The sequence below is a fragment of the Pedobacter sp. 22163 genome, from assembly GCF_052045595.1.
Classification (GTDB): domain Bacteria; phylum Bacteroidota; class Bacteroidia; order Sphingobacteriales; family Sphingobacteriaceae; genus Pedobacter.
Genome location: NZ_JBQEPM010000002.1, coordinates 403,699 through 634,384, shown reverse-complemented (window position 1 = coordinate 634,384; position 230,686 = coordinate 403,699). Strand labels below are relative to the sequence as shown.

Below are 230,686 nucleotides of genomic sequence, written 5' to 3'. Positions count from 1 at the left end.
AGCGGGAAGCATCAATGCAGACTTCTTAAGGTCATCAGTCATCTGCCCATAAATCTGGGACAGCGTCCCTCTTCCAGGGCGGAGATTAACGTCCGAGCTAAGGTTAACAGGCAGGCCTAAATCAGTAGACGCACTTCCACTATAACCCTTGGCAAACTTCTGGCTCAGATAGAAGTAGCCCAGAGCCCTGAAAAACAGCGCCTGGCCTTCTACATCTTTAGCTCCGGTTTCAGCAGCGGCGGAGCTGTTCTCATTCAAGCCGTCCAGAACGACGTTGGCAACCAGAATGATCTGGTAAGGATAAGTCCAGTCAGAGGAGGCCTTCCCCTCAAATATATCCTTTGCCCATATATACGAGTTCTTTTCTTCAGGCTTGTAAGCAGCGTAACCATTATCTGCAGGGCTTAGTTCATCCCCTGCCAGAAGCTGAAGGCCCGGGCTTTTGTTCATCAGTGATGTATTGTCCAGAAGCGACTGGAACTCGGAAAGTTTCGTTGGCACCAGAAGAGATGCAGACTGTTTTTTGTCCAAAAAATCTTTATCGCATGCGCAAAAAAACAATGGTATTATTGTCACCGCAAATAAAGACAGATAAGTTCTTTTCATATTGTTCATATTTAAAATCCAAGATTGAGACCAAAGGCAAACTGTTTTGGTGGTTTTATTCCCGATGGATAGTCTGGGTCTATCCCCTTATCATTAGCAGCCCAGATGATCCCAAGGTTTGAAGAATAGACATAAGCCATCAAACTTTTAAAACCCAGCTTCCTGCACCAAACTGAGGGAAGCTGATAAGAGAGCCTGATATCCTGAAGCCTGATATGATCCCCTTTCTCCACCATAGCCCTTGATCCCCCATAAAAACTGTCACGGGAGAGATTGTTCACGAGTGGCATCGAGGGAACATCGGTAAAGCTTTCATCGCCCGGTTTCTGCCACCTAAAGGCATAATCACCTGTACTCGCCCTGCCTTCAAATAGCTGGTTATACACCAGCGCATTGCGCCGGAAATAATATCCCAGGCGGTAAGATATGTTGAAAGACAGGCCCAGCCCCTTGTAGCTGAGGTCATTTCTGAACGAACCGAAAACAGTAGGCCTCATGGTGCCCACATAAGAAATATCAGACCTGCCCGGGTTGTTCACCATCTTCACATAATCCTTGCTGACCTCTCCGTTCAGGTAGCCTAAAGGATCTCCGGTCTTTGGGTCAAGGCCCGCATAGTTATAGGCAAAAACCGAATACTGTGGATACCCCTCTGCGGGCACAACATTGGAAATCAGCTGATAGGCCAAAGCCTGCTTGAGCAGGTAGGTTGAAACAATATCGCGGCTATAGCTAAACAACAGGTTTGCCGTCCATTTCAGATCATCCTTTCTTAATATCGGCACAACGAAATTTGCATCTATCCCCTTGCCTTTTGTGGCAGCAGTATTGCCCGTAAACGAACTTATCCCGGAAGACGGTGGAAAAGGCGCTGCCCCGATCAGGTCCGTTCCGTTTTTTAAGTAGGCATCAATGGATCCCGAAAGCCTTCCTTCAAACAGGCAGAAATCAACACCCGCATTCAGTATCTGTACACGTTCCCATCTAAGCTGCGGGTTCGGAGGGTTAAGGATAACGGCATATGGCAATCCGTAAGAAAAGTTATTTGAATTGCCTGTCCCCTGATTGTAAACCGCGGTGGTAAAAGCAGAGAGGCTGTTGTTTACATTTCCGTTGTAACCATAACTCGACCGGAGGCGCAGCTCATCAACTACTTCCGAAGAGAAAAAAGGTTCTTTGGCGATATTCCAGTTCAGGCCTACCGACCATAAGGGTACCCCTTTCTGGTTTGTCTTAACCCCGAAAATATTACTTTTGTCCATCCGGGCGCTGGCCGAAAAGGTGTACCTGTCTTTAAAAGTATATCCAAGGTTTGAATAGTAGCTGATGAACCTGTCGCTGAGCGAATTCCTTTCATTGTTCTGGGAAACCTGGTTAAATGTACTGTTTGGATTATAAAGAAGGGTATAATAGGCCAGGTAATCTACATAACCGGAAGATTCGTGTTCACTGTCATACCCGTAAAGCCTGGCATTACGGATCGTGGTCTTTCCATCTTTTATCTCTACACCCGCTATGGCCGAAACATCATGGTTTCCAACAACCTTGTTATAGTTCAGTTGGCTACGAAAAGCATGGTTTGCAAGGGAGCGCATCTGCTCATCCCGTACTGACCCAACTGGGACATTCCGTCCGAGGCTACCATCAGCACGGACGAAAGAAAACCGGTTGATCAGGTCCCTGGTAGAAAAACGGTCCAGCCCTGCATCAGAAATGTTCTCTGAAGAGCTTGATGTATAAATATAATTCGCGAAAAGCTTCAGTCCCCACCCGATACGGTAATCGAGCTGTGTGCCCATACGGTAATCACGGAGAGATACAGTTGAGCCTGGACTTTTGACTTCCTGCAAAGGATAGAAATTCCAGTCAAGCACCCCGGGATACTTCTGCGTCATTTCTGATGCAAACCCGGCACGGTATACAGAAGCAAAAGGGACCGGGTTACCGTTGTCATCGGTAAGCCTGGCATAAGGATAAAGCCCGTAGTAGTTTGTAGTTACAGCATCAATAGTCCTGTTGGCATCAGTAACACTTTGGGTAAACCGGAACTCCGGGCTGATCTCAAGCCTTCCGGAAAACAAACGGTAGCGGTTACTGGCCGTTATCGTATAGCGTCTGTATCCATTGCCTTTTAGGTTCGCACGGTTGATATCAACGCCCCCCGAAAGAAAATAATACGAATCCTCATCCCCTCCCTGTACATTGAGTGCATACTGCTGCTGAACAGCAGGCTGATAAAAATAACGTTCAAGATCATGCCGCACATCAACGCCCCGCAGCCTATCGATCCCCCCTTGCGCTTCAGCCGGAGAAATCTTCCCGTTTTTCGCGGCATATAGGTATTCAACAACAGGTGTCAGGGCGACCCGGTTGTCCGACTGTTGGTTGGCATCATAAAAGCCTGTAGAAAATAACCTGATCTCATTATCAATATAATCAGAACTGCTCATCCTGGACTCTCCGAAAAGATCCGGTCTGCCAGCGATATTCAGTGTACTGGAAAAACTGAAAGCAGCAGGTTTGTTAAATGTCCCCCTTTTACTGGTAATGACAATTACCCCATTGCCCGATCTGGCACCCCATATCGATGCCGCAGCCGCATCTTTTAACACCGTTATACTCTCGATATCGTTGGGATTGATATTTTCCACCCTTCCTTCATAAGGCATGTTATCAAGTACGATCAAAGGATCTGCCCTGGTAAAAAGTGTACTTCTACCCCTGATACTGATATCGCTTTCATTGAGCTGCACGCCAACGCCTTTGTTAAAGGTCAGACCGGGAACCATATCCGCCAAACGCTCCAGTATCCCCGGACCGACACTTCTGTTGATTACTTCTGTTGAAACCCTTACGGCACTACCCGTCAGCCTTTCCTTTGAAATCTGCTGATAGCCTGTACTGATGGTAACCTCCCCCAGATCTTCCGCTCCACGTTCAAGGTAAACTGGAATATCTTTTTCCAATGGAAACTTTAAACTCATCGACCTGGTACGGTAACCTACATAAACAATATCAACGGTATAGGTGCCGGGAGCCACTTTTAAGGTTACCTTTCCTCCGGCATAACTTGAGCCTATTGATTTACCATTAAGCCTGATGTTTGCTCCACTTAATGGGATACTGTCATTAGCTGAATACAGATATAAGTTAAAAGCTTTTTGGGCAACGCCCTGCATCATACAAAGGATAAATCCAAAACTAAAAGCTAAAATGCAGGCACATAAAAATCTGGTTCTTTTCATCATCACCTGGTTTTAGTATCGTGGATGGTAAACACCTCAACATTCCGCTTGGCCGCAGCAAGCTCAAGGCCATAGGCTGAAAGCGAACGGTTTATTGAGGGAACATCTACCATGTTTCCGTCAATCTTTATATCCACCCGGCCTTTATACTCCGTTTCATCCACAACAGGCGTTTTAAGGTTCTGCAGCCAGAATTTATCCAGGTTATTTACAAGCACTTCGAAACTGCCCCCTTTCATTTCAATACCCACTGCAGATCCTTTCATCGAATAGTTTTTAGACTCCGAGGCGAAACTTTTACCGTTTCCTTTGCGGCGCAAGACCAGTACATCGCGCAGTTCTTTTCCCTTTTGCAGGCTATACTGCGGAAACATCCGCACCAGGTCCCCCTGGATCAGCTTCCAGTATTCCCCCATTCTCGCCTTGGGAACAATCAGTTCGTAGGTCAGCCCATGTTTCCTGACCCAGTCCCTGGTAGCCTGTCCGCGGGATTTAGTGGTAAAAACCGAAGTATCCGCGATTTCATATTTCATATACTTTTTCGCCTCAAAAACCGGGGTACTATAGGCATACCAAAAGAGGTTCAAGGGCGAGAGGTTTACAATCCGCAGCCTAAAAGCAGTAGAATCATTTATCCATTCTGTCTTGTATTCCGAAGCGGCGCCTGCCTGATATCCCCGGAGAGAGGAGAGAAAGCGGACATCATCAGCAATCTTCTCAGAAACGACAGCCTGACCTCCAGATTCCAGAAGTTCATCTTTCAAAGGAAGTCCAGAACCAGGTTTTTCCAGCATCTTCCGGATAGATGCATCAGTAACAGCATTATAATCAGTAATGGCAACAACTTTTCCAGCACCATCAATCCAGACATAATGTGGCAGCGCCTTATGGGGAAACAGCTGCCCCAAAAATTTATCACCAAGAACTCCAGGAATATCAAAGCCTCTACCCCGTTGCTGCCCAAGCTTTGAGAGAAAAGGTACAATTGTTTTCTTATCCTGATAAGCCACAGAGACAAACTGTACCTGCTTATCAAAGGCCTTCTGCAATGAATCCATCTTTGGGATCATGGCAATACAAGGTCCGCACCAGGTGGCCCAGAAATCAAGGATAATAAGCTTGCCCTTATAGCTGGACATTAGAATCTGTTCATCCCCTTCTCCTTGAAAGGGATGTGTCCAGAAAACATCAGGAACCATACCGCCAATGGCAATACCATTGGCAGGTACTGGAACCTGTGCTGTAGCCCCATTTGCGGATAGGGCAAAAACCAGCAAAAAAAAAGTAAATATCTTAAGTAAGCTATCATAAAATCCGGGGCATACAAATCCCCTTACGATAGAAATCATTATTTTTTTCATAAAATGTTCGGTTAAGTTGATTAGGGAATTGAGATCTTTCGATCACACGCAAATAACAATGTGGGGAACCTAAAGTATTATCATCATTAAAGAACCTATTGAAAAGTCCCCCACATTGCTATTTCCTATACAGGATTCTTTGGCTTCAAAGCATAAAGCCTGTCGAAACAATAACATTTACTTAGTCCCATATCCAGTCAGGCGATTATCCGTTAAACAAAAAATAACACCATAATCATTCCCACCATCTCAAACACCAAGAACAGGGCCATAAGCAGAAAAGAAACAACCAAAACCACTTACTCCCATCTTCTCCTGACCTAACCTTCCCAGCACCTGCCTGGAACAAGGCTTCTCCCCGACAACCAAGTCATGCTCCCCAGCCTCCGAAGGAAACCCACCCAGTAAAGCCAAGGGAGTGTATAGAAAAGCCCAACAAAGAAAAAAAAGTGGCAAATAACTACTATTGGCTTTCATATTGCAGGATTAAAAATGCTAAACTAAAATTGATCGATGGCAAAACGAGCAGAAAGAACTCACCCAGATGCTCCGGATTACTTGAGTAAAAAAGGCGCAAAAACCAGCCCCTTCCACATAAAATATGCGGATACGGCAAACCGTATTGCTTATTAAAAAAAAGATACCTACCTTGGGAATGCGAATAACCATAGTACTGCACAATTGCCTAACAAGCAATAAAGGGCTGGTACCAAGCTAAATTAACCCACGGGAATCAGTGCGCTCTCTCACACCAACCCCTGCTTTTTCATTGGGCTATTTTATACCTGGAATTCCGGCACGCGCATTACGATGGAGAACAGATAACGTTCTTTAACAAGAGTTTAAGGGAATACTTGAGTATCACTTCCTGGAAGTAATACGATTTGATGGCGCTTAATTTTTTCATCTGTACATAATTTGTTTACAGTTGTGATGAAGCTACCTGATTTTACTCATCCCACTGCGTGGTTTGAAAAATCATGGTGGTTTCGCTTTCATAAACGGTTAGTTTTTATGTAAAACGATGTAACTCAATAAAAGCAAAAGGAAACCAGATTGGAAAAACCAATAGGGCGAACTCCAATGCTTTTGAACGTGGTACCGTCAAGAACCGCTTAAACCTAGGCTTAAGTTTCCCAAAAGACTGACATGAAGCCCGCCCTATTGAATATAAGATATCACGAAGATAGCAAATTCAATAGATACGGCGAACTCATGGTCGGCTCATGGGAAAGTTTGACGGTTTTCGTTCATGAGAGACATCGTTAAAGCCAGGTTGTCCCAACTCTATTTGTCGCTATAAATAACTGATAAACAAATATAATAAAATATTTACTAGTACCAAGTACTAAATTAACTTTTTTTTATGCCGAGGAGGAAAAACTCTGTTGGAATCCAGAAAAACAAAATTAAAGAGGTAACTAAAGTTGCCGGAGCATCTCAGAGATTAGTTGCTTTAATGCTTGACGTGAATTATACCACAGTTAGTTCTTGGAATTCCAATACTACGCAACCAAGCGAAGAAAATTTAGATCAGATTGGTGAATTGCTACAGAGAGATAACCGTGATCTACTTGAACCACAGGGACGAGTTGATACAGGGTTGGCCAAGGCTTTAGAACAAGAGTTGAGGAGATTGCACAAAGAAGAAGGCATACCCTATGAGGTTGAAAAATTTGATAAGAAAAAGGGTGTGAAGGTGAAGGTAAATAATCCGGAGCTGATGAAAAGGTTGAGGGAATTTGCGGAGGGGTATAAAAAATTAAAAGCTTAAATCCCTTTAATTATGAAGAGAGTATTAACCATCATCGAGGGGCATGCATCTTCCTCCAACAAGTAGAGTTGTTGCTCAAGTTATTATTTTTATTCATGATCGGATAAAGGCTCATCCATGATTATAATAAAATTAAAATAAATTTTAGTACGACAAAATATTTTGAAATGATGTATTATCATACGTCAATATATTTCTTAGATCACACCATCTTTCCCACTAATGAATAGATGGAAAAGAAAGATCAAATAAAACAGGCATTCGGTAGCCACCTGCAAAAGCTCAGATTGACAAGATCACTAAGCATTCGAAAACTCGCAGGCAACTCAGGACTAGAATACAGTCAGGTGCAACGCATAGAGCAAGGAAAAGTTAATATTTCATTAACTACAATTTTCGCCCTTGCCGAGGGCCTGGATCTTGATCCTAAGGATTTATTGGATTTGCCGAAAAAATAATTCGCCAATTTATTTCCGCTTTGAAACTTTTCATCCCATAGATAATGAAAGCAGGTCAGTTTGAATGGTTCTTACTGGCTGATGGTTTCATGGACATTAAACACATGGTGGTGTTGGCATTGCGCTCACATCGCTGAAACAGTTTTATGAAAAGTATTATTACAAGGGAGAGCTCTATCCCGACCGCAATTGAGCAAATTGACTGGATAGCCTTTGAGCATATTCAAAATAAGCGTAAACGTACTAAATCGAACTTCAGTCTGGAAGCACTCGAATTTGCTCAAGATAAAGTCCTGGGTAGTATCAAGCGCCAAGCTTACGGACAGAAACTGGCTGAGGATTTGTTTAGGGATGGGAAGAAAAAGGCTGCGCAGCAGTATAATCCACGGAGCCGTGTTTGCCAGGGAACCAGTGAATATCTCAGGAGCCAACATCAATATACTGAAATATCGCCAACATTGGAAGATAATTTCAAAATTGCAATTTCAATTGTGAAAGATTCTTTTTCACAATTATCATCCAGGCAGGCTATCGCATTATATATAAAATTTTCAGGGCATGACTGTGAAGAAAGGATTAAGTACTATTTGAACGTTGGCATTAGACAGTATCGCAACATTCTATTAGGTGCAAGAGAAAAGCTCAGGAATGTCAACGGTTTTGAGAAAGCCTTTTTTCTCATAATGCTTCACTGCCCTGAAGAAGACCTAACCTCCTTTTTGAAAGGAATTGTGAAATCCAAATTATTACAAAGTAAGACTGCATAATACAAAAATGATGGAAACTCAACATACAACATCACCTATCATAACGGCTGAGCTAGTTCGAGCTGACACCGCTCTTCAAAGCTTTAGGGATGGTGGATATAATTTTACCGATGCAATTGGTGAGATTGTGGATAATGCAATCCAGGCGGGAGCAAGAAAAATAAAGTTTGACTGGGAATTCAGGTCTGTGAAGCGTGGCAAATCGCCAAAGCCCAAACGGGAAATTGTTTCTTTGGGCATTGCTGATGACGGCCAAGGCATTGCTGCGGGTATTTTGGCCAATGTGCTTACAATAGGTTTTAGCACCCGCTACAACAGTAGAGAAGGAATCGGACGATTTGGCGTGGGCTTCAAGCTAGCTTCCATTAGCCAAGCTAAGCGCCTGGAAATCTATACTCAGCCTGCTTTTTTAGATGTACAGACGGATTCTTTCGGTAATTATACACCATTGACTAGTTCGAAAAATACCGGTAGAAAGATTTTTATGACTTACCTTGATCTTGATGATATCAGGGAAGGAAAACAGGTGAATTATAGTTACCGAGAAGTAGACAGTTTTCCAGATGATTATGCCAAGCTCATGGATGGGTTTAACAGCGGCACACTAGTTATATGGCGTAATATTGACCGGATGAACGAGGATAAGGCTTATACTGAATCAGCTGATGAGAAAATTGCCAGCTTGAATTATTTTCTTTCAAGGACTTATAGAATCTATATTGATAAGGGTCTTAAGATCTTCATTCCCAATAAAGAAAATCGACTTTTTGAAGAAAAAGAAATCAATCCCTATGATCCTACCTTTCAAATCGACAACCTTGATGCCAATGCTTTGGCGCAGGGGGAAAGTATGCAGGGTGAATTCGTTGAAGATGGAGAGCTGAAAATTGAGGATGAAATCGTTAAATGGAGAGTATATCTCACTCCTGAGGTAACCCGATTGGTTGAAGGTGGTGGTGGTATCAAGGGCCCACTCGGTGAACAGCAGTTTAAACGGCTCCATATTCCAGACAATCAAGGAAAAATTAGTTTCTTAAGACATGATCGTGAAATCAGTTATACCAAGGTTCCTCATCTAATACAGTCGGATAATCTGGATCGCAATGGTCATCTTGATAGGCATATTGGTATTGAAGTATCTTTTTCACCTGCGCTAGATGAATATTTCCAGGTCCGACATATTAAACGCGGAGTCGAACCCGTGGAAAAACTCAAAAAAGAGCTCAAGTTGATCCTGAACAAGCCTGTAAAAGCAGCCAGAAAGCGCATAAGACAAGTCTGGGCAGAATCCAAATTACCCCAACCCGCTAGCGCGCTCAATGATTTTAGCGGTGGAAGGTCTGTGAGTGAGGATACTGTTCAATCCAGTAATCCAAGTATGCCTCAAGGGCGTTCTGGCGAATCAATGGCTCCTGATGCAGAGTTCGAACGTTTGGTTGAGGTGGCCGACAGTCTGGGTATTGTAGGCACCGAACAGCAAATAGATTTTGCAACGCAGGTGCAACAAAAACCCATGGTAGCTTTGGAGATGGAGTGGCCAGGCAAAGGGTTATTGGATATAGAGCACCTTAATAAGACGGTCTTGGTGAAGATTAATAAAAAGCATCCTTTTATAAAAGAAATTTATAACTCAATTAAAGAGGCTGCGAAAAAGGACCCGAGTGATATGGAACCGGATTATATCAACCACCTCTTCCAAAGGGCACTAGATGGGATTGATTTGCTCTTCTTTGCCTATGCTAAAGCTGAAAGCATGTCCAGTGATCCTGAAGAAGATTACATGGAACTTCGTGAAGACTGGGGTAAGTTTACCGCAGCCTATTTAAAGAAGCGTGATGAAATGAATATAGCCTAAGAATTAGATCAGGGCTAAGGAATATACTTAGCCCTTTTATAAAATCTTTTTGGGAAGAATTGCTTTTTCATCTTTTGTTATTCCTTTATATTTCTGAATGAGCCCCTTAAGATCGCCGTCAGGATATTCACCCAAGAGATAAAGGGACAGATTGTAAGCAATTGTTTGACTACTTAGCTTTGCCTCCATTTTTCCATTGTCCCACAATACTTTATTATAAGGACTATTCGGGAATACAAAACCTATTTTGTTAATGTACTTCTTTAAAACTTCTAGTCTTTTCTTCTTTGCAAAAAATACATACAATTTTGCCAAAAGAATCAATCCTACAGGCCTAAAAAGTAAATACTTATTATCAGTTCTGGCCAGTTTCAAGGTAAGCTTCCCAGAGAAATACAACTTATATTCGATCACATTTTCAAAAATAAAATCATAGAAACCAAATGCAACCGCCTGCAGATTCTTTACGTTGACCTCGTCCCAGGTTTCGGTTCCTGATGATTTTTTGATAAGAGCTGATAATTTCTTATGTACATTGTTTAAGGAGAGAAGATTTGTGAAAAATTTATCGTCATTTGTATCCAATTTCGCGGTTTCGGTTAGTGAGATAAGTGTACCACGTTTAAATTGTGGATATTCTGCATAGACCCTACGTGTAACAATTGAACTTAGGTCTCGTTCGTCAATTTTTATTTTATCACCTTCCGACACGGGTTTTGCATTTTTGTTGATATCAGAAAATAGCCTTCGGGTCCTCTTTCTCCCTTCGATATCATCAAGATGGGCGATAAAAATCACAGAAAACTGATCGTCTTTAAGCTTCTGTTCGTCTTCAGGCCTACTTTCATCTTGTTGCGCCGCAATAGTAATCCCTGCGACGCGATGTTGCCCATCAATTGCAAACATTTTCTCTTTTCCGCTAAAGACCAAAAAGCCGATCGACTCTTTTATTGGAGCAAGCTGCTCATCAGAGAGCCGAAAATGTTCGTTCGATTGTATATTAAATTCAAACCAGTCTGGAACGTCATCAAAAACTCCGATAATAATAGAATTAAAGAAACGATCCTCTCTTTTGAGTAGATAGTTAGCAATCTCCTTTTTTCTTTCTTTTAGATCTCTTTGAAGAAATTCATCTAACGTTTTTGATTCGCGAATATCCTTTGCAGCCTTTACACGCTCATTAATATCTCTGGCACTCATTAAAGATGAATAATAAACCCAATCTCCCAATACTCCACGAAGTGATGGTAAAACTAATTTTTCCATAATCATTGTTTGTTGAAGGCCTTTTTTGCCTGTGAGATTTCAACTGGGAAATCATCTTTATTAGCTATCGGAAAATAAAAACCATTGAGACTCTTCTCCAACTTCAGTATTTCTGTAGAGCTAGCTTTTAAAGTGGAACACGCTATGTAAGTTTGTGGATAGTATTTAACTAGTAAACGCATTAGTGAGCTTCTTTTCTTCAGCTTACTCAGACTATAATAATCTGCCAAGCGATCTCTTAATGCTCGCCCAGTTCCATTAGCATTTGAAATCCCAATATATAAGACAAATTTGGGCATGTCCAAGATTGTAGTGGCTGGTTGAATATAAAATATATACACTCCAGGATCGGTGCTAGGAATGATGTGCTCTAAAGTTGGTCTAGAATCAAATTTGAATTTTACCCATTTGTATGTAAAGCTCGATATAACAGGATAATGGTTTTCCCAATTTCTAGGATCAATAATTAACTCTTCCCTTGAGGATGCAAAACGTGGGTTGGGAGGCAAATCAATATAATCGGACTTTTGGTCCTGATAAAAATGGGCATCCAGTAAATCAAATGTTTTTAGCTTCACCATTCTGTTATTGACTTAGGCCCTTATCAATCATTGATGAAATAAACTCAAAACCAGTAGTATTGAGGTTTGTTTGAAATTCAACATTTAACAATTCCAACCCATCATCAACATGCATCTTTACGTAGCGGCCGATATCCTTATCATGAGCATAAATATCATATTGTAATGCAATTATGGCAATGTAATAATCGGTATACTCACCAAATAAAACCTTGGCGTTATATTCCTTCCCTTTGGAATCCTTAATTTTTGTTAGTTCAAGCTTTTTATCTTTCGAAACGGAGTAGGCAAATGCAATCCTTGAAATAATATTTTCTGTACCTAAATTAAGTTTATTGGTGAGGTTAGTAATTATCTCTTTATTGGCTAGAGAAGTTCTGATGTTGCTAAACATAAGCTTTCTGTGTTTGTTGATACCAGGTAAACAATAACTTTGGTTCGGTTTGCTCAAAGCCCGAGCTATATTTATCGTTCTGCTTAATTAAATAGGCTTTCCCTACACGATCAACCATCCAACTGTATTCTTCTTCATTAAGTTCTTTTTGCAATAAAGGAAATAATACTACCTGTGCTGAAAGGTTTGGGTAAAACTCTTTTATAATGTTATGAGAATGATTTTTATCGAACTTTTGTAAAGGACTGTCGATAAATACAGGGAAACGTACATTCGATTCATCCACCAGAGCTTTTAACAAAGCAGTGGCATAAAGTTGCTGCTCGCCTTTCGAAAGCAATTCCTTATCGATGAATCTGTTTTGGTTATCATACAATTCAATATCTATTAAATCGCCTTCAATAAGCACATGGACACGGCTCACAAAGTCACTTTTGTGCATAAGCCTGTTTAATTCATATTGAATGTTTTTTTCTAATGACCCTTTCTTTTTATTCTTTAATTTCTGAATAAAAAGATCGAGTTTCTTTATTAAGCGCTCCGCCGTTTCATCTTTCTCTTTGTCTACATCCTCCAGAATTACTTTTTTACTCAATTCAGAAGTTTGACGGGCTAGCGAATTGGCCTCGTTTTCCAATTGGTGTACTTCGGCTTTTAAAGTTTCCTGTTCATTCAATAATTGTTTAATTTCCTCATCAAGCTTTTCTTTCGTTTTACGTATAGAAGCAATCACAGGATCTTTCCCTTTAGCTTCCCCATCCTGGAGCTTTCTGTTTACATTATTAAAAACACTTTGCAAACGTTTTTGATCGTTAATAAGGGCTTTAAATGCTTTACCGAAAGTTGTGGTAACATTTTCGTAAGCCACATAGAATTTTTGCTGCTGGTCTGGCGTAAAACTTAGTAATGCCTTAACCTGAACCGCATCCTTGGGCATTAACTCTGCTTCGATTAAAGCTAACAAAGTATTTTTCTGCTCATTGCCCAAAGTCAGTTGGCTTTCTGTTACTAACTTAGAAATGGCCGTGAACTTAGATTTTAACAATGCCGTTGCAGCAGCACTATTGCTACTCTCCAATTCCAACTGCTTTTTAACCAAAGCCATTTTATTAACAAGCATAGCAAAAGGTGCAAGCTCGAGCATATCGTTAAAACGGCTCTTCATTTTACTAAGGTCATCGGCAAGGATATGTTTTTGCTCCCTTAATCTTTTAATTTCTTCAATGGTGATTGAACTTCCCTCTCTGATAAGCTGCTCTTGATGAACATCTGATGTAGTGCGTTTAATCTGAATACTTTCAACAATACCCTCTAACTGATTTCGCTTATGCTCAATCATTTTCTTAGTTTGTTCCAACTGCTTATTTAAGCGATCTAATGCGCTGCGATCGCTCTTACTTGCGGACTTCTCTCTAATGCGATAACGCATCTGAGCGAGGCTTGCTTTCAGATCTGTATATTTTTTAATACCCAATACTTCAGCATAAGCCTGACTTAAGTATTTTTTCTCTTCAACGGTATTTACATCTGCAAGGGAAACAATTTTCTCTGCATCGAAAAAGAAGAATTTTGCAATTTCCTTTGGTAAGATAAAATCATTTATGAAGATTTCTGGCCCAACATTTTTAGTCAGTTCATTTTCCCGTCCATCGATAAGGATCGTTAATTTTTCTTTGTGTGTAGTGGCATTATAGCTTCTTGTAATTTCTAATTGCTTGCAAGGCACAGAAGGAATCATGATGTTCGAAAACTTAAGTGTAACGCTAAAGCTTGATAGGTTATCTATCTGGGCATCAATAAACTGTTTTTCAGTTAGTGTTTTTTTATCGCGGGTTGCTTTTAGCTCTTCAATTGCTGGCATTGCCTCACTTTGTGCAAGCCGGTTCATCAATTTCTCGCAGTAACGGGTATATCCTCCTGCTTCACTAATGTCCTGTTTATAACGTTCGTCTACATCGTTCATTAATTTACCATATAACCCCCATACTAATGAAGTTAAAAAAGATGTTTTACCAAAACCATTATTTCCTGCTATAACAGTAATGTTTTGATCGGCATCCGTGGCAAAACTTAATGTATTTTTACCTTGGTAAACCCGAAAGTTATTTATAATGATTTGTTCAATGAACATATTATTTTGTTCTAACGTAATGTTCCAAATGATTTTCAAGATCGTGCTGTAAACCGTAATTGTTTACCATGATGTATCTTGATTGCTGAACCTCTAAAAGCTCATTGATTAGGTTATAATCGGTTTCATCAACAAATACCTCTTTTAACGTATCCTTCTCAAAAACATCTTTTACATCAAAATCGTGTGCCTGAAGATTTGTGCCATAAACTTCGTTATAGATATCTGCAACACTGAATCTAAATAGTGAATCACGGTGCCAGGTTACCTGAATACCCACCAACTCCTGTGAATTTATTAATACTAATTCCGGTTCCGTTTTTTGAACTTCTTTTTGGGCTTCCAGTAATACCTTAAGCATATAAGCGCGTTTTTCTTCAAGATAAGGCCCCCATCCATCTGGATTTTCGATATAGCTTCCTCTTCTTTTAGTATCTCTCCACTCTCTATTATTACGGTTTTCCTGCAGCATATCTCTAAAGTCGGCCAAAGGTTCCATCCATTCTTCGCCATTATCGATTAAGGCAGCCATAGATTTATCCTTTTTTACTACGGTACAAACCCAGCAGCCAAAACGACTATTTCCACAGGATGGAGTTGTATCATCTATTACTAAAGGACAATCGCCACCAGTTGCATTGTTGTACAGGGTAACCAGTGCCCTATTCGAACCTCCCCAGCCCGGGTTGTTCTGAAGTAAGTATTCCCAAACTTCTTTGGTTTCTACATCTTTAATCAGGGCAAAAACATAAGCGTTTGGTAAAACATGTTTCCTTAAACGCTCCCCTTTAACTTCATGTTTCTTTATACTTTTAGCTCGGTTTACGCTCTCAGCACTACGAGTGCCAAGAAGTATTATAACCTCGCCGATTTCACTGATTTTACTTTTAATGAATTCAGTTGTAGGATTAATTTTTAATCTTTCAGTACACCATCTAAAAGTATTATTTGGAGTCGGATAACCTTTACCGATTAAGTTTACCCAAAAGCTTTCTTCAAGTTTTGGAGTAGTCTCATGAACCGTTAACGGAATGGACTGCTTTACAGCTTCGTCCTGAATATTTTTTAAGGTAATTCTAATAAACTGGGCTATTTTAGGATTTTCAACTAAGGTGTCGTTGCAAACCACATAAATAGGTCTAGTCCTGAGTATAGGTTCAATTTTTGCAATAGTAGCCCATACTAACTGTAAAAGCATAGTTGAATCTTTCCCTCCACTGAAACCAATAATCCATGGGCGATTATCATCATCTGCCATGTATTGATCCAGAACCTCTTGTTGTAAAAACTTGATATCTAAAGCCATATTTTTAGAAACTATAAAAGCCTTAAGATTTTGCTGATTTAAATCTTAAAGCCTTTCAATTTGACTTACTACTTCCTAATAAATTTATAGGATAGGATAAAGATATAGCAAAAAAAAATAGGATGATCTTAGAGTTATCAACAAACTAACAGTTATTAAGATGTATGTTTTTGAAATATAAGGAATTATAAGGTTTAAATATTTTTAAATTTACATTACTATGAAGTGTTAACATATTGTTACAAATTTATGAATGCTTAATTAGCCTTTTAATACCTCACTGCATATTAGTGGCTGACGATTTTACTTCAATCTGGTATACTCACACATCATCATTTTAGTAAGGGCTCTCAAAGGGTTTTCAGTTACTGTCTGCGCCGACCATATCTACAGCTATTTCCAGTTTCACAAAATTTGAGATTCGTGAATGAACAGGCTATTCCATTATGGCAACTTTTTCCTTTTTTTTAGGTAGGTGTTTTTTAAGATATCGAATTATGGGTCCTTGTTCTTTTATTGGCTTACCAGAATAAGCTACCTACTGATAAACTTCCCAAGAATTATTCTAACCTGCTATTCTTTTAGACATTTAAAATTCTGAAGTCCTTAGAGGCTACATATACAAAAGTATTTGGACAATTTTGATTCACCTACTCGATCTTTCCCGCTCTAACAAAATCGACGTTCTCAGCAGCTTTTACTTCCTAAATCTATTTTCAGATTTACTGATATTTTAATTAGCGCAAAATTGATGCGACAAGTCCACCTAACTCAGCTAAAGTAATCATTTAGTGACATTTAAGTATTCCAAAAAAGAATAAAAGACCTTAAATTAGCGTCACCAACCTATTTTTTATGAAAACTACCATCAATTGCGTCATTATTGACGACGATCGGTCGGCTATTCGCTTACTGACCGACCACATCGAGGAATTCCCAAACCTTAAAATTGCCAAAACTTTTACAAAGCCGATTGAGGCCTTAACTGAACTGAGCCAGGACAAGAATGTCGACCTTATCTTCCTCGATATTGATATGCCCGGCCTCTCCGGGATAAAACTGGCGGAGAATCTGCAGGACAGGGCACCGAACATTATCTTCACAACAGCACATGACCGGTACGCACTGCAGGCATTTGATGTCAGGGCAAAGGACTTTTTGCTCAAACCCATAGAACTTGAAACTTTCGCCAAAGTTGTCAACAGGGTATTAAAAGAATGTTTTGTAAAGAAAATCAAAGATTTCACTTATGATGACCTTGCATTTTTCAGGCCCGGGCAGCGCGGGATCATCAACCGGATCGACACCACATCCATTACCTATATCAAGGGAGCGGGCAACTATGTAGATATTTTTACTGCAGAGGAACACTTCACGATATACATGACGATAAATGAATTATCTGCCATGCTGACTCCGAACAACCAGTTTTTCAGGGTACATAAATCCTATCTGATAAACGGTTCCTACGTAACGCGTATAGTAGGTAACGTCGTTTATCTGGGGAAGCACCCGGTACCGATGAGCAGCCCATATAAAACTAAGTTCTGCGAGTTCATCGCGGAGAACATCTGGGTATCAAAAAGGGTCTGACCCTTTTCCCAATGTGGGTGAAGCACTTTGTATGATTCCTGTCCCGACTGTAATGATGGTCATACTTGTCTCTGTCGGGTCAGTGCTGGAACCCGTTTTTTCTTTTGCAGAGCGGAAAACAAATACTGTTCTCTTACTCAATTTAATGTGGCTTTTTTGTTTCATAAAAGAAACTTAGCCCGAACAAAAACCTTAATAGAACTTATTACGCAATCGCTATGTTGACTTACGCAAGACCAATATTTAACTTAAAAAACAAATGGGGAAATCCGCTCTGGCATGTAGCGGGATGGTTTCTTTTTATCGCTTATGAATCCTTTGCGATTGCAATGGCAACAGGCTCTGCCGGAAAGATTTTGTTCTATGTGCTGCATTACGGGGTCAACATTTTACTGTTCTATTTTCATGCCCGGGTCCTCCTTCCGGTGGCGAACTCCAACAGGAAACAGCTTATCTGGAAGCTGCCCATTTTAACGGCGATCGAACTCTGTCTTTTCCTTGCTGTGAAATTTGGCACCGATCATCTGATCGCATACTGTTTCCCCGGAATGAGTGATAGCAAAATAACCTTCGATGAAAAGTTTATTTATGGAGGCATCTGGCGCAGCGTTTACTTTATTTTGCTCTCATCAGGTTATTACTACCTGATCTACTATATACAAGAGCGGGATAATAGGGAGCTTTTAGAGAAAAGAGCCTATGGAGAAGAACTTAAGGCCAAAGAAAACCTGATTGAACTTAACAGCGCCAGGAATGCATTCCTCCGGGCGCAGATCAATCCACATTTCCTTTTTAACACGTTGAGCTTTATATACAGCAAGATACATAAGACGGATCCCAAAGCTGGAAAAACCCTTTCTTTACTCTCGAAAATTATGCGTTACGCGCTGGAGAGCGGCAATGGGCCGGGGCTTGTTAGACTGGAGGAAGAACTGGAGCAGGCCCAGCTGCTATTAGAACTATGGAGAATCAGGCAGGAAGAGGAAAAGACAGAATTTATCGTCAAGATCGATAATGATGCAGGGAATGTCAAATTTATTCCCCTTGTCATTCTAACCCTCCTTGAAAATATGTTCAAGCACGGGAATCTCAGTATGCGAGAGCATCCCGGAATGTTAAAGATCGATCTAACAGAGGGGTACATTGAGGTTAAAACAAGCAACCTCATCAATACCGGACTCAACGACTCCGGACATCATACGGGATTAAAGAACATCCGGCAGAGGCTTTTTCTTACTTATGAGAAGGATGCATCAATGGAATGCCAGAGAGAAGGGGAATATTTTAACGTAACAATTAAGGCACCCGCGGAATAAAGTATCAGATCCTGAATGCCGCCTGTTCATCCTGTGGAAAAAGTGGGGATAGAACCCAGGGGATTTAGACTTGTTTACTCAAGCGCTCGAGGGCTTAAAAGCAATTGGTCAATGGTTCTAATTTTGTATCACCATTGCAAAAAAGATGAGCGTTGGTGCAAGATAAACGGCATACACATATTAAAGTGTTGACCATTTTTCCTTTAATCAGAATTTGCAGACAATCAATCACAAACCCGCGGCAGAAAACTATTTTGCAGGTTTTCGCGTTTATCGCTAATATGAGCACTTACACGATTCAGGAACAATTCAATCAATACCTAGATCTTTTAAATAAAATCCACAATATCGGCCACGATATTGATGCGTCGATCAATGAGGTGGAAATAAAAGACCTAGAGGCAAAAAGAACCACCTTAAAACATAGGTTGCAGATGGTTACCAAAACCCTTGTCGCATCGCTGACAAAAATGGAAAGCAGATATCCCATTCATAACTATCTCGGCAACGGGACAACGTACCTATACGCTGAAAACAACAAGCTGATGTTCGAATACCATTGAAAATTTACCCTTTAAGATAGCTTTCGACCGGAGTTTATTATCTATTTATTTTATAAAAGGGAAACCTATACCCGGCGCGCTGGAAAAACGGATAAAAGCAACCACTCAAGAAAAACAATCTAAGGATAAAGCTTATTCCATATCTTCGTTGGCCAGCCCCTCAAGGAACCATTTTGAACGGTAGGTAAATTTCACCTCCTGCTCCCCAGATTCATCAGTAACTTTACTTGTAAAATCATGGGCAATCTGCCGGTCATGCTCAAGGGACAGCTTCGCCAGGCGGGCATATTCCGATAGGTCCAGACCAGACTTTATGATAAAATAGGGTATTCCATTATCTGTCCAAAAGGTTTCAAGTACCCCGTCATCAAATTTTTTCTTTTCCACCTCACGGAACTGAGGCTCATTTGTATCAATGCCCATAGTTTATAATATTTATCAAGGTAACTTCACTGAACTATCAGTCAGAGATTCTGGGATGTAATGCGGATGCCTCAGTTCTATGGCCTCGCAAAGCAGATCAAGAACATCTCCGCTGATGCTGCCCGGATTTTTGCAAATGTACAACAAGCCCTGACTGTCCGGAGACAGGGAGGCTACAGGTTTTCCGTCCTGGAAAACGCCATATCGGCAACTGGACTGCTGGTGGTGCGGATATATTTCGACCTCAAAAGAGTGTACCATCCCATCTCCAAGGGCTATTCTGTAAGTTTCCATCCTATCTGTTATTGATTGCCGTGTTCTTGCTGGATGTGGTGCCTGTCCACAAATCCCCCCAGTTCCTGCAGGATTTCCGGGTCGGTATCGGCTCCCGAAAGCTGTACCCATTTTCCATCCTGTTTTTTTGCCCTGCGGACTGTTCCCCCGTTGGGCATAAAGTCAAAGACATCTTCGGAGGCATACTCCACAATAGTATAGGTGAATTCTGCTCCTTTTTTATCTTTGAAGGTATAAGCTAGTTCTTCCATTCCTATCCAACAATCATGGATTTAATTGGTTTTGATTTATCTTGTTCCTTAAAAATGCAGACTGCATTTATATCACAAATCCTAATTCACCCCAACAAGCACGAAATAGGCATCGTCAGCTTTTTTTACCACCAGGTCCAGATGCTCTTCGAAATCCACCAGGTTCTGTACTTCGTCTTTTAGGAAAGTAGAAAATACTTCTAAGTCAGCCTCCGGGGAGACAACGATCTCAAGCGTTTCTGTGCCTTTCCATTCAGTCGAATGGATTTCCGGATAGGCACCTTTTAACAGCGAAGGAAAGCCCTTGCGCGAAAAAGCTTCCGACAATTGACTTGCAATATCCCAAAGATGAGGTGTTAGACTTTCGTCCGAAGTGTTCCATTGCATACCGCGTTCTTCATCCCGCCACATGCTACCCAGGTACCTGCCATCAAGGGTTACTAAGTAACAGTCGCCCCCACTTTCCACAATAGCCTGTTTATCCCCATCATTGGTGAAGATGTCAAAAACATATCTTTCCATATCCAAACCTATTTTTTCCGGTCTTACAGGGACTGCCCTTTTCTTTTTTAAGTAAAACAGATATGCCATCGTTAACGAGAAACCGAGTATTCCCCCGACCAATAATCCTTTATAGTGTTTAATTGTCCATTTCTCAAGTTTTGAAATGTAATGTCTGATTTCAGTAGTTTCCATAGTGAGGAAACATCTTACCGACCATTTAAGTTTTTAAATGATGGCGGCAAGCAGAAAAGCGCAGGATTATGGTTGACAGCTATCGGCATAAATCTAGGAAAGTTAGCCAAAAGTTTCCCTCGCTTTGGCAATTGCAGCAGCCATATCGATACCCTCACCTAAAACACCTGTAAACAGATCGCCGGTCTCCTTTAACCTATCCGGTGCGTTGTGGATTGAAAAATCGCGCATGGTCAAACCAGGCTTTACTTCATCCCAGTTAAGCGGCATGGAAACCGTAGCGCCTGGTTTTGGCCTAAGTGAATATACACCAGCTATAGTGGCACCTGGCCTGTTCTGTAAAAAATCAAGGTACATTTTTCCCTTTCTGTTGGAGATCATCCGCTCCAAGGTGGTATAGGATGGCAGTTCGCGGTGAACGAGTTTGACCACAACCTGGGCAAATAATTGCGATTGGTCATAGCTGTATTTAGCACCCAGGGGGATATAGATATGCATTCCGGTTGATCCCGAAGTTTTTGCAAACGAAGGTACGCCCATTGCATCCAGCACCGAATGGGTTACCACTGCAGTTTCAATCACCTGTTCAAAAGTATTTTTATCTGGATCGAGATCGATTACGCAGTAATCGGGATTATCGGGTGATACGATGCGACTAAACCAGGGGTTCATTTCAATACAGCCTAAAGTGGCCATCCATAATAGCGTTGCGCGGTCATAGCCCAGCAAGTATTCTTTTTCCTCCCCTTTTTCGTTGGTATGCGGCATAGTGTGCGCCCATTCCGGAGCAGTTTCTGCCACGTTTTTCTGGTAGAAACTCTGGCCGTGGATGCCGCCCGGAAACCTGTTCAACGACATTGGCCTGTCTAACAGATAAGGAACCATATAGGGAGCTATTTTATCATAATAATTGAACATGTCCCTTTTGCTGATCCCATCCTCCGGCCAGTAAAGTTTGTTCAAGTGGGTAAACTTGATCAGTTGACCGTCGATTTTTTTCTCTACCGTTTCGGCTTTGCCTTCGAGTAGTGGTTTTTCTGGCATTTTGCGTTTAAGGCCTCTTTGTTTTACTGTTTTTTTAGGGTTGTTTTTTGGCGAATTATTTTCTGTTTCCATTTCTTCAGTTTGATGATCGGCCTCTTCTATTATTTCGTTGGTGCCTGTAGCGATTTCCAGTACAACATCTTGGGGATCTTTATCCTCGCGCAATCCTTTGAAGGACGCCTGGCGCAGCTTTCCATCGCGGCTGATTTCGGCAAACTCTACCTCGCATACCAGCTCAGGAAGCAGCCATGTAGGTTTTGCACCGAGCCTGCGTGGGCGGAACCTGGAGGGTTCGTCCACATCCGGCTCGATATCGAAAGGGCACGTTTTTGTTTCCAGGGGAGCAAAACGTTTCATTAGCGCTTTTTGCAACACATCATTAAAGCCTGTTCCAACTTTGCCGATATAACGCAAAACCCCAGAAGAATCATGTACGCCCAACGCCAAAGCGCTGAAATATCTACCAGAATCTTCGTTTCGGGTGTAACCAGCAATAACGACTTCCTGGCGGAGCTTGGCCTTAACTTTTAGCCAGTCGCGAGAGCGGATATCGCCCGTATAGATGCTATCGGCTTTTTTAGCAATAATACCTTCAAGTCCCATCCGTTTGGCTGTATCATAAAAAGCTTCACCATCTACATCGAAAAATTGGCTGAGCCTTACTATACCATCCTCCCTGGGCAATACCGCTTCCAGAATTGCCCTTCTCTTTTTCAAAGTATATCCGGTCAACAGTTTTTTATTATACCAGACGATATCAAACACATAAAATACCAGGTTTAGTTTTTCTTCATCCCTCCAGTTCTGAAGCGCACCGAAAACAGGCATACCGATCTCGTCCAGCACCACAATTTCGCCATCCAGCACAATATCCATATCCCAGCCTTCAAGTATTTTGTTGATAGGAGAAAAATGGTCGTAAACCAGGTTGTTTCTCGATACCAGTTCTACCCTGCCTTTTTCTATAAACGCCAACGCCCGGTAGCCGTCCCACTTGATTTCGTACAACCATTCAGGATCATTAAAAGGCATATCTACCTGGGTTGCTTTCATTGCTTTCATTTCCCTGGGCATTTTTGCATTAGGCGCGTTATCCAGTAGCTCTTGAATATCATTACTTATTGCTAAGGGTGTTTTGTTTTTGCCTTTGCTTTTAGTGCCGGTATTTTTAGTGCTTTTTTTCTCTTTAAGCTTGTTTTCAGCTGTTTTACCTGCCTCGCTTTTATCTGCAGTCGCACTGGCAGTTTCTCCGAGCCCGATCCAAACGGGCGCATGATCACTGGCTTTCTCCCAACCACGGACTTCTTTGTCGACACCACCTTTTCGTAGCCGCCCGGCAAGAAGTGGGTTTAGCAGAAAGTGATCTAAACGCAGGCCAGCATCCCTGCCGTAGGCATTGCGCAGGTAATCCCAAAAGGTGTAAATGCGCTCATCCGGGTATAGGGTTCTGATTGCATCTGTCCAGCCCTGGTTTACGAGCGCAGCATAGGCTTCTCTGCTTTCTGTTCTGAACAGGGCATTGTCTTTATACTTTTCAGGCTTATAAGTATCCAGTTCAGTCGGCATCACGTTATAATCCCCTACCAGCATAACCGGAAGGCCGGTATTTAACAAGGTTTTAGCGTGCTGGGCGAGACGCGAGAACCAGCGGAGTTTATAATCGAATTTTGGCCCGGGATAAGGATTTCCGTTTGGAAGATACAGACAGCCGATCACCATATCAAAGGTAAAGCCTTCAATGTAGCGGCTATGGGTAGAGGTTTCATCTTCGCCGGGAAGATCATCGCGGAGTTTCTTAATAGGCTGTTTAGAAAGTATAGCTACACCGTTCCAGCTTTTTTCCCCGCGCCATATGGAATGGTAACCTGCATCTTGGATCGCTTTTTCGGGAAAATGGCGGCTTTCACATTTGAGTTCCTGAAGGCATACCACATCTGGCGCTGACTGTTTAAGCCAGCGCAGCAGTATAGCCAGCCTGCCGTTTATACCATTGATGTTGTAGGTAGCAACCTTCATTTCAGATCCTTAAAAGCTTAAAAGCCCCTTTCGGGGCTTTTCTATTTAACTTTCTTTTCGATATCCTTCCGCTGGTTGGACCCGCTTTTTTTAGCTTCCTTAATTGCAGATGGTTTTACATCGAGTTTATCTGCTTCGTATCTGATCTCATGATCCTGGTTGGAAACAGAATTCCTTTCCACTTTTGTTCCTCTTGGCATAATTAAAAAATTTAGGTGAATGTTCTATATAACAGCTTTAAGCGGCTATAGTTTTATTTGATTATAAACTAAACCGGCCGTAAACAAAAACTAAATGGGCATTGGCGATGTTAAAAAACTAAAAAGACGATTATGGGATTTATTAAAAATGCACTTATCGGCATCGCAATTTTTGAAGGGATTAAATACCTGACCAAAAAAGATGCACTGGGTTATTCCAAACTGGACGAGCTAAAGGAAAAAGCACCGGGCTGGATAGAGAAAGCGAAAACAGCCACCAATGATATAAAGGCCGGACAGCTGCCCCAGCTTTAATAGAACGGCCGCTGCACGCGGCCTTCTTTTTTAAACCAAAACATTAACATGAGCATACAGAATATCCATTATCTAAATTCACTTTTAAGCATAGAGCAGATTACAGCACTGGAGAAGGCAGCCGAACGTCACTCACAGCAGTTTAATATGGATTTTAAGATCCTTTCGGTTGATGGCAATGTGATACAGGTGGAAACTGGACAGGGCGAAACGGCGTCGGGAAAATATGCCACCCGGCAAATGCTTGTCAAACGGACCGAAGAGCTGTTTGAGAAACGGCTTCCGGCTTTTGAAATACAGGTCAGCGCAAATGCTGCGCTACCCGCTCCGACCGATGTGGTAAACGTTTCCTGGATCGACAAAAAAATGCAGCAAAAGGGATTGCGGATCAAGCAGATTGCCTTTGAAACCGGAATTGACCGGGAAAGTATATCCGACTGGGTAACCGGTAAAAAGGCGATGGGCAAAACCGTTAAGGCGATGTTCTATTTTTATCTATCAAAATAACTGTTACCGTTTGAAGCCATGGCAGCACGCAAAAACCATCACCTGGAAACTGGGAGCATGCCGGAACATGTCGATCCGATGCTCTGTACCCTGGTAAAAGCGCCCATTGAAAACGGGGAATATTTGTATGAGCTGAAATGGGACGGCTACCGCATCATCTCCCGGGTAGAAAATAACCAGGTGAGGATGGCTTCCCGAAGTGGTCTGGATTATACAGCAAAGTATCCATTAATTGCCGAGGCTTTGCGCTCATTGGGCCACGATCTGATGATCGATGGTGAGGTTGTGGTGCTGAACGGGGAAGGCAAACCCGATTTTGATACGCTACAGCTTTATAACGGCAAAAGAACACCCATCCGTTACTGCGTATTTGACCTGTTGTACCTTGACGGGAACAGCCTGATGGAGCTTCCCCTTTACCAGCGCAAGGGACTTCTGCAAACCCTTGTCAAAAAAAACGACATTTTCCTGTTCAGTGAAAGTTTCGAAGATGGGAAAACGCTCTATGAAAAAGTATTGGAAGATAACCTCGAAGGGATTGTTGCCAAGAAAAAAGACAGCAGCTATATCCCCGGATCAAGGGGATATGAATGGTTAAAGGTTCCTACCCGTAAGCGCCAGGAATTCGTGATCGGCGGATGGGCAGAATCCGATAAGTCGAGGTCTTTCAAATCCCTGCTGTTTGGCGCTTATGAAAACGGAAAGCTGCAATGGATCGGGCGTTCCGGCGGAGGCTACAAACAGTCGGAAATGCCGGCTATATTAAAACAGTTACAGGAGATTGAAATCGGAAAATCGCCATTCGCAAACAAAATTCTGGACACTAAAGGCGCTAAAATCCATTACGTTAAACCACAGCTTGTTGCCAATTTTGAATTTGCCACTTGGACCAGATCCAAAAGAATACGCAAACCTGCTACCTTTCTTGGTTTCCGTAAAGATAAAGATCCAAAAGATGTGGTACTAGAAGTGCCAAAAGAAATTGAGCCCGTAGCGGAGCTGATAGCAGAGGAGAAAGGGTTGGCAAATGAGGATGAAATGCCAGCAGCCCCGGTTAGGTCAAAGGGACGCGCAAAAAAAGCTGACCTTGAAAAGTACCATGAAAAACGAAGCTTCGATATTACTCCGGAACCCGAGGGCGGTTTACCTGATAATGACAAATTGATCTTTGTCGTTCAGAAACACAATGCCTCCCACCTGCATTATGATTTCAGGCTGGAGATCAGGGGCATACTGAAATCATGGGCGGTACCCAAAGGGCCATCCATGGATCCTGCAGACCACCGCCTGGCCATGGAAGTGGAAGACCACCCTTATGATTATAAAGATTTTGAGGGGATCATTCCCGAGGGACAGTATGGCGGGGGTACGGTTATGGTATGGGATAACGGCACATACGAACCCGGAGAAAAAATACCCGGCAAAAAAGAGCAGGAACACTGGCTGCTTTCCTCCTATTATAAAAATAAACTCCCTATTGTACTGAAGGGAAAAAAACTCAAGGGCAGGTTTAACCTGGTGAAAACCTACGGTAAGGCGGAAAATGCCTGGCTGCTCACAAAGGTTAAAGACGGCGAAGAACTTGATACTGATATCACCAAAAAAGACCAGTCTGTTATTTCGGGGCTTACGATACTTGAAATTGCAATGAACAGCCATTCGAAGGTTTGGCAGAGCAACCGCAGCAGTGCCGGCGCGGTTGAATCAAAGACCAATGAGGAAGAAGCGGAACTGGAAGCTGAGCTGACAGGCCCGGAAATTCTGGATGAACCGAACGATGAAGAGCAAGTAAGGCCTGTTACACATGCCACCGTGGGCGCTTTGTTCCCTAAATCAAAGAACAAACGCTCTACCCGCAGTAAGCAGTCAACGGAAAGCAACTGGAACAAGATTTTTGAAGAGAAGATTAAATCTGAAGGCACGATAGTGATTGAAAACGAAACCCTGCAGCTTACCAATATCGAAAAGAAGCTTTGGAAAAGGCTCAATAAAGCCGGGTTAATTGCCTATTATAATAGCATTGCTGAATATCTGTTACCACATCTCAAAAACCGCCCATTGTCCCTGCATATCAAAAATATCAGTGCCGGAGCACCAGGATTTTATATCAAAGACATGGAAGGCTTTGAGCCCGATTTTATGGATATTCATTCTACAGTGAGAAAACATCAAGTAAAGGGCAAAGCAGCCATCATCGATTATGCGGTCTGCAATAACCTGCCTTCCCTGTTATGGCTGATCAATCTGGGCTGCATCGATATCAACCCATGGAATTCGGTTACTTCAAACCCTGAGCAACCTGATTATATCGCCATAGACCTTGATCCATCTGATGAAGACTTTAAAAAAGTAATTAAAACCGCACAGGCCGCAAGGGAATACCTGGAGGAGCAAAAGCTGACCGCCTTCATTAAAACATCGGGCAAAACAGGCATGCACATATTCATCCCCTGCAAAGGTTTCACCTATACGCAGGCGAGGCAGCTGGCAGAACATACCTGTGCTGAAATCCATAAGAAAGTACCACTGTTCACCACGCTTGAAGTTTCTGTTGACCAAAGGGGAAAAAAGCTGTTTGTAGATTTCTCCCAGAACGATCAGGCCGATACCCTTGCAGCGGTTTACTCGGTAAGGCCCGCCAAACAGCCCAGTGTTTCTGCGCCGTTGGAATGGGATGAACTTGACCACAACATCAAACCATCAGACTTTACAGTAGAAAATATGCTGGCAAGGCTACAGCAAAAAGGCGATCTCTGGAAAGACCTTCATCATCCAAAGATCAAATCCAAAAATACAAAAATCCTTAACCAGCTCTTTCAATAGCTTTTTCGCTAATTATCCGTAAACTTTTGTAAGTGCAATCATCGACATCTATGGCCGTAAACCACCCGAGTCAGGTACTTGTTGGAACCGGCTCACCCCCTGCCTCCTGGAACGTAGAACCAGCGTAATCAATATACCCGTCATCAGACTTACATCACCAGGCCCGGCACTCCGCCCTAAAACTTCTGTAACTGAGCTAGCTGCTTTTGCGCCCTTGGCTGCCAAAGGTCTTGTCTTTTCAATTGTCCGGTTCCAAATGTTATGGGTCAATTTTTACTTAATAAAAGTTCTGCTAAAACAGCGCCCATTGCACCCAAACCAAAAACTCAATGTTTTCGTTTTTTCCCTCGCTTTCACATCATTTAAAAATCATCTTACTGGTTCTGCCCACTTCATACAGAAACAGCGGTACAGACCACCCCATCCAGAAAAGAGAAGGAGATATGTCTTCAAAGCTTCCCAAACTTTGTACATAAGGTGTTTTTAGTACCAAGCCGGAAATTACAAATGCCAGGGTTACCAGGTAACTGCGTATCATCCACTCTTTATGAAGGCTAAATCTTTTTTTAAGAGCAGCATAATAGGCAAGAAACGTAGCGCTAATCCAAACACTTGCCCATACCTGAAGAGAAAATGCATAGGGTAAATTAACCTTATAAGCACTTGTAAAGGCTAAAGCAACGGCACTAAAACTACTTACCAAGACTGCAAGAAGGTAAAGAAAACCGATAATCCGGTGCAGTTTCCAACTGTAGCCCCTCAGCCGTTTATTAAACTGAAGAAAGCCAAAAATAATAGATCCACCGCCTGTTGTGATGTGTGCGATCAAAAAACATTTTACAGTATAATATTTGCCTAAAGCTTCCGGAGTAAGTTCAAGATAGTGGTCTGCTGCGTGCATAAACGTCCACGTAATAAAAATTACAATTGCCCAAATTAGAATTGCAAGGCCATCGGTTAGGTTGAACTTAAATTTCGGTTTAGTTGAGGTAGTGCTTTCCATTTATTATCCTTTCTTGATTATGGACAGCAAATTTCACATGTTAAAGAACATCCCACAATACCCGAAAAAAGATTCGGTAGGCGATGATTGGCTATTCCAGAATCAATCCAGTAAATTTGTCAAAAGCTATTTATGTATACCAAAAAAATTAAGGAGAATTTAGACTGTGGAATTCTTGTAGCCGCCAAAGCTTTTGGAGGGAAGTGGAAATTATGCATTTTAGATGCTATCAAAAGAGGCATGGTACGTCCGGCTGATATTTGCAGATACATTTCTGATGCTTCCCCGCGTGTCATAGAAATGCAGTTGGCAGAATTGTTATTTTTTGGTGTTATTGAGAAATGCGCTGAAGATATATATCCAAAAAAAACAGAATATAAATTAACCTTACTTGGCGAAAGCATATTGCCAATTATGACGCAAATGGATAATTGGGGAACCGCGCATTCCGAATTTATAAAAGAGCGTCATAAAGAGTTAGAAGAAAGTGAATCAACCTAGTCTTAAACTGGCAAACTACAGGCCGTTCGCATGTCTGCTAATTGGGAAGTGATTCACTTAAGAGGACAATGTAAAGGTTGGCTACGACAATAATATAAAATTAACCAGACCATTCGACAGCAAGCCCTGATTTCTCTCATTCTTTTGGTAACAGATCAGCAATAATCAGATTGATGAACAGTTGCGTCTGTCAAGTCTATTTGAAATTCCTTCCCCTATGGAATGCATCTTTCGATACGTCTTCCCTTACCTGTGACCGTTTATCCTGTGCAGGATAAGGCGCGGTTTTCTCATCGCCCCTGGCCAAAGTCAACACGGGCAGCTCATCGGTTTCCCGCTGTACCAGCTTGCTCAGCATCTTGGTGAAATCAAAACACTTGCTCACAATCACATGCACCACCTGTCCTTCGCGCTGTAACCTGCCTTCAACCATCAGCAGTCTGGAATGCAGTATTTCCTTTCTAAAGGTTTCAAACAACTTTTCAAACACCACCAAATTGGAATAGCCCGTTTCATCTTCAATGGTGATAAAACATACCCCTCCAGCAGTTCCGGGTCTTTGTCTTACCAACACCAGCCCCGCAACTTTGACCAGCTGCCCGTCGATGGAATCATTATTGATCGTATGACAGGACCGGATATTCAGCATATCCAATTGCGTGCGCACAAAACTCACCGGGTGTGCTTTCAGTGAGAGACCTACAGCTGCATAGTCCTGCACGACATGCTCTCCCTTACCCATCAAGGGCAGCTCCACCTGCGTTTCCAATACGCTTTCAGAAGGCTGGCCCTTAAACATCTCCACCGGCATATCCTGCAAAGCGGAAACTTCCCACAAGGCTTTCCTCCGGTCAAGGCCCATTGAACGGAACGCATCTGCATCAGCCAGTTTTTCCAGTGAAGCAAGCGATACACCCACATCGCGCAAAGCAGTAACACTTCTATATCCTGCTCCCCGGGCCGAAACCAGCAGATCCATATCCTCTTCCCGCAATCCCTTGATCTGTCTGAATCCCAGACGGACCGCAAAATATTTCACAGTCTTTTCTTCCAGTAAATTATCCCATCGCGAGCAGTTCACATCCACCTCCTTTACTTCAACGCCATGTTTCTGTGCATCGATCACAATCTGCGCAGGCTGATAAAACCCCATAGGCATACTGTTCAGCAAAGCTGCTGCAAATGCATCAGGATAATAATGCTTCAGCCAGCAGGATACATAGACCAGCAAGGCAAAACTGGCCGCATGGCTTTCAGGGAAACCATAACTTCCAAATCCCTCCAGTTGCTTAAATATCCTGCGGGCAAACTCCTCGGTATATCCTTTCCCCATCATGCCCTCAATCAGCTTCTGCTCATACTGGTTCACCATCCCTTTAAACTTGAAGGTGGCCATACTCCTGCGCAGGCCGTCCGCCTCCGCGGGCGTAAACCCGGCGGCAACAATCGCAATCTTCATCGCCTGTTCCTGGAAAAGCGGCACGCCGAGCGTACGCCCCAAAATCTCCTCCAACTCTTTGGAAGGATACACCACGGGTTCTTCTTTATTTCTCCGCCTTAGATAAGGGTGCACCATGTCCCCCTGGATCGGCCCCGGACGGACGATCGCGACTTCGATCACCAGATCATAAAATTCCCTGGGCTTTAACCTGGGCAGCATCGACATCTGCGCCCGGCTTTCGATCTGGAATACGCCCAGGGTATCCGCCAGACAGATCATGTCATACACATCCGGATCATCCTGGGGAATATTGGCCAGTGTATATTGCCTGCCATAATGATCGCGGCACAGATCAAAAGTCTTGCGGATACAGGTCAGCATCCCCAGTGCCAGTACATCCACCTTTAAAAAGCCCAGTGCATCAATATCATCCTTGTTCCATTCGATATTCGTTCGATTTTCCATCCGTGCATTCAGGATCGGGCACAGATCCGTGAGCTTCCCCTGCGTCACCACGAAACCACCGGTATGCTGTCCCAGTTGTCTTGGAAAGCCCATCATCTGCCCGGTCAGTTCCAACGTCTTTTTCAAATGCGGGTCATCCGGATCCAGACCTGATTCCGTAACCCGTTTTCCTTCAAACCACTCGTCCGTATATTCCCAGAGCGAACCGGAAAGCCGGTTTATCGTATCAACCGATAAACCCATTGCCTTGCCCACATCCCGGATCGCCCCTTTCTGGTGCTGTTGAGTAACCGTGGCCACAATAGCGGCCCTGTCGCGGCCATACTTGTTATAAATGTACTGGATGATCTCTTCCCGCCTTTCATGCTCAAAATCTACATCAATGTCCGGAGGTTCGTTCCGCTCAGAAGAAATGAACCGCTCAAAGAGCAGGTCGAACTTCATCGGGTTGACAGAAGTAATGCCCAGGCAAAAGCAGATCGCTGAGTTTGCGGCAGATCCCCTGCCCTGGCAAAGAATTCCCCGGCTCCTTGCCTCCCGCACGATATCCTCCACAAAAAGAAAGTAATTCGCGTAATCCATCTGCCGGACAAAAGCCATTTCATGATTCACCATATTGACAACCTTTTCCGGGATCACCTCACCATAAAAATCATGCGCACCCTTCCAGGTCAGGTATTCCAGTTCTTCCAGCGGAGCGCGCCCGCTCCGGTTGATCTCCTCAGGGTACACATACTTCAGCTCGTCCAGTGAAAAGTTACAGGTCCCAGCAATCACCATCGTATTTTCAATGGCCGAAGGATACTTCCTGAACAAACGCTCCATCTCCGCCACTTCTTTCATATAGCGCTCCGCGTTCTGGTGCAAACGGAAACCCGCCTCCTGAACCGTACATTTCTCCCGCACGCAGGTCAGCACATCCTGCAATTCCCGGCGCGATGGATCATGGTAATGCACATCATTGGTCGCCACCACCGGGATTCCGTAAAAATCAGACAGTTGGGCGGTACGGAAGATCAGTTTATCGTCATTCCCCTGGTAGGTCCTTGTTGCTGCAAGATAAAGCTGGCCACCCAATGCCTCCCGGTACTGCGCCAATGCCAAAACAAAATCCGGATCATACTCAAACCTGCGGTTCAATACCCCAGGCATCACCAGGGTAAAGATCATGCCCTTACTATGCGCATACACGTCAGCCCGGGAAAGGTGACAGGAACCTTTTTCTGCCCGCAGGTTTCCCAGTGTCAATAATGCCGACAACCTGCTGTAAGCTTCTTTGTCTGTCGGATAAGCCAATAAACTTGGTCCATCCAGTAAATCCAGCCGACAGGCCGGGATCAGCTTCACGTTCTTCCCCTGGCAAGCGGCATGCGCCCGGACAATCCCTGCTAAAGTATTCCGGTCAGTGACCGCAATCTTATGATAACCGTAAGCCTCCGCCTGATCGACCAGCTCACTGGCATGTGAAGCGCCCCGCAAAAAACTAAAGTTTGAAGTCACCTGCAATTCACTATATCCCATCACTCCCCCTTTCTAAGCAAAAAATCCATGTATAAACCATTTGTACTTTTGATCCCCGTTATAGTGGCCTGAACGGAACAGCCAGTACCTGCGGCCCTGATCATCCTCCACCTGATAATAATCCCGGTGCTCGCCGCTATCCAGCCACCATTCCCGCTCTATGCGTTCCGGCCCATCCGCCTTCACCACCTGATGCCGCACGCCCCTGTAAATAAAAAAAGCGGGCGGATGATCAGGGATCAGCGCCATCACTTCAACTGGGTCAGGCCGTTTCAAAAGTTCGGTCGGCCGTGGTTTCTCCACCCGCCACCCGCTTGCGGGCTTTTCGGTAACAGACCTGGCCTGCAACACCGCCCGCTCCGGCCAGTAGCAGGTTGCCGGTAAATACCGGTGGATCACCTGCGGCCCGATCTTTCCCGCCACCCTGTCGAGTAGCCTGATCACACTCTGATCATCCATTCCGGGCCGGGAAGTCCACATCTCCTCCTGCGGAACTTCGACCGCCTCCACTTTAGGTGCATCAAGTACGAACAGCTCAATTCCCAGTCCCGGCCGGATCTGGTCTATCTTTAGCTGGAAAAGCTTAAACAAATGAGAAACACTATGGGTAGCCCCGCTGGTACCGATAGCGATCTGCACAACTTTGCCATCAATCCGGTGACTTGTCAACACCCCCGTCCGCAAGCCTTTGCCCTCCGTCTGCATCCGCCTGCATAAATTTTCCAGCATATTGGTAATGGCAATCTCAATTCCGGTACGCGTCCTGATCGGTTCCATACAAGGCAGCCTTTCGCTAAAAGGCACCGGTACCTGCAAAGGAACCAACGCCTCGGCTTCGCTGCCCAAAGCCTGTCCCAGCCGCAACAGAAAATCCCCGCCAAACCGCCTGCGCAGCACCGACCTGGGCATAGAAACAAAACTTTTGATCTGGTAAAAACCCAGTTTGCGCAGCCTGGCCAGTACCGGCTGCTCCAAACGCAAAGCCTCCGGCACCAGTCCAAGCAAAGCCTCAGGATGACCACCGACGGGAACCAGCGGCGTTACTTTACCATAATGGGAAACTGCCCAGGCGGCACCGGGCGTATCCGCTATCGCCACCCGCACCGTATAGCCCTTATGCTTTAACCTTGAAACGATCTCTTTTAAATATTCACGCTCCCCGCCCCAAAGATGTGTACAACCGGATACATCCAGTAGCAGCCCATCCATACCAAACTCATCAATGGCAACGATGGGCGAATACCTCACGCACCATTCTCCCAGCCTGCGCAGCAGATTCCACGGACGTCCGGGTTTATCGTCCAGCACCTTGAGTCCCGGGCAGATCGCCTTGGCATCCGCCGCCCGCATCCCGGCTTCCGCCCCAAAACCAAAGGCCAAGGGGCTTACCGCGGTGATCATCATCCGCCCATGATCTGGCGCTGTAAAGACAAAAGGTACCTCAGCGAGTTCCGGCCTACGGATCAGCTGCCAGTCAGCCAGGAGCTGACGAAACCATATGGAGACAAAACGCCTTTGCATCACCTACTATCCAATCTGCCTGCCCTCGCGTCCGGTCCATACCACCTCATTAGCCAGTTTCTTCACGGCAGCATGATCGCTAACCTCCTGGAAACCTTCACCCGCCCATTCCAGCACAAAGCAGCCCGGTTTGCCGTTACGCACCTTCAACAGCTCCACCTGCCAGCGCGGAAAGCCCAGGCCAGGCATCCCATCTGCTGTACCGGTGGGCAAAGGACTGATCTTCCATCTGGCGGTAGCCACTGTGCTTGCCGCTTTACCGGCATCCTTGCGCAGGATAAAACCCGTAACCCCGCTTTCCTCCACCGCCAGTTGCAACCTGCGTGATTCTATGAAACTCACATTATTCAGTTCGGAAACGACCGCCGCAAGTCCCTGACACTTCAGGGCCTCCTCGGTCACCCAAAGCACCTCTTTCTCTGTCTGCACATCCATAAAAATGATCCGCTCGGGTTCCACGTTAAAAGCGCTTAACGAAGCAGGAAACAACCTCCGGGAGGTACCCACCCACACGCAAGCCGCACCGTCCTGCATCAGTACAGCAAGCAGCCCTGCAATAAAGCCATCACTGGCTGCTGAATCTTCCGGTAAAACGGTAATAAATTCATGGATGGCCCTTTTGGGAAAGACTCCGCCGGGGAAGACCTGCTCGATCTCACCAAGCCCGATACGCTCCGCCCTGGTCCCGACCTGCGGCTTAAAGCCCTGCCACAGCAGGATGTCCTGCTGGAGTCTGATTAATATTTCCTTTTTAGCATCCATGATTCGTCCCCCTATCAGCAGGAAAGCCTTTGCCCCACTAATTACACAGCAAACATAATACTAAAAATATTAGTAAATATTGAAATGTGGATAAATTGGAAAATTTGTTAACAAAACCCTGTAAAACAAAACAAACAGGAATAATATATACTAATATTTTTAGTTAACAAACAAAATATTTAAATTTACTGCATGAACCTTTTTTCAGAAACAGCACTATTCGACGGGGGAGTTAAGAGGTACCAGGACTTTGAATTATCGGACACCGAACTGCGGCTATGGCAACATTTTTTTGACAAAACAACCTCGGACCATTATTATAAAACACTGCTTAAAGACTCACCCTGGCAGCAGCGCATGCGCAAGATGTATGATAAGATGATCGCCGATCCGCGCCTGATCGCTTACTATGGCGGGGAGCAGGGATACGCCTGGACACCGATGCTGCTTGAAATTAAAGCAGCCGTTGAGCAAATTACCGAAATCACATTCGATCGCGTGCTTTTAAACCTCTACCGGGATGGAAAAGATTCTGTGGCCTGGCACAGCGACAACCTGCCGGCAGACGGGAAACACCACCACATTGCCTCGATAACCTTTGGCGACACCAGGATTTTCAAAGTGCGTCACAAAACAAGAAAAGACATCCAGCGGATAGATATACCGCTCACCCATGGAAGCCTATTACTTATGGGCGAAACCATGCAGGAACATTACGAACACCATGTTCCCAAAACAACCAGAACCGTTGGCCCAAGGATCAACCTTACTTTCCGGATTTCAGAATCCTCCAAACCCGTTTACCTGGTCAAGCCCGGCGAGCAACACCAACAGCAAGCTTAAAGCAAAGGCTGCAATACCGGCCAGACGCGGCGGGCAATGATCTGGTAACCTTCCGCCAGCGGATGCACCCCGTCATGCATGTTCAGGTGTTTGATCCCCGCAACCCCGTCCAGCAAAAACGGAAGTAAAGGCATCTCATTTTCAGCCGCCAGGTCCCGGTACAGCTGCCTGAACTCTGCCGCCCGCTGCCCCGGCACCCATAAAGGCAACTGCATGCCCAGCAGCAAAAACTTTACCAAAGGAAACCTGGCCTTCACCTGGTCAATGATCGCCTGCAGATTCCGCTGCGTTCCCGAGGGCGCTAAGCCCCGGATCAGGTCATTGGCGCCCAGCGCCAGCACAAAAACATCCACCGGCCCGCTCAGCCAGTAAGACAACCTTGACAGGCCCGAAGCAGAAGTATCACCGCTTACCCCCGCATTGACCGCCCGGTAATCCAGACCCGCAGCATCCAGTTCCCGCTGTATCAAAGCAGGAAAAGACTGCTCCTCCGGCTTATGCAAGCCATAACCCGCTGTCAGGCTGTCCCCAAAAAATACAATTCGCTTCATGTCATAAAAACCGCATTAAGTAAAATTTGTTTAGCAGCATCTAAAAGCCACTTATTAATGGATCTTCATTCTCAAAATGAGGAATTCAACTGAAATGTAACACGCCTTTTATATTTATTTTTTTTATTTTTTTCCCGTTTGTACCTAATTTTATATCAAAATAATAAACTAGAAATTATGAAAACTACATTTTTAGCCGTTATTTTCAGCCTTGGCATCATATTCGGCCGTAACAATCGAGCACCATATATTGGAAAATGGCATAACATATCAAATACTTCTTCGATTAAAGAAGTTGTATTTTTTCCAGATAAAAACGTCAAATTTTCCAGTCGCACATCTTCGATGCTCCAGAGATACTCACTATTATCACCTGAAGAAAACAAGAGAAAGTTTACCGGTTTTTTTGAAATTATCAATGCTGGAAAAATAGCAAAGAAAAGTCCAGTGAAATTGATGTTTTTAGAAAATGATATCATCGAGCTTCAAATAGACGGCAAAAAGCTACTCCTTAAAAAACAGTAGTCTCAAATAAAATTGACGTGGAAAGATCGCATGATCTTTCCACGTTTCTTTTGCTTTTTGCTACTGCCTATTCCTATAAATTAGATGTAATCGATGAACTGAATGTGTTTGAAGTTTCATCTGCGGAGTGACTAACTATTTAACCGGGATATCTATTTTCCTGGTGAACCAATTGCCATTTTTTGATCGTTTGTAAATCCTCCAGTTTTTAGGTAAAAACCTGAAAGGCAGATTTTGCTGAACATCTGTTAAGTATCTCAAATTGACTGTGTTCAATTCTTCAAATGGAAAAGCGAACCAAACAGATATTGTTTTCACTGTGCTGGATAACCGAAGGTACATCCCTGATTGCAGTCGTCTTTCATCTATTACCGGAATATGTTGCTGATTAGGCAGCACATTTCCGGTTACTGGATCAATGAAATTAAAGTTCCATGTAATCCCGATCACCATATGCTCTTCCTCCGTTATATCTGCCATTCTTTCCCTGAGATTTTCTGACGATATATTCCAATGCACCAGGTCTTTTTTAACGGCCCAGTAATTCCACCAATTGAAGCTTGGTATACCGAAGCGTAAGGAGTATTTAAATAATGAACGCCATTTGAATTCTCTCATGCCTACCTCTACGAGAACGGCGATTTTACAGTCCGTATATCGTGTTGCAAAATGATCTATCGAATTATATACTTCTTCGATATTTTTCCGGCTAAGTTTATGGGCTCCGCCAGCCTTAACAGGCAGTCCATCATATAATATAAAAGCGCTCAATTCGTTCATAGCGGAAATGAATAAGTCCTTAATAACGATCAATCATTTCTGGATTTTCCATAAGCACGACAAACATTATCATGCATTGAAACGATTTTAGCCGCAAGGTCCTCTTGATGTTCATCCGATAAACTGTTCAACGTAGCGGCGATTGTACCTGCCCCGCCACGGCCTCCACACTTGGACAAACGATAGAAATTCTTTAAAATCCCCAACTATTTCTTTGGGCAGGTCTTCCTCCTCTGGTTTCAAATGGTAAAGGCTATAAGCAATTGCATAATTAAGCCGTTCCTTAAGTGATCGGCCTGCGACCAGCGAAATGATTGCTCTGCGAAATTTCTGCCATCCATAACTTAGTCCCACAACGCCCTATTTATTTGTATCATAAATCTTTATGGCTAAGGTGTTGTTTTCTGCTGAGCAGAAAAACCTCTCTCATCCTTGGCGGCAATTCGTCAATCTCCCGGTCGATGATTTCCCTGAGCATCCTTTCGCGGACTAAATGATCCGTTTGTACTGTTCCACTTGCAGTAAACTCAGCAATAGAAGATATATACCTGTCCTTTACTTTTTTATGGACAACCATGTTGAGAAACTGATTGTGCACGCAGCTGTAAAGATAACCTGAAAGATTTCTGTTTACCGGCAGGTGCTCTCTCTTATCCCAAAGCATCGAAAACACCTCATGGATAAGATCCTGGGCCTCCTCTTTATTTCGAAGTTTGTTCCATGCATGGTTATGGAGAATAAATTTGTAGCGGTTATAAATCTCTGCAAATGCATTCCTATCCCCTGTTCTTAGTAGTTCAGTCAGGTCAACATCTGTGTAGCCGCTATAATCATTCATAAATACTTACTTCCAAAGATTAAGAGTACAATAATAATAAATTATAGGCACACAAAGACCAAACTTAGTTTAGCGGTTTCTAGTTGTGGCTTCTCGATCAATACGCTTTTGATATTCTCCCATTTCATTATCAATAAAACAATATACTTATCTTTTATCTGGTTTGGAGATGGTTGCATATTTCACTAATAGTGACTGACTCGTCCTGATAAAATCTCCCATTTCAAAAGAAAAATCATAGCAGTCGACCTGAGTGGCGCGCAATAGACAGAGGGATCACTTTCGCCGAAATACACAATTGCTCACCAAAATTCAAATATGAAAACATTCAGGTCGATATCGTCCCAGACTGGTGAATGGATCATTTTAGGAAAAGAAAGGTATCAAATATTTCTCTGCCTGGCAACGCATAAACAAGCTAAGGATTCATCGGATCAGGTTATCCTTGATAGGTTAGCTCCTTGCTTATTGGAATTTCCCGAGATTGCTCCTTCATCATTATAAAATTATTGAGTAAAACCCCGGGGAATTTTCAATGTTAGACATCCAGAGCGTTAATAAGTGGGGTCAAACATAAGTTTGCCCGATTTTTATTTTACGCCCATTTTAGGTTAAGTAATCCCCTACAAATAAAACCATTCATTACCGTTAATCGATTAAATACGCACTAAAATCGACATAAACACACAAGCTATATACAACACATTGTAAATCACGCACATAAAGTATTTTTAACCAAATTTTTTGTTAAATTTGTTTTGCTTAATCTAAATCAACTCTCATGTTTAGTATTTCAAAACACCTCACACTCTATTTTTATTTCTTACTCTTTATAATTATTCTTTCATCATTAGGTATTTCTGCCCAGTCAAAAATTTCTGATTTAAAACGATGTGAATTTAAGGCTTTAAAAAAGAGCAAAAGTTTTGAATCAGTAAACTTACGACAAGCTGATGATGGAAGAACTTTAGTTGTAAAAGTAATCTTCCACGTCATATACGGTAATCAATCCGAAAATATTACTAAAGCTGCCATTGAAAGGGAAATCAGTGATCTGAACAGAGATTTTCAACTTATGAACGTAGATACTTTTGATGTGTACGGAGCCCACAAATCCAGTATTGGTAATCCAAAAATCAGCTTTGTTTTAGCAGATACCTTATTTGAAGGTTCTAACGAAAGAGGCATAAGGCGCGTAGCAAGAACTGCAGGTAACAAGTTATATAAATCCGACCCAGTTATATCACCAGACCGTTATTTGAACATTTACTCCGGAAGGATTGGTAGTGGCGGTTATACACTGACCGAACCATGGAACAATCCTTCAACTGATGCAATCTACCTCTACTATCAATGGGTAGGTGGTGCATATAGACTACTAAGTCATGAAGCCGGTCACTGGCTTGGCCTTTACCATACATTTGAAGGTGGATGTTCCTTAGAAAATGATGGTATTTCCGATACACCTCCACAAAAAGATGAAACTGGGTTGGATAAAGGGTGCGATCCAAAAATCACAAAGAAAAATCAATGCCCTGGATCTTTGTACCCAATGTATAACAACTATATGGATTATTCAGACTGTCGGTCAATGTTTACCAAGGAACAAGCAGAAAAAATGCGCCAGAATCTCTTTGAATTTAGGCCAAAAGTTTTCAGGTATAAATAGTTTTTGCTCTGATCAGAACAATATTTAACCGACTGTTAATCCTAAAATTTTACAACTATGAGGGATATTATAGAAAAAAATGAAGGCAAACTCACAACCTTACGTTTTATAGGATTTTGCCTTATGGCTATCGGGGTGCTTTCACTAATGATCTGCTCCTTTGAGACAGAACCACCTGTAGCTAACGTGATCGCTGTTTCATTCTTTATCACAATGCTTGGTTTTTCATTGGCATTCCCATCTCTACTAGAAGGCAGTGAAGGTTTAAGTACCATGCGTATTGTGGTCTTTATGATGACTAATGTGATATGTATGCTTATGCTTAAAATCGGTTGGGCCAGCGGGATAAAATCCTTGGAAAATATTGGCATCGATCAATATTGGGTTGGCATTATTGCCTTCACCTTCGGGGCCAAAGCCACGCAAAGCTTTTTTGAAAGCAGGATTGCTGTACCGAAACATGATGCGAAATCAGCTGCCCCATCTCTGGAGTTAACTAATGCTGAGCTCGTAAAGCTTGCCATCGCTCAAAACGGACAGTTTCTAAAGGTCAAATTCCCAAATATACTGACCCTTAGTGATGCTGTACAGGATTCCGGCTTGGTCGAAAGCCATGTGGTGGCAATATATATCAGGGATGACAATGATGGTGGTATCCCACCAGCTTTAAAGATCAAAATGCCCGACGGTTCCGATAGAACAATACAGACTGAAATTATAAAAGGTACGGGCAAAGCTAGAATCCAGTACTCGCAGTTAGAGACAGACGTAAGTGCAGAGGCCCATCCCACTTATTTTGGTTCTGTTTGCTGCATGGTTCGCTCAAAAACGGATCATACTTTTAAAGGTATTGTCACTTCTGGCCACATATATTCCTATGGTAGATATGATGATTTTCATAATGGCATTTTACATCCGTCACTACAGACACGAGTTATTTTAGACGGCGATATCGCTGCCAGCTGGAGCCACAAGATGCTTAATGAACAACAGGATCTGGCCATAGCCAAAATTGATGATGGACTTGTTGAGGATCCTACCTATCAAAAATTTAATAATGCTTTTTATACTGTTGGAGATAAAGATGTAAAAACCGCCTTTGCAAATATTACGATGTTATCACGGGAAGGAAAAACGACCCAAGCGTACATTATTGATTATAATGTCGGATTGGATGTGAGTTATAAACAGGTCGACAGTTTCAAGTCAAATGTAATATTGGTAGGCTCCACCAATGACCGCCAGACAGCTCGTCCTATCTCTGTTGGCGGCGATTCAGGCAGTTGCATTTATCATACCGAAACCAGGCAGCTCATAGGCATCTTACTGGGAAGAGCTAATAACTTCTCGCTTGTGCTGCCTATTGAAGAAACCCTTAAAAATTTTAACCTTGAAACCATATAAATATGAAAAAATTATACCACCTGCTACTTATGTTGCTTTTGGGCAATGTTGTAGTCGCCCAAAATATCTACAATATCAATGAAGATGGGTCCTTGTCTCCTGGAATACAATCCGCACAGACCTCTAAAATAACCTTTCATATTAATAGCGGAATCAGCGAGAAAACCTTCTATATCGTAACCAATGGCGTACGCCAGAATCCTAACAAGAATATTCTTGGCCGGGATTTCCCAAAGAATACCACGGGGAATTACACTATAACCATATTGGAAAATCACAAAATAAAAGAATGCAGTTCCTGTCTTACTCCGATAGCAGACACCTTCAAAATCGAAATTATGGGCAAGGTGCTGGGCCCCTTCAATCTTAAGCCTTTAGCTACCGGACAGGATTTGGCAAATGAAACTCAGGCAGAAAATTCTTCTTCCGGATCTACGACGCAGCAGCCATCAGGCAGGGACATTAATCAGGATAATTCAATAATCAATGACGCAATTACAATCAGTAAGCTCGCAAAAGAGACCGGTCACGATGCAGAAATAAAAGTTATCCTAAGTGAGAAATATGGCATTAATACCAGAGACCAAAATTATTTTTTAAAGAACGCCCTTCCCGGACTCTGGAGCGACAATACAGTGCAGGGTACCGATAACGGTACCATAAACCCAATTGTAAATTCCCTGAGCGGTATCAGTACGACCGTTCTGGATGGGATTGTCAAGTTTCTGATCAAGCGCTCAAAGGAAGAGCTTACCATTTTTTTCTTTAAGAAATTCAAGGAGGATATTGCAAATTACCCTGACCTGAAATCGGTTTTCCCAAACACTTCGATACTTTTAAATGCGATTGATGAGCAAATCTACAATTACAGCAACTACCTGAACAACCTGCGTGAAGCCTTTTTGCAGGATATCGTTGTTCTGGATGAAAACCTACCCAGTATTATTGGCAATCACCCGGTTTTCTTCAAAAAGGACAACAACCAGAAACTCGCTTTTGCGCTGCGCTCTGCTTGTTATATAACTGGTGCAATCAAGGACAAAACACATCCCGGTGATATTCTTGGTAGCTTCCCTACAAATTACCTGGACAGTATTAACGGCAGCGATCACAATAAATTCAGGGTTTTGAAAGGGGCGGTCCAATCCCTTCAGCTTTTCAGTGAATCACTAAAGGAAAGTGACACTACAAAACACAACTATTGGGTGGATATCTCTACCATTCGAAAGATGGTCAACGATAAAAAATCATTGCAGATTTATTTAGGGCTACTTCTTGAAAGTTCCAGGATTAACTATGATAAAATCCAGTTTACTTCAGATAACAGACAAAGTTTTTACATGACGGTAAACACAGAGGCCACTGCCAACGCATTTGATAAGCAGTATCAAAATTACAAGACCTATGTTCTTACACTTGCAAACAAGTTTCAGGAACTGAACCTGATGATCAAAGAATATGATACGCAGGCCACCGATTCTCTAAAAACGGAACGCTTCTCCGCTTACATAAAAAACTCAGCCCAACTCTTACAGTTTGCCATAAGGGTTAAAGATCTAAGTGTCCTATCAAATATTCCGGGGATCGCAAACCTTGAAACAAATTCCCAAGTATACTTTCAGGTCATCACTAATGTTTCCGACCTGATGGCTGCGATCAACCGCAAGCGATATGCCCAGGCTATCAACCATCTGATTGCTACATATGACGCGATCTATGATGCCCCGGTCAAAAACATAGAAGTATCTGCAAATAAGAGGCTATCCAGGAAAGAAGAACGTGAACTTGCCAAATCCCTGATTAAGCAAAGCTCTCAAAACCCTAACATGTTGCTTTCAGATGCCATTACGGTAGGAAGTGGTGACAGTAATCAAGCGAAGGATTCAATTGGAGGTAAATCTACATCGGCATTGCGTAAACTTATCAGGTATGGGGCATTTATGGCAAATATGATTGATGCTAAAAAAAGTGATGAGGTTGCCGGCGCCATAGAATCGGTAGCATTGCATGCCGGTAGTTCAAGCATAAAAAGAGAAACACCGTTCAATGTTTCCTTAAATGCTTATCTGGGGTTATTTACGGGTAGTGAGGTGATTAAGGGAGTGGATCAGAACAATCCCTTTAAATTCAATAGTTTTGGCGTTACTGCTCCCATAGGTATTTCAATTAGCAGGGGCAGCAGCATACTCGGTTTTATCTCCACCGGCAAAACGACCTTTTCCTCCTCACTATTCATTTCCCTGATAGATTTGGGAGCAATCGCGGCCTATCGTTTTCAGGACAGTACAACTGAACAGGTTCCAACCGTCAAAATTGGAGATGTATTTTCACCAGGCCTCTTTTATTCCCTTGGTATCCCTAAAACACCGATTTCGGTCAATCTTGGTGCCCAAACAGGCCCAAATCTTCGCAAGGTAAACAGCTCGGAAAATGATTATTCCAAGAGCACCTACATCAGATACAGTATATCGGTCTGTGTGGATATCCCTTTACTCAACCTCTATTCAAAGTCGAAAAATTAAAAAGAAGATCACAATAATAAGTCAATGATATGAGTAATTTTTATATCCAGCGAAACATTCCCAACAGCGGGAAAAAGACCTACGTGAATTGGGCACTTGAACCTATTCATAAGGCTGTGGTTTTTATCCACGGATTTAATGGATCAAGCCTGGAAACGTTCGGTTCTTTCAACGATGAATTTCGCACTAGGGAAGAATATAAAGGCAGGGATGTGTACTTTTTTGGTTACGACAGCCTCTTTGACCAGATTTCGAACAGTGCCCTGAACTTTTTGAAATTCCTTCGTAGGATCCATGACGACCTTCCTGAGGTGGTAAAGGAATCGGGCCTCGGCGTAAAACGTGAAGAACCCTACTCTGAGATTGTTATTGTTTGCCACTCCCTTGGTGCAGTGGTAACAAGGGTAGCCCTAAACGAAGGTTCACGTTCCAATGCTGTTTTTTTAGATAAATGCAGACTGGTACTGTTTGCCCCTGCACATCAGGGCGCGATGAAAGTCCTCGGCAATTTTGGATTCCCGGGTAGTTTTGCCGTACTTGGTCCTGCCCTCAGATATTTTGTCGTGACTTTCGATCAGCTAATAGACCGTAACATTATCATTACGGATATGGAAAGTAAATGTCGTGATCTGATCAACAACGGAAGAACGACATTTACAATTGCAGAAAAAGTGATCTGGGCTTCACCTGATCGTGTCGTGGTCAACAAGACTTTTCTTGATGATCCCGAACCGGTGGTTTTTCCTGGAAATGTCGGCCATGTAAAAGTATGCAAGCCAACGCAAAAATTTCCTGATCCGTTGAACGAACTCCAAAAAGTATTGGTATGAGCTACTCTAAATTAAGTGATCTCCGTAATGTTTTCCTTGAAGGGAACCAGCAAGCCCTACGCGGCAAAAGACACATTGACAAACTAAATGGCAAACAGCATAAATTAGCGCAACTCCTCAGAAGCCACGACGATGAGCCGATTTATGAGGACGAAACATATCTGCGTGATGATATCGATTATTTCCTGGAATATTTCTCCATACTTTCACTAGGGCATATTACAGGCTATCTAAGCCTCAAGGTTTTGGAGGAAGACAGGGCTGAGATATTGTATTACCTTGGACTAGAGCCGCTGAAAGCATATTACTATGAGCACTATCCCTTGGAGTTGCCACAGATACTATTTGAGGTGCTGTCAGAGGGCAGGCCCTTCAAAAAGGGCAGGCATACCGCAAATAGCGACAACCTGTTTTTTCAGTTCAATGCCCTGAACCAGACTATTGACAATGATGAAGTGAACCAATTTCTGTGGTTTTTGGATAACGGTTATACGGATAATTATAATGTACGGGACCTGAAGAACCTTCTTAGCGATACGAAAAAATGCTTTAAGAAGCGTACGGAAAATTCTGTCTTGGGACAGGCGATCAGTGGCTTTTTTATGTACCTGGATTTTCTGGAATTGCTTAATCAATTTCTTAAAAAGCCGGGAAACAATTCTTACAGGGCCACCTACTGGACCTATCATGCCTATTGGCTATCGAGGATAGATAAACAGTTGCGCGCTTCTTTAAACCGCTTTTTCAATGGCATGGAAGCCTTTCTTTCTGGAAAAGAGCATGTCAGTAGGCAACAGGCAGAATCAAGTATCAGAATATCCAGAAAAAAATATGACGCTATTCTTGATAGACTGATCTATGATCACAACTATCAAGACCAGTTTCAGGCGTCCCTTGACAAATGGCGCACCAAAAAGGTCATGTAAAAGGCACAAACATCAACTTTCAGGTTCGCATTCATTGCTAATATTTCAAAGAAGGAGGTTCTTAATCCTCCTTCTTTTTGTTACCATAGGCTTCCGACAGCTTGGTAAACTAAAAAGTTGAAATGACGGGTTAATAAATAAACTGTTATTTCTACGATAAAATCGTAAATGATCAAGACTCACCCAACATTTTTATGTGAATGACCATTTTTTTATGCGAACGACCTGTACCGCTATGCGAAAGACTTCCAAAACAGCTAGGCATTGCTAATTAAAAATACAATTATTATTTTAGCGATATACTTTGCCCATGGTCATTTCGAATATATTTTCTGTTAGGCATTATTATCGATTAAATAGGTATCGGGGATATCTTTAATGATATCCTCACCATATGCTGAGCCAGGTGATTGATAGCCCACTTTAAAGTCGCCATTTAAGATGCGATGTGCAACTGCTACTACCGAAAGCGGTGTAAGGTCATAGCCGGAAGGAGCATCTACATAAGCTTTTACTACTCTTCCGTCTTTACCGGTAAGCTCAGCAGAAATCCCATTACGCCCCGCTGCCCTTTCTTCCTTGGTAGGGCCATCCGGCAGATTCTCGGCAGTGAGATCAGGCAGTTTTATTGCCGGCAGGTTTAGGGAAAAATATTCTTCGATATTTGGAATACCCGTGGATTTATAGCTCAGGATAATTCCCCCTAGAGGCGTAGGCATGCATTCAACTTCCTCTTTACCAAATGAAAATATTTTCGACTTTGGATCAGGGTTATTAATAATGTCACCATTTTTACGGATTAATATGCCTAAATCAGCGATGTTCTTGCTGCTCAATACAGACCCCTTAGAGAAGCCCCCATAATGACGGAAACCTACTTTCAGATATTTAGGTTCTGACACCAATTTTGAAAGATGTACCACCAATGCGTCATAGCTTACAAAAAGCCCCGCACCTGATATCAACTGGATTCCAGCTTCCCAAGCTACACTGTCCAAAGATTGCGCCAATCGATAGGTCTCTAGTTCCGCACTTATATCCAGATAGTGTACGCCAGCTTTCAGGCAGGCTTTCATCGCTTGCTCGGCAGTGAATTGAAACGGTCCCGCCGCGTTAATCAAAACCGTTTTATCCCGTAATGCTTTTTCCCAAGCGTACTCTGTATCAACATCGAAAATGTGATAGCCAACCGCTAATTCTTCTGCCAATTTCTGGGTTTTATAGGCTTCCCGTCCTGCAATCTCAAATTCAATATTTAACTTCTTTACCCTTGCTGCAATGATTTTTCCGGTATATCCTGTTGCCCCATAAATCAGGAGCTTATTTTTCTCGTTATTCATATTCTTATATTATCTATGTTTAAGCACTACAAGGTGGATTTGGAGATCAACAACAACAAATTCTTTAACAACCTTCTTTTCATAGAAAACAGCAGTTTCAGGACTTTCCTCACTGAGAATAGACACATAGTTTGCTTCACCTATTTCCACTTCCCCGGGCTTTTCATTTGCCGTTTACGCCTCGGTTAGATCCTTCATTGTAGTGGCATTATAACTTTCCCCAAAAAGCCATCCATTGCTTGGGAAACTGCTAACTGTTCGTTATAGTCCGAAAATGCCGCCCGAAACAGCTATTTTTTCACCAGTAATCCAACCCGAATCTTCAGAGGCCAAAAATACGGCTACCTTCGCAATATCTTCTGGCTGTCCTGTACGACCAAGAGGAGTATTCGCAACGATCTTCGCTTCAAATTCACTTCCGATAAAGCCGTTACTGTGTGTGCCTTCTGTTTCGATAGCCCCCGGCAAAAGAGAGTTGATGCGGATGTTTCTGCCCGAAAATTCTTTGGACAAGGATACCGTTATTGCATCTAAAGCTGCCTTGGTCGCAGAATATACAGATCCAGTAGGTACCGGCGTTCTGCTTGCTCCGGAACTGATATTGATGATATTTCCTCCTTTGCCGCTAAACAATTTCAGAGATTCCTGAATAGCAAGCAGGGAACCTAAAACATTGACATTGAATTGCCGATGAAAAGATTCAACTGTGGCATCTTCAATAGGTGCATAGTCGAAAACGCCAGCATTGTTTACTAAAATATCTAAAGTGCCATAAGCACTTTTGGTCTCTTCAAACAATCTACGTACGTCAGCCTCCACGGACACGTCGCCCTGCACTGCAATGGCTATGCCGCCTGCATCAGTTATAATCTTTACAACATGTTCGGCCCTTTCTTTGCTCGATGCATAATTAACCACAACTTTTGCGCCCTCGGCCGCAAAATGGGTGGCAATGGCAGCACCAATGCCTTTAGATGCTCCAGTTACTATCGCAACCTTATTCTTTAACTTATTCATGATATTTTCTTTAAATTTCAGTACTATAATTTATTTCTTCAGTAAATCTTCGGTTTTGGTCAAAAAATCGTTTAGGGCGGTATTGATATCGACGCCCATACGGTCGGCCAAGATGATCACCCACCAGATCGTCTCGCCCAGTTTATGGTGTAGTTCCGGTAAAGTATTTTCTTTCGGCCAACGTCCCTGCAGGGACATGGTTAGTCGTCCTACCAGCGCGGCGTCGGTCAGAAATGCCAAAGCGTCCTCTTCGATGGTCCATTCACTCCCATGATGTTCTACTTCCAGTTGATGATACAGCTCCCTGATTTTTTGAGACCTAGCAATTAGTTCGGAGATATTCAATTGTTTACCCATAATGATTTGAAATGTTTTTAATTTTCTTGAATGTGTCCTTTACAGTTACCATGGCAGTATCCCTTCTGGCCCAAAAAAGCCACCGTTAGAAACTTCCAGGTTCATCGTTGCATAACGCAGTGGTACAGCTGCACCCTCTTCGGCAGTCAAGCTTCCTGTATTGTCGTTGAGATCGGTCCGTATATGACCCGGTTCAACAGCATAGACTTTGATGCCCGATGGCCCAAGTTCTTTGGCAAAAGCTGCGGTGATCATATTCAGCGCGGCTTTTGAACTGGAATAGCCCATGAAATTGACCTGTCCGTAAATAACATCCGGGTCCGAACTCAGGCCGATAGAGCCAACGATACTGCTTAACATGATTATCCGCGCCTTACTGGCAGCCCTCAGTAAAGGAAGCAAAGCCTGCGTTACACGGATCGGCCCAAAAGTGTTTGTCTCAAATGTTTCGCGGATCATGTCCATTTGCTCATCGCTGGGCAGGCTTTTCAGGTTCAACGCTACACCAGCGTTATTGATCAGGATATCCAGATATGCAGTTTGTGCATTCAAAACACGTGCAGCCTCTTTTACACTGTTGTCATTGGCAACGTCGATCAGAAGCAGGTGTACATCCAGACCTTTCGAACGAAGTTTTTCCACGGCCGCCTGACCGCGGGATTGATTCCTCGATCCAAGCCATACTTTATAACCCTCTCTGGCAAGCCCTTCGACAGTGGCCAATCCTATGCCTTTGTTCGCACCGGTTACCAGGGCAGTTCTTAAATTATCCATTGTTCTTCAATATTTTGGCAGAGGGACCATTTGGGTTTGCGTGGTGTGACAGGTCTCCCGCAAAGCCCATCGAAAGACTTCTTTCCTTGAATTGCCATTTGCCGTCAATGCGTACAAAAATGTCATCATAGGTTCCGGTCATGATCACCTGTAATGGAAATGACCGCTCGCTATCCTGCTGGTAAATAACGAGGTATGATTTCGCGGTCGCTGAGGACTCTTCATCATTAATATGGATAGTTGTGTTCGTAGTCACGTGCGCGGTTTGCGGCGTGCCATTGGAATAAATCTGAAGATTAGATCTGAGCATGGACTCGATGTCCGCTCCATCTGTATAGGCGCCTAGGGAACCGATTCTGCCATGTGCGAACAAGGCACCAACTTCCGCAAGGTCTCCCTTGTCCAAAAGGTGAGTGTAACGCGCGATTAAATTTTCGATCTCTCTTTCACTGCTGATTTTATAAGCTGACTGATTCATTTTTTTAATGTTTAGAAAAATTTATATGAATTGATTTTAAATTAAATGGTAGGAATTGTTCCACCGTCTATTACATAGTTTGCGCCGCTCAGGTATGATGCGCTTGGAGATACCAGGTAGCCGACAAGCTCAGCAACATCTTTGGGATCTGCCATCCTGCCCATGGGGATGCCGCCCAGGCTGGTCATTAAATTTTGGGTGATCTCGTCGATGGTTGTACCTGCAGATTCCGCAAGCGTGCCCAGGAAAGTGTCCATAGTTTCGGTTTTAACCATGCCCGGTGATACGGTAAGCACCCGCACGCCTTTAGGTGTAACCTCTTTTGACAGGCTTTTGCTATAATTGATCAGTGCTGCCTTAGCTACTGCGTAAGCGCCAAGTGATTCATAGAGAGGTGATATGCCGCTGATCGAGGAGATATGGATGATCACGCCGCTCTTGTTTTCGAGCATGCCTGGCAATAAGGCCCTGTCAATACGGACAGGGGCGAGCAGGTTCAGTTGTAACTCATCTTCCCAGTGCTTGTCGGTAAGCACACCAAAGCCGCCCGAAGGACTGTTGGATCCGCCCATGTTGTTGATCAGTATATCAACTTTACCGAATTTTTCGAGAATACTGCTGATGACCGGCATAGCTTCCGATGAATTTGCAAGGTCTCCTTTGATAAAATGGTGACCGTATTTGTTGTCGGGCGGAGCATTCCTTGCAGTGATGACCACGGTAGCACCCGCCTTGGCCAGCCTGTCAGCGATCGCCTTACCGATCCCTTTGGTTCCACCTGTCACCAAAGCGATCTTGCCGGTCAGTTCTTTATTTTCCATATTGATTTTATTTTAATGTTATATATTGTTTATACTATCCTTGGTTTTTTTAATTTTAGAACAGTCACTCTAAAATTAGAGCCGGTTTAGGACGTCGATTTTTAACGGGGAGCTTTTGTTTTAGAGCAAACGCTCTAAAATTATATCACTTCTTTAATAATATATTTCAATGTTCGTTGTAATGAGTTAATCCTTTAGCGGGAGATCTGTGCGATCAGGTATTTGGCCATCCGCATGATCTTGATCGGGTCCTTATGCAGAATATAGGATTCGTGCCAGCCTGTAAACGTATTGATAATAAAATCCGTCACCGTGTCGGCATCTGTACCTGCAGCAAGTTCCTTAAGTTCGATTGCTTTATGGATCAGGTCCGATATAAATTTATGCGTGAATTCATTGTCTTTCCGAAGCACGTCTTGGACATCTGGGTCAGAAGTCGCCACCTCGAAAGTTGTCTTGATGGCCAGGCAGCTGTTGTCGCTGTAGACAATGGTGTTTGCGGAAGCATTTATAAAACTGATGATCGCCTCAAGCGGTGATTTGATCTTAGCGGCATGCTTGAGCGCATCCTCCATGCGGTTCTGTGTGTAATTACGGATGCACTTTACAAACAACTGATGTTTGTCCCCCATGGTATTGTAAATACTGCTGACATGCACATTCATGGCATCAGACAGGTCACGGATAGACGTGCCACTGTAGCCCTTTTTCCAAAATACCTCCATCGCTTTTTTGGTTGCCTCTTCTTCGTTAAATTCCAGGTTCCTTGCCATAATTCTTTGCAAACATAAAGTTATTTTAAAACACTTGTTCTAAAATAATGTCATTTTAATTTGACGTGAAATTAAGGATGTCTATTTTGTAACAAACGTTCTATAATATACATTTGCACGCTGAGATTAGACATGAAATTTAACAAACGAACCTTCCTCCATCGGAACAGTGTATACTGCGATATACTCAAGGCCGCGCTCAAGATCGGTAAAAGATCGGGCTGGAGCTCGGTAAGCATGCGCAAAATAGCAGAAGCAATAGGCTATACGCCGCCGGTTATCTATGAATATTTCGTGAACAAGGCGGCGTTATTACTGGGATTGGCTCAATATGGAATTGTGATCTTATCCGGCGAATTAATGCGGGCCAGATCAGCCAGTGCCGTACCCCGGCAACAACTCCTGCTCATGTGCAGGGCCTATTGGGATTTTGCTTCAGCTGAACCGGAGCTTTACCGGCTCATGTTTGGTATAGGAACAACCTGTTCTGACCCAAATGTATTAGAAAAAGCATCCACTAAGATCGATTCGTTATTCAGCGAGGTTATTGGCTGCCTCCCGCTGGGACCTTATTATAAGTGTTGGTCGGTTTTACACGGATTGATCGCTATTAAACTCATCGGCAAGAGTTTGCCGCAGAAGATCAGTGAACAGATATTTGCAGAGGCCATATCCGACTTTACCAATGTACTGGTCAAAAATTAGTATTTTGGATGTTGCCTAAAATCCCGGTCAATCATAGTTAAAGACATTGTACCGGATTAACCGTTAATCCAAATAGGCTTCTATATGTTTGATCAATCCAGTTTCATTAAAATGAATAGCAAGGCCTCCGGTCTCGTGACCGAAATCACCTGTGAAGTCCACTTTAGCCAGGATCTTATCTGAACCGGTTTCCTCGACCGACAGCAATTGGGTTGAGGTATGATAACCGATAAAGAAGGTCACGAAGTATTTTCTGATACCTTCTTCCTGCTGAAATTTTTCTCCTACTGAAACGTCTTCGATTACGCCATCCGGTGTAAAGAGGTCCAGCACTGTTTGCGTATCAAAATTATTGGCCGCGGCAATAAACGAACGGACGATCTGTTCAAATCCTGTATTTTTCATTTTCAATAATACTTAATGATATGTTTTAGTTGAGTGATCTTTTGAAGTCAAGTGGTGACAGCTCTGTTTTCTTTTTGAAAAGCCGGTTAAAGGATTGTGGATGCTCAAATCCGAGTTGATATGCTATCTCAGCAACAGAAAGTTCTCCAACAGTTAGTAGTTCCTTTGCCTTTTCAATCAGTTTAACATGAACATGCTGCTGTGTATTCTGGCCGGTGAGCGACCGGAGCATATCGCTCAGGTAATGGGCGGAGACGTTCAGTTCGCCGGCTATCTGTTCGACAGCTGGCAAACCATTGATCAGCGGCTTGCCTGTCTCAAAATAATTGGATAGCAACTGTTCAAAACGCACGAGCAGTTCATTACTGGCGTCTTTACGTGTGATGAACTGCCGGTTGTAGTAGCGCTTGCTGTAATTGAGTAACAGTTCAACCTGTGAAACCAATACATCCTGGCTTGCCTGGTCAATAGCCGAGTCCAGTTCCTGCTCAATATTTTTGAATAGGCCTGCGATCACCAGTCTTTCTCTTTCGGACAGATATAATGCCTCATTAGCGCTGTAAGAGAAAAATCCATAGTTTTTGATATTGCGGCCCAAAGGGTAGCTCCGGATGAAATCCGGGTGGACAAGCAAAGTATAACCGCCATAGCCGGCTTCACCTTCCAGAGCTGTGATCAGCTGTCCCGGTGAAACAAAAGATAGACCGCCCTCATCAAAATCATAATGGCTTTGGCCGTATTTTATCTTGCCGCTAAAGTCTTTCTTATAAGATATCTTATAAAAATTAAACAGCATTCCTTTTTCCAGTTCGGTGGTTTCTACGGTAATTGTGCCGTAATCCACCAGGCTAACGAGCGGATGGAGCGGCTTGGGCAGGCCCAAGGCACGATGCAGCTCCGATATGGAATTAAAGATAACTGGTGATTTAGTGTTTTTCATACGGACTGTGCAAGTTAAGATATTTTGTTAAATTGATGCGATAAGCTTCAGGGCCCTCGGCCAGTCGTTTGGCATAGAGCCGCACTGCATCGTTACCCGCGGGATAGGTTAATTGGTCCTTTTGGTCTGTAGCTGCTGTAAAGACCACTTCAGCTATCAACCCAGCTTCGGTAAATTCCATCAGGGTACCGTCGCTAAAACCTTCATTCATTTTGGCCAACGTTGCTTCATAAGCTGTATCCTGTGTAACCTGCATCGCTTTCATGAAATCGCTTTTGATCCCGCCGGGAGCGATGTTCTTTATGCCGATGTTGAATTGTGCAAGGTCATAGGACATGCTTTCGGCCAGTCCCTGCAAAGCCCATTTGGAGGCGTTGTAAACTGCGGATTGCGGATTGGACACCAGGCCGCAGAGTGAGGTGGTATTAATGAACAAGCCTCGTTGCTGCTGGCGGAAGTAGGGAATAAAGGCACGGATCACCGCGAGCGTACCGAAGAAATTAGTGTCAAATTGCGCACGGATCTGTTCTTCGGTATTCGCTTCCACAGGCCCGATAAGGCCATAACCTGCATTGTTGAATACCACATCAATGTCTCCCAAAGCCAGGGCGGCATTGACGGTTTGCTGCACCTGAAAGCTATCGGTGATATCCAATGGCAGCAGTGTAATGTTATTTAACTTGTTCAGTTCTGTTTCTTTTTCAGGTGTCCGCATGGTGGCAATAACCCGCCATCCCTTAGCCTGAAATAATTTTGCGGTCGCCTTTCCCAGTCCGGTAGATGCGCCAGTGATAAAAATATTTTTCATGTTGTTTCCTTTTATGATACAAAGGTGCTGCACGTGGAAACGGCTTGTGTAACTAAAACGGACGATATTGTAACCAAAACGGAGCAGAAGACTTATAAGATCTTGCAATACATGTATTGATTACAAGAACAGCATGTGTAACTAAACCGATTAACGTTACCTAAGAAATCTTATCCATCTCGGCATACCTTAAATCTGCTATACTGAAAGCGCTGGCTGTACTGCTATGGACCGGGCAATGGCGACAATGGGTTTCGCATCAATTTCGGCACCGATCTGTCCCCAGAATATAACACTTGAGCGGGGATCCTGACTTGTGTCAGAGTTATCAACCTGAAAAGCAATTAACTTACTGCTTTTCGATGAATTGCAGAGCGAGCTATTAAAAATTTAACGGATCTTGATTTATTTTATGAAAATTCCAGTGTTGAAGGTAAAAGATACCTAGTTAGCTGCCTTTTTCCTGAAAAAATGGAATAGGATGAAGACCGATATCGAACACTTTTAGTCAACGAAATCGCCGAGCATATCTATCTGAAAAACAAAGAATTAGGGGCAAAAAAAAAGGGACAAAACCATTCGAAAATGTCTTTGTCCCATAAGGGGTGGCTGATGGGGCTCGAACCCACGACCCTCGGCACCACAAACCAATACTCTAACCAACTGAGCTACAGCCACCGTATTTTTTAGTGTCACAAAAGTACGACTTTTAATATTTCCTGCAAATATTTTTTTCAAAGTTTTTGCAACTAATTTTTAATTCCTTAACATTCAATTATTTGAAATTGAAAAAAAATTTCAGCAGCAGATAAAACAAGCTATTTTGAACCTAAAAACATAACTTTACGGCGTTTATGATCGAAATTTATACAGACGGAGCAGCTAGCGGAAACCCAGGACCAGGTGGTTGGGGTACAATTTTAAGGGCAGGACAGCACTATAAAGAACTAAGTGGCGGTTTTAGAATGACCACCAATAACCGCATGGAACTATTGGCTGTAATAAAAGGATTAGAAGCATTAAAAAGCCTAAATCAACAGGTAACTGTTTATTCCGATTCGAAATATGTTGTAGATGCTGTAGAGAAGAAATGGGTTTTCGGCTGGGTAACCAAAAATTTTAAGGATAAAAAGAATAAAGACCTGTGGTTGAGATTCCTGGAACTATATAAACTTCATAAAGTGAAATTCATCTGGATTAAAGGTCACAACGATCACCCGGAGAATGAGCGTTGCGACCGTTTAGCTGTTTTTGCTTCACAAGACAAACAAAACCTGGCTATAGATACTTTTTTTGAAGCAGAGAGAAGTAAAATTTAGCCAATCTTAATCAATTCCGCCAACTACATTTAAATTCTCTAGTTTCGTCTCTACACTGGCATCAATCGAGATTGATTTTGCTGTATACAACAACATCATTTCTTCAGCCTTTTCTACCATATGTTTCGACCCGATAAAAATCGGAACTCTTTGATGCAATTCTGTAGGTTCAATTTCGAGTATACGATCAAAACCTGTGCTGGCTTTGCCCCCAGCCTGCTCAATAATAAAAGACATCGGGTTACATTCATACAACAACCTCAATTTCCCATTAGGTGAGCGCGAAGTGGTTGGGTAAATATAAATCCCACCTTTAATTAAATTCCGGTGGATGTCGCCAACCATAGAACCAATATAACGTGATGTATAAGGGCGTTTAGTGGCCTCATCCTCTACCTGACAATATTTGATGTACTTTTTAACGCCATCAGGAAAATGAACATAATTACCTTCATTTACCGAATACATATAACCTGTTTCAGGTATTCTCATCTGTGGGTGAGAAAGACAAAATTCACCAATTGACGGGTCTAATGTAAAACCATTAACGCCCTTCCCTGTGGTATAAACCAACATGGTAGATGAACCATAAATAATGTAACCGGCAGCTACCTGTTCCGTACCTTTTTGCAACACATCCGTGATACTGGCTCTGCCATCAACCGATTTTCTGCGATAAATAGAAAAAATTGTCCCTACAGCAACATTTACATCCGTATTGGATGAACCATCTAAAGGATCGATACAGACGATATACTTGGCATTTTGAGAAACCGGCGATTCGATATGGATAATTTCATCTTCTTCCTCGGTAGCAACAATACAGCATTCGCCACCACTTGTTAACGCAGCAATAAACTGTTCATCAGCATAAACATCTAGCTTTTTTTGTTCCTCACCCTGAATATTGGTGGTCCCCATATCGCCTAATATATCAACCAAACCCGCTTTATTAATTTCGCGGTTTACAATTTTCGCAGCTATACCGATATCCCGCAATAACCTCGAAAGTTCGCCTTTAGCATATGGAAAATCTGCTTGTTTTTCTATAATAAATTGCCCTAGTGTTTTAACGCCACAAACCATACTTAGTGTAAATTTTACATTATCTACCCGATAACTCTATAACCTCTAAGGTATGAATATTTTCATCAGTTATGCAAAAACGAACGAGTGTTCTCACTTTATGCCAACCGTGTTTTCCCGCTGCACCAGGGTTTATATGCAGACATTTTATTTTTTCATCTAACATTACTTTTAAAATATGTGAGTGTCCTGTGATGAATAATTTAGGAGGGTTAGTGTATATTTCAGGCTTAACATAAGACGAGTATCTTCCTGGATATCCACCTATATGCGTCATCCAAACATCAACCCTTTCGCAGCTAAATCGATTTTGCTCTGGAAACTCCGCTCTAATTACACTATCATCTATATTTCCGAACACGCCCCGCAAAGGTTTAAACGCTGCCAAAGGCTCTGCTACGTCAGGTCCAAAATCGCCTGCATGCCAAATTTCATCTACACCATCGAAATGTTTAAAAACCGCATCATCTAAAAAACCATGGGTATCAGAAATTAATCCTATTTTTTTCATTATGTAAACTTAATTGTGCTCCGTAATTTACAAGATAAGCAAAATCTTTCGGGCACTGTTCGTTAAAACAAATCCTCCAACTACTGACAAATCTTTTAAAAATGGTGGTTAAATATTATAAAAAAACACCACAGCGATTATACAATATTACCATTGTTCCCTACCTTTTAGAAGGCCAGAAAAAATTCCTTCAGCAATTCTTTATAAGCTGCTGTATGCTCTTTTAAAGATTCATAAATATAAAAATCATTTTCCTTCAAAACCGTTTCACCCTTTTTCAAGCAGATTATCTGCCTAAAGGTTGGTTTGTTTTGATCAGAATGAATATGGGTCCGCTCTGCAAGCGATAAATTATAATGTGCAGCAATACCAATAACCTCATCGGCTTGTTTTACCGGAAGGATTAACCAAATCATACCTTCATCTGCCAATAACCCACTCGATTTTTTAATGAGCATGCTAAAAAAGCCTTCATCTGCATGCCGGGCTATTCCTTTTCTAAATTCTTCGCTTTTTAAATCATTTACAAAAAAAGGTGGATTAGAAACAATCAGATCGAATTGCTGAGCATAACTATATTGTTCAATTGATGTATGCTTAATGGTTAACCGCTCACTGAAAACTGAAAATTGAAAATTTTTTTCAGCAGTTTCTGCAGCTTGCTGGTCGATTTCTACAGCATGTATGTTTGCTTCAGGAAATCGCTGAGCCAACATCAAGGCAATTACACCAGTTCCCGTTCCGATATCTAATATCAACCTGGGTGAAGGGTGCCTAACTGTTGCGCCAAGCAAGACGCCATCGGTGTTAATCCTCATGGCGCAGCCTGTTTGGTCGACTTCGAACTGTTTGAACTTGAAAATACTCATATTAAGGTTAAAATCTCGTGCTTATCCTAACGGGAAGAAAAATGGATTGGTGGACAAACCTAAAGCCAGCCTTATACTGAAGGCTTAGTTTTTTCCCTACTTTATGCTCAATACCCCCACTAATATCAACAAACGTTTCAGTAGAACCATTTATGTATTGATTGTTAATATGACTTCTCCCTATCTTCAGATTAAATAATGGAGAAATTTTAGCTTTTGTTGCGGCATACTCCAAATCACCAAAAACAGCATAACCATTAATCCGCTCATAATTTAGGTAAGACACACCTAAACCTAACCGAAGGTTATGCTTAAAGCTTATGCCGTTAATTAAACTTAAATCTACCCCATTAGGTTTTCCTCCAAGCTGATAACCTAACCAACCTTCACCAACATCATACTTTATTGGTCTGGAAAGGAAAAACTGATATCCGGCTTCAACTTTAGCTGTATATTTAATTTGAGATTGTGCATAAGCATTGATTGAAGCATAAACCAATACACAACATAAAAGTATTTTTTTCATTTAAGCGTTTAGATTTTATTGTCAAAAATTTATTTTTCGTACAACTCTAAAGGCAAACCATCAGGGTCAGCAAAAAAAGTAAACTGCTTATCAGTAAACTCATCAATCCGGATGGGCTCAGTAATAATGCCTTGGTCATTTAAACGCGCAATCTCCTTTTCAATGTCATCAACTTCAAAAGCCAGATGGCGCAAACCCAGCGCTTCTGGCCGTGATGGCCTTGCAGGAGGGTTTTCAAAAGAAAACAACTCGATCTGATATACACCATTAACGGCAAGATCTAATTTATACGACTTTCTTTCAGCCCGGTAAACCTCTGCCAAAACGGTAAAACCTAATTTATTCACATAAAAATCTTTCGATTTTTCATAATCTGAACAGATAATGGCAATGTGGTGGATGCGAAGCATAAATAATGATTGAATTTTGAATGAGTAAATGAGTGAGTTAGCGTTCAACAAAAATGCGCATTCTCTAATTGAATTAACCAATAATTATTTCAACATTCTCTCATTCAAAATTCAATCATTCTCTCATCAGCCATTCTCTCATTTAATAATTCTCTCATTCGATCATTATATTTTGACATTCAATCATTCAAATTCTATCATTCAATCCTGTAATCACACCAGTTTTTTCATATAAAAAAGCTATTTTTGCAACTTCAAAAAAAAAGCATGATTCATTTCTTCCTTAGTCAATCGCAGGCGATTTTTGTTTTACAAACAGACAAAGCGCTTTCTACCACTGATATTACTAAACTTGAATGGTTATTTGGCGGTGCCAAAATCTCGCAAGAAAAAGCGCTAACGGGCTTTTTCGTCGGACCAAGAGCAGCAATGATTACTCCATGGAGTACCAATGCAGTAGAGATTACCCAAAACATGGACATGCAGGGAATCATCAGGATTGAAGAATTTAAGCAGGTTGACGAAAGTTTTGCTGATTACGACCCGATGCTTTCTCAAAAATACGATAAACTCGATCAGGAGGTATATACCATCAACATTAAACCTGAACCGATTTTAGAAATCACCGATATTGCAGCATATAATAAACAAGAAGGACTTTCTTTAAGTGATGAAGAAGTTGAGTATTTAAATACTTTAGCCCAAAAATTGGAAAGACCATTAACCGACTCTGAAGTTTTTGGTTTCTCTCAGGTGAATTCGGAACACTGCCGCCATAAAATTTTCAATGGCAAATTTGTAATCGATGGTGTAGAACAACCTACTTCTTTGTTTAAACTGATCCGCAAAACGTCAGAAGAAAACCCTAACGATATTGTTTCGGCTTATAAGGATAACGTAGCTTTTATCAAAGGCCCGAAAGTGCAGCAATTTGCACCTAAACGTGCCGATGAGCCTGATTATTATACTACAAGCGATTTCGAATCTGTAATCTCGTTAAAAGCAGAAACCCATAATTTCCCTACCACTGTTGAGCCTTTTAATGGCGCAGCAACAGGCTCGGGTGGCGAAATCAGGGACCGTTTAGCAGGTGGACAAGGTTCGTTGCCTTTAGCAGGAACTGCCGTTTACATGACTGCCCTTTCGCGTTTGGAAGATAACCGCCCATGGGAAAAAGGTGTTGAAGAAAGAGCATGGTTATACCAAACCCCGATGGATATCCTGATCAAAGCATCAAACGGTGCTACAGATTTTGGAAATAAATTCGGTCAACCGCTTATTACAGGTTCGGTTTTAACTTTCGAACACGAAGAAGATTCCAGAAAACTGGGTTTCGATAAAGTAATTATGCTTGCAGGCGGTATCGGTTACGGTAAAGCCAGCCAGGCGCAAAAACTTAAACCCCAAGAAGGCGATAACATCGTTATTCTAGGTGGAGAAAATTATAGAATCGGGATGGGCGGAGCAGCCGTTTCATCTGCAGATACTGGTCAGCACGGAAGTGGAATTGAATTAAACGCCATTCAGCGGTCAAATCCTGAAATGCAAAAACGTGCTGCAAATGCGGTGCGTGGCATGGTAGAAAGCGATCACAATTCGATTATTTCTATCCACGATCACGGCGCAGGTGGTCACTTAAACTGTTTGTCAGAGCTGGTTGAAGAAACAGGTGGTTTAATAGACCTTGATAAATTGCCAGTGGGCGACCCTACCCTTTCGGCCAAAGAAATTATCGGAAACGAATCGCAGGAAAGAATGGGTTTGGTAATCGGCAACGAACATATCGAAACCTTACAAAAAATTGCCGACCGCGAACGCTCGCCTATGTATACCGTAGGTAAAGTAACCAGCGATCACCGCTTCACTTTTAAATCTGCAACAACAGGTTTAAAACCTATGGATTTTGAACTGGCCGCCATGTTTGGCAGTTCACCAAAAATCGTAATGGACGATCAAACCATCGATCGTAAGTACGAAGCTGTAACATACAACAACAATGAATTAAACACCTATTTAGAGCAAGTACTTCAATTAGAAGCAGTTGCAGCAAAAGATTGGTTAACCAATAAAGTAGACCGTTGCGTGGGTGGCCGTGTGGCCAAACAACAATGTGCAGGTCCGTTACAATTACCATTGAATAACTGTGGTGTAATGGCTTTAGATTTTCAGGGTAAAGAAGGTATAGCCACTTCAGTTGGCCATGCACCACTTTCGGCCTTGATCGATCCTGCAGCAGGGAGCCGCAATGCGATTGCAGAATCGCTTTCGAATATCGTTTGGGCACCGCTAAAAGATGGCTTAAAAAGTGTTTCACTTTCTGCCAACTGGATGTGGGCCTGTAAAAATGAAGGCGAAGATGCCCGTTTATATGCAGCGGTAAAAGCTTGTTCTGATTTTGCCATCGATTTAGGAATCAATATCCCAACCGGAAAAGATTCGTTATCGATGAAACAGAAATACAAAGATGGCGATGTAATTGCACCGGGCACTGTAATTATTTCTGCCGGAGCAAATTGCGACGACATTACTAAAGTGGTTGAACCGGTACTTCAAAAAAACGGTGGATCAATTTATTACATCAACCTTTCTAACGATACCTATAAATTAGGTGGTTCGTCTTTTGCACAGATTTTAAACAAAATCGGCACAGAAACACCTGATGTTAAAGGTGCTGATCAATTTAAAACGGCTTTTAATACCCTTCAGCAATTAATCAAAGCTGACAAAATCCAGGCAGGTCACGATATTGGCAGCGGTGGTTTAATCACAACACTATTGGAAATGTGTTTTGCCGACCGCGATTTAGGCGCTTCGATCGATCTGTCTTCACTAGCAGAAGCAGATAGCATTAAAGTATTATTTGCAGAGAACATTGGCATAGTATTCCAGGCTGATGCTTCGGTTGAAGAAACCTTTGCACAGGCTGGCGTTGCTTTCCACAAAATTGGTGAAGTTAGTCAATCTGCTAAACTGGAAGTTAAAAATGCTGCTGATCACTTCAGCTTTGATATCGACCATTTACGCGATGTTTGGTTTAAAACTTCATACCTGTTAGATAGCAAACAAACCGGTAATGGATTGGCAAAAGAACGTTACGACAATTATAAAAACCATGTATTAAATTACACTTTCCCATTACAATTTGATGGAAAGAAACCCGTAATCGATCCGACTAAACCACGACCAAAAGCGGCCATAATCCGTGAAAAAGGAAGTAACTCTGAACGCGAATTGGCCAATGCTATGTATTTGGCAGGTTTTGATGTGAAAGATGTACACATGACCGATTTAATTACCGGAAGAGAAACTTTAGAAGATATTCAGTTTATCGGTGCAGTTGGTGGTTTCTCTAATTCTGATGTTTTAGGATCGGCTAAAGGTTGGGCAGGTGCATTTTTATACAACGAAAAAGCAAGGGTGGCTTTAGAGAAATTCTTTGCCCGTCCTGATACTTTATCGGTTGGGGTTTGTAATGGCTGCCAGTTATTTGTAGAACTGGGCTTAATTAATAAAGACCACGAAGAAAAACCCAAAATGTTGCACAACAAAAGTGGCAAACACGAAAGTATTTTCACATCGTTAACCTTACAGGAAAATAATTCAGTAATGTTATCTACCCTGGCCGGAAGCACTTTAGGTGTTTGGGTATCGCATGGCGAAGGAAGATTCTCATTGCCATACGCAGAAGATAAATATAAAATCGTAGCCAAATATGCTTACGAAACCTATCCGGCCAATCCGAATGGATCAGACTACAACACCGCAATGTTATGTGATGAAACTGGCCGCCACCTGGTCATGATGCCACACATTGAGCGTTCATTGTTCCAATGGCACTGGGCAAATTACCCACAAGGCCGTAAAGACGAAGTTTCACCATGGATGGAAGCTTTCGTAAATGCACGCAAGTGGATTGAAAACAAAGGATAAGAAACTGATAAAGGTGTAAAAAGGATGATGGAATTAAAAACCATCATCCTTTTTTTTGTTAATCATCATTCTATAGTTGGATCGTCATTTCGACCACAGTGGAGAACCCGAAGGCTCTGCGAAGCAAAATCTTTTAACATAGTCTAAAGATCTCTCCATGTCGCTACCGATGAAACCTGTGAAACAAGCAAGTATACCATAAGTAAATAAAAACAAATGCTTAAATCGGAAGCTTCAGTCGAGATGACGTTAGCCTTTAATTAACCAGCGTAATAAATAAAAAAACGGCCTAGGCACCGCCCAAACCGTTTCAATTTACCCAACCTCACATTTTTCTATAAGAGCATTAATAGAAAATTCATTTAGGCATTTTCACCAAGGTATCATCCTGTCCAACGGACTCCTATGGAGAGCGTAGTCGAAGGATCTTTTTGCTTGTCGAACCATACAGGTCTTCGACTACGCTCAGACTGACTGTGCGTGTACTTAACCAATATTCCCCAACTCACATTCCTCATCTCACCTTAAATCCCCTGAATATCTTTCCTAACCTCTTTACGCCAATACTTTCCATATTTACGATCCATAAAGGAAGCTACTACTCTATTATAATGTTTAATCGAAATATCCGAAGGCAATACGCATCCAAATTCGTAATAGGAGATATTATATTTCTTTTCAAATATTTCCTGCCCCTTGTAATATACCGGCGCAAAACCACCCTGTATCAAGAATTTAACTCTCCCTTTTTTTAAGTCGGCATTAGCCAGCTTAATGCTGTACACTTTCGCACTATCCACTACTATTTTAGCCTTAGCATTTAATTGTACAGCTGCAAAACAGAGAAAGATAAATATTGGAACGAGCTTTTTCATCTTAACTATTAATTTAATTAGAAATGGTAAAATTAATCGCCATATTATACCTTACACGCACCGGAACTCCTTTGTTTTTCCCTGGTTTCCATAGCGGCGATTTTTTAATTACTTTAACGGCTTCTTCATCACATCCAAACCCAATCCCTTTAACTACGGATACATCGGTAATCGAACCATCTTTCTCTACCACAAAACTCACATATACCTTACCTGCAGCACCCTCTTCCTGTGCCCTTGATGGATACCTTAAGTTTCGTTCCATATATTTAGACCAGGCTTTGGCACCACCGGTAAATTCAGGAAACTCATCAGCGCCTAAATAAATCTCTTTATCTTCAGGCGTTCCTGTACCTTCTTTAGCAGTTCCTGAGCCATCACCATTACCTTTACTTTTATTGTCGGTTATTACTGCTGCAGGAGCCACAACACCATCCTGTGTCTTGGTGCTGATCACTGCCAATTTTATATCATCAACTGTTGGAGGAGGAGGAAGCTCTGTTTTATTAACCACCACAACTTGTGATGGAATCGCTATTGTTTTAACCTTTACCGGATTAGCTTTTGCAGGCTCAACCTTTTTCTCTGGTTCAAGAGTCTTTGGTTTCATCTGGTGGATAAGATTGTCCAGTTTAACTTCCGTTGGTGGTGTTTCCACAACAATTTCTTTCGGGAAGAGCTTTGAATAAATTAAAGGAGAAAAACACAACAGGATAAATAAGCTTCCGGATACGAAAAGTGCTCTTGTCATAATCGATGAAGATTTAGACCTTAATTCATAAGCACCATAGTTTTTGTTGCGGTCTGCAAATACAAGATCGAGCCACTCGGTTTTGTATACGTTAATTAAAGAGTTGAACATAGCTTTTATTTTTATAGCATGATGCAGCAAAATCTTCAATTCCATAAAACATTCGAAAAATCTCTTTTCTTTACAAAAAATGAAATTTTTCATCTGAAAAACATTTTTTTATTTCATTTTCAATAAAATTCATATAAATAATACGATTCTTTTACGAAAATTAATAAAATATACTATTTTTGACAAAAAACATAACAAATTAATGAAAAGCTTAAGAACCATCGCATTAAAAGAGGCTCAAAACAGAATTTCTCCAGAAGTTAAATCTCCTTCGGCGAAAATTTCTGATTTTTACGGCTCGAATGTATTTGATAAGAAAAAAATGAGAGATTTCTTATCTAAGGACGTGTATGAAAAATTAATTTCATCGATCAACCAAGGTGAATTAATCAATTCTGACGATGCCAACCAAATTGCTACAGCTATGAAAGCTTGGGCAATGAGCGCTGGCGCAACGCACTACACGCACTGGTTCCAGCCATTAACTGGCACAACTGCCGAAAAACATGATTCATTTTTTGAGCCAAGTGGCGATGGAGCGATCGAGAAATTTGCAGGTAGCGCTTTAGTTCAACAAGAGCCAGATGCTTCTAGTTTCCCTAACGGTGGTATCCGTAATACTTTCGAAGCTCGTGGTTATACTGCTTGGGATCCTTCTTCTCCTGCTTTCATCATGGAAAGTAAAGCAGGTAAAACACTATGTATCCCTACAGTATTCGTATCATATACCGGTGAAGCCTTGGATTATAAAGCACCTTTATTAAAAGCATTAGCTGCGCTTGATAAAGCTGCTGTTGATGTTTGCCAATATTTCGATAAAAGCATTACTAAAGTAAATGCATCTTTAGGTATCGAACAAGAATATTTCCTGGTTGACGAGTCATTGTTCAATGCTCGTCCCGATTTATTATTAACAGGCCGTGCTTTATTCGGGCACATGTCTGCTAAAGGCCAACAATTAGAAGATCATTATTTCGGTTCTATCCCTGAGCGCGTATTCAGCTACATGGTAGATTTCGAAAACGAAGCTTTAAAATTAGGCATTCCTTTAAAAACCCGTCACAATGAGGTTGCACCATCTCAGTTTGAGTGTGCACCGATTTATGAAGAAATCAACCTGGCTATCGATCACAATCAATTATTGATGGATTTGATGGAAAAAGTTGCCCGTCGTCACCATTTCCGTGTATTGTTACACGAAAAACCATACGCAGGTATCAACGGATCAGGTAAACACAACAACTGGTCGTTAATTACCGATACCGGTAAAAACTTATTGGCACCAGGTAAAACACCTAAAAACAACTTAATGTTCCTTGCTTTCTTTGTAAACACAATTAAAGCCGTTAGCGAGCATGCCGATTTATTACGTGCAAGTATTGCATCAGTAAGCAACGATCACCGTTTAGGTGCCAACGAAGCGCCACCTGCAATTATCTCTATCTTCTTAGGTTCTCAATTGAACGATGTATTAGATGAGATTGAGCACTCACGTATCAGCAAAAAAATCAAAGAAGATAACGCACTTTGGTTAGGTATCCCTAAAATCCCTCAGATTTTATTAGATAATACCGACCGTAACCGTACTTCTCCTTTCGCATTTACAGGTAACAAATTTGAGCTTAGAGCGGTTGGATCTTCAGCAAACTCTTCTGCACCAATGACGATCTTAAATGCAATTATGGCTGAGCAATTGGTTAAATTTAAAGTTGAAGTTGATAAATTGATCAAAAAAGGTGATAAAAAAGACATCGCTTTATTAACCGTGATCAAAAAATACATCAAAGAATCTAAAAACATCCGTTTCGAAGGCAATGGTTACAGCCAGGAGTGGGAAGATGAAGCTGCAGCACGCGGTTTATCAAACATCAAAACTACACCAAAAGCTTTAGATGCTTATTTAACTGAAAAATCTGCTGAGTTATTTGCAACAACTGGTATTTATAGCACACGTGAGATTCATGCCCGTCATGAAATCATGTTAGAAAACTTCTATAAAAAACTGCAGATCGAAGCACGTGTAATGGGCGAAGTGGCTAACACGGCCATTATCCCAGCTGCAATTGCTTACCAAAACGCTTTAATCGAAAACGTACAGGGATTAAAAGCAATTGGTGTAGATAGCAAAGTTTCTATCGATATCGTTAAAAAATTATCAGAGCATTTAGAAATTGTTAAAACCAATATCGATGCAATGTTAGAAGAACGTAAATTAACCAACAAAATCGAAGATACCCGCGAGAAAGCGATTGCTTACGATGAGAAAGTTAAATCTTACTTCGATATCATCCGTTACCATGCCGATAAATTAGAACAGATTGTTGACGATAGCGTTTGGCCTTTACCAAAATTCAGAGAATTATTATTCATGAAATAAGAATGGCGTAAGCTAAAAGGTTTAAGGCGTAGGGTTTACTCTACGCCTTTTTTTGTTGGTTCGTTGGTCATTGGTTCGTTGGTTTCCTTTGCAAGTAAACTGTAAACTGGTTAATCGATTAATTATTAAAATTGGTTAAGTTATCCCCCACCACAACGTCCTCCTGAACTTGGTTCAGGATCTATCGAAAAGTGATTTACCGTGTCAAAGACTTTTTTTGAAAAGCAGTACCAATGCTCATCGGTTATCCAGTCCTGCTTTCCTTCCTGCTGTAAAGTTTTCTTCAACTTTTAATTCCCTCGTTTACAGCATCCATGCAATCAGGTTTATTTCAGATAGGCCAGTACACGATGTCATTAAGTTAAGGGATAAATTTCAAAAAGATGTCAGCCTGAGTGTAGTCGAAGGGCATTTTATCTCCAATTTATCAATCTCAAGATTCTTCGACTACGCTCTCCACAGGAATCCTGGACAGACTGACAACCGCTGCGCCTAACTTATTGATATTGGGCCTGCACACGGAAAAACCCGCCACAAAGAACCTACCCTTTGTACCTAAGCCCGATTGTACGGATGCCGTTTTATAAGTTATTTTTCCCTGTTCCAAAGCTTTAAAACGGCAGGAGGAAAAGCGGGGCTGCAAGCCGCCATGAAAAACCAACGCTCACTTCCAAAACCGCTTTAAATGATATTATTAAGATATGCCTGTTCAGACAAAACCTAGGCCCCAAACCAATATTCAATCTGTCAATTCCGGACTCCCGACTCCCGACTTCTGACTCCCGACTTCTGACTTTCTATCTCCTACTCTTTTACCTTCCACCTTAAAAAACTATCTTTGCGCCAACATGAGTGATAACAGGTACAATCAACGTGGCGTTTCTGCCTCAAAAGAAGATGTGCACAATGCCATCAAAAACATCGATAAAGGAATTTTCCCTAAAGCATTCTGCAAAATCATCCCCGATATTTTAGGTGGTGATGAGGAATATTGCAATATCATGCATGCAGACGGTGCAGGTACCAAATCTTCTTTAGCTTACGTATACTGGAAAGAAACCGGAGATATTTCGGTTTGGAAAGGGATTGCACAAGATGCCATTATCATGAATATCGATGATTTAATCTGTGTTGGTGCAACCGACAACATTTTATTATCTTCAACCATTGGAAGGAATAAAAACCTGATTCCGGGCGAAGTGATTGCTGCAGTAATTAACGGTACAGAAGAAATTTTAGCCGATCTGCGCGAACAAGGCATCTCGATTTATTCTACCGGCGGCGAAACTGCCGATGTTGGCGATTTAGTGAGAACCATTATCGTCGACTCTACGGTAACCTGTAGGTTAAAGCGCGAAGATATCATCAGTAACGATAACATTCAACCTGGCGACGTAATTGTGGCACTGGCGTCATCCGGACAAGCCAGTTACGAAACCGAATACAATGGTGGGATGGGGTCGAATGGATTAACCTCTGCCCGTCATGACGTTTTCGATAAAAAAGTAGCCCATAATTACCCTGAAAGTTTCGATCCGGCTGTTCCATTCGATCTGGTTTTCTCCGGAAAGAAACAATTAACAGAAGAAATAGATATTGAAGGATTTGGCAAAACTACGGTAGGTAAATTGGTATTATCCCCTACGCGTACTTATGCACCAGTAATCAAAAAGATTTTAGAAAGCCATCGCAGTCAGATTAATGGTATTGTACACTGTAGTGGTGGTGCACAAACCAAGGTATTACATTTCATCAATGATGACATTCATGTCATTAAGAATAACTTATTTCCTATCCCTACCCTATTTAAATTGATTCAGGAACAATCGGGTACCGATTGGAAAGAAATGTATAAGGTATTTAACATGGGGCACCGTATGGAATTATATGTTCCTCAGGAGATTGCCGAAAGCATTATCGAAATATCAAAAAGTTTTAATATTGATGCGCAGATTATCGGTCGCGTAGAAAAAGGCGATCAGAAACAGGTGACTATCGAAAGCGAAAAAGGAACTTTTGTTTATAATTAAACATTAAGATACAATTTAAAAAGGCTGCTGAAAATTTAATTTCAGCAGCCTTTTATTGATTACTCACGTTCTATAAATTTATGGAAGGTACTCTCCTCTCCATCTGCTTTTTTATCCTGATACAAAAAATCGAGTTTATTGTCATCAAAGGTTTTAAAAAAGGTATCCCAATCCGTTTCCTTTAAATCTGAGGAGCTGTCGCTATGTTTTGGGAAATGAATTCTTAAAATACCACCACCTTTGGTTTTTGCTGTATCGGCAACTATTGCCGGTACACCGCCATGTTCTTCTGCCCATGCTTTTATAGTAGCATGGTTATGGGTCTGTTTTGAAGTGCTCATTGTTTTTATAAATTAGTTTTCAATAAATAGACTAATATTAAAATCATTTTTTGGCAGAAATGGTTTTAGTTAATAATAAAAAACATGGTTAAGACTATAATTTAATCTAGTATCACAGTTAGCTACCATTATATCTTTAACAATACATGATTAAGTATATCGGTATATCATTTAATTTTGCTGAGATAAATGTATATTGGATTTAAATAAATTACTCCAAATAGGAATAACGTTATGATCAATGTATATCTTCTTGGTGCAGGCAAGCATGCTCTGGAGCTTAGCGAATATTTAAACGGCAATAACGAATATCAGTTGGCAGGATATGTAATAAACCTGGATAATGCCGTTAATCATCCAAATATAGCCAAGCCAGTTATTTCTTTGCCATCTTTTTTAGAAAAGCATCCTGCAGATTTAAATATTGCAGTAATTGGTGCAATAGGCACTTATGAAAGAAAACCGATCATTGAGGTATTAGAAAACAAAGGCTACCAATTCATCAATATCATCCATCAACACAACTACATCAGCTCTTCTATTAAAATTGGTTATGGCAACTGTATTGCCCCTGGTTGTGTAATCAATGCAAATGTGCACATCGGTAATCACTGTATTGTTAATTCAAACTGCAATATCAGTCACGATTGTATACTGGAAAACTACGTAACCATTTCCCCCGGCGTAACCATTGCCGGAAACGTAAACATTAACGAAGGCGTTTTTATCGGATCTGGCGCAACGGTTATTCCAGGCATAACCATTGGAAAGGGAGCCTATGTAGCCGCCGGAGCTTGTGTTACAAAGGATGTTCCACCGCATGTAATGGTAGCGGGTGTGCCTGCAAGGGTTAAAAAAACAATAGATTAAGCAATCTGATTAATACTTCAGAAGTCGGTATAAATAAAAAAATCCCCGATCGAATGATCGGGGATTTTTTGTTAAATTGTATATTTAGTTAAACAGGTATCTTACACCCAGTTGTCCTTGCCATCTTGAAGAAAAAGACTCAGAAAGTGGTGTTGTTGGTGTCGAAGGTGAAAACGTATATCCTCCACCATTCGAACTGCTATAGCTTATTAGCTGATATGCACTATTGCTAACAAAGTATTGACGTCCCCAATTTTTATTTAACAAATTACCAACGTTAATGATATCAAATGATAATTGTAATCTGTTTTTAGTAGATCCTATCATTGTACCAATATCTTGCATTATTCTAAAGTCGAATTGATGTTGCCATGGTAACCTTGCTCCATTACGCTCAGTATATTGGCCTCTTTTTTTACTTAAATAAGAATCATTATTAATGTAGGCATCTAAAGCGGCCCACTGTTGGGCAGGAGTAAATGTTTGACCTCCTGTAGTTAAATTAACTAATTTAATATCACTTATAGTCCTTGGTACAAACAATAAATCGTTAGAAAATGCTCCATCTCCATTTAAATCACCATTATATAAATAGGTAAAAGGCGAACCAGAATTACCAACATAGAATAATGAAACCGTTGTACCGCTAGATTTATTTTTACCATAATTAATAGTATAACCCAATGTACCAATAATTCTGTGGCGTATATCAAAATTTGAATATACTAAATCGGGATTATTAGGATCATTAACTATTTGAACAAATTCCCAATTAGACTGGGCAACACTACTAGCACCAGAGTTTATATCTTTAGATTTACCATAAGTATATGCAGTAGATGCAAATAATCCGCCAGAGAAGGATTTACTTAATTGAGCAGTTAAACTATAAGAGTCTCCTTTTCTTGTATTATCTAACAAATATGCTCCGGGAGCATATGTAGTATTAACCTTAGAACCGTAAAAAGGACGAGTATCTGCTCCACCAGTAAGTGATGGATTGATTTTAGCAACTGATGGTTTAATATTTAAGTCTTTATAAAGAATATTGTTTACTGTTTTACTATAAATACCCTCTAAAGTTCCAACAATTCCAGCAGGTAATTTCATATCCAAAGCAAGGTTGGTACGAAACACCTGAGGTATTTTAAAATCGGGACTCATTAAATTTATTGGGTATGTCGAGCCTGCTGTTCCAACAGTTGATTGCTTAGTTACATCTGGTTGAAAGCCTGCATTATTAGCTGCTGTTCCAGATAAAACTATACTTTTATAATCAAGTCCTGTATTTCCGTATTGATTTGAGAACCATACAAAGGGAGCACGGCCTGTAAATAATCCAGCACCTCCACGTAATTGCAGAGAACGAGTTCCAGTTAAATCCCAGTTAAAGCCTACACGAGGCGAAACTAAAATCTGACCACTAGGAATATTACTTGTTCCATATCCTGGGAATGATGCCGCAACTGCAGGATTATTTGCAGGCTTATCATTAAATATTGGCACATCAACGCGTAAACCGGCTGTTAATCTAAAACTTTGATCTACTTGAATTTCATCTTGGAAATAAAAACCTAATTGAGCAGCTTTAAATCTAGCAGATGGAAGTTCACCAGAAGCAATTGGATAAGTAATATCAATATTATTTGGTTTATTATCGTAAAAGTTCTGAAGTGAACTAAAGCGATAACGTCCATTATAATTGCTTACAAAAAGATTTCTGAATTTAAAAAACTCATTGTGAGTTCCTAATGTGAAAGTATGATTTCCAACCAATAGTTTCAAATTGTCTGTAAACTCAACGATGTCTTGATCTAATTGATTTTGAGTTGAACTTCTTTCTGACCCGAACTGTACCGTTTTCCCAGAAACACCACCCCAATTTTGTATTTCTACCTGAGGAAATAGAGAACCGGAAGTTTCACGCGAGTCACGAATTCTTGAATAACCTACAATTAAGTTATTAGACAAGTTTGAGTTGAATTGAGATCTTAACTCTAAAACGCTTACATTTTGATTGTTATTAAATTTATAAGCATTATTACCTAGACGAAATGAAGTATTAGTTCGGCTAATGTTATCATCAAAAGCTTTTATATAGTTATGACGCAATGTTAATTGGTGTTTACTACTAATATTCCAATCCAAGCGTGCAAAAATTTTATCACTTTGAGTTTTTGCACCAATTTCTCCAGCAGCACCAATATCGTAACCATATTTAGTATTAACATAACTTGCTAGAGTTTGGGCCTCAGCAGAAGTCATGATTGCTCCTGCATCACCTGCATTCAATAATGTAGGAGTTTTAATTCTTGTTTGCTCGCCAGTTACAAATAAGAATAATTTATCCTTAATAATTGGTGCACCTAAACGAAGACCATAATTAGTATTGTAGAAACTTGTCGCTTTTTCACCAAGGAAATTTTTACCAACAAGTTTTTCATTTCTACCATAGAACCACGCAGATCCTTCGACAGTATTTGATCCAGATCTAGTTACGGCATTAATACCTCCACCAGTAAAGTTACCATAAGACACGTCATATGGGGCCAAAACAACCTGAATCTCCTGAATCGCATCCAAAGAAATCGGCTGTGCATTCGCTTGGCCACCTGGTAAACCAGAACTTGTTAATCCAAACACATCATTATTCACAGCACCATCAATAGTCAAACTGTTATATTTACTGTTTGATCCAGCAAAAGAATTGCCATTTGCTTGGGGTGTTAATCTGGTGAAATCATTGATGCTCCTACTCAAAGTTGGTAGAGTTTGAAGTTGTTCCTTAGTTACAGTTGTAGCTGCACCTGTTCTTTTACTATTTAATAATGGATCTTTAGTACCAGAGATTACAACTTCATTAAGTTGACTACTGTTATCTGTAAGAATTAAATTTAGAGCAAATGGTTCCCCTAATTTTAAAAAAATGTCAGTAATCTTCTCAGGTTTATAACCAATAAAACTAATCTCAACCACGTAAGGTCCTCCAACGCGCATATTAGCCATACTAAAACGGCCATCATTATTTGTTGACACAGAATATACTGTACCAGTTGGCGTATGTGTTGCTTTAACACTCGCTCCAGGTAAGGCGCCTTTGGCATCCTTAATTGTTCCTGTCATTGATGATGAGGTTACCTGTGCATTAGCACCAATGGTAAAACCTACAAATGCAACAATAACCAGTACTAATCTTAAAAGTAAAGATTTCTTCATACTTTGTTTTTTAAATGTTTTTTGTTGTTGAATAATAAATCTAATAGGGATATTAATGCCGCAAATGTACCCAATAAAATTTAACACATTTTAACATCCAATGTTAAATAATTATTAAGTCAGGGAAAACTTTTCAACATTTAACACATATTGAAGCAATTATAACTTTCAGTTTATCAATACATTGTTTATATAACTAAATTTTTAATAACAAAATCAACAGATGATTATAATTTAAGCAGAAAACCTAAGTTAACATTGGTATTTTTCAAATAATACATGTTAACAACATTTTTCAAACCCAAAACATCGCAGTTATTTAACTTTTCACCAGCTTATCCATATATTATTCTGTAATTCCGCCTGATTGTATTTATCATTTTTTAACAGAACGCTTAAAACAATATTCAATCATTGTAATTTTTAACTGTTATCTCAACATTGGGCTAAGCAATTGACATTTTTTTTTTAGTTTTGAACGATTGTTGCAGGATGAAGATCTTTTAAATTTTGTAATCAGGATGTAGGCAGCCCGTATTAAGGGATAAAACCAAACGATTATAGATATACAAAACAATTAAAAACAAATCTCTTTAAAATAGATTAAAAAACAGATGAATTACGACGTTATTGTTTTAGGCAGCGGCCCAGGTGGTTACGTAGCTGCAATCAGAGCTTCTCAATTGGGACTAAAAGTTGCAATTGTTGAGCGTGAATCATTAGGTGGTATTTGTTTAAACTGGGGCTGTATCCCTACTAAAGCACTTTTAAAAAGTGCTCAGGTTTTCGAATATATTAATCATGCTGCTGATTACGGAATTACTACTGCCGGTGCAACCGCAGATTTTGCTGCTGTGGTAAAACGCAGCCGTGGCGTTGCCGATGGCATGAGTAAAGGCGTTCAATTTTTAATGAAAAAAAATAAAATTGACGTAATTATGGGAACTGGTAAAGTAAAACCAGGAAACAAATTAGAAGTTAAAGGTGCAGATGGTTCTCAACAAGAACTAAGTGCTAAAAATATCATCATTGCTACAGGTGCCCGTTCAAGAGAACTGCCTAACCTGAAACAAGATGGCAAAAAAATTATTGGCTACCGCCAGGCAATGGTACTTCCTGAATTACCAAAAAGCATGGTAGTAGTAGGTTCTGGCGCTATCGGTGTAGAATTTGCTTACTTCTATGCTACTATGGGCACAAAAGTAACCATCGTAGAATTTATGGATAACGTTGTTCCGGTTGAAGACGAAGACGTTTCTAAACAATTGTTGCGCAGCCTCAAAAAAGTAGGTATCGATGTCATGACATCCGCAAGCGTAGAATCTGTTGATACCAGCGGTGCAGGCTGTAAAGTTTCTGTTAAAACAGCTTCGGGTATGCAGACTATCGAGGCCGACATCGTGCTTTCAGCAGCAGGTATTGTAGCCAACATCGAAAACATCGGTTTAGAAGAAACCGGCATCAAAACAGAGAAAGGTAAAATCGTTACCGACGAATTCTACAATACTTCAGTTAAAGGTTATTATGCAATTGGTGATGTAGTAGGCGGTCAGGCACTTGCCCACGTGGCTTCTGCAGAGGGAATTATCTGTGTAGAAAAAATTGCTGGTCAGCATGCCGAGCCATTAGATTATAACAACATCCCGGGATGTACCTATTGCACTCCAGAAATTGCTTCAGTAGGTTATACCGAAAAAGCAGCAAAAGCAGCTGGTTACGAATTAAAAATTGGTAAATTCCCATTCTCTGCATCAGGTAAAGCAAGTGCTGCCGGTGCTAAAGATGGTTTTGTAAAACTAATTTTCGATGCTAAATACGGAGAATTATTAGGCGCACACATGATCGGTGCCAACGTTACCGAAATGATCGCCGAAATCGTAGTTGCCCGTAAATTAGAAACTACTGGTCACGAAATGATTAAATCTGTCCACCCTCACCCTACTATGAGCGAAGCCATTATGGAAGCTGCAGCGGATGCATACGGAGAAGTGATACATTTATAAGGTAGAAGGTTAAAGGTGGAAGGCATAAGGTACTACATCGATAAGTAAAACCAATTATTACAAAAACCCTTTAGCTAATCCTAAAGGGTTTTCTTATTTTTATAGGCCATTTTTTTAAAAACCCTAAACCCTAAACCCTAAACCCTAAACCCTAAACCCTAAACCCTAAACCCTAAACCCTAAATGAAACTCCACACCATAAACACAGGCTTATTTAAATTAGATGGCGGCGCAATGTTCGGCGTTGTACCCAAGGCCATCTGGCAAAAAACAAACCCTGCTGATGCGAATAACCTTTGCACCTGGGCCATGCGCTGCCTTTTAATTGAAGAGGGTAATCAATTAATTTTAGTGGATACCGGAATTGGGAACAAACAGGACGAAAAGTTTTTCAGTCATTATTATCTGCATGGGGATGATTCGATGGAAAAATCGCTGGCACAATTGGGTTTCAGTACGGCCGATATTACTGATGTTTTCCTCACACACCTTCATTTTGATCATGTTGGCGGGGCAATAGTAAGAGAAAACGAGAAATTGACACCAGCCTTTAAAAATGCACATTATTGGAGTAATGAAAAACATTGGCAATGGGCAGTAGCGCCAAATGCAAGGGAAAAAGCTTCTTTCTTAAAAGAAAACATTCTTCCGATCCAGGAAAGCGGACAGCTCAAATTTATAGCCGAAAAAGAAAATATCGAATGGCAAAAAAATATCAACATCAGTTTCGCCTATGGCCACACCGATGCCATGATGTTGCCCAAAATCAGTTACAAAGGCAGAACTATTGTGTATATGGCCGATCTTTTACCATCGGTTGGTCACCTTCCCCTGCCCTATGTAATGGCTTATGATATGTTTCCGTTAAAAACATTGACTGAGAAACAAGCCTTTTTAGAAGAAGCCGTTAACAACAACTACATCTTATATCTGGAGCACGATCCAGTTAACGAATGCTGCACTTTACAAAGAACAGAAAAAGGAATCCGCGTGGCAGAAACTTTTAACCTGAGCGATATTTAAATGATCAGACCAGCCAGGCCCGCAGATGCAGAAGAAGTTGTACCACTGGTTATTCAAGCGATGGGTAAGCTGGCGAAGAAATTAACCAATGTAGAAGATGATGAAATCATTAATCGGATCTTTAAACGTTTCTTCCAACTAGAGAACAATCAATACAGTTACGAAAACACCTTGGTTTTTGAAGAGGAGGGCAAAATTCTAGGGTCTTTAAATGCCTATGATGGCGGAAAACTCCTAAAGCTTCGACAGCCATTTTTAGCATACCTGGCTAAGCATTACCAGGCAAATCACACCGATCAAGGCACCGAGACCCAAAGCGGCGAATTTTACCTCGATACCATTAGTGTCAATCCAAATGCTCAGGGAAAGGGAATAGGAAAACAGCTCATTAAAGCAGGAATGGATTGGGCTGAACAACTTGGCCACCACAACATCGGCTTATTGGTAGAACAAAACAATGACCGGGCATTAAAACTTTACCAGAATATGGGCTTTGCTATTCAAAATGAAAAACAATTTATAGGCGGACTATATCATCATATGATTTTTAAGCTCAAATAATACCCTCCCCATATCGCTTTTTCAACGCTAAACGCTCCCCACTCAGCGCTCTTCAAATTTATTTTCGTTTTTATTTGTATTTAATCTAAATAATACCAATTTTTGTAACCGATGGAAAAAGCGTGTATCGATATTAATGAACTGGTTAACGTATTCTCAAATACTCATGGTTCTATTTATCAATCAGATAAATTAAACTGCTTTTATGTAGATTTTGGCGGTAAGTTTGCACGCTTTAATTGCCTTTCGCTTCAAAAATTAAAAAAGGTTGTAGAAGATATTGATATTGAAGCACTCCTTTTAAACACCCACAAAGCCGATTTCGAACTGGTTACCTTTAATGGTTGCGAACACATCTATTTATTAAGTGCTTTAGAAATTATCGCCTTAAAAGATTTGTTGCAAGGTACTTTTACCATGTTCAAGCTAAATCACCTCATCAGCGACTGCCTTTATAGATTGGTTTATTAGTCATTGGTTCATTAGTCATTAGTTTCTTGGTAAGTTCAAATTGATTAATAGGTTAACGGTATAAATTGGTTAACTGCTTATATCAAACTGAAAATTGCCAACTGAAAACTGTTAACTGAAAATTGCCAACTGAAAACCGGCCTTTATCCTTCTGATCCTCAAGCACTATCCGTTTGACGTTATTCCGCCATCCATTCCATCCTCGGCTCTTATTTAAACTGATTACAAATAACTAATTATCAGCAATTTAGACTAATTTCATATAGTAAATAAATCACACAATATGGTTAATTTGATGTTACCTTTGTATCATTAGTTAAGCAAAGAAAATTATGAAAGACTTAATGCGCATCAAATGTTTAATATCACAGGATATCGAAACATTATTAAATCAGCAGATCAAAAAAGAAGCTCACTCTTCATCACTATACTTATCAATGTCATCTTGGTGTGACCAAAATGGATTCGATTTTTCAGCAGATTATTTCTTAAAGCAATCTGAAGAAGAAAGAGTACACCAGCTTAAATTGTTCAAATATGTTTTGGATATGGGTGGAAACGCAATATCTCCAGAAGTTTCAGGTATCAAAACTGAATTTGCCGGATTTAGAGAAGTTTTCGAAGATGCTTTAGAGGCAGAGATTGCCATCACCCAAAGTTTTAAAAACCTGGCTTCTAAATGCCATAAAGAACAAGATTTTGTAACCATGGAATTCTTAAACTGGTTCTTGAAAGAGCAACGCGAAGAAGAATACAAAGCACGCAGGGCATTAGAATTATTCGAAGTGATTGGCGAAGAAGGCACAGGAAGATGGGAAATTGATAAACACGTGAACAAAATCACCTATTCAGAAGAATAACAACAACAAAACATATATTGAAAAGCTATCCCGGTTAAAATCAGGATAGCTTTTTTTTTATGCAAAGTTTTAGCGGCAAATCGTCATTTCGACCGTAGCGGAGAAATCTATTTAGCAAAGCCTCGAGATATCGTCCCCATTTGAAACAGGGATGCACGATAACAGCGACTTTATCGCTAAAAAATTAATTTTCCTACTTAACACCTGCTAAATCAGTGTTTCTTATCTTCTTAAGTACACAGGAAATACAAAAACAATTTATATATCTCGCAGATGCCGCTGAGAGCGCAGATATAGCAGTCCCAAACCAGTGCTTAGCTTACCTCCTAATGCTAACAATAACAAACTATTTTTTTACCGTGTAAGACATTTAAGTACCATATAAGCTCAATGCCTTTATATTTTCTTAAGTTCCTTATATGGTGATAATCTAGGCCTCCACCACACAAACTTAATTTGCGTTTCTTATCTTCTTAATCTGCGGGAAAGTTAAACACAAGTTTATAGCTCTCCATTCCGTTCCGCTTCATCAGCTAGCTATCGGATCGGGATTAACGACCCATAATAAAAAGAAAAGCTCCAGTTTTACTGGAGCTTCTTGGTTTAGGATGTTTGGTTTATGTTGATTATGAATAAGTCTTGATGTTTTCGTAAAAAAAGCGCCGTTACCAGCGCTTTTTTTAAACCAAATATATAATAATAATTAACGAGCATTACAAAAGTACAAACTTTATTCACATTAACAAGTGTTTTTATCAAAAAATTTAAAATATTTTAATAAAAAATACATAAAATACTAAAATATAGACATAAAAAACAAACCAAATAGATATAAATCATATAAAAATTAATTTTTACCACAAAAACATTAGTTTTTTCCTTACAAAATCATAATTTAAGGAAATATTTAAGCAAAATGATAGAAGATTTTAGAAAAAATTACTTAAATCATCCCAAAATTTATGATGAAATGTTCCTAAATGGCGATCATTACCGGGATCATTATGCAAACTTCATCAATAATTTTTCTAAAGAATCGCTCGAGAACCTAAACAAAAAAGAAGAATTGGCTAAAAAGCTGTTCATGAGCCAGGGTATTACCTTTACGGTATATGATAGCGGCGAAGGCATCGAAAAAATCTTTCCTTTTGATATTATCCCGAGAATTATTACTTCAACAGAGTGGAGTTTTATAGAAAAAGGAATAAAACAACGCTTAAAAGCACTGAATCTTTTTTTAAAAGACATTTACAGCAATCAATTTATCTTAAAAGACCAAATTGTACCTATAAATGTAATTTATTCTTGTCCGCATTTTTTAAGAGAGATGCACAATGTAAACGTATTACACGATATCTATATCCATATTGCCGGAATAGACCTGATAAGAGATCACGATGGAACATTTTATGTATTAGAAGACAACCTGCGCACACCTTCGGGGGTGAGCTATATGCTCGAGAACAGAGAAATCACCAAAAGGTTATTTCCCGACCTTATTCCGCAATGCGGCGTAAGAAGTGTAACCGAATACCCTGCCATATTATATAAAAATTTAATGAGCCTCTCTCCCAGGGCAGTTTCCAACCCAACAATTGTATTGTTAAGTCCGGGCATGTATAATTCTGCGTATTATGAGCACACTACCTTAGCTCGTTTAATGGGGGTAGAACTTGTAGAAGGACGTGATCTGGTGGTTAAAAACCAAAAGGTATTTATGAAAACCACCACTGGCCTGCAGCAGGTTGATGTGATTTATCGCCGTGTAGATGACGACTATCTCGATCCACTGGTTTTTAATCCGAACAGCGTACTGGGCGTTGCGGGCCTAATGGGTGCCTATCGCAAAGGTAATGTAGCCATTATTAATGCAATAGGCAATGGCGTAGCCGACGACAAAGCCGTTTATACCTATGTACCCGATATGATCAGGTACTACCTGAACGAAGAACCCATACTCAAGAATGTGCCCACCTACCAGCTTAGCAATAAAGATGAGCTCGATTATGTTTTTGCAAACATCAATACAATGGTAATTAAAAAAACTAATGGAAGTGGTGGATATGGCATGTTAATGGGGCACGCTGCCAGTGAACAGGAAACTGACGAATATAAAATCGAAGTGCTGAAAGATCCGCGCAATTTTATTGCCCAACCCACCATAAGCCTGTCTTCCGCCCCCTGTTTTATCAACGGAAAACTGGCTCCGCGCAGAATCGATCTTCGTCCATTCGCTTTAAACGGACCAGACGGCATTTCGATCGTGCCGGGTGGCTTAACCAGGGTAGCTTTAAAAGAAGGTTCACTGGTCGTAAACAGCTCACAGGGTGGCGGCAGTAAAGATACATGGGTTTTAACTTCTTAGAATACAGAATATGTTAAGTAGAGTTGCATCAAGCTTATATTGGCTAAGCAGATATGTTGAGCGCAGCGATGGTATGTTGCGTATGTTAAAAACAAATTATGCTTCCTCACAAGATACCATACAGGAATTTACCTGGAAGCCCGTAATCAGGATTTTTTCTTCAGATGACGAAAATGAATTATTGAATATCCAGCACGATAGCCGTGCCGTGATAGAATACCTCTTGTTAAACCGCGAGAATCAAAATTCTATTTTAAACATCGTTACCCTGGCCCGGGAAAATGCACGGAGCGTTCAGGAACATATCCCTAAAGATTTATGGCAATGTTTAAACGAATATTACCATGCGGTAAAAGACGAGAAATTATTGTGGTACGTACAAAAGGACGATCCTGTTACAGCCTTCGATGTCTTGATCAAACAGGTAATGTTATACAACGGAACTGCCGACAGTGTGATGGAGCGCGGAGAAAGTAGGAGTTTTATGAATATTGGCAAACACCTGGAGAGAAGCATACAGTCAGTCGATATTCTCGATATTAAATTCAGTTCGATAAGCAGCAATCCAGATCTGCTGACGGATATATCCTACTGGAAACATTTATTGCTCTCATTAGGTGGTTATGAGCTCTATCTAAAAACTTACAGGCAAGGTTTTGATGCAAAAAACATCATCGAATTAGTGATGCTCAACAATGATTTTCCACGGTCGGCACTATACGCCATGAACAATATTGATAGATATTTTAACCGGTTAAAGAGCGAAAGCAACATCGAACATTACAACAACTTATCTTTTAAAATAGGGCGTTTAAAAAGTATGATTACCTATAGCTCGGTAAATACCATGAACGAAGAGCAGTTGCACCATTACCTTACAGAGATCAGGGCTGAACTTTTCGGCATCGGAAACCTGTTAAATGAATATTATTTCGCAAATTCATAAATTTTTAACCACAGATGAGCACAGATCAACACAGACACTATTTCCTTTTTTGATTTTTCATCTGCGGTAACCCATAATAATAAAAATCAATATGCCAATTTTCAAAATCAAACATATCACCAATTATAAATACGAATTGCCTGTTCGGGACAGTGCAAATCAGATTATTTTATTTCCGATCAAGGATGATTTTCAAAAGGTGGTTAAACACGACCTGAATATCTCGGGAAGCCCGGAAATTGAAATCTTTATCGATTATTACGGCAATGAAGTAGGCACATTTACCCAAAATGAGCCGCATACACAGTTGAAAATTTTTTCCAAAGTAAGTGTAGAAACCTTCCCGAAGCCATTGCCGCAAGACGATATGTTTAGCAGCGAGCAGTGGCACAGTTTAAACGCCCTAAAATTTGAAGTGCCCTATATCGATTATTTGCGGCAAGAAAGTTTCGAGGGCATTATTCAACTGAAAGAAACAGCGCTGAAGATTAAAAATACTGAAGATACCCCCTATCAAACCGCTATAAAATACTGTGCCGATGTTTTCAATAACTTCGAATACATTAAGGGTGTAACCGCAGTTGATACCACCATAGATGAAATTTTAAAACTTAGAGCGGGTGTTTGCCAGGATTTTGCACATGTATTAACAGCCATGTTGCGTTTAACCGGGATCCCTGCCAGATATGTGAGCGGTTACATCTGTCCCAATAGAGATGGTATGCGGGGTGAAGGCGCAACGCATGCCTGGGCCGAGGCATATTTACCCGAGTACGGCTGGCTGGGCTTAGACCCCACCAATAACTGCATTGCCAACGAAAACCACGTACGCCTGGCGGTAGGCCGCAATTTTACCGATTGCTCCCCTGTAAAAGGGGTTTACAAAGGTGGTTTCGAACATATTATGGAAGTTAACGTATCAGTTGGTTATAATGACGAAGATTTTAATGATAATGAAACTTATTTTCAGCCAAAAGAAGTGAATTACGCTAAACCATCCGGAACAATAACCACAGCAAGAACACAAAACAGCTATCAACAATACATGGAAGCCATTCAACAACAGCAACAGCAGCAACAGTAGGAAATTTTCAGTTTGCAGTTTCAAATCATAGGAATAAAAGCAGTAGAGATCTATTTCAAATCTCTGCTGTTTAAAATTTCATCGATCTTTTCATTTTCAATAATCCACATCCCTATCCGCTCATCGGTAATCCCATCCATCAGGTTATAAGTAAATGTAGGTTTGTTATCTTTCATTTCGGTAAAGAGATATTTGAACATGATGTTTTTATTTTCTTTCAGCATTTCGGCAACTTCAATAATATGGGTTGAAATCATGAAACAACAATCTTCTATTTTAGAAAATGATTTAATTACAGCTAAAGAGCCGTCAAAAGCGTCTTTTACATTTGTACCCCTAAACAACTCATCAAAAATTACGAAAATATTTTTAGCGGTTTTAATCTTCTCCGCAACATGTTTTACCCTTAAAACCTCATTGTAAAAATGACTATATCCCTGATTTAAATTATCAGGCAAATTTATAGTCGATATTAGCCCTTGCCAAATACCCGTTTCCATGTGTTTGGCAGGAACCGGAAGCCCTAAATGCGCTAAATAAACAGATATACCAACAGATTTTAAAAAAGTAGATTTTCCAGCCATATTACTACCTGTAAGAAAGCAGACATTCTTCTCCGTTTCGAATTCAATGTCATTAGCAACAGGCTTACTTAAAAAAGGATGAAAAACCCTACTGATATGAAAATGACGCGCTTTATGATTAACATTCGGCAAGGTTAAATTAAACTTTCTGGCAGCCAGAGCAATAGAAAAATAAGCATCAACCTGATAGATGATATCTAAAAACTTCTTGATTGTTTTTAGGACAGTTTTCTTAAAAATAAAATCAAGTTCTTCTAATTCGAATAAGCTGATTTTGTTTTCTTTACGTTCAACAATATTTTTAACTAATTCCTGCTCAAATAAGGCAAACACAACTTCATCAAATTCTTTAGCCACTTCAGGTTTGTCCTGATCATTCAACCCGGCAAAAACTTCGCTCAGCTTTTTAAGCAAATAAATTATTTCTTTTATACCTTTCTCTTTTAAATAATAGCCCTGATTGGGAGAAAAGAAATAATGTACAAATTTAGTTAATGCAGATATTCTGGAATAAGACTTGATTTTAGAATTTTGCGTCAGGTAGCTTTCCACAAAATCCATATTGGTACGATCAAAACTTAAATCGCCTGAGTAGTTTGAAAGATATTTTATTACCTTCTGCCGTTCATTGATTATCTTAATATCGGTTGATGGCGTTCTGAAAATTTCGATCAGTTTATCGTTGCCTTTAATTGTTGAAGTCAAGTTAAATAAAGAAAAAACACTTTTATCCAGGCCATAAGCCTCAAATATATTCAAGTCGGTTAAGGTTTGTTTATCGATATCAAATTTATTCATGAGGCCTCTTTAACATTAAAACGAATTCAACAATCAACTAAAAAATAAGTTAATATAGATTGAATATGGTAAAATTAATTTGATATTAAAATCATTTAAGGATAGGAATTTATCTGAAACAACAATAGGTAGTTTTCAGTTGGCAGTTGATTAATGCTAAAAAACTGAAAACTGTATACTGAAAACCGCCAACTGATCAAGTTTTTTTCTAAATTTGCGCCTTTTACAAATAACAATATGATTAAGAGACAGCAAATTAAAGATTTATTAAAGTCGACAGCATTTGACACAGAAGTAACGGTTATGGGATGGGTTAGAACTTTCCGTAATAATCAGTTTATTGCATTAAATGACGGGTCTTGCATGAGCAATATCCAGGTTGTGATCGATTTTAATAATTTACCTGATGAGCTGTTAAAAAGAATCACTACCGGTGCGGCCATTTCTGCAACAGGTAAATTGATCGAATCGCTTGGTAAAGGTCAAACCGTTGAGATTAAAGCAACAACTGTAGAAATTTTGGGTGATAGTGATCCTGAAAAATTTCCATTGCAACCAAAAAAACACAGTTTAGAGTTTTTACGCGAAATTGCGCACCTGCGTTTCCGTACCAATACTTTTAATGCCGTTTTTAAAGTACGTCATGCTTTGGCATTTGCCATTCACCAATTCTATAATGAACGTGGTTTTGTATACATGCACACACCTGTAATTACCGCAAGTGATGCAGAAGGTGCCGGCGAAATGTTTAAGGTAACCACTTTAGATTTCGACAATACACCACGTACAGATGATGGTAAGGTAGATTTCTCACTGGATTTCTTTGCCCGCGCAACCAACTTAACCGTATCGGGTCAATTGGAAGGTGAGTTGGCAGCAATGGCTTTCGGACAGATTTATACTTTCGGCCCAACTTTTAGGGCAGAAAACTCAAATACAACACGTCACCTGGCCGAGTTCTGGATGATTGAACCTGAAGTTGCTTTTGCCGATTTAGAAGATAACATGCAGCTTGCAGAAGATATGATGAAGTATGTAATTAAATATGCTTTAGACAACTGCAAAGATGAATTAGAATTCTTAAACACTCGTTTGGCCGAAGAGGACAAACAAAAACCGCAGAACGAGCGCAGCGAATTTAGCTTGTTGGAAAAACTGGATTTCTGTTTAGCCAACGAGTTTGAGCGTTTAACCTATACTGAGGCGATCAGGATTTTAAAATCTTCTAAACCAAACCAGAAGAAACAATTTAAATACCTGATTGATGAATGGGGTGCCGATTTACAAAGTGAACACGAACGTTACCTGGTAGAAAAACACTTTAAAAAACCGGTAATCTTAACGGATTACCCTGCTGATATTAAATCGTTCTATATGCGCCAGAATGAGCCAGATGCTGAAGGCAGACAAACTGTTGCCGCGATGGATATCTTATTCCCGGGCATTGGCGAAATGATTGGCGGATCGCAGCGTGAGGAACGCTTAGACCGTTTAACCAAACGCATGGAAGATTTAAACATCCCGCAGGAAGAACTTTGGTGGTATCTCGATACCCGCCGCTTTGGATCAGCCCCGCACTCGGGTTTTGGTTTAGGTTTCGAGCGTTTGGTATTGTTCGTAACCGGAATGACTAACATCCGTGATGTAATTGCTTTCCCAAGGTTCCCGAAAAACGCTGAGTTTTAGGAAGGGTTTAGGGTTTAGGGTTTAGGGTTTAGGGAAAACAAATAGCCCGTTATTGAAGGAGTCAAGTTTTTAAAACTTGACTCCTTTTTTTTACCAGAAAAAACTCCAGGAGGCCTCTCCTATCAATGACAGATTCTAAAAATCGGCGTCATCTCGATCGGAGCAACTCGTAGTGTTCCAAAGGAACTCCTTCGGAGGAGAGATCTTTTGACTATGTTTAAAAGATCTCTCCACTCCGCAGTGCTTCGGGAGATGACGATTTATCTCAACCTGCCATCCAACTCTTTTGTTTTTGGCTAAATCCTAACTTAAATTAATGATGTATTTCTATAGAACAATCGTCCCAGTGGGACGTCTCCTGGGTAGCCAATTGGAACAATTGGCGTTTTCGTTCCGTAGGAACGTTTGGTGATTAAACCATTAATACCTCTTCATTTCCGGCCACCTAAACCTGATTGACGCGGAAAGCCCGCATCCCGATTCTTTACCGATGAATCGGCACTAAATTAGCATCGTGAGTGGACTTGTAGTAAAAGCAGGGCTAAACAAGCCCAAGCACCACTGCCCTTGCTTTTCTAAAAATAGCCAATAAAATCCGTCACTGGACTTGCGAAGTCATACCTTACCCATGCCCTTTTAGACTTCGTAAGTCAACCTCGCTGTTATCGCCCATCATCATGCATACTATCTCCATACGGATTGGCATGTGCATAATCTACCGCCGAAACCTTATAATCGGTTGGGGCAAAACTGGCCGAAGTACTCAGCGCCATACCCAATTCGTAACGCGTTGGGTAAGGTGTTTTTAACAAACTGCCTGCTGGAATGTATGGAAAGCTCTCTAAATAACTCTGCATTACACTCGGACTCACCCTTCTGTTGATATACGCCCTGCTTAACTGATGTGTTTCTCTTAAACCCGCAGCACCCAATAATTCTACAGCACTGGCTACGGTTAGGTTATGGAAGTTTTTAACACGAACGGTTTTATCTTCTACCACAAGCCCCTTCATTAAACTCTGATCTTGTGTGGCTACGCCTGTTGGGCAGGTATTGCTGTTACATTCTAAAGCCTGAATACAGCCTAAAGCGAACATCATTCCGCGGGCAGCATTACACATATCGGCACCAAGGGCGATATTTTTAACCAGATCGAAACCTGTTGCCACTTTACCTGAGGCAATAATTTTAATGTGTTTTTTCAGATCAAAACCATTCAAAACATCGTACACAAAAGCCACCCCTTCGCGCAAAGGCATACCTACCGAATTCGAAAATTCCTGTGGAGCAGCACCTGTTCCGCCCTCGCCACCATCAACGGTAATAAAATCAGGGTAAATACCGGTTTCTACCATGGCTTTACAAATGGCATAAAACTCGCTTTTACGACCGATACAAAGTTTAAATCCTACAGGTTTACCATCCGATAAATCGCGGAGTTTCTTCACAAATTCCAATAAACCGATCGGTGTATTAAACGCCGAGTGTGCGGGTGGCGACAATACATCTTTACCTTCGGGCACTAAACGGATTCTGGCAACCTCTGGCGTTACTTTTTTGGCAGGCAGCATACCACCGTGACCAGGTTTAGCACCTTGCGAAAGTTTAATCTCGATCATTTTTACCTGGTCGGTTTTTGCCCTTTCGGCATACGCATCGTAATTAAAGGTACCATCGGCATTACGGCAACCGAAATAACCGGTACCAATCTGCCAGATTAAATCGCCTCCTGGCTGACGGTGATAATCGCTGATGCCACCTTCGCCCGTATTGTGTGCAAAGTTGCCCATTTTAGCGCCACCGTTTAAAGCCAGAATTGCATTCTGACTTAATGAGCCAAAACTCATGGCCGATATATTATAAATACTCGCAGAGTAAGGTTTCTTACAATCAGGGCCGCCAACAGTAACACGTGGATCCAAGTTTAATTCGTGGTGAGAAATGGCCGCAATACTATGGCTTAACCATTCGTAGCCATTATCGTAAACATTTAACTGCGTTCCAAATGGTATGGTATCGTTATCTTTTTTAGCGCGTTGATAAATTAATGAGCGGTTTAACCTGTTATAAGGCGTACCGTTTGTATCGCTCTCTACAAAATACTGGTAAACTTTCGGCCTCAATTCTTCCATAAAATACCTTAAACGGCCAAAAACAGGATAATTTCTAACAATACTATGCTTGGGCTGATATAAATCGTAAATACCAAGAATTACAAAAGGACCAGTGAAGATGAATGTCCACCATAAAAAGGGATGATACAAGCCCAGCATAATGGTTAGGGCAATTAAAAATGCGGCAATTGCGACGAAAGCTTTTCTCATAATAATAGATTAGCGTATGTTTTGTTGGTACAAAGATTAGGATTATTAAACAACTGACACCATTAATTTGTTATTTTTACGCTATGCTTATTAAGATCTATCCAGAAAACCCAAACGAAAGGGCTATTGAACAAGTTGTTGAAGTGTTGAAGAAAGGTGGTTTGATCATCTATCCAACGGATACGATTTATGGTTTGGGCTGCGATATCACCAATCCGAAAGCCATCGAAAAAATATGCAGAATACGTGGTATAAAACCCGAAAAGGCCAATTTCTCCTTTATTTGCCACGATTTAAAACACATTTCGGATTACATTAAACCGATTGACAATACCACCTTCAGGGTATTAAAAAAAGCTTTACCAGGTCCGTTTACCTTTATTTTTAATGCGAATAACAACGTACCCAAGTTATTGAGTTCGAATAAAAAAACAGTAGGTATCCGTGTGCCCGATAACAACATTGCCCGTTGTATTGTAAAAGAATTGGGTAACCCTATCCTATCTACTTCGATTAAGGATGATGATGATGTAATTGAATATTCTACCGACCCTGAATTGATCCACGAAAAATATGAAGACCTGGTTGATCTGGTAATCGATGGTGGCTACGGCGATAATGATGCCTCTACCGTAATCGATTGTACCACGGGTGAGTTCGAAGTGATCCGTGAAGGCAAAGGAAATATAGAAGAGTATTTGTAGCCATCCCGCCTGCGCAGGATCCGATCTATCGGATGACGATCGTACTATAGCGAGCGCCTTAAACCCCTATCCGCCTATCGGCACCTTTCCCCTCAAAGGGAAAGGACTAAAAACAAATTACCGCACCCTGCAATATGCTCCATGCAATCTGCACCATGCTATCGGCCTGGCAGATTTTCTCAGGAAAAAGCACGAAAATCTGTGCACTAACCCTCATTACCCCACAAGCCAAGGCAGGATCAAGCGGGTGCGATGGGATAAGCCAGGGTAAGAGCCTCGATACTGCCGTTATTAAGATTTTCGTAGGTTTTTACAAGAATTGCGCAGCAATCTTTTATACCTATAAAAACAGTATTATCACATAAAAAACGATGCAAGCCTTTCAGTTATGCCTTTGTGTTTGTTGTTTTTAACAGCAGGCATGCTTTCGCTGCGCTCAGGTTTGTTACTTTTGGGGCCAAGCCAACCTGCGAAGCAAGCTTGAAGGCCTATAAAAACATATACACAACTGAAAAAAGTAAGAGCCCCCCTTCGGCGGCGGCGAGCCGAGGCAAGACCGAGCAAGAGGCAAAAAATAGTGACCGCTTTAACATTCCGCCTGCGCGGGATCCGATAGCTATCGGATGACGACCGTATTATAGCGAACACCTCACTAAAATTTATCAACATCCAGCCTAAATACCAAAGAAATATATAAATTTATACTTTAATGCTGTACTCCACAAGCTTTTAACAAAACAAACTACTAAAATTAACCTCATTCTAATACTGAATTAATATTCTACGCTTATTTTCGTAACCTAATCATTCTATATGGCGCTACAATTACTCCAATAAAGCTTTCCAACTAAAAAAATCGTTGTCAGGCAAATGATTTTCGCACAATTGCTATAGGTATTTGCCCTATAGTGATGATGGTTTGCGCTGAATGATCAAAAATCTTCTAATTACAATCCTTATTATTCTGTATGGCAAAACGCTACTGCTAATCATTCAAATCCTCGCGGGACCGTTCCCGAAACATAAAGCAATTACGCTTAATCCACTTCACTAACTTATTCAAAAAGATTAATTCATCATTTCATATCCCTAAAAAACTTATATGAAAAAACTTTTACTATTATGTTCTACAATGCTTTTGGCAACTTCGTTGTTTGCCCAAAGTTTTAACGGAACTTACAATTTCAGTGGTGTTTCTACCACCACTGGAAAAACGGATCCCACCCCGGCTCCAACAGCAACAGGAGTTACTTTTAGTTCTTTTACGGCTAATGGCGCTGTCTCCGGAAACCCTAACGCAGCTGGAAGGTTTTCTTTCACCAGTCAGCCTACAGGCGCAACCAATGCGAGTGATGTTTTTACCGGCACAATAGATTTAACCAAGTATTACGAAGTAACCATTACACCTGTAACGGGCTACACCTTAAACATTAGCGGGATTAAATTCACCCTGCAACGTTCAGGAACAGGGATCAGACAATACAGTGTGCGATCGAGTAAAGACAGTTATGCGGCTAACTTAACAGCTACTATATCACCCGCCAACACAGATCTTCAGGTTGTAACAGGAAATATATTTCAGGTACTGGATGCGGCAACAACTGCTGAGGTTGGCAGTACCATTACCTTAACAGGTTTTACCAGCATTTCTACAGCAACTACCTTCCGCTTTTATGGTTACAATGCCGAAGCTGCCGGAGGTACATTTAGTATAGATGATGTAGTGATTTCTGGATCTGCAGTTTCTGGCACAGACAATACCCCTCCTGTAAATACAGCCTTATACCCAAAAACATCAAATATTACCTCAACCTCTTTTAGCCTTACCCATAACATCGATGAGGCGGGTAAAACTTATTATGTTGTTACCGCATCAGGCAGCCCAGCGCCAACACCTGCACAGGTAAAAGCTGGATTAAACGGAAGTGGTACTGCAGCAATTAAATCTGGCGCTTTGACAAATGCAGCCAATACAGATGTTAGCACATCCATTACCGGATTAACCGCAACTACAAATTATGCGGTTTATGTAGTGGCAGAAGATGCTGCAAGCACGCCTAATTTACAAACTTCAGTTACACTCCTAAATGTAACAACACTGGGTTTGGCAGATGTTACCCCACCGGTAACGGCAGCCACTTACCCCAAAACCACAACAGTTACCACTACCTCGGTAGCTTTTGCAAACAACATTAACGAAGCAGGTACCACTTATTATGTGTTAGCCCTTTCGGGTGGTACTGCCCCAACACCAGCACAGGTTAAAGCTGCACAGGATGGAAGCGGATCTGCCGCTTTAAAATCGGGATCATTTGCCAATACCGCCAATACCGATGCCAGTGCATCCATCACCGGTTTAACAATCGGTACCGGTTATACCTTATATGTAGTGGCACAAGATGCAGCAGGCAATTTACAAACCACAGTCGCCACGGTTGATGCTACCACAGCTAATCCTCCTTTGGTAAGCGCACCGGTAATCATCAGCCAATATTACGAAGGCACCTCTGTAAATAAGTGGATCGAATTAACCAACCTGAGCAATGCTCCGATCAATACCGCATCACCACAGTTAAAATTGGCTTTATACAATATTTCGGGCGACGCGGGTAACATCAACATCACTGGTACACCTTCGCAAACGGTAAACTTGAACTTTACCATTCCGGCCCATGGCTCCGTATTTTTGGGCAATACGGGTAACAGCAATACCGAAGTACCTTACCTAAGTACCGCCAGTGCCGTATTAAACAGCAATACCGTAATCAACTTTAACGGTAACGATGGTGTGGCCCTTTTAGATGCCAATAACAACATTATCGATGCTTTCGGTCAGGGTGTTAACGCCAAAGATGTTTCTTATGTAAGAAGTTTGAATGTAACCGCGCCCAGTCCTGCTTATGTAGACGACGATTGGACCAGAACACTACTGGCTACCGTTCAAAATGCCATTGATGATGACGATGCCAATAGGTTGGGTGTACATTTCCCACCCAACTTACCTGCCTGCGCCGCGCCAAGCAGCCCTGCAACCGCATTAACTTTTAGTGCTGTAACCACAGGCAGCATCACCGCTACTTTCACTAAATCGGCCGATGCCAACGAATACCTCATCATCAGAAGTTTAAATACTACCTTAAGCGCGCTTCCGGTTGATGGTACTGCTTATGCCATTGGTTCTGCCTTTGGTGGGGGTACGGTAATCAATAAAATTGTAAGCAATACCTTTACCGATAACAATTTAAACAGTTCTACAACTTACAACTATTTTATTGTTCCGTTAAACAACCTTTCTTGTACCGGCGGACCGAAATATTTAACCACAAATATTTTAACCGCAGTACAAAGCACTAAAACTTTATTACCTTGTGCCACTCCAACGGCACAGCCTACAGGTTTTACCATTACTTCTGCTAACTATAACTTTATCCAGGCTTCTTTCACCGCCGCCAGCGCAGCTGATGAATACCTGGTGGTGATGAGTACCAGCAATACCTTAACCGCAGCACCGGTAAACCAAACGGTTTATAATGTAGGCGATGCTTTAGGTGGTGGTATCGTGGTGAAAAGAGGAGCGGGTACTTCATTTATCAGAAATGGTTTAACCCAGAACACCAATTATTACTTTTTCACTTATGCGATAAATAGTGCCTGCAGCGGTGGCCCTTTATATTTAACCACACAGCCCCTTTTAGGAAACTTTAAAACAGGGATCCTTGATGTAAACAAACTGAATTTCTATTATGGTAATTTACACAGTCACAGCAGTTATTCTGACGGGAATAAAGACGATTTAACCAAAAAACCCGAAGATGATTATGCTTTTGCCAAAACGGCGATGAACCTCGATTTTCTTGGTATATCAGAGCATAACCATACCCAGGCCGGCATGTCGTTAGCCAACTGGCAACCGGGTATCATTGCGGCTAAAAATGCAACCACTTCTACTTTCGTTGCTTTGCACGGTATGGAATGGGGCGTAATCAGCGGCGGCGGACACGTAATTGTGTACGGCATCGATTCACTGATCGGCTGGGAGCCCGGCGAAAACCAGATTTATGTACCTAAGAGTACTTATACCGGACCAGCGGGTTTATTCAGGATTATTAACCGCCATGGTTTAAATGCCGTAGCTACTCTGGCTCACCCTAATACAACAGATTACAATAACATCTCTGCAACTTACGATTTAAGTGCCGATAGTGCCATTGTAGGCTCAGCCTTAGAAAGTGGTCCTGCATTTTCGACCAATGTTACCTATTCCGATCCCGCCAGCTCAATGAGTTATTTAAGCTATTATAACCGCATGCTGGCTAAGGGTTATCACCTTGGTGCAAGTATTGATCATGATAACCACAATTTAACTTTTGGTAAACACACCCGTGCCAGGTTAGTGGTATTGGCTCCCGCCCTTACCGAAAACGATTTATTGGATGCCATTAAAAAGATGCGATTCTATGCATCACAAGATTCGGCAGCAAAAGTCGTATTCACCATTAACAAACAACCCGTAGGTAGCGTATTCAAAACCGCCGGTGCGCCACAGATCTCGGTGAGTTCGATTACCACAAGTGCGGTAACGAGCATTAAAATTTTATACGGAACACCTGGAAGCGGTATCAATCCGGTAGAATTAACCACCAGTGCAACCGCAAGTTTAACCTATACCGATAATGCCCTGGCCAACCTGGCCACAGGCTATTATTATGCTGATATTGTAGAGGCAGACGGAAGCCGGATCATTACCTCGCCCATCTGGTACACCAGGGATGATGCAACCGTTAAGAAAGACCAGAACATTACCTTTGCCGCCAACAGAACGGCTACTTATGGAGACCCTGATTTAGTTGCAGGAGCTACGAGCGACAATACAGCCATTAACATTGAATATACCAGCAGCGATACCAACATTGCCACCATCAGCAATAACGATATCCACATCGTAAAAGCAGGTACGGTAACCATTACGGCCAATCAACCGGGCGATACTTTCTTTAACCCGGCAGTTGCCAAACAACAGGTATTAACCATTGCCCCTAAAGCCATTGCGGTAACGGCAGATGCCAAAACCAAGGTGGAAGGAACAGCTGATCCCGCATTTACCTATGTTTCCAGCCCTGCATTAATCGGTACCGATGCTTTTACAGGAGCATTAAGCCGTGCGGTGGGCGAAACCGCAGGCGATTACGCCATTCAGCAGGGAACGCTGGCCTTAAGTAGCAATTACACCATCAACTACAATTCTGCCAATCTTCATATTAATGCTAAACCGGTTGCCGCACTAAGTGCCAGTGTTTCTGTTCCACAAAACGCCACTGCTCCGGTAATTACCTTTAGGGCAACTGCAGGTACAGCACCGTTTACATTCACTTATAATATTAATGGTGGTGGCAGCCAAACATTGAAGGCAACAAGCAATACCACAACAGTAACAGCACCAACCAATGTGGTGGGCACATTCGTTTACACCATCACCAACATTGCCGATGCTTTTAGTGCACAGGCACAAAATGTTTCAACCACGGTAACGGTTCGTCCTTTACCAGTAGCTACTATAGCAGGTAATACATCAATATGTAACTTCGGTTCATCACCAAACATTACCTTCACAGGTTCGGTTGGCGCGGCACCTTATACCTTTACCTACAGTATTAACGGAGGCAGTAACCGTACGGTAAGCACAAGCTCAACCACGGCAACGGTTAGCGTACCAACCAGCGCAACAGGTACATTTACCTACAATTTAGTAAGCGTGACCGATGCCTATGCTACCCAAACACAAACCGGAACAGCTACGGTAACGATAAATGCCCTGCCAGTAGTTTCCATCAGCAGCAACAAAGGTTTATCTATTTCTAAAGGAGATGCCCTAACTTTAACGGCTACAGGCGGAACGCAATACAGCTGGACTGGCTCGGATATTGTTAGCGGACAAAACACACCAGCCTTGACCATCCGACCGAAACAGAGCGGTACTTACCGTGTTACCGTAACCAATGCAAGTGGTTGTGTGAGCGACCAAAGCATTGCCATTGCCGTAATAGACGATTATAAACTCGAAGCCAGTACTGTAGTTACGCCGAATGGTGATGGTTACAACGATAAATTTATCGTGAAGAACATCGATTATTACCCAAACAATACCTTAAAAATATTCGATAAGGCCGGGCGGATTTTATATACCAAACATACCTATGCTAACGACTGGGAAGGAACCATAAACGGCAGTCCGCTGAATGAAGGCACCTATTATTACATCATCGATTTAGGTAGCGGTATCGGTACATTCAAAGGTTTTATCAACATCATTAGAGACTAATTACAGACATGAGAGCAATTACAAAAAACATAAAGCAAATGCGTCGCGTAACGTTTCTATTTGCAGCCAGTACATTATTTTTAGGTTCGGTTAAAGCGCAGATCCTTCCACTCAATGCACAATATTTCCAGAATCGTTACCTGGTTAATCCCTCAATGGCCGGTATAAACGAAGGTTTTAACATCAACGGGAGTTTCCGCAAACAGTGGTCTAACATCCCTGGTGCCCCCATTACACAAAGCGTAACCTTAGATCAGCAGGTAAGCAAAGTAGGCTGGGGAGTAAACATCTACAACGAGAAATCGGGCGGTATCCAACGCACCAAAGCCGTGGGAACTTTTGCTTATCACCTGCCGTTAAACAATGATGACCAGAAATTAAACTTCGGGATCTCTTTTGGTGCAAGTCAGGATAAACTGGATTTAAGCAGTGTAAGAAACAGCGACCTTAACGATCCATCCATTGCCCGTTTTAACGACAGGGGTTATTATGTAGATGGCGATTTCGGAATTTCTTATACTTCGAAAGGATTAACCGTTGAAGGTGCTGTGCCGAACATGCGTTCCGTTTTTAGAAAAGATGATTTAAACTTTGCGGATAAACCCACGTTTTATTCGGCGGTGAGTTATAAATTCATGCTGGGATCGGGTATAAATGGAATCAGCTTAGAACCTAAAGGTGTTTTTAGAGGCATTAAAAATTTCGATAACTTATGGGATGCCGGTTTGAATGCAAATTTCGCCAACGATAAATTGTACGTAATGGCCATGTACCACAATACCCAGAACGCTACCATTGGTTTTGGCATGAACTACAAATCGACCTTTTATTTTATGGCTTATTACAACACCGCAACTTCGGCAATCAGTGGTTATACCGATGGCGATTTTGAAGTGAATATCAGGGTTAATATTGGCAAGAAACCTTAATTTTATTTTAAAAGAAGGGTCGTCATCCGATAGCTATCGGATCCCGCGCAGGCGGAAATCTTAATGCAACAAACGAAAAGCCGCAGATTTAAATATCTGTGGCTTTTTTAATTGACCGCGTTCCCACCGATCCGCCTATCGGCACCTTTCCCCTGAAAGGGAAAGGACTAAAAAACAAATTACCGCACCCTGCAATATGCTCCTTACTATCGGCATCATGCTATCCGGCCTAGCAGATTTTCGCAGGAAAAGCACGAAAATCTTTGTACCTCCCCATCATTACCCCACAGCCAAGGCAGGATCAAGCGCGTGCGCTGGGAATAAGCAAGGGTAAGAGCCTATATACTGCCGCGATTAAGATTTCCGTAGGTTTTTACAAGAAAGGATGCAAGCCTTGGGTTTTTGTTTCTTTTGGGCCAAGCTAAAAGAAAGAGCCCTCGGCGGCGCTGAGCCGAGGCAAGACTGCGAGAAGGACAAGAAATAGCGCCTGCTTTAAGATTAGCTTTGATGAGCACTTCGTGGTTCCCGCATGCGCGGGAATGACGACCACATTAAATAACAAATTCCCTCACAAAAACCTCCCCCTTTCCCCTTATTTCACTATTTTTACCCCTATGGCTAAACTCATCAATTTAGAAGTATTTCAGCGTTTCTTTCGCTCCGGAAAAGTAGGTGGTTTTTTATTGCTGATCTGCGTGGCAATCTCCTTAATGATCGCCAATACCGCTTCAAAAGAAAGTTTCGAAGCATTTTTAGCAACCAAATTAGGCTTCGGCGCTATCAACTACAGCATTTTAGCCTGGATAAACGACGCCTTAATGGCTATATTCTTCCTGCTCGTAGGACTCGAAATCAAACGCGAACTCGTAGAAGGCGAGCTCTCCTCCATGAAAAGTGCGGCACTTCCTGTAATTGCAGCCCTAGGCGGCATGCTGGTGCCTGCTTTAATTTATAGCCTGTTTAATAAAGGCGCAGAAACTGCAGGCGGCTGGGGCATCCCCATGGCAACCGACATTGCCTTTGCTCTTGCCATTATCGCCATGCTAGGTAAAAGCGTACCCACCAGTTTAAAAATATTCCTGGCGGCCTTAGCCATTGTCGACGATCTCGGCGCCATTCTGGTCATCGCGATCTTTTATACCCACCAGATTCATTTCGAATACCTGGCCATGGCCGGGGGCGTCCTTGTTCTTTTAAGCCTGATGAATTATTTCGGCGTAAAGAAACTCATATTTTACCTCATCCCAGGCATATTCCTCTGGTATTTCATCCACCACTCGGGCATCCATGCCACCATTGCAGGGGTATTACTGGCTTTCACCATCCCTACTAATGAAACGGATGAAGAATCGCCACTAGAAAAACTCGAGCATTTTTTAACTACACCGGTAAACTACATCATTATGCCCATTTTTGCATTGGCCAATACCAATATCACTTTCCAAAAAGAAATGCTGGCCGGACTGGTTTCTCCTCTCGGGCTGGGCATTATAGTAGGATTATTCGTGGGTAAAACCATTGGTGTAACCTTTTTCAGCTGGTTAGCCGTGAAATTAAAATGGGCCGATTTACCCACCGGAGCAGGCTGGAAACACATCTTAGGTTTGGGCATGCTTGCGGGGATCGGCTTTACCATGTCGATTTTTATTGCCCTGCTCTCTTTTAGCGAGGTGCTTCATGTTTCGGAGGCGAAGTTTGCAATTTTAACCGCTTCGATCCTATCGGGTGTAGTGGGTTTTGTGTTTTTGAAGTCGGTGAAAGCTTAAAGGCGCTAAACTTTTTACCACCGAGTGCACTGAGTTTTACACAGAGGAACATAGAGAGCAGTATAGCCTTTTAGGCACCCAGTTCTGTGTACTTAGTGCCCTTTCTCTGCGAACATTGTGGTAAGAAAGATGTTATTTGTTTTTTTTCTTAACCGCAGAGGTCGCAAAGAACACGATTACAAGCGTTACTTTTTAGCGCCTCAACCCTATCCGCCTATCGGCCCCTTTCCCTGAAAGGGAAAGGACTAAAAGATAAATTACCGCACCCTGCAATACGCCCTATGCGATCTGCATCATTCTATCGGCCTGGCAGATAGCGAACGCTTTAAGGTTCCCGCCTACGCGGGAATGACTACCGTGTTATAGCTAGCGCCTTAAACCCCTATCCGCCTATCGTTTTCAAACCTTCCGCCTTACCTTTCGGGGTATTCTCTTCGAAATAAAAGAGACAAACATTTGCGTTTAAATAAACCAGATCAAAACTTCCCTAACAGACTTTTATGCTTTATGCCCCACCTTTCGAGGGCATTAATGATTGGCCTCAATTCGAGGCCAATTGCGGTTAGTTCGTATTCTACCCGTAGCGGAACTTCGGCGTAGACGGTTCGCTTAACAATTTTATCTGCTTCTAATTTTCGTAGCTGTAAGGTGAGCATTCGCTCGGTAATATTAGGCAAATGTTGTTTTAACGCTCCAAATCTGAGTTTACCGTTCATTAACCACGAACAGATCACTAAAGCCCATTGTCCGCCTATAATGTTGGCCGCATAAACTTCTAAACACTCATCAGCTAAAGCTTGTTTGTTAGCATAGTTGGTTGAGGTTTCCTTGATTTTAGACATACTTACATTTTTTATAGTACCTTACAATGGGTTGCTAATTTACAAAATAAGCGGTTATGCATCTATTTTTGCAATTATAATCATCAAAATTTGTAAAAATGAAAATATTAATCGTTGTAACCCATCCCGATATTAAAAGTTCCCTAATCAACAAACGGTGGATTGAAGAATTAAATAAATACCCTGATAAATATTTAGTCCATCAACTGTATGAGGCATATCCAGATGAAAAGATTGATGTATTGGCAGAACAAAAGCTGGTTGAACGACATGATAAAATTGTATTCCAATTTCCCTATTATTGGTTCAATTGTCCTTCACTTTTAAAAAAATGGATGGATGAAGTACTCACTCATGGATGGGCTTATGGCAGCAAAAGCGGTTTCAAACTGGCTGACAAGAAAATTGCTCTGGCCATTTCATTGGGCGTTGAAGAACACGAACTGCGTCCATCAGAAAAATATAAATATACATTAGCAGAATTAACCCGTCCGTTCGAACTTTCCTTTGAATATGTAAAAGCCGATTACCAAACCCCATTTGCTTATTATGGAATGGAGCATAACACATCTAAAAAATGGGTAGAAGAAAGCGTTCCTTTATATTTAGATTTTTTAGATTCGTTGTAGCGTAAAAGTTCAAGAGCGCCAATTTTTTACCACCGAGAGCACTGAGTTTTACACAGAGGAACACAGAGCAATAGCCTTAGACACCCAGCTTTGTGCACTTCGTGCCCTTTCTTTGTGGTCTTTGTGGTAAAAGATTTAATGGTTTTTACTTAACAGCGAAGAGGACACAGGTAGGTTACAAAGAACGCGATTACAAGCGTTACTTTTTAGCGCCTTAAACCCCTATCCGCCTATCGGCACCTTTCTCCTGAAAGGGAAAGGACTAAAAAAACAAATTACCGCACCCTGCAATATCCCCCATGCTATCCGGCCTGGCAGATGGCTTTGCCATTGAAAAAAAACTTTTACAAGTAGTCTAAAATACCATCATGCAATAATCAAATCAGCCTTATTTTATCATCACCTTTTCACCAGTTTTTGCAGCAGTTTTAGCCGCCTCTAAAATTTTAACCACAATTAAATTGTTCTCTAAAGAAGATAAGTCATTTTCAGGTACGATTTCTTTTCTCAATACCGCAGCCAGGTAGCCCAAACTACTGGCATAAGCCGGTGCAAGCGCTTTTGCTTTATACACTTTATAATCGGCCTTGCCATTCTCTTTTAAACGCAACTGCTGTTCATTAACCGCCTGTATATACCCTGTTTTCCCGAAAACTTCCATATCCTTAATACTGAACGGCCAGTTCCACGAAGCTTCAATTATGCCTGTCGCATCAGGATACTCCAGCAAAATCGTGGCATCATCATCCACTTTCGGGTAAACGTCCGGTTTAATCTGATGTGTAATGGCCGACACCGCTATTGGCGCCCTGCCATTCATCAGCCAGGTCATTAAATTAGCGCCATAACAGCCAAAATCGGTCAGTGCACCTGCCCCATTTTTAGCCGGGTCAGTTAGCCAGCTCAAAAACTCTTTACTCACGCCAATTTCCTTTGGTCCCTGGTGCCCGTCATGTACAATCATTTTCCGCACCTCACCGATTAAATTTTGTTCTTTTATATTCATGTAAGCTTCCTGATTACTCGGATACCAGGTGGTTTCATAATTCGTAAGCAAATGGATGTTATACTTTTTCGCAAGCTGAACCATTTTCTCTGCATCTTTAACCGTTGTTGCCAGGGGCTTTTCAACCATTACCGAAATCCCCAGTGGCGCAGCCGCCTCCACCACCGCCAAATGATCGCTGATGGCATTATAAGCCAGCACGGCATCAGGTTTACGTTTTTGCAATAAAGCAGGCAGGTCATTGTAAAATAAGCTATCTGCCAGTTGATAACGTTTCTTAAAACGCTGTATTAAATCCGGATTACTTTCTGCAATGCCGATGATGTTCACCTCTCCCTTCTGGTAGCTATTCATAATCAGGTAAATGTGATCATGGTTTAGTCCCGCCACGGCAACATTCAATTTTGCCTGCTGCGCCGTGGATTCAAAACAAATTGTAAATGTGGCAAATAGTGCAAATGCAAATTTCAAAATAGGCTTATGGCTCATCATTAAACGTTTTAGAAAGTTCGATTAAGGGACTCCAAGGTAAAAATTAATTTAAAAGAACCTTCAAGCAAATAAAAATATTACAAATTGACCTACACAAATCCGAAGAATCGGGACAAGTCGAAAAGCTATTCTTGCGATACCACCGGCTTCTTGCCTTTCTAGTGTGGCAATTGAAATCGGCGAAGCTCAAGGATTTAACCACAGAGAACACAAAGTAAAAACACAGAGGGCACAGAGCCCCCTCGGTGGCGGTGAGCCGAGGCAATCCTAAACCTGAGGTAAAGAATAGCGACCGCTTTAAGGTTCCCGCCTGCGCGGGAAAGACGACCGTATTAGAAAGTCCAAAGATCTCCGCTACGGTTGAGATGACGACTCAGCGTACCTCTCATAGTTTCAGAGGAATAATTCTACAGATGCCTGTCTATGCTCCCTACAATATGCTTCATGCTATCTGCACCTTGCTACCGGCCTAGGATATGATGAAAGGAGAAAACGTTAAAGCTTTTGCACCTCCTTTCAACCTACTACCGTCCCGAGGCAGCACGCCCTCCCCGATCCTTCATCGGGGGCTTGTGCTGACGACCAATAAGCTTTGACGAATTTATCCGGCATCAGATCCAAGCCTTTCAGTTATGCCTTGGTGTTTGTTGTTTTCAATGGCAGGCATGCTTTCGCTGCGCTCAGGTTTGTTACTACTGGATCAAGCCAACCTGCGAAGCAAGCTTGAAGGCCTATAAAAACATATACACAACTGAAAAAAGTAAGAGCCCTTCGGCGGCAGTGAGCCGAGGCAAGACAGTGTAGAGGGCAACATATAGCGACCGCTTTAAGATTAGCTTCGCTGAGCACTTCGTGGTTCCCGTATGCGCGAGATCCGATAGCTATCGGATGACAACCGTATTAGATAAACCTCATTATAACCACAAAGACACCAAGAACACCAAGCTAATACCTGGCAATCTTAGTGTCTTCGTGACTTAGTGGTTAACTAACCGAGCAGATTACTGCCAGCCGCCACCTAACGAACGGTACAAACCAACAACTGCATTTAACTGCTCTGTTTTAATGGTAGTTAATTCCAGTTCGCTCTGCAATAAATTGCCTTGCGCCGTAATTACCTCTAAATAATTAGCCATACCACTTTTAAACAACAAACTTGCATTTTTCGATGCCTGTTGTAAAGTTTGTGCCCTTTTCTCAGCAATGCTGTACTGTGTTTTTAACTTTTCTACTTTCGTTAACTCATCAGAAACTTCGCCAACAGCATTTAATACCGACTGACGGAATTGGATCACCGATTTCTCACGGTCGATCTTAGCCAGTTCCAAGGAAGTTTTTAACTGACCTCTTTGAAAAATCGGTTGCGTAATCCCCGCCCCAACCAAACCGAATAATGATGCCGGTACATTAAACCAGTTGCTTGCTTTAAAAGAGTTGATACCTCCGCTTGCGGTAATTACCAGCGATGGATATAAACTGGCTTTCGCTACACCAACCTTTGCATTGGCAATGGTAAGCGCCAGTTCAGCACTTTTAATATCAGGCCTGCGGCTTAACATCGATGAAGGAAAACCTGCGTTTAAATCCTGAGGGATATTCATTTTATCCAAACGGCTCTCGCGGTTAATGGTTTTTGGCAAAGTACCGATCAATACACTTAAAGCATTTTCCTGTAAGGTTACATTCTGCTCTAAACGCGGGATCAATTGTGCCGCATTTAACTGTTGCGCCTGCGCCTGCTGTATCGCTAATGAAGTCACCTGACCGGCATCGAACTGTAAGTTGATAATCCTTAATGTACTATCGTTCAGTTTTAAGTTCTTTTTCGCGATTTCCAATTGCGCATCAAGCATTAACAAATTGTAATAACCTTGTGCAACATTGGCCACCAAACGCGTTTGAACCGCTTTACGTGCCTCTTCTGTCTGCAAAAAACTGGCTAAAGCGCCAGCTTTTTGACTACGGATTTTACCCCAGATATCAGCTTCCCAAACCACACCCAGATTCGCATTATAATCTTCAATGTGTGTTGAGCCTGTAAACTGGTTAAGGCTTAAACCATTTAAACTGTTATCAGATGGGCGGCTAGAACTTGCCGCCACCTGCAATTTCAATTCAGGTAAATAACCTAATTTCGATTGTTTAAACAATACTTCTGCTGCATCGATATTTTTCAATGCAATCTGCATATCGTAATTTTTAACCAAAGCTGTATCAATTAAATTCTGAACAGTAAGGTCGTTAATAAAACTCTTCAATGGCATACTGCCTACACTTGAAGAATCTTTTGGCAAGGAATTTCTGAATAAGCCTGGCGCAATATTGGGCAAGGCTGTATCTTTCGAAACCGAACATCCGCTCCAGATTAAAGCAAGGAGCAGGATGGTAATTAGATTAAACCGTTTCATAAACTACATGATTATTATTTACAGGTTCTCCATTGTGGTGAACAACCTCATTTCTTGATTTTTTTGATATTTTTTCCTGTAAAGCCTGGAAGATGACGAAAAGTACCGGAATGATGAACAAACCTAAAACTACGCCCGATACCATACCACCTGCAGCACCGATACTGATGGAGTGGTTACCCTGTGCCGATGGACCAGTTGCAATACTCATCGGGAATAAACCAAACACAAAGGCCAGTGAGGTCATGATAATCGGTCTGATCCTCAATCGCGCTGCTTCTATAGCCGCATCAACCAAACTGAGTCCCGCCTTTCGTCGCTGCACGGCAAACTCCACAATCAAAATGGCGTTTTTAGCCAGCAAACCGATAAGCATAATCAGCGCTACCTGTACATAAATGTTATTTTCGATACCGGTTAAACCCAATACCACAAATACACCGAATACACCAGTAGGGATGGATAAGATTACCGCCAATGGTAAGATGTAACTCTCATACTGGGCTGATAACAAGAAGTAAACAAACACCAAACAAAGCAGGAATATCACTGTCGACTGTCCGCCTGAAGAAATTTCCTCACGTGTTTGTCCGGAGAATTCGTAAGCATAACCCGTAGGCAATTGCTCTCTGGCGGTTTCTTCTATTGCTTTAATCGCATCACCAGAACTAAAGCCTGGTTTAGGGATTGCATTTACCTCGATAGAGTTGAACAGGTTGTAACGCGAAGCCGTTTCAGAACCATACACACGGGTTAATTTAACCAGGGTACTGATCGGCACACTTTCTCCTGCCTTGTTTTTAACAAACACACGATCGATACTTGCAGGATCGGTTCTGTCGGCAACATCAGCCTGAACCACTACACGATAGTATTTACCAAAACGGTTAAAATCTGATGCCTGCGCAGTACCAAAATAAGTCTGCATGGTTTGCAGGATATCTTTTTTGCTTACACCCAATTGATCGGCTTTTTCATCATTAACATCTAATTGCAACTGTGGATAATCTGCTTTATAAGAAGTAAAAGCGTAAGCAATAGCTGGTTTGGTCATTAACTTTCCGATAAAGTTATTCGCTACACCACTAAATTTATCCAGTTTGCCATTTGTTTTATCCTGTAACATTACGTTCATGGCCTCCACATTACTAAAACCCGGAACGGTAGGGAAACTGAATACAAAGAAGGTACCGGCAGATATGGCCGCCATTTTGGCCCTTACGATATTTTGGATCTCATCGATATTTTTTACCGCCCCTCTTTCGTCATTTGGTTTTAACAATAAGAAAATCTGACCAGCTGACGGACTGTTAGATGCGGTTAAAAAGTTATAACCAGCCAACGACATCACAAATCTTGCTGATGGCATCGCCCTTAACTCTTCCTCTGCTTGTTTTAATATTTTATTGGTATTGGCCAATGATGTTCCTGATGGACTGGCAACCGCGATAGCCACAAAACCCTGATCTTCTGTCGGGATAAAGCCTGTTTTTGTTCTGCCTACAAGGAAAATGGTAACCAGAACGATTAAGGCAAGCCCGCCCATGCTGATCCATTTATTGCGGATAAGCACTTTCAAACCGCCAACATATCGGTTGGTCATATAATTGAAACCACCGTTAAAGCCTGCATAAAACTTTTCTACAAAACCTTTTTTAGGCGCATGATGACCACCTTCAGCATGTTTGTTCTTTAAAAATAAGGCCGCAAGAGCAGGACTTAAAGTTAAAGCGTTAACAGCCGATATAATGATGGCGATGGCCATAGTTAAGGCGAACTGTTTGTAGAATATACCTGTTGAGCCGGTCATAAAACCAACCGGTAAAAATACGGCCGCCATTACCAATGTAATCGATATAATGGCTCCGGTAATTTCGTTCATCGCCTCTGTAGTTGCCGCCCTCGGACTAAGCGAAGGGTTTTCTTCCATTTTGGCATGCACCGCCTCTACCACCACAATCGCATCATCTACCACAATACCTATGGCCAGTACCAGTGCAAAAAGGGTTAAAAGGTTAACAGAGAAGCCGAACAACTGCATGAAAAAGAAAGTACCGATAATCGCCACCGGAACTGCTATAGCCGGGATTAAAGTAGACCTGAAATCCTGAAGGAAGATAAATACAACGATAAATACGAGTAAAAAGGCTTCTATCAAAGTGTGCTGTACCTGGTTAATGGACTCATCAAGATCAGTTTTGGTACGGTAAAACTGATTGTATTTAATGCCGGCCGGAAAATCTTTTGATAGTTTGGCCAACAGTTTATCAATGGCAATCTGGATTTCGTTTGCATTAGAGCCTGATAACTGGATTACACCAATGGTAATTCCATCGTGTCCGTTTAAACGGTTTACACTACCATAACTGTAAGCACCCAATTCTACACGGGCCACATCTTTTAAACGTAATATAGAACCATCAGAATTAGAGCGGATCGCTATATTTTGATATTCTTCTGGTTTGGTCAGTTTACCTTTATATTTAACTATATATTCAAACGCCTCACTACTTCTTTCTCCAAATCTACCAGGGGCCGCTTCAAGGTTTTTATCCTGAATGGCAGTGATCACTTCATTTGGTGTAATTTTATAAGTAGCCAATTGACTTGGGTTTAACCAAATACGCATTGAATAATCTTTAATACCACCAAATACACTGGCAGAACCTACCCCCGGGATACGTTTAAGTTCGGGAATGATATTGATCTGTGCATAGTTATTTACAAAAACGGCATCGTATTTTTTAGGATCCTCAGAGTAAACACCGATAGCGCCAATAAAGCTGTTTTGCTGTTTGGTAGTGGTTATACCATATTGTACCACCTCTGCAGGTAACTGGCTTGTGGCCTGCGAAACCCGGTTTTGCACATTAACAGCTGCCTGATCGGGGTTGGTACCCTGTTGAAAGTAAACTGTAATGGCCAAAGTACCGTCGTTACTGGCGCTGGAGGTCATGTATGTCATGTTCTCTACACCATTAATTGCTTCCTCCAATGATGGAGTAACCGAACGTAAAATCGTTTCGGCATTGGCCCCAGGATACACCGCTGTTACCAATACCGACGGAGGTGCGATATTTGGAAAGCGCTCTAAGGGCAACTTTGTTAAGCCTAGTATACCAACTATTACCAATAAGATGGAAATAACAGTCGAAAGTACAGGCCTGTCTATAAATTTCTGAAACATGACTTTTTAGATTTTTTTAGGTCTTATTAATTTTTTGTTTTTGCAACAGCTACTTTATCTGCTGCTTTTTGAGGCTGGATCACCATGCCCTCCTGTAATTTATCAACCCCACTTAACACAATCTGATCGCCAACTTTTACCCCGTCTTTAACCAGGTAATTTTCGCCGGCTTTACCAACAATGGTAATGGATTGTTTTTTCACTTTGCTGCTGTCGCCTACGGTAAATACAAATACTTTATCCTGCATTTCTACCGTTGATGACTGCGGTACCAGAATGGCATTATCGTGCTGTAAACCTAAACGGATCTTACCCGTATTACCCGAGCGAAGAACGCCACTTGCATTAGGGAAACTTGCCCTAAGCGTAATGGCACCAGTGTTTTTATCAAACTGACCATCGATCATATCGATCTTGCCTTTAATCGGGTAAGCAGAATTATCAGCCAATAAAAGTTCTACTGCTGGTAAATGTTTAATCCTGTCGGCAGGGCTTTTACCTGGATAGTTTGCATTAAAATTGTTGAAGTCGTTTTCTGCAAGGGAGAAATAAACATGTACTTCGTGGATATCTGATAACTGTGTTAAAGCAATCTGATCAGTCGGAGAAACTAAACTTCCCTGTTTTTTAGGGATACGCCCGATGTAACCGCTCACCGTAGCCTTAACATTAGTGTAACCTAAGTTAATCTGCGCCGAAGCCACGCTGGCTCTAGCTTGTTCGGCATTTGCCTGGGCAATTTTATAAGCCGTTTTAGCAGTTTTTAACTGAAAATCAGAAACTACTTTGTTTTGCACAAGTGGTGTTAATTTATCAACTTCCAGTTGAGCGTTTAAAATGGCCGCTTCTGCAGCATGTAAACTTGCTTTGGCATTGTTTAAAGCCTCGCGGTAAGGGTTTTCATTAATTTTAAATAAGGTTTGTCCGGCGGTTACATAAGCGCCTTCGTTAACCAAAACGCTCTGTAAGTAACCACTTACCTGTGGACGAACATCGATATCAACCGCACCCTGAATAGAGGCCGGATATTCGATATAGGTGGTTTCTGTACTCGCGTTAATGGCGCTTACAGGCAATGCCGGTGGTGGTGGTGCAGCTACAGCCTGATCAGGCGACGACTTACAACTCACCAGAATTATAGATAGAAGAGAAATTGTTAACAATAACTTAATACTATTAAACTGTTTAACAGTGTTAAGTAAGGGGTACAAGCGGTGTAGAGATTTCATATGATTAAATTTAATTGGAATTAGTGTGTATAATAATTTAACAGTGTTAAATTACTTTGTAAAAAAAATTAACTATTGATAGATAATGTAATGCCCTTGATGGCATCTTTTAAAATTTGTTGGTTTAGCTCGTCGGTTGTTCTTCCGTTGGGACGAACCAGATTAATGGAAATTAAACCATGGATGATAGACCAATAAGTGTAATACTTCATGCAGATATCATCATCAGATACTGGTTTTTTCTCGAATAACGATTCGATCACGTCGCCTAACATACTACCTACGTTTTCGGCTTCGGGCATTGAATTTTTAACGGTACAGCAAACCATATCCACACCGTACATCAATTGATAAAATTCTTTATGGGTAAAGGCGAAGTTCCAGTAGGCAATCCACATGGCTTCCATTTTATCTTCCGGAGATTCGTGTCTATCCCTGGCCTCACGGATATCTTTTGCCAACATTAAATATCCCCTTCTGGTGAGTTCCAGTAAGATGCCATCTTTGTTGGAAAAGTATTCGTAAATAATTGGTGCGGTATATTCAATCTGGTCGGCAATTTTACGCATACTCAATGCCTGCCAGCCCTCTGTTTGAACAATATTCAAGGCAGCATCCAGAATTTTTGTTCTGGTTTCATCTTTTAAACGTAGAATTCTTTCTTTACTTCCCATGACTTGGAATATACAGTGTAAATAATCTAACACCGTTAAGCAAATGTAGAACCAATTCCAGAATTGACAATCATTCATTTGTCATAAACATTTTATTGATTAGTTTTATAGCTGATAATCAACCGTTAAAGCATTTAAAAGGCTTTTTCAAATAAATTAATTTTCTCAAGAACTTATAAAAATGATTTTTCGCGAAGCAAAAACGACTGACATAACCGCAATACAAATTGTCAGGCATACGGTAAAAGAGAACATTTTGTCCGATCCGGCGCTGGTTACTGACAAAGATTGCGAAGAATTTTTAACGCAACATGGCAAAGGATGGGTTTGCAAAGTAGGTGGAGAAGTAGTTGGTTTCTCCATCGTAGATTTAAAGGCGCATAATATCTGGGCCCTATTCCTTCGTCCAGAATTTGAAGGTAAAGGCATCGGCAAAGAACTGCACCGGTTAATGATGGATTGGTATTTCGATCAAACACATGAACCCGTTTGGCTGGGTACATCGCCCAATACCCGTGCAGCAGAATTTTATACCCGGCAAGGCTGGAAAAAAGTGGGCGTGGTAAATAAAGGGGAAGTGAAATTTGAGATGAGTTATGAGGATTGGATGAATAAGTAAATCCATTCGAAATATCGTCATTGCGAGGAGGCTTTTTCAGCCGATAGCCTGTCCCGACCTCGGGAAAGCAATCTTAATGCGATCCTATAACCTTATAGTAAGATTACTAAGAACGGCCGTCTTTCCCGGGCAGGCGGGAAACCACGAAGTGCTCAGCGAAGCTAATCTTAATGAAACCTGCAAACCCCTAACATGGCATTAGGATTCCCAATCAAGTTGGGAATGACGACAAAGCGTAGAAGATACTACCACCAAGTCACAAAGAACACAAAGTTTAGTGCCTTCTGATATAGCGCAAAAAACTGAACCATATAAGGCATATAAGTTACATATAAGCTCAATGCCTTATATGTTCTTACATTTCTTATATGGTGAAAAACTATAATAAATGGAAGACCCTGAAACAAGTTCAGGGTGACGGCCTGAGAGAATGATCGTCGCGAGAAGGCTTTTTCAGCCGACGAAGCGATCCTAATGCGCTCTCTAGGAGCCATAGTTGTAATATTGCTAAGAACGGTCGTCTTTCCCGCGCAGGCGGGAATCTTAATGAAACCTGCAAACCCCTAACATGGCATTAGGATTCCCAATCAAGTTGGGGATGACGACAAAGCGTAGAAGATACTACCACCAAGTCACAAAGAACACAAAGTATCGTGCCTTAGCGATAGTCGCCAAAAGATTGAACCATATAAGGCATATAAGTTACATATAAGCTCAATGCCTTAAATGTTCTTCCATTTCTTATATGGTGAAAAACTATAATAAATGGAAGACCCTGAAACAAGTTCAGGGTGACGGCCTGAGAGAATGATCGTCATTGCGAGAAGGCTTTTTCAGCCGACGAAGCAATCTTAATGCGCTCGCTAGTAGCGATAGTTGTAAGATTGCTTCGTTCCTCGCAATGACTATGCAGCGAGAAAAAATTAACCACCAAGTCACAAAGAACACAAAGCAATTTCTTAGTTCCTTCGTGCCTTAGTGGTAAAACAACCTAACTATTCCAGATAAAAGGTGCCTGTTTTACAAAGGTCTTCTCCCCTAACTGCTCAATTATAAACTGAGCTAAATTAGAAGCATTAATCTCTTCTCCATCACAATTAACCAAACTTGTGCTCACAGGCGTTTGCTCTCTAGTTTGCATAATTAACGGTAAACGGATTAAAGTCCAATCGAGATCACTTTCGGTTAACAGATCATATTCTTTCTGTCTATCGGCTGTAGAAACCGGATAGTTATCGTACATCCATTGGGTTGCAAATTGGTTCTTCGCATCCTTTTTATCAGCAGGCGTATTTACATTGATCCCGGTAATTACAATATACCGCTTCAGGTGAATGGCTTCCATTGCTTTTAAAATATTACCTGTCGATTGCGTAAAGATTGTTTTTTCGCTTGCAGGTTGTCCCATGCCCAATGCACTGACTACGATATCACAGCCCCCAATAAGCGCGTGTACTGTTTCGGCATCTTTTACGTCGCCGATTACGATTTCTAATGAAGCATGATGGACCTGAAGTTTTTCTGGATTCCTGATGAGGACTTTCACGCTGATGTTTTGCGCCAATAGCGCTTTTAAAATATAAGTACCAGCTTTACCTGTAGCACCGATTAAAGCAATTTTTAAATCTTGCATGATGTTCTTTGTAAAATTTTAGAAAATAATAGTTTATCCCCTGTGATCAGAACGATAAGGGAATGTCAGAATTGAATTCTGTTTGAGTGATATTTTATAAAGAGATTTTAATGGCACTAATTTAGGAAAAAAATCATTTCGAACAAAGTGCAACAGAATGCTAGAACGATCTTGCATAAAAGACCCTAAAACAAGTTCAGGGTGACGAACCGAGAGATCCTTCGACTCCGCTCAGGATGACAATTAACAACAAATATCGTCATCTCGACCGGAACGCAGTGGAGTGGAGAGATCTACCTAGAGACAGATTTAGCTTCGCTGAGCCTTCGGGTTATCGACTGCGTTGCACCCGATAGCTTTTGGGTCCGCTCGAAATGACGATAACTCGAGGGCAATTCACCAGCATTAAAAATAAACCATATAAGGCATATAAGTTACATATAAGCTCAATGCCTTAAATGTTCTTACATTTCTTATATGGTGAGACAGGCTAATTAAAATATTAACCACCAAGACACTAAGAACACAAAGCGGATGATCTTAGTGTCTTCGTGCCTTAGTGGTAAATACTAACCTTTAAACTTCATCATAAAATTACTCACGCTTTCCTCCAAATTTCCATCAGCAATGGCTTTAACGAAAGCCGTACCGATAATTGCCCCATTTGCGTAAGAACAGGCCTTATCAAAAGTCTGTTTATCGCTGATCCCGAAACCGATCATGGTTGGGTTCTTCAGATTCAGGTTTTTAATCCTGCTGAAATAGGCTTCGGTAGTATTGCCGACCTCAAGGTTTTTACCCGTTGTGGCCGACGATGATAACAAATAGATAAATCCATTGGTTAAACCGTCAATTTTATAGATACGTTCCTCAGCAGTTTGAGGGGTGATTAAAAACACATTGCTCAGGTCATGTTTTTCAAAACAATCTTTATAAAATTCCTCATATTCTACCATCGGCAGATCGGGAACAATACAGCCATCTACTCCTGCTTCGGCACAGGCTTCGCAGAATTTTTCTACACCAAACTGCAAAACAGGGTTTACATAACCCATTAACAAAACAGGAATGGTAACGGTCTTACGCAAGTCTTTCAACTGTTCGAAAAGCAGCTTAAGTGTCATGCCCTGATCGAGCGATTGTTTGCTGCTCGCCTGAATTACCGGTCCATCGGCAACAGGATCTGAGTAAGGGAATCCGATTTCGAGCATATCAGCACCTGATTTTTCCAGTGCCTCGGCAATTTTAATGGTATCGCCAGTATTTGGATAACCAGCGGTATAGTATATTGATAATATATTTTTCTTCTCCTGGAAGAGTTGTTTAATTCGGTTCATGTTTTTGAGATGTGAGATTGGAGATGTGAGATTTGAGATTGATGACCTGGCAGGGAAGTCTACTGTCTCTTATCTCACGTCTCAAATCTATCTTAAAGATTAAAATATTTAATATAAGTATCCAGATCCTTGTCGCCACGGCCTGAAAGGCAAACCACTACGTTTTCGCCACCTTTAAATTCCATTTTTTCTAAGTAAGCCAAGGCATGTGCACTTTCAATCGCCGGAATAATCCCTTCCAACTGTGTACAAAGCAAACCTGCATCTAAACTTTCTTCATCAGTGATGGAAACATACTGGCCACGACCGGTTTTAAACAAATGTGCATGTTGTGGCCCAATACCTGGATAATCTAATCCGGCAGAAACAGAATGCGGTTCAACAACCTGTCCATCTGGTGTTTGCATTAAAATGCTTCTGCTCCCGTGCAAAACACCTTCTTTACCTAAATAAGTGGTTGCCGCAGAAAACCCGCTCGATACACCTTTTCCTGCCGCTTCAACAGCAATCAGTTTAACATTTTCATCGTCCATAAAGTGGTAGAACATACCCATGGCATTACTTCCACCACCTACACAGGCCAAAACATAATCAGGCTGATCGCTTCCTGTCTGCTCTAATAACTGCTTTTTGGTTTCCTCAGAGATAATCGATTGGAAAATCGCCACCATATCAGGATAAGGGTGTGGCCCAACTACTGAACCAATAATATAATGTGTATCTACCGGATTATTGATCCAGTCGCGCATTGCCTCATTGGTGGCATCTTTTAGGGTTTTGCTTCCAGAACTTGCCGGAACAACCTTTGCGCCCAACATTTTCATGCGGGCCACATTTGGTGCCTGGCGTTCGATATCTACCTCACCCATGTAAATTACACACTCGAGATTACGTAGCGCGCATACCGTTGCAGTAGCTACACCATGCTGACCGGCACCGGTTTCGGCAATGATTCTTTTTTTACCCAGTTTTTCGGCCAATAAAATCTGTCCGATGGTATTGTTGATCTTATGGGCACCGGTATGATTTAAATCTTCTCTTTTTAAGAAAATATTGGCACCATATTTTTCTGAATATCTTTTGGCAAGATATAAAGGCGAAGGGCGGCCCACATAATCTTTTAACAACTGATGAAATTCCTTTTGAAAATCGGCATCATCAATAATCTTTAAATAGTTTTGACGCAATTCTTCTACGTTTGGATAAAGCATTTCGGGGATGTACGCGCCACCAAAATCTCCATAATATCCTTTTTCGTTTACTTTGTATTTCATGGTTTTTCTTTTTTCCCTTGGTTGAAACCAAGGGTTATGAATAACAATCTATTTATTCATTTCTTTAATAAATTCTTTAATCTTCTCTGCATCCTTTAAACCTGGCTCTATTTCAAATCTGCTATTGATATCCAGGGCATATAAACGCTCATCATTTATTTCTTTTATGGCCGGTGCATGTTCTAAATCAATGCCGCCACTTAAAAAGTAGGGTTTGGTGTAAGCATATCGGTCTAAAACAGACCAATCGAATGTTCTTCCCGATCCGCCATGTGTTTTGGTTTTGGTATCGAAAAGGAAATAATCCACCACATTTAAATAAGCTTCGAGACCTGAAAAATCAAAATCTTCATCTATTCCGAAAGCTTTAATCACTTCTAAGGCCGGAAAGCTTGATTTTAATGCTTCGCAGTATTCAGTCGGTTCGCTGCCATGTAACTGAACAGCCTTTAGCTTCAATGTGTTTACTTTATTTTTTACTTTTTCCAGGTCTTCATTTACAAAAACACCTACGGTTTTAATCTCTGAGGGAATGTATTTGATCAATTCAGCAGAAACCTCACTAATTAGTCTGGGCGATTTCTCATAAAAGATAAAACCCAGGTAATCTGGCTGAAGCTCGGCTACCGCAGCAATATTCGCTGCCAAACGCATGCCGCAAACTTTTAACTTTAACATGCCAATAAGTTTTTGAAACTGTTTAATGCTTTTTTGCTGGTTAAAGACTCTTCAGCTTCATAAAAGCAATCGGCAAAAGATTGTTCGGGTTTTATTGTCTTGATGGCCAGCGCCGAGTTGCACAATACCACATTGTTCTGTACATCTGTGGCTTCGCCATTTAATACATCCATAAATATTTTGGCAGATGATTCTACGGTGTCGCCACCTTTAATCGCATTGGTATCAACCTTATCAAAACCCATATCCTGAAGGGTTAAAATCTGTTCGCCTTTATTCGAGAAGGTTTTCACATCGCAGGTTAAAGAAACTTCATCATAACCTTCCAGTGCATGTACAATGGTATATTGCTTATCTGTATCCTGATATAAATAAGCATATAACCGGGCCAGTTCCAAACTAAAAACGCCTACCATTTGGTATTTCGGCTGCCCCGGGTTAACCATTGGGCCCAACATATTGAAAAATGTTTTTACACCCAGTTCTTTACGGATCGGTGCTACTATTTTCATCGCAGGATTAAACAAGGGTGCGTGTAAAAAACAGATCCCCGCGGCTTCTAAATTACGCCTTAAAGTATCCTCATTATTGGTAAAAGTATAACCTAAATATTCCATTACATTAGAAGAACCGCAGCCTGATGAAACGCCGTAGTTACCATGTTTGGCCACATGATGACCAGCACCTGCCACCACAAATGAGGATAAGGTAGAAATATTGAAAGTATCTTTACCATCGCCACCGGTACCACAAAGATCGATCAGTTCGTAACCTGATAAGTTTACTTTAACGCACATATCAAGCATCGCATCGCGAAAACCCTGTAACTCCTGCACGGTAATATTACGCATGGCATAAGCGGTAATAAAAGCGGCAATCTGCGAAGAATTGAATGCGCCTTCCGAAATGGAGATTAAAATGTTCTTTGCCTCTTCCCTGCTAAAACTCTTGTTCTCGAATAAATGGTTTAATATTTTTTTCATGTTTATTGCTCAATCTTATTTAACCACAGATGAACACGGATACACACAGATTTTATCCGTGTTCATCTTTTTTATCTGTGGTTAGTTTCTCATTTATCTAATATTTTACGCCATGGTTTGTGTCTCCAAAAACCATTTAAATATTCCGTTTCGTGGAGACACGAACCGGGGCGTTAGTTTTGTATTTAATCTGCTCGTCATGGTTTGTGTCGCCACAAACCATTTAATTTTTCTAGATCTTATTTTTATCTCCGTGGTCTGTGTCTCCACAGGCCACCTAATGTTTTATAAATTTTATAGATGCTAATCCCGATTAATCGGGACAGCATGACCCGCCACTTTTAAACCACCCCGTCCTTCGGACACTCCTCCACGGGAGGGGAAGGCATAAAAAAAGGATTGCTTTTTGGGCAATCCTCTTCGTTGTGTTTAAAATATTTTAAAATATATAACAATAGAATTTGCCTAACGAATTTCGTTATGCCACCACCAATTGTTATTTAAGTTTTTAATTATCATGTTTGTATAAAGCAAATATTGACATAGTTTTTTAATATTCCAAAATCTTTCTAAAAATATATGGCCTTTTTTAAAAGAAAAGTACAGTTTAATGATGATTTCGGTTTCGGGTCCAACCCCGTAACCAAAAACCAGCGCATGCTCAACCCCGATGGTTCGGCAAATATCGAACGTACAGGCCTACCCTGGTTTAAGTTCGATGATACCTATACCCGCCTGGTTACCATGAGCTGGCCTCGTTTTTTCTTTGTCATCCTCCTTGCGTACCTCGTTGTTAATACCATATTCGCAGTTTTATATAATGTAGTGGGTATCGAAAATTTAAATGGTGCCAAAGGTATAACGCTTCGTGATCAGTTTTTTGATGCATTTTTCTTTTCTGCTCAAACCATTTCTACCGTGGGTTACGGCCACATTTCGCCACAGGGTTTTGTTACCAGTGTGCTTGCTGCTTTCGAGAGTATGTTGGGTCTACTGGCTTTTGCACTGGCAACAGGTTTATTGTATGGCCGTTTTAGCAGGCCCACCTCAAAAGTAAGCTTCAGCAAAAAAATGGTGATTGCCCCTTACGAGAAAGGCCACGGATTGATGTGCCGTTTGGTTAACCTCCGCCGCAACCAGTTGATAGAGGTTGAGGTGCAGATGGTGATGTCGTACAACGAAACCATTGATGGTAAACATGTACGTAGGTTTTATCCTTTGCCATTAGAGCGCAGTAAAATCGGTATCCTATCTTTAAACTGGACTTTGGTACACCCTATTACAGAAGAAAGCCCGTTTTTCGAAAAATCGTTAACCGAACTGCAACATGCCGAAGTAGAGGTTTTTGTGATCTTAAAAGCTTTTGATGATACTTTCTCGCAGACCATCCACACCAGAACCAGCTATCAGGATGAGGAAATTGAAATGGATGCTAAGTTTGATAAAATGTATTACCATAACGACGAAGGCAAAATGGTGATGGATTATAGTAAACTGGATAAGGTTACACCAACGGCATAAGGCTTTTTGTCTAGAAAGTGTTTTTAGCCTTAAGAAAGCTTACTTTTTTTGCAAAGCAATGATAGTGCTAATCGGTTGCGGTAGTCCCGTTATTCGCTTCAATCTTTTTGTGGCGCTGTCATCCTGAGGTACGAAGGATCTGTTCCATAGCTGCAGATAACAAGGTATTTAAGTTTGCTGTAAACAAAAAGGATGTTCGCTACTACCGGGTTTAGGGCAGTCTGGTCTGTGCTAAATATGACCACCCCGCCTTTCAGGCACCCCTCCAGAGGAGGGGAATTACCCCTCATCGTCTCTATGCGATTTGCATTCGCCTCTTTCAGAGGGGGTGTCCGCAGGATGGGCGTTTCAGCGGCCTATTAAATCCACAATATCCTCATATAAATCCCGGTAAACTCAGAATTAAAGGTCTTCGACTCCAGTACCATTGACAGCCCAAATAGAAAGATCGTCATTGCGAGGCACGAAGCAATCTTAAAGCACTCGCTACTAGCGATAGTTGTAAGATTGCTTCGTCGGCTGAAAAAGCCTTCTCGCAATGACGATAATCTGAGGAGATTTAACCACTACCCGCCTATACCCACACGCTAAACCTCAAATCCTAACCGCCACCCGCTATCCTATTTACCTTACGCCTTAAACCCTCAGCCTTCTACCCCTTTATCAAGGGATTCTTTTCTTTCGCAAACAGATCAAAAACCTTTTTATCTACAAAAGCCGGGAAGAGTTTATTCATCCAAACGGCCAATTTCCCTTGTCCGGTCATAATTAAGGTACGTTTACGTTTTTCGATACCATCGGCGATAATGCTGGCTACTTCTTCGGATGTCATCATTTGGCCTTCATCCATACTGGTTTCGCCATGTGCAGCACCATCTTTTGATAAAGCGGTTACCCTGATGTTGGAAGCGGTAAAACCAGGACAAGCCAATAAAACATTTACTCCGGTTTTTAATAATTCGGTGCGTAAAGATTCCATAAAACCGTTCATTGCAAATTTAGAAGCCGAATAACCTGTTCTGCCCGGCAAACCGCGGAAACCAGCAATCGATGAAACGCCAACAATGGTTCCTTTAGTTTTTAAAATCTCTGGCAAAGCATATTTGGTACAATAAACCGTTCCCCAAAAGTTCACATCCATCAGATTTTTAAGCACCGATAAATCCAGATCGTTAAACAGGGCACGCATGGATAATCCGGCATTATTTACCAGAATATCAATCTTTTGAAACGAAACCAAAGCTTGTTTAATAATCAGTTCGCAATCTGCTTCTTTACTTACATCGGCCTGAACCGCTACTGCTCTGATGTTATATTTTTTCTCCAGATCGGCAGTAATTTCGCAAAGGGTTACATATTGACGGGCTGCTAAAACCAAATTGGCTCCACGTTTAGCAAATTCTTCGGCACAAGCTTTCCCGATTCCGCTCGATGCACCAGTGATGATGATTACTTTATTTTTTAGGTTCATTTGTAGTAATAGGTATTGAGTAGCAAGTATCAGGACTGGATACAGCTTTTATTTTTTATATTAATGTAATCCGGCTAAAAATGCTTTACCATTTATTTCATCATTGCAGTTTCGTAAGGCACACGGGTTACAATAGATCTCCCCAATGTAATTTCATCGGTATATTCCAGCTCGCCGCCAAAAGCAATACCCCGCGCAATGGTCGTTACCGGAACATTAAACTCCTTTAATCTTTTGTACAGGTAAAACAATGTGGTATCGCCCTCCATATTCGGACTCAATGCTAAAATTACCTCTTTAATCCCTCCTGCTGCCATTCTGGCTACTAATCCATCAATAAACAGATCAGAAGGGCCAACGCCGTCCATCGGGGAAATTAAGCCTCCCAAAACATGGTAAACCCCAAAATATTGGCCGGTATTTTCGATCGCCATGACGTCGCGGGTATCTTCTACTACACAAATGGTTTCTTTATCGCGTTTTGGCGAAGTACAGATCTCACATACCACATAATCGGAAATGTTATGGCAAGTGCTGCAATGCTTAATATGCTGCTTAAGTTTTATAAAAGTATTGCCAAACTGGTTTACCTCCTCCTGCTCTTTATTTAAAAGATGTAGTACCAAACGTAAAGCTGTTTTTTGCCCTACACCAGGAAGTTTCGAGAATTCGTTTACCGCATCTTCGAGCAGCTTGGATGAAAAATTCATATTGCAAAAATAGGTAAAATGCTTCATTGGTTCAATAGTTCATTAGCCATTCGTTCACTTGTTGATAGTTTAGTGGTTAATAGTTGATGGTTAACAGTCCATAGGCATAGTAACTGCAAATTGCCAATTGAAAACTGAATATGGTTCATTATCATTGGTTCATTGGTAAAGTAAACTTGGATATTGACAGGTCGATTTTTTTTCATCCCCCTGCCCCCTTTAAAAGCGAGACTTGATTTCCCTTCTGACTTCTGACCTCTGACTTCGGACTCCCGACTTCGGACTTCGGACTCAAGAATATTGCTTGATTTGATACTTTTCTTTACATTTATCAGCTTAACACAAAACTATGTCTCCAACCATTCTCTTATGTTTTCTGATCGGTTATTTTTTACTGCTGATTATTATTTCATTCGTAACCTCAAAAAAATCATCTGATAATTCTACTTTCTTTATCGCCAATCGAAATTCTAAATGGTATTTAGTAGCCTTTGGGATGATAGGGACCGCACTTTCGGGCGTTACTTTTATATCGGTACCCGGAGAAGTTGGTGCACCCAGCGGAAACCAGTTTCAATATTTCCAGTTCGTTCTGGGCAATGCCGTTGGTTTTATCATTATCGCCACAGTTCTGCTTCCACTTTATTACCGGATGAATTTAACATCCATTTATAGCTACATCGAAAAGAGGCTGGGGCATTATAGTTACAAAACGGCAGCATCGATATTTTTATTGAGCCGCACGTTGGGATCGGCAACAAGATTATACCTCGTAGTGATTGTTTTACAGCGTTTTATATTCGATAATTATGGCGTTCCGTTCTGGTTAACGGTTTTAATTTCGTTGGCACTGATCTGGTCGTACACCTTTAAAGGCGGCTTAAAAACCATTATCATTACCGATACATTGCAAACTTTTTTCCTGGTACTTTCGGTTTTTCTGACTATTTATTTTATTTGCAACAGTCTCGATTTCAATATTCCACAGGCATTTGAAACCATCAAAACCAGCAGTTACTCGAAAATATTCTTTCTAAACGATTTCCTAACCAATAAATTCTACTTCAGCAAACAGTTTATCGGCGGTATTTTCGTCACCATCGCCATGACGGGTTTAGATCAGGATCTGATGCAGAAAAACCTGAGCATGGGTACCATTAAAGAGGCACAAAAAAACATGTTTACTTTTACAGGGGTATTCGTAATCCTGAATGTTTTCTTTTTGAGCGTGGGCGCCTTGTTATACATTTTCGCCGCAAAAAACGGCATCGATATTCCATTAGATCACATCACCGGAAAACCAAGAACAGATTTATTGTTCCCTGAAATTGCTTTAAACAACCTTGGCGCTGTGCCTGCAATTATATTCATGTTGGGCCTAACGGCAGCAACCTTTGCCACTACCGATTCGGCACTTACAGCTTTAACCACATCCTTTTGTGTCGACTTTTTAGGCATGGCTAAGGCAGAAAACGTAAATGCCAAAGACGCTGTAAAAAAGCGCCATACCGTGCACGTGGCATTTTCTATTCTGATGTTTTTGGTGATCATCGTGATCAATGCACTGAACAGCTCATCGGTAGTCAGTTTAATTTTTACCATTGCCTCTTACACCTACGGACCGCTTTTAGGACTATATAGTTTTGGATTATTTGTAAAAAAACGTGGTCTTCACGATAAATTAGTTCCGATAGTTTGTTTATTATCACCTTTTTTATGTTACTTGCTTTCTACGTATTCTACCACTTTATTGGGCGGTTACGTTTTTAGTGTTGAACTGATTTTGGTTAATGGTTTAATCACATTTATAGGCTTGTTGTTCATCAGTAAAAAGACTGATGCGCAAACCAGATTTTAATATTAGAATAACAGTATATGACGAGTGAAGAAAAAATTAGAAGCGCTTTCGAAAACAAAGACTGGCAAGAAATTAAAGTAACAGACTCTTGGCAAATTTTTAAGATCATGGCCGAATTTGTAGACGGTTTTGAAAAACTGGCTAAAATTGGCCCATGTGTTACCATTTATGGTTCGGCACGTACCGCTCAAACGCATAGATATTACCAATTGGCAGAGCAATGCGGTAAATTATTAACCGATCGTGGTTATGGTGTAATCACTGGCGGTGGACCTGGTATTATGGAGGCCGGTAATAAAGGTGCCCACACCAATGGGGGGAAATCGGTAGGTTTAAACATCGAGTTGCCTTTTGAGCAGTTCCACAATAAATATATCGATCATAATAAATTGCTGGAGTTTGATTATTTCTTTGTGCGCAAAGTAATGTTCATGAAATATAGCCAGGGTTTTGTGGTTTTACCTGGTGGTTTTGGCACCATGGATGAACTTTTTGAAGCGTTAACCTTAATCCAGACCGGAAAAATTGCACGTTTCCCAATCGTATTGGTGGGCGTTGATTATTGGGGTGGATTAATTGATTGGATTAAAGGAACGATGTTGCAGAAGGAACACAATATCCATGAAGAAGATTTAAACCTTTTCAGGTTGGTAGATACCGCTGAAGAAGCTGCAGAGCACATTTTCCGTTTCTACGATAAATATGTGCTTAAACCGAATTTCTAGGTTGGTTAAATGGTTCATTGGTCAGTTGCATATGGTTAACTGATTAAATCGGTTAACTGAAAACTGAAAATTGTAAACTGGTTATTGGTTAACTGCTAACTGAAAACTGCCAACTGAAAAAGTGCTTACAAACAATAAGCACTTTTTTTATGTCTTCATTTATTGTAACAACTGGAGAAAACTGCTATCTAAAATAAAACGTATCTAAAATGTCGAAATTTATCAGCTGGAAAAACAATTGGTTAAGTGGAAACTTTCAACTCTTTGCAGATGGTGTACAGAAAGGAGCAATCACTTTTGGAACATGGAAAAGTAATGCAGAAAGTATGTTTGAAGATAAAAACTATTTCTTCTCGAATGAGGGCTTTTGGCAATCGAGCACCAAGGTAATCGATAGAAAAACAAATGAAGTAGTTGCCATGATTACTTACGATAACTGGAAATCGAAAGCCGTAATCAGCTTAAAATCGGGAGAACAATATGAATGGAAATCGACAAATTTATGGCGTTCGCAATGGACGGTGAGCAATTATAAAGATGAACACATTATGTATAGCGCTAGCAGCAACAGTGGCGCATTATCGTCTGATACCGACAACGGATTATTGATTATAGCAGGCTTATTTATTAAGCAGATCTATAACAAACAGGCAATTGTGCTTATTGCATGCTTCATGCCCATCATCACAATGACTGCACTTCGCCATAATTAGTAAAAAATTAAATCCTTTTGTGAGATGGAACAGGTATTAAATTGGAGAAAAGGTTTATTTGATAGCAATTATCAGGTATTTAACAACGGACTGTTAAAATTTTCGATGAATTTTAGTTCGTGGAAAAATTCGGCAATAGCCACTACACAGGCAGGCATTTACCTGTTAAAAAGTGAAGGATTTTCTAAACCAGAAACTAAATTACTGAACAATCAGAATGAGGTTTTAGCTATAATTACTTACGACTGGCTTCGTTTTAAAGCAAAAATTATATTTGCCTCTGGCGATAGTTTTGACTGGAGCTTTCAAAACAGCTGGTTAAGTAGGTGGTCGTTAAACGACCATTATGCTAAACAGATCTTGTTCAGTGCTTCAAGCGGAAATGGCATGTTACATAGCAATGTAGACGACGATAAACTGATTTTATGCGGACTTTTTATCCGGGAATACTATTCGAGACTTCTTGTTGGTTTTATTATTTTCATGTTCATTCTTTTTAGCTTCAAAAGTATTTTTTAGGCTAATCCCGTCATTTCAAACTTTTCATAGCAAAGTATTTCTTTTGAAGCGCATCTGATCTTAGCGTCTCGCTACGAAACTAGAAAATATTAACTTAAATTACATCACTATTTTATGTTGTAGCGAGACGCTACGACTAGAGCAGATAGATTTAGCTTCGCTGAGCCTTCGGGTTCTCGACTGCGTTGCACCCCGATAGCCATCGGGTCCGCTCGAAATGACGATTGGATTATCCCAAAATCTCTTTTATTTTTTCGGTGGGCCTGGCGATGACTGCTTGATCTCCCGAGATGATAATAGGTCTTTCAATCAAAATTGGATGCGCAACCATTGCATCAATCCATTCTTTATCAGTCAAGGTTTTTCCTTTATAATTTTCAGTAAAAACCTTTTCACCTTTCCGGATCAATTCCAATGGTTTAATACCCAGTTTTTGAACAATTCCTTCTAGTTCACTTTTATTTGGTGGGGTTTCCAAATAATAAACCACCTTGAAAGCCTTTCCGCTTTTTTCAAGTTCAGCTAAAGCACAACGGCTTTTAGTGCAGCGGTTATTATGGTAAATCGTAATCATTTAGAAATGTTTAAAGTCCGCTTACGCCACCGCTAACCACCAGTTTCATGGCATCGGCGGCAGTCATATGCAAATCAGTTACCTTATCTCTTCTTACAATACAAAGCTGACCTGCAAAAGAATAAGAAAGTGGAAAATATACAGCTACTTCTTCGGGCAGGTTGAGTTTATGCAAGTCGTTCTGCGTTAAAAATCCAATCTTTTTTAGGCCACCCTCCACTTCTACCAGCACCGGGTGGTTAAATTTCTTCTCATCACCTACAAAAGCTTCTGTTAAATCTTTTATAGAAGAATAGATAAAATTAAGTAAGGGTAGCCGCTGCATAATCCGCTGAAACCAATTGTACATGGGCTCGGTCACCAAATTGGTTACAAAGATACCAGCCAGTAAAATGAGGGCTAAAACCGTTAACAAACCTAAACCGGGGATGTTCCGGCTTTCGCCAGTACTTGGATTTACGCCTAAAATATTGTTTACATTCAACCAGCTATCTACAGTTGTAACCGCCCAAACCACAATAAAAATACTTACGGCAATGGGCACAACAATTAATAAACCTTTAATTAAATAGTTTAAAATAGCTTTCCCAACTTTATTCATGGTGCAAAAATAGCATTTTTTTTAGTTCATTTGTCCTAAGCGTTCAATAGTTCATTAGCCATTAGTTCATTTGTACCAAGAGCCTACTAAGCAATACGCTATACTAATTACCGATGAACAACTGAACGAATGAACCAATAGGCAATATGCTACACTAATGACTAATGAACAACTGAACCAATGAACCAATAGGCAATATGCTACACTAATGACCAATGAACCACTGAACAAATGAACCAATAGGCAATATGCTATACTAATGACTAATGAACCATTGAACGAATGAACCAATAGGCAATATGCTACACTAATGACTAATGAACAACTGAACCAATGAACTAAAAACTATTCATAAAAATAAACCCTTTTAACCCTTTGGGAGATACTGGTCAGAATTTCATACGGAATAGTGCCGATATCATTAGCCAGCTGCATAATGGTGTGCTCCTTATTAAAAACAATAGCCTCATCGCCTGGCTTAACATCAATACCTGTAATATCCAACATGGTCATATCCATGCAGATTGAACCAATTGTTGGTACCAAGTGGCCATTAATCAGCATTTTACCTACACCATTGCCAAAATACCTGGTATAGCCGTCAGCATAGCCAATTTTTACCGTCGCTATTTTTCCACCATTTGGCATTACTCCTCTCCTGCTATAACCTACAGTTTCGCATGGAGCTAATGTTTTCACTTGCGTAACCGTAGTTTTAAGCACCATTACGGTCTGCAAACCCCGATTATTCGGCAGTGCAGCGTCGAAACCATACAAGCCTATACCTAAACGCACCATATCCATTTGCCCTTCTGGCCAACGCGAAATGCCCGAAGTATTGGATATATGAAGCAATGGCTTGTAGCCTAAAACTTCGACCAGCTGGTTGGCGATAATTTTAAACCTTTCGATCTGCTGTTGCGTAAATCCATCATGCGCTGCTGCATCGCTTGCCACCAAATGAGAAAAAATACTTTGAACCTTTACCCTGGCCGAGTTTTTAAGCAGATTAGACAAAGTATCGATTTCTGACTGATCAAAGCCCAAGCGGTGCATGCCACTATCTATTTTAATGTGGATGGGGTAATCGAAATCATAATCAGACAATGCATTTAAAAAACTATTTAGAATTTCTACACTGTAAATTTCGGGCTCAAGCTTGTGTTTAATGATGGCTTCGAAAGCAGACTCTTCAGGGCTCATCACCATAATCGGTAAAGTGATTCCCGCTTTCCGCAAAGCGATACCTTCATCAGCATAAGCTACCGCCAGATAATCTACCTTATGGAACTGCAATAAATTGGCAATCTCGAAACTTCCGCTTCCGTACGAAAAGGCCTTAACCATGGCCATTATTTTAACACCTGGTTTGATTTTAGAACGGTAAAATTGCAGATTACCAACCATGGCATTCAGGTCGATTTCTAAAACCGTATCGTGTATTTTCTGGGTAAGCAGTTTACTGATCCTGCCAAATTCGAACCGTCTGGCCCCTTTTACCAATATGGTTTCGTGGTTAAACTGTAAACCGGGGAAAGCATCGATAAAGGCATTGGTATCGTCGAAAAACTGTGTTTCAAACTTAAAAAGATCAGCATACCTGGAAATATGAGTCCCAATACCAATCAGGCGGTTTACTTTCTTCTGTAAAAGCAATTCGGCTATCTCCGTATATAAATCCAAATCATCTCTTCCCGTTTCAAATAATTCGGAAAGAATAACAGTTTTCTTTGCGTGCTGATTCTGTTGATTTAAAAAATCCAGGGCAATGGCCAACGAAGAAATATCGGCGCTGTAAGAATCGTCGATAATGGAACATTGGTTAATCCCATTTTTCAGTTCTAAACGCATGCTCACATGGCTCAGTTTTTCCAAACGTAAATCGGCCTGCTCTGGTGTATAACCTAAGGCCAGTAAGGTTGCCCAGCAGATCATTCCATTTTCTATCGAAGCTTTATCTTTAAAAGGCAAAATGCATTCAATTTCTCTATTTTGATAAATGGCCCTCAGGTAACAGTTGCCTTCGATGGGCTCAACCGCAATAACCTGAAGATCTGCCGTTTGTTTGCTGCTCCAGCTAAATTGTTTTTTACCTGGTAACTCCTTTGCACTTATTTCGCTTACATATTCGGGCGAATAGATAAACAGTTCGGATGCTGCAAAGAGTTTCAGTTTCTCTGTTAGTTTTTCCTTTTTAGAGCTGAATCCTTCGGCATGTGCTTCACCGATATTGGTTAAAATTCCAATTTCGGGACGGATAATTTCAGCTAAATGCTGCATCTCGTTAACTGCAGAAATGCCCGCTTCAAAAATACCAAGGGTATGACCGGCCTCAATCTGCCATACGGAAAGCGGCACCCCAATCTGCGAATTATAACTTTTCGGGCTTTTAACAATATTAAAATCAGCTGCCAGGAGCTGGTATAGCCATTCTTTAACAATTGTTTTTCCATTACTCCCTGTAATGCCAATTGTTTTTAAATCAAATTGATTCCGGTGCTCGATAGCAAGCTTTTGAAGCGACGCCAAAGCATCATCCACCAGTAAAAAATTGCAGTCGGGATATTCGTTAATATATTTCGCTTCGGTAATTACAAAATTCCTGATTTCCTTTGCATAAGCATCTCTAATAAATTCATGTCCATCGCGGTGTGAAGACAGGGCAAAAAACACAGAATTTTCTGGCACCAAAACCGAACGGCTATCAACCACCAGATATTGAATAATTACCTGTTCATCAACTAATTTGGTATCGGCATTTAAAATTTCGGCTATTTTGGCAATGGTGTATATTGGATTTTGCATGCTATTATATTCAGAAAAATACGGTAATCGCTATTATTTTTACGAATTTCAGTAAATAATTATGAAAAGCGGTAAACAAGAAGCAGTATTATTAGATAAAAAACAAGCGATGGTAAAAGCCGAGCATTTTTGTGCTTACCAAGAACGTTCGCAAAAGGAAGTACGGTATAAACTGGTAGAATGGGGCATGCGTGGCGATGAACTGGAAGAAATTATAAGCGAACTGATTTTGAATAATTTTTTAAATGAAGAAAGGTTTGCAAAAAGTTATACATCGGGCAAATTCAACATTAAACATTGGGGCCGTGTTAAAATTAAACAGGGTTTGAAATTGAAAGGTGTACCGGATAAAATTCTGCAAAAGGCAATTTATAGCATCGATGATGATGATTACTTACAGACCATCGAAAAATTAGCTTTAAAAAAATCAGAGAGTTTGCACGAAAATGATCCGTTTAAAAGAAAAAACAAGCTAATGAGTTACCTTCAGGCAAAAGGTTTTGAAACTGATTTAATTTTACTTGTGCTGAAAGCCAGCAATTTAAATTAAATATTAAATTTTTAACAAGAAATCTCTTGACAGAAATATAAATCTGCCTATATTTGCATCACCAAAACGAAACAACAACATCAGTTTTGTTCATGCGAAAGTAGCTCAGTTGGTAGAGCACGACCTTGCCAAGGTCGGGGTCGCGAGTTCGAATCTCGTCTTTCGCTCCAAAATGCCTTCCTACCAGAAGGCATTTATTTTAAAGTTAACCTACCGAAGGATTTCGGAACAGGCTAATGCTCGGGTGGTGGAACTGGTAGACACGCAGGACTTAAAATCCTGTGCTTTCAAAGGCGTGCGGGTTCGATTCCCGCCCCGAGTACACACAAAAAATCGAACGAAAACCTTTCAGAAATGAAAGGTTTTTTTGTTTATAGCAGAAAAAATCAATTATTTAAATTTCCAGAATACAGATTAGCGGTTTAATTTATTTTAATCTTCTCCGTTTTGATCATTTAACCAGATATCTATTATTAACGTATCCTTTAATACCTTCAAAAACGACATTACTCCATTCGCCTTCTCTCGAAATTTCGCTAAGATAATCGCCTTTTAAAATAACTTTTTTCTTTCTCGAATTAATAGATGGTCCTGTTCTAAGGTTTAAGGCTGCTTTTGCCCTGTAAAGGTTGGCTACGTTTAGCGCAGCTCTTTTTAAATTGACATAACCATCTTTTTGATCGCCAATATTCCATTTGGCCTGCAATTGTTGCCAGGTATAACCAAAATCGAACTGAAAATGTGGTGGATCTTTAAAACTCTTCCAATCGCCGCCCCACTCCCAGCCATTGGCTTTAAAAATGGCAACTACTTCTATCCAATCGGCAATACCATCTCCATCGAAATCTTTAACCGTATTCCACGAAGTTTCCTGACCATCTATAATCAGGACAAAATCCATGGCTAAACCATAATTATGTATCGATTGACCTGCCTTTGCATTAGTCACAACATTTCCCATCGGCTTACTTTTCGATTTGCCATCAGGGTTAACCACAGTCCGTCCCAATTTATATAAAGCATCTTGCTCCTCAAATGTGCGCAAAGTAGCAGTTATCCTGGCTCGTGCGCTACCCGTTAACTTTAATTCTGCTTTAGAAAAAGTGTCTGTTGCTAAAGCCCTTAAATCAGGGTGTAATAATTGAATTCTGGATTGGCTTAATTTATCCATATGGTGATCAATTAAAGTTTATAAACCTTTTTATTTTGGCAAGCAAGAATTACAAACGCTATCAGAATAAATAATCTATTGTGTAACAAACATAAACTTGAAAAGTTCTACATCCCAGAAGGGCTACATTGAGCACCAAAACAACATAAAACCTTATAAACCTTAATTTCCAGAAATTTATCCCACTGATTTTTAAGCACTAAGGACTTCATTCGAAAAATTTATTTTATTTTTTTGCTTTAAAAACTTTAATTCCTATATTTGCAACCCCAAAGGAATACAACACTATGTATTAATTTGCGAAAGTAGCTCAGTTGGTAGAGCACGACCTTGCCAAGGTCGGGGTCGCGAGTTCGAATCTCGTCTTTCGCTCTAAATGCCTTCTTACCAGAAGGCATTTATTTTAAAGTTAACCTACCGAAGGATTTCGGAACAGGCTAATGCTCGGGTGGTGGAACTGGTAGACACGCAGGACTTAAAATCCTGTGCTTTCAAAGGCGTGCGGGTTCGATTCCCGCCCCGAGTACACACAAAAAATCGAACGAAAACCTTTCAGAAATGAAAGGTTTTTTTTTGTTTAAAAGTTATTTATCTCATCACTCCTGAGGAATCCCGAGCGGGGGGATCAAGAATCTATTTCAATTATTATTGTTGATAATGACAATTGGCAAATATCGCCTTATAATTGTCTTGTTTCGCCCCACCCTGCGCCTAAGCATTAGCGTATATTTGTATGCCAGCTTAGCTGTAAACCCTGCACCCATATAAAATGAACCCGCTAACCGAACTCATAGCACCAAAGAACCGTAAATATTTAGAAAGCCTGTTGCTAAAACTTCAAGCAAACACTTCTGCTGTTTGGGGGAAAATGACCGCGCAACAAATGGTTGAACACTTGATAAGCCAGGTTGAATATACCAATGGCAAAAAGAAACCTTTCTGTGAAGTTTCAGAAGAAGAAGCAAATCGCGCCAGACAAACCAATATCTACACAGCTGTAGAAATACCAAGGAATGTCGTATTCGGAACACCTCAGCAAAAGTTACTGTATCGAGATCTGATTAGTGCCACTAAACAGTTAATGGCAGAACTTCGTGATTTTGACCAGTATTTCGCTGAACCGGGTAAAACCGAAATACATGGCGCATTTGGACCAATGACCTATAAAGAATGGCTGATCTGGCATAGCAAACATTTCTATCACCATTTGCAGCAATTCGGATTAATAACAAGATCTGAAATTTAATGCTTACCCAGGTTCTATTATGCTCAAAGCTAACATACCTTGGCTTAATTTTTTGATCTACATCCTAATATGACCTCTTTTTTCAATATTGCTTATAAATATTCCTGGTGTCCAACAACTTTCTTGCTTGGTGCGAAAGAATTCCTTCGCTAAAATACATACTTAACTGCCGCTCATCAGCAATAATTAGCCTCTAAAGCGATATTTGAGTACCACCATGGTGATATTCAATCCAAGCGCTAAAAAGTTCGTTGAGATAATTGCAATGTCAGACTTATCGAAACCATAATACACCCAAAGCGCATTACCGGTCATCATTACAATAAACATAAATACAGATACCTCCCGCGCCTTTTTCTTTTTAAGTGTTTTTATAATTTGCGGAACGATCGAAGATGAGGTAAAGATACCTGCTACAATACCAATGATATCAATTAGATCCATGTATCATATTAAATTTAAAATCAAAAATGCGCCGATACGCTTAATATAGAAAATCAACAATAATCTGCCATTACGAAGCCTTTCCTTTATGTTCCCAGTGGTCCTTTATCTTTTTACCATCTTCAATTTTTAAACGCCGGGCATACCTTTCTCCTACGATTCTGCCATTTTCCATTTTCCTTCCAATAAATAACAGGATTGGCCTACCTCCATCATCGGTTCTAAAGGCCAGATCATATCGACCAAATCTTACCTCAATCATTGAAGAAGGCTCATACTGCTTCCCGAGGACATTCAATATCGGGTCTTTTAATTTCATAGTTTAATGAAAGAATGCTAATTCTATACGGTACTACTAACACGCTAACGGCAAGAGACGTTTAGATGGCATCGGCCCGCCGTTTACTTTCAGTATTATGGCTGAGGATCCTGCTGATCATGTCCTTGCGTTTTCACTATTTTGTTGTAAATACCCAGTAGCAGGAATGGTGCAGCCCATTGCCCTACAAATAAAGCATTGTGACGATGTCCGAGACATTTCAATGTCAATGATATACCCATGGAGGCAAGTGAGGCCCATAAAAAGGTATCGGATGGTAGTTTTGATGTTTGTTCCTCTATTACGCGGGCTACTTTTCCCTCGTTGTGTGATTCATTTTGCAATTCCATAATTATAAATAAAGTGATTAGAGTTATACTACTTAGATATCTATTTTATCAGATTTCTATTATCACGACAAGCGGATATCCCTAAAAGTTCAATATTTTTTCAAAACAGGTATTTTGCATCACCAACAGGTAATTATCGGCATATGTTAAATGCAGAACATGCAGTATAGTTAATTGCTTGTAAACTAAAATAGTCGTAAACAAAAAAGGCTTTCTTTGCCATAAAGAAAGCCTTTGCCAGAACAATATCCGCTTAACTTAAGATAATCTGGTAATTTACGTTTACTCTTTTCGGATAATTGCTTTCCTCGCTGTTTAAGGAAACAAATGCCGCATTGCCATGAACTTCATTTTTCAACGCATGTTCATAATGCGATTGGATAGTTTCTTGATAATCGTGCTGATGGTTTTTCGTTGTTTCGACTAATAGATTTCTATCATTCAGATTTTCTGGCAATAATGTAATATCGCAGTTTCCGTCGCTGATTTCTTTGACTAAGTATTTCATTTTTGGTTTTAAATCTTCGTTTCCTGTTTTATAAATAAGATTTCGAGAACGGTCAAAAATATGGTAAGTCTTTAGTTTGTATGTAATCTAAAAGTTAATTTTTTACTTAAAATGATGTATTAATTTTAATGCAGACTACGTTACTATCGCTACATCATTTTAATTTAGTTGCGATTGGCATGACTATTAGTCTGCTTATTATTTTTCTCGCTTGGATTACAGCCCCTTCTCAAAACCGGCTGTTGTACACGGCCTGCTGCCTAAACTATATTAAGGTTTTGCGTTAAAATAATTGCTTAAGAAAACACTCTGAAATTTAATCGCATTGGCCCAATAATCCCAGTTGTGTACACCAGGTCTGGTGGTAAAATCGTGAGGAATATTGTTATACGAGAGCTCATCATGCAAACGTACATTCATTTTATAGAAAAAATCTTCAGTACCACATTCAATGGCAATAGCAAGCGATCCAGGTTTAATGCGGTAGATCATATCAATCACACTGTTCTGTTTCCATCGTTCCGGAAATTCATCCTGTGTTCCCAATCTTTTCGAGATATTCCACCCATTTGGAAAAGGTTTAATATCTACCCCACCACTCATACTGCCTACGGCCCCATAAACATCCTGGTGTTTAATGGCCAGGTATAGTGCACCATGCCCGCCCATGCTCAAACCGGTAATGGCCCTACCCTTTTTTGCGGCTATGGTTTTATAATGCTCATCAATATAACTCACCAACTCTTTAGCTACATAGGTTTCATATTTCCATTCGGGATCTACCGGACTATCGAAATACCAACTGGTTACATTACCGTCAGGGCACACAATAATAAACTGGTATTGATCGGCCAGATTTTTAATCCCCGGTACTTTTTTGGCCCATTCGGCATAGTTACCACCAGCACCATGGAGCAGGTAAACCACGGGGAACGTTTTTCCTATTTTATAGCTATCAGGCTTAATTACCACTGCTTTAATATTTTTGTTCATCGATTTACTAAAGGTTAAAGCGGTATCTACTTCCGCAGCACTTAAAACATGGTTAAACAAAAACAAACAGATGGCTACTAAAAAGCTATTTTTCATGGGTATTTTTTTTATTATTATAATATGGTGCTAAATTTATAAAATAACTGGATATTGTTTGATGTTTCTGCGAATCGACACCAAAAAATTAATTATGTCCTGCTCATCTATTCTTTAAACAGCTAAAAAACTTTAAAACAATTTTATTACCTTTTGGTTGTTGAACGGTGAACCCATCTAAAAATGCTTAAAACCTACCCATTTTACATTAAAGCTCCTGTAATTCTTTTAGGATTAGTAATTACAGTATTTATAATGAGTGTGCTGAGAGATATTCTTGTTCCACTTGCTTTTGCTGCGCTAATTGCGATATTACTTAACCCCATTACCAATCGTTTCGAAAGAAAAATGCCTAAAATAGTTAGCATTATGCTCGCTATGATTATCGGTATTGTGGTGGTTATTGCCATACTCTATTTTCTATCTTCGCAGGTTGCCCACTTTTTCGACGATCTGGAAAGCATTAAACACAAATTATCGCAACTGTTAGAAGAAATCAGAACCTGGCTGCAAACTACCTTCGGTATCTCCTCTCAAAAACAGATGCAAATGGTTAACGATGCTGCAAATGGAAGTAAAGCTTTAATTGGCCAAACCTTAAGCGGCTTAATGGGCGTGCTCAGTGTCGTTTTTCTGATCCCTGTTTATACCTTTCTGATCTTGCTGTACAAAACATTGATCCTTAATTTTATTTATGAAGTGTTTTCGGAGGAGAACAAACAAAAAGTTGCTGAGATTTTGGGTGAAACGAAAGCAGCAATACAAAGTTATATTATCGGTTTATTGATCGAAACTTCCATTGTTGCGGTAATGAACTCTGCTGCCCTGCTGATCCTCGGTGTACAAAATGCCATTTTAATTGGTGTTATAGGGGCAATATTAAACCTGCTACCCTACATTGGCGGTATTATTGCCATAGCCTTACCTGTATTAATGGCAACTTTAACCATGGATGGTTTTACCACCCAGTTATTAATTATAGGTGCTTATGCACTCATCCAGTTTATCGATAACAATATCCTTGTACCGCGCATTGTTTCGAGCAAGGTGCAGATAAATGCACTTATTTCTATCGTAATTGTATTAATGGGTGCTGCACTGTGGGGTATTCCCGGAATGTTCCTTTCCATTCCATTTATTGCGGTATTGAAAATCATCTTTGACCGGATTGATGGACTTAAACCCTGGGGGAAATTACTGGGCGATAATATCCCGACTGAACACATGGGGCAGGTTAAAAGGTTTAGGAGAAAAAAAAAATTAGCTACTAATGATTAAGATTCTTTTGAAAACGAACATGCTGTAATACTTAGGGAACAGCGGCCCCGTTATTCGCTGTAGCCCCGATGCTAATTTAGTGCCGATTCATCGGTAAAGAATTGGGGGCTGCCGCTACTACCGGGTTATTAACCAGGGCTTGTGCAGGTAAGCACCCAGCCTAAAATAGTAATACCTAACGAGCCACCTAGACCCGATTGGAGTGAACACGAAGCCGCAGGCGAAGTAAAACGAAAAGCGGGAGGAAACCTTAATAGTAGCACCGAATTGCTCTCCTAGTATAGTAATGTCTTTAAATTACCCTTCGACTCCGTTACCATTGACAGACTCCAATAGAATGGTCGTCATTGCGAGGAACGAAGCAATCTTAATGCTCACGCTGGTAGCGATCGTTGTAAGATTGCTTCGTCGGCTGAAAAAGCCCTCTCAGCAATGACGATAATCTGAGTAGATTAATCTTTTAAATTCTCTTGTAATTTACATGGATTTTCACACCATAAATTACTCCTCGGGCTGACAATCGCTTCGTTACCCGATCATGCAACTAAATTATTGCTGGAAACACACATCACTTGTAAATTTTATTACTTTTGGTTTACGCTAATCAACATGAAACTAACCTCTTTTCTTTGCCTGACACTACTGTTTACGGCACTATTTTTCAAAGGCTTTGCTCAAAACAAGTTACAATCATCATCGTTTATCACTTTTAACGGCTACAGCCATACCGTAGCTGAAAAATTGGGGAAACCGGAACCGGTAACTGTTGCTTTTTTAGGCGGGTCAATCACCAATATGGAAGGCTGGCGTGGATTGGTAAGTAATTATTTAGCCAAAACTTATCCGCAAACAAAGTTCAGGTTCATTAATGTAGGTATTCCATCACTGGGCAGTTTACCGCACGCATTCCGCCTTCAGCGCGATGTACTCGACAGTGGGAAAATTGATCTGCTGTTTGTAGAATCAGCCGTTAACGATCATGTCAACAAAACTGCTGAACAAACACAACGGCGTGCTTTAGAGGGCATTATCAGACATACTTTAAGCAAGAACCCGAAAACGGATATTGTAATGATGGCTTTTGCCGATGAAGATAAAAATGATGACTTTAATAAAGGTAAAATTCCAACTGAAGTAAAAGTACACAGCGATTTGGCTGAATATTATCACCTGCCATTTATTAACCTCGCTTTAGAAGTAGATAAACGTATTGCCAATGGCGAATTTACCTGGAAGAATGATTTTAAAGACCTGCACCCATCACCATTTGGCCAACAACTTTATTTTAGCACCATTAAAACTTATCTGGAAGAAAATCAGAAAAACACCAATAAGAAAACTTCGGCAGGTCTTCCTAAAATTATTGATAAATTTGCTTATACCAAAGGCCAATACCTTAGCATTAATAACGCCGAAAACTTAAATACTTTTAGCATTAATAAAAACTGGAAGCCAACTGACGGGCTGGAAGGAAGACCAGGTTTTGTTAATATCCCGGTGCTCGAAAGCAATACAAGGAACAGCACCTTCGATCTGATTTTTAAAGGAAACGCCGTGGGGATTGCTATTGTATCAGGTCCGGATGCGGGCGCACTCCATTACCGCATAGATGACGGAGAAGAAAAAATGATCGATCTGTATACAGAATGGAGTTCAAGCTTACATTTGCCATGGTACCTCCTACTCGGCGATCAACTGACTAACGGAACGCACAAATTAAGTGTACGGATCAGCGATCAGCACAATTCAAAATCTACAGGTTATGCCTGTCGCATTGCTTACTTTTTAGTAAACTCGAATTGATCGTTTAATTTATTTGCTGGCCTGGGTTTGCAATCCAGATCTATTTAACTGCATATTTGCAATCTATACATAAATCAATATATTTATAGTACTTAATCGTTTTAGTTTATTAATTAAAACAATATCAACATTCATTTGCTTATAAAAAAAAACTCCTTAATGAAAAACTTTAAATTTATTATCCCAGCGCTTTTAGTATTGTTTTCTGCATGCAGCGAGGCCACCAGAAACACCGCAAACAGTAAAAGCGAAAGCATGCCTCAAACTACTGCAAATAAAACCGATTCGCTTGAGGTTAAAATGAAAATAAATGGCAATGTAGCTGCCGGAGACCCACTATTGCTAAGGTTTGTAGTGTACAACAATACCGATAGTGTAAAAACTTTCTGTATCTGGCATACACCATTCGAGCCTTTAATGAGCAGTTATTTAAGCATTACCAACGATAAAGGAGAAGAAGCACAGTACAAAGGTGCAATGGCCAAAAGAGTAATGCCACCGCCTGCATCGAGTTATTCGAAGGTAAATCCAGGTGATAGCCTGGTTGCAAACGCCGATTTACTTAAAGCCTATGATCTAAAAAAAGGATCGAGTTATAAAGCAGTTTACACAGGCGGAAATATGAGCGGCTTAGTATCCAAAGACACCGTAACCTTTGTTTATACGGAACTGCACTAGCACTCAACTTCGGCTTAAAGAACAAAAATATTCGCTAATTTTTAGTCATTTCGACTTGGTTGGCCGTATGGAGATGCACACAGGTATTTTAAATTAACTACCTATGTGCATTTTTTATCTGTGGTCAATCATTTCTCTAATTGTGAAGCTTAACTAAACAATAGTGGCATATTACCCCTTAATTTGTCGCATTTACGCTTTCTGAGTTGTTAAAGTTCCTATAACTTTATTAAAAAATTAAACACCTTAAAACATGGAAAATAAAACATCAATCACCGTAGAAACGACAGTAAATGCACCGGTAGAAAAAGTTTGGGAGTTTTGGAATAATCCGGATCACATTACTAAATGGGCCTTTGCCTCACCAGATTGGCATACCCCTTTTTCAGAAAACGATTTAAAAGTTGGCGGTAAATTTAAAAGCACCATGGCGGCAAAAGATGGTAGTATGAGTTTTGATTTTGGCGGAACCTATACCACGGTAGATCAGTATAAAAAAATCGAATATACCATGGAAGATGGCAGAACGGTAAGCATTGTTTTTGATGCACTGAGCGAACAAACCAGGCTAACTGAAACTTTCGATGCCGAATCTACCAATCCGATCGAAATGCAACGCGGTGGCTGGCAGGCTATCCTGGATAATTTTAAAAGTTATACCGAGCAATCATAAACACCTTGTTAATAACGTTTTGCGAGACAACAAGTCTAGGCAGGCTATCATTGCAGATTCTAATAAAAAAAATCGTCATCTCGACCGAAGCAACGCGGAGCGGAGAGATCTTTAAACAATGTTACCGAAAAGATTTTGCTTCGCAGAGCCTTCGGGTTCTCCTCCGAAGGAGTTCCTTTGGAACACTACGATCGAAACGTCTTGCAAGATATTTAAAGAAGTCCTTCGACAGGCTTCCATTGACAGATTCCAATAGAAATATCGTCATTGCGAGGTACGAAGATAACCGAACGGAGTGAGCTTATGAATGCCTTTAAAAACAACGGCACAAATGAATAACCTTAAAGCGCTCGCTAATAGCGATAGTTGTAAGATTGCTTTGTCGGCTGAAAAGGCCTCCTCGCAATGACGATATTTCAAGACCATTTACTTACTTTATCCATTTGCCCTAATATTCATTTTTGTGATGCAGCCTCTTGTTATCTTAGTAGCAGAAATCCCCTCTTTTTACGCCTTAAGTAACAATTCGATTATTATTTGATTCGCATAATTTTTGATTTGAACCAAATACTTTGATATAACGATCATAATTTACATTTGCCGTGTAAATTATACACTATGTCTCGTACATCTTTATTTTATTTTTCATTATCATTCTTTATCAGTCTATCTATCGGCGTAAGTGCGCAAACGCTTAGCCTTAAACAAGCTATTAACACTGCATTAAGCAATTATGGCACCATTAAGGCCAAAGATAATTATGCCAATGCATCAAAATCATCTATCCAACAAGCCAAAAGAGAGTACCTACCGAACTTCAGTTTAAGTGCCCAACAAGATTATGGTACCATTAATGGCCAAAACGGACCGCAATATGGACTTGGTGGTTTAGGAACGGCCTCATCTGGTCCAGCTTTAGACCAACAAAACTGGAATGCTGCATTTGGCGGACTCTATCTGGCTAATGTAAACTGGGATTTCTTCACTTTTGGAAAAATCAGAGAACGCATTAAAATTGCCGATGCCGCATACCAAAGAGACAAAAATGACCTGGAACAGGAGAAATTCCAGCAGGAGATCCGTGTTTCTGCCGCTTATTTAAATCTGCTGGCTGCACAAAGGTTAAGCAAATCGCAACAGAAAAATCTCGATCGCGCTATTACCTTTAAAAATACGGCCATCATCAGGGCTAAAAACGGATTAATTGCAGGCGTTGATTCTTCTTTCGCAAAAGCCGAGGTTTCTAATGCCAGAATTGCGCTAACAAAAGCTAAAGATTTAGAGCAGGAACAGGCCAACCGTTTGGGCGTGTTAATGGGATTAACCGCAACCTCGTACAAGTTAGATACTACTTCAATTACGCGTATTCCAGGCAACCTGCTGGAAGATACAGTGATCAAAAGCTCACATCCACTATTAAAGTTTTACCAGAACCGGGTAGATGTTAGCCAGCAACAGGTTAATTATTTCAAAAAATTATACTACCCTACGTTTAGCTTATTCGGTGTAATGCAGGGCCGTGGTTCGGGTTTCAGTCCGGGTTATGCCTTAGATCAGGCAGCTTATTCTACCAGTTATGCCGATGGTATAAACCCTACCCGTGGAAACTATTTGATTGGCATAGGAATGACCTGGAACCTATCGACTTTACTTAAAAACCGCCCACAGGTGCGCGCACAGGAATACATTAGCCAGGGTTTGAAGGAAGAATATAATCTCGTTGATCAGCAACTTAAAGCTCAGTTGGCACTTGCAGAAACTAAACTGACCAACGCTTTGGCCAATTACAGAGAAGCACCTGTTCAGGTAAAAGCAGCGTCTGATGCTTATCTGCAAAAAAACACACTCTACAAAAATGGGCTTACGACCTTGGTAGATCTTACACAGGCCCTGTTTACCTTAAACAGAGCCGAAACCGATCGGGATATTGCCTTTACCAATGTTTGGCAAGCCTTATTACTAAAATCGGCAGCACTCGGCAATTACGACATATTTATCAACGAATTTTAATCTGGCTATATAAATGAATTTAATACGTTTCGCACTCCGCAAGCCCATATCCATCTTAGTTTTAGTAGCTGGATTGTTCTTTTTCGGTATTGGGGCCATCAATCAGATCAAGGTTGATATTCTTCCGCAGATGAACCTTCCGGTAATTTATATCGCCCACCCCTTTGGTGGTTACACCCCCGACCAAATGGAGGCTTATTTTGGTAAACAATACGTTAATATCCTGCTTTTTGCAAACGGTATTAAAAGTATAGAAACCAAAAATACACAGGGTTTGATGTTAATGAAGTTAACCTATTACGAGGGTACCAACATGGCCCAGGCAGCTGCAGAACTAAGTGCATTATCTACAAGGGCGCAAGCTATTTTCCCGCCAGGTTCGCAACCACCCTTCGTGATCCGTTTTGATGCTTCATCACTTCCCGTTGGACAATTGGTATTGAGCAGTCCTATCCGCACCAACAACGAATTGCAGGATCTGGCCAATACATATGTACGCCCTAGTTTTTCAGCTATACCAGGTTTGCTCTCTCCTGCCCCTTTCGGTGGTAGTCCAAGAACGATAGAAATCAATGTGAACCCATCACTTTTGCGTTCACATAACCTAACGGTAGACCAAGTGGTTGAAGCCATCAGGCTAAATAACCAGACCGCACCTTCAGGAAATGTGAGGATTGGCGATAAAAACTACATCACACCAACCAATTATACCATTAAAAAGGTTAAAGATTTTGAAAACATTCCCTTGTTTAAAGGCAGTGTGCAAAATTTACAGCTCCGCGATGTAGCAACCGTTAAAGATGGAGCCGATTTAGTAGCAGGTTATGCCTTAATCAACGGCAAACGCTCGGTATATTTAAGTATCGCTAAATCTGGGGATGCATCCACTTGGGATGTGGTTAAAAACTTAAAGAAAAACCTACCGAACATCCAAAATACCTTACCCGAAGATGTTAAACTTTCTTATGAGTTCGACCAGTCTGTTTATGTAATCAACGCTGTAAAAAGTCTGATCAGTGAAGGAGCAATCGGGGCGATATTAACAGGCTTGATGGTTTTACTTTTCCTGGGCGATAAACGTGCGGCACTGATTGTAATCCTTACTATTCCAACCTCTATTATTGCGGGTGTTTTGTTCTTAAAGTTATTCGGACAAACAATCAACATCATGACCCTGAGCGGATTGGCTTTAGCCATTGGTATCCTGGTAGATGAATCGACAGTAACGATTGAAAACATCCACCAGCATTTTGATATGGGCAAACCCAAGGCTTTGGCCATATGGGATGCCTGTAAGGAAATCGCTTTTCCTAAACTATTAATCCTGTTTTGCATCCTTGCCGTATTTGCACCTGCCTTTACCATGACAGGGATTCCAGGAGCATTATTTTTACCACTCGCCCTGGCAATCGGCTTTTCTATGGTGGTTTCATTCCTGCTATCACAAACTTTCGTACCCATTATGGCCAACTGGCTAATGGTTGCACACCCTAAAAAAGGCAGTAAAAATCACCCTGGCATTACACAGGATGAGGCTGATTTTGCAGCAACGGGTATTACCCTTGAATCAGAAAAAGATACCTTGAACCAAAAAAGAGTCCTGGTTGAACGTGAAGATTTTAGTGGCAATGGCAAAATTGGTTTCTTTGATCGGTTCCGGAACCGTTTTATGCGCTTCCTTGATCGGATACTGCCTTACCGAAAAACTGTCGTTCTAGTTTATTTGGTGGTAATTATTGGTTTAGCAGCCCTATTACTGGCTAATATTGGTCGCGATGTTTTGCCAAGAGTTAACTCAAGTCAGTTTCAGCTGCGTTTACGAGCACCTGATGGAACGCGTTTAGAACGTACCGAAGAAAAAGCGAATGTGGTTTTGGCTGAGCTGAAAAAAATAGTCGGCGAAGCGCATATGGGCATTTCTTCTGTTTATGTTGGCCAACACCCTGCCCAGTTTTCGGTAAACCCCATCTACCAGTTTATGGCAGGGCCGCACGAAGCTGTTTTCCAGGTAAGTTTAAAAGACTTTGAGGAAGATATGGATGATTTTAAAGATCAGTTCAGGGAGAGAATCAAAAAAGTTCTGCCTGATGTTAAACTTTCTTTCGAACCGATTGAGCTAACAGATAAGGTATTGAGCCAAGGCTCCCCAACCCCTGTTGAAGTGCGTATTGCAGGCAAAAACAAAAAGCTGAATGAAAAGTATGCCAATAAAATCCTCGCAGAACTGAAGGAGATACCTTACATGCGCGATGTTCAGCTGGCACAGCCCATTAAATATCCATCGTTAAATATCGATATAGACAGAACCCGTGCAGCGCAGATCGGGGTAGATATGGCCGATATTTCGAGATCATTGATTGCCTCAACTTCATCATCACGTTATACGGATAAAAATATCTGGTTAGATGAAAAAGCGGCTTTGCCTTATAGTGTCCAGGTTCAGGTACCATTGAACCAAATGACCAGTAAAGATGATATTGGAGAAATACCTTTATTAAAAAATTCGGCACGACCAGTTTTAAGCGATGTGGCAAAAATTACGCCTGATACCACTGCTGGCGAAAACGATAATATTGGTGCTATGCCTTTCTTATCGGTAACGGCCAACCTTTACCATATGGATCTGGGTGCAGCATCAAAAGATGTAGAAAAAGCCATTGCAGCTGTTGGCGAACTGCCAAGGGGATTAAATGTTACCGCAATAGGCCTAAGCAAAGTTTTAACAGATACGTTAGACAGCTTACAATCGGGCTTATTTGTGGCTATTGTGGTAATTTTCTTGATGCTGGCAGCCAATTTCCAGTCTTTTAAAGTTCCATTGGTTATCTTAGCTACTGTACCGGCAGTTATTTTAGGCTCACTATTGTTATTAACCATTACCGGATCAACCTTAAACCTGCAATCTTATATGGGGATTATCATGTCGGTGGGCGTATCTATCGCAAATGCGGTATTACTCATCACCAATGCAGAACAACTAAGAAAGCACAATGGGAATGCACTCGAATCGGCACGCGAAGCTGCAGCATTACGTTTGCGCCCAATTATCATGACGAGTATTGCGATGATTGCGGGTATGTTACCAATGGCCATCGGTCATGGTGAAGGTGGTGGAGCGGTTTCGCCACTAGGCAGAGCCGTTATTGGTGGTTTACTGGCCTCAACATTCGCCGTACTCATTATATTGCCATTGGTATTTGCATGGGTTCAGGGAAAACAGACTACCGATTCGATGTCGCTTGATCCGGAAGACGAAGAAAGCACCCATTACATTAAAGGTTTACAAGAAAACGAATAAATCATTATCATAAATGAATACGAAGATATTTTCAACAACATTATTAAGTACAGGATTTTTAGTGTTAATGGCCATGTATGGTTGTGGGCACTCCGAATCGAAAGTAACACCCAAGAAAGAAAAAGAAGCAGCTATAGCCAGCTTCGATCTTAAAAAAGAGAAGCTATCTACCAAACTGAGTTTGCCAGGCGAATTAATTGCTTTGCAACAGGTTGATTTATACGCTAAAGTAAGCAGCTTCGTAAAAACCATAAAAGTTGATATCGGCTCAGAAGTAAGCAAAGGTCAATTATTGATGACTTTGGAAGCACCTGAAATGACTTCGCAACTGGCTGCAACACAATCGCGGATAAAAGCACAGGAAGCCATTTATACGGCAAGCAAAGCGAATTATAACCGTTTGTACGAAACCAGTAAAACCCCTGGAACGATCTCTACAAACGACCTGGACCAGGCTATGGCGAAAAAAAATGCAGACCTTGCACAACTCGAAGCAGCAAAAGCGGCTTACAAAGAAGTGAGTTCAATTCAGGATTATTTAACCATCAGGGCGCCATTCAACGGAATTATCTCAGCCAGAAATGTAAATTTAGGCGCCTACGTTGGCCCAACGGGCAAAGGTTCTGATTTACCTTTATTTACTTTACAAGATCAGAAAAATCTGCGTTTGGCCGTTTCCATTCCAGAAATTTATACCGGATATTTAAAAGCTGGTGATGAGATTAGTTTTACGGTTAAATCTTTGCCTAGCCAGACCTTTAAGGCTAAGGTGAAACGTTTATCAGGTGCCTTAGATTTACGCTTACGTTCTGAGCGTATTGAAATGGATGTACCAAACGCTTCGAAGGTTTTATTACCGGGCATGGTTGCTGAAGTAAATATTCCGCTTCCGGCCAATGCCAGCACCTTTATTATTTCCAAAAAAGCTTTATTGGATACCAGCGAAGGATTATTCGTGTTAAAAGTAGCCGATAATAAAGCAGTTAAAGTAGGTGTAAAAAAAGGCCGTGAAACCGACGATAAGGTAGAAGTTTTCGGCGATTTAGCAGAAGGTGACAAATTAGTGGCAGAACCGACCGAGGAAATGCATGAAGGAATGACGATTAAACCATAACTTTACCTGTATTAAGCACTTAAAATATGTTATCAAAAAATCAAGAGCTTTCTACCCTTCAAAAAAAGGAAACATTAGAAGATTTTTACAATAAATTAAAAATCACAAGGCCTGAAATTCCGACGCCAAGCTTAGGAATGATCAATGATATCGGGCACTTTAATGTTTTTAACCGGACAACTGTTTGTAGCAACGTACCATCTGTTTTTAGCCGCAGAGATTTTTATAAGATTTCGCTGATCATAGGCAATGGGATTTTGCATTACCCTGATGCGCAGATTGAAATTAAAGGACGGGCATTACTGTTTACCAATCCGAATATTCCATATTCATGGGAAAGTACTTCGCCAAAACCTGCTGGTTTCTTCTGTTTATTTACCGAGAATTTCATCCATAACCGTAACGAAACCCTTCGCGATTCTTTATTATGGCGGATTAATGATAGCCCGGTAATCCACATTAGCGAAGAGCAGGAAGTTATCTTAACAGATATCTTTACTAAAATGATGAAAGAAATGGATGGCGATTACATCCATAAATACGATCTGTTAAGAAACTATGTACAGCTTATTGTTCATGAGGCACTAAAGGTTAAACCTCAGGATGTTGTTTTTAAACAGAATAATGCATCGGCACGTTTAACTTCATTGTTTATCGAATTATTGGAAAGGCAGTTCCCCATTGGTTCTACAGAGCATATTTTGGAGTTGAAAACAGCCCACGATTTCGCCTTCCGCTTGTTGGTGCATGTAAATCACTTAAACCATGCGGTAAAAGAAGTAACGGGCAAAACCACTTCTGAACACATTTCGAGAAGGATAGCAACCGAAGCCGTGGCCTTACTGAAACATACTGAATGGAATATCGCACAGATTGCCTATTGTTTGGGTTTTGAATACCCAGCAAATTTTAACATATTTTTTAAACGTCAGATGCAATGTACCCCAAAGGGTTTTAGGGCAAATTGATCATAATCATATTAAACCTAGTCGTTTAACAAGTGAAGCGCCAATCCTCAAATGAGGAAACGGCGCTTTTTTATTGACCCACACTAAATAATGTGTTATCTCCAGTAGTTTCATCATTTCGAGCAGAGTCGAATGAAACCTGGAATCTACGGAGAGGGTCGTCACCCTGAACTCGTTTCAGGGTCTTATCAATAACGATTTTCAAAAATAGATGCTGAAACAAGTTCAGCAGGACGCACCTTTGAATTAAAATCTCTTATCTAAATAGCTCTTTTTATTCACCACAGCCACATGATCACTCTTATCAACATCCAACACATATCCGTAAGGATCAATAGCTACCGTTTTTGGTTTATGCCCAACAATGATTGAAAGTTTAGTTTTATGCTGGTTTATTTGAATCTTCTGAGCGTATACAGGTTTAGTATCAGCTTCCCAATCTGTTTCCAATTCATCAAAACAGGCCAAGTCTATTTCCAGATCTGGCAATTGCTTACTGCCGCCACTTAACCTTTCTGCATTTACCTCCAGATCAACCTTATATTTTCCATTTTTCAAAAGATTACAATTGAGCACTTTTATGCCTATATCGTAAGTAACTACCTGGTTAAAAGAATCATTTATAAATTTCTTCTGCTCAGGCAAAGCTTCCTTTAACATCGCATTAACCAAATCCCTTGCTGTAGCTTTTGGTTTCGGACTTTCGTGATCGGCAATAAACTGACGCAATATCGTATTGAATTTCTGCTCTCCCATTAGTTCTTTCACCGCATACATGGTTAATCCTCCTTTTTGGTAATGCACATAAGGCTGATCTAAAGTTTTGGTCAAGGGTAGCTCCTTTTCGTTGTTATTCCGGTTTAAAAAGTAGAGGTTATTATCGTAAGCCAAATATTTTCTTAAGTACATTTTGCCAAAGGCCTTTTCAATCAGCACATTTTCGGTGTATTTAGCCAACGATTCGGTGAGCATGGCATAACCTGCACCATCTGCAGGAGCCAATATATTTGCCCACCACTGGTGTGCAGTTTCATGCGCGGTTATGGCATAACTTTGGTCAATAGTACCTTTCTGACTATAATTTCCAAGAAAATTTATGTTCTCTGCACTAAAAACTACTCCAGGATAAGCTGTTGCAGCACCTTTATATTGAGGAATCTCGGCAATGGTTAATTGTTTTATTGGATATTTAGCAAAATTCAGATTCCCATAATCCAAGGCATCTCTAAGCGCCTTAAACATACTTTTCAGGTTATATTCTTGTCCAGGCTGATAATACAGCCTAAGATCTACTCCTTTGTACTTTTCCTTTTTTACCGCATACCTCGCACTGCTCAAGGCAAACATAAAATTTATGGGGATCGAAGTTTTGTATTTAAAATACCTTCGGTTATTGGCCATCCAGTTTTTTTGCAATTCACCAACGGTAATCACCTGCTGATCAATAGCTGTAGAAATTGTGGTTTCTAAATCGATCAGTTCGTAAATATTGTTAAAATTGGGCTTGCTGGCTATCTCAGCTAAACCTGCTTTTTTCCGGGCCCGTTTATCTTCGCTCTCAAAGTTATAGCAATAACCAAATTGAGGTACAATTTTCTCCAATTCAATATAAGATCCATTTTTTACAATCGAGTTTTCGCTATTAAAAGGAATAAATCCAGACCGGATTACTTCAATAGAAAAATCCATTATGACTTCTTCGTTAGGCTGCAGTGGTACTTTTAAAGTAATAAACTGCTGATTAAATGTTTCATCTCTTTCGCTTTTTTCACTTCCCCTAATGCTTATAGAAAATGAATTTACAGCAGGGCTGACGTAAGTCCAGATTTTGGCAATAGGTAATTTTGATTCATTTTTTAAACGGTAATTGCCCTTAATGGTATATTTTCCTTCGTTAGGATATAAATCTACATTCGTTTTAACAGCTTTAACTACTGGCTGGGGCAGGTCTGCCAGCGCCTTATATTTCTGCTCGTAAGCCAAGCTCCAATCTAACCGCTCCTGCTTATTTTTATATTTACCGACGATATTCGTTTGATGATAAATAAATGCCCCACAAGAAAACAAGGCTACCAGTGCTAAAGCAGTAATCCATTTATGTTGCTTAAATGCCAAACCCACTGATGCGAATCTTGCTTTAGTTTTAATATCAACCGAACGCTGCCACAGTCCAATGGTTAATATTGCGACAACAATTACAAAGGCCGACCAATACAGCATATACCATTTAAATGCGCCCGCATAATATCCAAAACCGTTAAAATACGAATGTAATAAACCAGGTACTGTTGCAAAGCGGAAAAGATAGTGTGCTAAGCCAAACCTTTCGGCATACGAAACCACGAAAACCACGATCATGCTCAGTAACATACCGAGATACTTGTTTACACTTAAATTCTGGATAAAAATTATAAGTACCACAAAAAGCAACAAAGGGAATGCGCTGTAATAGTACAACGATAAATACAAGGGCAATTCGATCTGGAAATAACCATGTGTAAGCTGCAGAACAATGCCGATCCCAATATTTAAAGTGACAAGGATGAAAACCAGTACAAAAAGACTCATGGCTTTTGCCATCCATAATGCTGAATTCTGAACAGGTGTACTGTAAATTAACGAATGAATATTTACTGCTTTTTCTCTGCTAATGGTTTCTGCAGCGTAAAAAATAATCAGGACCAGACCGAATTTCATTGAACGTATTTCTTCGATGATGATGCCTGTTGCCGGATAACTGTGAATACCATAAACACCACTGAACAGCTGGTCTTTTAACTCTACCCCAAATATAAAAACCCACAATAAGAGCATGACCATAATAGGGATATTTTTAAACAGGAATATCATTTCTAGTTTAAACTGTGCGAATAACGTGTTCAGATGATAACGAAAACCATTTGACAACACCACTATAGCACGGTAAGGGATTAACTTATTCTCCTCTACTTTAATTGTCTTAATTTTTATCTGTCGTGGCTGCTGCAAACGAAAATTGAATAAACGGTAGGTAACCAGCACTAGAAAGGCTGTAAAAACCAGCCACAGTAACCTGTTGAGTAAGAATGCGCCCGCTAACGGGAACAATTGTTGATTGCGCTGTAGATCGGTCCATGTTCTGGTTTCGCCAAAAAACGAGGCTAAAGCAAAGGGATCTAAAAGTAAAGGTAAAATATCGGCACTACTTGCTTTCATTGTCGAGGTGGCCAACAAAGGTGAATTGCCAAATATCGAAGCGAGCATATACAAAATGTAAATCAACACGCCTATCACATAAATTGCCCTTACATTTTTGGTTATTACGGCAGTACAGAATAAAATACATGCAGAGAACAGTACATTTGGAAGGGCAAAAACCAAAAGTGGCTGTAAAAAATAAGTGATACAGAACACACCTAACCGATCGGCATCGATAAAGAAAGTGCCTACATAAATACCCAAGGCCACCAACACCAGTAAACTAAAAACCGAAATGATGAGCCCCAAAAACCTGATAACAAAATAAGGGAGTTTTTTGATCGAAGTAGTAAAAACAACTGCTTCCATTTTATACATACTGTCCCTCAGCACCACATTGGCACTAAATAATGTGCCCGAAAAGATAGAGAAAAGCGAAAGCAGTGCGATGATGTTGGTGATGACATATGGCGAATTTTTATGCACGTCTTCAGAGCCGAATCCACCCTGTACCACACAGAAATATCCCAGCATAAAAAACAAAAGGGCGGCTACTTTGAATGATATTTGCCCGAAATGGTATTTCAGTTCAAATTTTAGTAAATCTATAATCATAACCTGGCCTCTAGATTTTGATTGGCAGAGCCGAATAATGAAGAAAAATATACCTCTTCCAAACCAGGATAAACAGCTTCGAAAACATCTGCAGGACATTCATCAGCCAGCACAAAAATGTGAAACTTACCCGAAATAATTTTTGTAGAAATTACATTGAAAATGGATGAATATTGAGCCAGATCTACCTTATCGATTACCCTTCGCCAGATTTTCCCATCTAACTTTTGAATCAGTTCTGAAGGTTTACCTTGTAAAATCAACTTGCCATTGGCCATCACAGCCATTTCAGAACAAAGGTCATTTACATCTTCTACAATATGGGTAGACAGAATGACCACACGGGCTGCACCGATTTCGCTCAATAAATCATGAAAACGGTTTCGTTCCTGCGGGTCAAGACCTGCGGTGGGCTCATCAACAATAATTAACTGCGGGTTGCCCAATAAGGCTTGCGCAATGCCGAAACGCTGTCGCATACCACCAGAAAAAGTGCTGACAGACCTTTTTCTTACTTCAAATAAATTGGTTTGTTGAAGAAGCGAAGTCACCTGTTCTTTTCTTTCGTTTTTATTTTGCAGGCCTTTTAACACGGCCAGGTGGTTTAACAGATCAAGCGCTGAAATTTTAGGATAAACACCAAAATCCTGCGGCAAATAACCCAGTTTATTCCGCATTTCCTGAGGATTTTGCAGCACATCATTTCCATCAAAATAAACCTGACCAGCGTCTGGCAGCTGTAAGGTTGCAAGGGTGCGCATAAGTGACGATTTACCCGCACCATTTGGCCCCAATAAGCCAAACATACCGTTAGCGATATTTAATGTAACCTCATCAAGGGCCTTTACCCCATTCTGATAAGATTTTGTAAGTTGCTGTATTTTAAGCCGTACCATATTAATTAGTATAAGATGGACGCAAATTAGACAGGCAAAACCACAGCAAATAATTTAAGTGACCAAGGCATTTAAAATGATGATGAAAACATAAAATGGGATTAAAATTCCTTTCATCATGGAAAACATGCCTTTCATCATCTAAATTTTACGCAGACTTCAAACTTTCATAACTTTAAAGATCGTTAAACGATTAGTCACGTTGATATTGTCAGGCTGAGCGGAGTCGAAGCCCCTTACAATTATATTAATCAAAAAAGCTTATCCTTCGACTCCGCTACCATCGGCGTTATTTTGCAATTGCTTACTAATAATATATTTGCGGCACTATACATTTCCACCCAACTAGGCCACAGCACCGTATCCCCGTTCCACTTAAATCCGGCCTAACAAATTTTTCGGTTTCTGCTGACCCAGCCACACCACTGACCTCTAAAGAAAAATTTTCAGCCGGCATTTTTTGTTTCTTTTTGATGCCAAAAAGAAAGAGCCTTTCGGCGGCGGTGAGCCGAGGCAAGAATGAGCCGCTGGGCAAAAAAGGATATGCGTCATTCATATTGTTTTTATACAATAAATTATCCCTCTGGATGACATCTTTTTAAGCGTTCCACAAAACGAAACTATAAATGGTCTCTGGAGACACACACCATGGAATACCCGTTACCTCATTTTATTTGCATACTTCCTCAGTTAGTGTCCTTACGAAGCGAAACCATAAATTCCTTTCATCATCGAAAACATGCCTTTCATCATCTAAATTTTACCCGAACTTCAAACTTTCATAACTTTAAAGATCCTTAAAAGATTAGTCATACTGATATTGTCAGGCTGAGGGGAGTCGAAGCCCATATAATTAGATCAATCAAAAAGATTGTCCTTCTACTCCGCTCAGGATGACATCTTTTTAAATAATATTATCCTATTTAACAAAATGCTCAATACAAAAAATTTCAACTACAACTATAAATACCAGGATTTTTTCATATTTGTTGGCCTTTTGTTGTGGATAGCCATATTTAACACTTACAGTGTAACCACCAATATTTGGCGTACCTATGCCAGCTGTATTTTGGCTTTGGGTTTCTGTTTGCTCCCTGTACTTATTTTTTCTTTTCTTAAAACCAGACTAAAAAACGTCCTCAGTCGAAATCGATATGTTGCTCACTGGTGCACATGCTTCTTCATCCTGCTTCCACTTTTTACTGACATTGCATTTTACCTGCAAATTGCGAAGCTTGATGATGCTGTTTTTATTTCAACAGCTTTGGCGGCTGTCGCCCTCGAAATCATGTTGATTGCTAATCAATATTACCAGAAAAAGGTGCAGCACATTAAATGGATCAAAAAAATTGGTCTGGAGAATGCCGTGCTCATTACCATCATATTACTTGCTGCAACCATCTCCGTAATGGCCGTTTCGAGTTTAGACAACCCGATTTACCAAAGGAAAGGCTTCCGTTTGGTTGGTTTCGAATTTGATATCAAACTGTTGTTGTTCAATTTTGGGACATTTTTAGGCTTCTTTTCACAATTCCTGGTGATGTATTTATGCGGATACCTGCTTTTCCTTATCAATAGCCGTTTACTCGTATCTAAAATCCTTAAAGAAAAGGGCTTGTTCATTTACCTTTTAACACTTTCAGCCACCATTGCTGTTCTTTATCCCTTATTGGCCCAATTGTTAATTTCGCTACCCATTAACACGGTTTTTGGCAGGAGTATATTCGTAATGAACCCTTTCGAATTGGAAAATGCGTTTGGCGCCTTTGCTATTATGCTGATTAGTTTACCTGTAGTTTTAGCGCTGCAATGGGGGAAACAGAACAATAGGATTCTCTCTTTGGAAAAGGAAAAATCGCAAACTGAACTCGATTTATTAAAACAACAGCTTAATCCACATTTTTTCTTTAATACGCTTAACAACCTTTATGCATTGAGCTTGCAAAAATCAGACAAAACACCAGAAAGTATTTTGCAATTATCAGAACTGATGCGTTATACAATTTACAAAGGGCAGGAAAAAACAGTTAAACTTTTTCAGGAGTTAGATTATATTGAGGGTTACATTCAATTGCAACAAATCCGTTTGCAAAAAACCTTAAATTTTGAATTTGATAAACAAGTTCAAAATGATCAGGTAGATATTGCGCCCCTCTTGCTCATTGTGCTTATCGAAAATGCATTTAAACATGGAATAGAACCTGCAGATGATACTGCCAGTTTGAAACTATCATTAATCAGCAATGATAAAACTCTCGTTTTCAGTTGCGAGAACTCCTTCGATCCTGATGAAGTAAACGAAATTAAAGGAATTGGGATTGATAATTTGAGAAAAAGACTCGAATTGCTTTATCCTGGCCGTTATAAATTGGAAATTACCGCCATTGCCAATATCTTTAAGGCAGAACTCAAACTCCAGTTAACATGAGCTTACGTTGCTTAATAGTAGATGATGAACCTCTTGCACACGGCGTAATAACTGAGTATGCAAAAGATATTCCCTTTATTAACATTGTTGGCAATTGTTACCGCCCTACAGCGGCATTAGATTTTTTGAATAAACAGCAAGTAGATTTAATTTTCCTGGATATTCGGATGCCTAAACTGAACGGCCTGGATTTTTTGAGAACCTTACAGCATAAGCCGCTTATAATTATAACTTCGGCATACGAAGAATACGCTTTAGAGGGTTTTGATCTGGCCGTTTGCGATTACCTTTTAAAACCCTTCCGATTCGATCGTTTTTTAAAAGCCATTAACCGGGCGCTGGAACTGTACAACCTTAAAAAACAAACTGATGGTCCTATTGAAATCGAAAAAGCAGAGACCAAAAGCGATGAGCAAATCTCAATTAAAGCAGACAAAAGACACATCCTTGTAAAAACCGAAGAAATACAATATTTAGAAAGCCTGGGTAACTATGTAAAGGTTTGGAAAAACGGTAATTTTATACTGACACCCAGAACATTGACCAGTTTTGAAGATCAGTTACCAGCCGATTATTTTATCAGAATTCATAAATCTTTTATGCTCAACAAAAAATACGTCGATTATTTAGCGGGCAATACAATAATGCTCAAAAATGGTCAGGAACTTCCTATCGGTAAAAATTATAAAGGGGTGATCAAACGTTTGCTCGATATTTAAGATTAAATTTAACCGATCTTTAACCAGCCTGTAATACTCATCCTTTGTTTATGTGTGAGCAATACTTCATGTGCCAGGTCTGAACTTTTAAAGAAAACACTTTTACCGTTATCGGGCGAAATATCCTGTTCCTCATCAGCATGATAAATACGTAGCTCTCCCCCGTCTTCTACTTTCCAATCGCTGTTCAGATACATAATCATCGAATATTGCCGGCTTCCATTGCTCTGGAACTGATCGATATGTTTTTTGTAGAAGGTGCCCGATTCGTAAAGTGTATAATGAAATTCGTATCCGGTGATACCCGTATAACAGGTACGGTTTAAATAAACCACAAATTTGTCCATCAGATCGAAGAAATCATTTTCGTGTTGGTTATTATGATTTCTGTCTAACCAGTAAATCACGTCGCTTCTAATCAATTTATCCTGATTAATAACAGTATCGTTACCCACGCCAGCATTTAAAAGTTTTTTATTTTCAAATAACCCGATCAGGTTATCTTTAAGATGGGCCGCTAAAGGAACACTTAAAAAGTTTTCAGCTATGCCCACTTTATCTACGATAAAACTATCGATAAGGCAGTCAAATATTTTTTCCAACAGATCTGTTTAATCTTAAAACAACGTGCCTAAGGGATGTAAGGTAGTCTTATTTAATGGCTAAGATGTCATTTCTAAAATTTATATTTGAAACCCCAAAGCGCTATTTATGCAAAATATTTTCCCCGCTCAATACTCCACTTTATCTGCTACTGCTTTAAAAGATTATTTAATTGATGCATATCAGTTAGATCCATCTACAACATGCCGGTTACTCATCAGAAATGTAAGTGATACCTATATTCTCGAAAATGAAAGCCGAAAATATATCTTCAAAATCTACCGCGATGCACACCGCAAACGCAATGAAATTGAAGCTGAAATAGAATTGCTCAATATTTTAAAAGCAAACGGGAACTCAGTATCTTACCCCATAACCGATGTAAATGGGAAACAAATTCAACAGTTTAATGCCATAGAAGGTTTAAGAAATGGCGTAATGTTTTCTTTTGCTGAAGGGAAAGTGATTTTGGACCTGGAAAATGCGCATCTTGTTCAATTGGGCCAAGACATTGCCACCTTGCACCAAAGTACTTCTACAATAAAGCTGAATAATGCAAGACCGGTATTCAACTTTGAAACGACTTTATTTGAGCCTTTGCGCGATTTAAAACCTCATTTTATAGAAATGCCCGAGGAATTTGAATACCTGACCAACATTGCCGATAAAGTGGTTAAAAAGTTCGAAAGGTTTGATACTTCAAAATTTAGCTACGGCTATTGCCATTATGATTTTTTTCCAAAGAATTTTCATTTTGATGAAGCGGGAAAAATTACCTTTTTTGATTTCGATTTTGCAGGTGAGGGTTACCTGATTAACGACTTAATGTCGTTTCTTAACCATTATTTCTTTCATCAACTTAATAATTTAATTTCAAAGGAACAGGCAGCAGAAGATTTTAATATCTTTTTAAACGCTTACCAGAAAGTTAGGCCGTTAACTGAAGATGAATTAAAAGCCATTCCATATCTCGGAATCACCTTTCATATTTTCTTCCTGAAATTCTTTTATGATAATTACGATGATTGGTCGAATGCCTTCTTAACCCCCCGATATACGAAACACCGTGTAACGCTGATTAAAAAATGGGAAGAAATGTATTGTAACTTTTAGGCAATGCTACCTCAAATCTCGCCATCCTTTTTTATCTTGTAAGGTAATTCAAAATCAATAAGATGGATCAGAAAATAATCAACCTGTACGATGAATATACCCATAGTCAGGTAAGCAGAAAAGATTTTATGAGAAAACTGGCTGTCCTGGCGGGCAGCACAGCATTGGCTATGACTATTCTGCCTATGCTAGAGAATAATTATGCCGCTGCAGCAGATTTTAACAGTGATGATATCGAAGTTGAAAATATTACCTACGCTGGTGTTGACGGTGATATGAAAGCTGTACTGGCCAAGCCAAAAGGGAAAAAGAACTTAGGCTGCGTACTGGTTATTCATGAAAACAGGGGTTTAAATCCACATATTATTGATGTAACCAAACGTGTTGCCGCCGAAGGTTTCCTGGCCCTTGGTGTTGATGCCCTTTCGCCGCTTGGTGGAACCCCGACGGATGAAGATAAGGGACGCGAGTTGATCGGTAAATTAGATCCTGAAAAGAACTTACAGAATTATTTAAAAGGATTGGACTATTTACGCAACAGAAAAGACGGCAATGGTAAAGTAGGCTGTGTTGGCTTTTGCTGGGGCGGTGCAATGGCCAATAAATTAGCCGTTAATGATCCTAAATTACAGGCAGCTGTTGCTTATTACGGTTCACAGGCCAATGTGGCCGATGTTCCTAAAATTAAAGCGAGTTTAATGTTACATTATGGCGGCCTGGATGAACGCATTAATGCCGGGATCCCTGCTTATGAGCAGGCATTAAAAGACAATAAAATTGATTACAAAATTTACATCTACGATGGCGTAAACCATGCCTTTAACAACAATACCTCACCTACCAGATATAATGAAGCGGCCGCAAAACTGGCCTGGAGCAGAACAATTGATTTGTTTAAACAGAAATTGGCGGTATTGACGCGGTAGTAATAATTTCTATCATAAGATCGTCATTGCGAGAAGGCTTTTTCAGCCGACGAAGCAATCTTAATGCGACAGTTCAATTATCCAGCGTTGTAAGATTGCTTCGTCGTTCCTCCTCGCAATGACGATTTCTTGCGACAGTGATGATTAATCGGCACGATACTTCTTAGCTGCGTCAGATGTCTTAGGTGGTAAAAAACCAACCTAAAACAAATCCGTCTTCAACATGGTCTTCAGAATATTCGATTGTACATCGAAATTATTGAGGTGGTTCAAGAAATTGATGTCAGATATTTTACCGTAACTATCTTCTAACAAATTAACAACCTCATTCGGAATTGCCGTTTTTAAAACCGCTGCGTTACTTTTTAACTTATCGTTTTTATATTGCAGTTCCTGTACAATCCGTTCCCGTTCTGAAAGATTATTAGACATATCCAAATCTTTCAAAATGGTTAAATCACAAAACAAAAACAGGTTTCTGCTTGGAAAAAACAGATAATAACTGTCTATATCTAAAAATTTATAAACTTCAATTACCAGTTCGCCTGATTTTAAACCAATGTAAAATTCGGTCCGAAAATCATACTTACACAACTTGCCCATTAATTTTTTCTCGATGGTTGCATAAACATTGGTATACACCTGTTTACTTTGAAAATCAATCAGTTTAGTAAATTGATCGGTGGTGAGGTCGAAATAAAAATCGTTGGCGTATCTGGAACTAAAAACATTGATATTTTTAGAAAAGGGAAAATCGGAACTGAGCTCAGAAAGCACACTGAATAGTTTCCGCAGCGACAGGTTTACTTTTAACGATTGTTTCTGTTTATCCTGCTGAAAACTTTTCTGATCAATAAGCGCACCTGCCATGCGGTCGATCAGCTCTTCATTCAGGTCAATTTCATCGTAAATGAGTGATACGTTTTTCTCATTGCTCTTTTTAATCTTTTTTAGCAGTTCGATCACACTATCGGTAAACTGAAGATGGAAAAGATCTAATTTTTCAATCTCTAATTCTTCGTTGTTGGCAAAAAGTTGATGAATAACCTGGCTTCTTAAATAAATTTTATAAATCACCTCATCATCAAAAAACACAGAGAGCAACTGTAAACGGTTGATCTCTGCGCTTGATTTTTTGATAATATTTAAACGGTATTCATCCATATTTTAATTAACTCACCCTCGTAACGTTCTTTTTTAACTCTGTTTCCAAAGTTTTAAGTTCGCCATCCAACACCCTTCTGCTCTGTGCACCCGCTTCATGGATCTGTTTAACCTCATTAAGCGTTTCAATTAACGATGAAGTGGTTCGTTTCAAGGTTTCCAAAGATACTACTGTTTTTTCATTCTCTTTGGCTACATCGATACTGTTTTGTTTCAGCATCTCTGCATTTTTCTGCAAAATGGTATTCGTGGTATCCGAAATTTTCTTCTGCATCTCTACATTGGCCTTTTGCCTTTGTAAAGCAACAGCAATAGTCAATTGGTTTTTCCACACCGGAATGGTTGTAGATACAATCGACTGTGCTTTTTCTGCAATTGAAGTATTATTATTCTGCACTACACGAATTTGCGCTAAAGATTGCAACATGATGAAACGAACAATTTTCATATCTGCCAGTCTTTTATCCAAACGGCTTATGAAATCCCTTAAATCGGCAATTTCATAATCCTGGTAATCAGCAGGCCGGCCTTCCATCTCAGCAAGTTTGATGTTCAGCTCGTTGTATTTCATCTGTCCGGCAATAATCAGTTCTTCCATTTGGTGGATGTAACCAACATTGCTATCGAACATGGTTTGCAGCGAACTGTTGTCTTTAATCGAATTTAATCTTCCAGCTTTAATTTTATTGGTGATTTTATCAATATTATTCACCACGACATCATACTTCTGGAAAAGTTTTTTCACATCGACAACCAGGCTTTTTAAAAACGGGATTTTAGAAATAAAGTTCTTAAATGCACTTTGCTCCAATTCAGAAACATCGATATAATTCAGTTCGGTAAGCAGTTCGTTAATTAAACCGCCAACTTCGCCACTGTTATAGGTCCGTACAGACGATAAAAACTCGTTACTGTATTTTTCCATTGAGTTTTGGGCATCGCTTCCGTAATTCAGGATAGAATTTACATCTGATGGTTCTAACGATTTTCCAATCTCATTGTATTTAAGCGTTTCCTCTGAGGTTATTTTCTCGAGATCCACATTGCCATCTTTATCCAGTTTAACCGGAGTAAGGGCTTGGGTAACGTTTGGGTTGGTTTCCATAGTTTGATTAATTACCAGCCTTATGGCTTATAAATAGTTTTGCGTTACAGTTTTAACGGTATCTTCGAGTTTTTTATCTTTGGTTGGTTCTCCAATGGCATTAAATTTCCATTCGCCGTTTTTCTTGTAAAAAACGCCCATTACCATCGATACGTGACCAGCAAAGTTGGCTCCGTTAGCAATATCGAATTTAGCAAAAACCTCGTTAACACGTTTCGTTGTACCTTCATAAATACGGATAGAAGCGAAAGGAATCGTACCAAAATCATGACCTCTAAAACTATTCAATACAAAGGCAACATAGTTTACATTGGCATCCAACTGAGAGAAATCAAGCGTGATTACCTCATTATCTAAGCCATCATCGCCACCCATATCGCCGGTTAAATCATCGCCGCTATGTTTTACAGAGCCATTTTTAGATTTTAGGTTGCCAAAATAAACTACCTCTAAAAGTTGTTTGTTTTCGTTGTATAATGCACAGCTCCCATCTAAATCTACCGCTTCTTTTGAAGATCCGAAACCGAAAAGGCCCTTCTTTTCAATGGCACCCCAGTTAATACCTACACAAACATTCTGAAGTTTGCTGCCATTACTTTTTTCCAGACTGATACGCTGTCCTTTTTGAAGATTGATTGCCATAATATTATTGATATTTGTTTATATAATCCTGTAAACCACCTTTCATACCTACGCCAACGGCTTCAAATTTCCACTTGCCTTCGCGTTTGTAAATTCTTCCAAATTCTACTGCTGTTTCTATAGAGAAATCTTCTTCTAATTCGTATTTTAAGATCACCTCATTTGTTACGGCATCAAAAATACGGATGAAAGAGTTTCTAACCTGACCAAAATTTTGTCTTCTGTTGTCAGCATCGTGGATGGTTACCACTATACAGATCTCGTTAACTTTAGCATCAGCTTTGGTTAAATCAATTTTGATCTGCTCATCATCGCCATCGCCATCACCGGTTAAGTTATCACCTGTATGTTCAACTGAACCATCTGGAGAAACCAAATTATTGTAGAACACAAAGTTTTCGTCTGAAATTAGTTTTTTCTGATCGTTTAGTAAAAAAATTGAAGCATCTAAATCGAATGCAGAACCTGTTGAAGAGCTGTTGGTATCCCAACCTAAACCTATTGTAAATTTAGGAGCATCGATATTTTCTCTTTGCCCCTTTTGCAAATTAATAGCCATATTTAAATTAATTTATAATTGTTGTTTTTGATATAGTCTTTTATAAGATGTAAATTTTTAGCATACGCTTCTATAGTATGGTAGTTATTCCCCAGGGATAGATCGTAAAGCTGATTGATAAAATCGGTACTTCTACGTTCTAAAAACAGATTAAAACTGCTCGAAGTAGTATTTAAAATGTATTTTACAATACGGGTATTAAACCTAAAATTGCCGCTATCGATAATTTCTTCCAGATCAAAAATAGATTTTATCTGATGGTAATTCAGAAAATTCTCTACATTGGGATGGATATTTTTATTGACCAGTTCGGCGAAATAAAGCATATGCATTTCGTTCTTTAAACCGTATTCCTTAGCCATTTTTAAGATCATCCGCTCATGGCTTCCGGTAATTCTGATATCATCCAGAAATAAAAGTGTTTTACCGGCGAGAAAATCTTTATCGATATGAAATGAATCGTTTCCAATCAATAAAAGTCTTTCTTCGGCACTTAACTCGCCATAATCTTCTTTATAGGTAATGGTTCTGTGCACTTTGGTTTCCTGTACCGCCAAACCACCATTTTCGACCAGCCAACGGTTAAGCTGGCAAACGAAATAATTTTTCATGGCGAAGGTGGCCGTCGGAATAAAACTATAAGGGCTAGAGATAACCACAATCTGATCGGTAATCACATTATCAGCTAAATAATAGCGGATAAAGCCATCGGCAAGGTCTTTTCCGAAAGATCGGGCCACCAGGTCATCGCCAAACTTAAAGCGACTGTAATCGTCGGCACTAAAGCCAAAATCGACTGTATTGTCTATTTTATGGAGTGAGAAATTATACGGTATCATAGAGTAGGTTTGAGATAGATAGGTGGTTAGAATTGATGAGCATACTGTTAATTCCCATTGCTTCTGCCCCACGAACATCAGCATGCGGGTTATCACCAACATGGATTACATCTTTTAGCATTAATTCCGGATGTTTTTCCCTATCGATGGTATCTAACATCAACTGAAAAAATCCGGTATTGGGTTTAGACATCCTTACTTCATCAGAATACAGTTGAAAATCGATAAACTGATCGATCCCCAAATGATTGATTACTTTTTTTAAGGTTTTCCCTTTTATAAAACCAGTATTGCTTAAAATATTGGTCGAACTTAAACCTGTTGATTTAAGCTGTTCCAATACGGTTAAAGAACTATCGCTATACAACAAAGGCATGTGGGCAAAAACCAGCTGTTCCATGTCGTGATCAATCTCCTGCAGATCCACATCGTGAAAATTGAAATCGTAATCATTGATCATACTGATAATCATTAAATACATTTCATCAGCATCTACATTTTTCCCTGTCCGCTCATTAATGGCATTTACCATTAAATCTACCTGGCGAAAAATAACAGCAATTTCTGCTAAATTTTTATGCTTAGTATTAAATTTATGGTAAAAATATTGGGTCCGCTCCTGTTTATACGCTGGATTTGATTTAATCAACGTTAACCAAAGATCGAATGAGTAATGTTTGTAAAAAGCCATTGCAATCTGTTTATAAATTCTAATATTACAAATTTGATTGTAATATTACCAAGGTTTAATTGTAAGATTTATCACAGATAAGCCTTATAATTTAAGATTTATCCAATACTTTTTCGGCATCGTCCGAAATGATGATATCGCTTTTGTGTTTTTTGGGATAGTTAAATAATAAGGATGTTAATACTGGTATAATGAAAATGGCTACCGTAAAAATAGAGACAAAAAGATCTGTTTTTTCACCTTCGATAGCATGAGAAATAGGCGATTCAGGATAGAAATGCGTTACTAACGATGAGGTAAGTTTAATTCCTAAAACAGCAATTACGATGAATGCTATCGTTTCTAAAAAGGTAAATTTCTCCATCAGTTTCACAAATGCCTGTGCTACAAAACGCATGGCCAAAATCCCGATAAAAACACCAATATAGATTAACCAGATATGATCGGTAAAAGCCACAGCAGCAAAAACATTATCTATAGAAAAGGCCAGATCCATTACTTCTACCAAAGCAACAGTTGCCCAAAAATTCCCCATTAAGCCAACAGTAGATTTATAAATCCAGCTTTTGCTTTTGTCTACTTCCTCTTCTTCGTCTTCCTTGCCTTTGTTATTCTTTTTTCTAAAATAATCGAAAGCCAGGTACAACAGGTATAAACCACCAAGTGGTTTTAGCCACCAGATTTTAACCAACCATGCAGCCAGGAACAAACAGATCCCTCTAAAAACGTAAGCACCAATAATACCATATTTTAATGCTTTTTCCCTTTGCGATTTTGGCAGATCCATTACCATAGTAGCCAAAACAGCAGCATTGTCTACAGAAAGCAAACTTTCGATCACAATTAAATTCAAAATAATTAATAGTCCGGCCTGTATATCGTCACCTAAAATTGTGTGCAAAAAATCCATTGAGCGAGTGTGTGTATGTTTTAAATTAAAGTTTTAGTTGACAGCAAAGAAACAAAATTTTATCAATCCCGATGCTTCAATCTTTTTTATTTGTTGAATCGTTTTACTGATTAGATACTTAATCAATAAAACTGTTACGTAGTACGATTGAAATTTTATTTGCTGATCTCCAATTGATAGATATTACCTTTCTCTCCCGCCAAAACAATCTGCTTACCTTTTTTGGCTTTTTGAACAGCATTAAAACTTTTATCAGAAATATGTTTCCAGTTTTGGCCGCCATCAGTAGAAATATCTGTTCCTGAAGTACCTGTAGCAACTAAGGTTTTAGCATTAATATAGATTACAGCTGATCGGAAGCCTAAAACCGGGGTAGCTGGCTTTTGCCAGGTTCTGCCTCCATCGTTCGTTAAAAGAATATTATTGATATTTTCTTTATCTTTTACATAGTTTCCGCCAACAGTTACACCTATTTTTTCGTTCAAAAAATCGATGGAGAAAGGACCTGTACTATTTTCGCCCTGTAAAATGGGGCATTTAAATACTTGCCAGTTTTGTCCATAATCCAGAGAAAAGTAAATGTTAGATACCGTTCCACCTGATGCAATCCAGGTTTTGCCACCAGGTAATGTTTTAATGGTTGTGCCACTTGCTGCAAAACTCGCTTCACCTTTAGCCAAATTGGCTTTTAGATTTGCTGAAATATCTTGCCAGCTTTTACCTGCGTCTACAGTTTTAAGCAACTGCATTTTATCATTTATGGGATCACCAAAAATGATTCCTTTATTTTTATCCCAGAAACTTAGCCCATCTAAAAATATAGCTGAATCTACATTTTTATAATTTTCTGTCCAGGTTTCACCACCATCTACGGTTTTCAGAATGTATGCCGGTGATGCTATGCCCACTATAATGGCCTGCTTATCGTCGAAAGCTTCAATATCTCTGAAATCGATTTTTTCGTAACCTTTTGGTTTTAACCATTTCCAGGTTATACCACCATCAGTTGTTTTACCTACCGATCCATTACTGCCACTTACCCAGATAACCCGATCTGATACAACACTTAACCCACGTAAACTGGTTTTGGTATTCTCGTTTAAGGGTTTAAAGGAATACGACTGCGCAGCGCAAAAAAAAGGTGCCATTAAAAGGCACCATAAAATTTTCTTCATCTATAAATTATTTTACCCGTCTAAAAGTTTCCGATCGCCCTAAAAGAGAAATACCTACATAACCACGAATGTTTAACACATCGTTACTTTTTAAAGACATGTTACAGCTGTATGTTTTGCCACTTTTTGGATCGTAAATTGTTCCATCATTCCACTTACCATCATCGTAAACAAAATCCTTTAATATTTCCAGATTCAATAAAGCGCGTTTCTGTAATTTTTCATCAGGGTTTTTGGCATCTAATTTAGGTTTACCATTTAAATTAGGTTCCTTCATCCAGGCTAGTTTCCCATAATATTTATCGCCTTTTTTATAAATTTCTATTTGCCCTTCGCCCGATGGATTAAGCCATTTGCCTACAATAGCATCTTTGTTCTGTGCAAAGGCAGAAAATGATACTGCAATAAAAAGCAGCATTAAAAATGGTAACTTTCTCATATTTTTTATTCTAGTTAGTTTCTAAAGATAATAATTACACCTTATATCGAAACACTAAATAAGGAGAAAAAGTATGAGATTTTTTAAAAACGGTAAAATTTACTTTGAAAAGATCGGCAAATACTTTGCACGATAAGCATAAAACAGGAATAAATTAAACAGCAGCATTGCGGCAACCATAGGTAAATCTTTCGGACCTAAAAATGCATGGTAAAGAAAAATGTTTAAGGTAACCGGGAAAATGATCAATGCGCCTAAAGGTGCCGTACGTGCGATAAGCAATAGTATACCACCAACCAGTTCGGTTATTTTGATCAATGGAAAAAGGTATACAGATGCCATCATGCCAGTCATAAAGCTGGTTTGTGCCGCTGTCATTTCCGGAGCCTTAGGCATTATATTAAGAAAATAGCTTACAGAAGCAAAAAGATACATAGCGGCTAAAAGCACGCGTACAATAATAACTGCAATTTTCATAGTGTTTTGATTTTGGTTTCTAAGTTTAAAAATAATAAAAGTTAATTATAGTTCATTGGGCATTTGTTCATTAGTCATTGGTACATCGGGCATTGGTACATTGGTGTATAATAACTTAATCTGTTTTGGTTGATGGTTTTATGGTTAATACTCTTAGTCCATTAACAATAAGCTATTGACCATTTTATAATAAAGCACCTACAGTTTACAACAAGACGCTGATACTTAATAACAGAGCACCTGCAATTTACAACAAAGGCACCTGCAGAATAAATTATTGACTCAAGACTGTGGACTAAGGACTCCCGACTAACATCTATTTGTTAATTATTATTTGGCTCTATTAGTTTAACCCAATTATTCACCAACTGCTCCAGCGCAGGTTGTTTTGCTTCAATATCGACCATACTGTAAAACCTTGCTTCGCGCCTATCTTTCCAATTGCCTTGTAGTAAAGATGGATCTTCAATCATATTTCCATCGTAAAAAATAAAAATGATCTGTACATATCCTTTAGCCCTAAGATTAAAAGCAGCCAGATCTTTTATATAAAAAAAACTTGGTGAATTCCACTTTACTCTTTCCTGCAGTTTAGGATTTGCATTCAGCATAATACTTCGTAACCGCTCGACTTCCTGTTTAAAAGGATGCTCGAGTTTTTCCATGTAATCATCAACCTGATCGGCTTTCTGCTCGCGCGCCTTACTGCTCATCTGCAAGTTTTGTTAATTTGATATCCATCCATGGTGCCCAGTTTTTACCATCAAATTGTTCCCATGCCCCTTCAATGGTATGGGCTTTGAAATTCCCTTTAAATCTTTCAGTATCGGCAAATATTAAAATGATATCATCGTAAATTTTAAGGGTTGATATTGAAATATTACCTTCATTATCGAACGATTGCGACCTAAAAATATCCTCCATATCATCATAGTGGGTAATTTCTAACGATCGGATCTTTTTATCACCAAACATGATATCTACCTGATGCATTAAGAAAAAACCACCGTCAACCCACTCGTAGGTATCAGTTCCAGTGATTATATCACCTGATTTTGTTAAACCTTCTGTTTTCCATTTGCCGATATAGGGATTTAGTAGATTAAACCTGTTGTTTCTCATAAATTTAATTAAAAATCAATTGCTATCCAGCTCGCTATAAATTTTATTTAACTGGTGTACGTGTCGTTGCGTATGATAAATTACAAAATAAACAGCCTCTAAGCGGGTTAGAAAACCATAACCTGGCAATTCATAGGAGCTGCAGGTCTTCGTTAAATCCAGGTCAGCTATAGAAGCTGAAATCCCATCCCTGATCTGTTTTAAGCTGTTTAATAATTCAGGTTGCTTATATGTCCTGTCTTCAGGGTAAATCTCTTTAGGCGAATCGTACTTCACATTGAAATTTAAAAAGTCGTTCCTGATTTGTTCTACCATGAAATCGGCCGGCTTATCTGTTTCGGTTACAGGGCCATTTATAACCTGTAGAAAGCCCGAATTTGATAAAATCATATGTTCAGCCAGTTGTCCGGCTGTCCAGCTTCCCTTAAATGGTACTGCATTAATTTGCGCAGTATCGAATTTCGATAAAGTGTTTTCTAACGCCGACAGCGTTTCGCTGGCTTCTCTAATTATCTTTTCCATAGTTTACATATAATTCATTCCAGGATAGTTTAATAACCTGCGCCATAGGGCAATCTGCCCGATGCAACTGGCTTCCCGATAACTGTTGAAGCTGATCATTTCAAACAGCGTGATCTCCATTCCGGGGATACTGAGTTTCTCCTCCAGTTTCTCGTCGGTAGCTTGGGTTAAAGCCTCCTGTAACTTTGGAGAAATTGCTGCCCAATCTTTAATAAAATCTTCAAGCAATGGATAAGTGGCATCATCCACAATTCCTTTGTTATCGGCAAAAAGTTCATCGGTTATGGATGGAAGATCGATACCGAATGATTTGGCCAGAAAATAGCGGCCATGCACCACACTCCCGGTAATCCAGGCAATATGGTTTGCTTTCGTATCCAATCTTTTCTGTGCGTCCTTTTGGTCTATCCCATCTAAAGCCCTTATTAAAAAATCTGTTTGCATTTCGTACAGCACTATAAAGCCGTACATTCTGCTACTTGTTGGGGTGGTTTTCATATGTTTACTAATTAGCTGATTAACTTAAAATAAAGTTAGTTGTTAATTTAGCCGAACATCGTTGCCGTAAAAGTCAATCTTAAGGGGCATTTCAGACAATTTTTATATATTTAGATACTTAAATTTTTAACCAAATGATACAAGTAGGTGTTTTACTGCCCCAAAATTTCAGATTATTAAGCATAGCGGCTATTTTGGATGTATTTGATACTGTTAATGGATTTTATCGGAAAGATGAACTCGAAACGCCATTTAACATTAGTTTGATTACATTGGAGGATAAAAATTATAACTTTAGTGAGCATCCTTGTGTGCCCTTACAGAAAGCTGCACATCTTGATCTCATTTTAGTGCCATCATTTGCAACCAACGATATTAAAGATGCTCTCGCAGCAAACCGAAGCTATATTCCCTGGTTAAACAAACAACATGCGGCAGGTGCAGAAATTGCTACTTTTTGTACTGGGGCATTTTTACTTGCAGCATCTGGATTGCTGGATGGTAAAGCAGCTACCACACATGTTGATGCCTGCTCGGCCTTTTCTAAGGCATTCCCCCTGGTTCATTTAAAGGCTGATAAAACGGTAACACAGGATGGAAAATTATTTACAAGTGGCGGAGCCACCTCTACTTTCCATTTATTGCTGCACCTTTTACAGCTTCATTGTGGAAAAGATATGGCTGTTAAGGTAGCAAAGATTTTTGCAATCGATATGGACCGTGTAAACCAATTGTACTTTAGCACCTTTCAACCCATCCGTCACCACAATGATGATATTGTTGCCTCTGCCCAGGAAAAAATTGAAAACAATTATCAGGATGTGGCTACCATCGAAGAGATGATTAAAGATATTCCTTCCAGTAGAAGAAATATTGTGCGCCGCTTTAAACAGGTAATTGGTATTACCCCTATAGAGTATCTTCAACAAACCCGTATCGAAGCAGCTAAAAAGTTATTAGAGCAAACTGCCCAGCAAATGACGGAGGTAATTTATAACTCTGGCTATAATGATCCCAAAGCATTCAGGAAAGTGTTCAGAAAATCAGTCGGAATGACGCCGACTCAATACCGCGATAAATTTCAGGCGAGATAAGCAGATCACTGATGAACAGCGGAATAGCAGATCGACGTCACACATCAACTAAATAAATAGTTTTCAACATTAAAATTAATTATGTTAATAATTAGTATAAAATAAATGCACCACCCTATATAATTTAAGATAACTTAACGTTATAATTACACTAACCAAATAACTATTTATATGAGCACATTCCTTTTAATCACAGCGGTATTTTATATTATTTCTTTTGGATTTATGTTGTACTGTTATTTCTCCGCTGAGCAGATTCCCAGCGATGATGAAAAATTTTAATCAGTTCTTTTCCCGTCATCAAAATTAACGTCTCCCTTTAAGCCAATACATTGAGCTTTCTCACAGAAAGACGATGAAATGTTATGGCCAAACTGACCGCTCTAAAAGCATCTATTTTATTTATTGGCGATCCACTTAATTAAGTAAGGAGCGGCTCCTGTATACCATAAAACTGCAGAGATTAAAAATATAGCGATCAATATCCATAAAATCGGCCATCCTTCAAATTTATGTTTTGAACCAGGGCTGTAAGACTCATTAAGGTTATTATGGTCATTGTCCATCCTATCGCCATTTTTCACCGGTTTCGGATTAGAGATATTGCTCATAAAATATTCAGTTAGAAATACAAACTTAAGCTATAAACCTATAAATCAAAAATTAGTTTCAACATTCTTGTATTTTAAAATCGATAAAAGATAAAAGTCGTTAAAACTTCAGCTATTCATATTTGGTTTAAACAAAACTAAGCAGAAAAACTTAAATAAAACGGCAAATATTGTAGAATTAGGAAGTCATATTTAAAAAAAAGACTTCATCGGCTATAACTACTGCTTAGAAAAGGCTTGTTGATATTTCAACGGGGTTTTACCTGTTATTTCTCTAAAATATTTATGGAAACTGGTAAAATTATAAAAACCGCAGTCGTAGCAGATTTCTTTAACAGTTAAATCATTTTCGATCAATAATTTACAGGCCTGGCCTACCCTAATTTCGTTCAGAAACTGCGTATAGGTTTTTCTACTTTTAGTTTTAAAGAATTTACAGAAAGAATTGGGGCTAATTTTAGCTACCGCAGCAATTTCCTTTAGTTCTATTTTATTTTTGTAATTGCTGATGGTATAATTATAAATAGATTGAATCCTATCTTTTTCATTCTCCAAAAAATTTGGCTTAAAACCTAGCGAAACCAAAATGTTTTTCTCTTCGCAATTGGCTATTTCAGTTAATACCTCCAGTATTTTTATAATCCTCATGGTGCCTGTTGCCTCAATAATCTGTGGCATTAAACAAGCTATTTTCTCTTTTGAGGTTCCCTGCAACTGAATTCCCTGCCGCGATTGCAGCAACACTTTTTTCAGCTCCTGGTTTTCGGGAAGGTCGAGAAAATCCTTGCCTAAAAAATCTTCCTTAAAATGGATCGCATAAACTTCAACTGTTTCCCCACCTAATTCATCAAAAAACTCTGGGTCAAAGCGCCAGTAATGTGGCAAATTGCTTCCGAGCAGAACAACATCGCCATCCTTAAAATTTTTAATGCTATCGCCAATAAACTGCGTTCCTCTGCCTTTTTTAACGTAGATCAATTCTAATGCAGCGTGGTAATGCCAACGATTATTTATATCGGGCATAATGTCTCGCCGAGCGCTAAAAGAATCTACCGAATTAGTAGATACATTAAGTAAATGCGGTTTCATAAAATCTTAAAAAATCAATCTAATATGCAAAATTATTTTGCATATTAGAAAATCGAGATAATATCATTTAATAATTAGATCATAAAGTTAAATTTTTATTAATGCTTAAGGGTTTAATTTGTAATACAACAACTAACCAAAAAGAACCTGCTTAAACCATTATAACTAAACAAAACATGAGCCACACTCCATCAACGAACTTTCAGGTATCCGATACACCAAAAAACGGTAAGGGATATTTATTTCCATTAATTTTAGTCACAAGTCTGTTTTTCTTTTGGGGCTTTGTTCACAATCTCGATCCTGTATTAATTCCGCATTTACGCAAAGCTTTTCAACTAAACGTTTTCGAATCTACCTTGGTCGATTCTTCGGTTTTTATCGCCTATTTTTTATTGGCATTACCAGCAGGCTACATTATGCGCAAGTATGGGTATAAAAGCGGTATTATATTGGGTCTTGTTTTATTCGCCATTGGCTGTTTATTATTTATACCCGCGGCCAATACTGCCCAATATATATTTTTCTTAGGTGCACTTTTTATTATCGCCTGTGGTTTAACCTTCCTGGAAACAGCGGCAAATCCTTATGTTACTGTCCTGGGGCCACCAGAAACAGCTACACAGCGTTTAAACTTCTCTCAGTCTTTTAATGGTTTAGCTGCATTTTTAGCGCCAATACTTGGCGGTAAATTTATTTTTACCGAAGTAAAATATACCGATGTTCAATTAGCGAAAATGTTGCCTTTAGAAAAACAGGCTTATATGCTCGAAGAGGCATCAACAGTAAAAGCGCCTTATCTAATTTTGGGTATCCTGATTATTGTAGTGGCCATTCTATTTATTTTCACCAAACTACCTGATATTAAGGAAGAAGAAAACGCCAAAGAAAAAAGCAGTTTTGGGCATGTGTTGAGCCATAGCCATTTGCGCTGGGCAATTATTGGGCAGTTTTTTTATGTAGGTGCACAGGTTTGCGTATTGAGTTTGTTTATCAGTTTCGTCACTTCTTCAGCAAATATCAGCCAGGATCAGGCAGCATGGTATTCGGGCGCCGCAGGTTTAGCTTTTATGGTTGGCCGCTTCGCTGGAACTTTCTTCATGAGATACGTAGCTGCCCACAAACTATTAATGCTTTATGCATTAATTAGTGCTCTACTTACCCTTGTATCTATTTTTGCAAGCGGCATGATTACCGTTTATGCTTTAATCGGTGTCTCTTTCTTTATGTCGATCATGTTTCCTACCATATTTTCATTGGGTATAGCAGGTTTGGGTAAAGATACAAAACTGGGCTCATCGTTAATTGTGATGTCTATTGTTGGTGGTGCCTTTTTACCGCCGATATTAGGTTTGATATCGGATGCCACACACAATATACAATATGGGTATTTAGTGCCATTTATATGCTTTTTAGTGGTTTTCTACTTCGGCTGGAAAGGATGGAAACCCAATCACATTGAAAAAGAAATTAGTTTAGAAGTATAATATTACAATGAGCAATCATCAGTTAGTTTTTTTATTTTTTACCACAGATGTGCACAGATAAACACGGATTCTATATCTGTGTGCATCTTTTTATCCCCAGTAAAATCAGGATTAGTTGTGGTAATAATAAGGAGATGAGTTAATAATTGATGTATTCATACAATAAAAACAGAATTATAATAGATGAAAAAATTAGTCATCAAGATTAACAATGCTGATAATGTTTTGGTTGCGTTACAAGATTTACCCAAAGATACCAAAGTAGTGCATGAGGGGAATACTTACGTTACTGTTGATGAAATCCCTGCCAAGCATAAATTTTTTATGCAGGATATGAAAGCAGGCGATGAGGTAATGATGTACGGCGTTTTGGTTGGAAAAGTACAGTTTGATGTAAAGGCTGGTACGCGGATGAATGTAGAGAACACCAAACATGCTGCAGAGCCATTTGCCTATCGCAATGTTAATTACAAATGGGAAGCGCCTGATGTAAGTAAATATGCCAACCGCAGTTTTAATGGTTATCACCGTAAAAATGGTGCAGTGGGCACCGCTAACTATTGGCTGTTTATCCCGACTGTATTTTGCGAAAACAGAAATCTGGATATTATTAAAGAATCACTTTATAGCGAGTTGGGTTATGCGGTAGATGATAAATATAAATCTTATACCCACAAACTGGTTCAGGCCTTTGAAAAGGGTGAAGACATTAATCATATTACTTTTGAACCTAACGTATACAAAGCCAGCCGTACCTTTAAAAATGTAGATGGAATTAAGTTCCTCACACATAATGGGGGTTGTGGCGGAACACGTCAGGATGCCGATACTTTAAGCAAATTATTGGCGGCTTATGCCCATCATCCCAATGTGGCCGGTATAACGGTTTTAAGTTTAGGTTGCCAGCATTTGCAGGTTGAAGACTTTAAACGCGACCTGTTTGCACTTGATCCTGATTTTGATAAACCACTTTTAATTTTCGAGCAGCAAAAAGCGCAAAGCGAAGAGCAATTGATCCAAAATTCAATCCGCAGTACTTTTGAAGGACTGATGTTCATTAATAAACAAGAACGTGCAGCCGCCCTGTTAAGCAAAATGTGTGTGGGTGTAAAATGTGGTGGTAGTGATGGTTTTAGCGGTATCTCAGCCAATCCAGCTGTTGGTTATTGTGCTGATTTATTGGTGGCCTTAGGCGCCAAGGTTTTATTGGCCGAGTTCCCCGAACTTTGTGGTGTAGAGCAGGAAATGATCGATAGATCTGTTGATCAGCCAACTGCCGAAAAGTTTATCCGCTTAATGACCGAATATGATGATCTGGCACATAAAGTTGGTTCTGGCTTTTACATGAATCCTTCTCCAGGCAATATTAAAGACGGTTTAATCACCGATGCGATTAAGTCGGCCGGTGCTGCACGCAAAGCCGGTTCCTCTCCTGTTGTAGATGTTTTAGATTATACCGAACCCGCTACTAAACCTGGCTTAAGCCTGGTATGTACCCCAGGGAATGATGTAGAGGCAACCACAGGTAAAGCTGCTGCCGGAGCAACCTTAATTTTATTCACCACCGGTTTAGGCACGCCAACAGGAAATCCGGTTTGCCCAACTATTAAAGTAGCTACCAATTCGATCCTGGCCAAACGCATGAGTGATATCATCGATATCGACACAGGAGCAGTAATTAATGGCGAAAAAACCATTAACGAAATGGGCGAAGATATATTGGAATACTGTATTAAGGTAGCCAGCGGCGAAGAAATTCCTAAAGCGGTACAACTTAATCAGGATGATTTTATCCCCTGGAAAAGAGGTGTAAGCCTTTAGCCCATGGAAGATGGATAGTCGATCCGTCATTTCGACTGAAGCGCAATCCCGATTTTTGGGAGAGAAATCTATATAAGCAAGGCTAAAGAACCTCTGCGTTCTCTGTGAAAACGCTGCGTCCTCTGTGGTAAAAAACAAAAAAATACAACCAAATATGAATTTAAATTTAGACGGCAAAATAATCCTGGTAAGTGGTGGAGCAAAAGGTATTGGCGCGGCAATTGTTAAAGCATTGGCATTTGAAAATGCTTTTCCCATCATTATCGGCCGTAATGAAAACGATAACCTGAAAATGCTTCAGGAAATAACAGATTTAGGCTTAAAAGCAGATTATTTTACTGCAGAACTCACCGCACCTGAAAACTGTAAAACCATTGTTGATGCAATACTGACCAAATACGGCAGAATAGATGGTTTGGTGAACAATGCTGGTGTCAATGATGGTGTTGGCCTCGAAAATGGAACTTATGAAGGTTTCATGGAATCGCTGCATAAAAACGTGGTCCATTATTACCTTTTGGCTAAACATGCCCTACCCGCACTTAAACAGAGCAAGGGTTCGATTTTAAATATCGGTAGTAAAACTGCAGAAACCGGACAAGGTGGAACTTCGGGTTATGCTGCATCGAATGGTGCCAGAAACGCCTTAACACGCGAATGGGCAGTAGAACTATTGCCGTTTAGTATCCGCGTTAATGCGATTATTGTTGCCGAAGCCTGGACGCCGTTATATGAAAAATGGATCAACTCTTTCGAAGACCGTGACGAAAAATTGAAGAACATTACTGATAAAATCCCTTTCGAAAACAGAATGACCAGCGTGGATGAAATTGCCAGCATGGCTGTATTCTTATTATCAGATAAATCGAGCCACACTACAGGCCAACTGATCCATGTGGATGGTGGTTATGTACACTTGGACAGGGCGCTTTTGTAAACTATTGTAACTATTTGTCCTCAACTCAACAAGACACGTCATTCCCGCGCAGGCGGAAATCTTAAAGCGTTCAGTATTTTGGCGCATTAAGATCATCTTCGATGAGCTCTCTGTGGTTTCCAATCAAGTTGGGAATCACGGAAATCTTTTAATCAATCAACTCCTCGGTCTGTGTCCTCACAGACCGAAACATAAAATAAGTTTAAAGTGATCTGTGGACACACAAATCACTTTCTTTTTCGCTCTTCCAAACAGTCATCTTAGAAAAATTAGATCAGCAGAAATAATAAGAAAGATCAAATATCCAGAAATAATAGTCCTCCCATTTTAATCCCATTTTAAGATGAGATGGTTACTTTTATTGGATACCGAAGATTGGAATAGCGGAACAACCCTAAATTGCCGGGCTTTTAAATTTTGTTTACCCATTGTATTTTTATCGATCATACCGAAAAAATATATGCAGGCATGGATGATGAAAAATGTAAGATGGATGATAACTATCTATAAAATAACGTCATTTCGAGCGGAGTGCAACGAAGGTTACTTTTCGGTTAAAAAAACTTAGCTACTTAAGCCCACTAATATAATTTTTGATCAACGCCACCCCGTCCTTATCAATAACAGTTGTTCCTAATTTAGGCATATGAAATTCGCTCATCTGGTTTGTTCTGATAATAATATTGCTTTTATTAAATTTGATTCCGGTATGTTCTAAATCCGTTCTGTAATCGAGGTTTAATGTGGTATTCCCAGCAAACCCTCCTGCTTGATGACAGTGCGCACAATTAATATCCATATAAGCTCTTGCCCTTTGCTGAACAGGCAAAGAGGTATCGTGATAATTCGGAAGGTGGGTTAAAGAATGGATTTTAATATTTTTTATCACACCTCTTTTCATCAGGTAACTTAACTGGTTAATATTTTCTTCACGCCTTTTAACACTGAAATTCAGATTTCTTGCTTTCGGCCCAATTGGAATGATTAGGTCGTTTTGCCTATGGCAACTGGCACATTCCTGTTTGGTGGGAATATGATAGGAAATTTTTCTCCTTTCACCATCCAAGTCCGTAAAATCAATCGGAACATCTGCACCATCAGCAATCAGATCTGCTTCATTTTGTGAAACATTCCAGCGGAAAGTAGCCACGTTCCATTTTGATTGATGCAGGATCAGTAAACGTGTTTCTATAATCTCCCTACCTTTTTTAGCAACTTTTGAATAATAAAAGGTTTTGGCAATCATAGTTCCTTCAGGGAAAATGGGCAAACCCTCCCCATTTAACACTATTTGTTTTCCCTCCGGTAATTTAATCAGCCGTTGCTTTTCTGCATAATCCGTAAAAAGTGTAGATGCAAGCTCAAACATTTCTACACCCTCATTCGGTTTAAGCTCAGCCATTTTTCCTTTAAAAAGCCGGTAAGAGGAGAGTTTAGTTTTGAAACTGATTCCATTATCAACGTTCCTCCTCCCCGAACTGTTACACGACCATACATAAACAATCGGGCAAACCAAAATAGCAATAATGATGCTGTATTTTTTATATTTCATGCGATACCATTATCTCAGGTTATCTTCTCCTTCATGCATGAGCGATTGTGGGATCAGGATATATTTATCAATGTAAAAAGTACCAAAAGGAATAATGCAGGCCAAAAGCACTTTCCAGGTTATTTTCGAAAATACCCATTTATAAGCTACACCTACACTGAAAGTAATAAAAACAAAAAGACAAAAAAGTAGCCCGTGGATTGGTCCAGTCAGTTTTACCAGTTCGGGCCTGTGCATGATGTATTTTAGCGGTACCGCAACAAATACCAATACCAATAATGAGGTCCCTTCCAGGAAACCGATAATCCTTAATCTTCCGATCGGGGTTTTTAACAGATTTAACATAATGATTCGATAATTTTAAAATGATCTTAAAAATGGACGGCTGGCAAGGGGCGAAAATGGCCATGGAATTGCGATAAGTATGACCAAAAGGGCCAGGCAAAACCAAAATAGCATGGTCGAAAATTTTTGAGTATCGGTTTCCATCCTTTTTGCCTTTGCCGACCCAAGCGTAATCAACACCACTGATGTTGCCATAAGCCAGATATGGATATACTTAAAAAATACATGTTCGGAAACCAAATGGCTGGTATCGCTTTCAGCCATGGCATACTTCACCACCGGACTGATCATGTACAAACTTAATCCAAGCAAGAGCTGAACCTGGGAAACGGTGGCCGTAGTATGCCGGATAAAATTGGCATGAGCCGTAAATTGAAGATGCTGCAAACGGCCCCTTGCAGCAATGTAAATGCTGTAAAGCAATGATAAAAGTACAAGCCAGCGGGTAATTGAATGTAGGCCTAAAAGAGTCTGGTGCATAATGAAAAAATTAAACATACTAATTAGTATGTTATGGTATAAAAAAAATTAAAGATTTGTTAAATAGCTTTTAAGCCCTTTTAAGTAGGTTTCGTAACTCGATTTCCCTAAAGCTTTGCCGATATTTCTCACTCCGCCATAGCCTGAAATCACTACCATAGCCACTTCTTCCGGCACAAAAGTACCTGCTAAAATTTGGGTTGTTTTCCCCTTATTAAGTGTAGCTACAATTGCATTTTGCCACTGTTTGACCAATTTAGAAAGTGCTTTTTTAAATGCAGGATTCATCGGCGACATCTCTTCGATCAGGTTAATGGCCGGGCAGCCATAATCAGGATTAAAAAAAACAAAATCGTTCAGCAGGTTTTCCACTACCTTGTAAATATCCTTTACGGGATCCTTCCCTTCTTCCAAAGGCTTAATCATTACATTATACATTCCAGGGTAAAGCAGTTCATTGATCAGGCTTAGTCCCATATCATCTTTAGTTTTAAAATGATAATAAAAGGCCCCTTTCGTTACTTGTGTGGTGGCAATAATTTCATCAATACTGGTCGACTGGTAGCCCTTCCGGTAAATCAGTTCGAAAGATTTCTGTAAAATCATCATCCGGGTATCGGCTGCCTTAGACATAACATACTAATTGGTATGTTGGCAAAGATAGCATGATTGGGATTTAAGAATTTAATTGATATGTCATATTTTAAAAATGAAAAACGTAAAACGGCATAACCGGGATCAACAGAAAAACGAAAATCCATACTATAACTTCAGGAAAATTTAATCCATTATAGTGCCCAAGAAAGAAAATTCCCTGTTTTTACCGCATATTTCAAATTTTCTTTTTTACCCTGATGCTGAGTTTTATATTCATTTGGCTGTTTTAAAATTCCGGTGAACTAGTGCCATCTTTATTTTCTCATTTTGGCTACAAAAGTACCTGATTAGGCTACAAACAACACGCTGACCTTGCCCATATTTGATCCATCATTTATTTAAATAATAATTATGGAACATCAACAAGAAAATCAAGGTACAAATACCTCAACAGGCAATAAGGTTTGGTTTATTACAGGTGCGTCGCGTGGATTTGGGCGTGTGTGGGCAACTGCCGCGCTGGAACGTGGCGATAAGGTAGCTGCAACAGCACGGACGCTCTCCAGCATTGCCGACCTTCAGGAAAAATACAAAGAAAATGTATTGACACTGGAACTGGATGTGACCAATTATGATCAGGTAGAAAAAACCGTTCAACAGGCCCACAAGCATTTTGGAAGATTGGATATTGTGTTAAATAATGCAGGTTATTCGCTTGTTGGCACTATTGAAGAAGCCACCATTGACCAGGTTAAGGCCATGTACGATACCAACATTTTTGGAACAGTGGCTGTTATACAAGCCGCCCTGCCGATATTACGCAAACAAAAATACGGACACATTTTAGGTACTTCGAGCAACCTTGGCCATGTTGTTTTACCCGTTATCGGTTATTATAGTTCATCTAAATGGGCATTTGAGGCCATCCACGAAAGCCTGGCAGCAGAGGTAAAATCTTTTGGGATCAAAGTAACCATTATCGAACCCGGTGCCTATGCCACTGAATTTGGGAGTCAGGCTTCTCTAAAGTTCGCTGATGGTATGGAAATATATACCGACTTTAAAGCTCAGTTTTTTGAAGGATTACAGCATATGGAAAGAGGTAATCCGGAGGCTACACCAGATGCTATTTTTAAAATTGTTGATACAGAGAATCCACCTTTACGTTTCTTTCTCGGCAGCCATAACTTGCCTTGGGTACGTACTGCTTATGCAGAAAGGATGGCCACTTGGGAAGAATGGGAATCAATATCGAACGCTGCACAAGGGTAATTAAATAGAAAACCTTACCTATAACCGATAAATAAAGCTTATCGGTTATATTTGTATCATATCAATATGAAAAAGGAAGATAACAGCCCTTATAAATTCAATTCCTTATCGGAAGCGCACCGGATAATGGGACTGCCACAACCAAAACATCCGCTTATCAGCCTGATCAATAATGAAAATCACCCGGTTGAAATGAGCGGACAGCCAAATTCGCACATCCTTAACTTTTATAAAATCTCTTACAAACCAAAATTAAGCGGCAGGCTAAAATACGGGCAGAGTTATTATGATTTTGATGAGGGTGGTTTGTTGTTTGCTGCTCCTAACCAGATTATCGGTCACGAGCGGGATTTAGAATCAAGTGTTTGCTCATTATATACCTTATTGATCCATCCTGATTTTTTATTGTCGTACCCTATCGCCAAAAAAGTCAAAAGTTATGGTTTCTTTTCTTATTCGGCTAACGAAGCATTGCACTTATCAGAGAAGGAAAAGGCAACCATTATTGCTATTTTTAAGAGTATTGAAGAAGAATTGAACAGCAGAATTGACGATTTTAGTCAGGATGTGATCATTACACAGATCGAATTGCTGTTGAATTACAGCAACCGTTTTTACAAACGCCAGTTTATTACACGCAAGGTACTTAACAACGATCTTTTGCAAAAATTGGAAGAATTATTGGAAGCTTATTTTAATGATCGAATGCCAATACTAAAGGGTATACCAACTGTGCAGTATCTTTCCGATCATTTAAACATTTCGCCAAGTTATTTAAGCGATCTGCTCCGTTCGCTAACAGGACAGAACGCACAACAGCATATCCATCAAAAACTGATCGAGAAAGCAAAGGAAAAACTATCGGGCACCAGTTTATCGGTGAGCGAAGTAGCTTACGAACTGGGCTTTGAACATTCGCAATCTTTTAACAAACTCTTCAAGGCAAAAACCAAAGTTTCACCATTGGCATTTAGAAAAATGTTTAATTAACAAAAGACAATTCTTAAGTAGCGTTTTTGAGTTCAGTACCGTATAAGCTATAAATTAAAGCTTTATGAAAAAGATATTACTCCTTCTGGCTATAGCATGCCTTTTGTATGTATCATGCAAAAAAACCGATAAAGATAATGATGGGCCCGGTGAAGTTTATGGTAAGTGGAAACTCATCGAAATGATGCAGGACCCCGGTGATGGAAGTGGCAGATATAAAAAGGTAAGCGGCCAGGCCAAATATCTTATTCTAAGCAAATCGGCAGATAAAGCCGGTAAATTCGAAGGCGATGCCCTTCCGGATTTATTTTCATTCAGGATTTTGGACAGTGTAAAAATGGAGGTTTACAGCAACACTTACAAAATGCCGTTGACTTATTATTACAAAGTTTCGGCAAAATCGTTTCAACTTAACCCTCCCTGTATTGAGGGTTGTGGATACCGTTTCGTAAGGGAATAATAATTATCTTGTAGCTACGGCTCTTAAAAATATTAATTTATTTAAACACGAACGCAACAAGATCCTTCTTAAATGCGATCATCCTGCTGATTCGATAGCCATCAGATCAGCAGAACATCATTCTTTTTAAACAGTTAAACTATCCCAAATCACCTGATAAACATCCGGTGCATGAAGGGTTTTATCCATCGCTTTTGAGGTAACCAGAACAGGTTTAAATTGATCAGCTACATTAATGCTACCATGCGATCCTTTCACCAGTGTAGCATCGAGTGGAATTACGTCCATTACATACCGAAACCCAGCCTTTTTCCTTAAAAGTTTATAGCCTGCCCTTAATTTAGAGGTCATAAACATTTCTACAGGATCATAGCCCGGCTTTTTATGGATATCAACCACCCTTGCATAATCCGGTGCTTTGGCATCATCCAGCCAGAAATAATAGGTAAACCAACTGTTTTCTTTCGCGGTAAGAACCAGATCGCCAGAACGTTCGTGGTTAATGTGGTGTTTCTCCTGTTCCGCCTGATCAAGCATCAATTCGATATCAGGTACATTTTTCAATAAGGCTTTTACCTGATCGGTTACACTTTTATCGTTGATATAAACATGTGCTACCTGGTGGTCGGCCACGACAAATGCTTTCGAAGCACCCGGATCAAGCAATTCCAGCCCTCTTTCTTCACGGATCTGGATCAGACCGTTTTCCCTGAACAAACGGTTAAGATGGATTGGCTTATTTACAGGTGCAATGCCATATTCGGAAAGTAAAATGATGCGCGCACCCCTGCTTTCGTAAAAACGTACCAATTCTTCTACCACCTGATCGATTTCTTTCAGCTCTGCACTGATTTTTTCTACTTCAGGGCCAAACTTTTGCAGGCAATAGTCTAAATGGGGTAAATAAATTAAGGTAAGCGTAGGATTGTGCAGCTTTTCAGTTTCCATCGAAGCATCTGCAATCCATTTTGTTGATTTAATATTTGCGCCAGGGCCCCAGAACTGAAACAAGGGGAATTGCCCCAGTTTAGCCTGTAAATGGTCGCGTAATTCGGCAGGCTGCGAATAACAGTCCGGCAATTTACGGCCATCGGCAAGGTAATTCGGACGTGGCGTTACCGAAAAATCGGCTGTTGAATACATGTTGTACCACCAGAACATATTGGCACAGGTAAAATTCGGATCTTCTTTTTTAGCCTGATCCCATATTTTCTCCGCATTTACCAGTTTGTTAGACTGTTTCCAGAATTTAATTTCAGCATCAGCATGATCGTACCATCCATTGCCCACAATACCATTCTCTGAAGGATATTTACCAGTGAGATAACTCGATTGCACAGCCGTTGTAACTGCCGGCAATAATGGTTCTATGGTAGTTAAATGGTTCTCTGCAATATATTGCTGAAGAAATGGCGTATGCGTCCCAATTACGGAAGCAGATAAAGCTACGATATCGATAACAACGGTTTTATGCATGTTCTATTTTTCTAATAAATTTTTAACCCAAGCCAGTTCCCTGATAATTGAATCGTTCAAAGGGGCTTTTAAAGCTGTTGGTAAAACTTCCCAGGTATAGGTTTCTACTTCTAAATGCGCGGTAAAAGGCTTACTTTTTTGCAAGTTCAATACCTCGGTAATATCCGATTGTGTAGATTGGATCAACCCCATATCTTCAACAAAAATGGGTACATGAAAATGTGCACGCCACTCTTCTACTTCAGGATTTTTTCCCTCCGACAATGCATCAGCAAGGTCAGGATAACGCAACAGCGAACCATCATTTTTTCGTGCAATTACCTGGTGGAGGTAAGTAGGTTCATCAAAACGGCCTAATTGATCCAATACGGCTGTTCTTTCCGAAACAGATGAAGGTATTTTAGCTTTTAATGCGGCACTGATCTGGATTTTTCCAATCTGAATGCCTTTCTCCTGCAGTTCATCGATGATGGCTATATGAGGTTCGTAACCAATTGCGAAATGACAAACATCATAACACAAACGGATATGCATTTTGATCAGGTTTTCTGCATCATTGGCGTTTAAACCCGGTCGATCCGAAAAATAGGTTTTTCCAATTGGTAAAAGTTCGTTTTCAAACCAGTTTATAAATTCGGGACCTGATTCGAGAAAACCATCAGGTTCCGGTTCGATATCAAGGTGGATAATTTTATCTGTTTTTTTATGTATTTTTGCTAAACCTTCTGCAACTTCCAAAATATGTGTGCTGGCAGTAACTGTTGCTTTTTCTCTTTCCAAAGCAGCCTTAAACCAAGGTTTGTAGCTTAATGGCGAAGTTGAAATACCGCCGTCCATACCCTCGGGGAGTAACAGCGAAAGAATTTCGGCTAAACGGAGTGTATATTCAACGCGATCTCTCGTCGTCCAATCGGGTGCATGTACCTGATCTTTAACCCTGGTATGATGAAAACCGCCATATGGAAATCCATTCATGGTAAAAACGTATCCACCTTCCTGCTCAAGCCACTGTTTAAATGTTTCCAGGTGATTTTCTTGCAACAATTCGATACTGGCGAGATTGGAAAGGCGCAAACCTATACCCATAGGTGCTTCTGGCGACAATTGCGCCTTCAATACCGGAAAACTATCTTTCAACACGGCAAAATGTGCCATCCAGTTTTCGCCTGCATAAATATTGGTACAGAAAGTTAAATGTCCGGAAGTTAATTTCATAGCTTAATGTTGAATAATAGCAGTTTGGTTAGTTAAGATTTCGGCAGCTTGTTTTAAAATGCCGGCATCAATTTCGTGAACTTCCTCTCCACTACCCAGGCCTGTAAGTAAGGTGATGGTCAGCGCTCCGCCAAGATGCTCTCTAAATTCTTCCAATCCCTGCAAAATTGGGCTATTACCTTCGGTAACCTGCAACAAAGGATGCGTTAATTCGAAACCAAGTTGTTGAATCAGGGTGATTACCCTTTGTGCATCTTCATTGCTGATCCTGCCCGATAAATTTGAATATACAGCATCTAAGGCAATCCCCATGGCAACGGCCTCACCATGCCTCACTTCAAAATTAGTCAGATATTCTAGTTTATGGGCGCTCCAATGGCCAAAATCCAACGGACGGGCCGAACCGTTTTCAAAAGGATCGGCACTGCGGATATGCTCCATGTGCAGTTTTGCGCATTTCCAGATCTGATAGTTCATGGCCGTTAGATCCCGCTGTGCAAGCGCCGTGGCATTTGCTTCCAGCCACTCAAAAAAACCGCGGTCTTTAATCAGTGCCACTTTAATGGCTTCGGCAATACCTGAGCGCCAATCGCGATCAGATAAAGTGCTTAAAAACACATCATCGTTAAAAACTGCAACAGGTGGCGAAAAGGTGCCCAAAAAGTTTTTTTTATTGAAATAATTAATTCCGTTTTTCACGCCAACACCCGAATCGTTCTGCGAAAGCACAGTGCTTGGAATCCTGATGTGTTTAATACCCCGGTGCGCGACCGTTGCCGCATAGCCCACCATATCGAGTACAGCGCCACCACCAATGGCAGCAACAAAAGAATGCCTGTCGATACCATGAATATTGATGGCTTCCAATACCTGATCAAAATATCTGGTATCGTTTTTTACCTGTTCTCCCCCTGGGATGATCAGAATATCCTGAACCAGCTGCGTTTGAGGGTACTTTGAGAAATAGGTTTTAATCTGGGTATTAAGTTCTTTATGTGCATTTGCTACACCTTCATCTATTACAAACAAGATCTTCTTTACTGCAACAGCTGGATTTAAGTTAACTAAAAAACTGTTCAACAGTTCGTTTTCTGGCAAAAAAAGCGATGAAGTAAAGAAAACATTATAATTATATTGTACCGTAAAGGATTGATGTAAATGTTCCATATCAATTTGTGTGTGTTTGATGGTTAAGTAACGGCGAATAATTTAGAAAGCCACATCGATAACGGCAATAAAGCCGCAATTATAAATGCCAGAACCAGCGCCTCGAAAGTCACGGCCCAGGCTGCATCCATCAAAATAAGTGAAATTACGCCAGCTTTTACCGCCCCGCCTATATTTTTACCGATAGGCTCCTTTATTGCTTTTAAAAGTGGCCTGAAAATCATAAAGCTAAATGGAACCAGAAACAGCAGCGACCACAGCAATCTATCGTTAACAAAAGCAAAATAAGCAATAGCGCAGATTACGATTGCATACAGAAAGGCAGCCAAATATAAGTTTTTAGCATGGCCTCCGTGAACTTCGCCGCGGCTGGTCATGGTAATGGAGAAAATATAAATCACCGGAATAATGGCCAAATAATAATGACTGCAAAGCATTGCTGGCACAATACTCAACCCCAGCAACAGGTTAAAGCCACGGCATAAGCCCATATTCAAGGGGCCGAAAAAAGAATGGTGTTTACCAAATTTATTATAAAGCAAAGCGAAAACAGCCACCAAAAGGGCCAATAATCCCGATGTTAAACTATTTAATGCAGCTAATGTAATACCACCCAAGAGTAACAGGCTACCCAAAATGGTTGCATTTTTTAAGCTGATCAGCCCACTGGGAATGGCCCGCTCCGGACGTTCTATTTTATCCAGATCGGCATCAAAAACATCGTTAAAAACGATTCCTCCTCCATACAAACAGGCTGTTGATGCGGCCAAAAACACAATAGACAGCCATGGAGTGGAAAACCCACTACTTAAGACACCAGAAATGGCAATTCCTGCTAAAATATCGGCTACTGACGTAACAATATTGGCAGGGCGCATCATGCGCAGATAGACAATTATTTTTTTCAATACTTAGCTGATGATGATAGATGATTTATCTGTTCTTGGCTGTTGCCCGCCACGCAAAATGGTATTGCCCTCGAATTTCTCGGTAAGGTCTACATTTTTTTGTGCATTAAAATCGGCTTCATCCAGCTGTCCGCTCTGTGCAAATGCAGTAATCGCATTGCGGTAAGTAACCAGCTCAATTTCCTCATTGCTTAAACCACGCATTTTCATTAAAGCAGCAGTTTTTGGCACCGCTAAAGGATCGCTGATGCCCCAATCAGCAGCAGAATTTACCATAATACGTTCCGCGCCATATTGTTTTACAATTTCTACCATGCGCTCGTTACCCATTTTAGTGAACGGATAAATGGTAAAAGCAGCCCAAAAGCCTCTATCTAACACCTCTTTTACCGTCTCTTCATTATTATGGTCGATAATTACGCTATAAGGATCAAGGCCATGCTCCAAAGCAATATCCATGCTGCGTTGTGTACCTTTTTTCTTATCGCGGTGTGGTGTATGCACCTGAACCGGTAAACCTGCTTCTTTAGCAAGCTGAAGTTGCAATCTGTAATATTTTTCTTCGGCTGCAGTCTGATCGTCGAAGCCGATTTCGCCTATGCCAACTACGCCTTCTTTATAGATAAACAAGGGCAATATTTCCATTACCTGCTCTGCCAGGCTTTCGTTATTGGCTTCTCTTGAGTTAAGCCCAATGGTGCAATAATGTTTAATGCCAAATTGAGAAGAGCGGAAGCGCTCCCACCCGATCAGACTACTATAATAATCTCTGAAGCTATCTAACCCGGTACGCGGCTGCCCCAGCCAAAATGCGGGTTCTATCAAAGCAACAACTCCTGCATCGGCCATCGCCTGGTAGTCGTCGGTCGTTCTCGAAGTCATGTGAACATGTGGGTCGAAGAATTTCATTCCCTTTACCGCACTGATATCGAACGCTTCAGGCTCCCCCATCAATGCTTTATCTCTTTCAATTGAACTACTGCAACACATATATTTCTGTTTTGAATTTCTAATGGTTAAAATGAATCCCAGTTTAAGTTCCCTTCCAAGAGGGCCAACTTAAGTTCAGGAAAAGTGTTAATATAATCTTTTGCCGGCTGATATTCAGACTGTGCAACAGCAAGCGCAATAGCGCGTTGCTCAATTTGGTCGTAATGCTGCAAACCGATTTTAAGGGTCTCAAAAATTTCAGCATTGATAAATTTGCCAATCAAGCGCCAAAGCTGTGGGTTTACCGCCCGTTTTGCAGCCCAACGTTCTTTTGCATAATCAATCAAAGTTAATGCAAGTTCCAGATTGGCCCGTTTATCTAAACCGATAATGAGCTTGATATTTTTTTCGGTAAAAAATGCTTTCAGCACCAATTGGTTCCAGGCGGCTTCATCCAGATTTTCTGAAGGATAGGGATTGTTTTCCATTATCGCTTCCAAAACGGACCCGATATTGCTCCTGATTCCTTCAGCACATCGTTTCACCCAAATTTCAGGATGAGCTAAAAACGGCAAGGCCGAATACAAAGCCACCGCCTCATTCATTTCCGCCGACAGGAATAACCGATCCACGGTTGTGTAAAGTTTCTCCTGGTCTATTGAATTTAAAGTGCTCAGCAACCAAACGCGACAAAGCCTATCGACAGTCCAGTTGCTAATATAACTGATCCCAGCCTCTTCTATTAAAACCTTTTGCTCTTCGTTAAGTTGAATTAGGATTTTCCCGGTTTTGCGCGGCACCATCACAAATGCCTGACTGATCTTATTGCTTTGATCAGCGGATTGTGTTATACTTTCCAACCAATTTTGGCCATCTGCACTTACATTGCTTTTTACTATAGCTGATAAAGCTTTTTGGATAGCCATCGTATCATCACCTTTCATAAAGTATCTAAATCTATTAGCTGGTGATACCCGCCGAAACAAAATAATTAATCAACAACGCCCCCGCAATAATCAACAGGCCAAAAAACTCTCTTGTTTGCTCGATGTAAGGTTTTGTGGCCTGCATGCTCTGCACAAGGCTCTCGCGTCTGTATTTGGTAATCCAATCTCGCACACCATCTTTTGCGAAGAACAGGATAGCAGCATAAATTAAGTAGAAAGCAGTTAAAAACAGATACACGAAAGGATAAAATTTACCCGCCGCAGCCAATCCGCAGCATATTGAGGCACTTAAATAGATAGATACCCAAAGAAAAGCATCGTTATCATTTAAATTTACATAAGCAAAGCCTAAAAACGAGATGCAAAAAATAATGTTGAGAATAATTAAAAGCATTTTAAATTATTTGGTTTAAAACAAGCTAAATCGATTTCTTGATTTTTTTCATTGAAAAACAAAGTTATTTAAACTGAATGCTTTTTTTGCTTAAAAATTGTAAATTATATACTGCTATAAAAGTTTTTTTTGATTAAAAATGAATGCAGGAGATGTTAAAATACAGGCACAGTTTAAGAAACTGTTTAAAATGAGAACTTTTACAAATTGTCCCGTAGGGCTGTCAAAACGAATTTAAAGCTGATCCTTCGACAAGCTACCAATGGCAACCCATTAGTCTGGTCGCCATTCCCGTGCAGGCGGAATCCTATGTTATTAAATCAAGGAGAAACAAAAAAATATTATCATCCTGAGGGATAATTTACTTTATAAAAATCAATATGAATGGCGCATAATTGGTTTCTTTTGCCCTAGGCGCTGTCTTGCCTCGGCTCGCCGCCGCCGATTGGCTCTTTCTTTTTGGTGTCAAAAAGAAACAAAGAATACCGGCTGAAAATTTTCCTTTCGAAGCCAGTGGGTTGGCTGGGTCAGTGGAACCCGAAAAATTTGTTAGGCCGGATTTGAGTAGAACGAGGATATCCTACTATGGCCTAACTGGATGAAAACATGCAAGCATTAAATACTGATTGACAATTATTTGTGATTTAAGTTCCTGATTAAACAGGGTATATCTTAATTAATCACCAAAAACAAGCTTTAAAATATTCGCAAGCACAGGATTATGGTCATCGGCACGCCAATTAATCAATATATCGGTTTTAAAAGGCAAGGGAATAAACCGTAAACCGGGACTTTGGTGGTGCATATAAGAATCAGGTAAAATGGCTATCCCCAGGCCTTTCCGTACGAGTGCAATAATCGTAGATCCAAATTCGGAATGTAGAAATACATCAGGAACAAAATCGTAAGATTTGAAAAGTGCCTGAATAATCTCACTATAGCTACTCCCCTCATCCTTGGTCGGCAGGATAAACTTTTGGGCTTTAAGGCGCTCCGTAGATAAATCTTCAAATCTTTTAAAAGAATGTGCTAACGGAACCACCAGCGCCAGGTGATCGGAGTAGATTTTTTTTGATTTAATCCCCTGCTCACTGGTAATATCCCTCGTAATGGCCAGATCAATTTTATAGTTCTTTAGAAAATCCAGTTGATTTTCATATAAAACCTGTACCAGCTTAATTTGAAGCTGTGGAAATGCCTGCGTTATCTTAGCCAAAATATCAGGCATGATAGATGCTGATATAGAATCAGGATGTGCAATGGTAATGGTTCCCCGCTCGCCTAAATGGATCTGTTTTGCAAACTGATGGATATATTCGAGCTCACTTAACTCGACTTCCCATTTTTCTTTTAAGAATTTACCCGCTGGAGTGAGCTTTACATTACGTTTATTACGTTCGAAGAGCTGCAGACCCAATTCATTTTCGAGCGACTGAATTTGGCGGGTTAGGGCTGACTGCGTGATATTTACCTTTTCAGCTGTTTTCCAATAATGAAGCTGTTCTGCTAAGGCCAAAAAATACTTGATTCGCTGAAGATCCATTAATGCAAAATACGCATTAATAAATGAAAAAATAGCATTTTATTACATTTAAAGAGTTGTTACATTCGTGCCATGGAGCAGATCATAATCGAAAGGGCAACACTAGCTGATATCAAAAAATTACAGGAGATCGGGAGAACCACATTTTCTGAAGCTTTCGCAGACGTAAATACAGAAGCAAACATGAAAGATTACCTCGAAAAAGGTTTTTCAGAAGAAAAACTGAAAGGGGAACTGAACAATCAGGATTCTCAGTTTTATTTCGCGCTGCTTGATGAAAAAGCTATTGGCTATTTAAAGATCAACATCGGGCAAGCGCAAACTGAAAAACAAAACCCTGATGCACTTGAAATTGAACGCATCTACCTTTTGAAAGCATTTTACGGTCAAAAAGTTGGTCAGTTGCTTTACCAAAAAGCCATTGATATTGCGCTTGAAATGCAAGCCAGTTATGTATGGCTAGGTGTATGGGAAGAAAATTACAGGGCATTAAGATTTTACGAAAAAAATGGCTTTACCCCTTTCGGCAAACATAAGTTTTGGCTTGGAGATGATGAGCAAACAGATTTGATGATGAAAAAAGTATTGCTTAACGATAATGAATTAAAAGTATCCTAATGGAAAAAAGAAACCTCTTTTTGATCTTATTGATACTGGGTACCGCGTTCTGGGGAATTTCATTTTCTGTTACCAAACTTGCAATCGGGCAGCACCAGCCTGTTCTGTTTTTGTTCTACCGTTTTTTACTCGCCACAATGGTTTTATCGGTTATTTTTTGGAAATACGTAAAAAAGCTCGATTGGACCACTATTAAAAAAGGCGCCGGTTTGGCTATTCCGCTGGTACTGGGCATTTATTTGCAAACACTGGGCATTACACATACTTCAGCATCACAATGTTCATTTGTAGCTGGAATAACCGTTGTAATGATTCCGGTGATTAAACTTTTTATTTATCGAAAACCTGCAGTACTTAAAATATGGATTGCGGCATTTACAGCTTTAATCGGCCTTTTTGTAATATCCGTTACAGATAAATTCAGTATTGGAACCGGCGATTTATATACCATTATCGGTGCTTTTTGTTTCGCCATATATTTAATCCAGATCGAAAAGGAATCGATGGCAGGTGATATTATCCCGACCATTGTGCCTATGTTTGCCACTTGTGCCATATTAACTTTTCTATTAACGTTTATTCAGGGAAACGCCACCTGGATTCCTCAGCAGGAAACATTTTGGATTGGCATTATTTTTTGCGCACTATTTTCAACGGCATACATGTACACCATATCGAATATTTCGCAAAAGTACATTAGCGCTGAAAGGGTGTCCATCATTTATCTTTTCGAACCTATTTTCGGCGCTTTCGCGGCACACTTTATTTTGGGCGAAGAAATTACTTCAAGGTTATTGATTGGAGGCGGAATGATATTTTTGGCAACGCTGATCTCCGAACTGAAGTGGAGAACGCCAACCCCATTTGCAATGCTTAAGGTATCGAAGGAGAAAAAATATTAGGCTTATTTTATTAAGCTAGGAGTTCGGCACAAGTAATAATAATTTAACCACAGATAGGAAGGATGCACACAGATATGAAAATCCGTGTTTATCTGTGTGCATCTGTGGTTAAAAACGCTTAACATAACGTTTGAGCATGCACGGGAGCGGTACCTGATTTTAGAAACCTGTTATTGCTAGCTGATAGATACACCTCAATGAAAATATTTTTTAGTTAGCTGCAACTTTAACCGCATTATTCTGCAACATCATTCTCGTTGCCAAAATATGCTCACACGGTCCTTTTTTAAGTTTATTGCTTAGATAAAAAGCGCACTCGCAAGCACCATCTATTAAACGTTGATCTTTATCAATCAAAGCCAGCGTACTAAAAGTTTCATTTTTAGTTTTTACTTTACCTTTTATTTCCAGTACATCATTTTCTATTTTGGTGGCTATTTTCACATGATCTTTCGCTATAAATTCGTTCGCAATTTTTTCTTGCTCGCTACCAAAACGTAAAGCAGTAAAATCAAGCGGTTCCTGGCTTAGCTCTCTTACACGATAAACACCCTGTTTCAAATCGTAAATTACACGCCCTGCCTGCGTGTAAGCTGTTAATGCCGACGAAACCACAGCAGCGCTTAGTCCGGTTTTTGTTGTTATATCTGCTGTCGATGCAAACCAGGTTTCTTTTAAAGTAGTAAAAACCTGTTGTTTGGTTAATATATCTACATTTCCACGAGGTGCCATCAAGTCGAAATTACCAGCCCTGCTCCAGTCGTTATTTGTCCAGCCTGATAATCCAAGCGTAAAAGTCATATCGCCTAAATCGGCCATAAAAAAAGAAGGCAAACCAGAACCCAATAAAACTACTTTAAAACTTTTTGCAATCGGAATTAAACGTTCCAGAATCATCAACCTTCTTCTGCCCCAAATCCTGATTGTCTTTTCCTCCGAACCGGTATAAATAGAGCGATGGAAAGTTAAGGTTTCATACCAAGGCTCAATAACCAGGCGTACTGGTTGGCCTGGCGCTAAAATAAACCGTAAAGCGCGTGGCCCGGCAGTTTCTTTAAAACGGCGTAAGTATTGGCAAAGACTAAAAACATCCATCGGGTGCAATTCGAATGCAGTTGCGGGCAAAGTCATTGCTGCACTCACCTGCAAAAAGCCCCTTACCCACGAATCTGGTAAATCTATTTTAACCTCTTTATAAACCTCTTCGTTAGTGGTTTTCGCCTCAAATCCCGAAGGATCAATTTTAAATGAGGTATCCTTATAACCCCTTATCTTTTGAAATTCGCCATATAATTCTGCCGAGTAATCAATATTGGTTGTACCACATTTAAATTCATTAATTTCTGTAAACACATTATAGTTACAGCTTAGCTTGCCATATGAAGACTCATCTTGACTAAAACATTCGAAAAACAACTCATCAGGATGAACAGTAATCACAGGATCAAGAACAACCCATGCATCGCGATCATTTTTATACAAGTAATCGAAGTACCTGCTCTTTGCTTTGTTAAATGGCCCTAGTACCCGATCTTTTTCCCGATAAATCTGCTTTAAATCATTTCTAATTTCTTCAATGCGATTTCTCACCTGTTCAATCTGGAAACCAGCCATGTATTCGCCTAACCAAAGTTTTTCCTGTTCTTCAGCCCATGCTTTATATTCAGCTTTATCTTTCGGTTTGTAACGAAGGTCGGAAACAACTACATCATGCAATGCAGATATTGCCTCACGAAATGCAATCTTTTTATTTAATTTTCCAACAAAAAAAGTTGGATCACGCAGTGCATCAGGCGCAAAACGCATTGCTGTTTCATTCGCATCATTACTGATGGAAGTATTTCCGCTATATTTATAATTGAATAACATGCGCTTCGTTTTTGATGATGAGATGCATATCCAAATCTGGATATTGCGTTTTAATTTTTGTTAAAATATCGATACAAACAGCCTTATCCTGAATGGTTGATTGTGCTGAAACATCATCCAAAATACTTATTGCCCAAATTGAAGTTTCCGCATTCTTTATCGATTCCTGATGTAGAAAGTTAAAAATACGATCCTTTGCAACCCTACCTTTGTTAACACGGGTAAGTGCCGAACGGAAATAAAACGTTAACTCCCGCAGCAAATCAGGTTTATCTTTAGCGTACATGGATAGGTAGCTACTTACAAAAGCCTGAACATTTACACTTGGATGCTCGCTTAATTTCGTTAAATAATCTATGGCATGTGCTGCATTGAAAAACCGGGTAATCATCTCCTTGCCAAAGCTTTCAACATCTGGTCTGATCGAATCTACAATCGCGATTAAAGCATCTGGCTCCCAATCTGCTTCAGTAAACTCAGTTTTAAAAAAATGAAAAGCATAAGCCCTGGTATCCTCCCATTTCGAATCTAACAGGTAAAGTGACTGATTCCTCTCCGCTCGGATCCGCGGTACATGTTGCTTGAAATAATTCCAGCTCCATTGGCGGATGGCAAGGATTTCATGACTACCAAAAGAAATAATCTGCCGCAAAGAAAAACGATCCGGGTTACCATAAGTTTTCAGAATTTCATAGCCTGCCAACTGACTAATCCGGTATTGTGCATGAACCAGTTTTGTAATCTCTTTTGGTTGTAAGCCACTGCTCCAATACGGCTTTAAATTTTGCAGTAAAAATTCGCTTAACCTCGTATGTGCACCTTCAAACTTCTCTTTACGCATCAAAGCATAAGCAAAATGTGGCACAATAGTATTCCCAATTTCGGATTGATGAGCAAATAACTTCCCGATAATTTTAAATACAGCATCCAAAACTTTCTCATCGCCACTATCAATCAGGCTGAATAACAATTGGATATTTTCATCAACAAAATGTTCAGGATATTGATTTAATAGCTCGATACCACCATCGCGAACTTCAGGAAATTCACTAAGCAATAACATTTTTGTTAAAGAGATCGGAATTTCCGTTGGAGAAACCTTTTTAACTTTATTCAATAATATTTTTGCCGCCAAAATTTTATTGGCATTTAATACTGATGATATTAACTGCTCTACAATACTCCAACTCAATCTTTCCATTTGCGTTTCAGCAAACAAACCTAAACGATCAATAGCATTTTTAGCTTGAAGATTGTTGCCGTCTGTATTTTCAAAATGAAGTAGCTCAGTAATCACTTTACCCAAAACAGCCTGCTTCCTATCCTCAGAAAACAGATTTTTCTGTAATGTTTCACTGATCCAATTTTTGCATTCCTCTTGAGCATTAAATAGCACAATCAACAAAAATTCAATATCATTAAAATACAATCCTATATTCCGGCTAACCAATTCTTGCGCCCAAAGCCTGGCGTCGCTACTATTGCAAGCCAATATTTCTGCCACAAAAACAGGGTTTTGAGCCAGCTTGCTTTCTTCGTTTTTTAGTATTTCAAACCCAAACTGATTTGGCAAATCGAATTTACTATTTAACAATTGCAAAATCGAACGTTCATCAAAACGCTGGATAATCTCTTCGTATTGTGCATGGGCAATTAACCTTTCGTAGGCAAAAAGATGTATTCTATTCATCTCAGCTTGCATCAACAATTGTATATAAGCTTGAGGCATAGCATCCCAAAGCTCAGGGTACAGCTCCAAACGCGACACACTTTTTGCTTCTGTTTTTGGAGTAGTATCTTGCTCAACCACTGGCAGAGGTGGTGGTGTTACATTTTTCTTACCAAATAAGCTTTTAAAAATATTCTTAGCCGCATCAATTACCGAAACACCGTTATCACTATTAAAACCTGTATTTGATCTGGCAGCTACCGCTCGAACATTGGCCGCATTGTAATAGTAATCAGGGCTGGTTACTGTTCTACTGTCGATTATAAACCTTAAATTAGATTGCAATTGGCGCTTCGGATCATTCCCAAAAAGGATGGTAGAAAGCAGTAGCGATTCCGAACATTCGGGATAATTGACAATTAAATAAGTGTATTGTTTCGTTTTATAATTATACCGCCCATATTCACTTAATGGCTTTTCTTCGGCAATAGAATAATCTTTTTCTTTATACTGCAGTAAAGTATTAACTGCAAGTTTTAAATAGGCTGAAGCATCTTTGGTTGCTCCGGCACTTTTAAGAAATTCCACGGCATTTTTCTGAAAATAGGCTTTAGTGTATTGCGAAAATGCGAGCTTACTATCTTTGTTTTTAAGCTCTGCACCTACCTTAACCGTGAGGTCGATAGCGGTTAAATATTGCCTGTAATTAGAATCAAGCGAATATGTTCGCCTAAACATAGCGGGTTGTTTCTCGAAACCATAAAATAAAATAGCCAAAGTTGTTACATCGTTTCTTAACTGCGCCAGCTTATAAATTGCCCTCAGATGTTTAAAAAACGGTGGTTTGTACGGGCAGGCTTTCAATATACTATTAAGTATGGGCAACAAAGTTGGTTGCACTTTGCATAATAAATAAAAGGTGGTAAAATAATCTACCGCTTTATCTTTTACACTTTGGTCTAAAGTGGCCTTAAGCAATTCTAAATTGTTTGTTTCTACAGCATATCTTATTTCTGCAGGTAGCTTTTCTAATAACTGATTGCTGATTTTTTGTTGTTCAGCATCATTAGTAATCGTCAGGAGCCCCTCAAAAGCCATGTTTATGATATGACTTTTTTGCTTAATATTATTAGCCAAAGCTATAAACAGTGGCCCGGCTGTAACCGCATTTAATTTCGTTAACGCATATAAGGCCGCGTAAGTTTGCATTTCGTTCCCTCTTGTTGCCAGCTTGATGATAAACGGAATAGCCTCTTGCACGTTTAACATGCCGGCTTTCCAAATTACCCGACTGGTTTTCCATTCGGTTCTGAAACTGTTTCTACCAACTACAGCATCCTGCAGGCGCTGCAAAATTGTACCATTTAAAGTATCGGGCTCAACCATATCTAAGGATGGGAGTTCCATAAATACTTCCGTTTCGGTCTGATAACCTTTTTTGCGTTTTTCGTTTTCCAATTCTGCAAAAAGGACTTCAGCATTAGCTAAAGGTAATGCAGCAGGTGTTTTAGTTCCTTCTTTAAGTGTACTTCCTCTTCTACCGTATCTAAAATTCACCAGGAATTCGTTTGCAGAAAGCTCGCAAAGATCAATCTCATATACCTTATCAGATTTCCCTTCTTTAAAAAATAATTTACTTTGTTTAATGAGTTTCATACAAAACGTTTAAAGAATGTTCCACCAATCGTACTGTTTGGCATCATTTGATGGTTTTATGGGAGTTTCCAACTTAACCTCAGTCACTATTTCAGCTACAATAGTTTCAATTTTAACTTCAACAAGCTCTTTCTCAATAGCTGGATAACCATGTTTAGCAACAATATTTTCGAGCTGAACTTTAAAAGCAGCAGCTTTGCTCTTATTTACCATTTTCACGAAATTGATGTAACCCTCTACAGCATTAATCAGGTTTTTAGCATTACCCCATTTCTGTCCGTTCCAACCATGTGATTCTATATTGTGCAAAAGCGCTCTAAATTTGCGCAACTGATCCCGCTGAACATTTAATTTTTCATTTACAACAATGCCTGTAACTTTCTGCAGATTGCCTTTTCGCATGATATGCGTTTTGGCAGGGTGCATGGTAAAACCTTCTGATTCTATAATTTTTTTGAGAAAAAACAGTAAACCAGCTATATTTTTTTCGTTATCTTTTGATGTTGAAAAACTTAAATCATCAGCATACCGGGTATAAACAAAGTTGAATTTCGATGCTAATCCTGTAATTTTCTTATCAAGTTTAAATGCGATTAAATTGCTAATTTCCGGACTGGCAGGAGAACCTTGCGGTAGCACACGATCTCCTTTTTGCACGTAGTAAGATACGCCATCCATTTCTACGTGTTCTGTTTCTGCGTAAGTACAAATTAGGCCAAACACTGTAGCAAGTTGTTCTGAATAGCCCAATTTATGGAATAAGCCCTTTACACGTTTGTAACTAATGCTTGGAAAGAAATCTTTTAAATCGACATTAATAACAATGTCTTTTTCGAGATGTGGTTGCGCATTGCTGATGATGGAGCGTTCTTTGATAAAGCCATGAACATGATCATTAATTTCAATACGGTTCAAAATGTTCTCCAATACCCAGAGTTGCAAAGCTTTTAATTTGGATTTTGGTGCTGATATCAGCCTTTTCCCACCTGTTTTTTTAGGAATTTCGAAAGTGTGATAATGATTGATCCGGGAAACTTTTCTTTGATAGAGCAAGTATCGTAAAGTGGATAAATCTGCGCCAATGGCTGATGCAAAATCGACAATTTGATTAAAAACCGGCAGATTAAATTTCTGTAAAGTTTCTACATCAGATTCGGTTTGGTTTAAGCCACCTGAAACCCCATTACCCAAATAAATAATCTGCTGTTGCTGAATATTCGTCCAGTTTGCAGCCTTATCATCTTTCTTTTGTTTATTTTTTTGCTTGGTTAACGCTCGTTTATCCTTTGCCAATTTCATGCGTGCTTTACGCATTTCTTTTAGCATGGCTTCTTGATTCTGATATTTCCGATCCTGCGCCAAAAGATTGCTCAGCTCCTGGTTTGCAACAAGTTCCCGTTTAATTAAAACTTCTGGTAAACTTGGCGTATCAGATGATTCCCAAAAACCAAGACGTTGCATTTCTTCAAGGATATAACTTTCTTTAGAGGTAGCCCGAATACGGTCGTAGATTTGTTGTCGGCTCAGTTTTTCTGCCATTTGGAGCTTGATTTAGTTAAAAAGCCCTGTCTTTTTTATAAAACAGGGCCCGAATTTAAAATCCTTCGTATTTTCATAGGACTATATCAATCAACTCCAGAGAACACGTACTATACGTACGGTTAAACTCGTGGAGTATGGAACCGAAACCGTACGTATAGTACGTGTTCTCCCCATAAAGATTGCAGGTAGTGCCGAGTGTCAAATATTAGTTCATCGATGACGAAACATCACCATTTTCTTATTCAGAAAAAGCAAGGTATTTTTTAAATCCATGGGCAATATAGAAATAAATATTTCGATTTTGAAACTAATTTATAAGTTAATCTCAAATTTTATTTTTACAATAAGGGAGGTGTTTTAAGGGGAAGAAATCAGATTTGATATTTGCCCTGAAATACCCAATTTAATCTTAATTATTAATCAAATCACCCTTTTTCCTTTTCATCAACCAAAATACCAGACCTGCATACTGATCAGGAAGAATATTTTGACATCCGAAGCGTTTTTTATTGCTCTACAACCCTTCTGCAACCGGTTCCGGGTTTAGAACAAACTTTTTGTTCTTTACATTAAAATTCACGTTAAGGTATCCACCAACCCTGCCGATCTGATTGGAAATCAGAAAATCATTGCCTTTACCCGTCGTAATGTTATCGTAAATGATGGTCATAACATTGCCCGTGGGCGTTTCGATAGGCTCAAAATTAAGGGTCTGAAAGGTTTTATTAGTTTCCTTATTGATGATCTTTAATTCGCGCATGTGCGCCTCGGTAGATTTGCTCTTTTTAGCATAAACACCGATAAAATAATAATGCTGCAAAGACGGAAACTGAAGGATCTGGATGTTATCGAAGGCTTCATCTGCAAGATCACTGAGTCTGTTTAAAAGCCGGAGATTTACCTTCAGTTTACTTTTACCACGGCTCCAGCTACCTGTGAGCTGCTGAGGTGAAAAATTAAGGTGAAAAGTAGCAGAAACCTTGTTATTAGTCCCAATTTCATAAATTTTAAGCTCCTGGGTACTTTGGTTAAAAACGCCCTCAAGCCTGATAGGATGATTAACTTTATCGTATTTATACACACCAATAACATTATAGTGTTTTTTGGCAGGTTCACCAAAATAACCTTCTTTTACCTGAAAAGATAAAGTAACCGGATACCTGTCGATTAAACCTGTGTAATTGTAAATATTGTACCAACCGGCAAAGGTTTTCACCGATGTTAAAATAATGGTAGCCACTAATACAATAAGCTTAGCTTTCATGTTTAATTATTTAATTTTTTTCTTCTGGCGCTGCCGTAATGCCTAACAAAAGTGCTCAATTTTTATTCGATGACATAAAAAGATCATTGAAGATTAAATCTGTTTTGGTTCGTGTTTACTTAAGTATTTAGACCTAAAACCAGATGGAGGTTCACCAGTCTTGATAAAAAACAATCTGCTGAAATAGGCAGGATCGTCATAACCAAGGGTATAGGCAATCTCCTTTGCCGTTCTGTCTGTATGTATAAGCAATCTTTTTGCCTCCAGCATAATCCTGTTTTTGATGATTTCGTTCGGCTGAGGAAGCTTAAGCCGCTTGAACCTATGGGTAAGGGTTTTCGGGGCTATCACCAGCAGATCGGCATAATCGGCAACATTATGTTTTTCTTTAAAGTTCGCTTCGACCAACTGGGTAAACTTCCTAAAAAACTCAAGGTCGTTGTTCGGTCTGGCGGCCATCACCCCATCCAGGTGCTGCACCTTCCATAACCGGGTAGACTTGATCAAAAGCTGTTTAAGGTAAGTCCTGATCATTTCTTCCAGCGATCCATCCTTCAGTTCAAATTCATCCTCAATCCTGGAAAACAGGTATTCAATAAATGTGGCATCCTGCTGGGGTATCACCGTCATTGGCATATTATTGATGTTATTGAACAGGAGTCCATCGCAAGCAACTTCTTCATCATGCAACTGTATACAATAGAAATCGCGGTTGTAGAACACCAGGCGACCTGATTGCTTCCCAAGTTTTTCGATGCTGAGTACCTGATTTGGACTGATAAAGAACAAGGTTGGACCAGTAGTGTGGTAAACGTTGAAGTCTACTTTTATTTCAAATCCTTCATTAAGATAAAGCACCTTGATGTAAGATTTGTATGCTTCAGAATTGATGGCCTCAATACTTTCTAAGTCAACATTTACCATGCCGATGGTTTTAAGGTTTACATCAAAAATGCTTTGTTTCATGAAAGGGTTAATAAAAGGGATTAAAAAATAAAATTACCATTATTGGTGACGATTTCAATATTTGGTTAAAGCAAAAATTACCTGCGGGCATTTAAACCTGCAAGTAATCTAATCTTATAATTATTTTTTGGCAAACTGCTCAAGCGCTGAATTGAATTTATCCATCTCTTCTACAAAAAGTGCGTGTCCGCTGTTCTCAAATTTCACGATATATGAGTTTTTTAAGCCTTTATGCAATTGCTCAGCCAAGGTAAAATCAATCAGTTGATCTTTTGTACCCTGAAATATGGCTACGGGGATGGTTATGTTCTTAAGCACCGGGCGCAAATCCAGATCGCCAAGGGCACTGATAGATTCGGTAACTACATACGGACTTGCTGATAAGTTGATATTTTCAAGCCATTTCTCTGTATTTTTTTGAAGTGTGGTACCTTTTGCCGCAAATGCTGCGCCTAATCCACCTATCAGCTCTTCCCTGTTGGTCATGGTTTGTTTGATCAGTCCTGCAGCACCTTCCTCAGATATTCCGTAGCTGTAATCTGCACGTTGTTTCCATGATGGAGCAGCTGCCGCAAATAGTGCAAGTTTGCTCACATGTGCAGATTTATACTTATTTATATAATGAATGGTAACGGCACCACCCATAGAAAAGCCACCCAGTACAGCATTCTCAATTTTTAAGGTATGGAGAACGGCGTAAATGTCATCAGAAAAAACATCGAAATTGTATTTTCCATAAGGTTTATCAGATTTACCGAAACCACGTAGTGTAATGCCGATTACCCTGAAACCTTTCCTTACCAGGTACTGATATTGATATTGGTACATTTCATCGCTAAGTGGCCATCCGTGGATCAATACAATGGGTTGACCTTCGCCAAGATCGGTTACATGAAGTTTTACACCTGGCTCAACTTCGATATATTCCGCCCTTCCGGCTGAAGCTGGAACTCTTTTGCTTTGTGAAAAAGCGGATTGGCTTGTTAATAAAGTGATGATTAGACTTACGGTTAAGATTAGATTTTTCATTGTTATTTTTTTTTAAATTAAGGTTTGAAATATTTGTTGTTTGTTTACAATACAAAGATGGGGAGAACGCCAGGCCCAGGGAATGGATAAACAGACAACAATCTTGTACATTTTTCCCTAAAATGATATTTATAGCACTTATTTTAATCCATAACCAACGAATGATTGGATTTTTATCCTATCCCACATGTCATACTTAATAATACCAAAGCAAATATCCCGGGAACATTTAATTAAAGCAATTACGGAAATGTCAATTGCATAGGGATAAATTTTACGCTATTTGAATCGTAATACCGTACTTGTAGGAAACTATAGTATACCTGAATTTTGTATAAAAATATATACAATGGAAAGGGAATTTAATTTCAACAACGAACTATCTGGCAAGATTGCCTTGGTAACAGGTGGAACCAAAGGCGCCGGAAAAGCAATTGCCGAAAGGCTACTGGCCGCCGGGGCACAAGTAATCATCACTGCAAGAAACCCGCCTGAAGAGCCCAATGAAAAGCTGTATTTTATTTCGGCAGACCTGAGCAAGCCTGCTGGAACAGCAAAAGTAGTAACGGAGGTATTATCAAAATTTGGCAGGCTCGATATCCTGATCAATAGCCTTGGTGGTTCAGAAACGCCGGCGGGTGGTTTTGCTAATTTAACCAATGAACATTGGGAAGAAACATTGCAAACCAATCTTTTGGCGCCAGTAAGATTAGACAGGGCATTTTTGCCGCAAATGATCAGACAAAAAAAAGGTGTGGTTATCCATATCGCATCTATTCAAGGTAAACTTCCCTTATATGAAAGCACACTACCCTATGCGGCAGCAAAGGCTGGACTGATCAATTATAGCAAAGGACTTTCTAACGAAGTTGCTCCAAAAGGAGTTCGGGTTTTAACGGTTTCTCCGGGCTGGATCATGACAGACAGCTCAAAGCGAATGATGGAACGCATATCGCAGACTAAAGAAATCTCGATAGAACAGGCCACACAAAGTGTAATGGATGCACTTGGCGGCATTCCATACGGCCGACCTGCCATGCCAGAAGATGTGGCAGAAATGGTTGGGTTTCTTGTTTCGCCAAGGGCAAGTTACCTTACCGGAACCGAATTTGTAATTGATGGAGGCACCATACCCACCATTTAAAAATTATAACAATACCAGCCTGGGTTGCATTTGGAATAAGTTTAAAATACTGACTGAAATCAACCTGGGCATAATTTAGCTGATACTCACTCAGAAAAAATCAGGTCAACTGCGGATATCCTTTCAGAATCACACGCTTCAAACTGTCCTGATACTCATCTCCCCAATTTCCAATAGCAGCGATCACCGGGATCAAGGTTTTGCCAAACGCAGTAAGCGAATACTCTACCTTTGGTGGCATCACCGGATAGATTGTTCTGATAACCAATTCATGATCTTCAAGCTCTTTTAGCTGAATATTGATTACCCTACGACTTGCATCTGGTATTTTACGCTGCAGCTCGCTCGGGCGCAAATAACCCTCGTTGATAAACCACAATAACCGCATTTTCCATTTGCCATAAAGCACCTCTCCAACTAAATCGAGGCCACAGTTTAAATTGGGAAAAGTTTTTTTCTCATACATCTAACAAAGATACATCCAGGCCATTAATGAAACAATACGGATAAATTTTTCCCTATTCGAATCGTAATGCCCTACTTGTGCATCACGCCAGTACCACCGAAATTTGTACAACAATAAGTTAATCTAAAAACAAATATCATGAACTTACCAAATTTTATAACAGACCTAATTGCAGCGCAAAACAGCCATGATGCTGTAGCTTATTCTTCACTTTTTTCAGAAAATGCCGAAGTATTCGACGAAGGAAAGAACCATATTGGAAGGGCAGCAATTCAAAAATGGATTGAAAATTCGAACCAACAATATCATGCTACTTTAAAACCGATTAGTTATAAGGAAGATGAAAAGGGTTCGGTATTTGCAGCTGAGATTTCGGGAACATTTCCAGGTAGCCCGGTCATTCTTAACTTTAACCTTGTTCTTCAGGAGGGTTTAATTCAATCGCTTAACGTTACTGGCTAGTGTTAAACATTTCTTTTGCTTACAAAGCCTATCATCGAGGATTTGGAGAGAAAAGAGTTCATTTAATCAGGTGTTAAAAGTCAAGGTGATTTTCAATTAATCGCCTTGACTAGATTATAATAGAACAAAAAATGGCATATGTGAAAAGAAGTAGTTTTGCATTTCTCCTTCAACATTTCCTAAATAAAACTAAATCAATACATTCTGTCACTTTAAGGTTTTTTGCGTGTCTATTTACTATAAATAGATTTTAAAAAAAACACCTTGGAATTACATTTTTACACGCCAGAAAACGACATCTTAAAACAATATATTGAAGGTTATTATTTTTTAAACGATCATGGACCTGGAGCTATTAAAGCTTACACGACATTCCCAAACAATTATGGTATTGTTACCGTAAACCTTAATTCTAAAGTAAAACTAGACATTAATAAAATTTCTATAGAGCCCTCTTGTGATAACAATATATATGCGAGTTTCGCGTATCGTTACAGAAATCCAATAGAAGTGCATTATACAGGACCCTTCCAAGAGATTACCATTTACTTCAAACCGCTAGGTATTAATTATTTTGTAGATAATCTGGAAACAATGTTCTCTCAAAAAAAAATGACAGAATTTATTCCACAATTTTTAGATTTTAAAGATGAAATGGGTAAAATTTTTCACATTGACAAAAGACCATTGCAAATAGATGCCCTTGAAAATTATTGGTTATCAAAATTGATGACGAAAGACCTGGCATTTATGAAAACTATCTTATTAGACACGGAGTCTAACATCAAGATCGAAGACATTGCTAAAAAACATCATATTTCTAGAAAGCATCTAAACAATTTAGTTCAGAAGAACTTAGGCAAGTCTCTAATTGAATACAGGAAAATATTCCGGTTCAGAAACGTAATTAACAAATATCAAGGTTTAAAAAGCCTAACTGAACTGTCGTACGAGAACCTTTTTTTTGATCAATCTCATCTTATCAAAGATTTCAAATCCCTTACAGAAATCAATCCCAATCTTTTCTTTAAAAATGTGAACACGGCAAATAAAAATGTTTGGCTTTTTACATAGTTGGTAACAATTTTACAATTTCGATGATTTTTTTCTCAGTCACTTTGTAGCAACTTATTGCTTAAGATAAATACCGGCAATAAACTAACGAAATTTTAAAGCTAATTGCCATGAAAAAAATAATTGTTAAAATAGTAATCACCTCCGCTATTCTTTTTACTTGTCTGCAAAGTTTTGCACAGCTATCTTCTTCTAAGATTGATTCGCTGATGCAAGAAGCAATACACAAATTAAAAGTAGCCGGAGCTGCAATAGCCGTTGTAAAAGATGGGAAGGTAATCCATCTAAAAGGCTATGGAGTTAATTCGATTGATACAAAACAATTAACTACAGAATTTACGAACTTTCAGATAGCTTCCAACAGTAAGGCATTTACAACAGCTGCGTTATCCATATTGGTTGATGAGGGAAAAATAAAATGGGCCGATAAGGTGAAGGATTACATTCCGGAATTTAAAATGTACAATGAGTATGTAACTGATAATTTTAATATTGTCGATTTGTTAACGCACAGAAGCGGCCTCGCGCTTGGTGCTGGCGACCTGACGTTTTTTCCCGATGGAGCAGATTTCACGGTAAAAGACATCACCACTATTTTCCAGAATTTTAAACCAGTTTCTGCATTTAGAACAGAATACAATTACGATAACCTACTCTATATCATTGCTGGTGAAGTCATTAAAAGAGTAAGTAACATGAGTTTTGAAGATTTTATTCAAAAACGCATCTTCCAACCCTTACAAATGAGTAACTCGTTTATTGGTGACTCTCTTATTCATGAAATAAAAAACCTCGCAACACCACACTCTACAGCCACAGGTACCTTAAAAACTATTAATCGTTTCAATATCGGAATGATTAGCCCTGCCGGAGGCATATATTCTAATGTGAATGATATGTCAAAGTGGATGATCATGCAGCTGAACAGGGGGAAATACGGAAATGACAAGAAGTCTTCATTGTTCTCTACAGCTAACAGTGCTAAAATGTGGACGATACAAACGGTTTTACCAAACTATGTATCCGAAAGATACAATACCCATTTTAACGGATATGGCTTAGGGTGGCTCCTAAATGACGTACGGGGAAATTTGGTGGCCATGCACACCGGCGGTTTGCCAGGTATGTTATCGCAGGTGACCCTGGTTCCAGATTTGAATTTAGGCATTGTAGTGCTAACGAATACTGAAAGTGGTGGTGGAAGTCTTGCTTTTGCCGTTACGAGAGCAATTACAGATAGCTATTTTGGCTTAGATGATGCCAAATGGATTGATAACAGGGCAAGAAATCTTAAGTCTAATACAAATAATATTGATGAAGTAACGAGGAAAGTTTGGAAAAAAGTAGATTCTCTAAAGCCTACCAAAATTAAAAACGAGGATTATACGGGTATGTATGAAGATAAATGGTTTGGAAAGATGGAGGTTTTTATGAAGGGCAAGCAGCTTTGGATTAAAAGTTTACGTTCACCAAAATTAAATGGCCCAATGTATTTCTATAATGCAAATACCTTTGCTATTAAATGGGAATACCAGGACATGAATTGCGATGCATTTGCTGCATTTTCCTTTAAAGAAAAAGGTAAGGCACAATCTTTTACAATGAAAGGCATTTCACCAGGTATTGACTTTAGCTTTGATTTTGGGGATTTAAATTTAATTAGAGTAAAATAATATCAGATTACTAACCTGTCATATTCAAGAAAAGTAGTTTAACAGCTATTTATTATTTAACCGGAATAGACATAATCAAATAATCTTCGATACTAATTGATGAAAAAAACTACAAATTGGAAGAGAGGCTGGTCAACGAGGAAATCGATGGCACGACCTATCAAACCTGCCAAATTTAATAATTAAGATTTTTCTATGTGATTTGAGATATTATTTCTAAATTGCTGATGCGAATTACTAATTAATATCATCATTCACTTAAACACAGAGCTAAAATCAATTAAATTTCTTTAACAATATTCCTGGTCGAGTGGTAGCCCCACATTTTCAATTTCTCTGTGAAGAGTTATTTGGTAGTTCGCAGCGACCAGGATACTTTATTTTACGGTTATGCGAACTACCAAAAGTAAAAACCAAAACACACAGCTCCCTGCTCAGGTTGCAGCTGAATCAGCCAACATTAATGTATTACCTGCCATTTGTGGGGTAAAGGCTACCTTACATCATATTGATGGTAATGTTTCTGAAATCATGATGACTTTGCCACGCTATACCGGTTGGGCAGAATTTTTAGAAGATGGACAAAATTCAATTCGGGAATATGTATACCAGCTCACCAGGCACTGGATTCAAATTACCCATTTCTTTATAGAAACCGGAACCATTACCACCAATGGTACAATAGCTTCTTGTTTTTTGCCACGCCGCTTCGATATTCCATTAGGCAAATTTTATAAACCGATGGCGCAGGGCGCCTGGGTATCGGCCAATCAGCACCCGCATCATCCAAAATATAACCAAAAAGGATCGAGCAAAAATTTATCAGCATTGATGGCTATTGCAAACAGTAGAAACGATGTTGTTTATCATCAAATTGAACCCAATACCATTCTTTGCGGTATTCCTTTCGAAAGTAAATCGGCCTACTTTGAAAAAGGTGATATCCCTATTGGGCATTTTCAAAAGAAGGGAACCGAATATATGGTTATTTACAGTTATAGTGTTGATGGGAAGAGAAGTTTTGAGTGATGAATGGCTAAACTAAATTAAAGCCCTTGCGGATTGTGAGGGCTAACCTTTCCAATACCTATACTTTAGATGCTCTGGAATGTGATTAGGAAGGTCAATAGCTTTCTAATGTCTCTAGCTTCTAATTTGTATTATTGTCAATTCCTTGATCCTTTAAATCCCGGTAATTATTTATCACAACCTTTATATAATAAAAAATCAATCCTAGATTAATATAGATTGTCATATAAAATGAAATTTTTCCAATTGTTTCCGTATAGCCATTGGTATAAAGATCTTTTAACATAAAGTATTCCAAAACAAATGGTAAAAAGTATAAGCTTAGTAACGGAAGACCCAGTAAAATTCCAAAGCAACCTAAACCAACAGGTGTTTTTCCCGAAACCAACCTCGAGAGTTCTGTCGTAAATGAAAACGGCAACAGTATTCTGGTAAAAAAACCATGCTTGTTTTTGACTGCATCAAAATCACTGGGTGCCACATCTTGAACATACATACTCAAGAATAACATTTTTACTGTAATCAGCACCTCCGTTTTATGAATGGATGATATCAGTAAATCAAACAGCAAATAAGCGAACAGTACTGGCAAAAGCTGGCCAATGACACTGATATCCTTTATACTGAATGGTCCAATACTGAAACTCTCAATTGAAGTTTTCGCCAGCAGAAAATATACTAACACTACTACCAATAATGAAATCGTCATCCGGTCAATGCGTTTATTCAGTTCCTTAAGCTTCTCATAAGATTTATCATAAAAATCCTTCAAGTCACTATGCTGATTATTGGTGATGAATTCAAGCGTTTTTTGATAGTTCATACTGATATCTTTAAATCTATTCTTTAACTTCTTTATGCTGATCATGGATAATTGAAAATTTCAACCTATATCCATCCATTTTATTATTGAAATAAGATTTGTCAATTACAATCTGGCAGTTTGAAAATTTGAAGCTTTCAGTCTCATGAAGTAGAACACCGGTATAAATTTCAACGGGAAGTTCGGTATTAAACAATTTTTTAAAAACGACTCCAATATAATCACAATACGTTGTTTCGGTCGCACCCACCAGTTTGGCATCAATGACGTCTAATCTTAATTTGATAGCCGTGACCGCAAGCTCATTTCCATACACACCGTAAGTCAGGTTAGCTCCCCAAAGATTCCTATCAAGCTGAACGAAATTAGAGGTTACCCCCCAATCCCCTGGAGAAAGAAATTCATAGAAACCAAGAATGGCACCTTTTTCAACCAGCAAATCTTTAACCACATAGGGAGACCACCCGGAATCTAGGGCTACAATTGAAGGATTAGCCTCTCTTTTTTGTGTTTGCTTCATCTGCAATATCGAATTAGAAACTTCTAGCTTATTTCTCGGATGCAGCCTAGCAGACAACATCTGCCACCGCTTTAATCCCTCAATGTTATTGTAGAAGTTTAACAGAATTTTCATTTTGGTATAACGAAGTAATGATTTAGATTTTAATCTCATTTTTAGCATCACAAAAACCTCTTGAAAACGGGCGTAGCAAACCAGCAAATATAAAAAAGGAACAAACAATAACGAAAGGGAAATAGGCAGAAAAAACTGCTTTAAATATTCAATAGTCCAATATTTTTCGAAATTCTTTATAATATGGCTGATGACGATGATACCTAATAAGATTCCGAATGCGAGACTCAAACCATTAAGTAATTTAGTGACTTTTAGGTTTTTCTCTTCACGAGCACTAAAGACAATTAACACCGCCAAAAACACCGTAAAAGGAACTAATAGTAACTCCACCCAAAAATTAAATGTGTAAAGTCCTATAACGAATTCCAACAGGATAGTGACTTTAAATAATTCCTTGACGAAATCGGAAAAATATTTCGAGAGGTTCTTAGATTGAATAATACGGAACATCATCGGTAAAGCAGCCAAAACACCCCAATATATAGTATCCTTCAGCAAGCCTTTATCCCAAAAATTTAGTTTGGATAGTAAATAGCTGCAAAGCGATATGTAAGCAATTGTGAGAAGATAGATCGGAATAAAGTCTTTGCTAAATAAACTTTTCAAAACTGGATAAAAATCCTTCCTTAAACTTTTGACAGAAATAAATCCAAGAAAAACAATTATTCCCCAATAGAGATAAGCATTCTCCCGGGTATTAAACAGATCATGAATATTAATTCGTAAAAGAGCGCACATGAAAATTTTGATTTAAATCTTAAGTAAACCGAATCGGCCTACTAAAAACAAGCCCTAAGTTAATTAACACTTATAATTAAATCCGTTTTTGTTCATAACTTTTAAATACCAAAAATCCCTAAAACTTAAAGGCGAAATCCCCAGGATTCCGGATGCGATCATATTATATTGGTGATTTTTGAATGTCATATTGGAATTCAGGTCTTATGTTAGGATTCATCTAAATTTTTATTTTTTTCATGCCAGGGATAGACCTTTATGTGGTAGCGAAAAATTGTCAGTATAGGTTCTTTTTGTAAAAGAATTTGAAGAAATACTCAAAATTTAGTATTTCAAAACACTAATATTGTTAGTAAATTGCATTAATGAATTTCAAGGCATATGACATTCTTACTTCACTAATACCTGGATTTCTGGCATTACTTGCCGGGATGCAACTCTTTGAAATACCTTTCAATAAAGATTTGATAGTTCCTTATACCGCTGAAGCTTTTTTATTAGGCTATGTGATGGCTGCGCTGTCAAGCTGGTTTGAAGGCATCTATTACCTTACCTGGGGAGGCAAGCCTTCCACGCGATTGCTTGAAGGCAAGAATATATGGAAAGTGAAATTTTATGCATCAGATAAAGTCAAAAACCTATTAAAAGAAGAATGTTCAAGTAGAACCCCTTCTATGGACGAATTGTTCAGCTGCGCTGTCAGGAAGACAAATGGTGGCAATAATACTAAAATCGAAGACTTCAACGCTCATTACGCTTTTTCTAGAAGCCTGCTAACCACGGCCCTATTCGGTGTTCCTTTTGTATTGTACCAGCACAGCTGCGATTACAGATTTTACATTATACTCCTACCACTATTATTTATCATTTGGCTGAGAGCTAAACAGAGAGCATACTTTTATGCAAGAGAAGTATTAAGTGAATACCTTAAAATAAAACAACAATAATATGGGAACAGTAAAAATGCGTGTTTGGGACGTGAAACACGGTAGTGCTATTTTTATTAAAACACCAAATGACCGTGTTCATGTGATTGACCTTGGGCGTGGTGATTACTCTGAAAACAGTAATGACAGAAGTCCATTGGAAACAATAAAAAACCACTACAAGCTTTCCACAATCAATCACCTCACGATTACCCATCCGCACAAAGACCATATCGATGACATTTTAAATTTAGATAGAATGGGCATTCACGTAGATGTTCTACTCAGGCCAAAGTGGTTAAGCAGAGAGGATGTTTCTGGCACCATCAGATTAGCTGATCAGGATAAATTTGATAAATATTTCAGTTTAAATGACGGCTATAACGTCGATGTAACTGGGACTTCTTTAGATGTACACATCAGCTCGAATACGGGGGGCGTGAAGTTTCAGCATTTTTCTACTCCCACATTGCCTAAAAATAACTTCAACAATCACAGCATAGTGACCGTGATGACTTATGAAGGTTTGACAGTAGTTATTCCGGGAGATAATGAATACGATTCACTGGAAGAATTAATGCAGGATACTGGTTTCAAAACAGCCATCAGCAACTGCGATATTTTAATAGCCCCTCATCATGGTAGAGAATCTGCCTATCACAGTGAATTTGTCAGGACTGCCAATCCGAGACTCACCATCATTTCAGATGGATCAATTTGTGACACAAGTGCAAACTCAAAATACACACAGTCAAGTCGAGGTTGGAATATTTGGAAAGGATATAATCAGCAAAAACGATATCTGCTTACAACCAATTCAGACGGTGAGATTTACATCGATTTTGGAAAAGTCGCAAATGAAACCAATCCATTCCTGCGAGTTGAAATAAAGAACTAAAAGTGAGTCCAATGAGCTTAAGATTTTTCCGGAAATACGCTTGCGCTTTCCAAAGCCTAATAAATTAATTATCCTAAATAATGATTTTACTGAAGTGCAAATCAACAGGAAATAAAAAAACCGGAGCCAAAATTAAAAAGCTTGAACTCCGGTGAAGTACCGATTAGCAGGAATAATTGAACATTTAAATCCCTTTTTGTTGCTTATTGAACCTATAATCGAAGATTTGGAAAGAAAAGGGTTTCATATAAAAAGAGTATCAAAATTATTCAGATTTTCATGAAGTAGATTGTTACCGGATTATATTAGAAAAGTTGGCAAATATGCCAGCAAATACCGAGATTGGATATTATCCACAATATACCTTTATTTCATTAAGAAAGTCGTTAATTGAGAGTGAGCTGAACAGAGTTCATACTGCATCTACATTGATAGTTTCTTCATGTATCAATGTCGAATTCCAGAATGATCGTAACCATTTATTTATAAAGAAAACTATAAATATTTATAAATATTTTATATCTTTGTGCTATCATTGCCCAAAGGACAAATGTATTGGCAACGCAAAGCCGTATTTGCGCTCAGCACCGACCGGGTGCTGTTTTTATTTAAAGACAATCCTCTCCTTCCTGAAAATTCTTGTATCGTTCATAAAATTTCGATTTTTGATCCTTGTCAACGCAGAAAGTGGTTACAATCCTTAAATCTGGTTTTACATCTACTGTTACCACCATAAAATCTTTGTCGAATAACCAGTAGTGATGCTTGCATACACCTTCATCGTCCTTCCACCTATAGTAGAAGATATCCTTGCAGGGATGAGACTGTAAAACAGGTCTAATCCAATGTATCCTGTTGGCCCGCTGACATTCATAGATCCTCGCATCCAAAATATAAGTCTTCCTAGATATGATGTGCGCAAAAGTTTCCGAATATTCTGAATATTGCTTTACCCTAGATTTCTGATGGATGATCTTGATCCTTTTACCATCGATTTCAAAGGCATCAAAAACAAAGTGCTCTTTGAAAACCTCGTACAGTTCATCAAGTTGGGATTTATTGAAGGATGCATCTAAGATATCGTCATCAAAATATGGCTTAAGTTTACTGACCGACATTCTTGTTCATGTTAGGTTGATGATCGAAAATATTGAACTTGGTCTCCCAAGGCTCTGTCCCTTCTTCCAAAAGATACCCAGACCTTTCTTCTAGATACTTGACAAATTCCATCTTGGCAGGATGGGGAGCATTAAAATCACCAGCAACCACCCTCGATTTGTAAGTTATTGCCCCTACAAAGAGATCAGTAAGCTGGAAAAAGAGATTTTCCGTGTGCAAATGCTGAAATGAAACAAAGGGAGATTCGCCATTGTGCAAGTGCTTGAAAATTTCCTGTATCTTATTCAACCTATCCTTACCGCGCGTATTGATGACATCCAAAAAGACCTTATAATCCGAACCGAGGTTGTTTGGCTTTAGAAGAAAGTAGGTCATCTTATAATAAAAGTTTTCGTGCGAACCGCCATTAAACTCTTCATGTGATAAGCGATCCTTGTATTTGACCAGAATACAACGAAATTCGAGGGGATTGTCAAAGAAAAGATCGACAAGTGCCTTATAAAAAGGTAACCTAGAACTTGAGAACTTGTTCCATTTCAACTCAAAGGTAGACTTGTGTTCGAGCTTCAGATTGCGGATGCATTCATATAGCTTCTGATATGATGCTTCGGGCACCTTAATATACCCAATACACATTACCGAGGAATTGTCCTTTTCAAAATGGCAACTCTCGTCGAGGAACAGATTAAATGTCATCCGCAAATCTAATATATTCTCAGCTCATTTTTCAAAAACAAAAGGTAAATTCAGTACGAGACATTGCATTATTTGCAACTATAAAAATTGCCTAATTGGCAAATGTAAAAAATTGTACTTTGTTCTATTTTGAGGTTGTTTCACCACTAACAAATATAAAATAGAGTAATATTTATTTCACTGAATCTCTATATTGCTGAGTAACATCCAGTAAGTTACCTTCGTGAATGTCGAATTCCGACCCAACTCCTTTCTAGCGCAGTCTTAGCAGTTGCGGAACTGTTTTGGCTGACTTGTGCTTTAAAAACTTAATTAATTATTCGCAATAATCATTTTACTAAAGCTCCAAATCAATAGGAAATAAAAAAACCGGAGCAAGATTTAAAAAACCTGAACTCCGGTTAGTACCCAAGAGGAGATTCGAACTCCCACACCCATACAGGCGCCAGCCCCTCAAGCTGGTGCGTCTACCAATTTCGCCACCTGGGTTTGAAGTTTGCAAATATATAAATTAACCATCTTGCGCTGCAACATTCATAAAATATTTTTTGAACTAAAATTTCGGAAAGCAAATCTTAACATGGTAAACCATAAACAGTAACACCAAATTCAATTATAAGCAGTAACACGACTTTAGTATAGTAAACCGTATAAGACGTATATAACAACTTAATCTTTTAGACGGACTTTTGTCGCATTTAAGTCGGGGTTTCGTCGGACTTATGACAATTGTGCCCGAATAAAAGTCGACGTAAATCAGAAGCAAATACAACTTATTAGTTTATTAATCAGCAATTTGCTATATTGTATAACATAATTAACGCAATCATGGGAAAAATAGAAAACGGAATTAACGGCGGCTTCACCGGGACGGTGGGCGCTGTGACCGGTTATTACCTGAACGGGAAATGGGTCATCAGGAGCAAACGGAGAAAGTCCATAAAAAACAAAACCGGTAGTGCTGATCAAAAGACCTGCAGATCCCGTTTTACCATGATGCAGACCTTCTTAAGCCCTATTGTTGGTTTTATCCGGATTGGTTTTAACCTGGAGTCGAAAAAACGCATGATGACCGCCCATAATGTTGCAAAATCCTATAACATGCTGAATGCCCAAAATGCCGCCGGCGAAATCGACTATGCCGCTGTGCGTTTAAGCTTTGGAAACCTCACCGGTGCGGAGGGGATTAAGCTGGAACACGACGATGCGGGTGTACATTTCAGCTGGACGGATAATTCTAACGGCGATTACACCAGGAAACATGACCAGGTGATGTTAATGGTTTATGATGTGGACAACAAAACCGCCATCTATGAAACAGGTGGTGCCAGGCGGTTAAAAGAAACGGAAAGCCTGGAAATTCCGTCCTTCTATAAAGGAAAGACATTTCACACCTGGATGGCTTTCATTGCAGACGACAGAATGGGAATATCTGCGAGTACGTATTGCGGGAGTTTCGTTTTTTGATCACAAACGAATGAAGCTTATACGTTAAATAACGCTAACATTCGAAACTAAGCCCGTCGTAAGCCAACCTGATGTTCGAAGGCAAATCTTTTTCTACATCGGCATGTTTACCCAGATTATGGCTGATATGTGTAAGATAAGTGGTTTCTGCCCCTACCCTTTCCGCAAAGGCAATGGCCTCACCAAGTGTAAAATGAGAAATATGTGGTTCTTTCTGCAAAGCATTAATGACCAATATTTTTGTTCCCTTTATTTTCTCAAAACTTGGTTCTGATATGGTTTTAGCATCCGTAATATAAGTAAAATCACCAATTCTGTACCCAGTGATGGGCAACAAATGATGCATCACTTCAAAAGGAATAATGGTACTTTCGCCGATTTTAAAATCTTCGCCATTGGTTACGGTGTGCAGATTAATCTGCGGTAAACCATGGTATTTAGTTTCAGCAAAAATATAATAGAATTCTCTTTTTAAAGCCGTTTGAACCCTGTCTGTTGCATAAACATCAATTACCTTATGCAGCAGGTAATTAAAGGGCCTAATATCATCTAAACCGGCAATGTGGTCTTTGTGTTCGTGGGTAAACAATACCGCATCGAGATCTTTTACTTTTTCGCGTAAAAGCTGGTAACGGAAATCAGGCCCGCTATCTACTACAATGGTTTTATCAGCTGTTTCAATTAATATCGAAGTCCGTAAGCGGTTATCTCTTTTATCAGCCGATAAACAAACTTCGCAATTACAAGCAATTACAGGAACGCCTTGTGATGTACCAGTACCTAAAAAAGTAACCTTCATCTGCTTAAACTTTCCTTTCTATAATTGTAATGCTGGAGTTGTATCTTCATTAAAATAATTCGGTTTGCTGTAAGGACAGGTAAAATTGGCGCTGTTTTTCTTCTAACATGTTTTCATCAGTATTGGTTTGCTTCACCAAAGTTACCAATGCAGCAATTTTTCCTTCCAGATTTGAAAATTTGTTTACCACAACAACCTTATTGTGCTCGAGCAGGCAAGAACCCGTTTTAAAGTTCCCTTTCTCATAACGAACCTTATAACCCATGGCAAAAAGCAGGGTTTCTAATTTCTCTAAGGTATGGTTTGTTAGTGGCAATGACATTGGAAACAAACTTAGATAAATCTGCGCAGCATTCATAAACACATGATGAAAAATTTATCAACCAATATGTTCATTTATAAAAATCCAGCGTCATCTCGACCGGAGCAACGCGTAGTGGAGAGATCTTTGAACTAGATTAAAAGATCTCTCCACTACGGTCGAGATGACGATTTATTGTAAACCTGTCATCCAGCTTCTCTGGTTTTGACCAAATACTAACTTCTATCAGTATCGGAATCCGTGTTTGTTCCTGCCAGTTTTATTGAAATGCGCTAACCTCACTATTTCTAAAGAATTTATTCTATTCAAATGTTGGCCAGAAACCATTGTTTCTTAAAAGGACCAAGCCACTTAAACCCGACAGCAGCGGCAGCGCCCGATTCTTCATCGGGCCTATAGCGAATGGCGGGACTGGTGTAACCTAAGAATTACTGCAAATGCTTTTCAAAAAAAACAATTACACTTACTCATGAATTCAAAAATCTATAGCACAGTAAAACAAAAAAGGTTCAGCTGTTTCCAGCTGAACCTTCAGGTTTCATCCCGCCTTGGCGGTAATAACAATTATCTTAAATCTACTACTTCAACACCAGGATATTTTTTGGCATCGAAAGCAAAAGTAGTTTCTGGTACATTTACATTTGGCGAAAATGTTTTCACATTGTAAGTGTATTTGTTGCCGTTTTTATCGAACAATACCACGTTTGCAATTTGTTTAGCTGCTTTATCGATACTTAAACGTACTTTAAAAATCGATTTTTTAGCATCAACAGGTGTTAAATCAATCATTTGGTATGTTTTAGCACCTGCCTTTTCTTCACCTGTGTACACATATTTAAATCCTTTTTCGTAAACCGTAAAAATCTTTGCAGGATTAATCGCATCGCCGCTATTATCTACATTGCTCACCTGCACCTCTTTGTCTTTTTTCAAATAAGTCCATTGGCTTTTACCATCGCTAAACAATTCTTGATTGGTCATGGCTACCCTATACTTATTAGAATTGGCTTTAACATACAAAGTACCTTGCTGGGTTTCTTTTACTTTTGCTTTTGGATTATCCAAAGTGAAGGTAAAATCTGTTTTTACAATATTATACGATTTGTATTTTTTACTCACCTCAGCTAAAATGGCTTTAGCTTTCGCATCAGTTTGAGCATAAGTTGAAGTTGTAAAAGCAACTACAACCATTAATGCTGAAATTAATTTCTTCATCTTTTCTTTTTTAAATTTTTCCTTTTGAAACGTTAGAGTAGATTTTTTGTTATTGGTTTAATCTAATCTTTGTCATTCATACTATTCAAGAACTGTTCCAAAGAATATTCATCCGGATACAAGACTTCGCGCGCCTTGCTTCCTTCAAACGGACCAACGATTCCCGCCGCTTCCAATTGATCGATAATTCTTCCTGCCCTGTTGTAGCCTAATTTTAGTTTACGCTGTATTAATGAGGTAGAACCCTGCTGATGCATCACAATCAGTCTGGCCGCATCTTCAAAAAACTTATCACGTTCATTAGGATCAAAATCGGCCTTACTGCCCTCTCCTGCTTCATCTATATATTCTGGCAATTGATAAGCATCTGCATAACCGCGTTGGTTACCAATATACTCAGAAATCCGGTCTACCTCAGGTGTATCAACGAAAGCACACTGTAGCCTGATTAAGTCGCTACCTGTAGATAAAAGCATATCACCACGGCCAATTAACTGATCGGCGCCACCACTATCCAAAATGGTTCTTGAATCGATTTTCGACAATACCCTAAAGGCTAACCTGGCCGGGAAGTTGGCTTTAATGGTACCTGTGATAATATTTACCGATGGACGCTGCGTAGCCAGAACCAGGTGAATTCCGATTGCCCTGGCCAACTGTGCCAAACGTGCAATTGGTGCCTCCACCTCTTTACCGGCGGTCATCATTAAATCGGCAAACTCATCTACCACTAAAACAATGAATGGTAAAAAGCGGTGGCCGTTATTTGGATTAAGCTTGCGTTTAACAAACTTATCGTTGTATTCTTTTAAATTCCTAACCTGTGCATCTTTCAATAAATCGTAACGCTGATCCATTTCGATACAAAGTGAGTTTAAAGTATTGACTACTTTTTTGGTATCGGTAATAATGGCATCAGCCTCTCCCGGCAGTTTAGCTAAAAAGTGCCTTTCAATTCTATTAAATAGGGTTAACTCTACTTTTTTCGGATCGACCAGTACAAATTTAAGTTGTGCAGGGTGTTTTTTAAACAACAGCGAAACCAGAATGGCGTTAATACCAACCGATTTCCCCTGACCAGTTGCCCCTGCCACCAATAAGTGAGGCATTTTAGCCAAATCTGCTATAAAAACTTCATTGCTGATGGTTTTACCCAATGCAATTGGCAAATCCATAGTGGTTTGGCTCCATTTTTCGGTATTTAGAATGCTGCGCATGGGCACCATTTCCGGGTGCTGGTTAGGTACCTCGATACCAATTGTACCCTTGCCCGGCATTGGTGCGATAATACGGATACCTAAGGCCGCCAACGAAAGTGCAATGTCATCCTCCAGGTTTTTAATCTTCGAAATCCTTACCCCAGGGGCCGGAATAATTTCGTAAAGGGTAACCGTTGGGCCAATGGTTGCCTTAATCTTATCAATTTCTATATTGTAATGATTAAGGGTTTCTACAATTTTATTTTTATTGGCTTCCAATTCTTCGGCATTTACCGAAATTTTATTGGTGCCATAATTTTCGAGCAAATCTATTGTTGGATATTTATAGCCAGATAAATCTAGTTTTTCATCATAATTACCAAACTGTTCTACCAGATCATCCGATTTTTTTTCTTCCTCAGTTTTTTCGATCGTAAAAGCAGGCTCCTTTTCGGTTTCAACTGATGGTTCTACCGTTAATGGAAGTGTTGTTGCCGCAGCAGTAGCCAGAGGCAGATTGGTAGCCAACGGAGATAATACAACAGGTGCAATAGTTTCTTCCTCTTCTTTTTCTTCGAAACGGCTTGGCTGTAATACCACATTTTGTTGTTTACGTTCGTTACTTACTGGCTTATCACGTACCGGAAATTCAATGGGTGCTGAAGGCTCGTCGAACGTTTTGTTCTTTACGGCCTGCTCTCTGATATCATTCACATAATCTGGCGTTTCGTTATCCAGGTAAACCTCTTTCTCTTTACGTTCAGGAAATTTAAAATCGATGTTATAGGCGATAATTAAAATGGTCAAACCAGCAAAAGCGATTAGTCCTGCTACCCCAGCTGCGCCAATTTGGGCACCTAATAATTTATTGCTCCAATACCCAAACTCGCCTTCTAAATAATGTGGCGATTCTGACCAGAAACTATGTGCAAAACCTAGGGTTAGGGATATAAACAATAAAAAGAAAAAGCTATAACCCAATGTTTTTGAGATGGAAAGGATTTTAACTTTAAATAATAAACGGTAACCGATAATAAAAAAGGCCAAAACAAACAGGAAAGATGCAATACCGAACCATTCGTAAATAAACTGGTGCGATAACAAGGCGCCAAACTTACCTAGCCAGTTTTGAACTACCGGTATAGAAACGCCAGCTTCTTTTAGTTCTTCTGCTGTTTTAAAAAGATTGCCCCAACCGCCATTAGCATCGATTACATAACTCTGGTCATCCTGCCAGGTAAATAAATACGAGGTAAAAGCAATTAAAAAATAAAGTGACAATATCACAAAAAACAGACCTACAATTTTAACTGCACGGCCATCTGCCAGATCGAAGCTTGGCAAAAAATCTCTTTTTTCTTTCGGCTGCCGACCTGATGATGATCTGCCAGGTGCATTTTCTGCACCTTTATCTCTGAATGTATTGGTTTTAAACTGGTTACCCCTTACCGACATTTTCTATCCTAAATAATTTAATATTGAACAAACTTAGATAAAACTGCGCAGCATTAACGAAAGCCTAACAAAAAAAATAATCACAAATTGTAAGCATTGCTGCTAGGGCTTTATCATACCACTCACTATTTTCAAGAAGAGCTAAATACGCACCGCTATCTATTGGTTTTATAATCTGCCTTAAATTAAATAAAAATATTCATCAGGCATTAAACCTTAAACAGAAATTATTGTCTATTATTTTAACAACACACAAGTTGTTACGTTTTATCAAATGAAACGGATTTTGTTTTAGGTTTTATCCCGTTTTACCTGGAGAGGTTAAACGGGATTTTTTTTCGCAAAACCTTATAGGTTTAACCCGTCGTTTAATTTATTTTTAAAGGTCTAGTTGAGGGCTGAAACCGTTTAAAAACCTGTAAGGCCTCAGATACCAGGTGACTTAGGCTGTTCCTATTATTTTGAAAAGCAGGGTTCGGTTCATTTCGGTTATGATAGTCCTGCTATCACTTCAAGTCATATCTGTCCGTAGAGTTCCGAAGGGCTCTACGGATTAATAATAGAAAAGAGTCTGTGACTCGTTTTAATTGAGTTTATAAACTCAATTTTATTCTTATATCCATAGAGACGCTATGCTTAACGCTACGGACAGAGCAGTTTAACTCGTAGTTTAATTTATTTTTAAAGCTCTCATTGAGGGCTGAAACCGTTTAAAAAACCTGTAAGGCCTCAGATACCATGTGACTTAGGCTGTTCCTATTATTTTGAAAAGCAGGGTTCGGTTCATTTCGGTTATGATAGTCCTGCTATCACTTCAAGTCCTCTCCCGATAGAAAAAATCGGGATCCGGGCTTTTCGTTCTATCAGGTTTATTTAACCTGAGTCTGTAGTTCTTAGGGCTTAAATCTAATGGTTGCTAAGACAGTGGGTTTGCGTTAGGGATTGTAAGGGTTCAGTACCGATCCTTCATCGGTACCGGAGCGAAGCGCAGCCCTGCAAAGCCCGACCCTTTCCCGTTTTTCACGGGATTGGGTAACGCCCAAATGAGTTAACAGCTTTCAGTTGGCAATTTTCGACCAGCGGCTCATTTTTTCAGAGATCATGTTTTTTTGACCGCTGAGGTCTTGGTAGATTGCCTTACACTATATATATTTAGGCAATAAAGTTTACAATTTCTTAATTTTTGTTAATTTAAAGCGATTTTTGAAACAATATTATGGGCATAGCGCAACTCGAAGAGCAAATTGAGGCTGGAAATTTACAAGCAGTAAAAGAAATTTTGGTTGAAAACCCAAAACTGGCAAATGTTGATACTTCTCATCACATTTCGCCACTGTTATTGGCCTGTTACTATAAAAAACAGGAAATCGCTGATTTAATTGCTGAATTTGTAGATGACCTAACCTTGTTCGAAGCTTGTGCAGTGGGCAAATTTGATGCGGCCTCGCAATTAATATTTCAAAGTCCCAATAGTATTAACGAATTTTCGGAAGATGGATTTACGCCGCTAGGTTTAGCTTGTTATTTCGGTCATGAAGATTTAGCCCGTTTTTTAGTTTTAAAAGGTGCCGATGTTAACCTGCCATCAAAAAATGGATTTAATGTATTTCCGATCCACTCGGCAGTTGCCGCTAATAATTTCAATATTACTAAAATGCTGTTAGATGCGGGTGCCTATCCGAATGTTTGTCAGAAAGCAGGATTGGCCCCCTTACACACCGCCGCACAACTGGGAAATATAGAATTGATTATTTTATTGTTAGAACACGGAGCAGAAGTTTCTTTGCGCATGGAGGGCGGAAAACTGCCTGCAGATTTAGCCGCAGAAAAAGGCTTTAATGAAATTGCTGAGATTTTAAGAGACGATGACTAGTCAGTTTTCAGTTGGAAATTTTCAGTTCTCAGTTTAATCAATTGCAAACTGAATACTGTTAATTGCCTACTGAACAGTTCACAGTTTGTAGTTCACAATTTTCAGTTGATTTAACTGTTAACTGGATACTGTTAATTGCCTACTGAACAGTTCACAGTTTGTAGTTCATAATTTTCAGTTGATTTAACTGTTAACTGAATAAGCCGATTGAAAATTGACAACTGAAAACTGCCAATTGAAAACTGAGCTATTCCCAAATCCTCGACCGCATTCTTTTCATGTATGTCCTGATATCGAGCACTACAGCTGCCAAAAAATAGAACAATATTGGAAAACCAACTGCTAAAAAAGACGAGTAAATAAAAAACAAACGGACCTTTGCAGTACTCATATTCAGTTTATTAGCCAAATAGGTGGATACCCCAAAGCTCTGTTGCTCAAAATAAGTTATAATTCTCTGGAACATTTTAAGCTTATTTTAGAAATCATAATAACGACAATACAACATCAATTATTGCAAACCCTAATTTAATAAAATTAATCGGTTAAAACTTCACAATTATTTCAGGGCCTAATCTAATACGAGTTTTTCAAAATCCTGTTTATCCTCGTGTTTAATAAAAAGCGTTTGTTGTTCTTCAAGACCTGAAAACTTTTTGATCAGTTCTGCCTTAAATTTATGGATATCGACATCTTTATTTAAAATAACAGTTAAGGCATCGGCATTACCCCTAACCTCAATAATCTGATTGGGATATACTTCTTTTAGCTCGTGTGGAAATTCCATAATTTAAAAACAGATTATAGTGTAGAAAGTTTTGTTTAAAATCAGCATCTGGTTAGGCCTGCTTTAAAATTTTAATTCCAATACCACAATATAGACATTTTTTCTCATCGCAGTATTGCTTTTTCAGCTGCAAAATTCCTTGCGAAGCAAATGCATGATCCATCTTCACTCCTGCCCCTGTAAATTTATCTGTAATTGCATTTTGCTCAGCTGGCAAACGCTCCAACAATTTTATCGCCCTGCTAATATAGTATTGTGTACCCGTATGTTTACCATACGCAAATAAAAACAAAGCCACCGTATTTAACAACACATTATCAACGGATGTTTTCCCAATTTGTGTATTTACACCAGAAGTTTCTTTTTTAAAATGATAATGTGTTTTCCAGTAATCGTTTACCGGTAGGTTTTCAAACAAAGCATGCAATTGAGTTATATCTTTGATTTCCATAATTTTAGAAAAAAGATGGCTGGCTTTTACAATTAATGCTGCAAATTGCGCCAATCTGATCGTAGGAAAGTTTTGCGGCCTCATCCGCATAAATTTCCACATCGAAGCTTCTATAGGTTTAATATTGTATTTCTTTCGAAGAAACTGGAATTCGGCCTTTAGCTTTTTAGGATACTCCTCTTCAAACTGATCGTTTAAAAAACCAGCGGCACCAAAAACCAGTGCTTCAATTTGGTTTGGGTTATTTTTATGCTTGGCATAAATTTGCTGCGAAACGGCTTTGGCAAACAACTCGAAAGGCAAAGCATTTATTTTGAATCCGAAATTACGCGCCAGGAAACGGTAGAAAGTCTCATCCCAATTCCCATTTAATTCGTTTAAGGTTTCAGTTACAGCATTCGTTTTTTGCTCGAAACGCTCTATTAAGGTTCTTGATAAAAAAGAATCGACAATTAATTGATCTACTGTTCCAATTTGTGCAATGCAAGGAAAATCAGTTAAGGTAAGAAACAGGTTTTCATATTTTTTGATGAGATCGGCAGAGATACGGTGTTTTAATTCCAGAACGGGCAAAACAGTATTGTCTATTCTTTTTATTTCTGCATCATGGTCATAAACAACATGTAAGATTACATTTTCGTAGGCGGGATTAATCTGATGATTGTGTTTTAACCAATCTGACGACCTGAGGTGTATTTCTACATTACCCGCCCATGTGGTATTGCCAATTTCGATTTTCGAGTTAAAAAAATCCGGACCAGCATTTTTGTTCAGCAAACCTGGATTGATAATTTTCAAGTTTTCTCCAGCAGTGGTTTGCAGCCCGCTATAATCAAACGACCTGAATTGCCATACATAATGAAGAAAATCTTCTGGAAAATTCATTCTTCAATGTAGTGGAATATTCTGAAAAGCTATAAATAATTACATATTTTGTCATCTAAAATTTATGCTACAGTCTTAATTACAACACATCCTAAAGATTAAGTTGCTTTAACTTCGGCCTTCTTTTTATAATTGGTAATAAAAACCCCTGCAATGATTAAAACGGTTGCAACAACTAAATCTATACCTACCTTTTCATTTAAAATTAACCAACCTAAAAATATGGCGATAACGGTATTGAAGTAAGTTAAGATGGAAACTTCGGATGCTGAAACCTTTTTTAGGGCATAATGATAACAGAAATAACCTAAAACAGACCCGAAAACAGCTAAATAAACTGTGGCAAATATGCTTTCTGTTTTCCAGGAACTTACATCAGCCTTGCCGGAGAATACCATTGCTAAGCCCAACTGAATAATGGCTGAAAACACAAACTGGTAAAATAGATTTAAGAAAATGTATTGAGGTTTACCACTGTGTTTCTTCGAATAAATGGTGCCGACTGTCCAACCTGAAACCGCAATTACCAATGATAAAATCCCATTCCGGTAACCTGGTTCAAGCAAATCATTCAAACCATCTCTAAAAATAAAAACGATACCTAAGAATCCGATAAAAACACCAATGAATCCCTTTAAACTTGCCTTTTGAATGCCCAGAAATACGCATCCGAGAAATACGAGCAAGGGAGAAGTGGCGTTAATTAAGGATGCCAGTCCACTTGGAATAGTCTTTTCCGCAACGGTTGTCATGCCATTGGCTATCACCACCATTAAAATAGACAATAAGATCTGTCGTTTAAAACTCGACCATCCAATCCATTTTAGTTCCTTCTGTTTAATTAACAGAACCAATATAATTATCGAAGCAACAGATTGACGAATGGCTGTTACATACCAGGCCGGAATGCTTTCTACGGCAATCCTTATTCCTAAATATGTTGTACCCCATATCAAGGCCACGCCAAATAGAGCAAATACGAGTTTAAGATCTATTTTTGATTTCATGGGCATTTTTTAACCGCAAAGCACACCAAGTTCGGCGCAAAGGGGCACAAAGTTTTAAACCAAGTGGCATTCATTTGAAAACAGGCAACTTTCTTGATGGTTAAATAAAAACTATTTACCTAAACAAGATCAGCATTAACTAGGATCTGCTCCATTTCTTTTTGAAGTTTCAATGCTTCTTCCCTGGCCTTTTCGGCAAAATCTTCTCCCTGGCCGGCATAGATAATTCCTCTCGAAGAATTAATCAGCAATCCGCATTGTGAATTTAGGCCATACTTGCACACTTCTTTTAAATCTCCTCCCTGTGCGCCAACACCCGGCACTAAAAGAAAGTGATTTGGCGCTAATTTACGAACATCACCAAAAGCGGCGCCACGGGTTGCGCCTACCACATACATCATCTGTTCATCTGTAGCCCAGGTTTGCGATGTTTTAAGTACTTTTTCGAAAAGTTTATCTTCGCCAATTTCCTGTAACTGAAAATCGGCATGGCCGGCATTCGAGGTTAGAGCCAAAAGAATTACCCATTTATCTTTAAAAGTTAAAAACGGTGTTACCGAATCGCTACCCATATAAGGTGCTACGGTAACCGAATCGAAACTCATATCTGATGATGCGGCATTGAAAAATGTTTCTGCATACATGGCAGAAGTATTGCCAATATCGCCACGTTTGGCATCGGCAATAGAAAAAATATCCTGAGGAATATATTTCCAGGTTTCGATCAAAGTTTCCCATCCCTTCTTTCCATAACACTCATAAAAAGCAGTATTGGGTTTATAAGCTACACACAAATCTTTTGTGGCATCGATAATCTGTTTATTGAATTCCAGAATCGGATTTTCATACTTCAATAAGTGTTTTGGTATCTTATCTAACGAAGAATCTAATCCGACGCATAAAAATGAACGTTTTTTTTGTATCTGCTCGAAAAGTTGTTGCTTTGTCATATATGGGCTTATTTGCTGCAAATATGAAGATTTTTAAGTTTTCTGAGCGACAAAATAATGCTCACATTAATTATTTTTATAAACATTTTAAACTTTTGCTTGCAGATTACGTTTCAAATACATACAATTGCAACATAATTTCTCAACCGTTTATCTGAATATCCCAGAAAAAATTTATCAAGACTTGTTTTTTGTTACCATTTTTTAAAAGCACATGTTGCTTTTTATTCAGCTTGTAAACAATTATGAAACAATTTGAGCATTTTCCATAATGAACTCATTTAATGTTTTATAGCCTTAAGAATTTATACACAATGAAACTGCCAGGCCTACACTAACACAAATATATTTAAGCCTGTGTAGATTTATAACAGAAAACATCCGTTATAAACAAATGAAAAATTTCTTGAAACATATATATTTAGAATGTTTAGTAAAACAGAATTAAATGATAAGCTCACAACAGAATTACGTGAGCTAGCAAAAAGCTATGGCATTGAAGGTGCCGACTCCCTAAGAAAAATCGACCTTGTTGAAGTACTTTTACACCAACAAGAAATTATAAATGCCGCTAAAGCTGGTGCAGACCCTTATAGTGAAATAGAACCTATTGCAGCTACTCCTGCACCTAAAACCAAAGCGGCAAAAGCACCAAAAGTTGCCGCAGCCGCAGCAGCCGCCTCTACAGTGGCCGCTGAAAAACCAGCTACTACAGCCGACAAGCCTGTTAAAAAAAGAGCAAGGTTAACGAAAGATGAGCCTGCAGCGCCAATTGAAAGAAGAAGAGATGCAGTAACGTTATTTGACGAGCCTCAACACCAGCAGCAGCCTGAAAGGCAACCAGACAGAATTATTGAATCTGAAGAAAGTGTAAAGCCAATCTCAGCTTTAATAGAAGAAAGTGCAGAAGTACTTCCGGTAGCTCCAAAACAAAAACAAGAGCCTAAAGAAAAGCAGGAAAAACCGCAGCGCGACGAAAACCGCCAGCAAAAACAACCGGGCGGTGGCAATCACCACAAAAACGAAAACAGTTATTCTAACTTAGATTTCGATAACGTAATTACAAATGAAGGTGTTTTAGAAATTATGCCTGATGGTTACGGTTTCTTACGTTCTGCAGATTACAACTATTTAACTTCTCCTGATGATATTTATGTATCGCAGTCTCAGATAAAACTTTTTGGTTTGAAAACCGGTGATACTGTAAAAGGTAGCATCCGTCCGCCAAAAGAAGGCGAAAAATATTTCCCACTGGTTCGTGTAGAAACCATTAACGGCAGAATTCCTGCTGAGGTTCGCGACCGTGTTCCTTTTGATTATTTAACGCCACTTTTTCCAACAGAAAAATTAAATTTATTTACGGATAACAGCAATTACTCTACCCGTATTATGGATTTATTTACACCTATTGGTAAAGGACAGCGGGGTTTAATTGTGGCACAGCCAAAAACAGGTAAAACCAACCTGCTTAAAGAAGTTGCAAATGCAATTGCTAAAAACCACCCGGAAGTTTATTTAATTATCTTATTAATTGATGAGCGCCCGGAAGAGGTTACCGATATGGCCCGTAGTGTAAGAGCAGAGGTAATTGCCTCTACTTTTGATGAGCCAGCTGAGCGCCACGTTAAAATTGCCAATATTGTTTTAGAGAAATCGAAACGTTTGGTAGAAAGCGGACATGATGTGGTAATCCTTTTAGATTCGATTACACGTTTGGCCAGAGCTTACAATACAACAGCACCGGCGTCAGGCAAGATATTATCGGGTGGTGTTGATGCAAATGCTTTACACAAGCCAAAACGTTTTTTCGGTGCGGCACGTAACATCGAAAATGGTGGTTCATTAACCATTTTAGCTACCGCATTAACCGATACAGGTTCTAAAATGGATGAAGTTATCTTCGAAGAATTTAAAGGTACAGGTAACATGGAGTTACAATTAGATCGTAAATTATCTAACAAACGTATCTTCCCTGCAATTGATATTACGGCTTCAAGTACCCGTCGCGATGATTTATTGTTAGATAGAGATATTTTGCAACGTGTATGGATTTTACGTAATCACCTTGCCGATATGAACAGTCAAGAGGCGATGGAATTTGTTCAATCTCAAATAAAAGGAACAAAAAGTAACGAAGAGTTCTTAATTTCGATGAACAGCTAGTTTAAGGCTGGAAGGCAAAAGGTGTAAGGCTTAAGGTTCCTATTTGGATCTAAACCTTACACCTTAAACCTTATACCCTATACCTCATGAAAAAGCATCTCCCTAATGCGATTACCTGTGCAAACCTTTTTTCGGGTTGTATCGGAATCGTTTTTGCATTTAAAGGCAATCTAGAAACTGCAGCCTATTTCGTTATTTTCTCCGGGATTTTCGATTTTTTTGACGGTATGGTTGCGCGTTTATTAAATGTAAAATCGGCAATTGGAAAAGATCTTGATTCTTTGGCAGATATGGTAAGTTTTGGGTTCTTACCGGGAGTAATCATGTTTCACTTATTGAAGGCAAGCGATTATTCATCTGAATACCTTCCTTATCTTGGATTTATCATTACTATTTTTTCGGCACTTAGACTGGCCAAATTTAACAACGATACAAGGCAAACCGAAGATTTTATTGGTTTGAATACACCTATGAATACTTTGTTTATCTGTTCTCTAGCTTTTATTGCCAACGATTATCCACAGGTTATTGGTTCCAGTATTTTACTGATTGCCATTACAGCAGTTACAAGTTTTTTACTGGTAAGCGAAATAAAAATATTCTCTTTAAAATTCAGCGATTTAAGCTGGGCGAAAAATAAAATCAAATTTATCTTCCTCATCCTATCGGCTATCTTAATAGCTTTTCTAAAATTTGCAGCAATTCCTTTTGTATTGGTACTGTATATTGCTTTATCGGTTTTGCATTTTAGGGGTGCGACTAATCATAAAATATAACTAAGTTTTTCCCGCAGATTAAGAAGATTAAAATCGCAGATCATAGCGCATTAGATTAATCCTTTAAAATCTGCGTTCCTTTTCTGCTAAAATCAAAGGTTAATGCGCTACAGTTTTTTAACCTCAAGCGGATCTGTAATATTTCTGCAAATATCAAGCATCGTTTCGCCCATCAATGGATGTATCACCCCTGGTGCAATCTCAGCTAAAGGCTCCATTACAAATTTTCTATCCTGCATATGGGGATGAGGTACCTGAAGTTTATCCGGAATATTGATGATTTCGTCTCCAAAAAGGATCAGATCGATATCAATTAACCGTTCTCCCCATTTATCTTTCCTTACCCTGCCCAGTTCCTGTTCTATACTTAATGCACGTTCTAAAACTTCGAGCGCCGTTAAACGGGTTTGTAAACTTACAGCTTGATTTAAAAAAGCAGGCTGATCGGTTTTACCCCACGCAGCGGTTTCATAAAGAGATGAGATGGCGATCACATTACCTATTTTATCGTTCAATAGTTCGATGGCTTTTTTCAAATTCCCCTCCCTATCGCCTAAATTTCCACCCAGTAACAAATAAGCTGTGCTGTACTCTAAAGCTTTATTAAGCATCATGTATTTTTATATCTTTACAGCACAAAATTAAAACATTTAAATGAGAGAATTCTTTAAGTATTTATTTGCCTCTATGCTGGGCTTTTTCTTATCAATAGTAATTGTATTTGTGATCTGCTTCGTAGTTGTGGTGGGTTTAATATCTTCTATTGATAGCGACAAAACCGTTGTTGTGTCTAACAATTCGGTACTATTCCTAAATTTAGACCAGGCCATTACAGAACGTACCCCAAAAAATCCATTCGGAAACCTGCCAATTGTTGGTGGTGAAGAAAAAGATGGTATTGGCTTAAACGATTTCTTAAAAGCGGTACAAAAAGCCAAAACAGATGATAATATTAAATGCATCTACCTGAATGTGAGCAGTCCGAATGCGGGTTTTGCAACTTTGCGCGAGGTTAGGAATGCGCTGATCGATTTCAAAAAATCTCACAAAAAAATTATCGCCTACAGCGAAGTGTATACACAAGGCGCATATTATTTAGCTTCAGTTGCCGACAAAGTATATTTAAATCCCGAAGGCGCTTTAGAATTTAAAGGTTTTAGCTCTGAATTAACTTTCTTTAAAGGAACTTTAGAAAAAGTTGGTGTAGAAATGCAGGTCATCCGTGTAGGGAACTATAAAAGTGCTGTGGAGCCGTTTATTTTAGATAAAATGAGCGATTATAACCGCAAACAGGTTACAGCTTATGTTGGCGGATTGTACAATACTTTCTTAACTGATATTGCACAAAGCAGAAACATTCAAAAAGATAGTCTTTATAAGATTGCCGATAATTACAAAGTACAACAGCCACAAGATGCCGTAAACTTTAAAATGATCGATGCCCTGAAATATAAAGACCAGATTTTAGAAGAGCTGAAGGGATTATCTGGGAGAACCAGGGGTGAAAATATCCGTTCGGTTACGATTAATGATTATGCCAAAAACAATACAGATACTGGCGAAGGAAAAGATAAAGTGGCTGTAATTTATGCCAATGGCGAAATTAATGGCGGCGAAGGCTCTGATAACCAGATTGGTTCGGAACGTATTTCCAGGGCAATTAGAAAAGCGCGCTTGGATGATAACATTAAAGCAGTGGTTTTACGTGTAAACTCGCCGGGAGGTAGTGCACTTGCTTCGGATGTGATCTGGAGAGAAATTGTATTAACCAAAAAAGAAAAACCAGTTATTGCATCGTTTGGCGATGTTGCCGCATCAGGCGGTTATTACATTGGCTGCGCTGCCGACAGTATTTTTGTGCAACCGAATACCATTACAGGTTCTATCGGTGTATTCGGTATTATCCCGAACTTTCAAAATTTAATGACCAACAAACTGGGAATTACATTTGATGGCGTTAAAACGGGTAAATACGCCGATATTATGGCCACTAACCGCCCTATGACGGCAGGAGAAAGATTCATCATCCAAAATGAACTGAACAGAATTTATAGCGGTTTTGTAAGCCGTGTGGCCGATGGAAGAAAGAAAAGCAAAGCATATATCGATAGCATTGGTGGTGGCCACGTTTGGATCGGTACAGATGCCGTTCAAATTGGTTTGGCTGATAGAATAGGAAGTTTTAACGATGCCATTAAGGCAGCCGCTAAAAAGGCCAAATTAAAGAATTATAAAGTTGTAGAATATCCAGATGTAATTGACCCATGGAAATCGCTAATGGATGAGGGTACAGACAGGGTTAAAACCTATTACACCAAACAAGAACTTGGCGATAACTACATGCTTTACCAACAAATGAAAAAGGTAATTGCAAGTTCAGGAATTCAGGCCAGAATGCCATTCGAAGCAGTAATTAAATAATAATTAAACCTCGCAGGTTTTTTAACGGCTTCAGCCTTTAACAAGCCCCTTAAAAACAAATTAAACCTGCGAGGTTTATATAGAATCATTCATCTCACGTCTCAAATCTCCGATCTCACATCTCTCCTACTCTATCACCTTCCACTCCGGGTGCAAAGTAAGATAAGTCGCATTAACCGGAATATTCACCTGATGAACTGTTAAGGAAATACTTTTCCCTTTTAAAAATTCAAAGCCAATTCCATCTTTTTTGGCATCGTAAACCGTAACGGTATCTTTATCTTCATTTAAATAGGCAGAAAGTTTTTCAATGGTTGGGAACTTCAATTTCGCATCTTCCAAAGTGCTCCCGGTTGCCAGGCCATCCTTTGTTTTAAACTTATTGGAGGTAATTCTAATCTGTTTTACATCTTTTACACGCATACTCGTATCCCGATAAGAAGAATATACAGCAATTTCGTTGCGGTGTTTCGCGGTAGAATCGTCACTATACCAAATTCCCCAGGCTTTCCCCATTGCGGCATCACCGGCATTTGGCCTGCCTAATTTTCTACCTACCTCTTCCATATCCTCTCCAAGTGCAATTTCTCCAACTGACCGACCAGCTACAATCAGGAAGCGCTCATCAACACTTTGCGTTTGGGCTGATGCTAAATTACTTACTGAATCGGTATTTTGATCTGTTTTACTGGTAGATTGACAAGCGGCTACACTCATACTTAATCCCAGGAGGGCGAATTTTATAGATTTCATGATTGTAAAACAAGACTTTAATGAATTTGTGTTTTAATTTTATGAGCACAAGAAGGATTTGAGGCATTATTTCCTAATTTTACCCCTTATGGAAAACAAGACCATCGCCCGTACCTTACGCCTTTTATCGCAGCTTATGGAACTGCACGAAGAAAATCCCTTCAAAATTAAATCTGTTGCAAATGCCTATTTTAAGGTAGATAAATTACCCTTTGCTTTAAAGGACAAACCTTTAGATGAACTGGATAAAATTGATGGCATTGGTAAAGGACTGGCTTCCAAAATCATTGAACTTCTCCAAACTGGAGAACTAAAAGAGCTTAACGAAATTCGTGAGAAAACACCCGAAGGTGTAGTAGAAATGCTGGCCATAAAGGGCATCGGACCGAAAAAAATATTCATTATCTGGCGTACCTTGGGTATAGAAAGTATAGGTGAATTGTATTATGCCTGTAACGAAAACCGCTTAATTGAAGCCAAAGGTTTCGGTTTAAAAACCCAGGAAGAAATTAAGAATGCAATCGAATTTAAACTTGCGGCCAACGGAAGGTTTTTATATGCGCAGGTTGAAGGTTTTGCCAAAACTTTATTTACACAGCTTGCAGATTGGACTGGAAAAATTGACAGCAGCGCACTTTTGGGCTTTGCGGGTCAGTACCGACGCGCCTGTGAGATTATCGATGAACTGGAAATTGTGATCGGTGCTGAACAAATTGATGCCCTTAAACAAAACTTGCCTGCTTTCGAAGCACTTTCTTTGATTGAAGCGGAAAATGCTTTCATATGCACCACTGAAGCTGGTTTCAGGATAAAAATTTATGCAGTTGAAAAAGCTGAATTTTATTTACAATGGTTCAAACACACCGGAAATACCGAACATGTAGAGAAAGTTTTAGCACTAGCAGGTAATGGTCCTTTTACAAGTGAAGAAGAAATTTACAGCAAAGCAGGTTTATCTTTCATCGTTCCTGAACTTCGTGAAGATTTCGACGAAATTGAACTGGCGAAAGCGGATAAACTCCCTACCTTAATCCTATATGAAAATTTAAAAGGCAGTTTGCACAACCACTCTACCTGGAGCGATGGCGTACACACCCTGGAGCAAATGGCTGTATATTGTAAAGAAAACTTAAATCTTCAGTATTTGGGGATATGCGATCACTCTAAAACCGCTGTTTATGCAAAAGGTTTAAACGAGCAACGTGTTTTTGCACAACACCAGGAAATTGATGAACTAAATAAAAAACTTGCTCCCTTTAAAATTTTCAAAGGTATTGAGAGCGACATTTTAAGTGATGGCTCATTGGATTATCCGGATGATATTTTAAAAACCTTTGATTTTGTAGTGGCTTCTGTGCACAGTAATTTACGCATGGACGAAGCAAAAGCAACCACACGTTTGCTAAAAGCTATTGAAAATCCATATACCACCATTTTAGGGCATCCAACCGGTCGTTTATTGTTAAGCAGAGCCGGATACCCGATAGATTATAAAAAGATTATTGATGCCTGTGCAGCAAATAAAGTAGTGATCGAAATCAATGCCAATCCTTTACGTTTGGATTTAGACTGGCGCTGGCACCGTTATGCTTTAGAAAAAGGTGTGTTACTTTCCGTAAATCCAGATGCCCATAGAACAGAAGGTTTCCATGATATGCATTATGGCATTCTAGTTGCCCGTAAAGGTGGTTTAAGTGCCGACAAATGTTTAAATGCTTTTTCTTTGGAGGAAATTACCGCGTATTTTAACAGTAAAAAGGTTTAGGGTTTAGGGTTTAGGGTTTAGGGTTTAGGGTTTAGGGTTTAGGGTTTAGGGTTTAGGGTTTAGGGTTTAGGGTTTAGGGTTTAGGGAAAACAGGTCCTAAGTTGTCTTGTTTTAAATCTCACAAATAAATCGGTGTAATCTTAAAATCTGTGTAATCATCCCGCCAGGAAAAATCTGTGTAATCCCAAGATCTGTGTAATCAAACCTTAAGGAATCTTTTAATATCTTTGCCCCATGATAAGTGAAATTGCCAACCGCATATTTAATCAAGTAATTACAGACTACCATAAGTTTGATGATATTGACCATCCGGTTGAAAACCCGTATGATGCCGAAAGTTTAGAGCATCTTTTTTACGTTAAAAACTGGATCGATACAGCACAATGGCATATGGAAGACGTGGTGCGTAATCCTCAGATTGATCCTGTTGAAGGTTTGAGCTGGAAAAGACGCATTGACGCACAAAACCAGGTACGTACCGATATGGTTGAGTTTATTGATGGTTATTTCTTAAATCTTTATCAGGGAATTTCGGCCATGCCAGATGCAAAAATCAATACAGAAAGTCCTGCATGGGCGATAGATAGGCTTTCCATCCTGGCACTGAAAATTTACCACATGCAGGAAGAAGCTGAACGCGAAAGTGCCTCAGCTGAGCACCGTGCACAATGCCAGACTAAATTAAATGTATTGTTATCGCAACGCGAGGATCTTTCAATGAGTATTGATGAGTTATTGGCAGATATTGAGGCGGGTAAAAAATACATGAAAGTATATAAACAAATGAAAATGTACAACGACCCGAGTTTAAATCCGGTATTGTATAATAAAGCATAAATTAATCAACCACAAAGACACAAAGAGCACAAAGAATGCCTTGGTGCTCTTTGTGCCTCCGTGGTAAACATTATGGCCGCAACCCAAAAAATTATTGTTTTACGCTTTTCGGCAATGGGCGATGTGGCCATGGCAGCCTCTGTTTTACACGAATTTTCAGCGCAGAATCCAAATACAGAGATCATCATGGTGAGCCGAGCTGCATTTAAGCCATTTTTCGATCGCATTCCAAACCTGATCTTTCACCCTATCGAGCCTAAAACCGTTCATAAAGGAATTGATGGTTTATACAAACTCTATCAGGAACTCCGCAGTTATAAACCAAGCGCAATAGCCGACCTGCACGATAATTTGAGGAGCAGGGCAATTTCTACTTTCTTCCGTTTAACCGGAACAGAAATTAGGCGGATAGATAAAGGAAGAGCAGAGAAAAAGAGATTAACACGTAATAATAACAAAGTTTTTAAACCGCTCAGAAAAACGATAGAG

The 230,686-nt window shown here is 39.8% G+C and carries 198 protein-coding genes and 6 tRNA genes (2 of these 204 running past the window's edge); 86 read left to right on the top strand and 118 right to left on the bottom strand.

Going from position 1 to position 230,686, the window contains the following annotated elements; genetic code table 11:
- The 3 genes in view from ACTJKN_RS07190 to ACTJKN_RS07180 are tightly spaced (at most 11 nt apart) and all read right to left on the bottom strand, a layout consistent with a single transcriptional unit that may run on beyond the window.
- Positions 1-606: the 5' end (the start) of a RagB/SusD family nutrient uptake outer membrane protein gene (locus tag ACTJKN_RS07190; protein ID WP_440823658.1), read on the bottom strand. The gene continues 741 nt to the left of window position 1, outside the view; 606 of the gene's 1,347 nt are visible here — the first part of the coding sequence; it begins with the start codon at positions 604-606; its stop codon lies off the left edge, out of view.
- An 11-nt stretch (positions 607-617) separates the two neighbouring features.
- Complete coding sequence (locus tag ACTJKN_RS07185) at positions 618-3,851, bottom strand: SusC/RagA family TonB-linked outer membrane protein (RefSeq protein WP_440823657.1); 3,234 nt, start codon at positions 3,849-3,851, stop codon at positions 618-620.
- Between the two features lie 2 nt (positions 3,852-3,853).
- Complete coding sequence (locus ACTJKN_RS07180) at positions 3,854-5,212, bottom strand: thioredoxin domain-containing protein (RefSeq protein ID WP_440823656.1); 1,359 nt, start codon at positions 5,210-5,212, stop codon at positions 3,854-3,856.
- A 1,366-nt stretch (positions 5,213-6,578) separates the two neighbouring features.
- On the opposite strand from ACTJKN_RS07180, the gene ACTJKN_RS07175 reads away from it, so the two are divergent.
- From ACTJKN_RS07175 to ACTJKN_RS07160, 4 genes are all read left to right on the top strand, one after another.
- On the top strand, positions 6,579-6,986 hold the full coding sequence (locus tag ACTJKN_RS07175; RefSeq protein WP_440823655.1) for a hypothetical protein: 408 nt from the start codon (positions 6,579-6,581) through the stop codon (positions 6,984-6,986).
- Positions 6,987-7,216: 230 nt separating this feature from the next.
- Positions 7,217-7,444, top strand: a complete 228-nt coding sequence (locus tag ACTJKN_RS07170) for a helix-turn-helix domain-containing protein (RefSeq protein WP_440823654.1) — start codon at positions 7,217-7,219, stop codon at positions 7,442-7,444.
- Between the two features lie 146 nt (positions 7,445-7,590).
- Positions 7,591-8,211: a hypothetical protein gene (locus ACTJKN_RS07165; protein WP_440823653.1), complete on the top strand. Its 621-nt coding sequence runs from the start codon at positions 7,591-7,593 to the stop codon at positions 8,209-8,211.
- 10 nt (positions 8,212-8,221) lie between these two features.
- Positions 8,222-10,066, top strand: a complete 1,845-nt coding sequence (locus ACTJKN_RS07160) for an ATP-binding protein (protein ID WP_440823652.1) — start codon at positions 8,222-8,224, stop codon at positions 10,064-10,066.
- A 36-nt stretch (positions 10,067-10,102) separates the two neighbouring features.
- On the opposite strand, the gene ACTJKN_RS07155 is transcribed toward ACTJKN_RS07160, so the two are convergent.
- The 5 genes from ACTJKN_RS07155 to dndC are packed head-to-tail and all read right to left on the bottom strand — an operon-like array spanning position 10,103 to position 15,744.
- Positions 10,103-11,332 (bottom strand): DNA sulfur modification protein DndB, encoded by a 1,230-nt coding sequence (locus ACTJKN_RS07155; RefSeq protein ID WP_440823651.1) that lies wholly within the window; start codon positions 11,330-11,332, stop codon positions 10,103-10,105.
- A 2-nt stretch (positions 11,333-11,334) separates the two neighbouring features.
- Complete coding sequence (locus ACTJKN_RS07150; protein WP_440823650.1) at positions 11,335-11,913, bottom strand: hypothetical protein; 579 nt, start codon at positions 11,911-11,913, stop codon at positions 11,335-11,337.
- A 4-nt stretch (positions 11,914-11,917) separates the two neighbouring features.
- Positions 11,918-12,307 (bottom strand): DndE family protein, encoded by a 390-nt coding sequence (locus tag ACTJKN_RS07145; protein ID WP_440823649.1) that lies wholly within the window; start codon positions 12,305-12,307, stop codon positions 11,918-11,920.
- Complete coding sequence (locus ACTJKN_RS07140) at positions 12,300-14,438, bottom strand: hypothetical protein (protein WP_440823648.1); 2,139 nt, start codon at positions 14,436-14,438, stop codon at positions 12,300-12,302. Before ACTJKN_RS07140 ends, ACTJKN_RS07145 begins: the two co-directional genes overlap by 8 nt.
- 1 nt (position 14,439) lies before the next feature.
- Positions 14,440-15,744, bottom strand: a complete 1,305-nt coding sequence (gene dndC / locus ACTJKN_RS07135) for a DNA phosphorothioation system sulfurtransferase DndC (protein ID WP_440823647.1) — start codon at positions 15,742-15,744, stop codon at positions 14,440-14,442.
- 855 nt (positions 15,745-16,599) lie between these two features.
- On the opposite strand from dndC, the gene ACTJKN_RS07130 reads away from it, so the two are divergent.
- From ACTJKN_RS07130 to ACTJKN_RS07120, 3 genes are all read left to right on the top strand, one after another.
- Positions 16,600-17,337 (top strand): LytR/AlgR family response regulator transcription factor, encoded by a 738-nt coding sequence (locus ACTJKN_RS07130; RefSeq protein ID WP_440823646.1) that lies wholly within the window; start codon positions 16,600-16,602, stop codon positions 17,335-17,337.
- A 218-nt stretch (positions 17,338-17,555) separates the two neighbouring features.
- Positions 17,556-18,653, top strand: a complete 1,098-nt coding sequence (locus ACTJKN_RS07125; protein WP_440823645.1) for a sensor histidine kinase — start codon at positions 17,556-17,558, stop codon at positions 18,651-18,653.
- Between the two features lie 281 nt (positions 18,654-18,934).
- On the top strand, positions 18,935-19,216 hold the full coding sequence (locus ACTJKN_RS07120) for a hypothetical protein (RefSeq protein WP_440823644.1): 282 nt from the start codon (positions 18,935-18,937) through the stop codon (positions 19,214-19,216).
- Between the two features lie 132 nt (positions 19,217-19,348).
- On the opposite strand, the gene ACTJKN_RS07115 is transcribed toward ACTJKN_RS07120, so the two are convergent.
- From ACTJKN_RS07115 to ACTJKN_RS07090, 6 genes are all read right to left on the bottom strand, one after another.
- Positions 19,349-19,639 (bottom strand): hypothetical protein, encoded by a 291-nt coding sequence (locus ACTJKN_RS07115; protein ID WP_440823643.1) that lies wholly within the window; start codon positions 19,637-19,639, stop codon positions 19,349-19,351.
- Positions 19,640-19,654: 15 nt separating this feature from the next.
- Complete coding sequence (locus ACTJKN_RS07110; RefSeq protein ID WP_440823642.1) at positions 19,655-19,933, bottom strand: hypothetical protein; 279 nt, start codon at positions 19,931-19,933, stop codon at positions 19,655-19,657.
- Positions 19,934-19,941: 8 nt separating this feature from the next.
- Positions 19,942-20,184 carry a hypothetical protein gene (locus ACTJKN_RS07105; protein WP_440823641.1) on the bottom strand — a complete coding sequence of 81 codons (243 nt, stop codon included), beginning with the start codon at positions 20,182-20,184 and terminating at the stop codon, positions 19,942-19,944.
- A gap of 81 nt (positions 20,185-20,265) precedes the next feature.
- Entirely contained in the window at positions 20,266-20,880 is a 615-nt protein-coding gene (locus ACTJKN_RS07100; RefSeq protein WP_440823640.1) for a hypothetical protein, read from the bottom strand.
- Positions 20,881-20,982: 102 nt separating this feature from the next.
- Positions 20,983-23,940, bottom strand: a complete 2,958-nt coding sequence (gene ligD, locus ACTJKN_RS07095; protein ID WP_440823639.1) for a DNA ligase D — start codon at positions 23,938-23,940, stop codon at positions 20,983-20,985.
- Positions 23,941-23,981: 41 nt separating this feature from the next.
- A complete protein-coding gene (locus ACTJKN_RS07090) occupies positions 23,982-24,140 on the bottom strand; it encodes a hypothetical protein (RefSeq protein WP_440823638.1) in 159 nt (52 codons plus the stop codon).
- Between the two features lie 132 nt (positions 24,141-24,272).
- Here ACTJKN_RS07090 and ACTJKN_RS07085 point away from each other — a divergent pair, with 132 nt between their 5' ends.
- From ACTJKN_RS07085 to ligD (ACTJKN_RS07075), 3 genes are read left to right on the top strand one after another with little or no spacing between them, the layout of a single operon-like run.
- A complete protein-coding gene (locus tag ACTJKN_RS07085; protein WP_440823637.1) occupies positions 24,273-24,455 on the top strand; it encodes a YtxH domain-containing protein in 183 nt (60 codons plus the stop codon).
- A 48-nt stretch (positions 24,456-24,503) separates the two neighbouring features.
- Positions 24,504-24,962 carry a helix-turn-helix domain-containing protein gene (locus ACTJKN_RS07080; RefSeq protein ID WP_440823636.1) on the top strand — a complete coding sequence of 153 codons (459 nt, stop codon included), beginning with the start codon at positions 24,504-24,506 and terminating at the stop codon, positions 24,960-24,962.
- An 18-nt stretch (positions 24,963-24,980) separates the two neighbouring features.
- Positions 24,981-27,785, top strand: coding sequence for a non-homologous end-joining DNA ligase (gene ligD / locus ACTJKN_RS07075; protein ID WP_440823635.1), 2,805 nt, complete (start codon positions 24,981-24,983; stop codon positions 27,783-27,785).
- Between the two features lie 358 nt (positions 27,786-28,143).
- On the opposite strand, the gene ACTJKN_RS07070 is transcribed toward ligD (ACTJKN_RS07075), so the two are convergent.
- Positions 28,144-28,788, bottom strand: coding sequence for a DUF2306 domain-containing protein (locus ACTJKN_RS07070; RefSeq protein WP_440823634.1), 645 nt, complete (start codon positions 28,786-28,788; stop codon positions 28,144-28,146).
- A 132-nt stretch (positions 28,789-28,920) separates the two neighbouring features.
- Here ACTJKN_RS07070 and ACTJKN_RS07065 point away from each other — a divergent pair, with 132 nt between their 5' ends.
- Positions 28,921-29,289, top strand: a complete 369-nt coding sequence (locus ACTJKN_RS07065) for a winged helix-turn-helix transcriptional regulator (RefSeq protein WP_440823633.1) — start codon at positions 28,921-28,923, stop codon at positions 29,287-29,289.
- A gap of 196 nt (positions 29,290-29,485) precedes the next feature.
- Here the strand turns inward: ACTJKN_RS07065 and ACTJKN_RS07060 are convergent, their stop codons facing one another.
- Genes ACTJKN_RS07060 through ACTJKN_RS07050 form a run of 3 tightly spaced genes read right to left on the bottom strand, consistent with a single transcriptional unit; the run spans position 29,486 to position 34,999 of the window.
- Entirely contained in the window at positions 29,486-32,716 is a 3,231-nt protein-coding gene (locus tag ACTJKN_RS07060) for an error-prone DNA polymerase (RefSeq protein WP_440823632.1), read from the bottom strand.
- A 12-nt stretch (positions 32,717-32,728) separates the two neighbouring features.
- Entirely contained in the window at positions 32,729-34,237 is a 1,509-nt protein-coding gene (locus ACTJKN_RS07055; RefSeq protein WP_440823631.1) for a Y-family DNA polymerase, read from the bottom strand.
- A 6-nt stretch (positions 34,238-34,243) separates the two neighbouring features.
- On the bottom strand, positions 34,244-34,999 hold the full coding sequence (locus ACTJKN_RS07050; protein ID WP_440823630.1) for an ImuA family protein: 756 nt from the start codon (positions 34,997-34,999) through the stop codon (positions 34,244-34,246).
- 192 nt (positions 35,000-35,191) lie between these two features.
- Here ACTJKN_RS07050 and ACTJKN_RS07045 point away from each other — a divergent pair, with 192 nt between their 5' ends.
- The gene (locus ACTJKN_RS07045) at positions 35,192-35,842 is read left to right on the top strand and encodes an alpha-ketoglutarate-dependent dioxygenase AlkB family protein (RefSeq protein ID WP_440823629.1); all 651 of its coding nucleotides are present in this window, start codon (positions 35,192-35,194) and stop codon (positions 35,840-35,842) included.
- On the opposite strand, the gene ACTJKN_RS07040 is transcribed toward ACTJKN_RS07045, so the two are convergent.
- Complete coding sequence (locus tag ACTJKN_RS07040) at positions 35,839-36,393, bottom strand: arylesterase (protein WP_440823628.1); 555 nt, start codon at positions 36,391-36,393, stop codon at positions 35,839-35,841. The genes ACTJKN_RS07045 and ACTJKN_RS07040 overlap by 4 nt on opposite strands.
- Positions 36,394-36,570: 177 nt before the next feature.
- On the opposite strand from ACTJKN_RS07040, the gene ACTJKN_RS07035 reads away from it, so the two are divergent.
- On the top strand, positions 36,571-36,918 hold the full coding sequence (locus ACTJKN_RS07035; protein WP_440823627.1) for a hypothetical protein: 348 nt from the start codon (positions 36,571-36,573) through the stop codon (positions 36,916-36,918).
- Positions 36,919-37,053: 135 nt separating this feature from the next.
- Here the strand turns inward: ACTJKN_RS07035 and ACTJKN_RS07030 are convergent, their stop codons facing one another.
- Positions 37,054-37,698 carry a hypothetical protein gene (locus ACTJKN_RS07030; RefSeq protein ID WP_440823626.1) on the bottom strand — a complete coding sequence of 215 codons (645 nt, stop codon included), beginning with the start codon at positions 37,696-37,698 and terminating at the stop codon, positions 37,054-37,056.
- A gap of 373 nt (positions 37,699-38,071) precedes the next feature.
- Positions 38,072-38,536, bottom strand: a complete 465-nt coding sequence (locus ACTJKN_RS07025; RefSeq protein WP_440823625.1) for an RNA polymerase sigma factor — start codon at positions 38,534-38,536, stop codon at positions 38,072-38,074.
- A gap of 781 nt (positions 38,537-39,317) precedes the next feature.
- Between ACTJKN_RS07025 and ACTJKN_RS07020 the strand changes: the two genes are divergently transcribed.
- The 5 genes from ACTJKN_RS07020 to ACTJKN_RS07000 all read left to right on the top strand — a co-directional run bounded on the left by ACTJKN_RS07020 (position 39,318) and on the right by ACTJKN_RS07000 (position 45,887).
- Positions 39,318-40,205 carry a M43 family zinc metalloprotease gene (locus ACTJKN_RS07020; protein ID WP_440823624.1) on the top strand — a complete coding sequence of 296 codons (888 nt, stop codon included), beginning with the start codon at positions 39,318-39,320 and terminating at the stop codon, positions 40,203-40,205.
- 57 nt (positions 40,206-40,262) lie between these two features.
- Entirely contained in the window at positions 40,263-41,609 is a 1,347-nt protein-coding gene (locus tag ACTJKN_RS07015) for a hypothetical protein (protein ID WP_440823623.1), read from the top strand.
- Positions 41,610-41,611: 2 nt separating this feature from the next.
- Positions 41,612-44,131 carry a hypothetical protein gene (locus tag ACTJKN_RS07010; RefSeq protein ID WP_440823622.1) on the top strand — a complete coding sequence of 840 codons (2,520 nt, stop codon included), beginning with the start codon at positions 41,612-41,614 and terminating at the stop codon, positions 44,129-44,131.
- An 83-nt stretch (positions 44,132-44,214) separates the two neighbouring features.
- Positions 44,215-44,961, top strand: coding sequence for an esterase/lipase family protein (locus tag ACTJKN_RS07005; RefSeq protein ID WP_440823621.1), 747 nt, complete (start codon positions 44,215-44,217; stop codon positions 44,959-44,961).
- Positions 44,958-45,887 (top strand): hypothetical protein, encoded by a 930-nt coding sequence (locus ACTJKN_RS07000; RefSeq protein WP_440823620.1) that lies wholly within the window; start codon positions 44,958-44,960, stop codon positions 45,885-45,887. Before ACTJKN_RS07005 ends, ACTJKN_RS07000 begins: the two co-directional genes overlap by 4 nt.
- 335 nt (positions 45,888-46,222) lie before the next feature.
- Here ACTJKN_RS07000 and ACTJKN_RS06995 read toward each other — a convergent pair whose 3' ends face one another.
- From ACTJKN_RS06995 to ACTJKN_RS06965, 7 genes are all read right to left on the bottom strand, one after another.
- Positions 46,223-47,227, bottom strand: a complete 1,005-nt coding sequence (locus ACTJKN_RS06995) for a saccharopine dehydrogenase family protein (protein WP_440823619.1) — start codon at positions 47,225-47,227, stop codon at positions 46,223-46,225.
- 261 nt (positions 47,228-47,488) lie between these two features.
- Complete coding sequence (locus tag ACTJKN_RS06990; RefSeq protein ID WP_440823618.1) at positions 47,489-48,244, bottom strand: SDR family NAD(P)-dependent oxidoreductase; 756 nt, start codon at positions 48,242-48,244, stop codon at positions 47,489-47,491.
- A 30-nt stretch (positions 48,245-48,274) separates the two neighbouring features.
- The gene (locus ACTJKN_RS06985; protein WP_440823617.1) at positions 48,275-48,601 is read right to left on the bottom strand and encodes a MazG-like protein; all 327 of its coding nucleotides are present in this window, start codon (positions 48,599-48,601) and stop codon (positions 48,275-48,277) included.
- Positions 48,602-48,646: 45 nt separating this feature from the next.
- A complete protein-coding gene (locus tag ACTJKN_RS06980) occupies positions 48,647-49,375 on the bottom strand; it encodes an SDR family NAD(P)-dependent oxidoreductase (RefSeq protein ID WP_440823616.1) in 729 nt (242 codons plus the stop codon).
- Positions 49,368-49,853 (bottom strand): nuclear transport factor 2 family protein, encoded by a 486-nt coding sequence (locus ACTJKN_RS06975; RefSeq protein ID WP_440823615.1) that lies wholly within the window; start codon positions 49,851-49,853, stop codon positions 49,368-49,370. Before ACTJKN_RS06975 ends, ACTJKN_RS06980 begins: the two co-directional genes overlap by 8 nt.
- Before the next feature lie 41 nt (positions 49,854-49,894).
- On the bottom strand, positions 49,895-50,674 hold the full coding sequence (locus tag ACTJKN_RS06970) for an SDR family oxidoreductase (RefSeq protein ID WP_440823614.1): 780 nt from the start codon (positions 50,672-50,674) through the stop codon (positions 49,895-49,897).
- A 194-nt stretch (positions 50,675-50,868) separates the two neighbouring features.
- A complete protein-coding gene (locus ACTJKN_RS06965; protein WP_440823613.1) occupies positions 50,869-51,447 on the bottom strand; it encodes a TetR/AcrR family transcriptional regulator in 579 nt (192 codons plus the stop codon).
- A gap of 132 nt (positions 51,448-51,579) precedes the next feature.
- Between ACTJKN_RS06965 and ACTJKN_RS06960 the strand changes: the two genes are divergently transcribed.
- Positions 51,580-52,152 carry a TetR/AcrR family transcriptional regulator gene (locus tag ACTJKN_RS06960; RefSeq protein WP_440823612.1) on the top strand — a complete coding sequence of 191 codons (573 nt, stop codon included), beginning with the start codon at positions 51,580-51,582 and terminating at the stop codon, positions 52,150-52,152.
- Between the two features lie 63 nt (positions 52,153-52,215).
- Here ACTJKN_RS06960 and ACTJKN_RS06955 read toward each other — a convergent pair whose 3' ends face one another.
- From ACTJKN_RS06955 to ACTJKN_RS06940, 4 genes are all read right to left on the bottom strand, one after another.
- Positions 52,216-52,557 (bottom strand): nuclear transport factor 2 family protein, encoded by a 342-nt coding sequence (locus ACTJKN_RS06955; RefSeq protein WP_440823611.1) that lies wholly within the window; start codon positions 52,555-52,557, stop codon positions 52,216-52,218.
- Positions 52,558-52,582: 25 nt separating this feature from the next.
- Complete coding sequence (locus tag ACTJKN_RS06950; RefSeq protein WP_440823610.1) at positions 52,583-53,497, bottom strand: helix-turn-helix domain-containing protein; 915 nt, start codon at positions 53,495-53,497, stop codon at positions 52,583-52,585.
- On the bottom strand, positions 53,484-54,305 hold the full coding sequence (locus ACTJKN_RS06945; protein WP_440823609.1) for an SDR family oxidoreductase: 822 nt from the start codon (positions 54,303-54,305) through the stop codon (positions 53,484-53,486). The genes ACTJKN_RS06950 and ACTJKN_RS06945 overlap by 14 nt, the downstream gene beginning before the upstream one ends.
- Positions 54,306-54,909: 604 nt before the next feature.
- Positions 54,910-54,983 (bottom strand) — tRNA-His (locus ACTJKN_RS06940).
- A 176-nt stretch (positions 54,984-55,159) separates the two neighbouring features.
- Here ACTJKN_RS06940 and rnhA point away from each other — a divergent pair.
- Positions 55,160-55,624 (top strand): ribonuclease HI, encoded by a 465-nt coding sequence (gene rnhA, locus ACTJKN_RS06935; RefSeq protein ID WP_057934856.1) that lies wholly within the window; start codon positions 55,160-55,162, stop codon positions 55,622-55,624.
- A gap of 6 nt (positions 55,625-55,630) precedes the next feature.
- Here rnhA and fbp read toward each other — a convergent pair whose 3' ends face one another.
- The 5 genes from fbp to gloA2 form a co-directional block, all read right to left on the bottom strand.
- On the bottom strand, positions 55,631-56,710 hold the full coding sequence (gene fbp, locus ACTJKN_RS06930) for a class 1 fructose-bisphosphatase (protein ID WP_440823608.1): 1,080 nt from the start codon (positions 56,708-56,710) through the stop codon (positions 55,631-55,633).
- A 19-nt stretch (positions 56,711-56,729) separates the two neighbouring features.
- The gene (locus ACTJKN_RS06925; protein WP_440823607.1) at positions 56,730-57,221 is read right to left on the bottom strand and encodes a metallophosphoesterase family protein; all 492 of its coding nucleotides are present in this window, start codon (positions 57,219-57,221) and stop codon (positions 56,730-56,732) included.
- A gap of 167 nt (positions 57,222-57,388) precedes the next feature.
- Positions 57,389-58,090: a tRNA1(Val) (adenine(37)-N6)-methyltransferase gene (locus ACTJKN_RS06920; RefSeq protein WP_440823606.1), complete on the bottom strand. Its 702-nt coding sequence runs from the start codon at positions 58,088-58,090 to the stop codon at positions 57,389-57,391.
- 7 nt (positions 58,091-58,097) lie between these two features.
- Positions 58,098-58,616: a hypothetical protein gene (locus tag ACTJKN_RS06915; protein ID WP_440823605.1), complete on the bottom strand. Its 519-nt coding sequence runs from the start codon at positions 58,614-58,616 to the stop codon at positions 58,098-58,100.
- Between the two features lie 29 nt (positions 58,617-58,645).
- Positions 58,646-59,026 (bottom strand): SMU1112c/YaeR family gloxylase I-like metalloprotein, encoded by a 381-nt coding sequence (gene gloA2, locus ACTJKN_RS06910; RefSeq protein ID WP_440823604.1) that lies wholly within the window; start codon positions 59,024-59,026, stop codon positions 58,646-58,648.
- Positions 59,027-59,257: 231 nt separating this feature from the next.
- On the opposite strand from gloA2, the gene purL reads away from it, so the two are divergent.
- Complete coding sequence (purL, locus tag ACTJKN_RS06905; protein ID WP_440824068.1) at positions 59,258-62,956, top strand: phosphoribosylformylglycinamidine synthase; 3,699 nt, start codon at positions 59,258-59,260, stop codon at positions 62,954-62,956.
- Positions 62,957-63,480: 524 nt separating this feature from the next.
- On the opposite strand, the gene ACTJKN_RS06900 is transcribed toward purL, so the two are convergent.
- Both ACTJKN_RS06900 and ACTJKN_RS06895 read right to left on the bottom strand, forming a co-directional pair.
- On the bottom strand, positions 63,481-63,831 hold the full coding sequence (locus tag ACTJKN_RS06900) for a hypothetical protein (protein ID WP_440823603.1): 351 nt from the start codon (positions 63,829-63,831) through the stop codon (positions 63,481-63,483).
- A 13-nt stretch (positions 63,832-63,844) separates the two neighbouring features.
- A complete protein-coding gene (locus tag ACTJKN_RS06895) occupies positions 63,845-64,693 on the bottom strand; it encodes an energy transducer TonB (protein WP_440823602.1) in 849 nt (282 codons plus the stop codon).
- A gap of 202 nt (positions 64,694-64,895) precedes the next feature.
- Between ACTJKN_RS06895 and ACTJKN_RS06890 the strand changes: the two genes are divergently transcribed.
- On the top strand, positions 64,896-67,070 hold the full coding sequence (locus tag ACTJKN_RS06890) for a glutamine synthetase III family protein (protein ID WP_440823601.1): 2,175 nt from the start codon (positions 64,896-64,898) through the stop codon (positions 67,068-67,070).
- 848 nt (positions 67,071-67,918) lie between these two features.
- Positions 67,919-69,100: an AIR synthase related protein gene (locus ACTJKN_RS06885; RefSeq protein WP_440823600.1), complete on the top strand. Its 1,182-nt coding sequence runs from the start codon at positions 67,919-67,921 to the stop codon at positions 69,098-69,100.
- Between the two features lie 59 nt (positions 69,101-69,159).
- Here the strand turns inward: ACTJKN_RS06885 and ACTJKN_RS06880 are convergent, their stop codons facing one another.
- Positions 69,160-69,441 (bottom strand): hypothetical protein, encoded by a 282-nt coding sequence (locus ACTJKN_RS06880; RefSeq protein ID WP_440823599.1) that lies wholly within the window; start codon positions 69,439-69,441, stop codon positions 69,160-69,162.
- A 234-nt stretch (positions 69,442-69,675) separates the two neighbouring features.
- Here ACTJKN_RS06880 and ACTJKN_RS06875 point away from each other — a divergent pair, with 234 nt between their 5' ends.
- Positions 69,676-70,311, top strand: coding sequence for an acetyltransferase (locus tag ACTJKN_RS06875; RefSeq protein ID WP_440823598.1), 636 nt, complete (start codon positions 69,676-69,678; stop codon positions 70,309-70,311).
- A gap of 84 nt (positions 70,312-70,395) precedes the next feature.
- Here ACTJKN_RS06875 and ACTJKN_RS06870 read toward each other — a convergent pair whose 3' ends face one another.
- The gene (locus ACTJKN_RS06870; RefSeq protein WP_440823597.1) at positions 70,396-73,527 is read right to left on the bottom strand and encodes a TonB-dependent receptor; all 3,132 of its coding nucleotides are present in this window, start codon (positions 73,525-73,527) and stop codon (positions 70,396-70,398) included.
- A gap of 614 nt (positions 73,528-74,141) precedes the next feature.
- Between ACTJKN_RS06870 and lpdA the strand changes: the two genes are divergently transcribed.
- The 8 genes from lpdA to ACTJKN_RS06830 all read left to right on the top strand — a co-directional run bounded on the left by lpdA (position 74,142) and on the right by ACTJKN_RS06830 (position 82,840).
- A complete protein-coding gene (gene lpdA / locus ACTJKN_RS06865) occupies positions 74,142-75,530 on the top strand; it encodes a dihydrolipoyl dehydrogenase (protein ID WP_029275810.1) in 1,389 nt (462 codons plus the stop codon).
- 183 nt (positions 75,531-75,713) lie between these two features.
- Positions 75,714-76,553, top strand: coding sequence for an MBL fold metallo-hydrolase (locus tag ACTJKN_RS06860; protein ID WP_440823596.1), 840 nt, complete (start codon positions 75,714-75,716; stop codon positions 76,551-76,553).
- On the top strand, positions 76,554-77,114 hold the full coding sequence (locus ACTJKN_RS06855) for an N-acetyltransferase family protein (RefSeq protein ID WP_440823595.1): 561 nt from the start codon (positions 76,554-76,556) through the stop codon (positions 77,112-77,114).
- Between the two features lie 111 nt (positions 77,115-77,225).
- Positions 77,226-77,585 carry a hypothetical protein gene (locus tag ACTJKN_RS06850; RefSeq protein WP_029275814.1) on the top strand — a complete coding sequence of 120 codons (360 nt, stop codon included), beginning with the start codon at positions 77,226-77,228 and terminating at the stop codon, positions 77,583-77,585.
- A gap of 332 nt (positions 77,586-77,917) precedes the next feature.
- Complete coding sequence (locus ACTJKN_RS06845) at positions 77,918-78,445, top strand: ferritin (RefSeq protein WP_057934873.1); 528 nt, start codon at positions 77,918-77,920, stop codon at positions 78,443-78,445.
- Positions 78,446-79,361: 916 nt separating this feature from the next.
- On the top strand, positions 79,362-80,810 hold the full coding sequence (locus tag ACTJKN_RS06840; protein ID WP_440823594.1) for a circularly permuted type 2 ATP-grasp protein: 1,449 nt from the start codon (positions 79,362-79,364) through the stop codon (positions 80,808-80,810).
- Positions 80,811-80,820: 10 nt separating this feature from the next.
- A complete protein-coding gene (locus ACTJKN_RS06835) occupies positions 80,821-81,756 on the top strand; it encodes an alpha-E domain-containing protein (protein WP_440823593.1) in 936 nt (311 codons plus the stop codon).
- A gap of 91 nt (positions 81,757-81,847) precedes the next feature.
- The gene (locus tag ACTJKN_RS06830) at positions 81,848-82,840 is read left to right on the top strand and encodes a transglutaminase family protein (RefSeq protein ID WP_440823592.1); all 993 of its coding nucleotides are present in this window, start codon (positions 81,848-81,850) and stop codon (positions 82,838-82,840) included.
- Positions 82,841-82,890: 50 nt separating this feature from the next.
- On the opposite strand, the gene ACTJKN_RS06825 is transcribed toward ACTJKN_RS06830, so the two are convergent.
- Positions 82,891-84,222 carry a MutS-related protein gene (locus tag ACTJKN_RS06825; protein ID WP_440823591.1) on the bottom strand — a complete coding sequence of 444 codons (1,332 nt, stop codon included), beginning with the start codon at positions 84,220-84,222 and terminating at the stop codon, positions 82,891-82,893.
- A gap of 237 nt (positions 84,223-84,459) precedes the next feature.
- On the opposite strand from ACTJKN_RS06825, the gene asnS reads away from it, so the two are divergent.
- On the top strand, positions 84,460-85,908 hold the full coding sequence (asnS, locus tag ACTJKN_RS06820; RefSeq protein WP_440823590.1) for an asparagine--tRNA ligase: 1,449 nt from the start codon (positions 84,460-84,462) through the stop codon (positions 85,906-85,908).
- Positions 85,909-86,570: 662 nt separating this feature from the next.
- Here the strand turns inward: asnS and ACTJKN_RS06815 are convergent.
- The gene (locus ACTJKN_RS06815) at positions 86,571-88,232 is read right to left on the bottom strand and encodes an FMN-binding glutamate synthase family protein (RefSeq protein ID WP_440823589.1); all 1,662 of its coding nucleotides are present in this window, start codon (positions 88,230-88,232) and stop codon (positions 86,571-86,573) included.
- Between the two features lie 83 nt (positions 88,233-88,315).
- On the opposite strand from ACTJKN_RS06815, the gene ACTJKN_RS06810 reads away from it, so the two are divergent.
- From ACTJKN_RS06810 to nhaA, 4 genes are all read left to right on the top strand, one after another.
- Positions 88,316-88,936, top strand: coding sequence for an L-threonylcarbamoyladenylate synthase (locus tag ACTJKN_RS06810; RefSeq protein WP_029275823.1), 621 nt, complete (start codon positions 88,316-88,318; stop codon positions 88,934-88,936).
- A gap of 1,102 nt (positions 88,937-90,038) precedes the next feature.
- Entirely contained in the window at positions 90,039-95,255 is a 5,217-nt protein-coding gene (locus ACTJKN_RS06805) for a CehA/McbA family metallohydrolase (protein ID WP_440823588.1), read from the top strand.
- 8 nt (positions 95,256-95,263) lie between these two features.
- Positions 95,264-96,184: a PorP/SprF family type IX secretion system membrane protein gene (locus tag ACTJKN_RS06800; protein WP_440823587.1), complete on the top strand. Its 921-nt coding sequence runs from the start codon at positions 95,264-95,266 to the stop codon at positions 96,182-96,184.
- A 614-nt stretch (positions 96,185-96,798) separates the two neighbouring features.
- Complete coding sequence (gene nhaA, locus ACTJKN_RS06795; RefSeq protein WP_440823586.1) at positions 96,799-97,950, top strand: Na+/H+ antiporter NhaA; 1,152 nt, start codon at positions 96,799-96,801, stop codon at positions 97,948-97,950.
- A gap of 476 nt (positions 97,951-98,426) precedes the next feature.
- On the opposite strand, the gene ACTJKN_RS06790 is transcribed toward nhaA, so the two are convergent.
- Entirely contained in the window at positions 98,427-98,792 is a 366-nt protein-coding gene (locus tag ACTJKN_RS06790; protein WP_440823585.1) for a winged helix-turn-helix transcriptional regulator, read from the bottom strand.
- A gap of 98 nt (positions 98,793-98,890) precedes the next feature.
- Here ACTJKN_RS06790 and ACTJKN_RS06785 point away from each other — a divergent pair, with 98 nt between their 5' ends.
- On the top strand, positions 98,891-99,421 hold the full coding sequence (locus ACTJKN_RS06785; RefSeq protein ID WP_440823584.1) for an NAD(P)H-dependent oxidoreductase: 531 nt from the start codon (positions 98,891-98,893) through the stop codon (positions 99,419-99,421).
- Between the two features lie 388 nt (positions 99,422-99,809).
- Here ACTJKN_RS06785 and ACTJKN_RS06780 read toward each other — a convergent pair whose 3' ends face one another.
- From ACTJKN_RS06780 to ACTJKN_RS06760, 5 genes are all read right to left on the bottom strand, one after another.
- Positions 99,810-100,919: a Gfo/Idh/MocA family protein gene (locus tag ACTJKN_RS06780; RefSeq protein WP_440823583.1), complete on the bottom strand. Its 1,110-nt coding sequence runs from the start codon at positions 100,917-100,919 to the stop codon at positions 99,810-99,812.
- 1,001 nt (positions 100,920-101,920) lie between these two features.
- The gene (locus ACTJKN_RS06775) at positions 101,921-103,327 is read right to left on the bottom strand and encodes a TolC family protein (protein WP_440823582.1); all 1,407 of its coding nucleotides are present in this window, start codon (positions 103,325-103,327) and stop codon (positions 101,921-101,923) included.
- Positions 103,314-106,514 (bottom strand): efflux RND transporter permease subunit, encoded by a 3,201-nt coding sequence (locus ACTJKN_RS06770; RefSeq protein WP_440823581.1) that lies wholly within the window; start codon positions 106,512-106,514, stop codon positions 103,314-103,316. The genes ACTJKN_RS06775 and ACTJKN_RS06770 overlap by 14 nt, the downstream gene beginning before the upstream one ends.
- A 26-nt stretch (positions 106,515-106,540) precedes the next feature.
- The gene (locus tag ACTJKN_RS06765; protein ID WP_440823580.1) at positions 106,541-107,743 is read right to left on the bottom strand and encodes an efflux RND transporter periplasmic adaptor subunit; all 1,203 of its coding nucleotides are present in this window, start codon (positions 107,741-107,743) and stop codon (positions 106,541-106,543) included.
- Positions 107,744-107,811: 68 nt separating this feature from the next.
- A complete protein-coding gene (locus ACTJKN_RS06760) occupies positions 107,812-108,417 on the bottom strand; it encodes a TetR/AcrR family transcriptional regulator (protein WP_440823579.1) in 606 nt (201 codons plus the stop codon).
- Between the two features lie 181 nt (positions 108,418-108,598).
- Between ACTJKN_RS06760 and ACTJKN_RS06755 the strand changes: the two genes are divergently transcribed.
- Positions 108,599-109,036, top strand: a complete 438-nt coding sequence (locus ACTJKN_RS06755) for an N-acetyltransferase family protein (RefSeq protein ID WP_440823578.1) — start codon at positions 108,599-108,601, stop codon at positions 109,034-109,036.
- A 991-nt stretch (positions 109,037-110,027) separates the two neighbouring features.
- Here ACTJKN_RS06755 and ACTJKN_RS06750 read toward each other — a convergent pair.
- From ACTJKN_RS06750 to trpD, 5 genes are all read right to left on the bottom strand, one after another.
- Positions 110,028-110,669: an NAD(P)-dependent oxidoreductase gene (locus tag ACTJKN_RS06750; protein WP_440823577.1), complete on the bottom strand. Its 642-nt coding sequence runs from the start codon at positions 110,667-110,669 to the stop codon at positions 110,028-110,030.
- 569 nt (positions 110,670-111,238) lie between these two features.
- Complete coding sequence (trpA, locus tag ACTJKN_RS06745) at positions 111,239-112,006, bottom strand: tryptophan synthase subunit alpha (protein ID WP_440823576.1); 768 nt, start codon at positions 112,004-112,006, stop codon at positions 111,239-111,241.
- Positions 112,007-112,098: 92 nt separating this feature from the next.
- On the bottom strand, positions 112,099-113,280 hold the full coding sequence (gene trpB / locus ACTJKN_RS06740) for a tryptophan synthase subunit beta (RefSeq protein WP_440823575.1): 1,182 nt from the start codon (positions 113,278-113,280) through the stop codon (positions 112,099-112,101).
- A 48-nt stretch (positions 113,281-113,328) separates the two neighbouring features.
- A complete protein-coding gene (locus ACTJKN_RS06735; protein ID WP_440823574.1) occupies positions 113,329-113,958 on the bottom strand; it encodes a phosphoribosylanthranilate isomerase in 630 nt (209 codons plus the stop codon).
- Positions 113,952-114,941: an anthranilate phosphoribosyltransferase gene (gene trpD, locus ACTJKN_RS06730; protein WP_440823573.1), complete on the bottom strand. Its 990-nt coding sequence runs from the start codon at positions 114,939-114,941 to the stop codon at positions 113,952-113,954. The genes ACTJKN_RS06735 and trpD overlap by 7 nt, the downstream gene beginning before the upstream one ends.
- Before the next feature lie 579 nt (positions 114,942-115,520).
- Here trpD and ACTJKN_RS06725 point away from each other — a divergent pair.
- A complete protein-coding gene (locus ACTJKN_RS06725) occupies positions 115,521-116,462 on the top strand; it encodes an ion channel (RefSeq protein WP_440823572.1) in 942 nt (313 codons plus the stop codon).
- A 652-nt stretch (positions 116,463-117,114) separates the two neighbouring features.
- On the opposite strand, the gene ACTJKN_RS06720 is transcribed toward ACTJKN_RS06725, so the two are convergent.
- Together ACTJKN_RS06720 and recR are read right to left on the bottom strand one after the other, a co-directional pair.
- Entirely contained in the window at positions 117,115-117,933 is an 819-nt protein-coding gene (locus ACTJKN_RS06720; RefSeq protein WP_440823571.1) for an SDR family oxidoreductase, read from the bottom strand.
- A 92-nt stretch (positions 117,934-118,025) separates the two neighbouring features.
- Entirely contained in the window at positions 118,026-118,643 is a 618-nt protein-coding gene (gene recR / locus ACTJKN_RS06715) for a recombination mediator RecR (protein WP_029278016.1), read from the bottom strand.
- Positions 118,644-118,992: 349 nt separating this feature from the next.
- Between recR and ACTJKN_RS06710 the strand changes: the two genes are divergently transcribed.
- From ACTJKN_RS06710 to ACTJKN_RS06695, 4 genes are all read left to right on the top strand, one after another.
- Positions 118,993-120,501 (top strand): sodium:solute symporter, encoded by a 1,509-nt coding sequence (locus ACTJKN_RS06710; protein ID WP_440823570.1) that lies wholly within the window; start codon positions 118,993-118,995, stop codon positions 120,499-120,501.
- A gap of 17 nt (positions 120,502-120,518) precedes the next feature.
- The gene (locus tag ACTJKN_RS06705; RefSeq protein ID WP_029278019.1) at positions 120,519-121,226 is read left to right on the top strand and encodes a TIGR00730 family Rossman fold protein; all 708 of its coding nucleotides are present in this window, start codon (positions 120,519-120,521) and stop codon (positions 121,224-121,226) included.
- A gap of 209 nt (positions 121,227-121,435) precedes the next feature.
- Positions 121,436-121,939 (top strand): hypothetical protein, encoded by a 504-nt coding sequence (locus tag ACTJKN_RS06700; protein WP_440823569.1) that lies wholly within the window; start codon positions 121,436-121,438, stop codon positions 121,937-121,939.
- A gap of 24 nt (positions 121,940-121,963) precedes the next feature.
- Positions 121,964-122,458, top strand: coding sequence for a hypothetical protein (locus ACTJKN_RS06695; protein ID WP_440823568.1), 495 nt, complete (start codon positions 121,964-121,966; stop codon positions 122,456-122,458).
- A 229-nt stretch (positions 122,459-122,687) separates the two neighbouring features.
- On the opposite strand, the gene arsC is transcribed toward ACTJKN_RS06695, so the two are convergent.
- The 3 genes from arsC to ACTJKN_RS06680 all read right to left on the bottom strand — a co-directional run bounded on the left by arsC (position 122,688) and on the right by ACTJKN_RS06680 (position 126,438).
- Positions 122,688-123,032, bottom strand: coding sequence for an arsenate reductase (glutaredoxin) (arsC, locus tag ACTJKN_RS06690; protein WP_440823567.1), 345 nt, complete (start codon positions 123,030-123,032; stop codon positions 122,688-122,690).
- Between the two features lie 10 nt (positions 123,033-123,042).
- On the bottom strand, positions 123,043-123,633 hold the full coding sequence (locus ACTJKN_RS06685) for a DUF502 domain-containing protein (protein WP_057935154.1): 591 nt from the start codon (positions 123,631-123,633) through the stop codon (positions 123,043-123,045).
- A gap of 345 nt (positions 123,634-123,978) precedes the next feature.
- Positions 123,979-126,438 (bottom strand): bifunctional UDP-N-acetylmuramoyl-tripeptide:D-alanyl-D-alanine ligase/alanine racemase, encoded by a 2,460-nt coding sequence (locus ACTJKN_RS06680; protein WP_440823566.1) that lies wholly within the window; start codon positions 126,436-126,438, stop codon positions 123,979-123,981.
- A 61-nt stretch (positions 126,439-126,499) separates the two neighbouring features.
- Between ACTJKN_RS06680 and ACTJKN_RS06675 the strand changes: the two genes are divergently transcribed.
- The 3 genes from ACTJKN_RS06675 (at position 126,500) to ACTJKN_RS06665 (ending at position 127,310) form a co-directional block, all read left to right on the top strand.
- Entirely contained in the window at positions 126,500-126,988 is a 489-nt protein-coding gene (locus ACTJKN_RS06675; RefSeq protein WP_440823565.1) for a regulatory protein RecX, read from the top strand.
- Positions 126,989-127,082: 94 nt separating this feature from the next.
- Positions 127,083-127,158: transfer RNA gene (locus ACTJKN_RS06670), tRNA-Gly, on the top strand.
- A 68-nt stretch (positions 127,159-127,226) separates the two neighbouring features.
- Positions 127,227-127,310, top strand: a tRNA-Leu gene (locus tag ACTJKN_RS06665).
- A gap of 129 nt (positions 127,311-127,439) precedes the next feature.
- Here ACTJKN_RS06665 and ACTJKN_RS06660 read toward each other — a convergent pair.
- A complete protein-coding gene (locus ACTJKN_RS06660; RefSeq protein WP_440823564.1) occupies positions 127,440-128,159 on the bottom strand; it encodes a M15 family metallopeptidase in 720 nt (239 codons plus the stop codon).
- Positions 128,160-128,458: 299 nt separating this feature from the next.
- Between ACTJKN_RS06660 and ACTJKN_RS06655 the strand changes: the two genes are divergently transcribed.
- The 3 genes from ACTJKN_RS06655 to ACTJKN_RS06645 all read left to right on the top strand — a co-directional run bounded on the left by ACTJKN_RS06655 (position 128,459) and on the right by ACTJKN_RS06645 (position 129,405).
- A tRNA-Gly gene (locus ACTJKN_RS06655) sits at positions 128,459-128,531 on the top strand.
- A 70-nt stretch (positions 128,532-128,601) separates the two neighbouring features.
- Positions 128,602-128,685, top strand: a tRNA-Leu gene (locus tag ACTJKN_RS06650).
- Between the two features lie 243 nt (positions 128,686-128,928).
- Positions 128,929-129,405, top strand: coding sequence for a DUF1569 domain-containing protein (locus ACTJKN_RS06645; protein ID WP_440823563.1), 477 nt, complete (start codon positions 128,929-128,931; stop codon positions 129,403-129,405).
- A gap of 186 nt (positions 129,406-129,591) precedes the next feature.
- Here the strand turns inward: ACTJKN_RS06645 and ACTJKN_RS06640 are convergent, their stop codons facing one another.
- From ACTJKN_RS06640 to ACTJKN_RS06625, 4 genes are all read right to left on the bottom strand, one after another.
- A complete protein-coding gene (locus ACTJKN_RS06640) occupies positions 129,592-129,849 on the bottom strand; it encodes a SemiSWEET family sugar transporter (protein ID WP_440823562.1) in 258 nt (85 codons plus the stop codon).
- 70 nt (positions 129,850-129,919) lie between these two features.
- Entirely contained in the window at positions 129,920-130,168 is a 249-nt protein-coding gene (locus ACTJKN_RS06635) for a hypothetical protein (protein WP_440823561.1), read from the bottom strand.
- A 603-nt stretch (positions 130,169-130,771) separates the two neighbouring features.
- Positions 130,772-131,026: a hypothetical protein gene (locus ACTJKN_RS06630; protein ID WP_440823560.1), complete on the bottom strand. Its 255-nt coding sequence runs from the start codon at positions 131,024-131,026 to the stop codon at positions 130,772-130,774.
- A gap of 270 nt (positions 131,027-131,296) precedes the next feature.
- Complete coding sequence (locus ACTJKN_RS06625) at positions 131,297-132,115, bottom strand: alpha/beta hydrolase (protein WP_440823559.1); 819 nt, start codon at positions 132,113-132,115, stop codon at positions 131,297-131,299.
- Between the two features lie 183 nt (positions 132,116-132,298).
- On the opposite strand from ACTJKN_RS06625, the gene ACTJKN_RS06620 reads away from it, so the two are divergent.
- From ACTJKN_RS06620 to ACTJKN_RS06585, 8 genes are all read left to right on the top strand, one after another.
- Positions 132,299-133,393: an AI-2E family transporter gene (locus ACTJKN_RS06620; RefSeq protein WP_440823558.1), complete on the top strand. Its 1,095-nt coding sequence runs from the start codon at positions 132,299-132,301 to the stop codon at positions 133,391-133,393.
- Between the two features lie 609 nt (positions 133,394-134,002).
- Complete coding sequence (locus tag ACTJKN_RS06615; protein ID WP_440823557.1) at positions 134,003-135,196, top strand: SGNH/GDSL hydrolase family protein; 1,194 nt, start codon at positions 134,003-134,005, stop codon at positions 135,194-135,196.
- 159 nt (positions 135,197-135,355) lie between these two features.
- Positions 135,356-135,874, top strand: coding sequence for a protease (locus ACTJKN_RS06610; protein WP_440823556.1), 519 nt, complete (start codon positions 135,356-135,358; stop codon positions 135,872-135,874).
- A gap of 253 nt (positions 135,875-136,127) precedes the next feature.
- Positions 136,128-136,547, top strand: a complete 420-nt coding sequence (locus ACTJKN_RS06605) for an SRPBCC family protein (protein ID WP_440823555.1) — start codon at positions 136,128-136,130, stop codon at positions 136,545-136,547.
- 618 nt (positions 136,548-137,165) lie between these two features.
- Complete coding sequence (locus ACTJKN_RS06600; protein WP_440823554.1) at positions 137,166-138,557, top strand: TolC family protein; 1,392 nt, start codon at positions 137,166-137,168, stop codon at positions 138,555-138,557.
- 13 nt (positions 138,558-138,570) lie between these two features.
- Positions 138,571-141,855 (top strand): efflux RND transporter permease subunit, encoded by a 3,285-nt coding sequence (locus ACTJKN_RS06595; RefSeq protein WP_440823553.1) that lies wholly within the window; start codon positions 138,571-138,573, stop codon positions 141,853-141,855.
- Between the two features lie 13 nt (positions 141,856-141,868).
- Complete coding sequence (locus tag ACTJKN_RS06590; protein ID WP_440823552.1) at positions 141,869-142,969, top strand: efflux RND transporter periplasmic adaptor subunit; 1,101 nt, start codon at positions 141,869-141,871, stop codon at positions 142,967-142,969.
- Between the two features lie 26 nt (positions 142,970-142,995).
- Entirely contained in the window at positions 142,996-143,937 is a 942-nt protein-coding gene (locus ACTJKN_RS06585; RefSeq protein WP_057933005.1) for a helix-turn-helix domain-containing protein, read from the top strand.
- A 246-nt stretch (positions 143,938-144,183) separates the two neighbouring features.
- On the opposite strand, the gene ACTJKN_RS06580 is transcribed toward ACTJKN_RS06585, so the two are convergent.
- Together ACTJKN_RS06580 and ACTJKN_RS06575 are read right to left on the bottom strand one after the other, a co-directional pair.
- Positions 144,184-147,729 (bottom strand): M1 family aminopeptidase, encoded by a 3,546-nt coding sequence (locus ACTJKN_RS06580; protein WP_440823551.1) that lies wholly within the window; start codon positions 147,727-147,729, stop codon positions 144,184-144,186.
- A complete protein-coding gene (locus ACTJKN_RS06575; RefSeq protein WP_440823550.1) occupies positions 147,726-148,625 on the bottom strand; it encodes an ABC transporter ATP-binding protein in 900 nt (299 codons plus the stop codon). The genes ACTJKN_RS06580 and ACTJKN_RS06575 overlap by 4 nt, the downstream gene beginning before the upstream one ends.
- A gap of 931 nt (positions 148,626-149,556) precedes the next feature.
- On the opposite strand from ACTJKN_RS06575, the gene ACTJKN_RS06570 reads away from it, so the two are divergent.
- Positions 149,557-151,053 (top strand): sensor histidine kinase, encoded by a 1,497-nt coding sequence (locus ACTJKN_RS06570; protein WP_440823549.1) that lies wholly within the window; start codon positions 149,557-149,559, stop codon positions 151,051-151,053.
- Entirely contained in the window at positions 151,050-151,772 is a 723-nt protein-coding gene (locus tag ACTJKN_RS06565) for a LytR/AlgR family response regulator transcription factor (RefSeq protein WP_440823548.1), read from the top strand. Before ACTJKN_RS06570 ends, ACTJKN_RS06565 begins: the two co-directional genes overlap by 4 nt.
- Positions 151,773-151,780: 8 nt before the next feature.
- Here ACTJKN_RS06565 and ACTJKN_RS06560 read toward each other — a convergent pair whose 3' ends face one another.
- Entirely contained in the window at positions 151,781-152,374 is a 594-nt protein-coding gene (locus tag ACTJKN_RS06560) for a 2OG-Fe(II) oxygenase (protein ID WP_440823547.1), read from the bottom strand.
- 109 nt (positions 152,375-152,483) lie between these two features.
- Here ACTJKN_RS06560 and ACTJKN_RS06555 point away from each other — a divergent pair, with 109 nt between their 5' ends.
- Both ACTJKN_RS06555 and ACTJKN_RS06550 read left to right on the top strand, forming a co-directional pair.
- The gene (locus tag ACTJKN_RS06555) at positions 152,484-153,488 is read left to right on the top strand and encodes a phosphotransferase enzyme family protein (RefSeq protein ID WP_440823546.1); all 1,005 of its coding nucleotides are present in this window, start codon (positions 152,484-152,486) and stop codon (positions 153,486-153,488) included.
- A 62-nt stretch (positions 153,489-153,550) separates the two neighbouring features.
- Entirely contained in the window at positions 153,551-154,414 is an 864-nt protein-coding gene (locus ACTJKN_RS06550) for a dienelactone hydrolase family protein (protein WP_440823545.1), read from the top strand.
- A gap of 201 nt (positions 154,415-154,615) precedes the next feature.
- On the opposite strand, the gene ACTJKN_RS06545 is transcribed toward ACTJKN_RS06550, so the two are convergent.
- From ACTJKN_RS06545 to ACTJKN_RS06480, 14 genes are all read right to left on the bottom strand, one after another.
- The gene (locus tag ACTJKN_RS06545) at positions 154,616-155,578 is read right to left on the bottom strand and encodes a hypothetical protein (RefSeq protein ID WP_440823544.1); all 963 of its coding nucleotides are present in this window, start codon (positions 155,576-155,578) and stop codon (positions 154,616-154,618) included.
- Between the two features lie 7 nt (positions 155,579-155,585).
- Positions 155,586-156,683 (bottom strand): toxic anion resistance protein, encoded by a 1,098-nt coding sequence (locus ACTJKN_RS06540; RefSeq protein WP_440823543.1) that lies wholly within the window; start codon positions 156,681-156,683, stop codon positions 155,586-155,588.
- A 27-nt stretch (positions 156,684-156,710) separates the two neighbouring features.
- The gene (locus ACTJKN_RS06535; protein ID WP_132402897.1) at positions 156,711-157,325 is read right to left on the bottom strand and encodes a TerD family protein; all 615 of its coding nucleotides are present in this window, start codon (positions 157,323-157,325) and stop codon (positions 156,711-156,713) included.
- A 4-nt stretch (positions 157,326-157,329) separates the two neighbouring features.
- On the bottom strand, positions 157,330-157,884 hold the full coding sequence (locus tag ACTJKN_RS06530) for a TerD family protein (RefSeq protein WP_131531209.1): 555 nt from the start codon (positions 157,882-157,884) through the stop codon (positions 157,330-157,332).
- A 2-nt stretch (positions 157,885-157,886) separates the two neighbouring features.
- Positions 157,887-158,723 carry a phosphoribosyltransferase family protein gene (locus ACTJKN_RS06525; protein WP_440823542.1) on the bottom strand — a complete coding sequence of 279 codons (837 nt, stop codon included), beginning with the start codon at positions 158,721-158,723 and terminating at the stop codon, positions 157,887-157,889.
- Complete coding sequence (locus ACTJKN_RS06520; RefSeq protein ID WP_440823541.1) at positions 158,710-159,414, bottom strand: HAD family hydrolase; 705 nt, start codon at positions 159,412-159,414, stop codon at positions 158,710-158,712. Before ACTJKN_RS06520 ends, ACTJKN_RS06525 begins: the two co-directional genes overlap by 14 nt.
- A gap of 91 nt (positions 159,415-159,505) precedes the next feature.
- Positions 159,506-160,324: a TerC family protein gene (locus ACTJKN_RS06515; RefSeq protein ID WP_440823540.1), complete on the bottom strand. Its 819-nt coding sequence runs from the start codon at positions 160,322-160,324 to the stop codon at positions 159,506-159,508.
- Between the two features lie 155 nt (positions 160,325-160,479).
- Positions 160,480-161,499: a WD40/YVTN/BNR-like repeat-containing protein gene (locus ACTJKN_RS06510; RefSeq protein ID WP_440823539.1), complete on the bottom strand. Its 1,020-nt coding sequence runs from the start codon at positions 161,497-161,499 to the stop codon at positions 160,480-160,482.
- Positions 161,500-161,506: 7 nt separating this feature from the next.
- Positions 161,507-161,938 carry a DUF2147 domain-containing protein gene (locus ACTJKN_RS06505; RefSeq protein ID WP_440823538.1) on the bottom strand — a complete coding sequence of 144 codons (432 nt, stop codon included), beginning with the start codon at positions 161,936-161,938 and terminating at the stop codon, positions 161,507-161,509.
- 99 nt (positions 161,939-162,037) lie between these two features.
- Entirely contained in the window at positions 162,038-162,415 is a 378-nt protein-coding gene (locus tag ACTJKN_RS06500) for a DoxX family protein (RefSeq protein WP_440823537.1), read from the bottom strand.
- Positions 162,416-162,738: 323 nt separating this feature from the next.
- A complete protein-coding gene (locus ACTJKN_RS06495; RefSeq protein WP_440823536.1) occupies positions 162,739-163,128 on the bottom strand; it encodes a DUF1801 domain-containing protein in 390 nt (129 codons plus the stop codon).
- Entirely contained in the window at positions 163,118-163,537 is a 420-nt protein-coding gene (locus ACTJKN_RS06490; protein WP_440823535.1) for a hypothetical protein, read from the bottom strand. The genes ACTJKN_RS06495 and ACTJKN_RS06490 overlap by 11 nt, the downstream gene beginning before the upstream one ends.
- Positions 163,538-163,552: 15 nt before the next feature.
- Positions 163,553-164,059 carry a DinB family protein gene (locus ACTJKN_RS06485; protein WP_440823534.1) on the bottom strand — a complete coding sequence of 169 codons (507 nt, stop codon included), beginning with the start codon at positions 164,057-164,059 and terminating at the stop codon, positions 163,553-163,555.
- A 3-nt stretch (positions 164,060-164,062) separates the two neighbouring features.
- The gene (locus tag ACTJKN_RS06480; protein ID WP_440823533.1) at positions 164,063-164,557 is read right to left on the bottom strand and encodes a DinB family protein; all 495 of its coding nucleotides are present in this window, start codon (positions 164,555-164,557) and stop codon (positions 164,063-164,065) included.
- A gap of 134 nt (positions 164,558-164,691) precedes the next feature.
- Here ACTJKN_RS06480 and ACTJKN_RS06475 point away from each other — a divergent pair, with 134 nt between their 5' ends.
- Entirely contained in the window at positions 164,692-165,651 is a 960-nt protein-coding gene (locus ACTJKN_RS06475; RefSeq protein WP_440823532.1) for a GlxA family transcriptional regulator, read from the top strand.
- Positions 165,652-166,049: 398 nt separating this feature from the next.
- On the opposite strand, the gene ACTJKN_RS06470 is transcribed toward ACTJKN_RS06475, so the two are convergent.
- Together ACTJKN_RS06470 and ACTJKN_RS06465 are read right to left on the bottom strand one after the other, a co-directional pair.
- Complete coding sequence (locus ACTJKN_RS06470) at positions 166,050-166,262, bottom strand: hypothetical protein (RefSeq protein ID WP_440823531.1); 213 nt, start codon at positions 166,260-166,262, stop codon at positions 166,050-166,052.
- A 219-nt stretch (positions 166,263-166,481) separates the two neighbouring features.
- The gene (locus tag ACTJKN_RS06465; RefSeq protein WP_440823530.1) at positions 166,482-167,351 is read right to left on the bottom strand and encodes an AraC family transcriptional regulator; all 870 of its coding nucleotides are present in this window, start codon (positions 167,349-167,351) and stop codon (positions 166,482-166,484) included.
- A gap of 176 nt (positions 167,352-167,527) precedes the next feature.
- Here ACTJKN_RS06465 and fucP point away from each other — a divergent pair, with 176 nt between their 5' ends.
- The 3 genes from fucP to ACTJKN_RS06450 all read left to right on the top strand — a co-directional run bounded on the left by fucP (position 167,528) and on the right by ACTJKN_RS06450 (position 171,596).
- Positions 167,528-168,838: an L-fucose:H+ symporter permease gene (fucP, locus tag ACTJKN_RS06460; RefSeq protein ID WP_440823529.1), complete on the top strand. Its 1,311-nt coding sequence runs from the start codon at positions 167,528-167,530 to the stop codon at positions 168,836-168,838.
- A gap of 183 nt (positions 168,839-169,021) precedes the next feature.
- Positions 169,022-170,659, top strand: coding sequence for a UxaA family hydrolase (locus ACTJKN_RS06455; protein WP_440823528.1), 1,638 nt, complete (start codon positions 169,022-169,024; stop codon positions 170,657-170,659).
- A gap of 154 nt (positions 170,660-170,813) precedes the next feature.
- Positions 170,814-171,596, top strand: a complete 783-nt coding sequence (locus ACTJKN_RS06450; protein ID WP_440823527.1) for an SDR family oxidoreductase — start codon at positions 170,814-170,816, stop codon at positions 171,594-171,596.
- Positions 171,597-172,164: 568 nt separating this feature from the next.
- Here the strand turns inward: ACTJKN_RS06450 and ACTJKN_RS06445 are convergent.
- From ACTJKN_RS06445 to ACTJKN_RS06430, 4 genes are read right to left on the bottom strand one after another with little or no spacing between them, the layout of a single operon-like run.
- Positions 172,165-173,148, bottom strand: a complete 984-nt coding sequence (locus tag ACTJKN_RS06445; protein ID WP_440823526.1) for a hypothetical protein — start codon at positions 173,146-173,148, stop codon at positions 172,165-172,167.
- Between the two features lie 9 nt (positions 173,149-173,157).
- Positions 173,158-173,493: a DUF3817 domain-containing protein gene (locus ACTJKN_RS06440; RefSeq protein WP_440823525.1), complete on the bottom strand. Its 336-nt coding sequence runs from the start codon at positions 173,491-173,493 to the stop codon at positions 173,158-173,160.
- 15 nt (positions 173,494-173,508) lie between these two features.
- Positions 173,509-173,973 (bottom strand): hypothetical protein, encoded by a 465-nt coding sequence (locus ACTJKN_RS06435; RefSeq protein WP_440823524.1) that lies wholly within the window; start codon positions 173,971-173,973, stop codon positions 173,509-173,511.
- 48 nt (positions 173,974-174,021) lie between these two features.
- The gene (locus ACTJKN_RS06430) at positions 174,022-174,606 is read right to left on the bottom strand and encodes a TetR/AcrR family transcriptional regulator (protein WP_440823523.1); all 585 of its coding nucleotides are present in this window, start codon (positions 174,604-174,606) and stop codon (positions 174,022-174,024) included.
- Positions 174,607-174,981: 375 nt separating this feature from the next.
- On the opposite strand from ACTJKN_RS06430, the gene ACTJKN_RS06425 reads away from it, so the two are divergent.
- The 3 genes from ACTJKN_RS06425 (at position 174,982) to ACTJKN_RS06415 (ending at position 177,292) form a co-directional block, all read left to right on the top strand.
- The gene (locus ACTJKN_RS06425; RefSeq protein WP_440823522.1) at positions 174,982-175,842 is read left to right on the top strand and encodes an SDR family NAD(P)-dependent oxidoreductase; all 861 of its coding nucleotides are present in this window, start codon (positions 174,982-174,984) and stop codon (positions 175,840-175,842) included.
- Positions 175,843-175,908: 66 nt separating this feature from the next.
- Entirely contained in the window at positions 175,909-176,832 is a 924-nt protein-coding gene (locus ACTJKN_RS06420) for a helix-turn-helix domain-containing protein (RefSeq protein ID WP_440823521.1), read from the top strand.
- Between the two features lie 64 nt (positions 176,833-176,896).
- A complete protein-coding gene (locus ACTJKN_RS06415; RefSeq protein ID WP_440823520.1) occupies positions 176,897-177,292 on the top strand; it encodes a hypothetical protein in 396 nt (131 codons plus the stop codon).
- Positions 177,293-177,418: 126 nt separating this feature from the next.
- Here ACTJKN_RS06415 and ACTJKN_RS06410 read toward each other — a convergent pair whose 3' ends face one another.
- The 8 genes from ACTJKN_RS06410 to ACTJKN_RS06375 form a co-directional block, all read right to left on the bottom strand.
- A complete protein-coding gene (locus tag ACTJKN_RS06410; RefSeq protein ID WP_440823519.1) occupies positions 177,419-178,768 on the bottom strand; it encodes an alkaline phosphatase family protein in 1,350 nt (449 codons plus the stop codon).
- A gap of 3 nt (positions 178,769-178,771) precedes the next feature.
- Complete coding sequence (gene eboE / locus ACTJKN_RS06405) at positions 178,772-179,983, bottom strand: metabolite traffic protein EboE (protein ID WP_440823518.1); 1,212 nt, start codon at positions 179,981-179,983, stop codon at positions 178,772-178,774.
- Positions 179,984-179,986: 3 nt separating this feature from the next.
- Entirely contained in the window at positions 179,987-181,156 is a 1,170-nt protein-coding gene (locus ACTJKN_RS06400) for a 3-dehydroquinate synthase (protein ID WP_440824066.1), read from the bottom strand.
- Between the two features lie 17 nt (positions 181,157-181,173).
- Positions 181,174-182,058, bottom strand: a complete 885-nt coding sequence (gene eboC, locus ACTJKN_RS06395; RefSeq protein WP_440823517.1) for a UbiA-like protein EboC — start codon at positions 182,056-182,058, stop codon at positions 181,174-181,176.
- A gap of 3 nt (positions 182,059-182,061) precedes the next feature.
- Positions 182,062-183,048: a TatD family hydrolase gene (locus ACTJKN_RS06390; protein ID WP_440823516.1), complete on the bottom strand. Its 987-nt coding sequence runs from the start codon at positions 183,046-183,048 to the stop codon at positions 182,062-182,064.
- A gap of 26 nt (positions 183,049-183,074) precedes the next feature.
- Complete coding sequence (locus ACTJKN_RS06385) at positions 183,075-183,932, bottom strand: EboA domain-containing protein (protein WP_440823515.1); 858 nt, start codon at positions 183,930-183,932, stop codon at positions 183,075-183,077.
- Between the two features lie 16 nt (positions 183,933-183,948).
- Positions 183,949-184,329, bottom strand: coding sequence for a transmembrane 220 family protein (locus ACTJKN_RS06380; RefSeq protein WP_440823514.1), 381 nt, complete (start codon positions 184,327-184,329; stop codon positions 183,949-183,951).
- 676 nt (positions 184,330-185,005) lie between these two features.
- Positions 185,006-185,872 carry a LysR family transcriptional regulator gene (locus ACTJKN_RS06375; protein WP_440823513.1) on the bottom strand — a complete coding sequence of 289 codons (867 nt, stop codon included), beginning with the start codon at positions 185,870-185,872 and terminating at the stop codon, positions 185,006-185,008.
- A 72-nt stretch (positions 185,873-185,944) separates the two neighbouring features.
- Between ACTJKN_RS06375 and ACTJKN_RS06370 the strand changes: the two genes are divergently transcribed.
- Positions 185,945-186,490 (top strand): GNAT family N-acetyltransferase, encoded by a 546-nt coding sequence (locus tag ACTJKN_RS06370; RefSeq protein ID WP_440823512.1) that lies wholly within the window; start codon positions 185,945-185,947, stop codon positions 186,488-186,490.
- The gene (locus ACTJKN_RS06365; RefSeq protein ID WP_440823511.1) at positions 186,490-187,392 is read left to right on the top strand and encodes a DMT family transporter; all 903 of its coding nucleotides are present in this window, start codon (positions 186,490-186,492) and stop codon (positions 187,390-187,392) included. The genes ACTJKN_RS06370 and ACTJKN_RS06365 overlap by 1 nt, the downstream gene beginning before the upstream one ends.
- Positions 187,393-187,602: 210 nt before the next feature.
- On the opposite strand, the gene ACTJKN_RS06360 is transcribed toward ACTJKN_RS06365, so the two are convergent.
- The 6 genes from ACTJKN_RS06360 to ACTJKN_RS06335 all read right to left on the bottom strand — a co-directional run bounded on the left by ACTJKN_RS06360 (position 187,603) and on the right by ACTJKN_RS06335 (position 197,387).
- Positions 187,603-189,261 carry a hypothetical protein gene (locus tag ACTJKN_RS06360; protein ID WP_440823510.1) on the bottom strand — a complete coding sequence of 553 codons (1,659 nt, stop codon included), beginning with the start codon at positions 189,259-189,261 and terminating at the stop codon, positions 187,603-187,605.
- A complete protein-coding gene (locus ACTJKN_RS06355) occupies positions 189,245-192,586 on the bottom strand; it encodes a hypothetical protein (RefSeq protein ID WP_440823509.1) in 3,342 nt (1,113 codons plus the stop codon). The genes ACTJKN_RS06360 and ACTJKN_RS06355 overlap by 17 nt, the downstream gene beginning before the upstream one ends.
- A 9-nt stretch (positions 192,587-192,595) precedes the next feature.
- Positions 192,596-194,125, bottom strand: a complete 1,530-nt coding sequence (locus ACTJKN_RS06350; RefSeq protein ID WP_440823508.1) for a reverse transcriptase family protein — start codon at positions 194,123-194,125, stop codon at positions 192,596-192,598.
- Positions 194,126-194,642: 517 nt separating this feature from the next.
- Entirely contained in the window at positions 194,643-195,392 is a 750-nt protein-coding gene (locus tag ACTJKN_RS06345) for a hypothetical protein (RefSeq protein ID WP_440823507.1), read from the bottom strand.
- Between the two features lie 93 nt (positions 195,393-195,485).
- Positions 195,486-196,358 (bottom strand): helix-turn-helix domain-containing protein, encoded by an 873-nt coding sequence (locus ACTJKN_RS06340; protein WP_440823506.1) that lies wholly within the window; start codon positions 196,356-196,358, stop codon positions 195,486-195,488.
- A 120-nt stretch (positions 196,359-196,478) separates the two neighbouring features.
- Positions 196,479-197,387, bottom strand: a complete 909-nt coding sequence (locus ACTJKN_RS06335; protein ID WP_440823505.1) for an alpha/beta fold hydrolase — start codon at positions 197,385-197,387, stop codon at positions 196,479-196,481.
- Positions 197,388-197,736: 349 nt separating this feature from the next.
- Here ACTJKN_RS06335 and ACTJKN_RS06330 point away from each other — a divergent pair, with 349 nt between their 5' ends.
- Complete coding sequence (locus ACTJKN_RS06330) at positions 197,737-198,531, top strand: SDR family oxidoreductase (protein WP_440823504.1); 795 nt, start codon at positions 197,737-197,739, stop codon at positions 198,529-198,531.
- 100 nt (positions 198,532-198,631) lie between these two features.
- Here ACTJKN_RS06330 and ACTJKN_RS06325 read toward each other — a convergent pair whose 3' ends face one another.
- Complete coding sequence (locus ACTJKN_RS06325; RefSeq protein WP_440823503.1) at positions 198,632-198,997, bottom strand: winged helix-turn-helix transcriptional regulator; 366 nt, start codon at positions 198,995-198,997, stop codon at positions 198,632-198,634.
- 138 nt (positions 198,998-199,135) lie between these two features.
- Here ACTJKN_RS06325 and ACTJKN_RS06320 point away from each other — a divergent pair, with 138 nt between their 5' ends.
- The 4 genes from ACTJKN_RS06320 (at position 199,136) to ACTJKN_RS06305 (ending at position 203,235) form a co-directional block, all read left to right on the top strand.
- Positions 199,136-199,459, top strand: coding sequence for a nuclear transport factor 2 family protein (locus ACTJKN_RS06320; RefSeq protein WP_440823502.1), 324 nt, complete (start codon positions 199,136-199,138; stop codon positions 199,457-199,459).
- A 264-nt stretch (positions 199,460-199,723) separates the two neighbouring features.
- A complete protein-coding gene (locus tag ACTJKN_RS06315) occupies positions 199,724-200,533 on the top strand; it encodes a helix-turn-helix domain-containing protein (protein ID WP_440823501.1) in 810 nt (269 codons plus the stop codon).
- Positions 200,534-200,643: 110 nt separating this feature from the next.
- The gene (locus ACTJKN_RS06310) at positions 200,644-202,206 is read left to right on the top strand and encodes a serine hydrolase (RefSeq protein ID WP_440823500.1); all 1,563 of its coding nucleotides are present in this window, start codon (positions 200,644-200,646) and stop codon (positions 202,204-202,206) included.
- Between the two features lie 390 nt (positions 202,207-202,596).
- Positions 202,597-203,235, top strand: a complete 639-nt coding sequence (locus ACTJKN_RS06305; protein ID WP_440823499.1) for a hypothetical protein — start codon at positions 202,597-202,599, stop codon at positions 203,233-203,235.
- 121 nt (positions 203,236-203,356) lie between these two features.
- Here the strand turns inward: ACTJKN_RS06305 and ACTJKN_RS06300 are convergent, their stop codons facing one another.
- The gene (locus tag ACTJKN_RS06300) at positions 203,357-204,058 is read right to left on the bottom strand and encodes a hypothetical protein (protein ID WP_440823498.1); all 702 of its coding nucleotides are present in this window, start codon (positions 204,056-204,058) and stop codon (positions 203,357-203,359) included.
- 16 nt (positions 204,059-204,074) lie between these two features.
- Complete coding sequence (locus ACTJKN_RS06295; protein ID WP_440823497.1) at positions 204,075-205,433, bottom strand: hypothetical protein; 1,359 nt, start codon at positions 205,431-205,433, stop codon at positions 204,075-204,077.
- 365 nt (positions 205,434-205,798) lie between these two features.
- Here ACTJKN_RS06295 and ACTJKN_RS06290 point away from each other — a divergent pair, with 365 nt between their 5' ends.
- Both ACTJKN_RS06290 and ACTJKN_RS06285 read left to right on the top strand, forming a co-directional pair.
- Complete coding sequence (locus ACTJKN_RS06290) at positions 205,799-206,380, top strand: hypothetical protein (protein WP_440823496.1); 582 nt, start codon at positions 205,799-205,801, stop codon at positions 206,378-206,380.
- 1 nt (position 206,381) lies between these two features.
- Positions 206,382-207,257 (top strand): ComEC/Rec2 family competence protein, encoded by an 876-nt coding sequence (locus ACTJKN_RS06285; RefSeq protein WP_440823495.1) that lies wholly within the window; start codon positions 206,382-206,384, stop codon positions 207,255-207,257.
- A gap of 608 nt (positions 207,258-207,865) precedes the next feature.
- Here the strand turns inward: ACTJKN_RS06285 and ACTJKN_RS06280 are convergent.
- From ACTJKN_RS06280 to ACTJKN_RS06270, 3 genes are all read right to left on the bottom strand, one after another.
- Positions 207,866-208,375, bottom strand: a complete 510-nt coding sequence (locus ACTJKN_RS06280) for a hypothetical protein (RefSeq protein ID WP_440823494.1) — start codon at positions 208,373-208,375, stop codon at positions 207,866-207,868.
- Complete coding sequence (locus ACTJKN_RS06275; RefSeq protein WP_440823493.1) at positions 208,362-209,072, bottom strand: DUF3800 domain-containing protein; 711 nt, start codon at positions 209,070-209,072, stop codon at positions 208,362-208,364. Before ACTJKN_RS06275 ends, ACTJKN_RS06280 begins: the two co-directional genes overlap by 14 nt.
- A 405-nt stretch (positions 209,073-209,477) precedes the next feature.
- Positions 209,478-209,561 (bottom strand) — tRNA-Leu (locus tag ACTJKN_RS06270).
- 339 nt (positions 209,562-209,900) lie between these two features.
- Here ACTJKN_RS06270 and ACTJKN_RS06265 point away from each other — a divergent pair.
- The gene (locus ACTJKN_RS06265) at positions 209,901-210,539 is read left to right on the top strand and encodes a DUF6266 family protein (RefSeq protein ID WP_440823492.1); all 639 of its coding nucleotides are present in this window, start codon (positions 209,901-209,903) and stop codon (positions 210,537-210,539) included.
- A gap of 34 nt (positions 210,540-210,573) precedes the next feature.
- Here ACTJKN_RS06265 and ACTJKN_RS06260 read toward each other — a convergent pair whose 3' ends face one another.
- From ACTJKN_RS06260 to ACTJKN_RS06245, 4 genes are all read right to left on the bottom strand, one after another.
- Positions 210,574-211,338: an MBL fold metallo-hydrolase gene (locus ACTJKN_RS06260; RefSeq protein WP_440823491.1), complete on the bottom strand. Its 765-nt coding sequence runs from the start codon at positions 211,336-211,338 to the stop codon at positions 210,574-210,576.
- A 49-nt stretch (positions 211,339-211,387) separates the two neighbouring features.
- The gene (locus ACTJKN_RS06255; protein ID WP_440823490.1) at positions 211,388-211,660 is read right to left on the bottom strand and encodes a hypothetical protein; all 273 of its coding nucleotides are present in this window, start codon (positions 211,658-211,660) and stop codon (positions 211,388-211,390) included.
- A gap of 564 nt (positions 211,661-212,224) precedes the next feature.
- The gene (locus tag ACTJKN_RS06250; RefSeq protein ID WP_440823489.1) at positions 212,225-212,875 is read right to left on the bottom strand and encodes a LolA family protein; all 651 of its coding nucleotides are present in this window, start codon (positions 212,873-212,875) and stop codon (positions 212,225-212,227) included.
- A 62-nt stretch (positions 212,876-212,937) separates the two neighbouring features.
- Positions 212,938-215,529, bottom strand: coding sequence for a DNA translocase FtsK 4TM domain-containing protein (locus tag ACTJKN_RS06245; RefSeq protein ID WP_440823488.1), 2,592 nt, complete (start codon positions 215,527-215,529; stop codon positions 212,938-212,940).
- Between the two features lie 1,216 nt (positions 215,530-216,745).
- Between ACTJKN_RS06245 and ACTJKN_RS06240 the strand changes: the two genes are divergently transcribed.
- Complete coding sequence (locus ACTJKN_RS06240) at positions 216,746-217,402, top strand: ankyrin repeat domain-containing protein (protein ID WP_440823487.1); 657 nt, start codon at positions 216,746-216,748, stop codon at positions 217,400-217,402.
- Between the two features lie 247 nt (positions 217,403-217,649).
- On the opposite strand, the gene ACTJKN_RS06235 is transcribed toward ACTJKN_RS06240, so the two are convergent.
- The 5 genes from ACTJKN_RS06235 to pyrF all read right to left on the bottom strand — a co-directional run bounded on the left by ACTJKN_RS06235 (position 217,650) and on the right by pyrF (position 221,482).
- Complete coding sequence (locus ACTJKN_RS06235; protein ID WP_047799560.1) at positions 217,650-217,868, bottom strand: PspC domain-containing protein; 219 nt, start codon at positions 217,866-217,868, stop codon at positions 217,650-217,652.
- 105 nt (positions 217,869-217,973) lie between these two features.
- A complete protein-coding gene (locus ACTJKN_RS06230) occupies positions 217,974-218,189 on the bottom strand; it encodes a hypothetical protein (RefSeq protein ID WP_440823486.1) in 216 nt (71 codons plus the stop codon).
- Positions 218,190-218,241: 52 nt separating this feature from the next.
- Entirely contained in the window at positions 218,242-219,525 is a 1,284-nt protein-coding gene (locus ACTJKN_RS06225; RefSeq protein ID WP_440823485.1) for a DUF2851 family protein, read from the bottom strand.
- Positions 219,526-219,623: 98 nt separating this feature from the next.
- Positions 219,624-220,532, bottom strand: a complete 909-nt coding sequence (locus tag ACTJKN_RS06220) for a DMT family transporter (protein WP_440823484.1) — start codon at positions 220,530-220,532, stop codon at positions 219,624-219,626.
- 119 nt (positions 220,533-220,651) lie between these two features.
- Positions 220,652-221,482, bottom strand: coding sequence for an orotidine-5'-phosphate decarboxylase (pyrF, locus tag ACTJKN_RS06215; protein ID WP_440823483.1), 831 nt, complete (start codon positions 221,480-221,482; stop codon positions 220,652-220,654).
- Positions 221,483-221,908: 426 nt separating this feature from the next.
- Between pyrF and rho the strand changes: the two genes are divergently transcribed.
- Positions 221,909-223,645, top strand: a complete 1,737-nt coding sequence (gene rho, locus ACTJKN_RS06210; RefSeq protein ID WP_440823482.1) for a transcription termination factor Rho — start codon at positions 221,909-221,911, stop codon at positions 223,643-223,645.
- An 86-nt stretch (positions 223,646-223,731) separates the two neighbouring features.
- Entirely contained in the window at positions 223,732-224,421 is a 690-nt protein-coding gene (gene pssA, locus ACTJKN_RS06205; protein ID WP_440823481.1) for a CDP-diacylglycerol--serine O-phosphatidyltransferase, read from the top strand.
- A gap of 107 nt (positions 224,422-224,528) precedes the next feature.
- Here the strand turns inward: pssA and folK are convergent, their stop codons facing one another.
- Complete coding sequence (gene folK / locus ACTJKN_RS06200) at positions 224,529-225,035, bottom strand: 2-amino-4-hydroxy-6-hydroxymethyldihydropteridine diphosphokinase (RefSeq protein WP_440823480.1); 507 nt, start codon at positions 225,033-225,035, stop codon at positions 224,529-224,531.
- Positions 225,036-225,075: 40 nt separating this feature from the next.
- Here folK and sppA point away from each other — a divergent pair, with 40 nt between their 5' ends.
- Positions 225,076-226,842 (top strand): signal peptide peptidase SppA, encoded by a 1,767-nt coding sequence (gene sppA / locus ACTJKN_RS06195; RefSeq protein WP_440823479.1) that lies wholly within the window; start codon positions 225,076-225,078, stop codon positions 226,840-226,842.
- 126 nt (positions 226,843-226,968) lie between these two features.
- Here the strand turns inward: sppA and ACTJKN_RS06190 are convergent, their stop codons facing one another.
- Entirely contained in the window at positions 226,969-227,595 is a 627-nt protein-coding gene (locus ACTJKN_RS06190; protein ID WP_440823478.1) for a hypothetical protein, read from the bottom strand.
- A gap of 88 nt (positions 227,596-227,683) precedes the next feature.
- Here ACTJKN_RS06190 and ACTJKN_RS06185 point away from each other — a divergent pair, with 88 nt between their 5' ends.
- The 3 genes from ACTJKN_RS06185 to ACTJKN_RS06175 form a co-directional block, all read left to right on the top strand.
- A complete protein-coding gene (locus ACTJKN_RS06185) occupies positions 227,684-229,360 on the top strand; it encodes a helix-hairpin-helix domain-containing protein (protein ID WP_440823477.1) in 1,677 nt (558 codons plus the stop codon).
- Positions 229,361-229,594: 234 nt separating this feature from the next.
- Positions 229,595-230,197, top strand: coding sequence for a DUF4254 domain-containing protein (locus tag ACTJKN_RS06180; RefSeq protein WP_440823476.1), 603 nt, complete (start codon positions 229,595-229,597; stop codon positions 230,195-230,197).
- Positions 230,198-230,269: 72 nt separating this feature from the next.
- A protein-coding gene (locus tag ACTJKN_RS06175) for a glycosyltransferase family 9 protein (protein WP_440823475.1) crosses the window boundary here: on the top strand, positions 230,270-230,686 show its beginning. It continues 615 nt past the right edge of the window; 417 of the gene's 1,032 nt are visible here — the first part of the coding sequence; it begins with the start codon at positions 230,270-230,272; its stop codon lies beyond the right edge, outside the window.

What these genes read in the sequence shown, in the direction of transcription:
- ACTJKN_RS06810 (WP_029275823.1), top strand. Translation starts at nt 88,316, where the DNA reads ATGCTTATTAAGATCTATCCAGAAAACCCAAACGAAAGGGCTATTGAA.
- ACTJKN_RS06480 (WP_440823533.1), bottom strand. Translation starts at nt 164,557, where the DNA reads ATGAAAACCACCCCAACAAGTAGCAGAATGTACGGCTTTATAGTGCTG.
- ACTJKN_RS06330 (WP_440823504.1), top strand. Translation starts at nt 197,737, where the DNA reads ATGGAAAGGGAATTTAATTTCAACAACGAACTATCTGGCAAGATTGCC.
- ACTJKN_RS07065 (WP_440823633.1), top strand. Translation starts at nt 28,921, where the DNA reads ATGTATACCAAAAAAATTAAGGAGAATTTAGACTGTGGAATTCTTGTA.
- ACTJKN_RS06245 (WP_440823488.1), bottom strand. Translation starts at nt 215,529, where the DNA reads ATGTCGGTAAGGGGTAACCAGTTTAAAACCAATACATTCAGAGATAAA.
- ACTJKN_RS06425 (WP_440823522.1), top strand. Translation starts at nt 174,982, where the DNA reads ATGGAACATCAACAAGAAAATCAAGGTACAAATACCTCAACAGGCAAT.
- ACTJKN_RS06595 (WP_440823553.1), top strand. Translation starts at nt 138,571, where the DNA reads ATGAATTTAATACGTTTCGCACTCCGCAAGCCCATATCCATCTTAGTT.
- ACTJKN_RS07110 (WP_440823642.1), bottom strand. Translation starts at nt 19,933, where the DNA reads ATGGAAACTTACAGAATAGCCCTTGGAGATGGGATGGTACACTCTTTT.
- ACTJKN_RS06345 (WP_440823507.1), bottom strand. Translation starts at nt 195,392, where the DNA reads ATGAAAGCTAAGCTTATTGTATTAGTGGCTACCATTATTTTAACATCG.
- ACTJKN_RS06500 (WP_440823537.1), bottom strand. Translation starts at nt 162,415, where the DNA reads ATGAAAATTGCAGTTATTATTGTACGCGTGCTTTTAGCCGCTATGTAT.
- ACTJKN_RS06785 (WP_440823584.1), top strand. Translation starts at nt 98,891, where the DNA reads ATGAAAATATTAATCGTTGTAACCCATCCCGATATTAAAAGTTCCCTA.
- ACTJKN_RS06620 (WP_440823558.1), top strand. Translation starts at nt 132,299, where the DNA reads ATGCTTAAAACCTACCCATTTTACATTAAAGCTCCTGTAATTCTTTTA.
- ACTJKN_RS06585 (WP_057933005.1), top strand. Translation starts at nt 142,996, where the DNA reads ATGTTATCAAAAAATCAAGAGCTTTCTACCCTTCAAAAAAAGGAAACA.
- pssA (WP_440823481.1), top strand. Translation starts at nt 223,732, where the DNA reads ATGAAAAAGCATCTCCCTAATGCGATTACCTGTGCAAACCTTTTTTCG.
- ACTJKN_RS06375 (WP_440823513.1), bottom strand. Translation starts at nt 185,872, where the DNA reads ATGGATCTTCAGCGAATCAAGTATTTTTTGGCCTTAGCAGAACAGCTT.
- ACTJKN_RS06750 (WP_440823577.1), bottom strand. Translation starts at nt 110,669, where the DNA reads ATGCAAGATTTAAAAATTGCTTTAATCGGTGCTACAGGTAAAGCTGGT.
- ACTJKN_RS06450 (WP_440823527.1), top strand. Translation starts at nt 170,814, where the DNA reads ATGAATTTAAATTTAGACGGCAAAATAATCCTGGTAAGTGGTGGAGCA.
- ACTJKN_RS06765 (WP_440823580.1), bottom strand. Translation starts at nt 107,743, where the DNA reads ATGAAATCTCTACACCGCTTGTACCCCTTACTTAACACTGTTAAACAG.
- ACTJKN_RS06780 (WP_440823583.1), bottom strand. Translation starts at nt 100,919, where the DNA reads ATGATGAGCCATAAGCCTATTTTGAAATTTGCATTTGCACTATTTGCC.
- ACTJKN_RS06435 (WP_440823524.1), bottom strand. Translation starts at nt 173,973, where the DNA reads ATGCACCAGACTCTTTTAGGCCTACATTCAATTACCCGCTGGCTTGTA.
- ACTJKN_RS06540 (WP_440823543.1), bottom strand. Translation starts at nt 156,683, where the DNA reads ATGGAAACCAACCCAAACGTTACCCAAGCCCTTACTCCGGTTAAACTG.
- ACTJKN_RS06590 (WP_440823552.1), top strand. Translation starts at nt 141,869, where the DNA reads ATGAATACGAAGATATTTTCAACAACATTATTAAGTACAGGATTTTTA.
- sppA (WP_440823479.1), top strand. Translation starts at nt 225,076, where the DNA reads ATGAGAGAATTCTTTAAGTATTTATTTGCCTCTATGCTGGGCTTTTTC.
- ACTJKN_RS07015 (WP_440823623.1), top strand. Translation starts at nt 40,263, where the DNA reads ATGAGGGATATTATAGAAAAAAATGAAGGCAAACTCACAACCTTACGT.
- ACTJKN_RS07140 (WP_440823648.1), bottom strand. Translation starts at nt 14,438, where the DNA reads ATGTTCATTGAACAAATCATTATAAATAACTTTCGGGTTTACCAAGGT.
- ligD (WP_440823639.1), bottom strand. Translation starts at nt 23,940, where the DNA reads ATGAAGGTTGCTACCTACAACATCAATGGTATAAACGGCAGGCTGGCT.
- asnS (WP_440823590.1), top strand. Translation starts at nt 84,460, where the DNA reads ATGATTAAGAGACAGCAAATTAAAGATTTATTAAAGTCGACAGCATTT.
- ACTJKN_RS06485 (WP_440823534.1), bottom strand. Translation starts at nt 164,059, where the DNA reads ATGGAAAAGATAATTAGAGAAGCCAGCGAAACGCTGTCGGCGTTAGAA.
- ACTJKN_RS06255 (WP_440823490.1), bottom strand. Translation starts at nt 211,660, where the DNA reads ATGTCATTGCCACTAACAAACCATACCTTAGAGAAATTAGAAACCCTG.
- ACTJKN_RS06680 (WP_440823566.1), bottom strand. Translation starts at nt 126,438, where the DNA reads ATGCAAAATCCAATATACACCATTGCCAAAATAGCCGAAATTTTAAAT.
- ACTJKN_RS06885 (WP_440823600.1), top strand. Translation starts at nt 67,919, where the DNA reads ATGAGTGATAACAGGTACAATCAACGTGGCGTTTCTGCCTCAAAAGAA.
- ACTJKN_RS06520 (WP_440823541.1), bottom strand. Translation starts at nt 159,414, where the DNA reads ATGGCTTTTTACAAACATTACTCATTCGATCTTTGGTTAACGTTGATT.
- ACTJKN_RS07170 (WP_440823654.1), top strand. Translation starts at nt 7,217, where the DNA reads ATGGAAAAGAAAGATCAAATAAAACAGGCATTCGGTAGCCACCTGCAA.
- ACTJKN_RS06475 (WP_440823532.1), top strand. Translation starts at nt 164,692, where the DNA reads ATGATACAAGTAGGTGTTTTACTGCCCCAAAATTTCAGATTATTAAGC.
- ACTJKN_RS07035 (WP_440823627.1), top strand. Translation starts at nt 36,571, where the DNA reads ATGAAAACTACATTTTTAGCCGTTATTTTCAGCCTTGGCATCATATTC.
- ACTJKN_RS06410 (WP_440823519.1), bottom strand. Translation starts at nt 178,768, where the DNA reads ATGCATAAAACCGTTGTTATCGATATCGTAGCTTTATCTGCTTCCGTA.
- ACTJKN_RS06610 (WP_440823556.1), top strand. Translation starts at nt 135,356, where the DNA reads ATGAAAAACTTTAAATTTATTATCCCAGCGCTTTTAGTATTGTTTTCT.
- ACTJKN_RS07115 (WP_440823643.1), bottom strand. Translation starts at nt 19,639, where the DNA reads ATGGGCATTGATACAAATGAGCCTCAGTTCCGTGAGGTGGAAAAGAAA.
- ACTJKN_RS07145 (WP_440823649.1), bottom strand. Translation starts at nt 12,307, where the DNA reads ATGTTTAGCAACATCAGAACTTCTCTAGCCAATAAAGAGATAATTACT.
- ACTJKN_RS06350 (WP_440823508.1), bottom strand. Translation starts at nt 194,125, where the DNA reads ATGGCAGAAAAACTGAGCCGACAACAAATCTACGACCGTATTCGGGCT.
- ACTJKN_RS07130 (WP_440823646.1), top strand. Translation starts at nt 16,600, where the DNA reads ATGAAAACTACCATCAATTGCGTCATTATTGACGACGATCGGTCGGCT.
- ACTJKN_RS06340 (WP_440823506.1), bottom strand. Translation starts at nt 196,358, where the DNA reads ATGAAACAAAGCATTTTTGATGTAAACCTTAAAACCATCGGCATGGTA.
- ACTJKN_RS06710 (WP_440823570.1), top strand. Translation starts at nt 118,993, where the DNA reads ATGTCTCCAACCATTCTCTTATGTTTTCTGATCGGTTATTTTTTACTG.
- ACTJKN_RS07045 (WP_440823629.1), top strand. Translation starts at nt 35,192, where the DNA reads ATGAACCTTTTTTCAGAAACAGCACTATTCGACGGGGGAGTTAAGAGG.
- ACTJKN_RS06235 (WP_047799560.1), bottom strand. Translation starts at nt 217,868, where the DNA reads ATGTTCCAGAGAATTATAACTTATTTTGAGCAACAGAGCTTTGGGGTA.
- ACTJKN_RS06190 (WP_440823478.1), bottom strand. Translation starts at nt 227,595, where the DNA reads ATGAAATCTATAAAATTCGCCCTCCTGGGATTAAGTATGAGTGTAGCC.
- dndC (WP_440823647.1), bottom strand. Translation starts at nt 15,744, where the DNA reads ATGGCTTTAGATATCAAGTTTTTACAACAAGAGGTTCTGGATCAATAC.
- ACTJKN_RS07085 (WP_440823637.1), top strand. Translation starts at nt 24,273, where the DNA reads ATGGGATTTATTAAAAATGCACTTATCGGCATCGCAATTTTTGAAGGG.
- ACTJKN_RS06220 (WP_440823484.1), bottom strand. Translation starts at nt 220,532, where the DNA reads ATGAAATCAAAAATAGATCTTAAACTCGTATTTGCTCTATTTGGCGTG.
- ACTJKN_RS06725 (WP_440823572.1), top strand. Translation starts at nt 115,521, where the DNA reads ATGGCCTTTTTTAAAAGAAAAGTACAGTTTAATGATGATTTCGGTTTC.
- ACTJKN_RS07010 (WP_440823622.1), top strand. Translation starts at nt 41,612, where the DNA reads ATGAAAAAATTATACCACCTGCTACTTATGTTGCTTTTGGGCAATGTT.
- ACTJKN_RS06365 (WP_440823511.1), top strand. Translation starts at nt 186,490, where the DNA reads ATGGAAAAAAGAAACCTCTTTTTGATCTTATTGATACTGGGTACCGCG.
- ACTJKN_RS06980 (WP_440823616.1), bottom strand. Translation starts at nt 49,375, where the DNA reads ATGGATAATTTAAGAACTGCCCTGGTAACCGGTGCGAACAAAGGCATA.
- ACTJKN_RS06265 (WP_440823492.1), top strand. Translation starts at nt 209,901, where the DNA reads ATGGGAAAAATAGAAAACGGAATTAACGGCGGCTTCACCGGGACGGTG.
- ACTJKN_RS06825 (WP_440823591.1), bottom strand. Translation starts at nt 84,222, where the DNA reads ATGAATAAATTTGATATCGATAAACAAACCTTAACCGACTTGAATATA.
- ACTJKN_RS06860 (WP_440823596.1), top strand. Translation starts at nt 75,714, where the DNA reads ATGAAACTCCACACCATAAACACAGGCTTATTTAAATTAGATGGCGGC.
- ACTJKN_RS06295 (WP_440823497.1), bottom strand. Translation starts at nt 205,433, where the DNA reads ATGTGCGCTCTTTTACGAATTAATATTCATGATCTGTTTAATACCCGG.
- ACTJKN_RS07185 (WP_440823657.1), bottom strand. Translation starts at nt 3,851, where the DNA reads ATGAAAAGAACCAGATTTTTATGTGCCTGCATTTTAGCTTTTAGTTTT.
- ACTJKN_RS06635 (WP_440823561.1), bottom strand. Translation starts at nt 130,168, where the DNA reads ATGAAATTAAAAGACCCGATATTGAATGTCCTCGGGAAGCAGTATGAG.
- ACTJKN_RS07180 (WP_440823656.1), bottom strand. Translation starts at nt 5,212, where the DNA reads ATGAAAAAAATAATGATTTCTATCGTAAGGGGATTTGTATGCCCCGGA.
- ACTJKN_RS06645 (WP_440823563.1), top strand. Translation starts at nt 128,929, where the DNA reads ATGAACCCGCTAACCGAACTCATAGCACCAAAGAACCGTAAATATTTA.
- ACTJKN_RS06445 (WP_440823526.1), bottom strand. Translation starts at nt 173,148, where the DNA reads ATGAAATATAAAAAATACAGCATCATTATTGCTATTTTGGTTTGCCCG.
- ACTJKN_RS06465 (WP_440823530.1), bottom strand. Translation starts at nt 167,351, where the DNA reads ATGAAACCGCATTTACTTAATGTATCTACTAATTCGGTAGATTCTTTT.
- ACTJKN_RS06440 (WP_440823525.1), bottom strand. Translation starts at nt 173,493, where the DNA reads ATGTTAAATCTGTTAAAAACCCCGATCGGAAGATTAAGGATTATCGGT.
- ACTJKN_RS06880 (WP_440823599.1), bottom strand. Translation starts at nt 69,441, where the DNA reads ATGAGCACTTCAAAACAGACCCATAACCATGCTACTATAAAAGCATGG.
- ACTJKN_RS06695 (WP_440823568.1), top strand. Translation starts at nt 121,964, where the DNA reads ATGGAACAGGTATTAAATTGGAGAAAAGGTTTATTTGATAGCAATTAT.
- ACTJKN_RS06815 (WP_440823589.1), bottom strand. Translation starts at nt 88,232, where the DNA reads ATGAGAAAAGCTTTCGTCGCAATTGCCGCATTTTTAATTGCCCTAACC.
- ACTJKN_RS07125 (WP_440823645.1), top strand. Translation starts at nt 17,556, where the DNA reads ATGTTGACTTACGCAAGACCAATATTTAACTTAAAAAACAAATGGGGA.
- ACTJKN_RS06675 (WP_440823565.1), top strand. Translation starts at nt 126,500, where the DNA reads ATGAAAAGCGGTAAACAAGAAGCAGTATTATTAGATAAAAAACAAGCG.
- ACTJKN_RS06240 (WP_440823487.1), top strand. Translation starts at nt 216,746, where the DNA reads ATGGGCATAGCGCAACTCGAAGAGCAAATTGAGGCTGGAAATTTACAA.
- ACTJKN_RS06915 (WP_440823605.1), bottom strand. Translation starts at nt 58,616, where the DNA reads ATGAAAAAAATACTTTTATGTTGTGTATTGGTTTATGCTTCAATCAAT.
- ACTJKN_RS06955 (WP_440823611.1), bottom strand. Translation starts at nt 52,557, where the DNA reads ATGAAAAATACAGGATTTGAACAGATCGTCCGTTCGTTTATTGCCGCG.
- ACTJKN_RS06225 (WP_440823485.1), bottom strand. Translation starts at nt 219,525, where the DNA reads ATGAATTTTCCAGAAGATTTTCTTCATTATGTATGGCAATTCAGGTCG.
- ACTJKN_RS06775 (WP_440823582.1), bottom strand. Translation starts at nt 103,327, where the DNA reads ATGAAACGGTTTAATCTAATTACCATCCTGCTCCTTGCTTTAATCTGG.
- ACTJKN_RS06455 (WP_440823528.1), top strand. Translation starts at nt 169,022, where the DNA reads ATGAAAAAATTAGTCATCAAGATTAACAATGCTGATAATGTTTTGGTT.
- recR (WP_029278016.1), bottom strand. Translation starts at nt 118,643, where the DNA reads ATGAATTTTTCATCCAAGCTGCTCGAAGATGCGGTAAACGAATTCTCG.
- ACTJKN_RS06700 (WP_440823569.1), top strand. Translation starts at nt 121,436, where the DNA reads ATGTCGAAATTTATCAGCTGGAAAAACAATTGGTTAAGTGGAAACTTT.
- ACTJKN_RS06505 (WP_440823538.1), bottom strand. Translation starts at nt 161,938, where the DNA reads ATGAGAAAGTTACCATTTTTAATGCTGCTTTTTATTGCAGTATCATTT.
- ACTJKN_RS06495 (WP_440823536.1), bottom strand. Translation starts at nt 163,128, where the DNA reads ATGAGCAGTAAGGCGCGCGAGCAGAAAGCCGATCAGGTTGATGATTAC.
- ACTJKN_RS06840 (WP_440823594.1), top strand. Translation starts at nt 79,362, where the DNA reads ATGATAGAAGATTTTAGAAAAAATTACTTAAATCATCCCAAAATTTAT.
- ACTJKN_RS06605 (WP_440823555.1), top strand. Translation starts at nt 136,128, where the DNA reads ATGGAAAATAAAACATCAATCACCGTAGAAACGACAGTAAATGCACCG.
- ACTJKN_RS06855 (WP_440823595.1), top strand. Translation starts at nt 76,554, where the DNA reads ATGATCAGACCAGCCAGGCCCGCAGATGCAGAAGAAGTTGTACCACTG.
- ACTJKN_RS06565 (WP_440823548.1), top strand. Translation starts at nt 151,050, where the DNA reads ATGAGCTTACGTTGCTTAATAGTAGATGATGAACCTCTTGCACACGGC.
- ACTJKN_RS07155 (WP_440823651.1), bottom strand. Translation starts at nt 11,332, where the DNA reads ATGGAAAAATTAGTTTTACCATCACTTCGTGGAGTATTGGGAGATTGG.
- ACTJKN_RS06515 (WP_440823540.1), bottom strand. Translation starts at nt 160,324, where the DNA reads ATGGATTTTTTGCACACAATTTTAGGTGACGATATACAGGCCGGACTA.
- ACTJKN_RS06490 (WP_440823535.1), bottom strand. Translation starts at nt 163,537, where the DNA reads ATGAGAAACAACAGGTTTAATCTACTAAATCCCTATATCGGCAAATGG.
- ACTJKN_RS06875 (WP_440823598.1), top strand. Translation starts at nt 69,676, where the DNA reads ATGATCAATGTATATCTTCTTGGTGCAGGCAAGCATGCTCTGGAGCTT.
- ACTJKN_RS06985 (WP_440823617.1), bottom strand. Translation starts at nt 48,601, where the DNA reads ATGGGTAAACAATTGAATATCTCCGAACTAATTGCTAGGTCTCAAAAA.
- ACTJKN_RS06555 (WP_440823546.1), top strand. Translation starts at nt 152,484, where the DNA reads ATGCAAAATATTTTCCCCGCTCAATACTCCACTTTATCTGCTACTGCT.
- ACTJKN_RS07090 (WP_440823638.1), bottom strand. Translation starts at nt 24,140, where the DNA reads ATGCCAAGAGGAACAAAAGTGGAAAGGAATTCTGTTTCCAACCAGGAT.
- ACTJKN_RS06525 (WP_440823542.1), bottom strand. Translation starts at nt 158,723, where the DNA reads ATGATACCGTATAATTTCTCACTCCATAAAATAGACAATACAGTCGAT.
- ACTJKN_RS06575 (WP_440823550.1), bottom strand. Translation starts at nt 148,625, where the DNA reads ATGGTACGGCTTAAAATACAGCAACTTACAAAATCTTATCAGAATGGG.
- ACTJKN_RS06925 (WP_440823607.1), bottom strand. Translation starts at nt 57,221, where the DNA reads ATGAAAAAAATAGGATTAATTTCTGATACCCATGGTTTTTTAGATGAT.
- ACTJKN_RS06310 (WP_440823500.1), top strand. Translation starts at nt 200,644, where the DNA reads ATGAAAAAAATAATTGTTAAAATAGTAATCACCTCCGCTATTCTTTTT.
- ACTJKN_RS06320 (WP_440823502.1), top strand. Translation starts at nt 199,136, where the DNA reads ATGAACTTACCAAATTTTATAACAGACCTAATTGCAGCGCAAAACAGC.
- ACTJKN_RS07160 (WP_440823652.1), top strand. Translation starts at nt 8,222, where the DNA reads ATGGAAACTCAACATACAACATCACCTATCATAACGGCTGAGCTAGTT.
- ACTJKN_RS06830 (WP_440823592.1), top strand. Translation starts at nt 81,848, where the DNA reads ATGCCAATTTTCAAAATCAAACATATCACCAATTATAAATACGAATTG.
- eboE (WP_440823518.1), bottom strand. Translation starts at nt 179,983, where the DNA reads ATGAAATTAACTTCCGGACATTTAACTTTCTGTACCAATATTTATGCA.
- ACTJKN_RS06285 (WP_440823495.1), top strand. Translation starts at nt 206,382, where the DNA reads ATGGGAACAGTAAAAATGCGTGTTTGGGACGTGAAACACGGTAGTGCT.
- ACTJKN_RS06415 (WP_440823520.1), top strand. Translation starts at nt 176,897, where the DNA reads ATGAAAAAGATATTACTCCTTCTGGCTATAGCATGCCTTTTGTATGTA.
- ACTJKN_RS06535 (WP_132402897.1), bottom strand. Translation starts at nt 157,325, where the DNA reads ATGGCAATCAATCTTCAAAAAGGACAGCGTATCAGTCTGGAAAAAAGT.
- ACTJKN_RS06275 (WP_440823493.1), bottom strand. Translation starts at nt 209,072, where the DNA reads ATGACATTTAATCTGTTCCTCGACGAGAGTTGCCATTTTGAAAAGGAC.
- ACTJKN_RS06760 (WP_440823579.1), bottom strand. Translation starts at nt 108,417, where the DNA reads ATGGGAAGTAAAGAAAGAATTCTACGTTTAAAAGATGAAACCAGAACA.
- ACTJKN_RS06800 (WP_440823587.1), top strand. Translation starts at nt 95,264, where the DNA reads ATGAGAGCAATTACAAAAAACATAAAGCAAATGCGTCGCGTAACGTTT.
- ACTJKN_RS06600 (WP_440823554.1), top strand. Translation starts at nt 137,166, where the DNA reads ATGTCTCGTACATCTTTATTTTATTTTTCATTATCATTCTTTATCAGT.
- ACTJKN_RS06530 (WP_131531209.1), bottom strand. Translation starts at nt 157,884, where the DNA reads ATGGCTATTAATTTGCAAAAGGGGCAAAGAGAAAATATCGATGCTCCT.
- ACTJKN_RS06280 (WP_440823494.1), bottom strand. Translation starts at nt 208,375, where the DNA reads ATGTCGGTCAGTAAACTTAAGCCATATTTTGATGACGATATCTTAGAT.
- ACTJKN_RS06945 (WP_440823609.1), bottom strand. Translation starts at nt 54,305, where the DNA reads ATGAAAAATATTTTTATCACTGGCGCATCTACCGGACTGGGAAAGGCG.
- ACTJKN_RS06550 (WP_440823545.1), top strand. Translation starts at nt 153,551, where the DNA reads ATGGATCAGAAAATAATCAACCTGTACGATGAATATACCCATAGTCAG.
- ACTJKN_RS06755 (WP_440823578.1), top strand. Translation starts at nt 108,599, where the DNA reads ATGATTTTTCGCGAAGCAAAAACGACTGACATAACCGCAATACAAATT.
- ACTJKN_RS06790 (WP_440823585.1), bottom strand. Translation starts at nt 98,792, where the DNA reads ATGTCTAAAATCAAGGAAACCTCAACCAACTATGCTAACAAACAAGCT.
- rho (WP_440823482.1), top strand. Translation starts at nt 221,909, where the DNA reads ATGTTTAGTAAAACAGAATTAAATGATAAGCTCACAACAGAATTACGT.
- ACTJKN_RS06640 (WP_440823562.1), bottom strand. Translation starts at nt 129,849, where the DNA reads ATGGATCTAATTGATATCATTGGTATTGTAGCAGGTATCTTTACCTCA.
- ACTJKN_RS06685 (WP_057935154.1), bottom strand. Translation starts at nt 123,633, where the DNA reads ATGAATAAAGTTGGGAAAGCTATTTTAAACTATTTAATTAAAGGTTTA.
- gloA2 (WP_440823604.1), bottom strand. Translation starts at nt 59,026, where the DNA reads ATGCTTCGCATCCACCACATTGCCATTATCTGTTCAGATTATGAAAAA.
- ACTJKN_RS06570 (WP_440823549.1), top strand. Translation starts at nt 149,557, where the DNA reads ATGCTCAATACAAAAAATTTCAACTACAACTATAAATACCAGGATTTT.
- trpD (WP_440823573.1), bottom strand. Translation starts at nt 114,941, where the DNA reads ATGAAAAAAATATTAAACCATTTATTCGAGAACAAGAGTTTTAGCAGG.
- ACTJKN_RS06335 (WP_440823505.1), bottom strand. Translation starts at nt 197,387, where the DNA reads ATGAAAAATCTAATCTTAACCGTAAGTCTAATCATCACTTTATTAACA.
- ACTJKN_RS06300 (WP_440823498.1), bottom strand. Translation starts at nt 204,058, where the DNA reads ATGAACTATCAAAAAACGCTTGAATTCATCACCAATAATCAGCATAGT.
- ACTJKN_RS06360 (WP_440823510.1), bottom strand. Translation starts at nt 189,261, where the DNA reads ATGTTATTCAATTATAAATATAGCGGAAATACTTCCATCAGTAATGAT.
- ACTJKN_RS06185 (WP_440823477.1), top strand. Translation starts at nt 227,684, where the DNA reads ATGGAAAACAAGACCATCGCCCGTACCTTACGCCTTTTATCGCAGCTT.
- ACTJKN_RS06890 (WP_440823601.1), top strand. Translation starts at nt 64,896, where the DNA reads ATGAAAAGCTTAAGAACCATCGCATTAAAAGAGGCTCAAAACAGAATT.
- ACTJKN_RS06770 (WP_440823581.1), bottom strand. Translation starts at nt 106,514, where the DNA reads ATGTTTCAGAAATTTATAGACAGGCCTGTACTTTCGACTGTTATTTCC.
- ACTJKN_RS06510 (WP_440823539.1), bottom strand. Translation starts at nt 161,499, where the DNA reads ATGAAGAAAATTTTATGGTGCCTTTTAATGGCACCTTTTTTTTGCGCT.
- ACTJKN_RS06950 (WP_440823610.1), bottom strand. Translation starts at nt 53,497, where the DNA reads ATGAAAAACACTAAATCACCAGTTATCTTTAATTCCATATCGGAGCTG.
- ACTJKN_RS06920 (WP_440823606.1), bottom strand. Translation starts at nt 58,090, where the DNA reads ATGAGTATTTTCAAGTTCAAACAGTTCGAAGTCGACCAAACAGGCTGC.
- ACTJKN_RS06230 (WP_440823486.1), bottom strand. Translation starts at nt 218,189, where the DNA reads ATGGAATTTCCACACGAGCTAAAAGAAGTATATCCCAATCAGATTATT.
- arsC (WP_440823567.1), bottom strand. Translation starts at nt 123,032, where the DNA reads ATGATTACGATTTACCATAATAACCGCTGCACTAAAAGCCGTTGTGCT.
- ACTJKN_RS07080 (WP_440823636.1), top strand. Translation starts at nt 24,504, where the DNA reads ATGAGCATACAGAATATCCATTATCTAAATTCACTTTTAAGCATAGAG.
- ACTJKN_RS07050 (WP_440823630.1), bottom strand. Translation starts at nt 34,999, where the DNA reads ATGGATGCTAAAAAGGAAATATTAATCAGACTCCAGCAGGACATCCTG.
- trpA (WP_440823576.1), bottom strand. Translation starts at nt 112,006, where the DNA reads ATGAACCGAATTAAACAACTCTTCCAGGAGAAGAAAAATATATTATCA.
- ACTJKN_RS06615 (WP_440823557.1), top strand. Translation starts at nt 134,003, where the DNA reads ATGAAACTAACCTCTTTTCTTTGCCTGACACTACTGTTTACGGCACTA.
- ACTJKN_RS06850 (WP_029275814.1), top strand. Translation starts at nt 77,226, where the DNA reads ATGGAAAAAGCGTGTATCGATATTAATGAACTGGTTAACGTATTCTCA.
- ACTJKN_RS06805 (WP_440823588.1), top strand. Translation starts at nt 90,039, where the DNA reads ATGAAAAAACTTTTACTATTATGTTCTACAATGCTTTTGGCAACTTCG.
- ACTJKN_RS06660 (WP_440823564.1), bottom strand. Translation starts at nt 128,159, where the DNA reads ATGGATAAATTAAGCCAATCCAGAATTCAATTATTACACCCTGATTTA.
- ACTJKN_RS07165 (WP_440823653.1), top strand. Translation starts at nt 7,591, where the DNA reads ATGAAAAGTATTATTACAAGGGAGAGCTCTATCCCGACCGCAATTGAG.
- ACTJKN_RS06965 (WP_440823613.1), bottom strand. Translation starts at nt 51,447, where the DNA reads ATGGCAAGGAACCTGGAATTTAACGAAGAAGAGGCAACCAAAAAAGCG.
- ACTJKN_RS06870 (WP_440823597.1), bottom strand. Translation starts at nt 73,527, where the DNA reads ATGAAGAAATCTTTACTTTTAAGATTAGTACTGGTTATTGTTGCATTT.
- ACTJKN_RS07100 (WP_440823640.1), bottom strand. Translation starts at nt 20,880, where the DNA reads ATGGAAACTACTGAAATCAGACATTACATTTCAAAACTTGAGAAATGG.
- ACTJKN_RS07175 (WP_440823655.1), top strand. Translation starts at nt 6,579, where the DNA reads ATGCCGAGGAGGAAAAACTCTGTTGGAATCCAGAAAAACAAAATTAAA.
- ACTJKN_RS06180 (WP_440823476.1), top strand. Translation starts at nt 229,595, where the DNA reads ATGATAAGTGAAATTGCCAACCGCATATTTAATCAAGTAATTACAGAC.
- ACTJKN_RS06720 (WP_440823571.1), bottom strand. Translation starts at nt 117,933, where the DNA reads ATGAACCTAAAAAATAAAGTAATCATCATCACTGGTGCATCGAGCGGA.
- ACTJKN_RS07150 (WP_440823650.1), bottom strand. Translation starts at nt 11,913, where the DNA reads ATGGTGAAGCTAAAAACATTTGATTTACTGGATGCCCATTTTTATCAG.
- ACTJKN_RS07040 (WP_440823628.1), bottom strand. Translation starts at nt 36,393, where the DNA reads ATGAAGCGAATTGTATTTTTTGGGGACAGCCTGACAGCGGGTTATGGC.
- nhaA (WP_440823586.1), top strand. Translation starts at nt 96,799, where the DNA reads ATGGCTAAACTCATCAATTTAGAAGTATTTCAGCGTTTCTTTCGCTCC.
- ACTJKN_RS06545 (WP_440823544.1), bottom strand. Translation starts at nt 155,578, where the DNA reads ATGGATGAATACCGTTTAAATATTATCAAAAAATCAAGCGCAGAGATC.
- ACTJKN_RS06975 (WP_440823615.1), bottom strand. Translation starts at nt 49,853, where the DNA reads ATGAATCAGTCAGCTTATAAAATCAGCAGTGAAAGAGAGATCGAAAAT.
- ACTJKN_RS06970 (WP_440823614.1), bottom strand. Translation starts at nt 50,674, where the DNA reads ATGGAAAATAAAGAACTGACCGGCAAGATCGCTTTGGTGACAGGTGGA.
- ACTJKN_RS06470 (WP_440823531.1), bottom strand. Translation starts at nt 166,262, where the DNA reads ATGAGCAATATCTCTAATCCGAAACCGGTGAAAAATGGCGATAGGATG.
- ACTJKN_RS06990 (WP_440823618.1), bottom strand. Translation starts at nt 48,244, where the DNA reads ATGAATAAGTTAAAGAATAAGGTTGCGATAGTAACTGGAGCATCTAAA.
- ACTJKN_RS06390 (WP_440823516.1), bottom strand. Translation starts at nt 183,048, where the DNA reads ATGTGTTGCAGTAGTTCAATTGAAAGAGATAAAGCATTGATGGGGGAG.
- ACTJKN_RS06835 (WP_440823593.1), top strand. Translation starts at nt 80,821, where the DNA reads ATGTTAAGTAGAGTTGCATCAAGCTTATATTGGCTAAGCAGATATGTT.
- ACTJKN_RS06705 (WP_029278019.1), top strand. Translation starts at nt 120,519, where the DNA reads ATGACGAGTGAAGAAAAAATTAGAAGCGCTTTCGAAAACAAAGACTGG.
- ACTJKN_RS07055 (WP_440823631.1), bottom strand. Translation starts at nt 34,237, where the DNA reads ATGCAAAGGCGTTTTGTCTCCATATGGTTTCGTCAGCTCCTGGCTGAC.
- ACTJKN_RS07025 (WP_440823625.1), bottom strand. Translation starts at nt 38,536, where the DNA reads ATGAATGATTATAGCGGCTACACAGATGTTGACCTGACTGAACTACTA.
- ACTJKN_RS06380 (WP_440823514.1), bottom strand. Translation starts at nt 184,329, where the DNA reads ATGCTTTTAATTATTCTCAACATTATTTTTTGCATCTCGTTTTTAGGC.
- trpB (WP_440823575.1), bottom strand. Translation starts at nt 113,280, where the DNA reads ATGAAATACAAAGTAAACGAAAAAGGATATTATGGAGATTTTGGTGGC.
- ACTJKN_RS06960 (WP_440823612.1), top strand. Translation starts at nt 51,580, where the DNA reads ATGAAATTTAACAAACGAACCTTCCTCCATCGGAACAGTGTATACTGC.
- lpdA (WP_029275810.1), top strand. Translation starts at nt 74,142, where the DNA reads ATGAATTACGACGTTATTGTTTTAGGCAGCGGCCCAGGTGGTTACGTA.
- ACTJKN_RS06845 (WP_057934873.1), top strand. Translation starts at nt 77,918, where the DNA reads ATGAAAGACTTAATGCGCATCAAATGTTTAATATCACAGGATATCGAA.
- ACTJKN_RS07070 (WP_440823634.1), bottom strand. Translation starts at nt 28,788, where the DNA reads ATGGAAAGCACTACCTCAACTAAACCGAAATTTAAGTTCAACCTAACC.
- ACTJKN_RS06735 (WP_440823574.1), bottom strand. Translation starts at nt 113,958, where the DNA reads ATGTTAAAGTTAAAAGTTTGCGGCATGCGTTTGGCAGCGAATATTGCT.
- ACTJKN_RS06430 (WP_440823523.1), bottom strand. Translation starts at nt 174,606, where the DNA reads ATGTCTAAGGCAGCCGATACCCGGATGATGATTTTACAGAAATCTTTC.
- ACTJKN_RS07105 (WP_440823641.1), bottom strand. Translation starts at nt 20,184, where the DNA reads ATGGAAGAACTAGCTTATACCTTCAAAGATAAAAAAGGAGCAGAATTC.
- ACTJKN_RS06630 (WP_440823560.1), bottom strand. Translation starts at nt 131,026, where the DNA reads ATGAAATACTTAGTCAAAGAAATCAGCGACGGAAACTGCGATATTACA.
- ACTJKN_RS06370 (WP_440823512.1), top strand. Translation starts at nt 185,945, where the DNA reads ATGGAGCAGATCATAATCGAAAGGGCAACACTAGCTGATATCAAAAAA.
- folK (WP_440823480.1), bottom strand. Translation starts at nt 225,035, where the DNA reads ATGATGCTTAATAAAGCTTTAGAGTACAGCACAGCTTATTTGTTACTG.
- ACTJKN_RS07020 (WP_440823624.1), top strand. Translation starts at nt 39,318, where the DNA reads ATGTTTAGTATTTCAAAACACCTCACACTCTATTTTTATTTCTTACTC.
- ligD (WP_440823635.1), top strand. Translation starts at nt 24,981, where the DNA reads ATGGCAGCACGCAAAAACCATCACCTGGAAACTGGGAGCATGCCGGAA.
- ACTJKN_RS06355 (WP_440823509.1), bottom strand. Translation starts at nt 192,586, where the DNA reads ATGAAACTCATTAAACAAAGTAAATTATTTTTTAAAGAAGGGAAATCT.
- ACTJKN_RS06290 (WP_440823496.1), top strand. Translation starts at nt 205,799, where the DNA reads ATGAATTTCAAGGCATATGACATTCTTACTTCACTAATACCTGGATTT.
- rnhA (WP_057934856.1), top strand. Translation starts at nt 55,160, where the DNA reads ATGATCGAAATTTATACAGACGGAGCAGCTAGCGGAAACCCAGGACCA.
- ACTJKN_RS06420 (WP_440823521.1), top strand. Translation starts at nt 175,909, where the DNA reads ATGAAAAAGGAAGATAACAGCCCTTATAAATTCAATTCCTTATCGGAA.
- ACTJKN_RS06995 (WP_440823619.1), bottom strand. Translation starts at nt 47,227, where the DNA reads ATGAATAACGAGAAAAATAAGCTCCTGATTTATGGGGCAACAGGATAT.
- ACTJKN_RS07060 (WP_440823632.1), bottom strand. Translation starts at nt 32,716, where the DNA reads ATGGGATATAGTGAATTGCAGGTGACTTCAAACTTTAGTTTTTTGCGG.
- ACTJKN_RS06305 (WP_440823499.1), top strand. Translation starts at nt 202,597, where the DNA reads ATGCGAACTACCAAAAGTAAAAACCAAAACACACAGCTCCCTGCTCAG.
- ACTJKN_RS07000 (WP_440823620.1), top strand. Translation starts at nt 44,958, where the DNA reads ATGAGCTACTCTAAATTAAGTGATCTCCGTAATGTTTTCCTTGAAGGG.
- ACTJKN_RS07030 (WP_440823626.1), bottom strand. Translation starts at nt 37,698, where the DNA reads ATGAACGAATTGAGCGCTTTTATATTATATGATGGACTGCCTGTTAAG.
- ACTJKN_RS06385 (WP_440823515.1), bottom strand. Translation starts at nt 183,932, where the DNA reads ATGAAAGGTGATGATACGATGGCTATCCAAAAAGCTTTATCAGCTATA.
- pyrF (WP_440823483.1), bottom strand. Translation starts at nt 221,482, where the DNA reads ATGACAAAGCAACAACTTTTCGAGCAGATACAAAAAAAACGTTCATTT.
- ACTJKN_RS06260 (WP_440823491.1), bottom strand. Translation starts at nt 211,338, where the DNA reads ATGAAGGTTACTTTTTTAGGTACTGGTACATCACAAGGCGTTCCTGTA.
- fbp (WP_440823608.1), bottom strand. Translation starts at nt 56,710, where the DNA reads ATGGTTTGTGGCGTTAAAACACTAGGGCAATTTATTATAGAAAAACAA.
- fucP (WP_440823529.1), top strand. Translation starts at nt 167,528, where the DNA reads ATGAGCCACACTCCATCAACGAACTTTCAGGTATCCGATACACCAAAA.
- ACTJKN_RS06625 (WP_440823559.1), bottom strand. Translation starts at nt 132,115, where the DNA reads ATGAAAAATAGCTTTTTAGTAGCCATCTGTTTGTTTTTGTTTAACCAT.
- ACTJKN_RS06580 (WP_440823551.1), bottom strand. Translation starts at nt 147,729, where the DNA reads ATGATTATAGATTTACTAAAATTTGAACTGAAATACCATTTCGGGCAA.
- ACTJKN_RS06895 (WP_440823602.1), bottom strand. Translation starts at nt 64,693, where the DNA reads ATGTTCAACTCTTTAATTAACGTATACAAAACCGAGTGGCTCGATCTT.
- ACTJKN_RS06250 (WP_440823489.1), bottom strand. Translation starts at nt 212,875, where the DNA reads ATGAAGAAATTAATTTCAGCATTAATGGTTGTAGTTGCTTTTACAACT.
- ACTJKN_RS06900 (WP_440823603.1), bottom strand. Translation starts at nt 63,831, where the DNA reads ATGAAAAAGCTCGTTCCAATATTTATCTTTCTCTGTTTTGCAGCTGTA.
- ACTJKN_RS07120 (WP_440823644.1), top strand. Translation starts at nt 18,935, where the DNA reads ATGAGCACTTACACGATTCAGGAACAATTCAATCAATACCTAGATCTT.
- ACTJKN_RS06325 (WP_440823503.1), bottom strand. Translation starts at nt 198,997, where the DNA reads ATGTATGAGAAAAAAACTTTTCCCAATTTAAACTGTGGCCTCGATTTA.